The organism is Paraburkholderia sp. RAU6.4a, assembly GCF_050435625.1.
In the GTDB taxonomy this organism is placed as follows: domain Bacteria; phylum Pseudomonadota; class Gammaproteobacteria; order Burkholderiales; family Burkholderiaceae; genus Paraburkholderia; species Paraburkholderia tuberum.
This window is the reverse complement of record NZ_JBNDKQ010000002.1, coordinates 519,045-748,415: the sequence shown is the minus strand read 5'-3', so window position 1 is coordinate 748,415 and position 229,371 is coordinate 519,045. Positions and strand designations below refer to the sequence as shown.

Here is a 229,371-nt window from a genome sequence, read left to right as displayed (position 1 = left end):
TCTCGAGCACCTCGGCAAGTCGCCGGCGCAGTACGACCATGACAAGCTGAACTGGCTCAACGCGCACTACATCAAGGAAGCCGACAACGCACGCCTCGCCGAACTGGCGAAACCGTTCTTCGCGGAGCTCGACATCGACGAAGCCACACTCGCCCAAGGTCCGGATCTGACGGGCGTGGTGGGCCTGATGAAGGATCGGGCGTCGACCGTGAAGGAGATCGCGCAGAACGCCGCGATGTTCTATCGCACCCCGGCACCCGACGCTGAGTCGCTTGCACAGCACGTCACCGACGCGGTTCGTCCGGCGCTCGCTGATCTGGCCGCTGCATTGAAGACGGTCGAATGGACCAAGGAGGCGATCGCTGCCGCGCTGAAAGCGACGCTCGGCACGCACAAGCTGAAGATGCCGCAGCTCGCGATGCCGGTGCGTCTGCTGGTGGCGGGTACGACGCATACACCGTCGATCGATAGCGTGCTGATGCTGTTCGGTCGCGACGTCGTCGTTAGCCGCATCGAAAAAGCGCTTGGCTAATCCGTTGGCGGCGTGCGTCAGAGGTTTCGCATGCCGCCGGAAAAATCCGCATGTAATCGCTCAAAGGGTATTTACAAAGCGCAGATCGCCCTCTAAAATCTCGTTTCTCTGATGTGCGCGGGGGTATAGCTCAGCTGGGAGAGCGCTTGCATGGCATGCAAGAGGTCAGCGGTTCGATCCCGCTTACCTCCACCAACAGAGCAAAGAGGTGAAAGTGGTTAAGAAGTCTGATAGTTGTAGAAAAAAGACTTCACAAATCGCTGAAATGTAGTTAAAGTAGCGGTCTTCGCTGTTGACCTGAAAATAGCTTGGCGAATTAACTGAAAAGTTAGCGCGAGTTGATCAAGTCAAAAGCGAATTGAGACGGATCTGAAAAGATGTTTGTCCCCTTCGTCTAGAGGCCTAGGACATCACCCTTTCACGGTGAGTACAGGGGTTCGAATCCCCTAGGGGACGCCAAACATCAGCGTCGCTTTAGTATTCGAGTAGTAGTAAAGCAGCGCAGCTTGCAGAGAATTAACCGACGCTCGCAAGCAGGGTGTAAAGACTGGAGTGGTAGTTCAGTCGGTTAGAATACCGGCCTGTCACGCCGGGGGTCGCGGGTTCGAGTCCCGTCCACTCCGCCAGACAAAGCCCGTTCACACATACTTGAACGGGCTTTTTCATTAAAGGTGTAAGCAGTACGTTGTCCCCTTCGTCTAGAGGCCTAGGACATCACCCTTTCACGGTGAGTACAGGGGTTCGAATCCCCTAGGGGACGCCAGAACATCGGCGTCGTTCGGTTGGAAGTTTGAACGGTGCAGCAAGCTGAGAGTATGGCTCGCAGGCTGCGATGCAAAATCTGGAGCGGTAGTTCAGTTGGTTAGAATACCGGCCTGTCACGCCGGGGGTCGCGGGTTCGAGTCCCGTCCGCTCCGCCAGATTTGAGAAAGCCCACTTCGCAAGAAGTGGGCTTTTTTTATTGTGCGCCCAGCATGGGCGCACTCCTGCGAGTGCAAGTCCCGCCATGAGCTGGTCACAGCGAATGAAGTGAAGCGCAACTGCATGACGGCGGCCGAATGTGGGAAGGAAGCGTGGAGCGTAAGTCGCGAGCCGATAAACGAGAACCGCATAGAAGGCGTTGCCAAGCAGGGCGGGCGGGTAATAGACCGCGGAGCTCTCGTGACCAGGGCGAAGCGGCGTAAATGCGGCGGCTGTGCCATGAAGGAGTGCGCTCTTACCTACGGCTTCCGGCCCGGACGGCGTGCGCACGACGCGGCGATTTATGAACAGTTGCAGAGGGGACGTACCGGCCCGCTCCGGTATGTCGGGTGACGATCCCCAAACCGGTCGGAGGTCAACCACGACATCCTGATTGACCGTCTACAGAATACGAATTGGGGAGGCCAGCGTGATCCGGCTGATCCGCCGTTGCTGGCCAACGTGTTGCTCGACGTGGTGGACAAGGAACTGGAACGGCGCGGCCACTGCTTCGTGCGCTGTGCCGACGATGCGAACGTGTATATCCGCAGCCGTCGTGCTGGTGAGCGGTTGATGGCGCCTGCACATAGGACCGTAACCGCTCCGTTTCTACTGCCGTTGCCGGCCGCCTCCCGGAAGGCTCGGGACAAACAGCCATTGCCAGCGCGCGCGGCCTGTTTTACCGTTTATCCGACTCATCCTCGCGGTCCTGCCATGTTCGATCCCACCGAAGCTCCGTCACCGTTTCATCTGCGCACGGCCAGCATGGACGATTTCGAGTTTGCCGAGGCGCTGACCCGCAACAACATGGGCGGCTACTATCGCCGGCATCATCTGGTGTGGCGCAGCGATCTGTTTCTCGGCAGTTGGCGCGAATCGGAGAATTTCATTCTCGAAGTGGATGGCGTGCCGATGGGCGTGCTGCGTATCACCGAAGAGGGTGATTCGCTGCATATCCGCGACGTGCAGATCGCCGAAGGATATCGTCGGCTTGGCGCCGGTACGTTCCTGCTCGACATCTCGCATCAATGGGCGCGCGAGCGCGGGCTGCGCGAGTTGCAGTTGCGCGTGTTCGTCGACAATCCGGCGGCGCGGCTCTATCAGCGCAAGGGCTATAAGCTCACCGGGCCGCGGCTCGCGCAGCTAGGCGCAATCCGTCATCTGGCGCGGCGGGTTTGAGGCGTGCCCCGCATTGGATGGCCGACGCGCAGCGCTAGTTGTCGCCATTCACCGCTCGGCGACGTTCGTCGAACCGGCTTGATCCTGTGCCGTTTCATCATCCGCTTGCGCGTCATCATGCTCGCCGTTGCTCGCGCGATGCTCGGCGCCTCGTTCGATAAACGCGCGTGGACTCGCGCCGAACGCACGCCGGAACATCGCGGAGAAGGCGCTCTGGCTCTGATAGCCCAGTTCCTGCGCGACGTGCGACAGCGGTCGTCCCTGGCTCAACAATGGAATGGCGCGCGCGAGAATCGCCTGCTGACGCCACTGCGAAAAACTCACACCCAGTTCCTGGCGGAACAGCCGCGCGATCGTGCGCGTGCTCGCGCCCACCGTCGATGCCCACTGCTCGAGCGACTCGCCATGCATCGGGTCGGCGATCACGGCCTCGCACAGCGCGCGCAGGCGCTTTTCGCTGGGCATCGGCACGGACAGCGGCAACGGCTCGGAGCGCGTCAGTTCATCGAGCGCGAGCGCGCCGAGCAGCTGCTCTCGCGCGGCGGACAGGCCAGGCGTATCGAGCGCGGCAATCACCTCGCGCAACAGGTTCGATACTTCGACGACGCGCGGCGTATCGAGCCCGGCCGGCACCGTACTCTCGGTGATGTACAGCGTGCGCAGGAACGCATCCTCGACGGCGACCACTTCGTGCGTCACATGCGGCGGCAACCAGATTGCGCGCGATGGCGGCACCATCCATGTCGTGCCCGTCGTTGCGACCCGCAGCACGCCGCGCGACGCATACGCGACCTGCGCCCAGGCATGCGTATGACGCGCGATATGCCAGCCCGCCGGCATTGGCCGCGAGCGCACGCGGATCGGATGCATCTCGTTCGGCGCGAACTCGGGCGGTATGTCGGCGAAACGCACGCGACTCAACAAGTCGGAGTCGGAGGACGAGGTCATGGCAAGGTCGGTTCGGATCACGGAGCTGGCAACGGCGAAGCGCGGTCGAGGCCATTCACCGCCGCGGGCATCAAGCATTGTAGGCCGTGCCCAGTTTCTGTTGCCGACGGGCCGCCGTTGCATAATGTCCCGATGGCCTCCGAGCCACCGACATCACCTCTGACCATGGAGACTCAACGACGATGCAGACCGTCTTTGTCTACGGCACGCTGCGTGCCGGTGAAACCAACGACATCAGCGAAGCCGCCGCGCGCAACGACATCCCCGCACCGAGCCTGCTCGGCAGTGCCACCGTGCGCGGCCATCTGTTCGATTTTGGCGACTATCCGGGTCTCGTCGTCGACGAAGCGGGTATCGACGTGCTCGGCGACGTCTATGAAATCGACGATGCGCTTGTCGCGGTGCTCGACGAAATCGAAGCCGTGTATCCGGGCGTCGAGGATCGTTTTCTGACACGTGAGGTGATGGTCAAAGTGGACGGCAACGTCGTGAATTGCCGCTTCTATCCGGTCGCGCCGAGCGCCGTAAAAGGGCTGCCCGAGATCCGTTCAGGAGATTGGGTCGAACATCGGCGCACGCGCTGAGCTGGTGCACGAAGGCGAGCAAAAAAAACGGTGCGCCACGTATGTCCGCGGCGTGCCGTCGTTCAAGCCGATGCGATCACCCGGCTCGAGCAGGCCCAAGGCGCTCGAGCCCGCATCATCAACACCATCAAATCTCTTCGTAAAGCGGCAGCGTCAGAAAATCGGTGAACTGCTCCGCGGTCGACATCTGCTCGAAGATCTGCGCGGCACGCTCATACGGCTTCGTATCTCCGCCCACCGTCTGTTTGACCTTGTCGAGCTCCTGCGCCGCGAGCTCGCGCACCAGTTCGACCGTCACCTTGCGACCGTCGTCGAGTTTGCCCTTCGGCGAGCGGATCCACTGCCAGACCTGCGAGCGCGAAATCTCGGCGGTGGCCGCATCTTCCATCAGGTTGTGAATCGGCACACAGCCATTGCCCGCGAGCCACGAACCGAGGTAGTGAATGCCGACGTTGATGTTGTTGCGCAAGCCCGCTTCGGTGATCGGCGCTTCCGGGCGGAAGTCGAGCAGGTCGGTCGCGCTCACGAGCACGTCGACGCGCTGCTTGCCGATCTGGTTCGGCCGATCGCCGAGCACCTTGACGAACTCTTCCATCGCGACCGGCACGAGGCCCGGGTGCGCGACCCAGCCGCCGTCGTAGCCGTCGCCCGCGTCGCGCGCCTTGTCTGAACGCACGCCGGCCATCGCCTTGTCGTTCGCGGCCGCATCGTTCCTGATCGGAATCAGCGCGCTCATGCCGCCGATCGCCGGCGCGTTGCGGCGATGGCAGGTCTTCAGCAGCAGCAACGCGTACGCGCGCATGAACGGCGAGGTCATCTTGATCTGCGAGCGATCGGCGAGGCAGAAGTCGCGGTCGCTCTTGAACTTCTTGATCGCCGAGAAGATGTAGTCCCAGCGGCCCGCGTTCAGGCCCGAGCTATGTTCACGCAGCTCGTACAGGATCTCGTCCATTTCGAACGCGGCGACGATCGTCTCGATCAGCACCGTCGCGCGAATCGTGCCGCGCGGCACGCCGACCGCTTCCTGCGCGGCGACGAAGAGGTCGTTCCACAGCCGCGCTTCGAGATGGCTCTCCATCTTCGGCAGATAGAAGTACGGACCCGAGCCGCGCGCGATCAACTCCTTCGCGTTGTGCACCATGTACAGCGCGAAATCGAAGATGCCACCCGACACGCGCTGGCCGTCGACCTTCACGTGCTTCTCGTCGAGATGCCAGCCGCGCGGACGTACGATCAGCGTCGCGGTCCTGTCGTTGAGCCGGTACGACTTGCCGTTCTGTTCGAGCGAGATCGTGCGGCGCACCGCGTCCTTCAGATTGATATGACCGGTGATCTGATTGTCCCAGCTCGGCGCGTTCGAATCCTCGAAGTCGGTCATGTAGGAGTCGGCGCCCGAATTGAGCGCGTTGATGATCATCTTGCGCTCGACGGGGCCGGTGATCTCGACGCGCCGGCACTGCAGATCCTGCGGCAGCGGCGCGATCTTCCAGTCGCCTTCGCGCACGCTCTTCGTGGCGGCGAGGAAGTCGGGCCGCTCGCCCGCGTCGAGCCGCTTCGCGCGCTCGACGCGCGCCTGCAGCAACTGCTGACGGCGCGGCTCGAACGTACGGTGCAAGGCCGCGACGAGTTCCAGCGCTTCGCGGGTGAGGATCGCTTCAAAGCCGGGCTTGATGTCGCCGGTGATTTCCATGCCTTGCGGCAACGACAGCGGATTAGCCATGTTTTTTCCTTGGTCGGTCAGATTGCAAAAAATGCGAAGGTTGAAAAGGGGGAAGTGGATTGCCGAATGCGAGGGGCGCCGTCATACGCGCGGGCCGGCGCGCTTGCGACTGCCACTGCCAGGAACTTTCGTTCGACGGCCGCCGCTCGAACGTGACGACGTCGCGAGTGTGCGCAGAAAGTCCAGCAGATCGTTCATGCCGCTACCGGTGCCATGCGGCGTCACGCCGAGCTCTTCGACGGGCAGGTTCTGCCGGTTCAGCCAGAACGTCGTGAAGCCGAACCATGTCGCGCCCGCGACGTCCCAGCCGTTCGACGACACGAACACGATCTCGCGCGCGGCCACGCCGAACGCCTCGGGGCCGAGCGCATACGCGGCAGGCGAGGGTTTGTACGCGCGCACGGCGTCGACCGACAGCACGTGATCGAAGAGGGTGTTCATGCCGGCGCTCTTGACCGCGATATCGAGCATTTGCGGATTGCCGTTTGACAGAATCGCGAGCCCCACGCGTGGCGCGGCGGCGGCCTCGCGCAACGCACGCAGCACGGGCGCCGCGTCGGGAAATGCGGACAGGCACGCGTATTCGTCCATCAGCCGCTTTTCGGCCGCGCGGCCGAGCGTGAGCTGCAGTCTTTTCGCGGCGAAGCGCAGCGCGTCGAGCGTGATGTCCCAGAACGGGCGGTAATGTTCGCCGGGGGCATCGCTGCGCGCGGCGAGCGTGCGCAATTGCGTGTATTCGATCTGCTTCTGGCGCCACAGCTGCGACAGCGCGTCGCCGTGGCCGGGGAACAGTTGCTCCGCGGCGGCGATCACCGAATGCACGTCGAACAACGTGCCGTAGGCGTCGAAAATCACTGCTCGCGGGGAAGGTGTCGTTGTGGCCGACATTGCCATGCGCTCCTGTCAGAGGTCGGGATCGATTGTATTGCTGACCTTAGGTGCTAAAAAATAGGCTAAAGATCACTTGATCTTTTACTTTTGCGTACCTAATCTGACGCGCACTGCTCACTTTTCCGCCTCGCCGCGGCGCGTATCGTTCATGGACCGTTTCAAGCAGATCGAGACCTTCGCCACTGTCGCGGCCAAAGGGAGCCTGTCCGCGGCGGCGCTCGCCGAGGGCGTCGCGCCCGCGATCATCGGCCGGCGCATCGACGCACTGGAGGAGCGCCTCGGCGTGAAGCTGCTCGTGCGCACGACGCGCAAGCTCACGCTGACCTTCGAAGGCTCGGCCTTTCTCGAAGACTGCCAGCGCATTCTTCACGACATGCAGAACGCCGAGGCGAGCGTGTCGGCGGGCGGCGTGAAGGCGAGCGGCCATCTCCGGCTGTCGGCGCCGGCCGGCTTCGGGCGCCGGCACGTGGCGCCACTGGTGCCCGCGTTCACGGTCGCGCATCCGGACGTATCGATCACGCTCGATCTTTCCGACCGCCTCGTCGACCTCGTCAACGAAGGCTTCGATTGCGCGGTGCGGCTCGGCGAGTTGCCCGATTCGTCGCTGGTGTCGCTGAAGCTCGCGGAGAACCGGCGCGTATGCGTCGCGTCGCCCGCGTATCTGAGCCGGCGCGGCGCGCCGCACAGCCTGGCCGATCTCGCGCGCCACAACTGCCTCGCGCTCGGCGCCAGCGCGAACCAGCAGCGCGGCTGGATGTTTCAGCACGACGGCAAGGTCGCGTCGATCAAGGTGTCCGGCACGATGGAGTGCTCGGACGGCGCGGTGCTGCACGAATGGTGTCTCGCCGGACACGGGCTCGCGTGGCGCTCGTGGTGGGAGGTCGGCGCGGAGATCGCGGCGGGCCGCCTCGTCAGCGTGCTCGACGAATTCGCCGCGCCGCCGATCGGCATCCACGCGGTGTTCCCGCAGCGCCGTCATCTGCCGCTGCGGGTGCGGCTGTTTCTGGACTTTCTCAAGCATACGTACGGCGAACCCGGTTACTGGGACTGATGCGCCAATCTCCAGACAGACGCGAATACCCGCATTCATACGCATTACAATCGTTTCGAGCAGCCTGCACCCTGGGCTGTGTTGGACGCTGACGCCGTGCTGCGGGCAGCCGGCGACGGAGGGGATCATGTTCAGGCACATCCTGGTTCCGACCGATGGTTCAGATCTGTCACGCAAGGCGATAGCGGGCGCGATCGACCTCGCGCAGGCCGTGGGCGCCCGCGTTACCGCATACGCCTGTCTGTCGCAATATCCGTACTCGCCGTTCTCCGATGTCGTGGTTGAACCGCCCGGCGAGTTCCTGCAACGCAGCGAGCGCGAGGCGCGCGTGCATCTGCGCGAAGTCGAGCATGCGGCGCGCCGCGTCGGCGTCAGTGTCGAGAGCCGCACGAGCGTGCATCCGGCGCCGTATCTCGGCATCATCGAAGCGGCCGAGCAGGGGCGCTGCGACGTGATCTTCATGGCATCGCATGGGCGGCGCGGGCTCGGCAGCCTGCTGATCGGCAGTGAAACGCAGCGCGTGCTCACGCATACGAAAATTCCTGTGATCGTCTATCGCTGAATCGCTTGGCACTGCCGGCAGCATGCCGGCATGCACCGCCTTCGAAAAAAAGCGCGCCGGCGGCGCTGCCGGCGCGTTCAGGTTCGCCGCACGCTTGCCGCGTGCTGGCTTCTTTGAGACTCTCCGGCCGTCGGCGTTCGCGCTGACGCTCCTGCCAATCCAGCACGGCACGGCCCTCCCTGCGTCGGCGGCACTCTGGTGGTGCCACTCGACGTTTGCCGATCGTTCCTGCGCTCAGGCCACGGGACTGCATAACCCGACTGGCTGATCTCAGGCGACCTTCTTGTCGAAGAACTGCTCGTTTTCCGTCGAACCGTGCAGCGCGGTCGTCGATGCTTCGCGCTCGACCGTCTGCGTGACCGCGTCGAAGTAGCCGGTGCCGACTTCGCGCTGATGCTTGACCGCGGTGAAGCCCTTTTCGGCCGCCGCGAACTCCGCCTGCTGCATTTCGACGAACGCGGTCATCTGGTTGCGCGCATAGCCGTACGCGAGGTTGAACATCGAGTAGTTCAGCGCGTGGAAGCCGGCCAGCGTGATGAACTGGAACTTGTAGCCCATCGCGCCGAGTTCGCGCTGGAACTTCGCGATCGTCGCGTCGTCGAGGTTCTTCTTCCAGTTGAACGACGGCGAGCAGTTGTACGACAGCAGTTGGTCCGGGTACTCCTTGTGGATCGCGTCGGCGAATTTCTTGGCGAACTCGAGGTCCGGCTTGCCGGTTTCGCACCAGATCATGTCTGCGTACGGCGCATAGGCGAGGCCGCGCGAGATTGCCTGCTCGAGACCGGGCTTCGTGCGGTAGAAGCCTTCGACGGTACGCTCGCCGGTCAGGAACGGGCGGTCGTTGTCGTCGATGTCCGAGGTCACGAGGTCGGCGGCTTCCGCGTCGGTGCGGGCGAGCAGCACGGTCGGCACGCCCGACACATCGGCGGCCAGACGCGCGGCTGTCAGCTTCGCGACGGCTTCGCGGGTCGGCACGAGCACCTTGCCACCCATGTGACCGCACTTCTTGACCGATGCGAGCTGGTCTTCGAAGTGCACGCCGGACGCGCCCGCTTCGATCATCGCCTTCATCAGTTCGAATGCGTTCAGCACGCCGCCGAAACCGGCTTCCGCGTCGGCCACGATCGGCGCGAAGTAATCGACGTAGCCTTCATCGCCCGGGTTCTTGCCTTCCGACCACTGGATCTGGTCGGCGCGCGTCAGCGTGTTGTTGATGCGCTTGACGACGAGGGGCACCGAGTTGGCCGGATACAGCGACTGGTCCGGGTACATTTCACCGGCGACGTTGGCATCGCCCGCGACCTGCCAGCCCGACAGATAGATTGCCTTCAGACCAGCCTTCACCTGCTGCATCGCCTGGTTGCCGGTCAGCGCGCCGAGCGAGTTGACGAACGGCTCGTTGTTGACGGCGGCCCACAGCTTTTCCGCGCCGCGCTTCGCGAGCGTGTGCTCAGGTTGCACCGAGCCGCGCAGACGCACCACGTCTTCGGCCGAGTAGGTGCGCTTGACACCTTTCCAACGCGGGTCCGATTCCCATTGCTGCTTGAGTTGCTGCACTTGCTGTTCGCGGGTCATGGTCATGATGTGCTCCTTCGATGCCAGTTATGGAGGATGGGTGACTCTGTCTTCTCGAAGCGTCGGGCCCGGAGAGGCGTTCTGTTTCGTGAAGTCTTATATAAGAGTCTAGGCAAATCGAAGGACGCACAATAGACGCCGCAAAGCGTTTTTCCAATATTTATTTTTATATAAAATCAATGACTTGATGCCTGCTTTTCGCGATAAGAAACGATATTTTCCCTGTTGCAATAGTCCTTCTTGTGCTTTGCAGCATGATTTTTTACGACGCAAAAAAATTTTTTACATCGTGAAATTTGGGGCGGCCAGTCGATAGACGAAAAAAAACCGGCGCCCGAGCGCCGGTTTTCTTCTGTGTCACGGACGGCGCGAAGCCATCCGGTCGGTCAGGTGGGTCGCTATTAGCTGCCGCGACGTGCCGAACGGGGACCGTCGTTGCGGCGCGCGCCGTAGCCGTCACGCGAGCCACCGCCGAAGCCTTCGCGCGAACCGCCGTGGCTTTCGCGCGAGCCGAAGCCTTCGCGCGAACCGCCGGCCGACTTGTTGCCCCAACCGCCGCCGTTGCTGTTGCCAGTGCCGTTACCGTTGCGCGAGCCGCCGTAGCCGCCCGGCTTGCCCGAGCCGCTGCCGAAGCGACGGCCATTACCACCGCCAGGACGGCCGCGGCCGCCGAAGCCAGGACGGCCGTTGCCCGAGGGCGCCGCCTTGCGCGGCTCGAAGCCTTCGACGACGTTGACCGGAAGCGGCGTGCGCACGAAGCGCTCGATGCGCTTCAACGCGCCCTGTTCGGCGTGATGCACGAGGCTCACGGCGATACCCGAGCGGCCCGCACGGCCGGTACGGCCGATACGGTGCACGTAGTCTTCGGCGAACTTCGGCAGGTCGTAGTTGAACACGTGCGTGATGCCCGGGATGTCGATACCGCGAGCGGCGACGTCGGTCGCAACCAGCACGCGCACGCGGCGCTCGCGCAGTGCGCGGATCGTGCGGTTACGCGCGCCTTGCGGCAGGTCGCCGTGCAGCGCGGCCGATTCGAAGCCGGCGTCGGCCAGACGGCCCGCCAACTGGTCGGCGTCCATCTTGGTGGCCGTGAAGACGATGGCCTGGTCGAGGCCGTCGTCACGCAGCAGATGGTCGAGCAGACGGTCCTTGTGATCGCGGTCGTCGACGTAGTGGACGGTTTGCGCGATGTTGGTGCGCTGTTCCAAGCGCTGGACGATCTCGATCCGCTCCGGGTCCTTCAACAGCCGGCCGGTCAGCGAGCCGATCTTGCCGTCGAGCGTGGCGGAGAACAGCATGGTCTGACGCGTAGCCGGCGTTTGGGCGACGATCGTGTCGATGTCGTCGATGAAGCCCATGTCGAGCATGCGGTCGGCTTCGTCGAGCACGAGGATCTGCAGTTGCGACAGATCGATGCGGCCGCGCTCGAGGTGGTCGATCAGACGGCCCGGCGTCGCGACGAGGATTTCAGGATTCTTCGCGAGCAGCATCAGCTGCTGGCCATAAGCGACGCCGCCGAGAATGCTGACGGTGCGCAGGCGCTTCAGGTGCTTGCCGTACGTCGCGGCGGCGGTCGTGACCTGCATCGCCAGTTCGCGGGTCGGGGTCAGCACCAGCATGGTAGGACGCGCGACCGGCTGCGGACGGCGGCCGCGGCCACCGTCGGCCGGGCGCGGCTCGCGCGGCTGGTTCGCCTGCGTCTTTTGCAGCTGCGAGAAACGCTCGATGGCGGGCAGCATGAACGCGGCGGTCTTGCCCGAGCCGGTCGGGCTCGAAACCAGCAGGTCGCGGCCGGCGATCGCTGCCGGCACCGCGCGTTGCTGCACCGGCGTCGGGTGCTCGTAGCCGGCGGCGGTCAGCGCGGAGACGACGTCCGCGGACAGGCCGAGCGACGCGAAGGTCGGCTTGGCGTCAGCCTGCGCGACGGCTTCGGGAGCGGCGGGCGTAAGACCGAGTGCTTCGTCGGCGACGGCGTTCAACGGGCTGCTGGGGGTGTTGCTCAAAGTCATGTGAATCCTTGAAAACGATCCTGGGTGGTTCATCGGATGAAAACGTCAACGCCAATCGGCATACCCAAGTCGTCGGATTCAGCGAGCAAAACAGCAGCGAGCAAATCGAAAAACGGGGGCAACTCGCGACAATGAAGGCGAGTTTTTCGTTAGAAGCTGTATCGGATGCGACGTGCCAACATGGCGAGTCGCCAGCCTGGGACTTGAGCCCGGAGTGGGCTAGGCAGAAGGGGACAGGTTCTAAACTGGATTGGAGCAAACGCTATGGACGCTGCGCCGCGAGGACCGCTGGAAAAAACGGGCAAAGCAGTGAAGCGCAGGCGGCATTGTAGCGACATTTGCTGCACTGCGCCACCATTCAGGCAATTCCGACAGAAGAAAGTGTCGGAATGAAGTAGGCGAGTGAGGGCGGCGGCCCGGAGCTTCGTGTCCGAAACCGCCGCGAGGCGGTCGCAGCATTGCCAGACGGCCATTTCGGCAGATGATTGGCGCGCCGGAAACTCAGGCCGCGGTGCCGCTCTTCAGCGATTCGACGAGTTCGACGTATTGCTGCTTCGCGGCGTCCTGCGCGGTGCCCTTGAGCGCCGCCCACGCATCGTACTTGTATTTGCCGACGATGTCGGTGAAGCCCGGCTTGTCGCCGTGCACGTCGCCTTCGCTCGCCTGCTTGAAGAGCGCATAGAGACGCAGCAGCGTCAGGTTGCCCGGACGCTCGGGCAGTTGCTTGACGTCTTGCTGGGCTTGCTCGAACTGGGAATTGATGTCGGTCATGGTCGTTTGGCCCGCGTGGCGGGATAGATGAGATCGGCCGAAAATCATAGCAATTGCCCGCCGCCCCGGGACCGAGGGCTTATTCCAAACGATGACGGCCGCGAAGCCGGGCAGCGCGGCCGCGCAAACCACCATTCACGCGCACCGCGCCGATTACAATACGGTCCATGACTCAAACAGTGCTTCTTGCCCTTGATACATCGACCGAGTTCTGCTCGGCGGCGCTCGTGTCCGCGTCCGTCGATGCCGCCGGTCAGCCCAGCGCCGAACCGCGCGTCTGGGTTCGTCACGAACAAACCGGCGCGGTGTCCAGTACCCGCCTGCTGCCGGCGATCCGCGAACTGTTCGACGAAGCCGGCCTCACGCTGGCGGATTGCGACGCGATCGCGTTCGGCTCGGGTCCGGGTTCGTTCACCGGACTGCGTACGGCGACCGGCGTCGCCCAAGGCCTCGCGTTCGGCCTGAACCTGCCGGTCGTACCGATCGGCACGCTGCTCGCGTGCGCGGAGAGCGCCCGCCTGCGCGATCCGTCGACGACGCGCGTGCTCGCCGCGCTCGACGCGCGCATGGACGAAATCTACTGGGCCGACTACGCGTGGGACGACACGCAACACGAATGGCGCACCGTGCAGACGGCGACGCTCGATGCACCCGAGCGGCTCGTGCTGCCCGACGTGCCATTCACACTCGCCGGCAACGCGGCCGCCGCGTTCGGCGAGCGCTTGCCGGCGGTCGCAGCCGCGCGGAGCGTCGATGGCCAAGCGTTGCCGCATGCGTTGCCGCTCGCGTACGCGGCGCTGCGCGCGTTTCATGCGGGCCGCACGGTGCGCGCCGATCAGGCCGCACCCGAGTACGTGCGCGACAAGGTCGCGCAGACGACCGCAGAGCGCATGGCCGACAAAGCGGCGAAATCAGCCAAAGCGACTCATAGCGCCGAGCAGTCCGCGCAGCACGCGCCCGATGGCGGCTCCGGCCAACCGTCCCACGACGAGGCGCGCCCATGAGCGGCGTGCTGCTCACGGACCGCTACATGTCGCCGATGACCGAAAGCGACCTGGACGAAGTCGCCGCGATCGAGAAACTCGCGTATGAGTTTCCGTGGAGCCGCGGCAACTTCGGCGACTCGCTGCGCAATGGCTATTTCGGCGTCTGTCTACGTCACGTGACGGGGACGTTGATCGGCTACTGCGTGCTGATGCCAGTCGTCGATGAAATGCATCTGCTGAATCTGTGCGTCACGCCGCAAGCACAAGGCGCCGGCGCAGGCCTCGCGCTGCTGCGCGAGGCGGTGCGCATCACGCACGCGGAGAGGCTCGAGGGGCTGCTGCTCGAAGTGCGGCCGTCGAATCGTCGGGCGATCCGGTTGTACGAGCGCTTCGGCTTCGCGTCGATCGGCCGGCGCAAAAATTATTATCCGGCGCGGCATCGCGGCCGGGAGGACGCGATCGTGATGCGTCTGTCGTTAGCCACGGAGGGCGCAGATGGCGCTGCATGAATCGGTGCTCGAAGAATTCGGACTCGCGCCGTTGTGGGTGCGTCGCGGACTCGCGGCGCGAGAGGAGGCCGGGCAGAGTGATGCGTTGCAGTCGCCGCGGGAACACGCGGCAGACTTGCGTCGCGCGGAGCCTGCGACGCAGACCTCGCGCGAACCGCTGCGCGCGTCCGCCGAGGTGCAGCCGCCGCAAGTGCAGCGCGAATCCACGCCGCGCTTCGACGAAACTGCAGCGCGGCGCGAAACATCAGAACCGCAAACTGACTTTTCAGCCCCGCCGACTTTCGACGCCCCTTCCGAGGACGACTTCGCGTGGTTCGACGATCCGACCGCATCGGCCGCCGCGCCCGCCGAAGCGCGCCGCGACGCGCCCGCGCTGCCGTCTATCCACACACTCGACTGGGACGCGCTCGCCGAGCGCGTCGCCGGATGCGAGGCGTGCCGGCTGTGCGAGAAGCGCACGAACACGGTGTTCGGCGTCGGCGATCGCGAGGCCGACTGGATGCTGATCGGCGAAGCGCCCGGCGAGAACGAGGACCGACAAGGCGAACCGTTCGTTGGCCAGGCCGGCAAGCTGCTCGACAACATGCTGCACTCGCTCGCGCTCGCGCGCGGCACCAACGTGTATATCGCGAACGTGATCAAGTGCCGGCCGCCTGGCAATCGCAATCCGCAGCCGGACGAAGTCGCGCGTTGTGAACCTTATCTACAGCGTCAGGTGTCGCTCGTGAAGCCGAAGCTGATCGTCGCGCTCGGCCGTTTCGCCGCGCAAAGTCTGCTCAAGACCGACGCGAGCATTTCGTCGTTGCGCGGCCGCGTGCACACGTACGAGGGCGTACCGGTGATCGTCACCTATCACCCGGCCTATCTGCTGCGTAGCCTGCCCGACAAGGCCAAGGCCTGGGCGGATCTGTGCCTCGCGCGTGCCACGTGGCTCGCGAACGGCGGCGTGCCGTCGAACCAATCAAAGTGACGATGCCCGAGGGACCGGCGGCGCGCATGCCCGCCGCGTCTGTCAGCTGCGCGGCGCTTCTCGATACCTTGCTGGGTTTGCGTGGCGATGCTTCAGTCGATGCGCTGCGCGATCCCGCTGTCCGCGATCTCGCGTGGCTGCTGCTCAGTCCCGATCTGTTGCGCCCTCAGCTTCCCACAGGCGCGCTCGCCGATCCTTTCGGCACACCGCAGGAATTGCAGGCCACGCTCGACTGGCTGCGCGCGCTCGACGCCGCGCCGGCACTTCTGCGTCAGGATCTCGCGGCCACGCGTATCACGCGCCTTGGCCGCTACGCCGAACGCCTGCTGGGCTTTTTCCTTCGTCATGGACCGGCGACGCAACTGATCGCAGCGGGTGTGCCGCTACGACATGCGGGCCTCACGCTCGGTGAATGCGATTTCCTCGTGCGCACGCGCCAGGGCGCGCGACTGCATTGGGAACTCGCGGTGAAGTGCTATCTGCATGCGGGCGATGCGAATGGGGCAGAGGCGGCGCGTCTCGCCGATTATGTCGGCCCCAATCTGAAAGACCGCCTCGATCTGAAGCTCGCGCATTTGCTCGATCATCAGTTGCCGCTCAGCGCACGCGAGGAATTTGCCTCGACGGGCTATGCGGGCGCGTGGACGCCGCAGATGTTCGTCAAAGGCTGGCTGTTTTACCGGCATGGCGAGATGCCCACCGATCCTGCCGAACTCGATCCCGCGCACGGTCGCGGCTGGTGGGTCACGCATCGCGACTGGCCGGCTTTCGCGTGCGCGCATGCGCACAGGTGGCGGGTGTTGGCGCGGCTCGAATGGCTCGCGCCGCAATATCGAACGCGAGCCGGTGCGGACGACACGTGCTACGTCGACGCAAACACGCTCGCCGCGCAGATCTCACCGCAACACGGCCCGACGATGGTCGCCGGATTCATCGAAGACAACACGGGGCGTGTACTTGAACGCTCGCGCGGTTTTATCGTGCCCGACGACTGGCCCGAGCACGCGCGGCGTTACGCGAAGCAATGACGTCGCTCACCACCACCGATGAAAGTGATGCACCGGCCCCACGCCGTGGCCGACGTCGAGCCGCTCGCTCGCCTGCAACGCACCCGTCAGATAAACCTTCGCATCGGCGACGGCGCTAGCGAGATCGTCGCGCTGCGCAATCAAGGCCGCGATCGCCGACGACAACGTGCAGCCCGTTCCGTGCGTGTTCTTCACCGGCACGCGCGGACCGCCGAGACGCAGCGTGCCGCTTTCCTGCACGAGCCAGTCGGGGCTATCGGTCGCGCTCAGATGGCCGCCCTTCATCAGCACCGCGCGCGCGCCGAGCGCGCGCAACGCTTCGCCTTGCTCGACCATGCCGGCTTCGTCGGCGGCGGGTTGCATGCCCAGCAATGCGGCCGCTTCCGGCAGATTCGGCGTCAGCAGATCGGCGAGCGGCAGCAGTTCGTCGCGTACCACCGCGACCGCATCGGGTAGTAATAGCGCGTGATTGCTCTTCGAGATCATCACCGTGTCGAGCACGATGTGTTTGGGCTGATGACGGCGCAGCGCGTCGGCGACCGCACGCGCGATCGGCGCATTCGCGAGCATGCCGATCTTCACCGCGTCGATGCGGATGTCGTCGAACACCGCGTCGAGCTGCGCGGTGACGAAGCCCGGGTCCGGCGCGTGAATCGCGGTCACGCCGCGCGTGTTCTGCGCGGTCAGCGCGGTGATCACGCTCGCGCCATAGGCGCCGAGCGCGGAGAAGGTCTTCAGATCGGCCTGGATGCCGGCGCCGCCGCCGGAGTCGGAACCGGCGATCGTCAGCACATTGGGAATCGATTGAGTCATGGTCGAGCGAGGAAGAAGGGGGGCGCGCTCGTGTGTGCCGCGGCCGGCCCGGCGCAGCCGATCAGTGCTTGGCTTCGCCGATCAGCGCGACCGAATCGAAGGCGCGCTGGTTCGCCTGATGGCGTCGCATCACGAGCCACATCATCAGGCAGACGAAGGTGCCGAACAGCACGATCACGATGGTGACCGGCACGTCGAGCCACACGAGCACCGCGTACAGGCACAGCATCACGAGCACGGACAGATTCTCGTTGAAGTTCTGCACGGCGATCGAATGGCCCGCCGACAGCAGCACGTGCCCGCGATGCTGCAGCAGCGCATTCATCGGCACGACGAAAAAGCCCGACAGGCCGCCCACGAACATCAGGAAGATATACGCGAAAATCAGATAGCCCGACACGTGCATGCGGCCAAAATACACGCCCCAGTGCGGGGGAAACAGATCGCGCGTGTAGAACGCCATCAGCATCACGGAGATACCCATCATGATGCCGACCGGCAAGACCGACAGCGACTTCTTCAACGGCACACGCGAAGCCGCGAAAATCGCGCCGAACGCGACGCCAACCGCGACCACCGCCTGCAGGATCGCCGCCTCGGACAGCGACATGCCCAGCGACACTTCGGCCCACTTCAGCACGATGAATTGCAGCGTCGCGCCCGCACCCCAGAACAGCGTCGTCACGGCGAGCGAAATCTGTCCGAGCTTGTCACGCCACAGCACGAGAAAGCAGTCGGCGAAATCGGTGATCAGGCGGATCGGCCCGTGCTCCTGTCGAGGATAGCGCGCGCCGGTGTCGGGAATGCGCAGATTGAACAGCGCGGCGATCACGTAAATGGCCATGATCACGAGCATCGCGGCTTCCGCGGGCGTGTTCACGGTGGGGACGTGCCATTTGAGAATCGGCGCGGCGATATGCGGGCTGATCAGCGCGCCGCCGAGCACCGTGCCGAGAATGATCGAGCCGACCGTGGTGCCTTCGATCCAGCCGTTCGCGGCAACGAGCCGGTCAGGCGGCAACAGTTCGGTGAGAATGCCGTATTTGGCGGGCGAGTAGGCCGCCGCGCCGAAGCCGACGATGCCGTACGCAATCAGCGGATGCGCGCCGACCAGCATCGTTATGCAGCCAACCACCTTGATCGTATTGGTGATGAACATCACGCGTCCTTTCGGACGGGAGTCGGCGAATGCGCCCACGAAGGCGGCAAGAACGACGTACGACAGCACAAAAAACAGCTTGAGCAGCGGCGTCATCCAGTTCGGAGCGTGAAGATCTTTCAGCAGAGCGATAGCAGCGATCAGAAGCGCATTGTCGGCCAGCGACGAAAAAAACTGCGCGGCCATGATGGTGTAAAAACCTTTTTTCATCTGATGCGATGCTGTCCTCGCTGCGGTCTGTCCGCCCCGGCCGTTTGTCATGTGTCCGGGCTTATGCCGATCGAAATGGGTTGTGCGCACGGCTTTATATCATGAAAATAGCCGAATTCGGACTAGCAGAATCCTTGATCGCACCGCCCAGCGGGCCGCCGAGCGCTGAAAACGCCCTGTAAGCCGCTGATTCGCAAGTGTCTTTACGAAAAAATCCCATGCCGCGCCCCCTTTCCGCCACGATTCATACCGCTGCTCTCGCCAATAACCTCGCTGTCGCGCGGCGCTATGCGCCGAAATCGAAAATCTGGGCCGTCGTCAAGGCTAATGCCTACGGGCATGGCCTCGCGCGCGTGTTTCCCGGTTTGCGCGCTACGGACGGCTTTGGGCTGCTGGACCTCGAAGAAGCGGTGAAGTTGCGTGAATTGGGCTGGGCGGGCCCAATTCTTCTGCTGGAAGGCTTTTTTCGGCCGACCGACATCGATGTAATCGACCGCTACAGTTTGACCACGGCGCTGCATTCGGACGAGCAACTGCGCATGCTCGAAATGGCGCGTCTGTCGAAACCGGTCAATATTCAGTTGAAGATGAACACCGGCATGAATCGGCTCGGCTACACGGTCGAAAAATTCCGTGCCGCGTGGGAACGTGCGCGCGCCTGTCAGGGCGTCGGCCAGATCACGTTGATGACGCATTTTTCCGATGCCGATGCCGAGCGCGGCATCGCGCATCAGATGGAGGCGTTCGAGCGCGGCGCGCAGGGCATCGCCGGTGCGCGCAGTCTGTCGAATTCGGCCGCGACGCTGTGGCATCCGGAAGCGCATTTCGACTGGGTGCGTCCGGGCATCATCCTGTACGGCGCGTCGCCGTCCGGCGTGACGGCCGCGATCGACGGCACGGGCCTGCAGCCCGCGATGACGCTCGCGTCGGAACTGATCGCCGTGCAGACGCTCGGCGAAGGCAGCTCGGTCGGCTATGGGTCGAGGTTCACTGCGCGCGCTCCGATGCGCATCGGCGTGGTCGCGTGCGGTTACGCGGACGGCTATCCGCGCGTCGCGCCGGAAGGCACGCCGGTGATCGTCGATGGCGTGCGCACACGGATCGTTGGACGTGTGTCGATGGACATGCTGACCGTCGACCTGACCCCGGTGCCGACCGCCAACGTCGGCTCGCGCGTGGAATTGTGGGGCACCGCGCTGCCCATCGACGACGTCGCGCAGGCCTGCGGCACGATCGGCTACGAGCTGATGTGCGCGGTCGCGCCGCGTGTGCCGGTTCGGGCGGAGTAACGCGTGGCGAAAGCGAAGACGTTGTACATCTGCGGGGAATGCGGCGGACAGTCGCCGAAGTGGTCCGGTCAATGCCCGTCCTGCCAGACGTGGAACACGCTCGTCGAATCGGTCGCGGAGGCGCCGTCCGGTCACCGTTTCCAGTCGCTCGCGAAGAGCACGCCGGTACGGCGCCTCGCCGACATCGACGCGTCGGACGTGCCGCGCTTTTCCACCGGCGTCAGCGAATTCGACCGCGTGCTCGGCGGCGGCCTCGTGCCGGGCGGCGTGGTGTTGATCGGCGGCGATCCGGGCATCGGTAAATCGACGCTGTTGTTGCAATCGCTCGCGGAAATCGCGGCGGACAAACGCGCGCTCTATATCAGCGGCGAAGAATCTGGCGCGCAGATCGCGTTGCGCGCGCAACGGCTGGCGTTGCTCGAACCCGGCTCGAAGGCAAGCGAGTTGCAATTGCTCGCGGAAATCCAGCTCGAAAAAATTCAGGCGGCGATCACGGAGCAACGGCCTGAAGTCGCCGTGATCGATTCGATCCAGACCGTCTATTCGGATGCTTTGACATCGGCGCCGGGCTCGGTCGCGCAGGTGCGCGAGTGCGCGGCGCAACTCACGCGCATCGCCAAGCAGTCGGGCACGACGATCATCATGGTCGGGCACGTGACGAAAGAGGGCGCGCTCGCGGGACCGCGCGTGCTCGAACATATCGTCGATACGGTGCTGTATTTCGAGGGGGATACGCACTCGTCGTACCGTCTCGTGCGCGCGATCAAGAACCGTTTCGGCGCGGTCAATGAACTCGGCGTGTTCGCGATGACCGAGCGTGGTTTGCGCGGCGTCGCGAATCCGTCGGCATTGTTTTTATCGCAGCACGAGCAGTCGGTGCCGGGCTCATGTGTGCTCGTCACGCAGGAAGGCACGCGGCCGTTGCTGGTCGAAGTGCAGGCGCTCGTCGATGCGGCCAACGCGCCGAATCCGCGACGCCTTGCGGTCGGCCTCGAACAGAACCGGCTCGCGATGCTGCTCGCGGTGCTGCATCGGCACGCGGGCATCGCCTGTTTCGATCAGGACGTGTTCCTGAACGCGGTGGGCGGGGTGAAGATCTCCGAGCCCGCCGCCGACCTCGCGGTATTGCTCGCGATCCATTCGTCGATGCGCAACAAGCCGCTGCCGAAGGGGCTCGTCGTATTCGGCGAAGTGGGCCTCGCCGGCGAAATCCGGCCGTCGCCGCGCGGTCAGGAGCGCCTGAAGGAAGCAGCCAAGCTCGGCTTCTCGGTGGCGGTGATTCCGAAGGCCAATGCGCCGAAACAGCCGATCGAAGGCTTACAGGTCGTTGCGGTCGAACGGATCGAACAGGCCATCGACCGCGTCCGCACGCTCGAATAGACGGGGGCCGGGACGGCTCGCCGGTACTTTGTACGCTTGCGGTACCGTAATGCCCGGTAAATATCTTCATATTGGCTGTAACCTGGTCGCCATACCTTTTTTCTAAGCTGTAATGATATGCATCCCGTCTGATGCTCGAAAAAGGATCGCGCCTTGAAACAGTCTCGTGAAACCGCTGCCCACCATCACATCCAGGTGCGCGGCTGCCGGGTCTCCGCACCGATTCATCAGCCGTGGGGCGGCGCTTGCCGGATCGTCGAGTGGATCGACACCGCGGGTCAGATCTCGCGGCGGGTGGTGGCCGAAGACGTAACGGCCGCCGAAGTGCGTGCCACGATCAGCCGCCATGTGGAAGGCCGCAAGCACCTGCTGTACGACGACGAAAAGTCGCCGCGGCAAACGCTGCCGAGGCAGACGCCGACGCGGCGTTGACGGCGGCGGGTTTTTCGATTGACCGGGCCTTGATCTTCATTGCGCCCGCGTCGCGGCTGCGCCACGCGCATTAGGCCCCGTCGTCGTGTGAGTCGGCGGCGCTCGCGGCTACCGCCGCATACGCGTGCGGATTGAACAGCGGATGCTGCGCCGCTTCAGCGGGCGTCAGCACCGGCGACACGCAGCAATCGAGCGATTCCAGCGATTCCACCCATTCGCCGAGCGTGCGCGTCGCAATCAGATTGGCGACTTCCTGAATGAGTGCCACGGCATCGGGACCGCCGATCGCCTGACCCAGGCTCCAGTGACGCGTCGCCCATTCCGGCCGATCGAGCGCCATGCACAGCGTTTCCCAGAACTTCAATTCGAGCGCGCCGACCGCGAGCCAGCGTTCATCGCTGGTGCGGTAGAGGTTGTAGCAGGGCACGCCGCCGTTCAACAGACCACTGCCCGCGGCGGGCGCCGCACCTTCGTTGACGAGCGACACCTGCGCGACGAAGTTGTGCGCATGGCTCGTGTGCGTCATCGATACATCGACGAAGCGGCCCGCGCCGCCTCGCGCGACATGCCAGAGCGCCGCGAGAATCTGCGTGACCGCGCTCAATGCGCCGCCGAGCAGATCGGCGATCTGGAAGTTCGGCAGGATCGGCGCACCGTCGCGGTTCGCCAGTTGATCGAGCACGCCTGCATAGCCGAGGTAATTCAGATCGTGGCCGGCATGGTCCGCGAACGGACCGCTCGCGCCATATCCGCTGATCGCGCAATAGACGAGCCGCGCATTGGCTGCGCTGAGCGTCGCGTAGCCGAGGCCGAGCCGCTCCATCACGCCGGGCCGGAAGCTCTCGATCAGCACGTCGGCTTCAGCCGCGAGTGCGCGCAGCACCTGGCGTCCTGCTTCGGACTTGAGGTCGAGGCGCGTCTCGCGCTTGCCGCGATTGACCATCCGGTAAAACGCGCCGGGTCGGCCCGCGACACGGTCGCTCGACGACTGCATCATCGTGCGAGTCGGGTCGCCCGCGCCGGGCGCCTCGATCTTCAGCACATCGGCGCCGAGCTCGGCGAGGCGCAGCGCGGCCACCGGACCCGGCAGCAGACGCGTGAGGTCGAGCACGCGCAGTCCTTGCAACGGCGGCGCATCGGCTGCCGATGCAGCTACGGATTCTGGGGCCGATAACCCGGACGATGAATTCGCAAATGACAAAGCCAAGCTCCCGTGGATGCCGGCGCGGTGCCGCTAGCCGATCTGTTCGAGTTCCTCGTGCGTCCCGAGCCATTCGGCTTCGAGCGTGTCGAGGCGCGCGTTCACGTCTGCCTGACGGCGGATCGCCTCCGTCAGCTTGCTCTTCTGCTCCGGTTCGTAACTCGCGGGATCGGCGACGAATGTATCGAGCGTCGCTTTCTCCGCGTTGAGTGCGTCCATTTCCCTTTCGATCTTCGCGATGCGGCTTTGCAGCGGCTTCTTCAGATGCGCGAGCTTCTGCCGCGTTTCCGCTTCGAGGCGGCGCTGTTCCTTGCGATTGACGTTGCTGTCGCCACTTGCCGCGCCGTTGGACGCTGCGTCCGACGCACCGGAAGCATTGGCCTTCAGCGCGGCGCGCTGCTCGGCCGCATGCTGCAGCAGCCAGTCGCGGTAGTCGTCGAGATCGCCGTCGAATTCCTGCAGACGATGCTTCGCGACCAGCATGAACTGATCGGTCGTCGCGCGCAGCAGATGCCGGTCGTGCGAGACCAGGATCAGCGTGCCTTCGAATTGCGCGAGCGCCATCGTCAGCGCGTGGCGCGTTTCGAGGTCGAGGTGGTTGGTCGGCTCGTCGAGCAGCAGCAGGTTCGGCTTTTGCCAGATAATCAGCGCGAGCGCGAGGCGTGCCTTCTCGCCGCCCGAGAACGGCGCGATCTTCGCGGTCGCCATGTCGCCGGAAAAGTTGAAGCTGCCGAGGAAGTCGCGCAGCTCCTGCTCGCGCGTATCGGGCGCGAGACGCGCGAGGTGCTGCAACGGGGTGTCGTCCGGACGCAGCGTTTCGAGCTGATGCTGCGCGAAGTAGCCGATGCGCAAACCCTTGCCTTCGCGTACGTGGCCGCTCAACGGTTCGAGCGTGCCCGCGAGCGTCTTGATCAGCGTCGACTTGCCCTGGCCGTTCGCGCCGAGCAGGCCGATGCGCTGACCATTCTGGATCGACAGCATCACGCGCTCGACGATCGGAATCTCGCTGCCGTCTTCGGCATGGTAGCCGCAGCGCACGTCTTCCATCACCATCATCGGATTCGGCGCGGAGTCAGGGGTGCGGAACTCGAACGTGAACGGCGACCCGACGTGCGCGGGCGCGATCAGCTCCATCTTCTCGAGCGCCTTCACCCGGCTTTGCGCCTGACGCGCCTTGGTGGCCTGCGCCTTGAAGCGGTTGATGTAGCTCTGCAGATGCGCGACCGTGCGCTGCTGCTTTTCGTACGCGCTCTGTTGCAGCGCGATCTGCTGCGCGCGCAGCACTTCGAATTGCGAGTAGTTGCCGCCGTAGCGTTTGATCTGCTGGTTCTCGAGATGCAGCGTGACGTTGCAGACGGAATCGAGAAACTCGCGGTCGTGCGAGATCACGATCAGCGTGCCCGCATAGCGATTCAGCCAATCTTCCAGCCAGACGATCGCGTCGAGGTCGAGGTGGTTGGTCGGTTCGTCGAGCAGCAGCAGATCGGAGCGGCACATCAGCGCCTGCGCCAGATTCAGGCGCATGCGCCAGCCGCCCGAGAAGCTGCTGACCGGCTCGCGGGTCTGGTCGAGCGTGAAGCCGAGGCCGAGCAGCAACGCTTCGGCGCGAGCCGGCGCGGTGTAGCCGTCGGCGTCGGCGAACGCGGCGTGCGCTTCGGCTTCTGCCGCCCCGTCGTGCGCCGCGGAGGCCGAAGCGATGCGCGCTTCGATGTCGCGCAGCGCGGCGTCGCCGTCTAGCGTGTAGGCGAGGGCGGTTTTGTCGACGGCGGGCGTTTCCTGCGCGACGTGCGCGATGCGCCAGGTCGGCGGGATCGAGAAATCGCCGCCGTCCGCATGCAGCTCGCCGAGCAGCACGGCGAACAGCGTCGACTTGCCCGCGCCGTTCGCTCCGACGAGGCCGGCTTTTTCACCGGGGTTCAAGGTGAACGTGGTGTTGTCGAAAAGCGGCTTGGTGCCGCGCGCGAGGCTGAACTGATTGAAGCGGATCACGACGTGGCCGGCTGAAGAAAACCGCTATTTTAGACTGCCCGGCGCGTTGCCGGGCGCGCAGCGCCGATTGCCGGTCTGTCACTTCGCGCGCAGCGCTCATCGGCCATCCGGCCGACTGTATCGGCAGCGCTTTTGGCATAGACTGACGGCTTTCACGGGAGGGCACATGACATCGATCTTTTCGTTTTCGGCACGCACGCTCGGCGGCGAGGAAGCGAGTCTCGCGCAGTACGAAGGCAAGGTGATGCTGATCGTCAATACCGCGAGCGAATGCGGGTTCACGCCGCAATACGCGGGCTTGCAGAAACTGTATGACGCGTACGCGGCGCGCGGGCTCGCGGTGCTCGGTTTTCCGTGCAACCAGTTCGGCAAGCAGGAGCCGGGCGACGCCGCGCAGATCGGCAGCTTCTGCGAGAAGAACTACGGCGTGACGTTTCCGATGTTCGACAAGATCGACGTGAACGGCCCGAACGCGCACCCGCTGTTCCGCTATCTGACGATCGAGGCGCCGGGACTGCTCGGTCTCGAGGCGATCAAGTGGAATTTCACGAAGTTTCTGATCGGCCGCGACGGCAACGTCGTCAAGCGCTATGCGCCGCTGACCAAGCCCGAGGCGATCACCGGGGATATCGAAGCGCTGCTGTAAGCGGGCACGCCTACAGGATCGGCGAAAAGAGCCGCGCGACGTGCATCAGCATGCGTCGCAGCGCGTTCGACTTGCGGTACTCGTCGCGGTCGATTTCGCGCGACTCGGCAAAGTCGTCGAGCAGCATCGTCTCGACTTCGAGCGCGAAGCCGCGGTCGACGGTCAGCACCATGATCTCGAAGTTCAGGCGAAACGAACGGTTGTCGAGATTGGCGCTGCCGATCGCGGCCGCGCTGCTGTCGATCAGCACGACCTTCTGATGCAGGAAGCCCGGCTGATAGCGGAAGATGCGAATGCCCGCGCGCAGCGAGTCGTACGCATAGAGCTTCGACGCCGCGAACACCACGAGGTGATCGCGCCGGCTCGGAATCAGGATGCGCACGTCGACGCCGCGCAGCGCAGCGAGGCGCAACGCAGCGAATACGGCTTCGTCGGGGACGAGGTAGGGCGTCGTGATCCAGATGCGTTCACGTGCCGCGTTGATTGCTTCGACGAAAAACAGCGAGCAGGTCTCCTGCTTGTCGGCCGGGCCGCTCGGCAGCACGAGGCAGTGCATGTTGTTCGCGGCGCGCTCGTTGGCGCCGTGGTCGCCGGGCTGGTCGAAGGATGGGGGCACGGAATCCGCGGCCGGCGCGTCGAACTTGGGCAACTGCTGCGTGGCCCAGTACCAGTCCTCGATGAAGACGAACTGGATGCTTGCGACCGCCGGACCACGCACTTCGATGTGCGTATCGCGCCACGGCGACAGCGGCGGCTTCGCGCCCAGATATTCGACCCCGACGTTATGACCGCCGACAAACGCGCGCTCGCCGTCGACCGCCACGATCTTGCGGTGATTGCGGAAATTCAGTTGCAGACGGTTGACGAAGAGGCGGTTCGTGGCGAACGGCTGCATCTCGATGCCGGCGGCGCGCAGCGCCGCGACGTAGCGGTGCGGCAGATCGAAGCTGCCGATACTGTCATACAGGAAGTAGACCCGCACGCCCTGTTTGGCTTTGGCGATCAGCGCGTCCTTCAGCATGTCGCCGAGCGCGTCGTCGCGCACGATGAAGAATTGCACGATCACATAGCGGCGCGCGTTCTCGATCGCCTCGAAGATCGCCTCGAAAGTCGCCGTGCCGTTGACCAGCGTGCGCACGGTATTGCCGGGCAGGAACGGCATGCCGCCGAGGCGCGTCAGCGACTGCACGAGCCGCGAGCCGAGCTGCTGCGTCGGCACCCCGGCCGACGACGCCTGCGTGTCCCACTCCAGCGGATGCGCGCGCGTGCGCAGCAGCTCGTTCTCGACGCGGCGCGCGTCCGCGTAGCCGGCGAACTTGCTGCGGCCAAGGAACAGGTAGGGTATGAGCGTCAGATAAGGCATCGCGACCAGCGACACGGCCCACGCGATCGCCCCTTGCGAGGTGCGGGTATGGAGAATCGCGTGAGCGGCTGCGATGATGCCGAGAATGTGGGCAACAGCAACCAGCGTGCCGACGTGAAGCAGGTCGAATGACATAAGCTCGCGAACAGTTGGCGAAGCGCCGTGGTTCAGGAAACGGAGGCGGGCACGGGCTCGCTCCGTGGTCTGCGGCGAACGCGTCGGGCAACGGGCTCAGGCTGCGGTTGCGGGCAAGGCCACGCGCTGTCGCGGCGATTGCTCGTGCCCCTGCCTGAGAAACGCGCTTGAAACGACGATCAAACGCTCAGCATGCCGGACTCAGACCGGCAAGTCGCTGGCCTGGATCAGAAACACGTTGTCGTCGCCGGCGCTGGTCGACAGCCACACGAGGTCGAGACCGCCGAACGCGGCCTCGACGTGCTCGCGTTCGTTGCCGATCTCGATGACGAGCACGCCGTCTTCGGTCAGCCAGTTGCGCGCGTCGGCAATGATCCGTCGCACGATGTCCATGCCGTCGGCGCCACCGGCGAGCGCCATCTCCGGCTCGTGCTTGTATTCGGCCGGCAGCTCCTGCATCGACGTGGCGTTCACGTACGGCGGATTGCTGATGATCACATCGTAGCGGCGCTCGGCGAGCGGCGCATACAGATCGCCTTCGAACAGCGCGATGCGCTCGTCGAGGTGGTAGTCCAGCACATTGCGCGTCGCGACTTCGAGCGCGGGCGCGGACAGATCGACCGCGTCGACGTCGGCGTTCGGGAACGCGTGCGCGGCGAGGATCGCGAGGCACCCGGAGCCGGTGCACAGTTCGAGCACCGCGCCGACCTGCTCGGGGTCCTCGACGTACGGCTGCAGGCCGTCCTGCAGCAGCTCGCCGATGAACGAGCGCGGCACGATCACGCGCTCGTCGACGTAAAAGCGATAGCCGTGCATCCACGCTTCCTGCGTGATGTACGCGGCCGGCACGCGTTCGGCTGCGCGTCGCTCGATCACTTTCAGCACCGCCTCGATTTCGGCCGTGGTCAGGCGCGCGTCGAGAAACGGTTCGAGCAGGTCGAGCGGCAAATGCAGCGTGTGCAGGATCAGATAGGCGGCTTCGTCGTAGGCATTGGCCGAGCCGTGGCCGAACGACAGTTTGGCCTCGCTAAAACGCGACACTGCATAACGCAGCAGGTCGCGGACGGTGCAAAAAGGAAGCGTCATCGCAAAGTTCCAGGTTACGCGATCAGTTGTTCGAGCACGCGGCGATACACGTTCTTCAGCGGCTCGATATGGGCGACTTCGATATGTTCGTCGATCTTGTGGATGCTCGCGTTCAGCGGACCGAACTCGATCACCTGCTTGCAGATGCGCGCGATGAAGCGGCCGTCCGACGTGCCGCCGGTGGTCGACAGTTCGGTGTCCACGCCGGTTTCGTCCTTGATCGCCTGCGCGAGCGCGCTCGACAGCTCGCCGCTCGGGGTGAGAAATGGCAGGCCGCTCACGGTCCATTGCAGTTCGTATTCGAGGCCGTGTTTGTCGAGAATCGCATGCACGCGCTTTTGCAGTCCTTCGACGGTGCTCGCGGTCGAGAAGCGGAAGTTGAACATCACGTCCGCGTGGCCGGGGATCACGTTGGTCGCGCCGGCGCCGCTGTGGAGGTTCGACACCTGCCAGGTGGTCGGCGGGAAATATTCGTTGCCTTCGTCCCAGCGCTCGGCGACGAGTTCGGCGAGCGCTGGCGCCAGCAGGTGCACCGGATTCTTCGCCAGATGCGGGTAGGCGATATGGCCCTGCACGCCCTTGACGATCAGCTTGCCCGACATCGAGCCGCGCCGGCCGTTCTTGACCATGTCGCCGAAACGCTCGCTCGAGGTCGGCTCGCCGACGATGCAGTAGTCCATGCGCTCACCGCGCTGCTGCAATGCTTCGACGACCTTGACGGTGCCGTCGGTGGCGGGGCCTTCCTCGTCGCTCGTGATCAGGAACGCGATCGAGCCGCGGTGCGCGGGGTGCGCGGCGACGAACTCCTCGCTCGCGACGACGAAGCCGGCGATCGACGCCTTCATGTCCGCCGCGCCGCGGCCGTACAGCTTGCCGTCGCGCTGGGTCGGCTCGAACGGCGCCGAGCGCCACTGTTCGAGCGGGCCGGTCGGTACCACGTCGGTGTGGCCGGCGAACGCGAGCAGCTTGCCTTGCGTGCCGTCGACGCCGCGTTTGACGGCCCACAGGTTGGTCACGCCGTTGGATTCGATCGTCTCGTGCTCGAAGCCGAGCGCGGCGAGGCGCTCGATCAGGAGACGCTGGCAATGCTGATCGTCGGGCGTGACGGACGCGCGCGCGATCAGTTGTTCGGTAAGGGCGAGGGTGCCGGACATGGATTCAGTACAAGCCACTTTTGAAATGAAAAAATGCCGGCTCGCGGTGAGGCACCGCAGCCGGCAACAGCCTTTGAACGACGCGGCGCGAGGCAGCGCGTTCGACTACCTCGTGCTCGAGCCTGGCGCTTCAGCGCCGCGCTCAGACAAACAGCGCCGCGTACTCGTCAGCCGAAAAGCCGAGCGACTTCACCCGCCCGTTCACGACCAGCACCGGCCGCTTGATCACCGACGGCTTGTGGATCATCAGCGCGATCGCGCCCGGCTGCGTTTCCGCGGCCGCCTTCATGTCGTCGGACAGAGCGCGCCACGTCGTGCCGCGGCGGTTCAGCAGCGCCTCGAGCTTGACGTCCTTGAGCCAGTCCTGCACGAGCGGCTCGGTCACGCCGGCCTTCTTGAAGTCGTGGAACTCGAACTCGACGCCGTGCTCTTCGAGCCACACACGGGCCTTCTTCACGGTGTCGCAGTTCGGAATGCCGTAGACGACGGTTTTGGTGCCGCGCGCCATCAATCGCCTCGCAGCAACTCGTTCAGGCCGACCTTCGCGCGCGTCTTCGCGTCGACCTTCTTGACGATGACCGCGCAGTACAGGCTGTGCGTGCCGTCCTTCGACGGCAGGTTGCCCGCTACCACGACCGATCCCGCCGGAATGCGGCCGTACGTGACTGCGCCGGTTTCGCGGTCGTAAATTTTGGTGCTCTGGCCGAGGTACACGCCCATCGAGATCACCGAGTTTTCCTCGACGATCACGCCTTCGACGACTTCCGAGCGCGCGCCGATGAAGCAGTTGTCTTCGATGATGACCGGGTTGGCCTGCAGCGGCTCCAGCACGCCGCCGATGCCGACGCCGCCCGACAGGTGCACGTTCTTGCCGATCTGCGCGCACGAGCCGACGGTGGCCCACGTGTCGACCATCGTGCCTTCGTCGACGTACGCGCCGATGTTGGTGTACGACGGCATCAGCACGACGTTCTTCGCGATGAACGAGCCGCGGCGCGCGATCGCGGGCGGCACCACGCGGAAGCCGCCGGCGGCGAAGTCTTCAGCGGTGTAGTTCGCGAACTTCGACGGCACCTTGTCGTAGAACTGGCTGTAGCCGCCGGCCGGCATCGGCGCGTTGTCTTCCAGACGGAACGATAGCAGCACGGCCTTCTTCAGCCACTGGTTGACGACCCAGTCGCCGTCCTTCTTTTCGGCGACGCGCAGCGCGCCCTTATCGAGTTGCTCGATCGCATGGGCGACGGCTTCGCGCACTTCTGCCGGCGCGGCTTTCGGCGACAGTTCGGCGCGGTTGTCCCAGGCGGTATCGATGATGCTCTGAAGTTGTTGCGACATATGCGTGATTATCTGAAGGGTTGAAGTCTGAAGAAGGGGATGCCGTGTAGCTCGAGCGAGGCTCAGGCTGCACTCAGTTGACACTGAGCGAGCGGCAGAATTCGACGATCCGCTGCGCGCCCGCCGTGCATTCGTCGACGTCGGCGACGAGCGCGAGGCGCACGAAATTGCGGCCGGGGTTCACGCCGTGCGCGGTGCGCGCGAGGAACGAGCCCGGCAGAACCGTCACATTATAGTCGGCGTAGAGGCGCTGGGCGAACTCGGTGTCCGTGAGGCCGGTGCGCTCGACGTTGGCCCACAGGTAGAACGCGGCGTCGGGCAGGCGCACGTCGAGCACGTCGGCGAGCATCGGCGTGACGGTCGTGAACTTCTGCAGGTACTTCGCGCGGTTCTCGCGCACGTGTGTCTCGTCGCTCCATGCGACCACGCTCGCGCTCTGGAACACGGTCGACAGCGCCGTGCCGTGGTACGTGCGGTACAGCAGGAACGCCTTGAGAATCGCGGCGTCGCCGGCGACGAAGCCCGAGCGCATGCCCGGCACGTTCGAGCGCTTCGACAGACTCGACAGCATCACGAGGCGCTCGAAGCCGCGTCCGAGCTTGTGCGCGGCTTCCAGTCCGCCGAGCGGCGGCTTCGACTCGTCGAAATAGATTTCCGAGTAGCACTCGTCCGACGCGATCACGAAGCCGTAGCGGTCCGACAGCGCGAACAGCTCGCGCCAGTCGTCGAGCGTGAGCACGGCGCCGGTCGGGTTGCCCGGCGAGCAGACGTACAGCAGTTGCGTGCGGGCCCACACGTCGGCGGGCACCGCCGAGTAGTCGCACGCGAAGTTGCGCGCCGGGTCGCTGTTGACGAAGTACGGCTGCGCGCCGCCGAGCAGCGCCGCGCCTTCGTAGATTTGGTAGAACGGATTCGGACAGAGTACGATCGCAGGCTCGCCGTCAGCATCGCGGCGCGGATTGAGCACCGTCTGCGCGAGCGCGAACAGCGCCTCGCGCGAGCCCGCCACCGGCAGCACCTCGGTCAGCGGATCGAGCGGCGGCAGGTCGTAGCGTTGCGCGACCCATTTCGCGATCGACTCGCGCAGCGGCGCCGAGCCGAGCGTGGCCGGGTACGCGGCGAGGCCGCCGAGCGAATCGATGACGGCGTCGCGGATCAGCGGCGGGGTTGGATGTTTCGGCTCGCCGATGCCGAAGCTGATGTGCGCAAGGCCGGCCGGCGGCGTGACGTCCTTGAAAAGCAGGCGCAGCTTTTCGAACGGATAGGGCTGAAGGGAGTCGAGTAGCGGATTCACGGACGAAATGGCCTGATCGGGATGGACGCGGACGAATGGCGGGACAACCGGGCACGCGCGCCGGCGGGCGGCGGCGAACGGACGATTATAGCGTGGCGCGCCCGCGGACCAGGCGGGAGCCGGGCGCGCGGCGCGGGAGCAATCCGCGAGGCGGCACACCGGGGCGCCGCGGCGGGAACGGCGCGAAATCCGCCACGGTTCGCGTAAAAGAATACGCAGGAGCAGCAATGTACGCAGCAGTTCAGGAGACGGCCGGCTGGACCCTCATACGACCCCCCCACGACGTCCGTCGGAGTCCCGCCCCATGACCAACTGGCTTCGCAACGGCTGGCCGACGCTCGCGATCATGCTGGGCGCGTCGGTCTGGGGGATGGTCTGGTATCCGCTGCGGATGCTGGCCGCGCTCGGGGTGACCGGCACCGCCGCGAGCGCGCTCACGAGCGGCACCGGCTGCCTGTTCGTGCTGCTCGTGCGGAATGGCGCGCTGAAGACCGTGCGGTGGCACTGGCTGCTGCCGGCGCTCGCGCTCGCCGCGGGCGTCACGAATCTCGGCTTCGTGTGGGGCGCGATCCACGGTCAGGTGATGCGCGTGCTGCTGCTGTTTTATCTGACGCCCGCGTGGACCGCGCTGTTCGCGCATTTCATCCTGCACGAGCGGCTCACGTGGTCGGGCGCGGCGCTGGCCGCGCTGTCGCTCGCGGGCGCGATGACGATGCTATGGTCGCCGCGTCTCGGCATTCCGGTACCCGGCAATCCCGCCGAATGGGCCGGGCTCGCCGGCGGCATGGGCTTCGCGATGAGCAACGTGCTGATCCTGAAGACGAGCCGCGTGCTGCCGGACATGAAGCCCGAAATGCGCACCGCGGTGATCTTCGGCGGCGCGGCGCTGTTCGGCGCGCTCGCGTCGCTGTTCGAGCCGATGCCCGCGCCGCCCGTCGGCGCGCAGCTGGGCACGGCGGCGCTGCTGGTGCTCGGTCTCGGTCTGCTGCTCGCGTCGAACAACATGCTCGTGCAATACGGGCTCTCGCGCGTGCGGGCCAATCGCGCGTCGATCATCATGCTGTTCGAACTCGTCGTGACGGCGCTGTCGGCGTGGCTGTTCGCCGGCGAAGTACCGGGCCCGCGCGAATGGGCCGGCGGCGCGTGCATCGTGCTCGCGTCGGCCTTGTCGAGCTGGGTGCATCGGACGAAATTGGCGCCGCCCGATCCCGCCATCGGGGACACGGAGGGGCCCGGCGGCGACGATGGACGCGGTGGTCAATGCGGTAGCAAACGCGGCGACCAACGCGGTGACGAACACGGCCCTGACGGCGACAGTGACGACCGCCGAAAGGGCGGTAAGAATCGTCCACGCGCGATGGTATGATTCCCCCTCATTAGCCGGCGCAAGCGTACCTGCGTGTGCCTCAGATATGCATGAGCGCATGCAGCCGGCAACCAAATTGCGAAGGCTCGCGAGGTTGCGCGGGGCCGTCCCGCTGCGGCGGTGAACGACTGGCGCAACCTCGCGAGCCACCTATCACTCTCTCTTTTCAAACAGCGAAATCGCCGTGCGGCTCACCTCGATCAAACTCGCTGGTTTCAAATCCTTCGTCGATCCCACGCATTTCCAGGTCCCAGGCCAGTTGGTTGGCGTGGTCGGTCCGAACGGGTGCGGCAAATCCAACATCATCGACGCCGTGCGCTGGGTGCTCGGCGAATCGCGCGCCTCCGAATTGCGCGGCGAGTCGATGCAGGACGTGATCTTCAACGGCTCGACCGCCCGCAAGCCCGGCAGCCGCGCGAGCGTTGAACTCGTGTTCGACAACGCGGACGGCCGCGCCGCCGGCCAGTGGGGCCAGTATGCGGAGATCGCCGTGAAGCGCGTGCTGACGCGCGACGGCACGTCGAGCTACTACATCAACAATCTGCCGGCGCGGCGCCGCGACATCCAGGACATCTTCCTCGGCACCGGCCTCGGGCCGCGTGCGTACGCGATCATCGGGCAGGGCATGATCGCGCGGCTGATCGAGGCGAAGCCCGAAGAGCTGCGCGTGTTCCTCGAAGAAGCCGCCGGCGTGTCGAAGTACAAGGAGCGCCGCCGCGAGACCGAGAACCGTCTGCACGACACGCGCGAGAACCTGACGCGCGTCGAGGACATCGTCCGCGAGCTCGGCACGAATCTCGAGAAGCTCGAGGGGCAGGCGGTCGTCGCGACCCGTTATCGCGAGCTGCAAAGCGACGGCGAGGAAAAGCAGCGTCTGCTGTGGTTGCTGCGCAAGAACGAGGCGGCCGGCGAGCAGCAGCGCCAGCAACGCGCGATCGAGCAGGCGCAGATCGACCTCGAGTCGCAAACCGCGAAGCTGCGCGAAGTCGAGGCGGAACTCGAAACGCTGCGCGTCGCGCACTATTCGGCGAGCGACGCGATGCAAGGCGCGCAGGGCGCGCTGTACGAGGCGAACGCGGAAGTGAGCCGGCTGGAAGCCGAGATCCGCTTCATCGTCGAATCGCGCAACCGCGTGCAGGCGCAGATCGCCGCGCTGACCGCGCAGCGCGAGCAGTGGCAATCGCAGGCCGACAAGGCGCAGGACGATATCGCCGACGCTGAAGAGCAACTGGCCGTCGCTGAAGAAAAAGCCGTGCTCGCCGAAGAGGACGCCGCCGCGAAGCACGATGCGCTACCCGCCCTCGAAGCGCGCTGGCGCGACGCTCAGGCGGAGCTGAACACCGAGCGCGGCGGCATCGCGCAGACCGAGCAGGCGCTGAAGCTCGAAGCCGCGCATCAGCGCAATGCCGATCAGCAGTTGCAGCAGCTGCAGCAGCGCCATGAGCGGCTGAAATCGGAAGAGGGTGGCCTCGACGCGCCCGACGAGGCGCAGCTCGAAGAATTGCGCATGCAGCTCGCCGAGCACGAGGAAATCCTTCACGACGCGCAGAGCCGCCTCGCCGACGCGCAGGAAACACTGCCGCGGCTTGACGGTGAACGCCGCGCCGCGCAGGAGCGCGTGCAGGCCGAAAGCGCGCAGATCCATCAGCTCGACGCGCGCCTCGCCGCGCTCAGGCAGTTGCAGGAAAACGTGCAGACCGAAGGCAAGATCCAGCCGTGGCTCGACAAGCACGAGCTGGGCAGCCTGCCGCGTCTGTGGAAGAAACTGCATGTCGAGGCCGGTTGGGAAACCGCGCTCGAAGCGGTGCTGCGCGAGCGCCTCGCCGCGCTCGAAGTGTCGAATCTCGACTGGGTCAAGGCGTTCGCAACCGACGCGCCACCGGCCAAGCTCGCGTTCTACGCGCCGCCCGCGGCTGGTCAGCCTGCCGCGGCGGCGGGCGCGCTGCGCTCGCTGCTGTCGCTCGTGCGCATCGAGGACGCGGGCATTCGCGCGGTGCTGACCGACTGGCTCGGCCTCGCGTTCGTCGCCGACGATCTGCAGCAGGCGCTTTCGATGCGCGCGCAGCTGCCCGAGGGCGGCGCGTTCGTCGTCAAGGCGGGGCATGTGGTCACGCGCGTCGGCGTACAGCTGTATGCGGCCGATTCCGAACAGGCCGGCATGCTCGCGCGTCAGCAGGAAATCGAAAACCTCGGCCGCCAGGTGCGCGCACAGGCATTGCTCGCCGACGAGGCGAAGGCCGCCGCGATCCGCGCCGAAGCCGCGCACACGCAAGCCGCGCAGGCGCTCGCCGAGCTGCGCCAGCAGGCCGAACGCGCGACGCAGCGGGTGCACGCGTTGCAGATGGACGTGCTGAGGCTCACCCAGGCACACGAACGCTACACGCAGCGCAGCACGCAGATTCGCGAGGAACTCGAAGAAATCGCCGCGCAGATCCACGAGCAGCGGGCGCTGCGCGCCGAGTCGGAAGCGAACTTCGAGCGTCACGACGGCGAGCTCGCCGAACTGCAGGCGCGCTTCGAAGACCACCAGCTCGCGTTCGAAGCACTCGACGAAGAACTGACGACCGCCCGCGGCGAAGCACGCGAGCTCGACCGCGCCGCTACCGACGCGCGCTTCGCCGCGCGCAACATGGCGAACCGCATCGACGAATTGAAGCGCAGCATCCAGGTCGCGCACGAGCAGAGTGAGCGCGTCGCGGGCGCGCTCGAAGACGCGCGCGCCGAACTGGAAACGATCAACGAGCAGACCGCGCACACCGGGCTGCAGGACGCGCTCGACATCCGCGCCGTGAAAGAAGAGGCGCTGCGCGCCGCGCGCGTCGAGCTCGACGACCTGACCGCGAAGCTGCGCTCGGCCGACGAAACGCGCCTCACCGCCGAGCGCGCCCTGCAGCCGCTGCGCGACCGCATCAATGAATTGCAGTTGAAGGAGCAGGCCGCGCGCATCAGCGGCGAGCAGTTCGTCGAGCAGCTGGCCGCGGCCGGTGTCGATGAAGCCGAACTGCAAGCCAAGCTGACGGCGGACATGAAGCCGTCGTACCTGCAGGGCGAAGTCACGCGCATCAACAACGCGATCACCGCGCTCGGGCCGGTCAACATGGCCGCGCTCGACGAGCTGAAGGCCGCGACCGAGCGCAAAAGCTTCCTCGATTCGCAGTCGGCCGACCTGACGAGCGCGATCGAAACGCTCGAAGACGCAATCCGCAAGATCGACGCCGAAACGCGCACGCTGCTGCAAAGTACGTTCGACGAAGTGAACCGTCATTTCGGCGAGCTGTTCCCGCGTCTCTTTGGCGGCGGCCAGGCGAAGCTGATCATGACCGGCGACGAAATTCTCGACGCCGGCGTGCAGGTGATGGCGCAACCGCCGGGCAAGAAGAATTCGACGATTCACCTGCTGTCGGGCGGCGAGAAAGCGCTGACCGCGACCGCGCTCGTGTTCGCGATGTTCCAGCTGAATCCGGCGCCGTTCTGTCTGCTCGACGAAGTGGACGCGCCGCTCGACGACGCCAACACCGAGCGTTTCGCGAATCTGGTACGGGCGATGTCCGACAAAACCCAGTTCCTGTTCATTTCGCACAACAAGATCGCGATGGAGATGGCGCAGCAGCTGATCGGCGTGACGATGCAGGAGCAGGGCGTCTCGCGGATCGTCGCGGTCGACATGGAAACGGCGACGGGTTTCGCCCAGAATATCGTTTGAGTTAACGCCTTCGCGGGCATCCGCATCCAGCGCAGCGGCCTCGATGAGCGCCGCGCGGTACGTGGAGCGGACGACAGGCCCGCGCGGATAGAAGAATTGCTGATGGAGCATGCATGGACGAGTTGACACTCGGTTTGATCGGCGCGGGTGCCGTGGTGGTGGGGGGCGTGGTCGTGTACAACGCGTGGCAGGGCGCGAAGGTGCGCCGCAAGATGCCGCGGCCGATGCCGGCCGACACCGCCGAGAGCTTTGCGCGGGACGAGCATGAGGAGCAGAGCCCGTTCATCGAGCCGGCCCGGCCGACCACGCGGCGCGAGCCGAGCGTGAGCGCCGAGGCGGCCGCGGACCGGACCGCGGCGCGCGTCGAGCCGACGTTCGGCGCGGGCGCCGCACCGCTCGATACACCGGCCGATATCCAGGCCGAGATGACGTCGCCGAACGGTTATCCAGCGGCGGACGCCGATACCGTGGGCGAAGGCGAACCTGCGGCGGCGCCGGGCGCGCACGCGAAGCGGCCCACGGCCGAAGCGCCCGCGGCCCAGCCCGCGTCCGCCGGGCACGAGCGGGTCGAACCGATCCTGCCGGCCGCCACGACGATTTCGTCGGCGCCGCCCGCGATCGTCGATCGACGCATCGACTGTATCGTGCCGATCCGGCTGAACGGCCCCGTGGCCGGCGACAAGGTGCTTCCGCTCGCGCAGCGCTTGCGTCGGGCGGGCAGCAAGCCCGTGCACATCGAAGGCAAACCCGAAGGCGGCGACTCGTGGGAGCTGCTGCAGAACGGCACGCGCTATGAAGAGCTGCGCGCGGCCGCGCAGCTCGCGAACCGTAGCGGCGCGCTGAACGAGCTCGAATTTTCCGAGTTCGTGACCGGCGTACAGCAGTTCGCCGATGCGCTCGACGCGGCGCCGGAATTCCCCGACATGCTCGAAACCGTCGCGATGGCGCGCGAGCTCGACGGCTTTGCCGCCCAGTGCGACGCGCAGTTGTCGATCAACGTGCTGTCGGACGGCGCGCCGTGGTCGGCCAACTACGTGCAGGCGGTCGCGTCGCAGGACGGTCTGCTGCTGTCGCGCGACGGCACCCGCTTCGTCAAGCTCGACTCGCGGCAAAGCCCGGTGTTCATGCTGCAGTTCGGCGACACCAACTTCCTGCGCGACGACCTCACGTACAAAGGCGGCGAGATGATCACGCTGGTGCTCGACGTGCCGGTCGCCGACGAAGACATCCTGCCGTTCCGGCTGATGTGCGATTACGCGAAGTCGCTGGCCGAGCGCATCGGCGGACGCGTGGTCGACGACGGTCGCCGGCCGCTGCCGGAAAGCGCGCTGCTCGCGATCGAAAAACAGTTGATGACGCTGTACGCGAAGCTCGAACAGGCGGGTATTCCGGCGGGTTCGCCGGCCACGCGGCGCCTGTTCAGCCAGTAGGCCTTTTGCAGCGTTCTACGCGTTTTGACGACGGCCGCACGATGTGCGGCCGTCGTCGTTTCCGGCTTGCGTCGCAGCGCGGCCCGCCCCGATTCAGCGATGTAAAGGGGCACGCTTCCTGCGATAATCCGATGTCCGACTTTCTTCTCGTGAAGCTTCCGACAGCATGGCCCGATCCTCCGTCCCTCCTTCCGCAACCAGCGCTCCGGCCGAGCGGGCCGTGTGGTTGCGCGCGGAACTCGAACGCGCGAACTACGCGTATTACGTGCTCGATCAACCGGACCTGCCGGACGCCGAGTACGACAAGCTGTTCAAGGAGCTGGAGCGCATCGAGGCCGAGCATCCCGATCTGATCGTGCCGGATTCGCCGACGCAGCGCGTCGGCGGCGAGGCCGCGAGCGGTTTCGAGCCGGTCGTGCACGATCTGCCGATGCTGTCGTTGAACAACGGTTTCGCCGACGAAGACATCGTCGCGTTCGACAAGCGCATCGGCGACGCGCTCGGCAACAACGCGAGCGAGCCGCCGGCTCCCGTCGACTACGCGGCCGAGCTGAAATTCGACGGCCTCGCGATCTCGCTGCGCTACGCCGACGGCGTGTTCGTGCAGGCCTCCACGCGCGGTGACGGCACGACCGGCGAGAACGTCACCGAAAACGTCCGCACGATCCGCTCGATTCCGTTGAAGCTGAAGGGTAAGCGCGTGCCGCGCGTGCTCGACGTGCGCGGCGAAGTGCTGATGTTCAAGCGCGATTTCGAGCGCCTGAACGAACGCCAGCGCACCGCCGAACAACGCGAATTCGCAAACCCGCGCAATGCGGCGGCGGGCAGCTTGCGGCAGCTCGATTCGAAGATCACCGCGCAGCGGCCGCTGTCGTTTTTCGCGTATGGCATCGGAGTGCTCGAAGGCATCGAGATGCCGGCCACCCATAGCGAACTGCTCGACTGGTACAAGGAGATGGGCTTGCCGGTCAATGGCGAGCGCGCGGTCGTGCAGGGCGCCGAAGGCCTGCTCGGCTTCTTCCACGCGGTCGGCGAGAAGCGCGACAGGCTCCCCTACGACATCGACGGCGTGGTCTACAAGGTCAACCGGCGCGACGAGCAGGATGCGCTCGGTTTCGTGTCGCGCGCGCCGCGCTTCGCGCTCGCGCACAAATTCCCCGCGCAGGAAGCGCTGACGAAGCTCGTCGCGATCGACGTGCAGGTCGGCCGCACCGGCGCGATCACGCCGGTCGCGCGGCTGGAACCGGTGTTCGTCGGCGGCGCGACGGTCACGAATGCGACCTTGCACAACGAGGATGAAGTGCGCCGCAAGGACATCCGCATCGGCGACACGGTGATCGTGCGGCGCGCCGGCGACGTGATTCCGGAGGTGGTCAGCTCGCTGCTCGAGCGTCGTCCGGCCGACGCGCGCGAGTTCGTGATGCCGACGCAGTGCCCGGTGTGCGGTTCGGCGATCGAGCGGCTGCCCGACGAGGCGATCGCGCGCTGCACGGGCGGGCTCTTCTGTCCGGCGCAGCGCAAGCAGGCGTTGTGGCACTTCGCGCAGCGGCGCGCGCTCGATATCGACGGCCTCGGCGAGAAGATCATCGATCAACTGGTCGAACAGAACCTGGTGCGCACGCCGGCCGATCTGTTCAATCTCGGCTTCACGCACGCTCGCGGAACTCGACCGCTTCGCCGAAAAGTCCGCGCAGAACCTGCTCGACTCGCTCGACAAGGCCAGGCACACGTCGCTCGCGCGCTTTATCTACGCGTTGGGCATTCGCCATGTCGGCGAATCGACCGCGAAGGATCTCGCGAAGCACTTCGGCTCGCTCGATCCGATCATGGATGCGTCGCTGGAGGAACTGCTCGAAGTCAACGACGTGGGGCCGGTCGTCGCCGAATCGATCCACCAGTTCTTCGCCGAGGACCACAACCGCACGGTGATCGAACAGCTGCGCGCGCCGGGCAAGGTCACGTGGCCCGAGGGGCCACCAGCGCCGAAGGCGCCGCAGGGCGTGCTGGCCGGGCAGACGGTCGTGCTGACCGGAACGCTGCCAAACCTGTCGCGCGAGGACGCGAAGGATATGCTCGAGGCGGCCGGCGCGAAGGTGGCGGGGTCGGTATCGAAGAAAACCAGTTACGTGGTGGCGGGGGCCGACGCGGGCAGCAAACTTTCGAAGGCCGAGGAACTCGGCATCCCCGTACTCGACGAAGATGGTATGCGCAAGCTCCTGGAGGGGCACTGATGATTCACGACATTCTGAAGATGGGCGATCCGCGCCTGCTGCGAATCGCCGAGCCGGTCGATCACTTCGACACGCCCGAGCTGCACCGGCTCGTGGAAGACATGTTCGAGACCATGCACGCGGCGAACGGCGCGGGTCTCGCCGCGCCGCAGATCGGCGTCGATCTGCAGGTGGTGATCTTCGGCTTCGGTTCGAACGAGCGCTATCCGGACGCGCCGCCGGTGCCCGAAACGGTGCTGATCAACCCGACCGTCACGCCGGTCTCGCAGGACATGGAAGAAAGCTGGGAAGGTTGCCTGTCGGTGCCGGGGCTGCGCGGCGTGGTGAGCCGGTTTTCGATGATCCGTTATCACGGCTTCGATCAGTTCGGCAATCCGATCGACCGGGTCGCCGAGGGTTTTCACGCGCGGGTTGTGCAGCACGAATGCGATCATCTGATCGGCAAGCTGTATCCGATGCGGATTACCGATTTCTCGAAGTTCGGCTTTACGGAGGTCCTGTTCCCGGATCTCGATACGAATAGCGACGACTGACACGGCTGCCGCCAACAAAAAACCCACGCCAAAGTGCGTGGGTTTTTTGTTGTGCCGATGCGCCCTCTCTCAGCAAGGAGGCACATTGGACGGACCTCAGAACGACTCGCCTTCCGACAGATAGCGCCACTGTCCCGGCGGCAGCGCGCCGAGCATCACCTGGCCCACGCGCACACGCTTCAGGCCCACCACCTCGAGACCGACCAGTTCGCACATGCGGCGAATCTGACGCTTCTTGCCTTCGCGCAGCACGAAACGCAGCTGCTCGCCGTTCTGCCAGCTGACCTGCGCGGGCTTCAGCGCGACGTCGTCGAGCGACAGGCCGTGGCGCAGCAGCGCGAGTTTTTCGGCCGGGAAATGGCTTTCGACGTCGACCGTATGATCGCCGTAGGCGACGCGCACCAGATACTCCTTGTCCACGTCCGAGTGACCGCCGATCAGTTGCTTCGCGATGCGGCCGTCCTGCGTCAGCACGAGCAGGCCCGTCGAATCGATGTCGAGACGCCCGGCCGGCGCGAGCTGACGCAGATGCGACGCCGAGAAGGGGATCCCCGAACGGTCGCCTTCCCAGCGATTCTCCGGCGTGACGAGCGTGATGGCCGGCTGATAGCCGTCCTCCGCCTGGCCCGACACGAGCCCGACCGGCTTGTGAACGATCACGGTCACCTGGCTCGACTGAAAGGCTTCGGCGGCCGGGTCGATGTCGATGCGCTGATCCGGGAACACCTTCGTGCCGAGCGTATCGACGCGCTCGCCGTCGACCATGACCCAGCCTTTCTCGATCCATTCGTCGGCCTCGCGACGCGAGCACAGGCCGAGCTTGGACATCAGCTTCGACAGACGCAGCATGCCCGGCGCGTCTTCACGATCGCGGCGGGGCGGGTGCGGGGTGTCGATGGTGGTGTCGACGGGGCGGGCGGTTGCTGATGCCGAGGCTCGCGGCTTGGCGGCGCGGGCTGGTCGGTCGTCGCCGAAGCGGCGGTTCGCGGCCGGCAACGTGTCGTCGAAGCCGCGCGCAGGGCGCTCGCGACGCTCGGTGCGTTCGCCGTAGCCGCCTTCTTTTGCCGGCTTCGCGAAGCTGCGCTCGCCACGCTCGCTTTCGAAGCGGCGCAAGGTGCTGTCGCTGCGCGCGCCTCGATCGCCACTGCGACGCTCCTGCGGCTCACCGCGATCGCTACCGAAGCGCGGACGGTCGGCGGCCTCGCGCTCCCGGCGCACCGGACGATCGCCACGCGCGCCGCCTTCCGACGGCCTGCCTGTGCCTGGACGCGGACCGCTGAACGGACGGCGTTCGCCGGCGTCGCGGCCCGGTGCGCGCTCACCAAAACTGCGCGGTGCGCGCTCGCCGCGCTCCGCATTGCCCTCGAAACGACGGGGTGCGCGTTCTGCACGCTCGCCGAATTCGCGCCGAGGAGCGCGTTCGCCACGCTCAGCGCTGCCTTCGAAACGACGCGGCGCGCGTTCAGTCCGTTCGCCGAATTCGCGCCGAGGAGCGCGTTCACCACGCTCAGCGTTGCCTTCGAAACGACGCGGCGCGCGTTCAGTCCGTTCGCCGAAATCGCGCCGAGGCCCGCGTTCGCCACGCTCAGCGCTGCCTTCGAGACGACGCGGCGCGCGTTCAGTCCGTTCGCCGAAATCGCGTCGAGGAGCGCGTTCGCCACGCTCAGCGCTGCCTTCGAGACGACGCGGCGCGCGTTCAGTCCGTTCGCCGAAATCGCGCCGAGGCCCGCGTTCACCGCGCTCAGCGCTGCCTTCGAGACGACGCGGCGCGCGTTCAGTCCGTTCGCCGAAATCGCGCCGAGGCCCGCGTTCGCCACGCTCAGCGCTGCCTTCGAGACGACGCGGCGCGCGTTCAGTCCGTTCGCCGAAATCGCGCCGAGGCGCCCGTTCGCCACGCTCGGCGCCGCCCTCAAAACGACGCGGCGCGCGTTCTCCGCGCTCGCCTCGCTGAGCCGCACCTTCGAAGCGGCGCGGTGCGCCCGCGGCAGCCGCGCCCCGTTCGCGCACGTCCGACCCTTCGGCACGCGGCGCGCGTGCACCGGCGCCCGCCGGCTTCGCACCGACCGGCCGCTTCGCGCGACCACCCGTCGATGCCGCGCCTTCACGCTTCGCGCCGGCCTCGGCCTCGAATGGCTTCGGCCGCGCTGGACGGGTCGGCTTACGCGCCGACGCGCTGCCGGGGCGGACAGGGGCGCGTTCGGACGCCGCCGGCCGCGGATGCTTCGCTGTTAATTTGATTCGCATGAAATCTCACATTGCGATCGCGCGCAGTAGTTCGGTCTCGACCTGAATTTGCAGGCGGTTGTCCGACAGGCTGTGTCCTTCGAGCAGAAACACGTCCTCGACGCGTTCGCCGAGCGTATTGATCCGCGCCGAGGCGACGCCGACCCGGTGCTCAGCCAGCACGCGCGCGATCGAATAAAGAAGGCCCGGCCGGTCGTTCGCCGACACGGACAGGATGTAGTATTGGCCGCGCTCATCGGCCCGCAGGTCGACGCGCGGCGTAATGGGGAAGGTGCGCGACAGCCGTGACAGCCGGCCCTTCGACGGTCCCGGCAGCAAGGTGCCGTGGCCCCCGAGGCGCGCGGTCAGCTCCTGCTCGACCAGATTGGCGATGTCGCGATAGTGCACGTCCTCTTCGGTGTGCGCGACGAGGAAGTTGTCGAGCGCGTAGCCGTGACGCGTCGTACTGACGCGCGCATCGAGCACCGACAGGCCGTTGCGGTCGAAATACGCGCAGATGCCCGCGAACAGATCGGGCTGGTCCTTCACGTAGACAAGCACCTGCAGCGCCTCGCCGATCGGCGACGGCCGCGCGCGTACGAGCGGCGTCGGCGTTTCGACGTGGCGGTACAGCACGCGCGTCTGCCACGCGATGTCCGCCGCGTCGTGACGCAGGAAATAGCCGACGTCCAGCTTGTCCCACAGCGCCCGTTGCGCGCCTTCCGGCACGGTTTCGAGACGCAGCAGCGCGAGCGCCTCTTCCTGGCGCGACTTCAGCTCGGAATGCGCGTCCGGCTGGGCACCGCCAAGCACGGCGAGCGTGGTCCGGTAGAGGTCTTCGAGCAGCTTGCCTTTCCACGTGTTCCAGACCTTCGGGCTGGTGCCGCGGATGTCGGCGACGGTCAGCAGATAGAGCGCGGTCAGGCGGCGCTCGGTGCCGACCAGCTCGGCGAAGCGCTTGATCACTTCAGGGTCGCTCGTGTCCTGCTTCTGCGCGACCTGACTCATCGTCAGATGCTGCTGCACGAGCCACACGACCAGCTCGCCATCCTCGCCTTCGATGCCGTGCTGGCGGCAGAAGCGGCGTGCGTCGGCCATGCCCAGCGTGGAATGATCGCCGCCGCGGCCCTTCGCGATGTCATGAAACAGCGCGGCCACGTACAGCACCCACGGCCGGTCGAAGTTGACGATCAACTGACTGCAGAACGGGTATTCGTGCGCATGCTCGGCGACCGCGAAGCGGCGCAGATTGCGCAGCACCATCAGGATGTGCTGATCGACCGTGAACACGTGGTACAGGTCGTGCTGCATCTGCCCGACGATGCGCCGGAAATTCAGCAGATAACGCCCGAGCACGCTCGTCTGGTTCATCAACCGGAACGCATGCGTGATACCGGCCGGCTGCTTCAGGATTTCCATGAAGAGCCGGCGATTTTCCGGATCGCGCCGCCAGTGCTGGTCCATCACGTCGCGGGCGTTGTAGATCGCGCGCAGCGTGCGCGCCGACAGTCCCTTCACGCCGGGGGTGCGCTCGTATAGCAGGAACGCCTCGAGGATCGCATTCGGCTCGCGCTGGAACACGTCGTCGGAGGCGATTTCGAGCATGCCCTGCTTTTCGACGAAGCGATCCGACAGCACGCGCGTGATGCCGCTCGTGCTCGGAAACAGCTGCGCCTCGATGTTCTGGATCAGGATCGTCGCGAGTTGCGTGACCGCTTTCGCGGCCCAGTAGTAGCGGCGCATCAGCTGCTCGCTCGCGCGCTTGGTCGCGGTCGGCTTGAGGCCGAAGCTTTCCGCGACCGGCGTCTGCAGGTCGAACACCAGGATGTCCTGGCGGCGCCCGGCGATCACGTGCAGCCGCGCACGCAGCGACTTCAGAAAGCCTTCGTTGTGGCGCAGCTCGCGCGCCTCGCGCTCGGTGATGAGTCCGCGTGCTTCGAGTTCGCGCCAGCTGCTGCCGAAGCCGGCCGCCTGTGTGATCCACAGGATCAGCTGCAGGTCGCGCAGCCCGCCCGGGCTTTCCTTGATGTTCGGCTCGAGCGCGTAGGGCGTGTCCTGAAACTTCGCGTGACGCTGGCGCATTTCGAGCACCTTCGCCTGGAAGAACGCCTTCGGGTCGAGCGCCGCACGGTAGCGCCGGGCGAAATCGTCGAACAGTGCGGTGCTGCCGGTGATGCGGCGCGCTTCCAGCAGCGAGGTACGCACCGTGACGTCGTTGGCCGCTTCCTCGATGCATTGCGACACGCTGCGCACGCTGCTGCCGAGTTCCAGCCCGAGATCCCACGCGAGACTGATGAAGCGCTCGATGCGCGCGTCCAGATGCTCGAGCCGCGCGTCGGGCAACAGCACCAGGATGTCGATGTCGGAGTGCGGCGCGAGTTCGCCGCGCCCATAGCCGCCAACCGCGACCAGCGCGAGGTCGTCGGGCAGCTCGCAGGTGTCCCAGGCGGCGCGCAGCGAATGGTCCGTGGCGCGCGCGAGGGCGGCCATCAACGCGTCGACGTTGGTGGACGTTCGGAAGCGTTCCAGCAACTGGGCTTTGGCCACTTTGTAGTCCGCCTTGAGCGACGAGGCATGGGAGGGGGCGACGGCTGGAACGCTACTCATTGGCAGGAAGGCGGTGTGGTCGGAATCGGTCAGGCCGTGGCCGCGACCACGGGCGGACGCGCCGGCGTGCCGGCCGACACGGTCAGCACGTCGTGGCCGGTCTCGGTGACGAGCACCGTGTGCTCCCACTGCGCGGACAGGCTGCGGTCCTTGGTCTTGACGGTCCACTGGTCGGGCATCGTGCGGATGTCACGGCGGCCGGCGTTGATCATCGGCTCGATCGTGAAGATCATACCGGCCTGCAGTTCGAACCCGGTGCCGGGGCGACCGTAGTGCAGGATCTGCGGATCTTCGTGGAATACGGTGCCGATGCCGTGTCCGCAATATTCGCGCACCACGCTGTAGCCGAGGCCTTCGGCGTGCTTCTGGATCGCATAGCCGATGTCGCCGAGATGCGCGCCGGGTCGCACCTGGTCGATGCCGAGCCACATGCATTCGAAAGTGGCTTGCACGAGGCGCTTTGCCATGATCGACCCTTCGCCGACGATGAACATGCGGCTCGTGTCGCCGAAATAGCCGTCCTTGATCACGGTGATGTCGATGTTCAGCGCGTCGCCGGTTTTGAGCGCCTTGTCGCCCGGAATGCCGTGGCAGATCACGTCGTTGACGGAAATGCAGGTGGCTTTCGGGTAGGGCGGGTAGCCGGGCGGCTGATAATTCAGCGGCGCGGGGACCGTGCCCTGGTCCTTCAGCATGTATTCGTGACACAGACGGTCGAGCTCGCCAGTGGTGACGCCGGCCTTGACGAACGGCGTGATGTAGTCGAGCACTTCGCTCGCGAGCCGGCAGGCGACGCGCATCTTCGCGATATCGTCTTCGTTTTTGATGGTGATAGCCATGGTTTCCTCGGAAGCCTTGCTGGATAAGGCCTGCTGGGTGTTGCGGTGGCCGGGCGGAGGGGCGTCTGCCGGGCACGGAATGCCGGTCGATCCTTAATGCCCCCCGCGCGTGGCGGAATCGAGCCATTTTACAGCAGTGGGGGCCGGGTCGTTGCGCTGGATCGGGCGGCAATGGGCGAAAAGCGCCAGAATCGGCAAATTGGCGGCCCAAAGGACGCCAGGCCGGGCTTCGGGCCCGGCGGCGCGGTCCCGTGCGTAGGACCATCGGCCGGTGGTCGGGCCGGTTGAGTCAGCCGGTCCTCGCGTGCTATACTCTTTGGCTAAGTCGGTCCTAGTCCGCTTTTATTCGCGAGTCCGAAATTCGCGCATGGCAGCTGGGCGGAGCGGCTTCTCGCGGCACTCCGGTTGTTGGGTGTCGTGAGTGAGAGAAAGTCGTGTCAGGCAACCAATTCGCAAGCCGGCGCACCCAGGGTGTCGTCGCGTTCCAGCCAAGGTAGAGGCGGGCGCGGCCGATACGGCAGCCGGTTTAAGACCCAACCCTCGTGGAGAATTTCATGGCAGTTACGATGCGTCAAATGCTGGAAGCAGGTGTCCATTTCGGTCACCAGACCCGCTTCTGGAACCCGAAGATGGCCCCCTTCATTTTCGGTCATCGCAACAAGATTCACATCATCAACCTCGAAAAGACGCTGCCGATGTACAACGACGCGCTGAAGTACGCGCGTCAGCTGGCATCGAACCGCGGCACGATCCTGTTCGTCGGTACGAAGCGTCAATCGCGTGACACGATCGCCCAGGAAGCGCAGCGCGCTGGTATGCCGTTCGTGAACGCGCGCTGGCTCGGCGGCATGCTGACCAACTTCAAGACGCTGAAGGTTTCGATCAAGCGCCTGAAGGACATGGAAGCGGCGCTGGAAGCCGGTGAAACCGAGCGCATGAGCAAGAAGGAAGCGCTTCTGTTCGAACGTGAAATGGCCAAGCTGCAGAAGTCGATCGGCGGCGTGAAGGACATGGGCGGCATTCCGGACGCGATCTTCGTGGTTGACGTCGGCTACCACAAGATTGCCGTGACCGAAGCAAACAAGCTCGGCATTCCGGTCATCGCCGTGGTCGATACGAACCACTCGCCGGAAGGTGTGGACTACGTGATCCCGGGTAACGACGACGCCAGCAAGGCCGTCGCCCTGTACGCGGCTGGCGTGGCCGATGCGATCCTCGAAGGCCGTGCCAACGCGGTCAACGAAGTGGTCCAGGCTGCGCGTGGCGGCGACGGCGACGAGTTCGTCGAGGTCAACCCGGAAGCGTAAGGCTGCCCAGTGTCCGGCATAAAAGGGGGCTTTCTACAGGCCCCCTTTTTTTAAGTCGCGACGTCTATGACAGTTGTTGTAACGGGCATCTGGCAGAGTGCTCGGGGCGACGTGAGGCGCGTCGCTCGCAAAAAATACGCGAAAACGCTGAAACGAATTCCTGTCGCCGGCATCGAAATGCGGGCGGCGTGTGACAGACAGAACTCAAGGAGCAAATGATGGCGGCAATTACCGCAAGCATGGTTGCAGAACTGCGCGCGAAGACCGACGCGCCGATGATGGAATGCAAGAAGGCGCTGACGGAAGCCGACGGCGATCTGGCGCGCGCTGAAGAACTGCTGCGCGTGAAGCTCGGCAACAAGGCGACCAAGGCGGCATCGCGCGTGACGGCCGAAGGTGTCGTCGCATCGTTCATCAACGGCAACGCTGGTTCGCTCGTCGAGCTGAACTGCGAAACCGACTTCGTCTCGAAGAACGACGACTTCCTCGCGTTCTCGAAGAAGATCGCCGAACTCATCGCGACGCAAAACCCGGCTGACGTCGCGGCGCTGTCAGCCCTGCCGCTCGACGGCCAAACCGTCGACGCAGTGCGCCTCGCGCTGGTCGGCAAGATCGGCGAAAACCTGTCGATCCGCCGTTTCGTGCGCTTCGACACCGCGAACAAGCTGGCGGCGTACCTGCACGGCACGCGCATCGGCGTGCTGGTCGAGTACACCGGCGCGGACGAACAGGTCGGCAAGGACGTGGCGATGCACATCGCTGCGATGAAGCCGGTCTCGCTGTCGTCGGACGACGTGCCGGCGGACCTGATCGCCAAGGAACGCAGCATCGCTGAACAGAAGGCCGCCGAATCGGGCAAGCCAGCTGAAATCGTTGCCAAGATGGTCGACGGCACCGTGCAGAAGTACCTGAAGGAAGTGTCGCTGCTGAACCAGACGTTCGTGAAGAACGACAAGCAGACGATCGAGCAGATGCTGAAGGCGGGCAACTCGAGCGTGCAGAAGTTCGCGCTGTTCGTGGTCGGCGAAGGCATCGAGAAGAAGCAGGACGACTTCGCAGCGGAAGTGGCCGCCCAGGTCGCTGCTGCAAAGCAACAATAAGCGTTACCCAAGCTTCACCGCCGTACCGTTTGGACCCGCGGCGAGGCAAGACCTCGCCGCGGTCGGCGGCGCCGCAAGGCCGCGCACGAGTTGACCCTCGCCGCGCGGCCGCCGCTGGCGAACCTCAGGGTTCGCCAATTTGGCGGTGCTTGCCCGAATCAGCATTTCACCCCTACATTAGTCCCTTGTTGTTGCCCTGTTCTGCGCGATCTGGATACCCCTATGCCCACTGCCTATAAACGCGTCCTGCTCAAACTCTCCGGTGAAGCTCTGATGGGCGACGATGCCTTCGGCATCAATCGCGGAACCATCGAACGAATGGTGGCGGACGTGGCCGAAGTGGTCCGTCTCGGAACGCAACTGGCCGTGGTGATCGGCGGCGGCAATATTTTTCGCGGCGTCGCGGGCGGTGCGGCGGGTATGGACCGCGCAACGGCCGACTACATGGGTATGCTCGCCACGATGATGAACGCGCTGGCGCTGCAGGACGCGATGCGTCACGCCGGCATCGAGGCGCGCGTGCAATCGGCGCTGCGCATGGACCAGGTCGTCGAGCCGTACATCCGGCCCCGCGCGATCCGCCAGCTCGAGGAAGGCAAGGTCGTGATCTTCGCGGCCGGCACCGGCAACCCGTTCTTCACGACCGACACGGCCGCTGCATTGCGCGGCGCGGAAATCGGCGCGGAAGTGGTGCTGAAGGCGACCAAGGTGGACGGCGTCTATTCGGCCGATCCGAAGAAGGATTCGAGCGCGACCCGCTACAGCACGATCAGCTTCGATGAGGCAATCGGCCGCAATCTGCAGGTGATGGACGCGACGGCTTTCGCTCTGTGCCGCGACCAGAAGCTGCCGATCCGCGTGTTTTCGATCGTCAAACCCGGTGCGCTCAAGCGCATCGTGCTAGGCGAGGACGAGGGCACCCTCGTCCACGTGTAAACTTCGTTTACATTACGTGGGCTTTGACGCGAGCCCGGGCCGCCGCATCGCGCGTGCCGGGCGGCTCGCACCGTTTTGAAGGTTCGGAGGTTTAAAAATGTCTGTGGCTGATATCAGGAAGGGCGCTGAACAGAAGATGCAGCGCTCCATCGACGCGTTCAGGAACGACCTGTCGAAGATCCGCACGGGCCGTGCGCACACGGGCCTGCTCGATCATATCCAGTGCGACTACTATGGCTCGCCGGTGCCGATTTCGCAGGTCGCGAACCTGACGCTGATCGACGCGCGCACGATCGGCGTGCAGCCGTGGGAAAAGAAGATGGTCCAGGTCGTCGAAAAGGCGATCCGCGAGTCGGATCTCGGTCTGAACCCAGCTACCCATGGCGATGTGATCCGCGTACCGATGCCCGCGTTGACTGAAGAGCGTCGCCGCGAGCTGACCAAGGTCGTTCGCAGCGAAGCCGAAACGGCCAAGGTGGCCGTGCGCAACCTGCGCCGCGACGCCAACGAGCAACTGAAGAAGCTCGTCAAGGACAAGGAAATCTCGGAAGACGACGAGCGTCGTGCCGGTGACGACGTCCAGAAGCTGACGGACAAGTTCGTCGCCGAAATCGACAAGCTCGTCACAACGAAAGAAGCCGAGATCATGACGGTCTGACGCCGTTCGGCTCAGCACCTTCTGATTTCCACTTCTTTACTGGCATTACTGTCCCGACGGCCATGACCTATACCAGCTCAACCGTGCGCGTGCCTGAAGTCGCCGCGGTGCCGCGACATATCGCGATCATCATGGATGGCAACGGCCGTTGGGCCACGCAGCGGCGTCTGCCCCGCGTGGCGGGCCATACGCGCGGCGTCGACGCGGTGCGGGCGGCCGTCGAGGCGTGCGCGCGGCGGGGCGTCGAATATCTGACGCTGTTCGCGTTCAGCTCGGAGAACTGGCGCCGTCCGAACGAGGAGGTATCGTTCCTGATGCGCCTGTTCGTCACCGCGCTCGAGCGCGAGATCGGCAAGCTGCACGCGAACGGGATCCGTTTGCGCGTGGTCGGCGATCTCGAGCGTTTCGACGACAAGATCCGCGATCTGATCAAGCGCGCGGAAACCAAGACCGCGCGCAACACCCGTCTCACGCTGACCATCGCCGCGAACTACGGCGGGCGCTGGGACATCATGCAGGCCACCCGCAAGCTCGTCGAGCAAGCGGCGGCGGGCAAGCCGGTCGAGGTCAACGAGGACGCGTTCGCCGAGCACCTGTCGATGGCCTACGCACCCGAGCCGGACCTGTTCATCCGCACCGGCGGCGAGCGCCGCGTCAGCAACTTCCTGCTGTGGCAGCTTGCCTACACCGAGTTCTATTTCACCGACACGTTCTGGCCGGATTTCGACGCCGACGCGCTCGGTCACGCCATCGCTTCGTACACGGAGCGGGAACGCCGCTTCGGCCGCACCAGTGCTCAGCTCGAGCCGCAATCGCAGAACGTCGATTCGCTTCCATGCTAAAAACCCGTGTCATCACGGCGATCGTGTTGCTGGCAGTGTTCCTGCCTGTCACGCTGTTCGCGCCTGTCGGCGCATTCGGCGCGCTGATCGCTTTCGTCGTCGTGTTCGCAGCGTGGGAGTGGGCGCGCCTGCTGAAGCTCGGTGGCGCGGGTCCGGTGCTGTACGCGCTCGTCGCGGCACTCGGACTCGTCACCAGTACGCGGGTGGGCATCGGCACCGAGCCTGCGCGGCCGTTCTTCCAGGCGGCGGCGATTTTCTGGGTGATCGCCGGTCCATTCGTGCTGCTGCGCAAGCCCGTGCTCGCGCAGGGCGCGTGGCGCGCGTTTCTGTTTCTTGCCGGAATCGTCGGTTTCATCGCGTGCTGGCATGCTCTCGTCGCCGCGCGCATGCAGGGTGTGCCGTTCGTGCTGTCGCTGCTGCTATTGGTATGGCTCGCCGATATCGGCGCATACTTCTCCGGGAAGGCATTTGGCAAGCACAAGCTGGCGCCAGCGATCAGTCCGGGTAAAACCTGGGAGGGGGCGATCGGCGGCTGGCTGCTGGTCATGATCGTCGCGGCCGCGGCGATCTTTTTGCACGCGTTCGAGCCGACCCTGTATTCTGCGCTGCTGGCGCAACTGGGTGCGCTGCGCACGGTGCTCGCGCTGACCCTGCTGGTGGTTTTCAGCGTGGTCGGTGATCTGTTCGAATCGCTGATGAAACGTCAGGCCGGCGTCAAAGACTCGAGCGGCCTGTTGCCGGGGCACGGCGGCGTGCTCGATCGCATCGACGCGTTGTTGCCGGTGCTGCCGCTCGCCATGCTGCTGCTCGGCTAGAGAAAGAGATATGCAAAAACGTCTGACATTGCTCGGTTCTACGGGCTCGATTGGAGACAGTACGCTCGACGTGGTCGCGCGTCATCCCGAGCGGTTTTCGATTTACGCGCTGAGCGCGCATCGCAACGGCGACAAGCTCGTCGGGCAATGCCTGCGGTTCGCGCCCGAAGTGGCGGTGGTCGGCGACGCCGACACGGCCGCGAAGGTCGCCGCGAAGCTGCGCGAAGCGGGCAGCAAGACCGAGGTCACGTACGGGCCGCAGGCGCTCGTCGACGTCGCGAAGAGCGAGGGCTGCGACACGGTGGTCGCGGCGATCGTCGGCGCGGCCGGTCTCGCGCCGAGCCTTGCCGCGGCGCGCGCCGGCAAGCGTATCCTGCTCGCGAACAAGGAAGCGCTGGTGATGTCCGGCGCGATCTTCATGGACGCGGTGCGCGACCACGGCGCGGTGCTGCTGCCGGTCGACAGCGAACACAACGCGATTTTCCAATGCCTGCCGCGTGAAGCGTCGCTGCATGGCGGCGTTTCAAAGATCATCCTGACCGCATCGGGCGGCCCGTTCCGCACGCGCGAACCGGCCACGCTCGTCGACGTGACGCCTGACGAAGCCTGCAAGCATCCGAACTGGGTGATGGGCCGCAAGATCTCGGTCGACTCGGCCACGATGATGAACAAGGGCCTCGAAGTGATCGAGGCGCACTGGCTGTTCAACCTGCCCGGCGAGCGCATCGAGGTGCTGATCCATCCGCAGAGCGTGATTCATTCGCTGGTGTCGTACGCGGACGGTTCGGTGCTCGCGCAGCTCGGCAACCCCGACATGCGCACGCCGATCGCGCACGCGCTCGCGTTTCCGGATCGCGTCGATTCCGGAGTCGCGCAGCTCGATCTCGCGGAGATCGCGTCGCTGTCGTTCGAAAAACCCGACTACGCGCGCTTCCCGTGCCTCGCGCTCGCCATGAAGGCGCTTGCGGAAGGCGGCGTCGCGAGCGCGGCGTTGAACGCCGCGAACGAGATCGCGGTGGAGGCATTTCTCGCGCGCCGCATCGGCTTCATGGCGATTGCCGAGGCGGTCGACTCGGTGCTGAACGCGTTGCCGAACCGCAGCGCGCACGCGCTCGACGACGTCATCGAAGCGGACGCCGCCGCGCGCCGAGCTGCTACCGAATTCATCGCGCGTCTGCCTGACGGCGCCCGTCGCACGGAACGCGCCGTCCAGTGAGGCGTTTATGAATCTGCTGATCGAACTGCTCGCTTTCGCGGTTGCGATTGGCGTACTCGTGGTAGTCCACGAGTACGGGCACTACAGCGTCGCGCGTCTGTGCGGCGTGAAGGTGCTGCGCTTCTCGATCGGCTTCGGCAAGCCGCTCGTTCAGTGGGTCAGTCCGAAGACGGGCACCGAGTGGACGATTGCCGCGCTGCCGCTCGGCGGCTACGTGAAGATGCTCGACGAGCGCGAGACCGGCCCCGGTTCGATTCCCGAAGCGGATCTGCCGCATGCGTTCAACCGCCAGTCGGTGTGGCGGCGCTTCGCGATCGTCGCGGCCGGTCCGGTCGCGAATTTCCTGCTCGCGATCGTGCTGTTCGCGCTCGTGTTCGCAACTGGCGTGACCGAACCGGCCGCCGTGATCGCGACACCCGCGCCGAACACGCCGGCCGCGCTGGCGGGCTTCGAGGGCGGCGAGACCATCGTCGGTGTGCGCACCGGCCATAGCGATGAGACCGAGCCGGTGCGGTCGTGGTCGGATCTGCGCTGGAAACTGCTCGGCGCCGCGTTCGATCAGCAGCGCGTCGTGCTCAGTGCAAAAGACGCGCACGGCACGTCCGATTTTCCGATGGACCTGCGCGGCCTCGGCGAGAAAGACGTCGACGACGATCTGATGTCGCGCCTCGGCTTCGAGCCCGGCGGCGGCAAGCTGACGGTGGCGGGCGTGCAGGCGGGCAGCGCCGCGCAAAAGGCGGGGCTCGTCGCCGGCGACCGGCTGCGCGCGATCAACGGCACGCCGACCGATAATGCCTCGGCCTTCATCGCTTTTGTAAAATCGCACGCCGGCGTGCCGGTCACGCTGCGGGTGGAGCGCGGGGGCCGTGGCGGTCATGCGGCGGGCGCGCTCGAAGAAATCACCATCGTGCCGCAACTGCAGCGCGATGCGGCGAGCGGGCAGCAGATCGGCCGCATCGGCGCGGAGCTGGCGACCCAGGTGCCGTCGATCGACGTGCGCTACGGGCCGCTCGAGAGCCTCCACCTCGGCGCGCGCCGTACCTGGGATCTCGCGGTGTACTCGGTCAGGATGTTCGGCCGGATGATCGTCGGCGAGGCATCGCTGAAGAATCTGTCCGGTCCGGTGACGATCGCCGACTACGCGGGAAAGAGCGCACGTCTGGGTCCTGCCGCGTTTCTGTCGTTCCTGGCCCTTGTCAGCATTAGCCTCGGCGTGCTGAACCTGCTACCAATTCCGGTATTGGATGGGGGTCATCTGTTATATTATTTGGTTGAAGCTGTGACCGGTAAAGTTGTCTCCGATCGCTGGCAACTCGTTTTTCAGAGGGCGGGGCTTGCCTGCATCGTCGCGTTGTCGGCGATTGCGCTGTTCAACGATCTGGCTCGTTTAATCCATTTTTAAAGTGTCCGGCGGCGTTCACGAGGGCGGCCGCCAGGCCTGATGCAGCTATACATACTGGGGAAGCACGTTGTTCAAACCTCATCGCTTTGGTCCAAAGACGGTTGTAGCCGCGGCGTTCGCCGCGCATGGGCTGGTTGCTCACGCAACGACGCCCTTCGTGGTGCAAGACATTCGCATTGAGGGATTGCAACGCGTCGAACCGGGCACGGTGTTCGCGTACCTGCCCATCAAGCAAGGCGATACCTTTTCCGACGACAAGGCGTCCGAAGCGATTCGCGCGCTGTACGCGACGGGCTTCTTCAACGACGTCAAGATCGCGACCGAAGGCAACGTGGTGATCGTGCAGGTGCAAGAGCGCCCGGCCATCGGCACGATCGACTTCGCCGGTATCCACGAGTTCGACAAGGACAACCTGATCAAGGCGCTGCGCGCGGTCGGGCTGTCGCAAGGTCGCTACTACGACAAGGCCCTCGTCGACAAGGCCGAGCAGGAACTGAAGCGCCAGTATCTGACGCGCGGTTTTTACGCGGCCGAAGTCACCACGACGATCACGCCGATCGACCGCAACCGCGTCGGCATCCTGTTCTCGGTGGCCGAAGGTCCGAGCGCGAAGATCCGTCAGATCAACTTCATCGGCAACAAGACATTCAGCACCGGCACGTTGCGCGACGAAATGCAGCTGTCCACGCCGAACTGGTTCTCGTGGTACACGAAGAACGACCTGTACGCGAAAGACAAGCTCACCGGCGACCTCGAGAACGTCCGCTCGTACTACCTGAACCGCGGCTATCTCGAGTTCAGCATCGAATCGACCCAGGTGTCGATTTCGCCGGACAAGAAGGACATGTACCTGACGGTCACGCTGCATGAAGGTCAGCCGTACACGATTTCGAACATCCGCCTCGCCGGCAATCTGCTCGACCGCGAAGCGGAACTGAAGAAGCTGATCAAGATCAAGCCGGGCGACCGCTTCTCGGCCGAAAAGCTGCAGGCCACCACGAAGGCGATCGTCGACAAGCTCGGCGAGTACGGCTACGCGTTCGCGACCGTCAATGCACAGCCGCAGATCGACCAGAACAACCACACCGTCGACCTGACGCTTCAGGTCGACCCGAGCCGTCGCGTGTACGTGCGCCGCATCAACGTGGTCGGCAACACGCGCACGCGCGACGAAGTGGTGCGCCGCGAAATGCGCCAGCTCGAAAGCTCGTGGTTCGATTCGAACCGCCTCGCGCTGTCGAAGGACCGTATCAACCGTCTCGGCTACTTCACCGACGTCGACGTGACCACGGTACCGGTCGAAGGCACGCCCGACCAGGTCGACATCGACGTGAAGGTCGCCGAAAAACCGACCGGCGCGATCACGCTTGGCGCGGGCTTCTCATCGACGGACAAGGTGGTGCTGTCGGCGGGTATCTCGCAGGACAACGTGTTCGGCTCCGGCACGAGCCTCTCGGTGAACATCAATACCGCGAAGACGTACCGTACGCTGACGGTCACGCAGGTCGACCCGTACTTCACGGTGGACGGCATCAAGCGGATCACCGACGTCTACTACCGCACGTACCAGCCGCTGTACTATTCGACCGATTCGAGCTTCAAGATCGTCACGATTGGCGGTGACCTGAAGTTCGGCATTCCGTTCTCCGAAGTCGACACGGTGTTTTTCGGCGTCGGTTTCGAGCAGAACCAGCTCGACATCGACTCGAATACGCCGCAAAGCTATATCGACTACGTGAACCAGTTCGGCCGCGTGTCGAACAACGTACCGCTGACGGTCGGTTGGTCGCGCGACGCGCGTGACAGCGCGCTGGTGCCGAGCCGCGGCTACTTCACGCAGGCGAACGCCGAGTACGGCACGCCGATCGGGGGCACGCAGTACTACAAGGCCGACATCAACGCGCAGTACTATTACTCGTTCGCGCGTGGCTTCGTGCTGGGCTTCAACTTCCAGGGCGGCTACGGTAACGGCCTCGGCGGCAAGCCTTATCCGATCTTCAAGAACTACTTCGCCGGCGGTATCGGTTCGGTGCGCGGCTACGAGCCGAGCTCGCTCGGTCCGCGAGACGCGAAGACCAACGACCCGATCGGCGGCTCGAAGCTGCTCGTCGGCAATATCGAGCTCACGTTCCCACTGCCGGGCACGGGCTACGATCGCACGCTGCGTGTGTTCACGTTCCTCGACGCCGGTAACGTGTGGGGAACGGAAGGTAACAGCATCGGCGCAAATGGCCTGCGTTACGGCTACGGTGTGGGTCTCGCGTGGATCTCGCCGATCGGCCCGCTCAAGTTGAGCCTGGGCTTCCCGCTCACGAAGCACACTGGCGACCAGTACCAGAAGTTCCAGTTCCAGATCGGGACGGCGTTCTGATCGGGCGGCGGGTGTTCCCGGCGGCCGGCATTGCCGGCGGCCGGCTGCGGCGGCGGACCCGGCCAAACTACAGTATCGAGAGGATGACTTTGCTAACCGGTATGTTTTCGAAACGTGTAGCGTGCGCATTGGCGCTGGCAATGACCCTCGGGGTCGGCATGGCGCACGCGCAGGAGGCGAGGATCGCCGCGGTGAATTCCGACCGCATCCTGCGCGAATCGGCGGCGGCGAAAGCCGCGCAGCTGAAGCTCGAGGCCGAATTCGCGAAGCGGGACAAGGATCTCGCCGACATGGCGCAAAAGCTCAAGTCGATGTCCGATGCACTCGACAAGAATGGCGCGACAATGTCGGCGACCGATCGCGCGCAAAAGCAGCGCGACCTGTCGCAGCTCGACTCGGACTTCCAACGCAAGCAGCGTGAGTTCCGCGAAGACCTGAACCAGCGCCGCAACGAGGAACTCGCGGCGGTGCTCGATCGCGCGAACAAGGTCATCAAGCAGATCGCCGAAACGCAGCACTACGATCTGATCGTCCAGGAAGCGGTGTACGTGAGCCCGCGCATCGATATCACCGACCAGGTGCTGAAGGCACTTGCGGCATCGGGCAACTGAGGGCAACTAAGGGCAATGAGGGCGACTGAGGGCGGCGCACGGTCGCCCCGCACGCCTCGGCGCGCGCCCTCGCAATGATTTGAATGGGACCAGAGTAAGCGCTAAAGCGCCAACTCTGGTCGACATTGGAGACAGGATAGGCATGGCATTTACGCTCGAGGACATCGTCCAGCGGTTCGGCGGTGAAGTAGTCGGTAACGGGGCGCAGCGCGTGAGCAGTCTTGCGCCGCTCGACCAGGCCGGCCCGGACCAGTTGGCGTTCCTCGCCAATCCGAAGTATCTGTCGCAGGTCGAAACGACCCGCGCCGGCGCAGTGCTGATCAATGCCGGCGACCTTGCGAAGCTCGCCTCGCGCGAAGCTCGAAACTTCATCGTCACGCCGAATCCCTACGCTTACTTTGCGCGCATCGCGCAAACCTTCATCGACCTGGCCGCGCCGAGGGCGGTCCCCGGCGTGCATCCGAGCGCAACCATCGATCCTTCCGCCCAGGTCGCCGCGAGCGCGGTGATCGGTCCGCGTGTCACCGTGGAAGCGGGCGCAGTGATCGGCGAGCACGCGCGGCTCGACGCCAACGTCGTAATCGGCCGCGGCACCCGCGTCGGGGCGAACTCACATCTGTATCCGAACGTGACCGTGTACCACGGCTGCAAGCTCGGCGAGCGCGTGATCGTCCACGCGGGCGCGGTGATCGGCTCGGACGGCTTCGGCTTCGCGCCCGACTTCGTCGGCGAGGGCGACGCACGCACCGGCAGTTGGGTCAAGATTCCCCAGGTCGGCGGCGTGTCGATCGCGAACGACGTCGAAATCGGCGCGAACACCACGATCGACCGCGGCGCGATGGCCGACACGATCATCGAGGAGTGCGTGAAGATCGACAACCTCGTGCAGATCGGCCACAACTGCAAGGTCGGCGCCTACACGGTGATCGCGGGCTGCGCGGGCATCGCGGGCAGCACGACCATCGGCCGTCATTGCATGATCGGCGGCGCGGTCGGCATTGCCGGACACGTGACGCTCGCCGATTACGTGATCGTCACCGCAAAGTCGGGCGTGTCGAAGTCGCTGCTGAAGCCCGGCATGTACACGAGCGCGTTCCCGGCCGTGAACCACGCGGACTGGAACAAAAGCGCCGCGCTGCTGCGCAATATCGACAAGCTTCGCGATCGCATCAAAGCGCTGGAGAACGCCACCGTCGACAAAGCCGGCAATGCCACTGACGGCGCCGCAGGTCAACCCGCAGGCAACAAGATCTGACAGTTATCCCGGCGACCCATCGGCACCGCGTAAAATACTGGTCGAGCATCGTGAAGCAAAGCCGGTGGCCGTGACCGGGTGGCACGACCACCGGTCATCAGAGGCGCCGGTCGTGCGCGTTTTCAACCCACCTGCACCAGCATCCGCAGTCATCATCGCGCAGTCAATGCGTGAGCAGAAACACCATGAGCACCGAAAAAATCAATCTCGACATTCATAAGATTCTCACGCTGCTGCCGCATCGTTATCCGATCCTGCTGGTCGACCGGGTGCTCGAACTCGAACCGCACAAGAGCATCAAAGCGTTGAAGAACGTGTCGATCAATGAGCCGTATTTCCAGGGACATTTCCCGACGCGGCCGGTGATGCCAGGCGTGCTGATCCTCGAAGCCCTCGCGCAGACCGCGGCGCTGCTGACGTTCTCGGAAGAGCCGAGCGATCCGTCGAACACGCTGTACCTGTTCGTCGGCATCGACAACGCGCGCTTCAAGCGCGTGGTGGAACCGGGCGATCAGCTGATCCTGAACTGCACGTTCGAGCGTCACATGCGCGGCATCTGGAAGTTCAAGGCGCGCGCCGAAGTGGATGGCGTCGTCGCGGCGGAAGCCGATCTGATGTGCGCGGTGCGCCACACGGACAAAGACGCGTAAAGCCCGCGTCGGGGCAGGTCGCGGCGCGGCGGCCCTGACGGCAAGGCCATCCACACAACGCAACAGAATCAGAAGCGAGGACGCATGAGCAGGATCCATCCCACCGCGATCATCGAAGCGGGCGCGCAGCTGGACGAATCCGTCGAAGTCGGGCCCTATGCGGTGATCGGCGCACACGTGACGATCGGTGCGCGCAGCACGGTCGGCTCGCACAGCGTGATCGAAGGCTATACCACGCTCGGCGAAGACAACCGCATCGGCCATTACGCATCGGTCGGCGGACGTCCGCAGGACATGAAGTACCAGGACGAGCCGACCAGGCTCGTGATCGGCAACCGCAACATGATCCGCGAGTTCACGACGATCCACACCGGCACGGTGCAGGACGCGGGCGTCACCACGCTCGGCGACGACAACTGGATCATGGCCTACGTGCACATCGGTCACGACTGCCACGTCGGCAACAACGTGATCCTGTCGAGCAACGCGCAGATGGCCGGTCACGTGACGATCGGCGACTACGCGATCATCGGCGGCATGTCGGGCGTGCATCAGTTCGTGCGCATCGGTGCGCATTCGATGCTCGGCGGCGCGTCGGCGCTCGTGCAGGACGTGCCGCCGTATGTGATCGCCGCGGGCAACAAGGCCGAGCCGCACGGCATCAACGTCGAAGGGCTGCGTCGCCGCGGCTTCTCGGCCGACGCGATCTCGGTGCTGCGCACCGCGTATCGCGTGCTGTACAAGAACGGCCTGTCGCTCGAAGAAGCGAAGGTGCAACTGAAGGAACTCGGTTCGGCCGGCGGTGACGGCGACGCCCCGGTGCAGACGCTGCTCGCGTTCGTCGAAGCGTCGCAGCGCGGCATCATCCGCTAACCGATGACGTTGCAACCCAGTCCGCTGCGCGTCGCGATGGTGGCCGGCGAGCCGTCCGGCGACCTGCTCGCCGCGTCGCTGCTCGACGGCCTCGCCAGCCGGTTGCCGGCCGCCACGCAGTACTACGGCATCGGCGGTCCGCGCATGATCGCCGCGGGCTTCGACGCCCACTGGCCGATGGAAAAAGCTGACGGTGCGCGGCTATGTCGAAGCACTGCGGCACATTCCTGAAATCCTCGGTATCCGCAATGAGCTCAAGCGTCAGTTGCTCGCCGAACCGCCGTCCGTGTTCGTCGGCGTCGACGCGCCCGACTTCAATTTCGGGCTCGAGCACGCACTGCGCGACGCCGGCATTCCGACCGTGCACTTCGTTTGCCCGTCCATCTGGGCGTGGCGTGGCGGGCGCATCAAGAAGATCGCCAAGGCCGTCGACCACATGCTGTGCGTGTTCCCGTTCGAAACCGCGCTGCTCGAAAAGGCGGGTGTCGCGGCGTCGTACGTCGGGCATCCGCTGGCCGATCAGATCCCGCTCGAACCCGACACCCTCGGTGCGCGCCGCGCACTCGGTCTCGCGGAAAGCGGGCCGGTGATCGCGGTGCTGCCGGGCAGCCGGCGCTCCGAGATCGACCTGATCGGCCCGACGTTCTTCGCGGCGATGGAGATGATGCAGCACCAGGAGCCCAGCGTGCGCTTCGTGATGCCGGCGGCGACGCCCGCGTTGCGTGCGCTGCTGCAGCCGCTCGTCGATGCGCATCCGGGCCTCGCGCTGACCATCACCGAAGGCCAGTCGCAACTCGCGATGACCGCCGCCGACGCGATTCTCGTGAAGAGCGGCACCGTCACGCTCGAAGCCGCGCTGCTGAAAAAGCCGATGGTGATTTCGTACAAGGTGCCCTGGCTGACCGGGCAGATCATGCGCCGCCAGGGCTATCTGCCGTACGTCGGCCTGCCGAACATCCTGGCCGGGCGTTTCGTGGTGCCGGAGATCCTGCAGCACTTCGCGACGCCGCAGGCGCTCGCCGAGGCGACGCTGAAACAGTTGCGCGACGAGGCGAACCGGCGCACGCTGAAGGAAATCTTCACGGAGATGCATCACGTGCTGAAGCAGAACACCGCGCAGCGCGCGGCCGAAGTCGTGGCGAGCGTCGTCGAGCAGCGGGCGGGGCGGCCATGACCGCCGCGGGCGCGCCTCGCCGGAAGATCGCGGCCACCGTTCGGGTAGTGGCGCAAGCCGGCCTGAACTTCGAGAGCGCCGACGACATCGTCTGCGGCGTCGACGAGGCAGGGCGCGGACCGCTGGCCGGTCCGGTCGTCGCGGCGGCGGTGATTTTCGATCCCGCCAAACCGATGATCCGTGGCCTCGACGATTCGAAGGTGCTGAGCGCACTCAAGCGTGAAGCGCTGTACGACAAGATCGTCGAGCGTGCGCTCGCGTACTGCGTCGCGTCGGCGACAGTCGAGGAAATCGATTCGCTGAACATCCTGCACGCCACCATGCTCGCGATGAAGCGCGCGGTCGAGGGCCTGTCGGTCGTGCCGACGCTCGTGAAGATCGACGGCAACCGTTGCCCGACGCTCAGCATCCGTAGCGAGGCGGTGATTGGCGGCGACGCGCTCGTGAAGAGCATCTCGGCGGCGTCGATTCTCGCGAAGGTCACGCGCGACCGCATGCTGGTCGAACTGCACCAGGCGTATCCGATGTACGGCTTCGACGCGCATGCCGGTTATGGCACGCCGCAGCATCTCGCGGCGCTGCGCGAGCATGGGCCGTGCGAGCATCATCGGCGATCGTTCGCGCCGGTGCGCGAAGCGCATTTGAGGTTCGGCACTGGCGTGCCGTTGCCGTCGGCGGACGCCGTCATCGTGGCCGACGCGCTGCTGCTCGACGACGATGCGTTCGGCGAAGCCGGCTTCGCGTGACCGACCCCATCAGCGCGGCTCGAGCGCGCTCCGCGCTTGCGTGCCGTTGATTGCCGCTGATTCCTTTTCCCTTCTCACCGCCTTCGCTGCCTGTGAAAGCCATCACCTCGCGGGACAATCCGCTCTACAAGCGCCTGAAGGCACTGGCCGGCTCGACGCATCAACAGCGCCGCAGCGGCCACGCGCTGCTCGAGGGCTTCCATCTCGCGAGCACGTATCTCGACGTCGCAGGTCAGCCGGAGCTATGCGTCGTCACCGACGGCGCGTTGGGTCACGACGAAGCGCAGGCGATCGTGTCACGGATCGACGAGCATCGGCTCGTGACGCTGCCGGATGCGTTGTTCGGACAGTTGTCGAATGTCGTGCATGGGGTCGGGATTCTGCTGCTCGTCGAGAAGCTCGACGCACCGCTGCCCGAGCGCCTCGAGCAAAACTGTCTCGTGCTCGACGGCGTGCAGGACGCGGGCAACGTCGGCTCGATTCTGCGCAGCGCAGCGGCTGCGGGTATCGAGCACGTGTTCTGCGCGCCGGGCACCGCATACGCGTGGTCGTCGAAGGTGCTGCGTTCCGGGATGGGCGCGCACTTCCTGTTGCAGATTCATGAGGATGTCGAAGCGCGTGCGCTGATCGAACGGCTCGCGGTACCGATCGTCATCACCGATTCGCACGGTGCCGAAGCGATCTATGACAGCGACCTGAGCAGGCCGCTCGCGTGGGTGTTCGGCAACGAAGGGGCGGGCGTGTCGCAGGCGTGGCGCGATGCCGTGTCGTTGCGGGTGACGATTCCGCAGCCCGGCGGTATGGAGTCGCTGAACGTGGCGGCCGCGGCGGCGGTCTGCGTGTTCGAGCAGTGCCGGCAGCAGCGCGGGCGCAAAAAGTAGACTTAAGTGGCGTTGCGAGGGCTCTGGCCCGGCAACGCAACGCCTGCTCGGCCATCCCTCAATACGACGGCCGATCCAGCTTGATCTCCTGCAGGATCGTCGTCGCGATTTCCTCGATCGACTTGTGCGTCGACGACAGCCACTTGATCCCCTCGCGCCGCATCATCGTTTCGGCTTCGTTGATCTCATAGCGACAGTTTTCCGGCGCCGCATACTTGCTGCCCGGCCGCCGCTCGTTACGGATCTCCGACAGCCGCTGCGGATCGATCGACAACCCGAACATCTTCTGTCGATGCTCGCGTAGCGGCGTCGGCAGTTTGCCGCGTTCGAAATCTTCGGGAATCAGCGGATAGTTCGCCGCTTTCACGCCGTACTGCATCGCCAGGTAAAGGCTCGTCGGCGTCTTGCCGCTGCGCGACACGCCGACGAGGATCACGTCGGCGTCTGCGAGATTGCGATTCGATTGACCGTCGTCGTGCGCGAGCGAGAAATTGATTGCCTCGATCCGGTTCTTGTACTCCTCGGTGTCCGCGTTCTGGTGGCCGCGCCCCATCGCGTGGCTCGACTTCAGTTCCAGTTCCTGCTCGAGCGGCTCGACGAAGGTCTGGAACATGTCGAGCACGAGCGCGTTCGAACCCTTCACGATCTGATTCGACGAGCTATCGACGAGCGTGGTGAACACGATCGGTCGACGGCCGTCCTGCACGACCGCTTCGTTGATCTTTTCGAGCGTTGCGTAGGCCTTCTCGGTCGAGTCGACGAAAGGCACGCGAACCAGGCGGAATTTCTGGTCGAACTGGGAGAGGATCGAATGCGCGAAGGTTTCGGCAGTAATCCCGGTACCGTCTGAGACGATGAATACGGTGGGCGGCATCAGAGGAGTTGTGAACGTGAAAGGCAAATGAGCCGGAAAGCGCGAGCGCGACAACGCGCTCGAATCAAACCGCGCGGCGGCGGGCGCGCCACGCTCGCGTCCCGCGCGGGCGGTCCCGCAAAAGCCCGCTGGCTCGGTCGGCGCGCGATTCGAGGCGCAATTCTCGACCGACTGCCACATTTCAGGAGTCGGCACGGTAGAATAGCGGCAACCTGTTGGATAAGCAATTGCAGGCGATTGGCCGCTAACTTGCCGCGAACGGTCGTTCAACGTCACGTTATCTAATGTCAATATGCGTTGAACGCGACAAATCGAGCGGTAAGTCCGCTCAACCGCGTTCTTCGGTGCTCCGCCTCGTGCGCCACGGCCGGCGCGCCATGCAACGCATCTCCGCCGTCCAGGCGATTGCTTATCTAACAGGTTGTGCAAGACACGGGGTCGAGGCTTCCAATGCGCTGCCCGTGTTCAAGCCCACTTGCACAGTCGTGAATTTCTTTCACACTTAGGGGCTTGTATGACTAACGCAGTTACCGTCGCAAAGGACAAGGCGTATGTAGTTCCGTTCGAGCAGTTGCGGATGACCGACGTGGAGATCGTCGGCGGCAAGAACGCGTCGCTGGGCGAGATGATCAGCCAGCTCGCCGAAGCCGGCGTGCGCGTGCCGACCGGCTTCGCGACCACCGCGCTCGCGTTCCGTGACTTCCTGCAGCACAACGATCTGACCGAGCGCATCGCCAAACGTCTCGAGACGCTCGACGTCGACGACGTGAAGGCGCTCGCCGAAGCGGGCAAGGAGATCCGTCAATGGATCGTCGACGCGCCGCTGCAGCCGCAGCTCGAGGCTGACATTCGCGCGGGGTTCGACACGCTGCAACAGAGCTCGCCCGAGGAGCTGTCGTTTGCCGTGCGTTCATCCGCGACCGCGGAAGACCTGCCGGACGCATCGTTCGCCGGTCAGCAGGAAAGCTACCTGAACGTGGTCGGCATCGACGACGTGCTTGATCGCATGAAGCACGTGTTCGCGTCGCTGTATAACGACCGCGCCATCTCCTATCGCGTCCACAAGGGCTTCACGCATGCTGAAGTCGCGTTGTCGGCGGGCGTGCAGCGCATGGTGCGTTCGGACGTCGGCGCCGCGGGCGTGATGTTCACGCTGGACACCGAATCGGGCTTCAAGGACGCCGTCTTCATCACGTCGAGCTATGGCCTCGGCGAAACCGTCGTGCAGGGCGCGGTGAATCCGGACGAGTTCTACGTGTTCAAGACCACGCTCGCGCAGGGCAAGTACCCAATCATTCGCCGCTCGATCGGCTCGAAGCTGATCAAGATGGAGTTCACGAAGCCGGGCGAGCCGGGCCGCGTGAAGACCGTCGACGTCGCGCACGAACAGCGCAACCGCTTCTCGATCACCGACGAAGACGTGATCGAGCTCGCGAAGTACGCGGTGATCATCGAGAAGCACTACCAGCGTCCGATGGACATCGAGTGGGGCAAGGACGGCCGCGACGGCAAGATTTTCATCCTGCAGGCGCGTCCGGAAACGGTGAAGAGCCAGGGCGGCGGCAAGGCCGAGCAGCGCTTCAAGCTGAAGGGCCAGTCGAACGTGCTGGCAACGGGCCGCGCGATCGGTCAGAAGATCGGCGCGGGTCCGGTGCGCGTGGTCCACGACCCGTCGGAGATGGACCGCGTGCAGCCGGGCGACGTGCTCGTCGCCGACATGACCGATCCGAACTGGGAGCCGGTCATGAAGCGTGCGTCGGCAATCGTCACGAACCGTGGCGGCCGCACCTGCCATGCGGCGATCATCGCGCGTGAGCTGGGCGTGCCGGCCGTGGTCGGCTGCGGCGACGCGACCGACGTGCTGAAGGACGGCGCACTCGTCACCGTGTCGTGCGCTGAAGGCGACGAAGGCAAGATCTACGACGGCCTGCTCGAAACCGAAGTCACCGAAGTGCAGCGCGGCGAACTGCCGCCGATTCCGGTGAAGATCATGATGAACGTCGGCAATCCGCAGCTCGCATTCGACTTCTCGCAACTGCCGAACGCAGGTGTGGGTCTCGCGCGGCTCGAGTTCATCATCAACAACAACATCGGCGTGCACCCGAAGGCGATCCTCGAGTACCCGAACGTCGATCAGGACCTGAAGAAGGCGGTCGAAAGCGTCGCGCGCGGTCACGCGTCGCCGCGCGCGTTCTACGTCGACAAGCTGACCGAAGGTATCGCAACGATCGCGGCGGCGTTCTATCCGAAGCCCGTCATCGTGCGTCTGTCGGACTTCAAGTCGAACGAGTACAAGAAGCTGATCGGTGGCTCGCGCTACGAGCCGGACGAGGAAAACCCGATGCTGGGTTTCCGCGGCGCGTCGCGCTATATCGCGGAAGACTTCGCCGAGGCGTTCCAGATGGAATGCATCGCGCTGAAGAAGGTGCGTGAAGAGATGGGCCTCGACAACGTCGAGATCATGGTGCCGTTCGTGCGTACGTTGAAGCAGGCGGAGCGCGTGGTCGGGCTGCTCGCGAAGTTCGGCCTGAAGCGCGGCGAGAAGGGCCTGCGTCTGATCATGATGTGCGAAGTGCCGACGAACGCGATCCTCGCGGAAGAGTTCCTGCAGTACTTCGACGGATTCTCGATCGGCTCGAACGACCTGACGCAGCTCACGCTCGGCCTCGACCGCGACTCGGGCATGGAGCTGCTCGCGGTCGATTTCGACGAGCGTGATCCAGCGGTCAAGTTCCTGCTCAAGCGCGCGATCGAAACCTGTCTGCGTCTCGACAAGTACGTCGGTATCTGCGGCCAGGGGCCGTCGGATCATCCGGACTTCGCGCAATGGCTGACTGACGAAGGCATCAAGTCGATCTCGCTCAACCCCGACACGATCATCGATACGTGGCAGCAGCTGGCAAAGGCGAAGCAGTAACTCGCGAGGTATCAAATGCCGCTTTCGCAGGCGGCATTCGGCACGCGTTAAAGGCACGTGCGCTTCGTGCTATAAACACCCCGGTAGAACCGGGGTGTTTTGCTTTGTGGAGGTCGACGTGGCGCCTGGTGGACTGTTCTGGTGGATCGGGGCGGGTGTGCTTGTCGTGCTGGAACTGATGAGCGGCACCTTCTATCTGTTGATGATCGCGTTCGGCTTCGTCGCGGCCGCGCTTGCGCGCATTGCCGGCGCCGGGACCGATCTGCAATTCGTAGTGGCGGCGCTGGTTGCACTCGCGGCGGTCGTGGTGCTCAGACGCTCGCGCTTCGGCCGTCGTAGGCGCGAGCAGGCGTCGCGCAATCCGGATGTCAATCTGGATATCGGGCAGACGCTGAACGTGCCGGCCTGGCAGGGGCGCAAAGCACGCGCGACCTATCGTGGCGCGGCATGGGACGTCGAGCTGGCCGCGGGCGAACCCGAAGACGCGCAGGTCTACGAGATCAGGGAGTTGCGGGGCAGTTGCCTCGTCGTCGTCGCGAGTCGGCAGCCGAAGGCGCGCGCGAGCGCGACCTGACGATCCGAGCGCCGGCCGCCCAAGCTGAAAACGCAGGCCCGACCAACCTGCGCACAACTATTCGAAGCAGAATCGGAGGGTAGCGATATGGATTCAACCATCGTCGGGGCAGTGCTGCTGATCGTCGTGATCATGCTCGCGTCGCAGACCATCAAGATCGTGCCGCAGCAGCATGCGTGGGTGCTCGAGCGCCTCGGCCGTTATCACGCGACGCTGACGCCGGGTCTGAGCTTCGCGTTCCCGTTCGTCGACCGGGTCGCGTACAAGCACGTGCTGAAGGAAATTCCTCTCGAAGTGCCGAGCCAGGTCTGTATTACGCGCGATAACACGCAACTGCAGGTCGACGGTGTGCTGTATTTCCAGGTCACCGATCCGATGAAGGCATCGTACGGATCGAGCAACTTCGTGTTCGCGATCACGCAGTTGTCGCAGACCACGCTGCGCTCGGTCATCGGCAAGCTGGAGCTGGACCGGACCTTCGAGGAGCGCGATTTCATCAATCACAGCATCGTGTCCGCGCTGGACGAGGCGGCCGCGAACTGGGGCGTAAAAGTGCTGCGCTACGAGATCAAGGACCTGACGCCGCCAAAGGAAATCCTTCACGCGATGCAGGCGCAGATCACCGCCGAGCGCGAGAAACGCGCGCTGATCGCGGCATCGGAAGGGCGCAAGCAGGAGCAGATCAATATCGCGTCGGGCGGCCGCGAGGCGGCGATCCAGAAGTCCGAGGGCGAGCGTCAGGCAGCGATCAATCAGGCGCAGGGGCAGGCCGCGGCGATTCTGGCGGTGGCCGAGGCGAACGCGCAGGCGATCCAGAAGATCGCGGCGGCGATCCAGCTGAACGGCGGCATGGACGCGGTGAATCTGAAGGTGGCCGAACAGTACGTGAACGCGTTCTCGAACCTCGCCAGGCAGGGCACGACACTGATCGTGCCGGGCGACATGTCGAACATGAGTTCGATGATCGCGTCGGCGCTGACCATCGTGAACAAGAGCAAGGCGGCAGCGGAGCCGCCGCGCGGCGACTTGCGCTGACGAACGGGCAATGCATGCGCAATGAGCGCGTGACGTAAAAGCAAATGGCCCGCACATCGATGCGCGGGCCATTTTTGCATGAGCCGGAAACGAATCGCGTTCAGGTCGGCGAGCGCATCAAGCGCGCCTTCTCGCGCTCCCAGTCGCGTTTCTTCTCGGTCTCGCGCTTGTCGTGCATCTTCTTGCCCTTCGCGAGACCGATCTCGCATTTGACGCGACCGTTCTTGTAGTGAAAATTCAGCGGCACGAGCGTGTAGCCGCGCTGCTCGACCTTGCCGATCAGCTTGCTGATCTCCTCGCTATGCAGCAGCAACTTGCGCGTGCGCACCGGGTCGGGATGGATGTGCGTCGACGCTTCGGGCAGCGGGCTGATGTGCGTGCCGATCAGGAACAGCTCGCCGTTGCGGATCACCACGTAGCCTTCCTTGATCTGGCCGCGCCCGGCGCGCAACGCCTTGACCTCCCATCCTTCGAGCACGAGGCCTGCCTCATAGCGTTCCTCGACCGAGTAGTCGTAGAAGGCTTTTCTGTTGTCTATGATGCTCATGAATGGAAAGTGCCCAACTCGTTTAAAATCACGATTTTAGCAAAGCGGGGCAAGGAAAGCCCGCGGCGCTCGTCCACCGTTGCCACGCGCTGTTCAATTTATGGCAGATGTCCAGAAAACCGTTTTGATTCGCCACTCGGCGGAGCAGATGTTCGACCTCGTCACCGACGTCGACGATTACCCCAAGTTCCTGCCATGGTGCGGGGGCATCGAAATTCGTCACCGGGACGACACCAGCATGGAGGCGAGGATCGATATCAACTTCAAGGGCATCAAGCAGCATTTCGCCACGCGTAACTCGATGGAGCGCCCCACGCGCATCGACATGGAATTCGCCGACGGTCCGTTTCGCAAGTTCACCGGTTTCTGGCGCTTCACGCCGCTGCGCGCCGATGCGTGCAAGATCGAATTCGCGCTGCACTACGAGTTCACCAGCATCCTGCTCGAGAAGATCATCGGGCCGGTGTTCAATCACATCGCCAATACCTTCGTCGAATCTTTCGTGAAGCGCGCCAACCAGCGCTATGGTCAGTCATGAGCGCGCGGCTAACGGTCGAGGTCTGCTATGCGCTCGCTGCCGAGCAGGCGCTGATTGCGGTCGAGTTGCCCGCGGGCGCGACGCTGCAACAGGCGATCGGCGCAAGCGGGATTCTGCAGCGCTTTCCGTCGATCGATCTGAACACGCAGAAGGTGGGCGTGTTCGGCAAGCTCAAGCCGCTCGATACGGTGCTGGCCGACCATGATCGCGTCGAGATTTACCGGCCGTTGCTGGTGGATCCGAAGGTGTCGCGCCAGCGCCGCGTCGAAAAGACACGCAAAGCGGGGTCGATCGAGGGGCGGCGTTGGTTGAACAAGGATTCGCGCTAGGCGGCGCTAGTTGGGGGGGGCGGCGGACTTTTTTCGCGCGCCGCCCGTTTTGCATCATCGCGTCACGTCACCTCAAGGCGCCGCCGTCTGCGCCTTATCGTTCATGCCCTCGATGCGCGCCGCACCCGACGAATCGTCGTCCGAATGCCGGCGCACCGACCACCAGACCCCCGCCACCAGCAGCAGGATCGCCGCGAGTTCGAGCGGGCGTGGCAGGCGCTCGTCGTAAATGAACGCGTACAGCAGCGCGAACAGCGTCTCGAACACGATCATCTGGCCGGACAGCGTTAGCGGCAGCCGTTTTGCCGCGGCATTCCACAGGCCGTTGCCGAGCCACGACGCGCCGATCGCGAGTGCGAGGTTGAGCAGCCAGAACGTGTGCCAGCGCGGGTCGGCCAACTCACCGTGCGGGCCGCCCGACGGCAGCACCGCGACCACGAGCCACAACGCGCCGCCGAGCGCGCCAGTCACGACGCCCCACAGCACCGACCACTCATTGCCGCTGAAATGCGTCTGACGCTGCAGGTAACGGGCGTTCTCGACCGCGAACCAAGTCCAGCAGATGAGCGCGCCCACCGCGCAGGCCACGCCGAGCAGGCGCGTCGCGATGCTCACCGGCGCCGCGCCGGCCACCGTAAAGACGTCGATATTGATGCAGACGATGCCCGCCATCACGGTCGCGAGCGGCCATGCGAGGCGCGCGAGCGGCACCGCGCCGTGATCGCGCCGGCCGACCAGCGTGACCGTGACCGGCAGCACGCCGACGATTAGCGAGGCCGGCGCGATTCCGATCAGGTGCACGGCGGCCGTCAGCAGCAGGTAATAGACGATATTGCCGGCCAGCGCGAGCTTGACGAGCGCGATCAGATCCTCGCGGCTCAGCCGTTTGGCGAGCGAACGCGCGATCGGCAGCGCCGCGGCGAGCGACACGACGCCGTACATCGAGTAGCGGCCGGCGACGAGCAGGAGCGGGGAGAAGTCGGGCAGCACCCGCGGCACCAGAAACACCATGCCCCACAAGGCTCCGGCCATGACGCCATATACGACACCGCGCTGCATCGACTGCCTCTGCTGGATAAACTGGAATGGCCGGCAGAATAGCGGTTTTGCGAGCGGGGCGTCTTGTTCGATCCTGCATTCAGGCCGCTCGACCGCCGCTCGACAGGGTACGTGCCGCGAAAATGCCGCCGGCTCTGCTCCGATTTCGCTTGCGAACGCGCAAACGAAACCCGTTCGAACCCGACGCGAACAGGCGAGCGAAATCGACGCAGGCGGGAGCGGCAAAAAATCGTCTGAAATTCGCTAAGCTGCTGTTCGCGCAGTGAAAACCGGGGTGGTATCGCGTATAATTCGCTTTTGCGCCTATAGGATTTGCCATGCGTCTGATCCAAACAGCACTCACGTTCGATGACGTGCTCCTCGTCCCGGCCTTCTCCGATGTTCTGCCGCGCGACACCAGCCTCAAGACCCGGCTGACCCGCAACATCTCCCTCAACATGCCGCTCGTGTCCGCCGCGATGGACACGGTCACCGAAGCACGTCTGGCAATCGCCATGGCGCAAATGGGCGGCGTCGGCATCATCCACAAGAACCTCACGCCGGCCGAGCAGGCGCGTGAAGTCGCGAAGGTCAAGCGTTTCGAGTCGGGCGTCGTGCGCGATCCGATCACCGTGCCGCCGCATATGAAAGTGCGCGACGTGATCGCACTGTCGCGCCAGCATGGCATTTCGGGCTTCCCGGTCGTCGAGGGCTCGCAGCTCGTCGGCATCGTGACGAATCGCGACCTGCGCTTCGAAGAGCGTCTGGACGAGCCGGTGCGCAACATCATGACGCCGCGCGAGCGCCTCGTCACCGTCAAGGAAGGCACGCCGCTCGCCGAAGCGAAGGCGCTGATGCACAGCCACCGCCTCGAGCGCGTGCTGGTCATCAACGACGCATTCGAACTGCGCGGCCTGATGACAGTCAAGGACATCACCAAGCAGACCGAGCACCCGGATGCATGCAAGGACGAGCACGGCAAGCTGCGCGCGGGCGCGGCGGTCGGCGTCGGTGCGGACAACGAAGAGCGCGTCGAGCTGCTCGTGCAGGCCGGCGTCGACGTGATCGTCGTCGATACCGCGCATGGCCACAGCATGGGCGTGCTCGAGCGCGTCAAGTGGGTCAAGCAGAACTTCCCGCACGTCGAGGTGATCGGCGGCAACATCGCAACCGCCGCGGCCGCCAGGGCGCTCGTCGAATACGGCGCGGACGGCGTCAAGGTCGGTATCGGCCCGGGCTCCATCTGCACGACGCGAATCGTCGCAGGCGTCGGCGTGCCGCAGGTCACCGCTATCTCCAACGTGTCCGAAGCGCTGAGTGGCACCGGCGTGCCGGTCATCGCCGACGGCGGCGTGCGCTTCTCGGGCGACGTCAGCAAGGCGCTCGCGGCGGGCGCCAGCGCGGTCATGATGGGCAGCATGTTCGCCGGTACCGAGGAGTCGCCGGGCGATGTATTCCTGTACCAGGGCCGCCAGTACAAGTCGTACCGTGGCATGGGCTCGGTCGGCGCCATGAAGGACGGCGCGGCGGACCGGTACTTCCAGGACAACTCGGCCAACATCGACAAGCTGGTGCCGGAGGGCATCGAAGGTCGCGTCGCGTACAAGGGTTCGGTCAACGCAATCCTGTTCCAGCTGATCGGCGGCGTGCGCGCGAGCATGGGCTACTGCGGCTGCCGCACCATCGCCGAAATGAACGAGAAGGCCGAGTTCGTGCAGATCACCGGTGCGGGCCTGCGCGAGTCGCATGTGCACGATGTGCAAATCACCAAGGAAGCGCCCAACTACCACGTGGACTAAACGCCCATGAAGCCACTGCTGCGCGTTGTACTGATCCTCGATGCGTTGTTGCTGCTGGCGTTCGGCCTGCTGTTCGTGCTGACGCCGTGGACCTCGCTGTACGACGCGTTGCAACTGGTGCCAACGGAGCCGATGCTGGTCGGCCAGGCGTTCGGCGTCGCGCTGATCGGGCTCGCGTGGCTCGCGGTGCATGCGTCGTTCGACGGGGCGCTGACCTCGACGGTCGCGAAGGTCGTCGGTCATGTGCACTGGCTGATCGGCGTGCTGATGCTGGTCTGGCTGCTCGGGCTGCATACGCCGTCGCTGACCGGTTTCGGCCAGATGGTGGCGGTGCTGGCCGGTGTGGTGCTGGTGGTGATCGGGCTCGGCGGCGTGCGACTGTCGGGTGCGGTGCGGCGGCGCGAGAAGGGGATCGTGATCAAGCCCTCGTCGAGCAAGGCCGACAGTCGTGCCGATAAGCGTGCCGCGAAAGAGGCCGAAAAGGATGCCGCACGGGAGCGTGAACCCGAACGCGACAACGCGCGCGAGCCACATGCCTCAGCGGGCTTTCCGGTCTATCACGCCGAGCCGGTGCCAGAGCCCGTCGTGCCGGTCACGCGGCCGGCCAATCCGGCTGCCGCGGCTTCCGTTGCCACTACCGCGCCGCTTCATCCGGCCGCAAGCGAGCCCGGCCAGAGCGAGTCCGAACGCGCCGCGCGCGACACCAGCAACGACGTGCCCGGCGCACCCCGCCCGCCGTTTCATGGTTGAAGCGCCGCGCGCCAGGCCGTTTGCCGAAGCTAGCGGATTTCGTTCGCGCGCATCGCAGGCGGCGAGTTCCGTGGTTGGCCGCGCCCTTGTGCTTCATCGTAATGTTGGCTGTCCGCGCCGCGCCAAGACCGTCGCCGCGCGGACCGCTTTGAATTCGACGCCGCGCCTCGCGCGCGGCATTCCGTATCCGCTCACTTCTGATTCCGTCCGCTGCCATGCATGACAAGATCCTGATTCTCGACTTCGGTTCGCAAGTCACCCAACTGATTGCACGTCGCGTTCGCGAAGCCAACGTGTATTCGGAAATCCATCCGTACGACGTCGACGCGTCGTTCATCCGCGACTTCGCGCCGAAGGGCGTGATTCTGTCGGGCGGCCCGAGCTCGGTCACCGAGGAAGACACGCCGCGCGTGCCGCAAGCCGTGTTCGAACTCGGCGTGCCGGTGCTCGGCATCTGCTACGGCATGCAGGCGATGGCGCAGCAGCTCGGCGGCAAGGTCGACATCGGTCATCTGCGCGAATTCGGCTACGCCGAAGTGCGCGCGCGCAACCATACGAGCCTGCTCGAAGGCATCAGCGACTTCACCACGTCCGAAGGCCACGGCATGCTGAAGGTATGGATGAGCCACGGCGACAAGGTGCTGGAGATGCCGCCGGGTTTCGCGCTGATGGCATCGACGGAATCGTGCCCGATCGCCGCGATGGCCGACGAGCAGCGCCGCTTCTATGGCCTGCAATGGCATCCGGAAGTCACGCACACGGTGCAGGGCCGCGCGATGCTCGAGCGCTTCGTGCTGCAGATCTGCGGCGCGAAGGCCGATTGGGAAATGGGCCACTACATCGACGAAGCCGTCGCGAAGATTCGCGAGCAGGTCGGTAACGAGCACGTCATTCTGGGCTTGTCGGGCGGCGTGGATTCGTCGGTGGCGGCGGCGCTGCTGCACCGCGCGATCGGCGATCAACTGACCTGCGTGTTCGTCGACCATGGCCTGCTGCGCCTGAACGAAGCCGAGCAGGTGATGGCGCTGTTCGCCGATCACCTTGGCGTGAAGGTGATTCACGTCGACGCGAGCCAAGCATTCCTCGGCAAGCTCGCCGGCGTGACCGATCCTGAAGCGAAGCGCAAGATCATCGGCGCGGAGTTCGTCGAAGTGTTCCAGGCCGAAGCCGGCAAGCTGACCGACGCGAAGTGGCTGGCACAAGGCACGATCTATCCGGACGTGATCGAATCGGCGGGCAAGGGCAAGAAGGCCGCGCAAACCATCAAGAGCCACCACAACGTTGGTGGTCTGCCGGAGACGCTGAACCTGAAGCTGCTCGAACCGTTGCGCGAGCTGTTCAAGGACGAAGTGCGCGAGCTTGGCGTGAAGCTGGGTCTGCCGCACTCGATGGTGTATCGCCATCCGTTCCCGGGTCCGGGTCTGGGCGTGCGGATCCTCGGCGAAGTGAAGCGCGATTTCGCGGACCTGCTGCGCCGCGCGGACGCGATTTTCATCGAGACGCTGCGCAACACGATCGACAAGGAAACCGGCAAGTCGTGGTACGACCTGACGAGCCAGGCGTTCGCGGTGTTCCTGCCGGTCAAGAGCGTCGGCGTGATGGGCGACGGGCGCACCTACGAGTACGTCGTCGCGTTGCGCGCGGTGCAGACGCTCGACTTCATGACCGCGCATTGGGCGCATCTGCCGCATGAACTGCTTGGGCATGTGTCGAACCGGATCATCAACGAAGTGCGCGGGATCAACCGGGTCGTCTACGACATCTCGGGGAAGCCGCCTGCGACAATCGAGTGGGAGTGAGGGTAAAAATATCTCAATTAAATCAATGGCTTACGAGGTGTGTTCGGATTGTCTATCAGAGTGCAACGTTGCCTCTAAGTATTTGATTTTTAATGGGTATCTCCACCATTCCGTAGAAAGCTGGGCGTATTTGACGGTATCAAAGACGGTACAAGTGTCGGTAAACCGGACGGTATGGTTCCGTTCGAAATTCGGGTTTCAATTGTTACCGTCAATGCGATTCCGGGCATGACGGTAAAGTTTTCCCCGAAAAGCTAGACTCCGCGTGGGTTTGCGGGCGTCTGTAGGTCTTGTGGTTGGTGACGGTAAAAAGTCGTCCCAACCACGCGCCTGTAGTGGCGGAAAGTTGGCCAGGTGAAGAAAAGCCGCACCCTGCGGCTTTTCTGCGCACTCGTCATGCCAGTCGGAGCATGAGTGTGAGGGGATGAATCGGAGAAGGTGTGAACCCGTACGAAAAGCTGCTGCGTGTGCGTCAATCGTATGCACAAGCATCGCACGTACGCCAAGATCTTTTGCGATCGAGCTAGCGCGATTGAGGGCATCCTTCAAAAGGGCAGCGCCGAGTTGGATGTCTTTTGTATTTACGTCTCGCGCTAGCCGGCCAAGCACAACCACCGGAATTGGATTCGGCATATTTCGACGAACGTTGCCGGTTGGTTCGACATGGGCAACGGCTCCAGCCGCGAGGGCATAGGAGCCGTAGACGCGGCCGGTATCATCGGTCGTTACAAATACACGGCTTGTCCCACTGTTGTGGTTATTCAGGGCGCGCCGCTTCAGCCAGTCGTCAAGCTCCAGCCTTCCGCAGGAAAAGCTGGCAACGTCGTGCTCGGCCAGCAGCGGTTGCGGAGCAGAAAGCTTCCGATTCATTCGCTGTTTTCATTCCAAGGTGTTTTCACGTCCATACGACGTGCAAGACCCGCGTTTGCGACTTTCGGCGCGTCTAGCAATTCGGTGAACTGCTTAAATTTTTCCGAATCAAGCCCAAAGAAAGTGCGATCCAGGACGACGGCCTGAGCGCGCTCGCAAGCGGCCTCCAACATAAAGTCAGAGCGGTTTTTGCCAAGCAGGCTCGCTGCGTAATCGATCAGATCACGTTGCTCTGGCAAGGCGCGAAGATTAATAGGTGCGTCGCGCATGATGCACTCCATACTGTATATACGATAGATATTCGTATGGCAGGGCAATGTATATCTGATGTCAATACGCGCCGTGGCAGAATCCGTCAAGTTTCAGCCTGGCGACTGGATCGAGAAGTGCCTGGATCGACGGGTAGAGCTACGTGCCGAAACTATTGCCCGGGAATGTGGTAGTGCCGGTGCTGAGTGCCACCTTGTGTGTCGAATCTGCGGGCGATGGAGGACGAGGCCCGGGATATACTGTGTGGCCTCTTTTTTACCGAGCCGGTAGGCAATCAAGGACGCCTTACGGACTCGATCCGGGAGGCGGATTCAGCCGTTGGCGGATTGACTTGACTGGATCTGCCCGCGTGGGAGGCAATCCGAGACCCGCTGGACTTCGCATTGTTTGAGCGGGTCGGTCGCGCAAATATCACGTCAAGTCATGACTAGCAAACACTCTTCCACCAAGTCACGTCGATCCTCGAAGCTTTCCCGCATCCACGCCCCCGATCACATGTCGCCCGCCGACTGGCAGCGCGCCTTGCGTCGGCAATTCGGGCAAGAGCAAGCGTTCTCGCTGGAGAATCTCGGGACGGAGACGTATTTCTCCGAATTCCGCGTCGGCAATCCGGAGTCGAACTTCAGCTATCGCGTGTCGATTCGTGGGGCCTGCCCGGGCGACAACTTTTGCGACTGTCCCGATTACGCCACCAACGAACTCGGCACCTGCAAGCACATTGAATTTACCTTGTCGCGACTGCTGCGCAAGCGAGGCGCAAAGGCGGCCTTCGCCCGTGGTTATCAGCCCGCATTCTCGGAGCTGTATTTGCGAAACGAGGGAGGGCGAGCGGTCCATTTTCGCGCCGGCGCGGATTGTCCGGCAAAGGTAGCCAAAGCGGCCGCCGCTTTGTTCGACGAGTCTCGGCGATGGCATCTGCCGGAGGACCGTTTCGAAGATCTCGGGCGCTTTCTCTCCAGGGTGGCGAAGGCCGGGCACGAATTGCGCGCCCATGACGACGCGCTCGACTTCATCGCTGGCCGAAACGATGCGGCGCGCCGTGCCAGGATGCTCGACGGGCAGTTTCCGCAAGGAGGGGCGACGCCCTCGCTGAAGAAGCTGCTCAAGGTGCCGCTCTATCCGTACCAGGCCGAAGGCGCATTGTTCGCCGTGCGTGCCGGGCGCGCCTTGATCGGCGACGAAATGGGCCTCGGCAAGACGGTGCAGGCCGTCGCGGCGGCGGAAATCCTGATCCGGCATTTTGGCGTGTCGAAAGTGCTGGTGATTTGCCCGACTTCGCTCAAGTATCAGTGGCAGAGCGAGATCACGCGGTTCTCCGGCCACGCTTCGAGGGTAGTCGCGGGCGGCCTTGCCCAGAGGCGGGGCGAATATGCGGCCCAGGATCTCTACAAGATCACCAACTATGAGAAGCTGAAATCGGACCTTGACATGATTTCCGCGTGGGCGCCGGAGCTGGTCATCGTCGACGAGGCGCAGCGCATCAAGAACTGGAACACCATTGCGGCGAAGGCTCTCAAGCGAATCGACAGCCCCTATGCCGTCGTGCTGACGGGAACGCCTCTCGAAAACAAGCTGGAGGAACTCGTTTCCATCGTTCAATTCGTCGACCAGCACCGTCTCGGGCCCACGTGGAAGCTGCTGCACGAACATCAGCTCAAGGACGAGGCGGGACGCGTGACGGGATACACGGGCCTCGAGAAGATCAGCCAGACCCTGGCACCGATCATGATACGGCGTCGCAAGTCCGAGGTGCTGCTGCAGTTGCCCGGGCGCACCGACCAGAATCTGCTGGTGCCCATGACCGAGCTGCAGATGGCGTATCACACGGAAAACGCGGACATCGTGGCCAAAATCGTCCGGCGCTGGCGTAACACCAGGTTTCTGTCGGATCAGGACCAGCGGCGCCTCACCTGTGCTTTGCAGAACATGCGCATGTCGTGCAACAGCACCTATCTGCTGGACCAGGAAACCGATCATGGCGTGAAGGCCGACGAGCTGGCGACGTTGTTCGAGTCGCTTTTCACGCAGCCGGACGAGAAAGTCGTGGTGTTCAGTCAATGGACGCGCACGCATGAGATAGTCATTCGCCGGCTCAAGAAGCTCGGCATCGGCTACGTCAGCTTCCATGGCGGCGTGCCGTCGGAAAATCGGCCCGCGCTGGTGCAGCGCTTTCGGGACGATTCGGACTGTCGGGTATTTCTGTCGACGGACGCAGGTAGCACGGGGCTCAACCTCCAGCACGCGTCGACGCTCGTGAACATGGATCTGCCGTGGAACCCGGCGGTGCTGGAACAGCGCATCGCGCGCATCTACCGGTTGGGCCAGAAAAAGCCGGTACAAGTCGTCAATTACATCGCGAAGGGAACGATCGAGGAGGGCATGCTGTCGGTGCTGGCTTTCAAGCGCTCGCTGGCGGAAGGCATCCTCGATGGCGGCGCCAGCGAAATTCTGCTCGGTGGTTCGCGCCTGACCCGCTTCATGAAGGATGTCGAAAACGTCGCGGGGCGCATGGGAGAGAGCGAGGTCATGGCCGCGGCGGAGGAAGCCGCGAGCGGCGCAGTCGTGTCCGGCGACGCGGCGCGTGACGCGAGCGTCGTGGAAACCGACCTCGCCGGTACCGGCGAGCGGCTTCAAGCTTCGACCATCGATACAGCGCAACGAGGCGCGTCCATCGAACCGTGGTCAGGGTTGCTGCAGTTCGGCGCGGCGCTGGCGTCGGCGTTGAATGAGCCGGGCGATGGCGCGGTTGCCGCACACCCGTGGGTCGAGCGCGATGCCGTGACGGGCGCGCGAAGTCTCAGGTTGCCGCTGCCATCTCCCGAGACGGCAAGACGACTGGCTGAGGTGCTGTCGACGATCTCGGATGCTCTGCTGCGCGACGGCAGCGCAAACTAAAGTCGCTGAACGTGGGAGTCGGGGAAGGCATCTTCGAGGCGGCCTGCTTCGAGTCGTATTCGAGTTGTACCTGGCGGCGAGATGGGGAAGTTCTAAGCGCAAGCCCGCTCTTCGAGCGCCGCCCTGACCCACCCGAATCCCACGCGCTCCTGCTCGAGCCGCAATCCATGGCGAATCCGGTTGTCGCGGAGGTCATCGAAGAGTTCCCGCTCTTTGGCCGTGAGCCGCGGCAGATCGCGCGTGACCTGATCGCCTTCTTCTCCCCAGAACGCTTCATGCGCCACCAGCGTCGCGCGGTCCATCAAGAACGATCCAACATGCGGGAACCGGCTGCGCAATTGATCGAGAATGGCGAAGCCGTGCGTGTCGATGTCGCCCCAGTAGTGGAGCGCACAGTCCGTGAGCCATCGCGCCGGCTCGAGAGCTTCCCAACCGTAGCCCGCCCCGAAGAGCACGATCGACTGCGGAACGTCGGGAAACGCCAAAAAATTTATCTCGTTTTCCGTAATGAACACGTGGCGGCATGGCAGTGTGAGGCGCGCGAAGCTGTCAGCGTCGAGTGCGATGTCGGGCCGGCCCATGCCGGGCAGAACGGCGAGCCTGTCATCGAGCGCGCGAAATCGAATCCGAGGCGGCTTCTCGCGGAACCCGTAGCGAGCAGCGAATTGGCCGGCGGCTGTCCGGCTGCTGTCGATTGACTCCGACGGCAGCACGAGATCGAGCCATTGGGCGAGGACGCCGCGCCGCGCCTCGATGAATTTCGTGTCGACGTTGGCGATTTCGGCCTGGCGAAGATATACGCCCGGCTGCGGATGTGCTTGCAGCCAATCGACGACTGCCAGCAGTCGTTCCCAATCGCCTGCGAATTCGAGTGCTTGCAACGGGCGCTGCGCAAGCCACGTGGTGAGCTTCGGCTGGCGCGAGCGTGTGATTTCGAGCAGCCGCTCGAACTGCGCTGCGTCGCGGCGCTTGCCGGCGACCGCGAGCGCATCGTCCAGACTGTCCACCCAAGCTGCTTGTGGCAAACGCTGCAGGCCGAGAATGCGATGATTGATTTCTCGCCATTCGATGCGTACGCGCGGTGTCGCGGCAATCTCCGCGATCCATGCGCGTACCGCGTCGAAGCGTTCGGCCAATTCGGACGAGCTCGGGCCTTTTATCGTCAGACGTAGCGGGAACAGCCCCTCGGTGCCGTCTACGAGGCTCCGCAGCCATTCGCCACGCTCCCATAGGCGCTGGAGGCGAACGCGCAGTTCGGCGGTCGTCGTCCAATTCATTGCTCGAACTCCGCCTTGCGCGCGCGGTACTCCTCGATCGACAGGTTGCGCAGCTTCGAGGCGCGTCCGCCCTCGTTCTGAACGAATCCGACGCTCGAAACGAACGGCTCGATGATGTGAATCTTCTGCAGCGGCGTGACGATCAGCAGTTGCAGGTTCAGTTTTTGAAACAATGTGAGACCGTATTGCGCCGATTCGTCGGAGCCTCGTCCAAACGCCTCGTCGATGACGACGAAGCGGAACGATCGAGAACGCACGGCGCCCCATTCGAGGCCGAACTGATAGGCGAGACTCGCGGCAAGGATCGTATAGGCGAGCTTTTCCTTCTGGCCGCCCGATTTACCGCCCGAGTCCGAATAGTGCTCGTATTCGCTGTCGTCCTCACGCCAACGCTCGCTGGCGGCGAACAGAAACCAGTTGCGCACGTCGGTCACTTTGGCGCGCCAGCGCCGGTCCTGCTCGGTCAACCCTTCGCGGCCGCGGAAGCGGTCAATGATCCGTTTGACTTGCAGGAACTTGGTCTCCGAGTATTGGCTATCGTCCGAGCCGGTGAGTTCGCCCTCGGTGCAAGCACGCAGGTCGCTCTGGAATTCGCGGATCTCCGCGTCGGGGCTGGACTGACTCTCGAGGACGATGTATCGGCCCGCGTTGTAGTCGATTTGTCGCAACGATTCGTTGATGCGTTCGATACGTTCCTTGATCGTTTGCCGTTCGCGGGCGAGCTGGCCGTGGAAGTTGGCGATCTCGTTGATCGTATTGACGTTGAGCAGCTCTTTGAAACGCGCTTCGAAGCGCGGCAAATCGTCCGCTTGCAGCCGCGCGAGCATGTCACGGTACTCTGAGGTCGCGTCGAGGCTCGCATCGAAGTCGGCCGTTTCGAGCTTGTAGGCATCCTTGAAGGCCGCCATGGCCTTGACGATTTTTTCGGCAAGGCGGCCGAGCGACTTCGTTTCGTTGTCGATACGGGTTGTCAACGTCTCTCGCACGTCCCGCTCGCGGTTGTCGCATGACTCGACGGAAAGCTGGTGTTCGCCGAGAATCTCCGCTCGCAGCGCCTCGATTCGCTCGGCAAGTTCGGCATTCACTTGCGCAACGAGCGCGTGCGTCTCGTCGCGCAACGTTTGCGCTGCCTCCCGCCTGGCCAGGATACCGCCCAGTTCCGAGTCGGTTTCCGAGATCGCCGCTTCACTCTCTGTCAACGACGCTTGCGCCGAGTCCAATTGGGCCGTTAGCTCCGCGAGGGCGTCGCTTGCCGCTTCGAGGCGGGCTTTTTCGTCTGCCAGACGTGCGATCGCGGTCGCGCAGCTTCCCCAGTCGATGTCGCGGAAGTCGACGAACTCGCCGATGCGCGCAAGCGCTTCGAGCTGCTCGCGCACCTTCGCGTGCTCGCTTTGAGCTTCTTCAAGCTTCTGTCCGATCTCGCCAAGCCGAACCTCGAGCGCTCGCCGTTGGGCTTCGAGGGCGGCAATTTTGGCCGTGTTGCTCCAACCCAGCACGTAGCGGCTGCGATCGTCAAGCGCGCGGCGGTCGTCTTTTTCGTGGCGCTCGCCAAGCGCTTTCGCCTGGCCCGCACGCGTGATCGCGCGCATCTCGCGCCGAAACTGCTCCTGCGTATCGCAGCATGCATAGTCGAACCGGCGGCCGATTTCGCGCTCCAGCCAGCCATAGAACAGCGAATCGGGCTTGATCGCGAGTTTGTGCGCGAGCGAGTGGCGGTGTAGCTCGATGGCCTCGGCTGCGCGCGCGGTGCGTTCAGAGCGCACGCGAAAGTAGACGAGCCGCCCCCGGAGATGAGTGCGATCGACCCACGCCGCGACGTTCGCATAGTGCTCGTCGGGCACGAGCAGCGACAGGCCGAAGTTGTGCAGGACGCGCTCGGCGGCGCCCTCCCAATCGCGCGCATCCTCTTGCACCTGAATGAGTTCGCCGGCGAACGGCAGGGCGTCTTCCTCCAGACCTAGCGCCGAGCATAGGCTCGCCCGCATCGCGACTTGTTCCTTGGGGATGTTGTTACGTCGAGCTTTCAGGCTCGCGATTTCGTCCTCTAGCAGATCACGCTGCGCTTTCCCTTCGCGAAAGGCCACGCTCCATTCGGTAATCGCATTTTGCTCTTGCGCTTCGTCGTCGACGAGCGAGCTGCGCCGCTCGGCCAGACGTTGGCGTTGGGAAGCGAATGCGGCCTCATCCGTGGCCTCGGTTTCGCCGAGCAGCGTAACGATGGCGGCATAGCGTTGCGCGCGTTCGCGGCGACGCGCGCTTTCTCGCTCGTGCTGGCGGATTTCGACCTCGAGCTGCGCGATGCGATCGCCGCCTTGTTCGGCCACGGCGCGGCGCAAATCGTCCACGCGCTGGCGCGCCTGGTCGCGCGCTTCTTCGTGCCGCGCCTTGCGTGATATTGCACGCGCGTGATCCTCGTCGAGCAATTGGAGGCGGCGCTCGATGAGGCCGAGCTTGAGCCCGGCGAAGTAGGGTTTCAGTGCTTCACGGCACGCTCGCCAGCCTTCGAGAATGTGTCCTTGCTCGCTGTGGCGATCGCAGTCGTCGACGAGCGGTGTCAGCAGTTCCACCTGGCGCTTGGCTTTCAGTACCGCCTCGTGCGCGCGATTCAGATCGTCGAAGTGAGTGATCAGCGCGTCGACGCGCGGTGCAACGTCGAACGGTTCAAGCATGTGGCTGCGTACGAAGTCGGTGAGATTGCCCACCGATTTCATCGATACCGTTTGATGGAAGAGCTCGAGCGCTTGCTCGTTTTCGATTCCAAAGCGCCGCCGGAACCAGGCGCTGTATTTCGGAAATGTGTCCTCGATTTCGGCACCCAGCCCGCGCAGCTTTTTGCGCAGCTGTGCGATGTCGGTGCCGAAGCGCGAGAAGTCAGCGGCGATCGAGAGGTCGCGTTCGGCACAGACGAAGAATCGCGCGGGTTGAGCCTGTGCGTCTTTCATCCAGAACACCTGCGCGAGTGTGACTGTGGCATCGTACCCGGCGTTACGAAACACGCCCAAAACCACCGAATAGCTGTTATGGTCGCGCAGGCTCACGGGCTTGGCCGTCCCCGTGACCTCGTTGCGCTCCGACTTGTAGTAGCCAAGCACATACGAGCGTAACGTACGTTCCTTGCTGTCCGCGCCTGCCGCCTTGTTGTAGGCGATGCGCTGCGCGGGCACGAGGAGGGTGGTGATGGCGTCGACGAGCGTCGACTTGCCGGAGCCGATGTCTCCTGTCAGCAGGCCGTTGCGGCCATCGACCCGCAGCACCCAGACTCGTTGGTCGAAGGTTCCCCAATTGAAAACCTCGAGCCGCTCGAGGCGAAAGCCCGTCAGGGCGTCGTCGACGGCAAAATCGAGGCCGAGCGTGCGCGGCTCATTCATCGCGACTCTCCTGTTGGTCAGAAACCGTCGAATCTTGAAGGTGGTGCGCCCGATAGCTCGCGAGCCGCGCGTCGAAATCGAGCAGCCATTGCGCATCGACGAACGCCTTGAGAATGCGCCGCACCTCGAATGTGGGCGGTCCGCTCGTGGTCTTCATCCGGCGTAGGAAGCCGAGCTCGACGATCTTGTTCACGTGTGTATCGATTTGATCGACCAGGCGCGCCTCGTTGGTGCTCGCGGGAAGGAATACGCGTACGAGTTCGACGATGTCCTCGCGCGCAAGGACGAGCCGCGTGTCGCCGCCGCCAGCATCCCATTCCGCCAGCTTCTTTCGCAGCAGCGCGAGCAGCAGGCTCACGGGGAACGAGAGTGGACGCCGGGCAACGAGCCGGGGTAGCTGAGCCTGTTCCCCATCGACTTCAGCGTCATGCGCGGCGCGGCTTTTTACGAAGGCGTAGCCTTCCGCCTCGTCCACGACGAGCTCGAGGCCAAGCACGGCGACGTAGTCGCGCGCGTGCGTCTGCAATTCGAGCAGTGCGGCCCAGAGGCGCTCGTTTCGATCACGATAAACCACGCCCTTGAGCAGCGCGATGGCAACTGTCGACAAATCGCCTCGACCAGGCGACGAGGCTTGCTGTTCTTCCGTCATCTCTACCTTGTGAAAATCACACGCGGCATCGTCGTGCGCTTAATGATTGGTGTTCCGTTGGCGTCGTTCGCCTGCCACTCGATCGTATCGGAAATGGTCTCATCGACGGTCGCGCGAAATGATCCAGCTTCGGCGCTCAGTTGCAAATAGGCGACGAGCTCGGCGAGCCCATGCTCGAGAGGCTGCGAAGCGGTCAGTTCGGCAAGCGTCACTTGCGGCCGATCTTGCAGGCATCGGCGGATATGGCCTGCGAGGCGCGCGCGATCGACGACGATCTGCGCGTAGAGTGCCGAGGCATCGAGGTTCGCCTCACCGGTTTCGATTGAGACGTTGGCAATGAGAGGGCGCAGCGCCGGCGCGTAAAGCGGGCGTTCCATCGGCAGCTCGATGTCAGTGGATGCGGTCTCGATCTCCATGACGGAGCCTGGTGGGGGCGCTTCGCGCAGCGCAAGCGCTTTCGTTTCGATACCGCGCAGAATGTCCATGATGCGGCGGTTTTCGAGCCACGCTTGATCGTCGAGGAAGCGTCGAAGCTGCTGCGAGAGCTGAGCTACCGTGCGCTGCGTATGCTCGCCGGCTTCCAGCCAGTCATAGTGGACGCGCCGCGTGCGCGCGTCGGGCCTCATTTCCATGACCGCCGGCAGCGCCAGCACGCGCTCGAGCCGTTTCGAGAGTTCCTCTTGACGGCGGCTCGACATCAGGAAGTCCCAAAACGCCCGGAAGCTGCTGCCCTGGTCCGAATCGGCGATCGCGTCGCGCTCGCCCATGATTTCCTCGATGAGCGCACCCTTCGATCCTTCCCAGAGCGCGATTCGCTCGCGCACATGTCGGTCCAGCAGCCGAAAGTTTTGTTCGACTTCACGGAAATCCGTTAGCAGGTCGCGCGCCATCTGCATGAATTGCTGAAAGCGGTCCTTGAGCGCGGCATCGTCGAGCAGCCGAACGTCACCGGCCTCCACGCGGGCGATTTCTTCGTCGATCTGGCCGCGCCGCGTGTGGAGCTCGGCAAGACGCCTTTCGGGGTCCGCCTCGCTGCCTTCGCCCATCTGCCGCAGCAGCTCGAAAAGTGTCAAGAGCCTCGATTCCGTGCCGACAAAGCTGCGTTCCGTCAGCGTGCCGAGCCACGCGATCGCTTTCTCCGTGGCGGGTGTCAGGTCGAACTGCGGTTCATCGGATCCTTGGCGATAGTACTTGCGCAACCATCCCTTTTCAGGGCTGGCCCAGTCGTTCAGATACTCGAGCGCCGGCTTCGGGAAGGCGTCATCGCCGAGTTGTTCGCGCAACGCGTAAAGCTCATCTTCGAGTGCTTCGGCAAGAAGCGGAGCCGCCACCACGCGCACGTTTGGCGCGACGAACACGCGGTGCAGGAAGCTGACAGCGAGCGGCGCGTGGTCGGAGCGTAACAGGCGCCAAGCGGGATGGCGCGTGCGCAGCGCATCGAGGGTAGGGTAGTCGAGGGGCATCGGTGCGAGATGACGGGTTCGGCACTGCTGAGGAGATCGCCGATCTTTGGCTCAAAAGGCCAGTATCCTACTCCGACTGTCATCCCAATTTTGCAAGGCTCCGCTCTGGAATGAGTCTCACGGTGTTTCTGGCGGTGTACGTGGGCGCCCGCGCAGGGGTTCGCTCACGGTATCGAATCGGCTTCAGATGCTCGGTCTTGCTGGCTTTTTAAACGGAGCGGGTGCCGATTGTCCAATGCCGTGCAATGGAAGCCATTAACTGCCGAGCCAGAATTTCGGTATGACTGACGGTATCGACCCCGCGTGACCAGGCGGAAACGCCGTTCCCACAAGGCTCCAGCCGGCTGATTGCCGATCGAGTGGGCGTGATTGGACGTCCCGCACGTACCGGCACGATCGGAGGACCTGATGCGCCGGAATACGCTGGCAATTCTGTTCTCGCAACGACACCTTCGCCCTTGCACCGCGCGCGACGACTACCGCGGCGCTCGCGCGATCAGATCGTCTTGCAGCGCCGCGTAGGTGGCGACCAGCTGACGGTTCCTGGCAGGTAGCTGCCGTCGCGACTCGCGTCAGAACCCGAAGACCCGCAGCGCGTTGTTGCCGCGGATCGCGTCGCATTGCTCCTTCGGCAGACGCGCGGTGTTGGCGAACGCGCCGCGAATGTCGTACACCTGATGCGGCCAGTCGGTCCCGAACATCACGCGATCCGCGCCGACCACCGAGACGAGAAATTCGAACGACGCCGGGCTATACGTGATGCAGTCGTAGTAGATATGGCGCAGATAATCGATCGGCTTGCGCTTCATCTTGCGACGTTGCGGGATCTCGACCTCGTTGCCTTTCTCGAAGCGGCCCGCCAGATAAGGCAACGCGCCGCCCGCATGTGACGCGATGAGCTTCAGATCCGGATACTGATCGAAGAAGCCTTCGAAGATCATGCGCGTGATGGCGAGCGTCGTGTCGAACATGAAACCGACCGCCCAGCTCAGATCGAACTTCGTCATGTCCATCAGATCGACGCCGGGCGGATCGGTCGGATGCACGAGCACCGGCAACGCGCGACGGTCGATCTCGGCCCAGATCGGCGCGAACATCGGATCGGTGAGGCTGCGTCCCGCGATGTTCGCGAGCACCATCACGCCGCTCGCGCCGTTCTCGCAGGTGCGGCGCAGTTCGTCGAGCGCCGCTTCCGGATATTCCCACGGCAGCGACGTGAACCAGCGGATGCGGCCGGGATATTTGGCCTGTGCTTCGGCGATCGTGTCGTTCGATTCGCGCGCGGCGAGGCAACTGGTTGCCTGATCGCCCCAGTACACGTTCGGGCAGGTCAGCGACACGACCGAAATATCGATGCCCGATTCATCCATCTGGCGGATCCGCATGTCGAAATCGAAGTGGCCTTTTTGCGGAATCACGACCGGCGTGTTGCCGCGAAACACTTCCTGCTGACCGTCGGGGCGCGTCTGAATGTTGTACGCACCGCCGCGCTGCCGCAGCAGTTCGAGCCATTTGTGCGTGAAGATGTGCGTATGAACGTCAATGACAGGCATGCGGGATCTCCCGGAGAAAGTGCGGGTAAGAGGAAAACGGGGATGAGCGGGCTACTGGGTGGCGAACTCGTTCACCGGCGCGGCGCGGCGTTTCAGCATGAACGCGCCGATCAGGCCGAGCGCGAAGAACACCGCGCAGAAATGCGCAGGCATCATGTTGTTGCCAGTCACGTGCAGCAGCCACGTCAGCACCATCGGCGAGAAGCCGCCGAAAACGGCCGCGCCGATGTTGTACGAGATCGCGAGGCCGGTCGAGCGGACTTCGGTCGGAAACAGGCCGGCGAGCGCGGTCGGAATCGGCGCGTTCGACGCGCTGATCAGCAGCGCGAAGCCGAGTTCGACGGACATGATCGACGCGAACGACGGCGCGTTGACGATCCAGTAGTAAGCGGGGTACAGCACGACGAGAAACAGCGCGAGCGCGACGCGAATCATGCGCTCGCCGCCGATGCGATCCGCGAGATGACCGAATAGAGGAATCGTCACCACGCGCAGCAGCACGCTCGCGAGCAGCACGGAAAACGGCAGCGTCACCGGCATATGCAGGTTCTGCACCGCGTAAATCGGCAGATACGTGATGATCACGTAGGCCATCACGTTGAGCGCGGCCGACAGCGCGGTCGCGACGAACAACTCGCGCGGATAGTGCATCACGACGCGCGAGAGCGGCACCTTCACACGCGCGCCAAGCTTCTGGAACGCCTCGGTTTCGGGCAGGTTGCGGCGGATATAGAAGCCGACCGGGCCGATCAGCAGACCAAGCAGGAACGGAATGCGCCATGCCCACGACTCGAGCGCCTCATGCGTGAACAGATGCGTGAGCGCGCTGCCCATCGCGACCGCGAGCAACGCGCCCAGGGCCTGCGCGAACATCTGCCAGCTGCCATACAGATTGCGGCGCGCTGTCGGTGCATATTCGATCAACATCGCGGTCGCGGTGCCGAATTCGCCGCCGGCCGAAATGCCCTGCAACAGACGCGCGCACAGCACGATCGCCGGCGCGATCAGGCCGATCTGCTGGAAGCCGGGGGTGAGCGCGATCATCGCGGCGGCCACCGTCATCATCGCGATGACGAGCGTGAGGCCTGCCTTGCGGCCTTTGCGGTCCGCGTACATGCCCAGCAGAATCCCGCCGAGCGGCCGCACGACGAAGCCCGCGCCGAACGTCGCCGTGATGAGCATCAGCGCGGCGTACTCGCTGTGGCTGGGGAAGAACTGCTTCGCGATGATGATCGACAGAAACCCGAACACGACGAAGTCGTACCACTCGAGCACATTGCCGAGCGTCGACGCCATTGCGCCGATCAAGCGTTTGCGCGAATCGATTGCTGTCACGACTGTCTCCTGTCGTTTTTTGAACGGCTGTGCGCTGCGTAGGAGAGCAATGTAGGGTACTGTCCGAATGAAAACAATCGAACAAAATCAATGGTCCCATAAAGTAACTTTATGATTGCGCTTCCATGACTCCAACCATCAAACAGTTGCGTGCATTCGCGCTCGTCTGCCGTTTCGGCGTGCTGACGCGCGCTGCCGACGAGATGTTCATCACCCAGCCCGCGGTCAGCGTATTGATCCGGCAAATGGAGGTGGCGCTCGGCCTGAGGCTGTTCGACCGCACGTCGCGCTCGTTGCGGCCGACCGCGGCTGCGCATGAAATCCTGCCGACCGTCGAGCGGATGCTGCGTGATCTCGAGTCGATCCAGTCGAGCGTGAAGGAACTGGCCGGGCGTGAGCGCGGTCGACTGCGCTTCGCGGCGACGCCGTCGATCGCGGCGGCGATCGTGCCGAAACTGCTCGCCGAATATCGCGCGCTGTACCCGAACATCGAGGTCTCGGTCGACGACGCCGCGCCCGATCGCCTGACCGCGTCGACGCTGACGGGCGACGTCGAGTTCGGCATCGGCACGATCAGCGAGCGCCCCGAGGGCATCACGCTGCAATGCCTCGCGCGCGACAACTTGTGCGCGATCTGCCGCAAGGATTCGGCACTCGCGAAAAAGCGGCGTGTGAGCTGGAACGATGCGCTGCAGTATCCGTGGCTCGGCATCAAGTCGACGAGCGGCATCCGCAAGTTGATCGACGAAACGTTGTTCACGCTCGGCATGCGCAAGGCGGTCGAGTACGAAGTGTCCTATATGACGACCGGGCTTTCGATGGTGCAGGCCGGTCTCGGCATCGCGATTTTTCCGGGCATTCTGCTTGGGTCGTTTCCACATCGAGATCTGGTCGCGCGCAGACTCGAAGCGCCGCTCGTCACACGCGACGTGAATCTGATCCGACGCGCCGAGCATTCGCTGTCGCCGGCGGCCGAGTCGTTTATCGAGCTTTGGTACAAACGCATCGGCAAGCCGGCCGATCTGTAGCGCGTCGCAGTTGCACACGGCCTGTCGTACTGTATGAATATACAGTATCATGACTGCAATGGGCCGCTTGCGCGGCGGTGTGCGGATCGACGGAAAGAATCAGCGAAGGAACGAGGCGCGATGCCTGAACAACTGTGGTTGCCCGGGCTCGAGGCGCCGTCCCCGCCCACCGACGGGCTCTTTTTCGCGGTCTATCCCGATGCCAATACCGCGGCCGGTATCGCGAAGTTCGCGCAGCAGCTTTGTGTGGAGGCACGCATGCGTAGCGGCGGGCACAGCGGCGTGCGCGGCAAACCGCTCGCGGCGAACCGCTTGCACGTCACGCTCAGGCATCTCGGCAATTTCGCGGGCGGCTTGCCGGCGGATGTGGTCGAGGCGGCGAAACGGGCGGCCGAGGCGGTCAGCATGGCGCCATTTACGGTCGAATTCGACGCGGTCGCCAGCTTCGCGAAAAGGCCGCGGCTTGGGCCGGCGGTGCTGGTGGGCGAGCACGGTGTGCACGGACTGCAAGCGCTTCACGATGCGCTCGAAGCGGGCTTGCGCGACGACGGCATCGAGCCCGACGCACGTTTTACGCCGCACATGACGCTGGCGTACGGGATGCAGTGGATCGAGCGCCATACGGCCGAGGCGGCGTGCTGGAATGTGCGCGAGTTTGCGCTGATGCACAGCCTGCTGGGACGGACCAGACATGTCGTCCTCGCGCGTTGGCCGTTGGTGGGGCCGAGCTGAGGGAGGGGCATAGGCCACCTCGGTAACGAATTCGCGGCTGTTTCGCGAGGCGCCGGCTAGAACCGCACGCTCGTCCCGCAGCCCCCGGCATAGGCTCCGCCGCTCGCCGCGGCGCCACCGCAAAAAACGCCGCAGCCGGAAAGCAGCGCGGCCGCGGTAATCGCCGCCAGCGCGCTACGCACGCCGATCCGCCGAGACGCTTGGACGGGAAGAGCACTGGGACGGCCGATCGGTTTGAATGGCATGGCGGCGTCAAATTCGACGAGAGGGAACCTCTGCGTGCCGCGCCGGTTAAGCGCCGCGCGCGTTGTGCGACTTGATGACTTACTCTAAGTCCACGCTGAAGCACCGTCAAATGCCGGGTTGCCGGCAAATCGGCGCCTTTATGCCGTCAAGTGAGCACGGAGCGTCCGTGCGCTCCCTGATAGAATGCTCGGGCCGCAACGTTGTGGATTGCAGATGAAATTGCTTGATGCGCTTGTCGAACAGCGTATTGCCGCCGCCGCTGCGCGCGGAGAATTCGACGACTTGCCGGGAGCGGGCGCGCCGCTGGCCCTTGACGACGATGCGTTGGTGCCGGAAGAGGTGCGCGTCGCCAACCGGATTCTGAAAAATGCGGGCTTCGTGCCGCCCGCCGTCGAGCAGCTTCGCGCGTTGCGCGATCTGCAAACGGAGCTGAATGCCGTGAGCGATCAGCCGACCCGTTGCCGTCTCCAGGCGCGCATGCTCGCGCTCGATATGGCGCTCGAATCGCTGCGCGGCGGCCCGATGGTCCTGCCGCGCGAATATTGCCGCCGCATCGCGGAGCGTCTCTCTGAGCGCGTGGGCAATGTCGATGTGGCCGCCGCGGGTTCGCAGTGAACGAGCCGCTCCCGTGTGCCGCCTCGATCGGCTCTTCTGCGCAAGCCGAGGCCGGTGAGAAATCCGTTGGCGCTTGCATCGGCGCGGTCTTCGCACCGGCGGCTGATCACCCGATGGCCGCTGCCGCCATCCCTCCCGGAAATTCCGACGCTGCCATCATCTCCGAACGCGACCTGCGCTTCATGGCGCTCGCTCAGGCCGCCGCCGAAGAAGCGCGCGCAGCCGGCGAAGTGCCGGTCGGCGCGGTGCTCGTGCGCGGCGACGAAGTCATCGCCACGGGCTTCAATCATCCGATCGGCGCGCATGACCCGTCCGCGCACGCCGAAATGGTCGCGCTGCGCGCAGCCGCGCAGTCGCTCCAAAACTACCGTCTGCCGGGTTGCGAACTCTATGTGACGCTCGAGCCTTGCCTGATGTGCGCCGGCGCGATCATGCACGCGCGCATCGCCCGTGTCGTGTTCGGCGCGCGCGATCCAAAAACCGGCGCGTGCGGCAGCGTGGTCGATGCGTTCGCGAATCCTCAGCTGAACCATCACACGACGGTCAGCGGCGGCGTCCTCGAAGCCGAATGCGGTGCCGCGCTCAGGTCGTTTTTTGCCGAGCGGCGTCGGACGAGTCGCGCAGCCCGCGCGGCGGCGCGTGGCGAAACGGCTGAAGCGGCCGAAGCGGCCGTGGACACCGCCACACCCTCCAGCAGCGAACCGCCCCCAACCACGCCGCTCTAAAACAACAACGCCCAACGGGTCTCGCCATGACCGCATCTCGCACCATCGAACTGATTGCGCCATCCGGCTATCCGCATGATCCGGAGGTGCTGCATCGCGCGCTGCATCGGCTGCGTGCGCAGGGGCATCGAGTCGACGGCGAGGAGGCCGCGAAGCGCCGCTACCAACGCTTCGCGGGCACCGACGGCGAGCGCGCGGCCGATCTGAACCGGCTCGCCGATCCATCGCGTGAGCTGCCCGATGTCGTGTTGGCCGTGCGCGGCGGCTACGGCGCGGTGCGGATTCTGCACGGTCTCGACTACGAAGGGCTGCAGCGGCGGCTCGCCGATCAGCCGATAGCGCTGGTCGGTCACAGCGACTTCACCGCGATCCAACTGGCGCTGCTCGCGCGGGCCGGCTTGAAGACCTTCGGCGGCCCGATGCTGATGAGTGATTTCGGCGCCGAGCAGCTCAGCGAATTCACGATGCGGCATTTCTGGTCGGCGTTGACGCAGCCGACCATCACGGTCGCGAGCGACACGCCGCAAGCGCAGAGCGTCGACGTAACGGGCACGCTGTGGGGCGGCAATCTGGCGGTGGTGGCGTCGCTTGTCGGCACGCCGTACATGCCGCGGGTGCAGGGTGGAATCCTGTTCGTCGAGGACGTCAACGAGCAGCCGTTCCGCATCGAGCGGATGATCTATCAACTGCATCTGGCCGGCATCCTCGCGCAGCAGAAGGCGCTCGTGCTCGGTGATTTCTCGGGCGGCAAGCCGTACGACTACGACAACGGCTACGACCTGCACGCGATGGTCGAGCAAGTGCGCTCGCTGATCGGCATTCCTGTCGTGACGGGGCTGCAGTTCGGGCACGTTCATAACATGGTGACGCTGCCGGTCGGCGCGGACGCGCATCTGGTCGCCAATGCGCATGGCTTCAGGCTGACGGCGTCGGGCTATCCGAGCATTGGCTGAAGCCGTCGTGGGCGGGGCGGAGGCGGGCGGATCGCCCGCTTTTTTTGCGCCAGTAACGCAACTAACTGTCAGCATCTCCACACTCACCACCTCCCACACCCATCGCCAATGTTTGCAGTTTTTGTTGACAAAAACTGGCTGCCAGTACTCGTCTTGGCATTATAAAAAACGGGTAAGATTCCCGCCAGACAGCCGTGCAGCTTGGCTCACAGCCTTCCGCTGACGCCACGCAGCACAAAAACTGTCGAAAATCGACGCAAAAATTGTTGACAATATTTGTGTCCGTCCTATGATGACCAACATACCGAGACGCCAATCATGTCCGACACCGAATCCGTCGCGAACAGTTCGAAGCCCGAAGCAATCGCCGAGCGCATCCGCGCGGCGATCCTCGAGCACCGGCTGGCACCCGGCGCGAAGCTCACCGAAGCTCAGCTATGCGAAGTATTCAGTGTGAAGCGCGGCCCCATCCGCCAGGCGCTGTCGCAGCTGGCGAGTGAGCGCCTCGTCGATCTCGAGCCGAATCGTGGCGCGTTCGTCGCGAGTCCGTCGTTGCAGGAGGTGCACGAGGTGTTCGAAATGCGCCGCATCATCGAGCTGGCCGTCGTCGAAAAGATCTGTAGCGGACACGGCATGCGGCGTCTGAAGAACATCGGCGGCATGATCGGCCGGGAACGCAAGGCATTCGAAACGCGGGATTTTCCGGCATGGATCCGCTTGTCGGGCGAGTTTCATACGGAGCTCGCGAACCTGACCGGCAACTCAGTGCTGTGCGATTGCCTGAACGGGCTGGTCGCGCGTTCCACGCTGATTTCCGCGCTGTACGAATCGCTCGGACGCAGCCCGTGCTCGTTCGAGGACCACGAAGCGATTCTCGCCGCGCTCGACGCCGGCGATGCGAAGCAGGCGGCCGCGCTGATGTCGCGCCATCTGCAAAGCGTCGAGTTGAAGATGCTGGAGCGCCCCGCGCGCGGGGCAGCGGATCTGCATGAAGTATTCGGCGCGCTTGCGTCGAAAGAAGCATCCACCTAGACAGCCGAAGCCGACTCCACCCCAGGCTGAGGCAAGCAGCAGGCGAGCGCCCGTTCGTGGTGCGCGCCGCACTGAATTGAACTGAACCGATAGATGCACGGCCAGGCGGCCTCGCGTGAGCGCCGCCGGCCTGAACACGCACGTCCGTCGCGAGACGACGGAGCTCGGGGTAGCGACGCATCGCCGGAAAGCCGCGGCGGCTGGCGATGCGACAACCACAAGTACGTCAGTACGGAGACACGCGCGGCACGGTCCGGAACCACGACGCCGACTTCTTCGACCCACGCGGGACGAGAAGCGAGCAACTGGCATGGCCGATGCAATGTCCGTCGATGCTCTTTCGACGGTCCCTATCCAAAGGAGGAATCATGGCTCAGTTCAGTGCAGCGCCAGGCAGTCACCCCATCTCCAACTATCCGGACGGCACGGCTCAAACCGATCCGTCGATGCCGGCCGGCTACAGCGAGCGGCTCTACAACGAGGACCTCGCGCCGCTGCGCGCGCAGAACTGGAGCGCGTACAACATCTTCGCGTTCTGGATGTCGGACGTGCATAGCGTGGGCGGCTATGTATTCGCGGGGAGTCTGTTCGCGCTCGGCCTGACGAGCTGGCAGGTGCTGGTGTCGCTGCTGATCGGCATCACGCTCGTAAACGTGCTGTGCAACCTGATCGCGAAGCCGAGCCAACTGAACGGCGTGCCGTATCCAGTCGCGTGCCGTGCGACCTTCGGCGTGCTCGGCGCGAATGTCCCCGCAGTGATCCGCGGCCTGATCGCGGTCGCGTGGTACGGCATCCAGACCTATCTCGCGTCGAGCGCGCTCGTGATCGTCGTGCTGAAGTTCGTGCCGCAACTGCTGCCGTATGCGGACGTGCATCGGCATGGTCTGCTCGGTCTGTCGACGCTCGGCTGGGCGGGCTTCATGCTGCTGTGGGTACTGCAGGCGCTGGTGTTCTGGCACGGCATGGAGACCATCAAGAAGTTCATCGACTTTGCCGGGCCAGCCGTCTACGTCGTGATGTTCATTCTCGCCGGCTACATGGTGTATCGCGCGGGTTGGCGCAACATCGGCATCAACCTCGGCGGCGTCAAATATCACGGCATGGAAGTGGTACCGGTGATGATCACGGCGATCTCGCTGGTGGTGTCGTACTTCTCCGGACCGATGCTGAATTTCGGTGACTTCTCGCGCTACGGCAGGAGCTTTCGCAGCGTCAAGCGCGGCAACTTCTGGGGCCTGCCGGTCAACTTCCTCGCGTTCTCGCTCGTCACGGTGATCACCACCGCGGCCACGCTGCCGGTGTTCGGCGAACTGATCACGGACCCGGTCGAGACGGTGGGCCGCATCGACTATCCGATGGCCGTGATTCTCGGCGCGCTGACCTTCACGATCGCGACGATCGGCATCAACATCGTCGCGAACTTCGTGTCGCCGGCCTTCGACTTCTCGAACGTCGCGCCGCGTCTGATCAGCTGGCGCGCGGGCGGCATGCTCGCGGCGGTCGCGTCGGTGTTCATCACGCCGTGGAACCTGTTCAACAATCCGGCCGTGATCCACTACACGCTCGACGTGCTCGGCAGCTTCATCGGGCCTTTGTACGGCGTCCTGATCGTCGACTTCTACCTCGTCAAGCGTCAGAAGATCGTGCTCGACGATCTGTACACGGTCGCGCCGAGCGGCTCGTACTGGTATCGCAACGGCGTCAACTATCGCGCGGTGGCCGCGTTGCTGCCGGCCGCGCTGATCGCGGTGATCTGCGTGATGGTGCCGGGGCTCGACGGCTGCGCGAATTTCTCGTGGTTCATCGGCGCGGGACTCGGCATGCTGTTTTACCGGATGCTCGCACGCTGAGTTTCACGGGCTTTCGTCGCTGCCATAACGAGTCGAACAGGAGTCGCCATGCGTATCAAACTGATCAATCCGAACACGACGCGCCGCATGACCGAGGCGATGGGGCGCTGCGCGCGCGACGTCGCCGCGCCCGGCACCGAAGTGATCGCCGTCAATCCGACGATGGGGCCGCCGTCGATCGAGGGCTATTACGACGAAGCGCTCGCCACGCCCGGTCTGCTCGCCGAAGTCGCGGCGGGCGAACGGGACGGCTGTGACGGCTACGTGATCGCGTGCTTCGGCGACCCCGGTCTCTATGCGGCCCGCGAGTTGGCGCGCGGCCCGGTGATCGGCATCGCCGAGGCGGCGATGCACGCGGCGAGCGTGCTCGCGCCGGGCTTTTCGGTCGTGACGACGCTCGCGCGCACCTGCGGCATGGCCTGGCATCTGGCCGAGCGCTACGGCATGAAGCGCTTCTGCCGCAACGTGCGTGCGACCGACGTCGCCGTGCTCGATCTCGACCAGCCGGGCTCGGCGGCGCGCCGCATCATCCTCGACGAATGCCGGCGCGCGCTCGCCGAGGACGGCTCGGACGCGATCGTGCTCGGCTGCGCGGGCATGGCCGAACTGTGCGCGGAGATCGAGGATGCGCTCGGCGCGCCGGTGATCGAAGGCGTGACGGCGGCCGTCAAATGGACCGAGGCGCTGGTGACGCTGCGTCTCGCGACGGCCAAGCGCGGCGACTACGCGCGGCCGCTCGCGAAGCGCTACGACGGCGCGCTCGCGTCGTTCAGCCCCGGTCCGCTGCGGGTAAACGCCGAGTCGGCGGACTCGCACATACACTCGCTGTAACACGCACTATCTGCCCGGCTGTATGGGCGCACCGGGGTGTTTTCGCTACACTGGGTCAACTCGGCGCTGGGGTTTCCGCAGCCGCTGAAGCCGCCCGTTGCGTGGCTACACGTGTGAACCCCGCACCGTTGCCGAGGGGTTTCGAACCGCGTTCACGCGCATTCCTGGTCCCGTCACTACGCATCCGTCAAACCATGCCACTCGACCCGAACTACCCACGCGATCTGATCGGCTACGGCCGCCACCCGGTGCATCCGAACTGGCCGGGGCGAGCGCGCGTTGCGGTGCAATTCGTCCTCAATTACGAAGAGGGCGGCGAAAACTGCGTGCTGCACGGCGATCCCGCTTCCGAGCAGTTCCTGTCGGAGATCGTGGGCGCGGCGGCGTATCCGGCGCGGCACATGAGCATGGAGTCGATCTACGAATACGGCTCGCGCGCGGGCGTGTGGCGCATTCTGCGCGAATTCGAAAGGCGCGACCTGCCGCTGACGGTGTTCGGCGTCGGCATGGCGATCGAACGGCATCCAGAGGTTGCGCAAGCGTTCGTCGAACTCGGACATGAGATCGCGTGCCACGGCTATCGCTGGATTCACTATCAGGACATGTCGCCGGAGCAGGAGGCGCAGCACATGCGCCTCGGCATGGAGGCGATCGAGCGCGTGACCGGCGTGCGGCCGCTCGGCTGGTACACCGGCCGCGACAGTCCGAATACCCATCGGCTGGTCGCCGAATACGGCGGCTTCCTGTACGACTCCGATTACTACGGCGACGACCTGCCGTTCTGGATGGACGTCGAGGTGGCGGGCGGCAAGACCGTGCCGCAGCTGATCGTGCCGTACACGCTCGACACCAACGACATGCGCTTCGCCACCCCGCAAGGCTTCAACACCGCGGACCACTTCTTCACCTACCTGCGCGACGCGTTCGACGTGCTGTACGAAGAGGGCGACGAAGTGCCGAAGATGCTGTCGATCGGCATGCACTGCCGGCTGCTCGGGCGGCCGGGGCGTTTCCGGGCGCTGCAGCGCTTTCTCGATCACATCGAACAGCACGATCGCGTGTGGGTGTCGCGGCGCGTCGATATCGCCCGGCACTGGCACGAAACTCATCCTTACCAGCAAGACAACCGCGAGGCTGCGGCATGAAGGCGATGCAATACACCCTGGACCAACTCAACAGTATCTCGACCGACGCGTTCGTCGCGGCGCTGTCGGGCATCTTCGAGCATTCGCCGTGGGTCGCCGAAGTCGCGGCGCGGGAGCGGCCGTTCGCGAGCATCGACGAGCTGCATCGCAGGATGTCGCAGATCGTCGAAACGTCTGGCGAGGACAAGCAGCTCGCGCTGATCAACGCGCACCCGGAGCTGGCCGGCAAGGCCGCGGTGCGCGGCGAGCTGACCGCCGAGTCGACGCGCGAGCAAAGCGGCGCGGGTCTCGCGCAATGCACGCAGGAAGAGTTCGACAAGCTGCATGCGCTCAATCAAGCGTATCGCGAGAAATTCGGTTTTCCGTTCATTCTCGCGGTGCGCGGCTACGACCGCCACGGCATCATCGCGAACTTCGAATCGCGCGTGAACAACAGCCGCGCCGACGAACTGCGCGCGAGCCTCGATCAGATCTATCGCATTGCACGTTTGCGGCTCGACGACCTGATCGGCGCGTGACGCGCATTGCGTCACGCAGCGAGCCGTAACGTTTTTCCCGCACCAATCGATCTCAAGGACGACAAAGATGGCACTTCCGATTCTCGACCCCAACGCACCGGAATTCACGCGCCGTTACGTGAACCTGGCGGACCCGCGTCTGGGCGCGCAGGCGCTCGAGGCCAGCGACGAATTCTTCGCGCCGAAGGACCGCATGCTGAATCCGGAACCGGCCGTCTTCATTCCGGGCAAGTACGACGACAACGGCAAGTGGATGGACGGCTGGGAAACGCGTCGCAAGCGCACGACCGGCTACGACTGGTGCATCGTCAAGCTCGCGCGGCCCGGCGTGATCAAGGGACTCGACCTCGACACGAGCCACTTCACCGGCAACTTCCCGCCGGCGGCGTCGGTGGAAGCGGCGCGCGTTGCGGATGGCGAGCCGAATCAGGCGACGCAATGGACCGAGATCGTGCCTTCGACCACGTTGCAGGGCAATAGCCACCACTACCTCGAAGTCGGCGACGCGAGCGCGTACACGCATCTGCGCGTGAACATCTATCCGGACGGCGGCATCGCGCGTCTGCGTGTTTACGGTCAGCCGCAGGTCGACTGGGCCGGCGCGAGCCGCACCGAGCAGTTCGATCTCGCGGCGATGGAAAACGGCGCGTATCTGGTCGGCGCGAACAACCAGCACTTCGGCGCGGCCTCGACGCTGCTGATGCCGGGTCGCGGCGTGAATATGGGCGACGGCTGGGAAACGCGTCGTCGTCGCGAGCCGGGCAACGACTGGGCGATCATCGCGCTCGCGCAGCCGGGCGTGATTCGCAAGATCGAAGTCGACACCGCGCACTTCAAGGGCAATTATCCGGATCGCTGCTCGATCCAGGCCGCGTACGTGAAGGGCGGGACCGACAGCTCGCTCGTCACGCAGGCGATGTTCTGGCCGGTGCTGCTCGGCGAACAGAAACTGCAGATGGACAAGCAGCATTTCTTCGAGAGCGAGATCGCGGCGCTCGGGCCCGTTACGCATGTGCGCTTCAACATCTATCCGGACGGTGGCGTGTCGCGTCTGCGTCTGTGGGGTACGCTCGAATGAAAGCGCTCGCCATCGAAGCGCTGACGAAAGCGGCGTTCGCCGCATTCGGCGACGTGATCGAACTCGAAGGCGCGAAGCAGATTCCGATCAACCTCGGCACGACGATCCGCTATCACGACCTCGCGAAAGTCGACGTGGCCGACGAGCACGGCCGCACGCTCGTCAATCTGTTTCGTGGCCAGCCGCGCACGCTGCCGTTCGAAGTGAAGATGCTCGAGCGTCATCCGCTTGGCAGCCAGGCGTTCGTGCCGCTCAACGACAAGCCGTATCTGGTCGTCGTCGCGCCCGCGGGCGAACTCGGCACGAAGAAGATCCGCGCGTTCGTCACCACTGGCTGGCAGGGCGTCAACTACGCGAAAGGCGTGTGGCACCATCCGCTGATCGCATTGGGCGAGGCGAGCGACTTTATCGTCGTCGATCGTGGCGGCGAGGGGCTCAATCTGAACGAGCAGGATCTGGCGGAGTCGCTGTGGCTCACGGAGGATGCGCTGAGCGCGGTGGCGGTTTGATGGCGATGCGGCTGCCGGGTCGCCGGCAGCGTTGTGGTTCGAAGAACAGGCCCGCGACGTGCGTTACGTCGTGGGCTTTTTTGCATGGATGGCGATCACTTGCGCCTGCCAAGCAGCGGCGAATGCCCAATGACTTCCCTTGACCGTTCGGGCGGCTCCGGCGCCGAAAATCCCGCTGCTTCGATGGCCGGCTTGAGCCCCCTGAATTGCAGGCTTTTCTTCGGCGAGCGCAGCGATGTCATGCCGTCGTCCCATGCATGCAGCATCTGCTTGGCGAGCGCACGCCATTGCGGTTCGTTGCGCGCTGCTTCGATCAACTCGTGGCCGACGTCGACAGCGGAGTCGCACAGCGCTTCAACCATCTGCGCATATTGCCGCGGGGCGATGCCCATGCGCGTGTTGAAAAATCGTTCCAGCGTTTTACCGGCTGCCCAGGTTTTGCGGCCGTCGACAGGCAGCCCGGGCGGATTGGCTGCGAAGCGCGGATAAGCCTGGGTCGTCACGACATCGTAGACGGGCGTGAACGCAACGTCGTCGACCGAGGTATAGAACAGTGCGACGTTCTTGGTGTGGCAGTCCGCATTGCGCACGACGTAGTTCGTCAGCAAATGCCAGCCGAGTTGCTCGAGTTGCATCCGCATGGTGTCGCGATCGAGCAGATACGCTCTTGCCGCGTTGAGCATTTTCTCGCTCGTCGAATGGTATTTTTCGTGCGGCGGCAAGCCGAGCAGACCGCACAAGTCTTCGACGCCATACGCCGGCAGTCCCTGCGCGTCGACATCGAAGCGCTCGACGACGAGCGCCCTGCCATCGTCCGACATCCGCGTGCGCGCAACGGGCGCCACTCCCAGCCGCTCCAGCACCCGCATCGAATGGAACTCGTTGAAACCGAGAAAGGGCGTGTTGTCGTCCGAACCTTTGACGATGTGACGGCTCGTTCGAATCGTCGGCTTACCGAGCTGCACCGGTGTCGATGCGGCAGACTGCGCCTGCGGCGCGATGAACTTCGGCACGACGCCCGAAATGGCCGCTCGCGCGTATTCACGTACGAGTTGCGCGAAATGTTCGGCGGTATTGTCGCCGTGCAGGATGTGCTGGACGTCGAGCGCCTGCAGTTCGGTGCCCGGCGCCACGCCTTCGGGCGTCACTGTGACCCGGCCGATCCCCATCGAGCCCACGACGGCGAGCAGTGACAGATCGGTTCCGTCGAGCAAGGGCCCGAATTGCTCGCGGATCAGATTCAGCAGATAGCCTTCAGGCAGGTTCTGCCGGAAAAACGGATGCAGGTCGCGTGGCCAGCGCCAAGGCTCTTCGCGCACCGGCATCGTCAGGCTGACGAAGTCGGCCGCGTTCGCATCGCCGTGATATTTGAGGACATAGTCATCGCGCTCGCGAAACAGCGTGGCAACGTTCTTGCCTAGCACCTGAACGTCGAGCTTCATGGCTGCGCGTCCGGGCTGCGCTGTTCAGCGAGGATGTCTTCCAGCGTGCGGCCATGTCCATGCGCGACGAACTTGAGGTCGTAACCGGCAGCCTCGAGCAGGCGCACGAGCACGGACACGCTCATATCGTTCCTGGCGAGCGTTTCCATCCGCGCGACGGTCGTGCGGGCCACGCCCGCGCGGCGCCCAAGTTCTTCCTGCGATAGTTTGCTGTCGCGTCGCACGGCTTTCAGCATGTCCGAGACATCGGCGAGGTTGGTCATTTGTAGCCTCAGGGCGTCAAATTCAGCGTATTTGGCATTTATTGTAGCCCAAGAGACACAGCAGGGTTGCTCGTATTTGTGTCTGCAAGGCTACATTTTATGTATTTTTGCCGATTTTTGTAGCCCGAGGGCGACAGATTCCGCACGTCACCTTCCCAAACAACAACGGGCTTGCCGCTCTCGCGACAAGCCCGCTTCGCACTCCAGCCTCTGCCTCGGCACCGGCTCCGTGATCCGGACAGACGTCCTTACTTCGCCGCGCCGCCTTCGAACCACGCGGCGATCTTCATCCGCTCGTCGTCGGTCATATGCGTGACGTTGCCGAGCGGCATCGCCTTTAACGTGACCGCCTGCTGGTAAATGCGCTGCGCGTTCTGCGAAATTTCGTCGGGCGTATCCATCAGCACGCCGGCGGGCGCGCTGCCCATCATCGTCGGATGCGCGGAGTGGCAGGCCACGCAGCGCTGCTGCAGCACCGGCGCGATGTCGGCGACCTTCAGCGTCGGCGCGTTGGCGGCCTGCGCCTGCGGCACCATCGGACGCGGCATGGTCCACACGAGTGCCGTGCACATCAGCGCGACGCCGACGATCGGCAGATACCACAACACCTGGCCGCGATGGCGCATCACGAAGAACTGACGGATCAGCGCGCCGGCCAGCATGATGACGACGAGCACCGCCCAGTTGTACGGATGCGTGTAGGTCATCGCGTAGTGGTTCGACAGCATCGCGAACACGACCGGCAGCGTGAAATACGTGTTGTGCACCGAGCGCTGCTTGCCGCGCTTACCGTAGATCGGGTTCGGCGTGTCGCCCTTCAGCATCGCGTCGACCATCTTGCGCTGGCCCGGAATGATCACGAAGAACACGTTGGCCGACATGATCGTCGCGAGCATCGCGCCCATGATCAGATACGCTGCGCGGCCCGCGAAGATATGGCAGGCGAGATACGCCGCGATCAGCACATAAACGCCGACGCAGATGCCGAGAAGTTTGTCGCGTGTGCCGAGAATGCGGCACAGCGAGTCGTAGACGATCCAGCCGGCCGCGAGGAAGCCGATCGCCGAGGCGACGGCGACCACCGGCCCCATGTCGAGCACGTTCCTGTCGATCAGGTAGGTGCTCGGCGAGAACAGATACAGCACGGTAAAGAGACCGAAGCCCGACAGCCACGTCGTGTACGACGGCCATTTCGACCAGTGCAGGTCTTCGGGCATTTCGGGCGGCGCGACCGTGTACTTCTGCATGTTGTAGAAGCCGCCGCCGTGCACGTGCCACAGTTCGCCGAACACGCCGCGACGGCGCTGGTTCGGATCGGTCGGCGGCTTCAGGCTGTTGTCGAGCGCGACGAAATAGAACGATTCGCCGATCCATGCAATGGCGGCGACGACGTGGAACCAGCGAATCGCGAGGTTCAACCAGTCGGTGATAAAGCCTTCCATGAAACTCCTCCACTTCTGATTCGTTGCGCGCGCGATGACGTTCGACGTCGTCGGTCATCGCGCCGACTGCGGATAGAAGACGCAGCGCGGGTTGTTATGGGTATCGCGGGGCGTTGTGCCTGTCCAGGTCTATTCGTGCCGGTTCGGACGCGGCTCGCATCCAGCAGGGCTAGCTGCCCCGATACGTGCTGTACGAAAACGGCGACACCAGCAGCGGCACGTGATAGTGCGCGTCGGCATCGGCGACGCCGAAGCGCAGCACGACGCGATCGACGAAGCGTGGTTCCGGCACCTTCGTGCCGAGCGACGCGAAGTAGTCGCCCGCGCCGAACACGAGTTCGTACTCGCCCGCGACGAGCGCGTCGCCTTCGAGCAGCGGCTCGTCGCAGCGGCCGTCGTGATTGGTGACAGTGGTTTTGAGCGCGCGGCGCGTGTCGCCCGCGAGCGCGAAGAGTTCGACCTTGATGCCTGCGCCGGGACGGCCGTTCGCGGTGTCGAGCACGTGGGTAGTGAGCTTGCCCATTCGCAATTGTCCTTGTGTGAATGCGAGGTGTCGGCGGCGGCCCGATCCATTACGTTTGCGGCGGATCGAGGCTCCACGTCAGTGGCTACATACCCGTCGGCGAATCGAAGCGAGCGCCGTGGCAGCCATTGTAGAAAGGATGCTCTGTCCCGAGCGCGAGCGATAGGAAAGATAATAGTTCGCGCATGATGGACAGCCAGACGAAAGCCGCGCCGGCTCATCGGCCGATCGTACCGGCGCCAAAAATGCACCACTATATTGGCGGTGTGAAGTTGGGTATCGCAACCGCGCGGGTTGTCAGCGGGATTTTGGCTACCGAAGGTAAGCGCTGTGCGTCGCGACACACCCGTGCAAAGGCAGGCCTTTGGCACGGACAACCCCGAAGACGGCGACTCACGCTGGGTAACCGGGCCAATGGCGTTCAACGGAACGCGACGGCACGGTGGCGTGCCGCCGCATCGCGTTCGAACGGCTTTGCATGCAGGCAATCAGGCGGACAGACGAATGACGATGAATGAAGCACTGAAACAACCCGGTAAAACGATGCTCGTGAAGCACGCGGACGTGCTGGTCACGATGGATGACGAGCGGCGTGAACTGCGCGACGCCGGGCTGTATATCGAGGACAACCGGATCGTCGCGGTCGGACCGACCGCGCAACTGCCGCAATCGGCCGACGAGGTACTTGACCTGCACGGCCATCTCGTGATTCCGGGCCTCGTCAACACGCATCACCACATGTACCAGAGCCTCACGCGCGCGATTCCCGCCGCGCAGAACGCCGAGTTGTTCGGCTGGCTCACGAACCTGTACAAGGTGTGGGCGAACCTCACGCCTGACATGATCGAAGTATCGACGCTGACCGCGATGGCCGAGCTGCTGCTGTCGGGCTGCACGACGTCGAGCGACCATTTGTACATCTATCCGAACGGCAGCCGTCTCGACGACAGCATCGCGGCCGCGCGCCGAATCGGCATGCGCTTTCATGCGGCGCGCGGCAGCATGAGCGTGGGACGCAAGGACGGCGGCCTGCCGCCCGATTCGGTGGTCGAGCGCGAAGCGGACATCATGAAGGACACGCAGCGTCTGATCGAGACGTATCACGACGATGGGCGCTACTCCATGCTGCGCGTCGTCGTGGCGCCGTGCTCGCCGTTTTCGGTGAGCCGCGACCTGATGCGCGAATCGGCGGCGCTCGCGCGCCAGTATGGCGTGTCGCTGCATACGCATCTGGCGGAGAACCTCAACGACGTCGCGTACAGCCGCGAGAAGTTCGGCATGACGCCGGCCGAGTATGCGCACGATCTCGGCTGGGTCGGTCATGACGTATGGCATGCGCACTGCGTGCAACTCGACGACGCGGGCATTGCGCTGTTCGCGCGCACCGGCACCGGCGTCGCGCACTGTCCGTGCTCGAATATGCGGCTCGCGTCGGGCATCGCGCCGGTCAAGCGCATGCGGCTCGCGGGCGTGCCGGTTGGGCTCGGCGTCGACGGCTCGGCGTCGAACGACGGTGCGCAGATGGTCGCCGAAGTGCGCCAGGCGCTGCTGCTGCAGCGCGTCGGTTTTGGGCCCGATGCGATGACCGCGCGCGAGGCGCTCGAAATCGCGACCCTGGGTGGTGCGCGCGTGCTCAATCGCGACGACATCGGCGCGCTCGCGCCCGGCATGGCCGCGGATTTCGTCGCGTTCGATCTGCGTGAGCCGCATTTTGCCGGCGCGCTGCACGATCCGGTGGCGGCTCTGGTATTCTGCGCGCCGTCGCAGGTCAGCCATAGCGTGATCGACGGCAAGGTGGTGGTGAAGAATGGGCAGTTGGCGACGCTCGAACTCGGGCCGGTGATCGAGCGGCATAACGCGCTCGCGCGGCAGCTTTACGAGGCGGCCGCTTGAGCTCGAGCGGAAGGGGCGGCACTCGCGCCGCGCGCAAGCCGCGAGTCGCTGATCCGTGAGCGGCGGTGCCGGTGCGATCGGCGCCGCATGCGGCGTCAGGGCTTGTCGATCAACGTCCGGGTCGCCTCGCCAACCACGCCGCGCAGCCAGCGCACTTCATCGGAATAATGCACGCGCTCGTGCCACAGCTGGTAGTACTGCATCGGCGGAAAGTCGAGCGGCGCGGGCATCACGGTCAGCGGCAGAAAGTTCGCGTAGTAGTCGGCAAAGAGGCGCGTCGTCGTGAAGATCAGATCGGATTTGATCAGCACGTACGGCGCGAGATTGAAGTAGGGCAGCGTGACGACCACATGGCGCTTGAGCCGCTCGCGCGCGAGGTGCACGTCGATCGCGCCGCGCTGGCCGACCGAATACGGCGTCGGCGCGAGATGTGGCGCGTTCAGGTACTGGTCGAGCGTGAGCCCGCCGCGTTTGGCGAACGGATGCGTGTTGCTCATCAGGCACACGATCTGATCGACGAACAGGTTCGACAGATGCAACTGCTCGGGCGGCTCCGGCCAGTTGCCGACCACGATGTCGAGCTTGCCGTCCTCGAGCGCGAGTTCGTAGTCGAACGCGGGGCCGAGCGAATGGAATTCGAGCGTCGCGTTCGGCGCGGCCTTGCGGAAACGTTCGACGACCGTCGGCACGAACAGCACGTTCAGGTAGTCGGGACAGCCGATCCGGTAGCAGCGGATCGACGTGGCTGGATCGAAGTTGTGCTGCTGGAACTTGATGCGCTCGATTTCGCGCAGCGCGTTCTGCACCGGTTCGAGCAGGCGCAGACCGTACTCGGTCGGCACCATGCCGGACTTGCCGCGCACCAGCAGCGGGTCGCCGGTGATGTCGCGCAGACGGCGCAGCGCCGCGCTGATGGCGGGTTGGGACTGGTTCAGTTTGACGGCGGCGCGGGTGACGCTGCGCTCCATCAGTAGCGTGTGCAACACGCGCAGCAGGTACGTGTCGATCGCCTCGCGTTGCTGGCTCATGGATTCTCCGAATATATGTGCAGGCTGATCGAACGAACGTGGGGGTATATGCGTTTTAATATGGACGAAAAACGGCGTCAAGGGCGACATACCCGCAGAGCTTGTAGCGGCGGGGGTTTGCGGGAATTTTGTCAACTCGACTGAGTGTGGGCGAATTAGGTATTGTCATCCGGTTGTGGTGACGGATCGCCCGCCGGCGGGGCGGACCGATAGTCCGCAATCCGGCGGCAAGCAGGCGCCAAGCAGGCGGCAAGCAGCGTCACGAACGCACTACGGAATCTCATGAGCGACACTCCACTTAGCGACGGCGCGCAACTCACCGGCCAGGCGGTGCCTCGGCTCGCGCTGACGGGCATCACGAAGCAGTACCCGGCCGTGCGCGCCAACGACGACGTCACGCTCGTCGTCGCGCCCGGCGAAATCCACGCGGTGCTCGGCGAGAACGGCGCGGGCAAGAGCACGCTGATGAAGATCATCTACGGCGCCGTGCGACCCGACGCCGGCGAGATCCGTTGGGAAGGCGAGACGGTCGAGATCGCGAGTCCGGCGGCCGCCCGCAAGCTCGGCGTCGGCATGGTGTTCCAGCACTTCTCGCTGTTCGAGACGCTGACGGTCGGCGAAAACATCGCGCTCGCGCTCGACGAACCGTTCGATCTGAAGACGTTGGCCAAACGCATTCGCGAGGTGTCGGCCGACTACGGGCTCGACATCGATCCGCAGCGGCATGTCCACAGCCTCACCGTCGGCGAGCGGCAGCGTGTCGAAATCGTGCGCTGCCTGCTGCAGAATCCGCGTCTGTTGATCATGGACGAACCGACCTCGGTGCTGACGCCGCAGGCGGTCCGCAAGCTCTTCACGACGCTGCGCCGGCTCGCGGCCGAGGGCTGCAGCATCCTCTACATCAGCCACAAGCTCGACGAAATCCAGGAGTTGTGCGACACCGCGACGGTGATGCGCGGCGGTCGCGTGACCGGCCATGTGACGCCGAAGAACGAGACGCATGCATCGCTCGCGCAGTTGATGGTCGGCCACTCGCTGCCGGACTACACGCGGCGCGAGCACAAGCCGGGCGCGGTGCTGCTCGACGTCAGGCAGTTGTCGGTCGCGAGCGACGATCCGTTCGGCACCTCGTTGCGCGACGTGTCGTTCAGCGTGCATGCGGGCGAGATCTTCGGCATTGCCGGTGTGTCGGGCAACGGGCAGGCGGAACTGCTCGCGGCGTTGTCCGGCGAGAAGCGCGCTGAAAAACGCAGCCTGCCGGCCGACGCGATCACGATCTGCGGCAAACCGGCCGCGCGCCTCGGCGCGGGCGCTCGGCGCGCGCTCGGCTTCGGCTTCGTGCCCGAAGAGCGGCTCGGCCGCGGCGCGGTGCCGGCGATGAGCCTTGCCGACAACGCGCTGCTCACCGCGCATCGGCAGAGCATGGTCAACTCGGGCTGGATCAAAACGGCTGTGATGCGCGCATTCGCGAAGCGCTGCATCGACGCGTTCGACGTGCGCTGCGGCGGCCCCGACGCGCTCGCGCAAAGTCTGTCGGGCGGCAATCTGCAGAAATACATCATGGGCCGCGAGATTTTGCAGGCGCCGAAGGTGCTCGTGGTCGCGCAGCCGACGTGGGGCGTCGATGTCGGCGCGTCGGCGTTCATCCGTCAGCAACTGCTCGATCTGTCGGCGCGCGGCGTTGCGATTCTGGTGATCTCGGAGGAACTGGAAGAGCTGTTCGATATCTGCGATCGCATCGCGGTGCTCGCGGGCGGGCGGCTTTCGCCGGTGCGCGCGACCGGTGCGACCAACGCCGAGGAAATCGGCCGCTGGATGGCGGGGCTGTTCGGCGACCGCGAGGGCGCGGCGCCCGCGGCGGATCAACCGGCGCATGCATGAGGCGAGGCGTTGCCCGCCGGCCACGCCAACACGCTAACCACGCACGCGAATGCGGACCCTGAAGAACAGAACCCGAACAAATACACGCTACCCATGATGCTTCCCTATCGACTCGAAGCCCGCACGTCGCCGTCGCGCACGATGCAGCTCGCCGTGCCGCTGATCGCCGCGTTGCTGACGCTCGCGATCGGCTTCCTGATCTTCGGCCTCGTCGGCCGCGACCCGTTGCAGGCGATGCACGGGTTTTTCATCGAGCCGCTGTCGAGCATCAACGGCTGGTCGGAGCTGCTGCTGAAGGCGTCGCCGCTGTGCCTGATCGGCCTCGGTCTCGCGATCGGCTATCGCGCGAACGTGTGGAACATCGGCGCCGAAGGGCAGATGCTGCTCGGCGGCATCGCGGCGAGCGGCGTCGCGATTTATTTCGATCAGGCGAGCGGCTGGTGGATCCTGCCGACCATGATGGCGGCCGGCATCCTCGGCGGCATGGCGTGGGCCGCGATTCCCGCGTTTCTGAAGAGCCGCTTCAATACCAACGAGATTCTCGTGAGCCTGATGCTCACGTACGTCGCGACGCAACTGCTGATCTATCTCGTGAGCGGCCCGTGGCGCGATCCGCAGGGCATGAACTTCCCGCTGTCGGAGATGTTCAGCGGCGACGCGCTGTTTCCGACGCTGTATGGCGACTGGCACTGGAAATTTCTGCGTGGCACGCGCCTGAACGCGTCCGTGTTCCTCACGCTGATCGCGATTCCGCTCGTCTGGCTGTTCATGCGCAAGAGCTTCGCGGGCTACCGGATGAACGTTGGCGGACTTGCGCCGCTCGCCGCGCGTTACGCCGGTTTCTCCGACAAGAAGACGATCTGGACGTCGCTGCTGATTAGCGGCGGCCTCGCGGGCCTCGCCGGTATGGGCGAAATCGCCGGTCCGATCGGCCAGTTGCAGGCGACGTGGTCGCCGGGCTACGGCTTCACCGCGATCATCGTCGTGTTCGTCGGCAGGCTGCATCCGCTCGGCATCGTGCTCGCCAGTCTGCTGATGGCGTTGCTGTATCTCGGCGGCGAAGCGGTGCAGACCTCGATGCAATTGCCGCAGGCGCTCTCGGGCGTGTTCCAGGGGCTGCTGCTGTTCTGCCTGCTCGGCGCCGACCTGTTCGTGAACTACCGCGTGCGGCGCCGCTCGGCCGCAGCAGTGGCTCGTTAAGTTTGCCAATCAGCTCGCCAATCCGCTTTCAGACTCGATATGGATATCCAGCAAGCCAGCGCGCTCACGTCGAGCGCGATCACCGCGTCGATCCCGCTGATGTTCGCGGGCGCCGGCGAACTCGTCGCCGAAAAATCGGGCGTACTCAATCTTGGCGTGGAAGGGATGATGCTGATGGGCGCCGTCAGCGGCTACGCGGTCACGTCGATCACCGGCAGCCCGTGGCTCGGCGTGCTCGCCGCGATCGGCGCCGGTCTCGCGATGTCGCTGCTGTTCGCGTTCCTCACGCTGACGATGCTCGCCAACCAGGTCGCGACCGGCCTGTCGCTGACGATCTTCGGCATCGGGCTGTCCGCGTACGTCGGCAAGCCGTACACGTCGGCGGCGGTGCGCGCGACGATCGATACGTGGACGATCCCCGGGCTGTCGAACATCCCGGTGCTCGGCCCCGCGCTGTTTACCCTCACGCCGCTCGATTACCTCGCGTTCCTGATGTTCGCCGCGATCGGCTGGTTCCTCTATCGCACGCGCGCGGGACTCGTGCTGCGCTCGGTCGGCGAATCGCCGCAGGTCGCGCATTCGGTCGGCTTTCCGGTGGTCGGCGTGCGCTATGGGGCGGTCGCGTTCGGCGGTGGCATGGCGGGGCTCGCGGGCGGCTACTATTCGATCGTCAATCTGCACCTGTGGCAGGAGAACCTGACCTCGGGCCGCGGCTGGATCGCCCTCGCGCTCGTGGTGTTCGCGACGTGGCGCCCTGGGCGACTGCTGATCGGCTCGCTGCTGTTCGGCGCGGTGACGGGGCTGCAGTTCTATGCGCAGGCGATCGGTGTGCCGGTGCCGACGCAGTTCCTCGCGATGCTGCCGTACGTCGCGACGATCGTCGTGCTCGCGCTGATCTCGCGCAATCCGAACACGATTCGCCTGAATGCACCCGCGTCGCTCGGCAAGCCGTTTTTCTCGGCGGGCTGACGGCGACACAGGTCCTTTATCGATCCGCTCAAACTATTCGCTCATCACGACAGGGGAGAAAACATGAAGAGAAGAAATCTGCTGACCGCTTTCGCTTGGGGTGCGGCGTCGCTGGCGCTTGCGGCGCCGCTCGCGCAAACCGCGCAGGCCGCTGACGTTCCGGGCGTCGCGTTCGTCTATCTCGGCAATCCGGGCGATGCTGGCTGGACCTTCGCGCACGATCAGGGCTCGCGGGAAGCCGAAGCGAAGTTCGGCAACAGGATCAAGATCACGCGCGTCGAGAACGTGCCCGAATCGGCCGACTCCGAGCGCGTGTTCCGCGATCTCGCGAACAAGGGCAACAAGATCATCTTCGGCACGAGCTTTGGCTACCAGGACTTCGAGCTGAAGGTCGCGAAGGACTTCCCGGACACCATCTTCCTGCACGCGACCGGCTACAAGAAGGCGCCGAACTTCGGCACCTACGACGTGCGCATGTACCAGGGCGCGTATCTGGCCGGCGTCGCCGCGGGCTACGTGACGAAGAGCAACACGCTCGGCTTCGTCGCGTCGGTGCCGATTCCGGAAGTGGTGCGCAACATCAACGCGTTCACGCTCGGCGCGCGCTCGGTGAATCCGAAGGTGCATACGAAGGTGATCTGGATCAACAGCTGGTTCGATCCGGGCAAGGAAAAGCAGGCCGCCGAAACGCTGATCGGCCAGGGCGCCGACGTGCTGCTGCAGAACACCGATTCGAGCGCGACGCTCGCGACCGCGTCGGAGAAGCACGTGCACGCGTTCGGCTGGGATTCGGATATGAAGAAGTTCGGTCCTGACGCGCATCTCGGCTCGGTCGTCGCGCACTGGGGCGTGTACTACAGCGCGGTGATCCAGCAGGTGCTCGACGGCAAGTGGACGAACGCTCCGGTGTGGTGGGGCATTCCGCAGAAGGCTGTCAATCTCGAGGACCTGAACACGTCGGCGATTCCGGCCGATGGGCAGAAGCAGGTTGCCGCGAAGCGCGACGAACTCGCGAGCGGCAAGCGCGACGTGTTCACGGGCCCGATCAAGGATCAGTCGGGCACGGTGAAGGTGCCTGAAGGCAAGACGCTGACCGATCCGGAACTGCAGCGCCTGAACTGGTACGTGGAGGGTGTCGACGGGTCGCTGCCGAAGTAAATCGGGCGGTCCGTTGTTGAAAAAAAAGCTGCGTCCAGCCCCGCCTGGACGCAGCTTTTCTGTTTGCGGCTTGCGCGTGGCAACGGGCAAGCGTGTCGTGCGGTCGCCGCTCAGTCCTCGATGCGCAGGCCGACCTTCAGCGTTACCTGCCAGTACGCGACCTTGCCGTTCTCGATCTGGCCGCGCGTTTCCGTGACCTCGAACCAGTGCAGATTGCGCAGCGTTTCCGACGCTTTGGCAATCGCGGTGGTGATCGCGTCGTCGATCGATTGCTTCGACGAACCGGTCAGTTCGATCTTCTTGTAAACGTGTTCTGACATGAGTTCCTCCTTGGTGTGCGTCGCTGGTCAGTAAAACGCTGCTCGGAAACGTGCATGGAAAAAGTATAGGCAACGGTTCGCGCAGTCCGACGGACAGATGCGCCCTCGCCAGCGCAATCGCCTGCGCGGCGGATCAGACGCCGCCGCTCGAACCATCGATACTGCACATCGCATGCCCGGTATCGCGCGACTTCAGCGCCTGGCGCGGTCGCTATCATCTGTACGCAACATAAGCGATTCAATCTGATAGCCGACGAGGTTCGAACGTGGAAACTGGTTTTTGCGGCCCCGGCCTGATGGGCGCGCCGATGATCCGGCACCTGCTGCGCCGCGCCGCATGCGCTGGATCGTCGATCATTCGAGCATTGCGCCGGCCGCGACGCGCGCGCTGGCGCGGCGGGTGGCGGATTTCGGCGAGGCGGGCGGGGGGCGGACGGCGCGGCGGGGGAGCGCCTACGAGACCGGCACGCCGATGCCGGTCGCGTCGACGGTCCGGCAATTGCTGCGACTGGGTGCCGCGATGGGACTCGCCGACGCGGATTTTTCGGCCTTCATCGACATTCTGCAGACGCCACGCGGCGGCTCGAACGGGTGACGCGGGCCGCGCCGGACCAACTGTCGGGTTGAAATCTCCAAACCTGCTAAAATATTGGGTTTTTCGCCGATATCACATTCAAAGGGACGCGCTGTGCTGTCTACTGCCAATATCACCATGCAATTCGGGCCGAAGCCCCTCTTCGAGAACATTTCGGTCAAATTTGGGGGAGGGAATCGCTATGGCCTGATCGGTGCGAACGGCTGCGGTAAATCCACCTTCATGAAGATTCTCGGTTCGGATCTCGAGCCCAGCTCGGGCAACGTGATGCTCGAGCCGAACGTGCGTCTGGGCAAGCTGCGCCAGGACCAGTTCGCGTACGAAGACGTGCGCGTGCTCGACGTCGTGATGATGGGCCACGCCGAAATGTGGGCCGCGATGACCGAGCGCGACGCGATCTACGCAAACCCCGACGCGACCGACGACGACTACATGCACGCGGCCGAGCTCGAAGCGAAGTTCGCCGAGTACGACGGCTACACGGCCGAAGCGCGCGCGGGCGAACTGCTGCTCGGCATCGGCATCGCGATCGAAGACCACAACGGCCCGATGAGCAACGTGGCGCCCGGCTGGAAGCTGCGCGTGCTGCTCGCGCAGGCGCTGTTCTCGAAGCCGGACGTGCTGCTGCTGGATGAGCCGACCAACAACCTCGACATCAACTCGATCCGTTGGCTGGAAGATGTTCTCAACCAGTACAACTCGACGATGATCATCATCTCGCACGACCGGCACTTCCTGAACCAGGTCTGCACGCACATGGCCGACATGGACTACGGCACGCTGAAGGTCTATCCGGGCAACTACGACGACTACATGCTCGCCAGCACGCAGGCGCGCGAGCGTCAGCAGGCCGCCAACGCGAAGGCGAAGGAGCGCGTGGCCGATCTGCAGGACTTCGTGCGCCGCTTCTCGGCGAACAAGTCGAAGGCGCGCCAGGCCACCAGCCGTCTGAAGATGATCGACAAGATCAAGATCGAGGAATTCAAGCCGTCGTCGCGGCAGAACCCGTTCATCCGCTTCGAGTTCGAGAAGAAGCTGCACAACATCGCGGTGGTCGCCGACAGTATCTCCAAGAAATACGAGCGCTCGATCTTCAATAACTTCAGCATCAGCGTGCAACCGGGCGAGCGCATCGCGATCATCGGCGAGAACGGCGCGGGCAAGACCACGCTGCTGCGCTCGTTGCTCGGCAATCTGCAACTCGACCACGGCACGGTGAAGTGGGCGGAAAACGCCAACGTCGGCTACATGCCGCAAGACACGTACGAAGAGTTTCCGGGCGACGTCACGCTGATGGACTGGATCGACCAGTACCGCAAGGAAGGCGACGACGAGCAGATGGTGCGCGGCACGCTCGGCCGGCTGCTGTTCAATGCGGACGACATCCGCAAGTCGGTCAAGGTGCTGTCGGGCGGCGAGAAGGGCCGCATGATCTGGGGCAAGCTGATGCTGGGCCGCCACAACGTGCTGCTGATGGACGAGCCGACCAACCACATGGATATGGAGTCGATCGAGTCGCTGCAGATCGCGCTCGACAAGTTCGACGGCACGCTGATTTTCGTCTCCCACGACCGCGAGTTCGTGAGCGGCCTCGCGAACCGGATCATCGAAGTGAAGACCAATGGCACGCTGAACGACTTCGGCGGCAACTATGAGGACTTCCTGACGAGTCAGGGCGTGCAATAAGCGCCTGGTTGGTGGTCTTCAGCTATTCCCAAAGGCCCACGCTGGCAGTTTGCCGGCGTGGGCCTTTTTGCTTTTGGTGGCTAGCCGGCGCCCCAGGCGAACATGCGTTCACAGTGAAGACCGCTCAATGATTCGATCGCGACAAGCCCGGACTAATGCCGGCTCGACGCAAGCCGTCGAATCACCTCATCCAGCTTGGCCATATGGCGAACCTTTCCTTGAAGCGCCTCGCTTGCAGGCTTCGCCGCTCTCGCCGTAGGGTGCCGCACGAGTTCGTGTAGAGGCCGCATCGGGTGACTGAGCAACGCGCTTTCCGCTTCCCGCCCAAGCGCAACGAACCGTACGGTTCGAGGGAACAGGCTGATGAAGTCGGCCAGAATCTGGCCCGTCGCATGTAGCTCGTGATTCGTTGGGCGGCGATTGCTCTGGGCATCTTCGTCCGCGAACGGATGAAACGGGAACGCATTCCATAGCGCAAACTCAGTCGGTCCGAATCCATTGGCAAGCATCGTCTGCCAGACGACCGAGGCGGTTCTCTCATAGACCCCGTAGTCGCGGTCCGTCATTCGAGACAGCGCATCACGGCAACTGGTGCGGGCTGCCGGGCCAGGGAGGTAGTCCGGTAGTGGGCTGTGGTCCGATCCCGTGGCGAAGCTGTTGAGCTTCGTATCGTTGCCAAGCAGAATCCGCTCGGAGGTCATCGCGATGCCTGTGAAACGCCCGCCGCGGCAGCTCAGCGCCTCCGCAATCAGGATGATCTCGACACTCCTTTGGCGGGCTTGCAGGTAGGCCGCAAGTTGTTGCTGGCGAATCCGCGGCGCGTTGATGCCGGGCTGATCGCGCTCATCGGTCTCGGACCATGGATTGAACACGTTCGCCATGCGGCGCCATTCTGCGAGGCACTGAACGAAGTCCTTGGCGGTGGTCATGTAGCCGAAGTTTTGCGAGGCGTTTTCAGGTTCAGTTGCGTCGGGATCTGAAGCGTCTATGGCCGCGAGCCGGCTCTGTCCAACGTATAGCACGTTGCGTAACGCGACCCTCGGTCGCAGCCCGACAATTGATCCGCTGATCGTCGGCGTCGGCATGCGCTTCTGATGCTCGCATCAGAAAACGTGGGCCATAAAAAATGCCGGGAGGTCCCGGCATTTTTTATGGCCGCAACCGGCATCAACGCTCAAGCGCGCAACGAACACCCTCACACCTTGTCGTTCTGAAACCGCATCGCCGTGCCTTCCCGTTCGATCCGAGTCCAGATCGCGCGCTTTTCCTCGTCGCTCAGAAACACCCAGTTCGACACTTCGGTGGCGGTGCGGCCGCAGCCTTTACAGACCTCGTCGAAGAGCGTGGAGCAGACGCCGATGCACGGGCTGTCGGGAAGATCGTGGAGATTCGAAGTCATCGGAAACCTTGAGGCGGGGAGGCGAAGTCCCGCTATGTTAACCGATGCGCGCCGTGCGCCTTGCATGCGCCGCTCAGCGTCGTGCGAACTTCATGTCAATTGCGCTGACCTTTGCGTCTGCGATCACGCCGAAGTCGCCAGTTGCCACATCAGCGCGCCATTGAGCGCAATGATGAACACCGCCGACAGCCATGACAGCACGAGCGGCACGCCGTGCACGCGCCAGCCGCGCATCAGCGCCGCATCGGACGCGCAGCGGATCAGCGGCACGACCGCGAGCGGCAATTGCAAGCTCAGCACGACCTGGCTCGCGACCAGCAACTGATTCGAGCCATGCTGACCGAACACGCCCACCGCGAGCAGGGCCGGCCCGATCGCGAGCGCACGCGTGAGCAGCGCGCGTTTCCAGCGCGGCAACCGCAGCCGCAGGAAGCCCTCCATCACCGTCTGACCGGCCAGCGTGCCGGTGACGGTCGCGCTGAGTCCGCACGCGAGCAGCGCCGTCGCGAACAGGATGCCGGCCCAGCGGCTGCCGACGAGCGGCGCGATCAGCCGATGCGCATCGGCCAGATCGGTCACGTCGCGATGACCGCTGGCATAGAACACGGCCGCCGCGACGATCAGCAGCGCCGCGTTGATCACGAACGCGAACGCAAGCGAGCCGAAAGTATCGAGATTGACGACGTGCAGCGCGGCCTTGATCTGCGCGTCGCTGCTGTCGGGCGCGTGATGCTTGACCAGCGCCGAATGCAGATACAGGTTGTGCGGCATGACCGTCGCGCCGACGATGCCCGCCGCGAGCCACAGCATGCCCGCGCTTCTGATCAGCTCCAGGCTCGGCGCGGTGCCGGCGAGCGCCGCGTGCCAGTCGGGCCGCGCGAGCGCGAGCTGCACGACGAAGCACAGGCCGACGAAGCCGATCAGCGCGGCGATCACCGCCTCCAGCCTGCGGCCGCCTTTCTGCTGGAGCGCGAGCAGCGCGAAGGTGCAGACCGCCGACATCAGCACGCCGACCGTCAGCGACACGCCGAGCAGCAGTTGCAGCGCGACCGCGCTGCCGACCACCTCGGCGACATCGCAGGCGATGATCGCGACCTCGCTCGTCAGCCACTGGAACAGCGTCGCGCGCCGGCCATTGCGCTCGCGGCACAATTGCGCGAGGTCGCGCCCGGTCACGACGCCGAGGCGCGACGACAGCCACTGCATCAGCATCCCCATCAGGCTCGACAGCAGCACGATGCCGAGCAGGCGGTAGCCGTAGCCCGCGCCGGCGCCGAGCGCGGTCGCCCAGTTGCCGGGATCGATATAGCCGACCGCGATCAGCGCGCCGGCGCCGAGGAACGAGAACCAGTGCGCCGGCCGCGTCGGCTCGCCCGGCAGACGCCGGCGCCGGTTGGGCCGCATCGCGAAAGGATTGGTGTTCATCGTGCCAGAGCTTGTGGGAAACGCATCCTGTTGCAAGTCACATGCCCATCGCACGCGCGCAGCGGCTGGCCGGCCATCGCGCGACGACGTCGCGCAATACGCATCAAAAGATCATGATAGGAGCATTCGAGCCGTCGTGGCGGCGCCGCGGCGCATGAAAGGCGCGCCGGACGCCGACGCGGCTCTGCACCGGCAAGCACCGTCCGGCACTCGCGCGCGCCAGAGCGGCGCACCGCCCAGGTGCGAGCCAACGCCGAGCTGACAACCAGATAACAGCGACGCGATGAAACCCTCGCAGCCTGTGCCCAGCGCGGATAAAGCGCGGCCGACGACCGCGTATTTTTCGGTAGACACGGGCCGATAACCCGTTAAAATTGCGCCCATTTTGCAAGGGTGCGGCCAGAGCCTGTACCGTTTGCGCGACAGCTCCGGGTTTTTTTTTGTGCGGGCAATAATTGGTGGTAGTTTTCGGGGTTTTCAGGGGACCGTGCGGGCGACGGCGCGGCTTGAGTGACGAGAGGATCGGAGAACGGGATGAACAAGCGGATAGTGGGGCATATGGCGGCGCTGATCTTGTGCGCGGCGCCGTGGTTGACGGCCGCTGCGAAGGATACGCAGCTCAACGTGTATAACTGGTCCGACTACATCGCGAAGGACACGATACCGAACTTCACCAAACAGACCGGCATCCAGGTCAAGTACGACAACTACGACAGCGACGACACGCTGCAGGCGAAGCTGCTCACCGGTCACTCGGGCTACGACATCGTCGTGCCGACCAGCAACTACGCGGGCAAGCAGATCGCCGCGGGCATCTTCGAGCCGCTCGACAAATCGAAGCTGCCGAACCTGAAGTACCTCGACCCGTCGCTGATGGCGCTCGTCGCCGGCGCCGATCCGGGCAACAAGTACGTGGTGCCCTGGGCGTACGGCACGACCGGCCTCGGCTACAACGTGACGAAGGTCCAGCAGATCCTCGGCAAGGACGCGCCGCTCGATAGCTGGGACATCCTGTTCAAGCCGGAATACATCTCGAAGCTGAAGGCCTGCGGCGTGTCGGTGCTCGACGCGCCGGACCAGATGTTCGCAGCTGCGCTGCACTACATAGGCAAAGACCCGATGAGCACGAACCCGGCCGACTACCGCGCCGCGCTCGCGATGCTGAAGAAAATCCGCCCGTACATCACGCAGTTCAACTCGTCGGGCTATATCAACGACCTCGTCGGCGGCGACATCTGCTTCGCGTACGGCTGGTCGGGCGACGTCGTGATTGCCAAGCATCGCGCGATCGAAGCGAAGAAGCCGTACAAGATCGAGTACTTCGTGCCGAAGGGCGGCGCGCCGGTGTGGTTCGACGTGATGGCGATTCCGAAGGACGCGAAGCACAAGGAAGCCGCGCTCGAGTGGATCAACTACATCGAGACGCCGCAGGTGCACGCCGCGATCACCAACGCCGTGTACTACCCGAGCGTCAATATGGAAGCACGCAAGTACGTGGACAAGGACGTCGCGAACGATCCGGCCGTGTACCCGTCGCCGGAAACCATCAAGACGCTGTTCCTGTTGAAACCGCTGCCGCAGGAAATCCAGCGGCTGCAAACGCGGCTGTGGACCGAGTTCAAGTCCGGCCGCTAAGCGCGACAACAAACAGATAAGCAGCCTATGAAGCCCTCGGTGTTCACCGGGGGCTTTGTTCGTCAAACGCCGGAGTGAAGCAGCATTATGATGAGTAGTGACCAGCCGGGCGCGCTGGCCGGGACGGCGGTGCCGTCGACGGGCTCGAACGCCGTGACGGGCGACGCAGCGGAGCAGTTCATCCAGATCGTCGATGTCGTGAAGAAGTTCGGCGAGACCGTCGCGGTCAAAGGGGTCAATCTGACGGTGAAGAAGGGCGAGCTGTTCGCGCTGCTCGGCAGCTCGGGCTGCGGCAAGTCGACCCTCCTGCGCATGATGGCCGGGCTCGAAACCGTGACATCGGGCAAGATCCTGATCGATGGCGAAGATCTCGTGCAACTGCCGCCGTATCGCCGGCCGGTCAACATGATGTTCCAGTCGTACGCGCTCTTTCCGCACATGACGGTCGAGGCGAACGTGGCGTTCGGCCTCAAGCAGGAAGGCGTGCCGAAGGCCGAGCTGAAAGACCGCCTGCACAACGCGCTCGAACTCGTGCAGATGGGCCGCTTCGCGAAGCGCAAGCCGCATCAGCTGTCGGGCGGGCAGCAGCAGCGCGTTGCGCTCGCGCGCTCGCTCGTCAAGCGGCCGAAGCTGCTGCTGCTCGACGAGCCGATGTCGGCGCTCGACAAGCAGATCCGCCAGCGCACGCAGATCGAGCTCGTCAACATTCTCGACCAGGTCGGCGTCACCTGCATGATGGTCACGCACGATCAGGAGGAAGCGATGACGATGGCCAACCGCCTCGCCGTGATGAGCGAAGGCCAGATCGTGCAGCTCGGCACGCCGCATGAAGTCTACGAGTACCCGAACAGCCGTTTCTCGGCGGAATTCATCGGCTCGACCAATCTGTTCGAAGGCCGCACGGTCGAGGACGAGCCCGATCACGTGTTCATCGAAACGCCGGATCTGACGTGCCATTTGCACGTCAATCACGGCATCACCGGTCCGCTCGGCATGCCGGTGACGATCTCGGTGCGCCCCGAACGCATCGCCCTCACGCGTAAGCCGCCGGAGGGCGCCTACAACTGGGGCAGGGGCGTCGTCACGAATATCGCGTACATGGGCGGCTATTCGCTGTATCACGTGAAGCTCGACGGCGGCAAGACCGTGATCGCGAACGTGACGAGCCTGGCGCTCACTGAAATCGATCCGCCATCCTGGGGCGACGAAGTCTACGTGCGCTGGAGCGCATCGGCCGGCGTGGTGCTGACGTCATGAAAGAGGCGCTTTCGTCGTTTTTCGCGTGGCCCGTGCGGCGTCTGAAGTTCAGGGGACGCACCGCGGTGGTGGCGGGGCCGTTCATCTGGCTGCTGCTGTTCTTCCTCGTGCCGTTCCTGCTGGTCGTGAAGATCAGCTTCGCCGATTCGCAGCTCGGCATTCCGCCGTACACGCAGCTCGTCACCTTCGCGGAAGGCGCGCTGCACATCACGCTCGATCTGTCGCACTACGCGTTTCTGTTGACCGACAGCCTGTACTTCGCGACCTATGTGAATTCGGTCGTGGTCGCGGCGATTTCGACCGTGCTGTGTCTGCTGATCGGCTATCCGATGGCGTACTACATCGCGCGCTCCAATCCGGCCACCCGCAACCTGCTGATGATGGCCGTGATGCTGCCATTCTGGACCTCGTTCCTGATCCGCGTGTACGCATGGATCGGCATTCTGAAGAACAACGGGCTGCTGAATAACTTCCTGATGTCGGTCGGCCTGATCCATTCGCCGATCGAGCTGTATCACACGAACACGGCGGTCTATATCGGCATGGTCTATTCGTACCTGCCGTTTCTCGTGATGCCGCTGTACGCGCATCTCGTGAAAATGGACCTGACCTTGCTGGAAGCCGCCTACGACCTCGGCGCGAAGCCGTGGAAGGCGTTCTGGCAGATCACGCTGCCGCTGTCGAAGAACGGCATCATCGCCGGCTGTCTGCTGGTGTTCATTCCGGCGGTCGGCGAGTACGTGATTCCCGAGTTGCTCGGCGGCGCGAACACGCTGATGATCGGCCGCGTGATGTGGAATGAGTTCTTCGACAACGCCGACTGGCCGATGGCGTCCGCCGTCACATGCGCGATGGTGTTGCTGCTGCTGGTGCCGATGGCGCTGTTCCAGCATGCCCAGGCGAAGGCATTGGAGGAGGGCCGCCAATGAAGCCGAATCGCATGCTGCAGCTGATCGCTCTGGGCATCGGCTTTCTGTTTCTGTATATCCCGATCGTCAGCCTCGTCGTGTATTCGTTCAACGAATCGCAACTGATGACGGTGTGGACGCGCTTCTCGACGCGCTGGTACGCGGCGCTGTTGCAGGACGGCGAGCTGATCACGTCGGCGTGGCTGTCGCTGCGTATCGGCCTGCTCACGGCGTTCGCGTCGGTGATCATCGGCACGTGGGCCGGCTTCGTGCTCGCGCGCATGGGGCGCTTTCGCGGCTTCACGCTGTACACCGGCATGATCAACGCGCCGCTGGTGATCCCCGAAGTGATTCAGGGTATCTCGCTATTGCTGCTGTTCATCGAAATGGCGCGCTGGATCGGCTGGCCGGCCGAACGCGGCATCTTCACGATCTGGATCGGTCACGTGATGCTGTGTATTTCGTACGTCGCGATCATCGTGCAATCGCGCGTGCGCGAACTGCATCCGTCGCTCGAGGAAGCCGCGCTCGACCTCGGCGCGACACCGCTGCGCGTGTTCTTCTTCGTCACGCTGCCGCTGATCTCACAGGCGCTGGTGTCGGGCTGGCTGCTGTCGTTCACGCTGTCGATCGACGACGTGGTGCTGTCCGCGTTCCTGTCGGGTCCCGGTTCGACGACCTTGCCGCTCGTCGTGTTCTCGCGCGTGCGACTTGGTCTGAATCCGGAGATGAATGCGCTCGCGACGCTGTTCATCGCGGTCGTCACGGTCGGCGTCGTCGCGGCGAACTTCTTCATGCAACGCGCGGAGCGCAGGCGGGCCGTGATGGCGGTTTGAGCTTGCGCGACGCGCGGGCATCGCGCGCGACGCGTGATTGAACTGGAAATCGCGGCCCTCACTTCTTCTGACGATAGCGATGATCGAGTCCCTTCTGCGCGTGCTGGACTGGCAGCCGCTCTATCGGCTGTGGGAACTGATCGTGATCATCGTGAAGTTTCTGTGGGAGCTGTTGCAGTTGCTGAGCGGTGGCGGGTAACGAATGCGCCGGCCCATGCCCGCGGCGCCGGATTGCCATTGTGCGGACTCAACGCGCGAAGCGGTAATCCTGCTGCCGCACGCGGCGCGTACGCTGGCGAAAGCTGAACGTGAAGCCGGGCCAGATCGCGGTGACTTTGCCGCTCTGCGTCTGATACCAGCTGTGGCAGCCGCTAGTCCACACCGCGTGCCGCATCTCCTGTTGCAAACGCGCGTTGAAATCGCGCTGCACGTCGGCGCGCAAGGTCATCGTGCGCGCATTCTGTTTGCGCAGCACGCGCAGGCAATCGCCGATATACCGCAGTTGCGACTCGATCATGTAGATCATCGAGTTATGGCCGAGCCCCGTGTTCGGGCCGGCGATCATGAAGAAGTTCGGGATGTTCGCGATGCTCGTGCCGAGATAGGCCTCGGGGCCATCGCGCAGCCATAGCGTGCTGAGGTCGGTGCCGTCGAGGCCGGTCACTTCGAACGGCGCGGGCACGTCGTTGACCTGGAAGCCGGTGCCGCAGATGATCGCGTCCGCGTGGTGGTGCACGCCGTCGTCGGTCACGATGCCATCCGCGACGATCTCGCGGATACCGCTCGTCACGACGTCGACGTTCGGCTGACAGACGGCCGGGTAATAGTCGCTCGACAGCAGCACGCGCTTGCAGCCGAGCCGGTAGTTCGGCGTGAGCTTCGCGCGCAGCGCCGGGTCCTTGACGCGTCGCTGCAGATAGCTGAGACCGAACTTCATCGGCGTCTTCATCAGCTTCGGATTGACGACGAACGCGATCCCACGCGACTCGAGCTGCCAATAGATCGCGCTGCGAACGAAGCGCTGCGTGAACGGCAGCGTACGGAACAGCCATTGCGCGCGCAGGCCGATCGGCTTGTCGCGCTTCGGCATCACCCACGGCGCGGTGCGCTGGAACAGAGCCAGATGCGCGACACGCGGCTGGATTTTCGGCACGAACTGGATCGCGCTCGCGCCGGTGCCGATTACCGCGACGCGTTTGCCGTCGAGCGGATAGGCGTGATCCCAGCGCGCCGAATGGAATAGCTTGCCCTCGAAACGTTCGATGCCGGCGATGCGCGGCAGCGCGGGACGCGACAGCGGACCGTTCGCGGCGATCAGCACGTCGGCCTCGACGATTTCGCGCGCGCCGTTCGTGTCCAGTTCGACGAGCCAGATCTGCCGCGCTTCGTCGAAGCGCGCGGCGCTCACTTTCGCATTGCAGCGCACGTAGCGATCGACGCCGTACTTGCGCGCGCAGTGCTGCAGATACGCGAGAATTTCGGCCTGGCTGCTGAACGAGCGCGACCACGCCGGATTCGCCTCGAACGAGAACGAATAGAGATGCGAGGGGACATCGCAGGCCGCGCCGGGGTAGGTATTGTCACGCCACGTGCCGCCGATGCCGCTCGCGGCCTCATAGACCGTAAACGACGTGATGCCCATTTGCTGCAGACGGATGGCCATGCCGATGCCGGCAAAGCCACTGCCGACGATCGCAATGCGCAGCGCGGTGGATGAAGCGGAAGGGGCAGGCGTCACGGCGGTCTCCGGCACGGGGCGAAAGCGGCGGGTGAAACGATAGCGGCTACGGCGCGCTCGACTCGCGCGGCGCGACGAGCAGGGGCGAAATCGCGCGTCTACAGCTGTCTACACACGGCTTAACGCGCAGGGTAGACAACTGTACACATCGCGTCAAGATCGTTTAGAGTGCAGCTATTAAACGCGCATACCGCGCGACGATTGAACGCACGATGACGACCGTCCCCGAAGCAGCGTCCGTCGCCGGCCCGGAGTTGCCGCCCGGCAAGCGCAAGCTGATCGAAGCCGCGCTGCGGTTGACCGCCGGCGGCCGCAGTTTCGCGAGCCTCGGCTTGCGCGAGCTCGCACGCGAGGCGGGGCTCAATCCGAACACGTTCTACCGCCATTTCAGCGCGCTCGACGAGCTTGCGCGCGAAGCCGTCGCCTCGGTGAGCCGACGGCTTCGGCCGATGCTGCGGCGCGAGCGCTGGCTCGCCGCGCACAACGAACCGCACAGCGTGCCGCGGCGCGCGTGCGTCGCGTTTTTCGCGTTCGCGCTCGCGAACCGCGAGGCTTTCCTGAGCGCGCTGGCCGAATACCACGGCACGTCGCCGGCTTTGCGCGAAGCGGTGCGCGCGAACCTGCACGAGGTGTCGGCGGAGATGGCGGACGACGTCGTGCAGCTCGAATTGATGCCGCGACTCGCGCGCGAGACCGTCGACGAAGTCTGCACGCAGATCGTGCTGCAACTGTTTCATCTATCCGCTGAATACATCGATGCGAACGCCGCGCGCCGCGACGCATTGATCGATTACGCGGAACGTTTCATCGTGCGGCTGCTTGCGGGGGCGGTCGTGCTCGCGCAGCACGAGGGTAGCCAGGCGGAGTCGGCGCGGGCCTGACCTGAACGAAGGCGGTACACAAAACCGGCAGGCAAAAAACAGGCTCCGCGAAGGAGCCTGTCTTTTCATTCGACGCGGATCGATCGGGTTCGATCAGGTATCGGTCCAACCGCCGGAATCGTCGTTGCTGCCCATGTCGATGCCGCCGCCGCTGCCGTCATCGTTCCAGTCGTTCGAACCCTGACCGAAGTCGAGGCCGCCGCCGTTTCCGCCGTCGTTGCCGCGCCGGCGCAGTTCGTCGGGGTCGACGACCACGTCGCGCTCGACTACGCGGTCACGCCCATGACTGAGCGCCTCGCCAAGCAGCACGCCGGTCAGCAGACCGCCCATGCCGCCACCCATGCCACCGCCTTGCTGCACGATGACCTGCGGCTGCTGCTGATAGGGACCCTGTTGCGGATAAGGCGCTTGCGGGTTGCCGAAGCGCTCGGCCTCCTGCGCGTACGTCGATTGCTGAGCGCTGCCCACGGACGCGGCGGTCGGATCGGGCCGGCCGTCGGCGCGCGCGCGCAGGCTCGCGATGCGCTGCTCGAATTCGTCGAGTGCATAGGGCGGCAGCGGATTCTTGCCGTTCGACAGCGTTTCGACGGCGCCGCGCAACTGTTCTTCGGTCGCTTCGACGTCTTTCTCGAGCAACTCGTGACCCGGCGCGGCGGATAGCTTCACGTCGAGCTTGATCGACCGCACCGTGTTGAGCATGTCGGTGGCGCGCTTCAATTGCGCGCGGCGGTCCTCGTCGGCGCGCGTGTCTTCCTGGCTACGCGCGCGGCGCAAGGTCCAGCGCAGTACGAGCGCGATCACCGCGATCAGAACAATGATACCGATCCACATACCCACCCCCGGACCATGCCGTTGTTGCGCTTGCGACATCATCGCCGACTGTTGCTGCACAGCAGGCGCATTCTGCTGCGCGAACGGATTCGCGGCGTGACGGGTGACGTTGCCGCCCGCGCGTTCCGCGTCGCGGCGCAGGCGCGCTTCGGTTTGCGCGAAGCGGCTCGGGTCGGTGAAGCGGATCTGCGGATCGAGCGTCTTTGCCTGTTGGAGCTGCGCGAGCGCCTCGGCGGAACGGCCTTCGCGATCGAGCACCTGGGCGTACAGATAGTGCGCGTGTGCGTTGTTCGGATGCGCTTGCAACACTTCGGTGAGGCCGGCGTCGGCCTGCTGCCAGTTGCCCTGCGACATCGCCGATTCGATTTGCTGGGCGGTCGGCACCGCGAACGCCGCGGCCGACACGAGCAGCAGCGAAGCGAAGGCGGTTGCGAAAAGTTTTTTCATTTGCGGACCGGGCGGGGCGCGCCCGTCTCCATCAGTCGATTGCGGTGGCTGCCTGTGGCGGCCGGTATGCCGGTGCGTTCAGAAGCGAGCGCACCGGCATGTACTGCTACTGCTGTCATTGCTGGGTGTACTTGCTGCGAGGAAGTACAGGCATCCAGCATTTACTGCGCCGGCGTATTGAGCTGCTTCTTCAGCGCTTCGAGCCGATCGTCGACGGACGGGCCGCGGTTCAGATCCGCGAGCTTGTCGTCGAGCGCCTTGCCGCTTTTTTCGTCGGCGGAGTTCAGACGCGCGTCGGAACGCGCGTTCGACAGCGCGACTTTATCTTCCAGCTTCTGGAAATCCTCGGACAGGTTCTTGCCGCCGATGCCGCCGAGTGCGGTGGCCGCGGTATCTTTCGCCTGCGCGATCTGCTGCTTGGCTTGCAGGATGTTCGAGCGCGCGTTCAGGTCGTTGCGGCGCGTGCGCATGTCCTCGATCTGGCTCTTCAGTTGTGCGACCGACGGCTCCAGCGAAGTCAGTTCTTTGGTCAGCGCATCGCGTTCGGCTTCGGCCGTGGCCTGCGCGCCGAGCGCTTCACGCGCGAGCGCTTCGTCGCCGGACTGCAGCGCACGGCGAGCACCGTCTTCATACTTCTTCGCCTTGTCCGCGGCAACATCGCGCTTGCTTTGCTGGGTGGCGACCTGCGCCTGAATCTCGATCAGCGAGTTTTCGGCCTTGCCGATGCTGTCGTCGAGTTCGCGCACGATCTGGCGCGAGTCGCGCGACGGATCCTGCACCGAATCGGCCGCATCGTTCAAAAGACCTTTGAGCGTGCGCGAAATGCTGTCAAAAAGCGACATGAAAACCTCCAGAGAATGTGAGCGGCGCCGACGATGCGTGCGCGCCTGACTGCCTTGAACTACTGCTACTTTACGCCGCCGTGCGCCATGCTGCGCAACGTTCGGACCGGAGTTCGGGGCGCACTTGCCAATTGCAATAGCGCGGTCCGTTTTTGTTGAGGCGCAATGCCGGTTGAGGATTGCCTCGATGATGGAAAGCCGCGATGGGCATGGACTTGACGGCGGATATTACACCACCGGCTGTCTTAAAGATGGCTTAAAGATGGCTTAATCGATGCGCTACCCGAAGGCGCGAACGATTCGCGAAAAGCCGCTGTTTGCGGGTGTGGGCGGGCGTTACCGAGCGGCGTTTCACGCAGGTGTCACTGATGTAACGATATGCAACGGGGACCCGTTGCGTACGCTCGCCTGCATCGCTCGGATGCAGTGATTGCGGCTCGGTGCGCAGTAATTTTCCGTCACGCTTTGCGTCACGCGAAACGGCCGCCTTCGGCGCTCGGGTCGCTGTGCGGTTCGTCGTCGTCGGAGTCCTGGTCGTTGGGACGGCGCTTGAGTGAGTTGCGCAGACGCGCAGACGTGCCGGGCAGCCGTTTCGACGCGGCGTTGTCGATTGCGTCCGCTTCGGCGTTTTCCGCGTTTTCGGCGGCTCGTGCTGCCGTCAGACGCGCGACGGCTTCGGCGGTGGCCGCGGCCTGTTCGTCCTGCCCGGCGGCGAGCGCGGCGGCGACGCCCGCGGGAAGCAGCGGGGCGGGGGCATCCACAGCGTCGGTCACGGGAGCGGGGCGACCGGCTTGCTGCATCGAGGGCGAAGCCACGGCATCGGCCGCGCCGGCAGCCGCCGGAGCCGCCGCGTCTTTCTCATCCGCTTGCAGCGCTACCGGCAGCGCGGCGCGCGCATAGCGCGTACCGCGCGCGACGCGCTGCAGCGCCGCGTTCAGCGGATCGGGCGCGCGCGGCGCGCGCAGCCGGTCGACGATGCTCGCGGCCTTGACCTGTTCGCTGGTCGCGCCGAAGCTCAGCACCGCGCGCCGCATCAGTTCACTCACGCTGATGCCCAGATCCTCGGCAGTCGCGGTGATCGCACGTTTCTGCGCGGTCGTGACGAATACGACGATGCGCTCACTGGGCTTGGACATGATCGACTCGCAGTCTTGTTAGCATGGGCGGATCGGCGCGTGCCTTCGGATACGGTGTCGGAACCCGTCATCGGAACTGCCGTTGGATCCCGCCGTTCGGGTCCCCATCGCGCGCATCGCGGGACGCGCGCGGGTTCATCATATGACGAGTTGCGCCGCCACGGAACAAGCGCGGTGCGAAAATCCCGTGGCATCAATGAGTTGTAGTGTTTGCGGCCGGTTTGTCCACAGCCCTTTCAACAGAAAATGTTGATAACCCCGCATAAGCTGCCCGTCGCGCGCACGCTGCAATGCGCGCTGCGCGAAATTACAGACCCTTACCAGGAAAAGGCGGCCGGCAAAGGGAATTCTTACAAAAAAACTGCCTTGGACCGCTGCCGATTTCTTTAAAATGCGCTGTTACGTTGCGCCGGACATGGTCCGTGGCGTGCCGTGCGGCCGGCCGGGGGCAAGGTCCGCAGGGCGGCGTACGTCCCTGCCAGGATGTCGAACACGACCCATGCGCGCGCCGCGAGCGCGTGCAGACAGGCGCGCAGTTGCGGGCCCATTATTCCAGTCATGCCAATCATCAAACGACCGCATTCCTCGAACTCTCCGGCCGGTGAAGACCGGGACTCCCACCAACGCACCCCTGGACGCAATGCCGCTTTGCGCGAGCCCGAGCGCGGCCGTCGTTCGATCGGCGCGTCGCTCGTGCTGTGGTTCTTCGGCCTGATCGCGACCGTCGTCGTGGTCGGGGCGCTGATCGTCGGCTATGCGCTCGTCGTGATGGGGCCGCAATTGCCGTCGCTCGACGCGCTGACCGACTATCGCCCGAAAGTGCCGCTGCGCGTCTACACCGCCGATCACGTGCTGATCGGCGAATTCGGCGAGGAGCGGCGCAGCCTCGTGCGCTTCCAGGACATCCCCGACCAGATGAAAAAAGCGGTGCTCGCGATCGAGGACTACCGCTTTTACGAACACGGCGGCGTCGACTTCGTCGGCATCCTGCGCGCCGGTTTCGCCGACCTTGCGCATGGCGGCGCGTCGCAGGGCGCGAGCACGATCACGATGCAGGTCGCGCGCAACTTCTTCCTCTCCAGCGAGAAGACGTACACGCGCAAGATCTACGAGATGCTGCTCGCGTACAAGATCGAGCGCGCGCTGACGAAAGACCAGATCCTCGAGCTGTACATGAACCAGATCTATCTGGGCGAGCGCGCGTACGGCTTCGCCGCGGCCGCGCGCGTGTACTTCGGCAAGGACCTGAAGGACCTCACGCTGGCCCAGGCCGCGATGCTCGCGGGCCTGCCGAAGGCGCCGTCCGCGTATAACCCGGTCGTCAATCCGAAGCGCGCGAAGATCCGTCAGGAGTACATCCTGCGACGCATGCTCGAGCTGAACTACATCACGCAGCAGCAGTACGACCAGGCCGTGAAGGAAGAGATTCACACGAAGAATCCGGGCAACGAGTACAGCGTGCACGCCGAGTACGTCGCCGAAATGGTGCGGCAGATGATGTACGCGCAGTACAAGGACGAAACCTATACGCGCGGCCTGAACGTGACCACCACGATCGATTCCGCCGATCAGGACGCCGCGTATCGCGCGGTGCGCAAGGGCGTGATGGACTACGAGCGGCGCCACGGCTATCGCGGACCGGAAGGCTTCGTGCAGTTGCCCGAGGCGGGCGACGACCGCGACCAGACGATCGACGACGCGCTGACCGATCACCCGGACAACGGCGAGATCATCGCCGGCGTGGTGACGGACGCGAGCCCGAAGCAGGTGGCCGCGCAACTGGTCGACGGCACCCAGGTGACGGTGTCGGGCGACGGCCTGCGCTTCGTCGCCGCGGCGCTGAGCCCGCGCGCGAACGCGACGCTGCGCATCAAGCCGGGTTCGATCGTGCGCCTCGTCGCCGACGACAAGGGCAACTGGCAGATCACGCAGTTGCCGCAGGTCGAGGGCGCGCTCGTGTCGCTGACGCCGCAGGACGGCGCGATCCGCGCGCTGATCGGCGGTTTCGACTTCAACAAGAACAAGTTCAACCACGTAACGCAAGCATGGCGGCAGCCGGGTTCGAGCTTCAAGCCGTTCATCTATTCGGCGGCGCTCGACAAGGGGCTCGCACCGGCGACGATCATCAACGACGCGCCGCTGTACTTCCCGCCGAGCACGCCGGGCGGCGACGCGTGGGAGCCGAAGGACGACGACCAGCCTGATGGTCCGATGTCGATGCGCGTCGCGCTGCAGAAGTCGAAGAACCTCGTGTCGATCCGCATCCTGTCGTTCATCGGCACCAGGTACGCGCAGGACTTCGTCACGCAGCGCTTCGGCTTCGACGCCGACAAGACCCCGCCGTATCTGCCGATGGCGCTGGGCGCGGGCCTCGTCACGCCGCTGCAGTCGGCGGGCGCGTACTCGGTGTTCGCGAACGGCGGCTACCGGATCAATCCGTATCTGATCAACGAAGTGACCGACGCGCGTGGCGTGGCGATCTCGCGCGCGCAGCCGCTCGTCGCTGGGCACGACGCGCCGCGCACGCTCGAGCCGCGTAACGCATACATCATGAACAGCCTGTTGCACTCGGTCGCGACCGCGGGTACGGGCGCGGGCACCAACGTGTTGAAGCGCTCGGACCTGCAGGGCAAGACCGGTACGACCAACGACGCGAAGGACGGCTGGTTCGCCGGCTATCAGCAGTCGCTGGTGGCGGTTGCGTGGATGGGCTACGACCAGCCGAAGAGTCTCGGCAGCCGCGAATTCGGCGCGCAGCTCGCGCTGCCGATCTGGGTCGAGTACATGCAGCGCGCGCTGCGCGGTGTGCCACAGGCCGAGCCGCAGCAACCCGACGGTGTGACGGTGATGAACGGCGAGCTGTTCTTTACCGACAAGTTGCCGGGGCAAGGCTTCGTCGCGAGCATCGGTCTCGATTCGGGCAATCCGATGGCCGGCGCGACCGATGCGGTGGGCGGGGTCGGCCCGGCGGGCATGACGCCGCCGGTGGTGCCGCCGCCGAGCGTGTCGACGACCGAGAAGAAGCAGATCATGGATCTGTTCGAATCGAACAAGCCTTGATGTCTCGGATGGCGGGTGCGCGGGGGGCCGCGGATTCTTAAGCGATACGGGCGCACCGTCCCGCTCTCGCCGCATACCGTCATGTCAGCGGCGAAACACCTCGACGCGAGGCACATCGTCGGAAAAAGCGGACTGAAGTGCCCACTCCTCGTAGCGTTTCGCGCCGGCAAGATGCTCTGATAACTTCATGGTCAGATCATGCCAGGCTGAATCGCCTTCCGGCACGGTCATGGTACGGCCATCGTCTAGCCGGACGAGCAATACGATCGAATTTCCAATCCATTGTTCTGACCGCGTAGCGACGATTTCGCGAATATCTTCCCAGGCAATGTGTTGCTCGCCTTGCTGATTTGTCACGACGAGACCCTTATCGCTCAGGGATAGAGCGAAGGAGAATCTTCGTCGTCATTCGATCAGAGACCGATCATTTGCCTCTCGAAGCGCAACGGTCGCAGTGGCTATCTGAGGCGCTTGCTCGTCTTGAGCCCGAGTTCAAAAGCTCGCAAGAGTGGGCAAGTTCTTTCGCGCCTCAAGCATGCATCGATCTGATAGCACGATTCAGTGATCGATAAACACCGTTGAGGCGCTGCAGAGCACGTGTCCTGTGGCTTGCTTCTGATTCGTTTCGCACCGTACAAACAAATCGTATTAGGTTCAATGCGTTAGTCCGTTGTTCAGACAGTTTTCAACAGGCTCATCAACACGAACTGGGGATAAGTGCGCCGCGTTCCGTACGGAATCCGAGATTTAGTTGGATGTCGCCGTGTTCGTCGTCCCAACCGATGCAGGCGCAGAAGCCGAAGTCGCCGCAGCCGATGATGCGCCTGCCTGATCAACCAGCGGATTCCCCATCGCCTGAAACAACGCCGCCGTATCCGTCAGCCGCGCGCTCATATAGCGGATCTCATCGAGCTGCGCGTTGCGCCATTGCTGCTCGCTCGAACGCGTCGCGGCGACGGGCAGCGCGCCGAGCCGATAGCGCGCCGAGGTCTCGTTGAACACACCCTGTGCCGAACGCGCGGCGACGTTCGCGGCGTCGAGCGACTGCGCGTCGTGCTCGAGTGAGGCGAGCGTGTCGGCGACGTTCTGAAACGCGGCCAGCACGGTCTGTTTGTACTGCGACACGCTCGCTTCATACGTGTGCTGCGCCGCGCGGCGCTGCGCGAGCAGCGCGCCGCCGTGAAACAGCGGTTGCGACAGCGACGCGCCGATGCTCCAGATGGCCCCCGCACCGGACATCGCGACCGGCCAGCTAAACCCGCCTTGTCCCATCGATGCCGACAGCGACAGACTCGGGAACATCTGCGCGGTGGCGACGCCGACATCGGTCGCAGCGGCCTTCAGCGCGGCGTCGGCGGCCTCGATGTCGGGCCGCGTGCGCAGCAGCTCCGACGGCACCACCACCGGCACCTGCTCCGGCACATGCAACTGCGCGAGATCGATGTCGTCGGGCGCGGCATCGGGTGTGCGGCCAAGCAGCACCGCGAGCGCGTGACGCGTAGTGAGCCACTGTTGCTTCAGCGCCGGCAGACTCGCCGACACGCTCGCCGCGCTCTGCTGCGCGTTCAGCAGATCGGCATGCGATACCGCACCGAGCGCGAAGCGCCGCTCGGTATCGCGCGCCTGATCGTTGGCGAGGACCACGAGCCGCTCGGTCGTGTCGATCTGAGCATGCAGCGCGGCGCTCGTGATCGTCGCGGTCACGATGTTCGCGGCGAGCGCGCGCCGCGCCGCCTCGAGCTGGTAGACCTGCACGTTCACGCGCGCGGCGAGCGCCGCGTTCGCGAGCCGCGCGGCGCCGAACAGATCGAACGTGTAGTGCGCCTGCAACTGACCGACGAACACGTTGTACAGAAACGTGTTCGGTCCGATCTCGGGGATCGCGAGCGCGCGATTGCGGGTGGCCTGGCCGCCGGCGTCGATGGTCGGCAGCAGCGAGCTGCCGACCTGCGCGCGCAATTGCTCGCGCGCGGCCGCGAGACTGCGGTCGGTCGCGTCGAGCGTCGGACTATTGCGCAGGCCATCGTCGACGAGCGCGTTCAGCGCATCCGAGCGGTACAGCTTCCACCATTCGGGCACCGGCTGCGCGCCGGTCACGAACTGCTGCGAGACGCCCTGCGCGGGCACGGTTTGCGTCGGTAGCGGCTCGGCACCGTAGTGCGCGGGCTGCGGCATCGCGGGCGCGTCGCCGTTCGGTCCGAACGAGCAGGCGCCGAGCATGCAGGTGATGCTGGCGATGCTCGCGGCAAGCGTGGTGCGGGCCAGCGCGTCGAAGCGCGCGCGGCGGTGGCGGGATAGGGCGGGAATAGTCATGCTCGTGCTCATGCTCAGTTACCCGTGTGCGTGGCGCCGGCACCGGACGGCGTCTGCGGCTCGCGCTCGTCGGCGCGTACGCGGAACGACGCGGCGTACAACGCGGGCAGATAGAACAGCGTGAGGATCGTCGCGCTCGTGATGCCGCCCATCAGCGCGGTGGCCATCGGCCCGAAGAAGTTCGAGCGCAGCAGCGGGATCAGCGCGAGCACGGCGGCCGCGGCGGTCAGCGTGATCGGCCGGAACCGCCGCACGGTCGCGCCGACGATCGCATCGAAACGCTTGTGCCCCGACGCAATGTCCTGCTCGATCTGATCGACGAGAATCACCGAGTTGCGCATGATGATGCCGAACATCGCGATCACGCCGAGCATCGCGACGAAGCCGAACGGCTGGCCGAACAGCAGCAAGGTGAGCACGACGCCGATCAGGCCGAGCGGCGCGGTCAGCACGACCATCAGCACGCGCGCGAAGCTTTGCAGCTGGATCATCAGCAGCGTGAGCACCGCGATCACCATGATCGGAATCTGCGCGTTGATCGAGGTTTGACCCTTCGCGCTTTCCTCGACTGAGCCGCCGATCTCGATCCGGTAGCCGACCGGCAGCGTCGCGCGGATCGGCGCGAGCGCGCGGTCCACCGCGTGCGTGACGTCGATGCCTTGCGCGCCGGCCGACACGTCCGACTGCACGGTGATGGTCGGCTGACGGTCGCGTTCCCAGATCACGCCGTATTCGAGATCGTTGCGCAGATGTCCGAGCGTGCCGAGCGGCACCGGGCCGTTGGGCGTCGGCATCGCGAGCGCGGTCAGCTGCGACGGGTCGACGCGTTCGGCGCGCGGCGCGCGCAGATCGACGCTGATCAGCTTGTCGCGCTCGCGATACTGCGTGACCGTGTAGCCGGACATCGTCATCGCGAGGAAGCTGGCGATGTCTTCGGACGTCACGCCGAGTTCGCGCGCACGTTTCTGGTCGATCTCGAAGCGCACCGAGCGCTCGGCGGGTTCGTCCCAGTCGAACTGCACGTTGCGCGTGCCGCGATTGGCGCGCATCGTCGCGGCGACGCGTTCGGCGATCGAGCGCACGGTCGCGATGTCGTCGCCGCTCACGCGGAACTGCACCGGATAGCCGACCGGCGGCCCGTTCTCGAGGCGCGACAGGCGCGTGCGGATCGCCGGGAAGTTGTTGAGCAACTCCGGTTCGAGCCACTGCGCGAGCTTCTCGCGATCCTTGACCGACTTCGCGGTGATCACGAACTGTGCGAAGTTCGGCTGCTGCAATTGCTGATCGAGCGGCAGATAGAAGCGCGGCGCGCCGGTGCCGACGAAGCTGACTGAGTGATCGATTTCAGGCCGGCCTTTGAGAACCTGCTCGAGGCGCTGCGCCTGGCGCAGCGTTGCATCGAACGACGCGCCTTCGGGCAGCCGCACATCGACCAGCAACTCCGGCCGGTCCGAGCTCGGGAAGAACTGCTGCGGCACGAGCGAGAAGCCGGCCATCGCGAGCACGAACAGCAGCACGGTGATCGCGAGCACGACGAAGCGCCGCTCGATGCACCAGCCGATCCAGCCGCGCAAACGCGTGTAGAAGCGCGTGTCGTAGATGTCATGTTCGTGATCGTCAGGCTCGTGCGCATGGCGCTTGCGCTCGGGCAGCATGTGATAGCCGAGCAGCGGAATCAGCACGACCGCCGCGAGCCACGACGCGATCAGCGCGATCGCCGACACCTCGAAGATCGAGCGCGTGTACTCGCCGGTGCTCGACTTCGCGAGCGCGATCGGCAGGAAGCCGGACACGGTGACGAGCGTGCCGGTCAGCATCGGAAACGCGGTGCTGGTGTACGCGAAGGCCGCGGCGCGCGTGCGGTTCCAGCCTTGCTCGAGCTTCACCGACATCATTTCGACCGCGATGATCGCATCGTCGACGAGCAGGCCGAGCGCGAGCACGAGTGTGCCGAGCGATACCTTGTGCAGGCCGATATCGAACAGGTACATGCACAGCGCGGTGACCGCGAGCACCACCGGAATCGAGATCACGACCACCATGCCGGTGCGCACGCCGAGCGACACGAGGCTCACGACCAGCACGATCGCGACCGCTTCGGCGACCGCTTCGAGGAAGTCGTCGACCGAGCGCGCGACCGCGTGCGGCATGCTCGATACTTCGACGAGATTCAATCCGGCGGGCAGCGCGGCGCGCAGTTGGGTCATCTGCTGATCGAGCGCGCGGCCGAGGCGGATCACGTCGCCGCCCGGCTGCATCGTCACGCCGATACCGAGCACGGGTTTGCCGCCGAAGCGCATCTGCGTGACGACCGGGTCGTCGTAGCCGCGCTTGATCGTCGCGATGTCGCCGAGACGCAACGTGCGGTTGTTGATGCGGATCAGCGTGTCGGCGAGCGCGCCCACGTCGTTGAACTGGCCGCTCGGGCGCACGAACACGCGGTCGTCCGTGGTGGTCAGCGTACCCGCGGGAGCGATCGTGTTCTGCGCGTTGATCGCCTGCCCAAGCTGTTGTGGCGAGATGCCGAGACGCGTCAACTGCGTGTTCGCGATCTCGATGTAGATGTGCTGATCGGGATCGCCGAAATAGTCGACCTTGCCGACGCCCGGCACGCGCAGCAGCACCGAGCGTAGCTGGTCCGCGTAATCGTGCAGTTGCGCGGCGGAAAAGCCGTCGCCTTCGAGCGTGTAGATGTTGGTGTAGACGTCGCCGAATTCGTCGTTGAAGAACGGGCCCTGGATGCCCGGCGGCAAGGTCGACGCGATGTCGCCGACTTTCTTGCGCACCTGGTACCACGTCTCGGGCACCTGGCTCACCGGCGCCGAGTCCTTCATCGTGAAGAAGATCAGCGATTCGCCGGGACGCGAGTAGCTGCGCACGAAATCGATGTACGGCGTTTCCTGCAGCTTGCGGCCGATGCGATCGGTCAGCTGCTCCTGCACCTGGCGCGCGGTGGCACCCGGCCAGTACGTGCGGATCACCATCACGCGGAACGTGAAGGGCGGGTCTTCCGACTGCGCGAGCCGCGTGTAGGCGAGGATGCCGAACGCGGTGGCGAGCGCGATCAGGAATACGACCAGCGCCTGATGACGCAGCGCCCACGCGGACAGATTGAAGCGTCCTTCTTCGTGCGACGTGCTCATGAAGCGAAGTCCTCGGGATGCAGCGGCGCGATCGCGCGGACTTTCTGGCCGGCGCTCACGGTGTGCACGCCCTGCAGCACGACGCTTTCGCCATCTTTCAGGCCATCGCTGACGACGAACGTGCGCTCGTAGTAGCGCGTGACGGTCACGCGACGCAGCTCGAGCGTGTTGTCCGCGGCGCGCACGACCCACACGGCCGGTTCGCGCCCCTCGTGAAACAGCGCGGTGACCGGCAGCGTGAACACGCCGTGCTGCGCGGCCGCCGCGGCGAGCGGCACGGCCGGCGTGACGTCGGCGGTCATGCCGAGGCGCACGTCGGCGCCGGCATCGAGCAGGGTCAGACGCGCGCGCCAGGTGCGGCTCTGCGGATCGGCGGCCGGCGACAGCTCGCGCACGCGTGCGCCGAGCTTGCGGCCCGGCAGCGCGGGGAGCGTGACGCTCGCGTTCTGGCCGACCGCGAATGCGGCGAGCGCGCTTTCGGGCACGTCGCACAGCACGTCGACGTCGCCGCTCCACGCGAGGTTGTAGACGGCCTGACCCGCCGACACGTTCTGGCCCGTGTCCGCCTGTTCAGCCGTGATGACGCCCGCATGACCGGTGACGAGCGTCGTGTACTGCAGCTGGTTCTTCGCGAGTGCCGCCTGCTGCTGCGCCTGATCGCGCTGCGCGAGCGCGGACGCGTAGGCGTTGGTGGTCTGTTCGAGCTGCGCGGGCGCGATCAGGTTTTCTTTGGCCTGCGCCCTGTCGCGTTCGAGCTGCTGCTGCGCATAGACGAGGTTGTGCTGCGCGGCGTCGAGCTGCGCCTGCGTGCTCGCGGCGTTTTTCTGCGCATCGGCCGGGTCGAGCAGCGCGACGACTTCGCCGCTTTTCACCGTGTCGCCGAGCCGTACCCGCCGCTCGATGATCTTGCCAGCGACGCGGAACGACAGCGGCGTCGAATAGCGCGCCTGCACTTCGCCGGGCAGCGACGCCGCCTGCAGCGCGTGGCCGTCCGCATGCACGGCGAGCGCGACCACCGGGCGCGGCGCGGGTGCCGCGGCTTCCTTCTTCGAGCAGGCCGCGAGCGCTAGCACGCCTGCCAGCGCCAGCGCGCAGGTCTGCCTGGAGAAACCGCGGTGAGAGGATGGGGGAGACTGCTGGCGCATCGCTGACGATGCGGGAGAACCGGGACGCTTCACAATTACCCCAACTGGAGACAGCGAACGAACACGGCAAGCCGCGCGGCCCGCCAGCGAAGACCCGCATGCCGCGTCATGCTAATGGCATACAGGGATGGCTTTGAATGACGAAATGCATTCTAATACACTCATGTATCTGAATGCACAGATGGATTTGAATTCTTTTGGGTGCTAGGCTTGCGGCCATGAAACGTCAAAGACTGACAAGAGAGCAGAGCAAGGACCAGACGCGGGAGCGGCTGCTCGATGCCGCGCAGGCAATTTTCATGAAGAAGGGCTTCGTCGCGGCGAGTGTCGAGGACATCGCGGCGGCGGCTGGCTATACACGCGGCGCGTTCTATTCGAACTTCCGCAGCAAGACCGAGCTGTTTCTGGAGCTATTGCGGCGCGATCACGAAGCGATGCAGGCGGGCCTGCATGCGATCTTCGAAAGCGCGGCGTCGCGCGAGGAGATGGAGGCGCGCGTGCTGCGCTACTACAGCTCGCTGCATCGCGAGAACAAGTGCTTTCTGTTGTGGGTCGAGGCGAAGCTGCTGGCGGTGCGCGACGGCCGTTTCCGGCTGCGCTTCAACGCGTTCATGCACGAAAAGATCGAACAGTTGAGCGCCTATGTGCGCGAGTTCTCGGAGCGCGTGGGCACGCCGATGTCGATGCCGCCCGAGCAGCTCGCGATCGGCCTGATGGGTCTGTGCGACGGCGTGCAGTTCTTCTACACGGTCGATCCGCAGAATGTCCCGGCGGAGATGGCCGAAACGGTGCTGGCGGGGTTTTTCTCGCGCGTGGTGTTCGGGCGCGATGCGTAACGGTAGGCGTTGAGCCTGGAGGCGCGGATGCGCGAATGCGCGACCCGGAGGGATCGCGCATCAGATACGGTTCAAGGCGGAAAAATCATTCGACCGGCAGTCGCGCGCAGGCCTCGGCGGCGGGCGCCGCGCACGCGAACGCGTACTGGCCGCTGGCGTCGAGGAATTTTTCCCCAGCGTGCAGGGCAACCTTGATATCGGGGCAGCGCTCGTAAGCGATATAGGCCGAGCTCGCGGCGGCCGACCAGCAAACCAGCGAAAACGCGATCTTTTCCAGCAGACGAAAACGATGTGGCATGGCGGTGTAGCGGTAACTTTCTTTGGCCGCCATCTTACCAGCAAACTAGGGTTTATACCTAGCTAAAATCCACGATAGACGCCGTAATAGTGGCGCGAGGGACACGCCGCGGCGAATCTGACCGGAATGTCATGTCTGGGTCAGGGTTGGGACATGTCCTATCGCTAGAATCGGTTGCGTTGGGCGGACCTGCGCGCGCCCATGCGGCGCGGGTCGACACAGGCGGCAACGGTTGCGCCGGCCCGGCTTTACCGAGGCAGGAGTGGTCCCATGAATCAACTGCAGTCGATGCGCGTGTTCGTCAAGGTGGCGGACCTCGGCAGTTTCGTCGGCGCGTCGGGCGCGCTGGATCTGTCTACCGCGGTCGTCACGCGGCACGTCGCGGATCTCGAAGCGCGGCTCGGCACGCGACTGCTGAACCGCACCACCCGCCGTCTTTCGCTGACCGAATCCGGCGCGACCTATCTGGAGCGCGTACGCCACATCCTCGCCGATCTCGAGAGCGTCGAGCAGATGGTGGTGGCGCGCAATCACGAGCCGGTCGGCACGCTGCGCATCGTCGCGCCGGTCGTGTTCGGATTGCACAGTCTCGCGCCGGTCGTGCAGTCGTACGCGGCGCGCTATCCCGACGTGGTGCCCGACGTCACGCTCGCCGACCGCCACGTCGATCTGGTCGAAGAGGGCTTCGACGTCGGCATCCTGGCTGCGCGGCACATGCGCAGCGCGAGCATCGTCACGCGGCGGTTGACGACCGGCTACATGACGGTTTGCGCGACGCCCGAGTATCTGGCGCAACACGGCACGCCGAAGCGCCCCGAGGATCTGCTCAGGCATTCGTGCCTGAGCAGGCCGGCCGAGCAGGGCGGCGAGGAGCGGTTGTTCAATGGGCCGGACGGCGAAGTGCGGGTGCGGCCGACCAACGCGATCGCGGCGAACAACGCCGAGATGCTGCGGCAGTTCGCGCTGCTCGGCATGGGCGTGGCGATCCTGCCGAGCTACCTGATCGGCCGTGATCTGACGGCGGGGCGGCTCGTGCGTCTGCTCGACGCGTACAGTCTGCCGCCCATCGAAATCACGATTGCGTATCCGAGCCGCCTGCATCTGCCGGCGAAGGTGCGGACGTTCATCGACCATCTGGTCGAGCATTTCCAGCCGGACAGCGCGCAGGCGCGGGATTCCCGTAGCGTGGCGCCGGTGCGGGTGGTGGCCGGGGTGAGCGGGTCCGACGCCCCGACGGCGCGCGAGATCGCCGACGACGCGCTCGAAAACAGCCGCACGACGCGCCGTGTGACGCGGGTGGCGCGCGCGCGGATCGCGGCGTCGTCGCAGTTCTGACGTGTGAGCTGAGGCGAGGTTGAATCCGGGTTCAGATCCCCAGGCCCGGGCCATAGTTGCCGCCGATCAGGCGCGTGACCGACTCGATGTCGACATAATCCTGCTCCGGCATACCATCGAGCATCGCCAACACCTCGTTGCTCGCGCCGGCTTCGCGCGCGGCGTCGACGAGTGCGTCCTTGTTGGTCGGGAATTCGACTTCGCTGAGAAAATCGGCGATCTGCAGATCGATCGATTCGCCGGGGATGTCCGAGGCCGTCATGCGCATGCTCCTGGTGAGCTTGAGTTAGTCACGTCGTTATTGCTGCCACGAAAAGCCAGCGCCTCGCCGCGATGAGTTTCTCGCAGTCTGTTGCAATCCCGCGCGCACGCCACCCCATCGTCATGACAGCCGGCGCAAACCGGGCAGGCGCGCCGTCGTAGCCGCGCCGCCGCCCGCCGTTGCGGCGGCCCTCACGTGGTCAGATGCTCGTTCTGCCCGGTCAGGCTGCGTTCCAGATGTCGGGACTTCGGCAGCGCAATATGCTCCCAGTGCTGCGGACGGCTGGCGTCGGTGCTCGACACATCTGGGGCCGGAGGCGCGACCGGCGCGGCGTTCGCGCGTTGCGCGAGCGTGATGGAATCCGTGCTGTCCGAGGCGGTATGAACCGGCGCGGCAAAGCACGAGGCTGACAGCGTCACCATGATTAACAGTGTCGAGGTTTTCATCGCCCGACCTCCTAAAGCTCATGCGGCGCTGACAATCGAGCAAACCCTGTGCCGTCCCGCGTCGAGAGGACGGTGCAAGCCGAGGACGGCATGGCGCTGCGCGGCCCAGGCTCCTTACCATCTTAGATGGCAAATACTGCAACGCGCGCACATTTGCGACAAAACCGGATTGTAGATTCGATCATCGCACGAACAGGCGCGCGCGTCCGCCATGCGCTAGCGCAGCACATCGAAGCGCGTCCACGGCCACGACGGCCGGTCGCGCATATAGCCGTTCAGCCAGTTCCACTGCGGATGCCGCTTCATGAACGCCTGTGCGTCGAACGGCCGGCCGCACGGATGCCCCCAGCGCGCGGTGAAGGCCATCTCGCGGGCCAGTTCGCTGTCGATCACCTTGCCGTCGTTCGCGCCCCACGGATTGAACGGCCCGTGATCGGTGCCGCCGAAGCGCGCGTCGTCGAGCTCCAGATGCCCGCAGATCGTGCGCGAGCACGGGTTGTCGTTGCGATCGAGATAGACGTCGTGATGATCGGCGATCATCTGCTTCGCGAGCTCGACGTCGATGCTGCCGCGATGCAGTTCCTCGAGCTGCATGAAACGCAGACGCCGCGCGCCGTTCTTGCGCACGTCGGTATAGTCCTCGCCTTCGCCGATGCATTCCTGGTTGCGGATCTTCAGATCCGTCGCGGTGTTGTAGCCGCTGTAGAAACCGTCTTTGGTGGTCTCGAAGCCCGCATAGTGCAGCCCGAGTTCGTAACGCGCGATCTCGCCGGTCTTCGTGTCGCCGAGCAGCCAACTGTTCGCGTAGCCGCCGTTGTTCGCGAGCGAGAACATGTCGCACCATTCCTTGATGCTGTTCGCATATTGCGACGCGCGCCGCGAGCGATAGAACTCGGGCGCACCGGCCGCGTTGTAGCCCGCGAAGTTCGAGATCGTCGTTTCGGTGATCATCAGGCCGGCCGCCGTGACCCAGAAATCGGTCAGGCTCGAGATGCAGCCCGGCAGGCCCTGCATCAGGATGCGGTTGCCGCGGTCGGGCACGATGTCGAACACGACGTTGAACGCGTCGCCGGCCGCATAGCGGTCCCACGAGTTGTGCGCCATCACGATGCGGCCGTCGCGCGTCGCGTTGCCGGTTGCGATGAACGCGCTGCAGTGGTGACCGCGCCGGCCGCGCCACAGTTTGGCGCCCAGATGCGGCTGCGCCTGCGCGGCGTGCGTCGGCCACCAGCTTTGCAGCAGATCCATGTAGCCGTTCCACGCGAGCACTTCGGCGAACGGCAGCTTCGCGCCGTCGGCGATGCCATGGATTTCATCGGCGAATTCGGTGTCGAGCTTGCTCGCGAACTGGCTCGTCGCGGCATTGACGAAGGTGTCGAACTCCTCCCCGGTGTCCCATTTGGCGAGATAGCGCGCGGTGCGGATCGCGTTTCTGATTTCGTCGGCGAGCAACTGGCCGTGCTGCTCGCCGCGATCGTACGGCTCGCCTTCGATATGCACGAAAATCCAGCCGGCCTGATCGCGGCGTACGGCCTCGGGGGACGGTTCGCTCATCTTCGCTCCGACGCTACGGCGGGCGCTGTCGCTGCGCCCAAGCTGGGCTCACGCGTGCCGGCCGCGTGAAGGGCCGGCGGTCTGTCCATTGTAGAGAATCCGCGGCGCTTTGCATCGCGCCCCGCGAAGCCTTCGAAAGCTCTAGCGCGACGGACTCATGCGGAAGTACGCATCGAGCAGCGAGGTCTTGTAGACGACGCCGGCGAGCTTCGGATGCGCGGTGCTTTCGATCACCGGCAGCCGCTCGCCCTGAAACGCCATGAAGTGCTGTAACGCGATGGCGAGCGACATGTCCGGCGTCAGCACGTCGAAATGCGGCTGCAGATAATCGGCGGCGGTTTTCATCGACGTTTCACGCCGCTCGAGCAGATCGGACGTGATGTCCTTCAGCGCGACCACGCCGAGAAACGCGCCCGAGTCGTTCGCGACGTACAGATACTTGACCGGATACTCGAGGAACACGCGCGTCATGTCGTGCACGGTCGCGTTCGGCGGCACGACGGTCTGCGCGGGGCGGATCAGCTCGCGCATCTGCGTCGCGCGCAATCGCGAGCGCTCCTGCTCCTCGCGATTGCGGCGCAGCGTGATCTCGTACATCGAGGTCTTGCCGATCGCGCGAGCGATGAAATACGCGACCACGCACGACAGCATCAGCGGCAGCACGACCTGATAGCTCAACGTCATCTCGAAGATCATCAGGATCGCCATCAGCGGCGCCTGGGTCGCGCCCGCGAGGAATGCGCCCATGCCGACCATCGCATAGGCGTAAGCGGCCGACGTCGCATGCGGCCACAACGCGTGCATGCCCTGGCCGAACAGCGAGCCGACCGCCGCGCCGACGAACAGCGTCGGCGTGAACACACCGCCCACCGCGCCGGAGCCGGCCGTCGCCGCGGTCGCCGCGAGCTTGCAGACGAGCACCAGCAGGAGCGCGGACCATGTCCACGGCGAATGCAGGATCGAGTTCACGACGCTGTAGCCGTTGCCCCACACCTCGGGCTCCGCGACCGAAATGATGCCGACCACGAGACCGCCGAGCGCGAGCCGCACCGGCAACGCCACCGGCAGCTTGCGAAAGGCCGCCTTCGATGCGTTGAGCAGCCGCAGAAACTGCGGCGCGGCCGCGCCGCACAGCGCGCCGAGCGCGACGAACAGCAGCACCTCGGGACCGGTCACGGTCGGAAACTCCGGCATCTCGTAGGGCGGCTTGTAGCCGGCGAACTCGCGCATCGTGATGTTCGCGACGACCGCTGCGACCAGCACCGGCCCGAAGCTTTCCATCGCGATCGAGCCGAGAACGATCTCGGTGACGAAAAACGCGCCCGCGATCGGCGCGCTGTACGCGGACGTGATACCGGCCGCCGCGCCGCACGCGACGAGCAGGCGCAGCCGCGGCGGATCGAAGTGGACCCAGCGGCCGATCAGCGACGAGGCGAGCGCCGCGAGCTGCACCATCGGACCTTCACGACCGATCGAACCGCCGCTCGCGATCGTAAACAGCGACGACACGCTGCGCCACAGGCTCAGGCGCACCGGCACGACGCCGTCGCCGATCGCGACCGCTTCCATGTAGTCGGTGTGCGTTTTCGTGTCGGCGTGACGCTGCGCAATCAGCAGGAAAATGCCGGCGACGAGACCACCCGCGGCCGGCAGCCAGATGCGCATGGTCCACGGTAGGCTGCGCGCCATGTCGACGAAGCTGCCGGAGCGGCCGGCAATCGCCAGTTGCAGCAGTTCGATGCCCTTGCGAAACACGATGGTCGCCAACGCGCCGGCAATGCCGACCACAACGGCCCAGACCAGCACCGTATGGGCTTCTGAGAGGCGGAAAACGCTTTGGGCGCGGGTGCGCAGCTTCAGCAGAAATGAAAGCACGTCGTCGGTACGGGGCGTGAAGGAAGGTTGAAAAAACCGCGGCGCAACAGCAGCGCGCCCGCCTCGAATGGCGGGCGCGCGGCGGCGAGCGGGCGGAGGCGGGCGGCGCGGTTCAAGTCGCCGCCTTGTCGAGTTCAGGATAGTGCCGGAAGATGCAGCTTTCGTTATGGCCGATGCGCCGGTCCGAGTCCAGATACGCGGCGATGTTCGGTCTTGCGATCACGGCGTCGTGCAGCGCGGCGAGCCGCGGATAGTGCTCGCCGAAGCGCTTCAGCGCGCGCGGAAACGCGTACAGCAGACCGTCGATCAGCTGGAACATCGACAGGTCCACATAGGTCAGCGTGTCGCCGACCATGAAGCTGTCGCCGGCCGGATTCTGCGCGAGCACGCGCTCGAAGTACGACATGAACTTCGGAATCCGATGATCGATGAAATCGTGCGCGCGCACCTTCGCCGCGTCTTTCTGCTCCTCGTAGTAGAGGCCGCTCGCGAGCGGATGGTGGGTGTCGTGCGCTTCGGTGACGACGTCGGCGATCGTCAGCTGCAGGCCGTTCGCGACATAGCGCAGGCTGTCCACCTCCGGCGCCAGCTTGAGCCGCGGGCCGAGATAGAACAGGATGTTGGCGGTCTGCGCGATCACCAGATCGCCGTCTTTCAGAAACGGTGGCGCGAACGGCGGATACGGCTCGTCGGGGCTTTGCATCACCGCCATCATCGCCTTGGTGCCAAGGCCCTTCGAAGGCTTGCCGCGCGCGACTTCGACATAGTCGACGCCGGCTTCCTCCAGCGCGAGCCGCACGAATTCGCCGCGGCCTTGCAGGCCATCCCAGTAGTACAGTTCCAGGCTCATCGATCGATCCTCATTCCGGTCGCCCGGACGCGTCGCGGCAAGGCGGTTTCACCGCTGCCATCGGACGTCGCGCACGGGCGGGTTGGGGGGCAAAGTTCGCAGCAACGAGTATGCCGTGTGATCGGCCGGGATGGTGCGCCAGAAAGCGCAAAACCCCGCGCGCGGCGGGGTGTCGGGGAAGGCGGGAGAGCCGGCGACGGCTTAGTGGAACAGGTGCTGGACGGTCCATGTGATGCCGAGTCCGCCGGCGATCAGCCATACATACAGAATCAGGCCGGTGGTCAGCGCGCGCGGACCCGCTTCGCGAATCTGCGAGAAGCGCGTTTCCATGCCGAGTGCGGTCATCGCCATCGTCAGCGCGAAGGTGTCGAACAGGTTCAGCGTCGAGGTGGCGCTTTCCGGCAGCACATGCAGCGAGTTGATCGCCACGCAGGCGAGGAAGCCGAGTGCGAACCAGGGGATCGCCAGCTTGCGCGGGGCGGCGCCGTCCGTGCCGTCATCCTTCGCGCCGCGCGTCGCGCGGTTCACCCACAGGCCGACCACCAGCAATACCGGCACGAGCAGCATCACGCGGGTCATCTTGACGATCGTCGCGATGTGCGTCGCTTCGGGGCTCACGTTGCTCGCCGCGCCGACCACCTGCGCGACCTCGTGGATCGTGCCGCCGAAGAACAGGCCGGCGCCGACCGTGTCGAGATGCAGCCAGCCTGCGTTGAACAGCACCGGGTAGAGGAACATCGACAGCGTGCCGAACAGCACGACGCTGCCGACCGCCATCGCGCTCTTGTGCGGCTTCGACTGCAGCGTCGATTCGAACGCGAGCACAGCGGCCGCGCCGCAGATCGCGCTGCCGGCCGCCGTCAGGAGCGCGGTGTCGCGATCGAGCTTCATGATTTTCATGCCGGCCCAGGTGCCGATCACGAGCGTGCTGACGACGATCAGCACCGACTCCGCGAGACCCGGCAGGCCGACCTGGGCGATTTCCTGCAGGCTCACACGCAAGCCGAAGAACGCGACCGCGATGCGCAGCAGCTTGCGCGCCGAGAAATTCACGCCGGCCGCCCAACTGACCGGCATGCTGTCGCGCAGCGCGTTGCCGTAGATCGCCCCCGCGACGATGCCGACGATCAGCGGACTCAGGCCAAGGCCGGCAATCGCCGGAATCGCCGCGATGCGCGTGACCGCGGCGGCGAACAGCGCGACGAACAGTACGCCGTTGAGCTGGCCGCGGGTGGACAGCGCGGGGGAGGCGGCGGCGAGCGGGGCGGTGGGTGTGGACATGATCGGTGGTTTCGTAACGGACTTGCGTGGGACTGCATAAGCAGCAATGGAGCTAATCCTAAATAAGATATATCGATATGAAAAATCGTGATTTAGAATGTGAAGTATCGGCTAAACGGATATTTAATCGAGATGACCCCGGATCAACTTATAACGTTCGCCGCCGTCGCTGAGCATCGCAACATCAGCCGGGCGGCGGTGGCGCTGCATCTGTCGCAGCCGGCGGTGTCCGGCCAGCTAAGGCAATTGCAGGACGAGTTCGGCGAGCCGCTGTATCAGCGCGATGGCCGCGGGGTGCGGCTGACGCCAGCCGGCGAACAGCTCGCCGCCTATGCGGCGCGGCTGCGCGACACCTGGCGGCAGGCGCATGCCTATCGCGACGCGCTGCGCGGTCTCGAACAGGGCACCTTGCGGATCGGCGCGAGCACGACGCCGGCGAGCTACCTGTTGCCGTACCTGATCGCCGAATTCCATCGCCGCTATCCGCACGTGAGCGTGCATACCGCCAACGGCAACACGGCCGAGATCGTCGGTGCGCTCGGCTCGGTCGACATCGCGATGATCGAGGGTCCCGCCGGCGCCGATCTGCCGCCGGACACGGTCGTCCATGCGTGGCGCGAGGACGAGATCGTCGCGATCATGCCGCGCTCGCATCCGCTCGCGCAGGCGGACAATGGCGGGCGCATCGAGCTCGCGGCGTTCGGCGCGTATCCGCTGGTGCTGCGCGAGGAAGGCTCGGGCGTGCGGCAGACGGTCGAGCGCGAGTTCGCACGCGCGGGCGTGCCGATGCGCGTGGCGCTCGAAATCGCGGGGGTCGAAGGGGTGAAGGAGGCGGTGCGGGCGGGGATGGGTGTCGGTTTCGTGTCGGCGATGTCGATGCGGCATGAGGACGGTGCGCTGCGGCTCATGTCGCTGAGCCCGCAGCCGCTGACGCGGCGGCTGTCGATTCTGGTGCCGCATGCGAGCGCGCCGTCGCGGGTGGTCGAGCAGTTTCTGGCGATGTGCGTCGCGGACGAGGGCGGCTGATTACCGCGCTGGCAGCGTATGGGGTCGAGAATCCGAACCCCGCGCGGGGCGCTGCCGTGCCCGGCGCGCTTCGCTTTACGCTCGCCGTATGCCGGCCGCGCCTGGGGATTTCCTCTATGGTGCGCGATGGCTGTCCCGAGCACCATTCGCACATCGCAGCGCCTCGGCGCTTTTTTTCGAAGTTTAGTTGGAACCGGTTCCAAAAGCGGTTTCGCTTCAGGATTGCGTGAGTTGGATATGGCTGATGCAGTGGAGATCGTGGTCGTCGCCAGCGCGTTCGGTGTGAACGCCGTGCGCGCCGACGGCCATCTGAAATGGGCGCAGGCGGCAAAGCGCGCCGGCGCGGCGGGTTTCGAAGTGCGCCGGGAGCTGTTCGCGAGCGACGCGGACGCGGACCCGCAACGGCTGCGCGCGCTCGGCGCGGCGTTGGCCGATCTCGGGCTGTGGTCGGTGTTCTCGACGCCGGCATCGTTGTACGCGGCCGACGGCCAGCTCGATACCGACGCACTGCGTGTCGCGCTCGATCAGGCGGCCGCGCTCGGCGCGCGCTTGGTCAAGCTGCAACTCGGCGGCTTCGCGGGCGAGGCTCACGGCGCGGCCATCGTCGCGAGCGGCTCGGGCACCACTGGCGGTGCGCAGCCACGGCTCGTCGTCGAAAACGGGCAACTGGCGCAGGGCGGCTCGCCCGCGCAGTTCGTCGGGCTGTTCGATGCGCTCGCGCGTGAAGGCCACGCGGGCGTGCTCGGCATGACCTTCGATACCGGCAACTGGGCGTGGCTCGACGTCGCGCCGCTATCCATCGCGCCGCAGCTCGCGCCGTACGTCGAGTACATCCATTGCAAGACCACCACGGGCGAGGGCGCGCGGCGCTTTGCGAGCGCGCCGGCCGAGGATGACGCGCCATTGCGCGCGCTCCTCGACCGGCTGCCGCGCGAGGTGCCGCGCGGCATCGAGTTTCCGTTCGATCCGAGCCGGATCGACGCGGATGCCGCGCGTTATGTGAGCTGGCTTGCGCGCGTGTAGACGCGCGACGCGGCATCACGAAGCGCCTCGGTCGAAGCCGTATAGCAGACGAGGCGGCAACTCAGGCAGCAACCCCGGCAGCAACCCAGGCAGCAAAGAACGCATTCCACGCAACACGAATCACCGCATCAGAAGCACCACCAGGAGCCCAGCATGACGCACCCTTACCCCGCGCTCGACGTGATCACCTACGGCGAAGCGATGGCGATGTTCGTCGCCGCCGAAGCCGGCCCGCTCGCGGGCGTCGGGCACTTCACGAAGCGCATCGCCGGCGCGGATCTGAACGTCGCGATCGGCTTGTCCCGACTTGGCTTCAGGGTGGGCTGGATGAGCCGCGTCGGCGACGATTCGTTCGGCCGGTACGTGCGCGACACGCTGACGAAAGAGGGCATCGACCAGCAATGCGTGAGCACCGACGCGCGCCATCCGACCGGCTTCCAGCTGAAGTCGAAGAGCGACGACGGCAGCGACCCGGCGGTCGAATACTTCCGCAAGGGCTCGGCGGCGAGCCATCTGTCGCTCGACGACTACCTCGCCGATTACGTGCTGCCCGCGCGTCATCTGCATCTGACCGGCGTCGCCCCGGCGATCTCGGCAAGCTCGCGCGAACTCGCATTCCACCTGGCCCGCGAAATGCGCGCTGCGGGCAGGACGATCTCGTTCGACCCGAACCTGCGTCCGACGCTGTGGCCCTCGCGCGCGGCGATGGTCGAAGGCTTGAACGCGCTCGCCGCGCTCGCCGACTGGGTGCTGCCCGGCATCGGCGAGGGTGAGATTCTGACCGGCCACACGCAGCCGGAGGACATCGCGAAGTTCTATCTCGAGCGCGGCGCGCGCGGCGTGATCGTCAAGCTCGGCGCGCAGGGCGCGTATTACCGCACCGCGACCGATGCCGCGACGATCGCTGGCCGGCCGGTCGCGAGCGTCGTCGATACGGTCGGCGCGGGCGATGGTTTCGCGGTCGGCGTGATCAGCGCGCTGCTCGAAGGCCGCACGCTCGCGCAGGCGGTCGCGCGTGGCAACCGGATCGGCGCGCTCGCGATCCAGGTGATCGGCGATTCGGAAGGTTTGCCGAGCCGCGCCGAACTCGACGCGCTGGAGCTGGCCGAGGTACCGGACATCGCAAGCGCGGCCTGACGCGGATCGGACCGCATCGATAGCGCTGCATCCACAACCAGCATCGACGACAACAAGAGCGCCCACAGCGCGCCCAGATTTTTTCATCATTGATTCGGGACGACGCCGTCCAAGGAGACTTCCATGACCTCATCGCTTGCGATTCGCCGTTGGTGGACGATCATGCCGATCGTGTTCATCACCTACAGCCTCGCGTATCTGGATCGCGCGAATTTCGGCTTCGCGTCAGCGGCCGGCATCAACCAGGATCTCGGCATCAGCAAGGGGCTCGCGTCGCTGATCGGCGCGCTGTTCTTCCTCGGCTATTTCTTCTTCCAGATTCCGGGTGCGATCTATGCCGAGCGCCGCAGCGTGAAGAAACTGGTGTTCTGGAGCCTCGTTCTGTGGGGCGGCTGCGCGGCGTTGACCGGCATGGTCAGCAACATTCCGTCGCTGATGGCGATCCGCTTCCTGCTCGGCGTCGTCGAAGCCGCGGTAATGCCGGCGATGCTGATCTTCATCTGCAACTGGTTCACCAAGAGCGAGCGCTCGCGCGCGAACACGTTCCTGATCCTCGGCAATCCGGTCACGGTGCTGTGGATGTCGGTCGTGTCGGGCTATCTCGTGCATTCGTTCGGCTGGCGGCAGATGTTCATCGCCGAGGGCGCGCCCGCGATCATCTGGGCGATCTGCTGGTGGTTCCTCGTCAAGGACAAGCCCGAGCAGGTGTCGTGGCTCACGCAAGAGGAAAAAGACGCGCTCGCGCAGACGCTGCGCGCGGAGCAGGCCGCGATCAAGCCGGTGCGCAACTACAGCGAGGCGTTTCGCACGCCCGCGGTCATCAAGCTGTGCGCGCAGTATTTCTGCTGGAGCATCGGCGTGTACGGCTTCGTGCTGTGGCTGCCGTCGATCCTGAAGAACGGCTCGTCGTTCGGCATGGTGGAAACCGGCTGGCTGTCGGCGCTGCCGTATCTGGCCGCGACGATCGCGATGCTTGCAGCTTCGTGGGCATCGGATAAACTCAACCGCCGCAAGGTGTTCGTGTGGCCGTTCCTGCTGATCGGTGCGATTGCGTTCGCGGCGTCGTACGGGCTCGGCTCCGCGCATTTCTGGGTCTCGTATGCGCTGCTCGTGATCGCGGGCGCGGCGATGTACGCGCCGTATGGACCGTTCTTCGCGATCGTTCCGGAACTGCTGCCGAAGAACGTCGCGGGCGGCGCGATGGCGCTGATCAACAGCATGGGCGCGCTCGGTTCGTTCGTCGGCTCGTACGTGGTCGGTTATCTGAACGGCGCGACCGGGTCGCCCGCGGCATCGTATGCATTCATGAGCGTGGCGCTCGTCGCCGCGGTGATCCTCACGCTCGCCGTCAAGCCGGCCGCCGCCGAACAACGTGGCTCCGCTCGTCCCACCGTCACAAGGAAAATTAGCTGATGAACAAGATCGTCGCCTGGAAGTCGCTGCCCGAGGATGTGCTCGCCTATCTGCAACAGCATGCGCAGGTCGTGCAGGTCGATCCGTCTCAGCATGATGCGTTGGTCGCCGCGCTGCGCGACGCCGACGGCGGCATCGGCGCGAGCGTGCAGATCACGCCGGCGATGCTCGAAGGCGCGAGCCGGCTGAAGGCGCTGTCGACGATCTCGGTCGGCTACGACCAGTTCGACGTCGCCGACCTAACGCGCCGCGGCATCGTGCTCGCGCACACGCCGGACGTGCTGACCGAATCGACCGCCGATACCGTGTTCTCGCTGATCCTCGCGTCCGCGCGGCGCGTCGTCGAGCTGGCCGACTGGGTCAAGGCAGGGCAGTGGCGCACGAGCATCGGGCCCGCGCAGTTCGGGCTCGACGTGCAGGGCAAGACGATCGGCATCGTCGGCTTGGGTCGGATCGGCGGCGCGGTCGCGCGACGCGCGGCGCATGGCTTCAACATGAAGGTGCTGTATACGAACCGCAGCGCGAACCACCAAGCGGAGCAGGCGTATGGCGCGCGGCGCGTCGAGCTGGCTGAATTGCTCGCGCAGTCCGATTTCGTCTGTCTGCAGGTGCCGCTCACGCGAGAGACGCGGCATCTGATCGGCGCCGCCGAACTGCGCGCGATGAAGAAGAGCGCGATCCTGATCAACGCTTCACGCGGCGCGACCGTCGACGAACCGGCGCTGATCGAGGCGCTGCGCAACGGCACGATTCACGGCGCGGGCCTCGACGTGTTCGACACCGAACCGTTGCCTGCCGACTCGCCGTTGCTCGCCATGCCGAACGTGGTCGCATTGCCGCATATCGGCTCGGCGACGCACGAGACCCGTCATGCGATGGCGCTCAACGCGGCGGAGAACCTGGTCGCCGCGCTCGACGGCACATTGACGACCAACATCGTCAACCGTGACGTCCTGGCGAAGTGATTCGCAGGGCGGCGCGCAAGCTCCCGTCCTCGGACCGGCACGAGCGATGAGCGAATGAGCACGACCCCGCCCCCGGCCAGCATGCCGCCTGGTCCCCCGAGCGCGCCGACGCGCCGCGCGACGATCACCGATGTCGCGCGTGAAGCCGGCACCGGCAAGACCAGCATCTCGCGCTATCTGAACGGCGAGTTCAGCGCGCTGTCGCCCGAGCTGCGCGCGCGCATCGAAGCCGCGATCGCGCGGCTCGACTATCAGCCGAACCAGATGGCGCGCGGCCTGAAGCGCGGCCGCAACCGGCTGATCGGCATGCTGGTCGCCGACCTGACCAATCCGTACTCCGTCGAAGTGCTGCAAGGCGTCGAGGCCGCGTGCCACGCGCTCGGCTTGATGCCGCTGATTTGCCACGCGGCGAACGAAGTCGAGATGGAGCGGCGTTATCTGCAACTGCTGACCACGTACCGCGTGGAAGGTGTGATCGTCAACGCGCTAGGCGTGCGCGAGGAGACGTTGCGGCCGGTCGGCGACGGCGGGATTCCGGCGGTGCTGGTCGATCGGCGCGTGGAGGGGCTGGTCGCCGACATGGTCGGTCTCGACAATGGCGCGGCCGCCGCGCTCGGTACGCGGCATCTGCTCGAACGGGGCTTCGAGCACATCTGGTTCGTCGTGCAGCCGTTCGAGCAGGTCAGCTCGCGGCAGTTGCGCGTCGAAGCATTCGATCGGGCGATGCGCGACGATGGCCGCGCGCGCGGTCGTACGCTGGTGCTCGATCTCGCCGATGCAACTGCGCTCGAGCGCGGTCTCGCGGAGCTGGATCGTGCGATCGACTCGCCAGGCGGGGCCGGTGCCGAGCCCGCCGGCGCCTCCCCACGCGTCGCGCTGTTCGCGGCCAACGCACCGGTCGCGTTGCGTCTCGCGCTGCATCTGAACGCGCGTTACGGCGCGCACTGGCAGAGCCGCGTCGCGCTGCTTTCCATCGACGATCCGGAGTGGGCCGAGCTCGCCGGCATCACGACGATCCGCCAGCCGACCTACGACATCGGTTATCGCGCGGTCGAATTCCTGCACGAGCGCATCGAAGGCGCGCAGACGGGCGCGCGCGACTGCCTGCTGCCCGGCGAGCTGATCGTGCGTGCGTCGACCGCACGCTGATTTCCGGCCAATCTGCGATGATGCGGGCTGCGGCGCGCAGCGGTTGCGCGCCGGGGATTGCAAGGAACCCCGCAAGGATACTCATGGTCGTGCCACCGCTCACCCTCGCGAGTCTCGCGCTCGCCACGCTCGTCATCGCCGCTTTACCGTTTCTGATTTACCGACAATTGCGCCGTCCGCTCGCGCTTCGGCCGCGCGACGCGATCGCCGGCGTCGCGGTGTTCGCGCTGTTCGCGATGGTCATCGAGCGTGCACTGCACGACTATCTGTTGCGTGGCAACGAGACGACCGCGGCGTTCCTTTCGCAGCCGCTCGCGTTCGTCGTCTATGGTGCGCTGGCCGCGGGCGTTTGCGAGGAAGTGGGGCGGTTCGTCGGCATGCGGCTGCTCATGAAGCGCGCGGCGGCGCGGCCGGCGGTGCGCAAAAAGGCGAACGTCGACGCGCCCGCCGGCGTCGCTGCAAGCGCGGGCGCGAGCCCCGCCGCCAGCACGACCGCCGACACGCGCACCGCCGCATTGCGCGCCGACGATGGCGCCGCGCTCAGCTACGGCCTCGGCCACGGCGGCGCGCAAGCGTGGATGGTCGGCGTGTTCGTGCAGTTCCAGTGGCTCGTGTTCGCGGTCCTCGAAAACCGTGGCCGGCTCGGCGATTACCTCGGCAATCTGCCGGCCGAAGCGGTGATGCGCGTGCATCTGATTCTCGCGAGCCTGACGCCGCAACTGGCCGGCATTTTCGCGCTCGAACGCGTCGCGGCGCTGGTGTTCCAGATCGGCCTGTCGGTGCTGATGTGGCGCGGCGTGCGGGCCGGCTCGCGCGGCATCCTGCCGCTCGCGATCGGGGTGCACGCGCTGATCGACGTGCCTGCGGCAATGACGCAGGCGCGGCTGCTGCCGCTCGCGGCGGCCGATACGATCTATGGGGTGGCGGCGGTGTTCGTCGCGGGACTGCTGATACGGATTTACCGGCGGCCGGCGGCGGCGTGAGCGGATGAGCCGCTGGACAGCAGGCGCCTCGCTATCCCTTCAGCGTTTCTCTAAAATGCGCCTACGTTTCAGGACCTTCTTTTCCCGGCAGCCTTCATGGAAGCTTACCAATACGACTGCGCGCATCCGGAGTTCGACGAGCTCGCGCGCGTCATCAGCGATCTGTTTCCCGAGCAGACGCAGTTCATCGAGCGTGCCGCCGACGATGGCACGCCCACACTGACGGTTCACTGGGTAGCAATGCGCTTCGGTTCCACCGCGCGCCGTATCGTGATGACGGTCGCGATCGCGCCGGCGGCGCTCGCGCGTTATCGCGCGATGCCGGCGCGGTTGCGTGGCCGCAGCTTTGCGGTATTGCGCGCGTACGTCGAAGCGAGCCTGGGCTCGCTCGAAGAAATGTACGCGAATGGCGAGGCGGTCCCGCGCGAAGTCACGGTCGATCTCGGCGACGAGTTCGCGTGACGCGCGAATGAAGCGCGAATGAAGCGCGGGCGAAGCGGATTCAATCCGCGAGCCGATAGACCTTCGCGAAACGCGCGGCCTGCACGACGCCATAGTCGCCGGGCGCGTACTGCATGACCCAGTCGCCGGCCGCGCCGTGCAGCACGTCGCCGCCGCTCGCGCAGCGCGCGAGCGAGAAGGACTCGTCCATCCGGCGGGCGAGTACGACCGCCGGGCGGTTGCGGTAGGCGCCGGCTTCGCCGTGCGCGAGCGCGGCATCGGCGGGCAGGTACTTCGCATCGAAGCGCTCGCGCGACACGACCCAGCGCTCGCCGGTCGAGCCGGTGATCAGCGCATCGCCGCGCACATAGCGGTTCGGGCCTTCGAGGCTCATCAACTGGCCTTCGGCGGCGGCGAATTCGACGCTTACCGTTTCGTCCTTGACGACGCGTTGGGCGTGCGGATCGTCACGCAAATCGAGATTCCTGAGTTCGGTCATGAAGCGGGTGGAAGATTAGGGGGTGAGCGTTGCGGCGAGACTTGCCGCTTTGCGGCGATCGTGCGTCGAGTCGCTGGGACGGGTAGCCGGCCCAGACAGCGCGGCTCCGAATAATGCCAGATGCATGAGCCGGGCGGGGGGAGGCGAAAGGCTGAGGTGTGGTGAGAAAGCCGCTGTTCGGGCGCCATCGGAATTGCCGAAATCAACCGCATCCGAACGGACCGGCGCCCGCAACGGGGCAACCCCCGCCGCGGGCGCTCTTTCATTACGGCTTGACGGTCGCGTCGCTCGCGGCTTCGGCCGCGGGCTTGCCGCCCTTGCCCTTGCCATGGTGGCCGCGATGATGACCCTCGGGGCCGCCCTGGTGGAACGTCGCGTCGGCGAGCTTCTTCTGCTCCGGCGACAGGCTGCTATACAGCGGATCGAACGCATCGACGAGCTTCTTCATGCCGTCCGCATGCGCCTGCGCGATCGTTGCGTACTGTTTCATGTCGTCGAGCGCGCTCACGTTGGTGGCCGCCTTGCGCTGCTCGAACAACTGGCCCATCGTTTCGCCGTTGCTGCGCATGACGTCGGCGAACGCCTTCCATTGCGTTTCCTGCGCGGGCGTGATCTTCAGTTGCGAGTGCAGATAAGCGATGCGGTCTTCGACGTTGCGTTCGTGGCCGGCCTTGGCCGCGGAGGCCGAGGCCGTGGTGTCCGGCGCTGCGGCCGGCGCGGCGGTTTGGGCGAACGCGCCGCCCATCGAAACGGCCGTAGCCAGCATAACCAGTGCTTTTTTCATCGAAACTCCTGATGTCTGTTCGTTATTGAGACACGGCGCGCGGCGAGCGTCTTGCCCCGCGCCAGCGGCGAATGGCGCCGCACCGCAAGCGGCTGCCGCATTCGCCCGGCGCCGCTATTAGTAACACGTTAACCCTACAATACGGTGCGTGTGCGACAAACGCTTACAACCGAAACGAACGCGAAACGGCTCGCGCCTGAGCGGCAATCGCGCCGGCATACTGCGCCGGGGCCGCCCCACAGTGTGCCGTGCATCTGTGACCGTAGCGCGTGACATGGCGCCGCTGCGTGCAGACGCGCGATAATCCGCGACATTCCACACCAACTTCCTTCCACACCAACTTCCTTCCCCTTCGATGAGACCTCCGCGCCTCGACCAGCTCGACGACCTCGACCGCAACCTCGTTGCACTGCTGCAAGCCAACGCGCGCGAGAGCGTCGCGAATCTTGCGCGGCAGCTCGGCGTCGCGCGCACGACCGTGATCGCGCGCATTGCGCGGCTCGAGCGCAGCAACGTGATCGCCGGCTACAGCGTGAGGCTTGGCCAGGATGTGCTCGATTCGAGCATCGTTGCGTATGTCGGCATCATCATCGCGCCGAAGCACGGACAGGCCGTGCAGAAACGCCTCGGCAAAATGCCCGAAGTGCAGATGCTGTGCGCGGTCAGCGGCGAGTTCGACTACGTGGCATGGCTGCGCGCCGATTCGCCCGAGCGGCTCAACGATCTGCTCGATCAGATCGGCGGGCTCGAGGGCGTCGAGCGGACCACGACGTCGATCATTCTCGCGCGCAAGATCGACCGCGGCGCGGTGTGAGTCGGCGTGCGGCGTAACCTCTTCGCGAGTGCTGCGAGAGTCCATCGTTGACGCCTTTTTTACGCTGTTTCGACAAATCGTTTGACCGGTTCGTCAGAACGTCGAACCGGATGGTCATACCGCAGCATTTTGCGCGTATGAACTGTTTTTGCTTCTTCCTACACTGTCATTCAGGGGTTCGGCCCGCAGGCGCCGCGCGCAACACGCGGCGCACTTCCCAAGCTCAGAGACAGCACATGGATAACAAGGAGAAGCAGATGAAAGTAGCTATCGTTGGCGCAGGTCTGATCGGTCACACCATTGCCCATATGCTGCGCGAGACGGGCGACTACGAAGTCGTCGCGTTCGACCGCGATCAGCACGCGCTCGACAAGCTCGCCGCCCAGGGCATTCCCACCCGCCGCATCGATTCCGCCGACGCCGCCTTGCTGCGCGCCGCGATCCAGGGCTTCGACGTGCTGATCAACGCGCTGCCGTACTACCTCGCGGTCAACGTCGCAGCGGCCGCGAAGGGCGCGGATGTCCATTATTTCGACCTGACCGAGGACGTACGCGCGACGCACGCGATCCGCGCGATCGCCGCAGATGCCGATCACGCATTCATGCCGCAGTGCGGTCTCGCGCCGGGTTTCATCGGCATTGCCGCGCACGAGCTCGCGAATCGCTTCACGGAAATCCGCGACGTGAAGATGCGCGTCGGCGCGCTGCCCGAGTTTCCGACCAATGCGCTGAAGTACAACCTGACGTGGAGCGTCGACGGCCTGATCAACGAGTACTGCCAGCCGTGCGAGGCCATCCGCGATGGCCGCACGCAATGGGTGCAGCCGCTCGAAGGCCTCGAGCATTTCTCGCTCGACGGCACCGAGTACGAAGCGTTCAACACGTCGGGCGGGCTGGGCACGCTGTGCGAAACGCTGGCGGGCCGCGTCGAATCGCTCGACTACAAGTCGGTGCGCTATCCGGGTCATCGCAACCTGATGCAGTTCCTGCTCGAAGACCTGCGTTTGTCGAGCGACCGCGATACGCTGAAGACCATCATGCGCCGCTCGGTGCCGTCGACCGCGCAAGATGTCGTGCTGGTGTTCATCACCGTGAGCGGCATGCGCGACGGTCAGCTGGTGCAGGAGGTGTTCACGCGCAAGATCTTCGCGAAGACCGTCTGCGGGGTGCCGATGAGCGCGATTCAGATCACGACCGCCGGCGCGATGTGCGCGGTGCTCGATCTGTTCCGCGAGCGCAAGCTGCCGCAAAAGGGCTTCGTGCGCCAGGAGCAGGTGTCGCTCGGCGATTTTCTGGCGAACCGCTTCGGCAAGTTGTACGAAGGGCAGTCGCTGGAGGCGATGGCGACCGTTTGAGGCCGGCATGGCTCGCGGCGAATGAAAATCCCCGTACGTCGCCGACGTACGGGGATTTTCCGTTTTTCAGCCATCATCGGGCCGGCGCGGCACTCGCCAGACAGAAGGGAGGGCCGTCATCCAGCCACGATTTGCGCGACGAGCGCTTCATGGTCCGCCGAACTGGGCGCGGTATTGTCGAACATCAGCAGACCCTCGCGGCTCGCGCCGCTCGGCTCGAAGCGCCGCCGCCGGTAGTCGTCCCAGTGCGCGAGCTTGTACGCATCGTTGGGATTCGCGCGCGCGACGATCCGCTGCCGCGCCACGTCCTCCGAGGTCCGCACCCACACGACACGCAACCTCACGTCCGGCGCGACGCCGAGCCACGCATGATCGAACAGCCGCCGCTCGCGCACCTCGCGAGACAGCGGGCCGACGACCAACGCGCTGATGCCGAGTTCGAGATTGTCGCGCGCCGTATCAATGAGGCCGCGATACTCGGGGTCGCGCAGATGCTGCAGGAAAAGAGGGCTGTCGCGATCGTTCGGATTGCCGGTCAGCATCGCCATCGCGGCCGCGCTATAGCCGCCGTACAGCGTGTCCTTGTCGAGCAGGCAGAAGGGGGTGCCGCTCACTTTCATCAGCGGGCCGAGCAGTTTTTTCGCCAGCGTCGTCTTGCCCGTGCCCGCATGACCGCAAAAGAAAACCAGAGAAGTCACGCAGGCTTGTCCTCACGCGGCGCGGCGGCGTCATCGGGGCGCGGGTCGCGCGCGAACGTGCCGTTGGCCTCGAGCCACATCACGTTGATGATGCCGAAGCCGAGCGCCACACCCACGCCGAGAATCCAGGTGAAATACCACATCGCAGTCTCCTTGATCGTGCGTCCGGCGACGCGGATCGACAGGCATGCCGGCAACCGACGATGGCCAGCCGCGAGCGCGGCCGCCTGCACCGATCATGAAGAAGAACGCCGCGCCATGCAAGAGGCGCGGCGCCCGAGCTCCGTGCGCCGGGGCTGGCGGTATGTCCGCGCGTTGCTATGATGCGCAACGGTGATGCGTACGAGCGTACCGTGTCCGCCGAACCGGCGGACACGGAGCGACGACCCACACCGCGTAGTCGGAAACGCGGGCCGCAATCGAGAGCACAGGGGAGAACCAGCATGCCGAGGCGCCTGTCTTGCCGCTGCCGAGCCGCACGGATGGCCGGGTCCGCACGCTGCGCCGCGTTGGCCGCATGCGTCGCGCTCAGCGTGCTCACGCTGGCCGGCTGCGCGTCGACGCCGGCCGAGCCGGTACCGTTCAAACCGGTGCCTGCCGAGCGCATCGTCAGACAGGGCTATACGGCGCCGGGCCCCGGCCTCGTCGCGGTGGACGTGCGGCGCGAGCGTTCGCGCGACGTGATCGTGCGGTTCCGCAATGCGCTCGTCTATATCGACGGCGAGCGCGTGACCGACCTGATGAACGGCGAGCATGTGGTGTTCTATCTGCGGCCCGGCGCACATCGGATCGGCGTATCGACGCAGTTCGATCCGGTCATCGAGCTGAACTTCGTCGTGACGGCCGACCCGCGCTACACGAACCGCGCCTCGGTCACGTTCAACGACGATCACCGCATCGGCCTGCAGCGGGTCGCGCAGTAGCCTGTCGTCGCGCATTAACAATTGGAAACGCGCGGCTCACGCGGCGCGTCTTAACATGGCGGCTGATTCAAGCCGGCTGGAAGCGTGCTTGTCCGTTCATGCAGACCCGTCGCCCGTCTTACGCAATGCTTACGTGAGAGGGTGGCGAGGTCTGCTTTTGTATGCAAGGTAATTCGAACATGCTGATCAATTGCGCCGCCTATCAGGACGGCCGGAAACTCGCCGACATCGATATCGACAGCATCAGCGACTACGTCGCGCGGCGCGAGTGCTTCGTCTGGGTCGCACTGAAAGACCCGGAGCCCGAGGAACTCGCGGCCATGAAAGACGAATTCAATCTGCACGAGCTCGCGATCGAAGACGCGCAACACGGTCATCAGCGCCCGAAAATCGAGGAGTACGGCGATTCGGTCTTCACCGTGATGCACACGGTCGAGATGGATGAGACAGGCGAGCTGGTGATCGGCGAAGTCGATGTGTTCGCCGGCACCAACTATGTGCTGTCGGTGCGCCGCGGCACGCGCACCGGTTTCCAGAGCGTGCGGACGCGCTGCGAGCGCGAGCCGCATCTGTTGAAGGAAGGCTCGGCGTTCGTGCTGTACGCACTGATCGACGACGTGGTCGACCGTTATTTCCCGATCATCGAGGCGATGAGCACCGAGCTCGAAACGCTCGAGGACCGCATCTTCGAGAAGAACGATTCGGCCGCCTCGCGCGCGATCGTGCAGGACCTGTACTCGATGAAGCGCCGGCTCGTGATCCTCCAGCACCATATCGTGCCGCTGCAGGAAGCGGTCGGCAAACTGACGGGCGGCCGCATTCCGAGTGTTTGCGCAGGCATGCAGGCGTACTTCCGCGACGTCTACGACCACCTCGACCGGATCGTCAGAACCATCGAGGGGCGCCGCGAAATCGTCGTCACGGCGGTGCAGGTGAACCTCGGCATGATCTCGCTCGCCGAGAGCGAAATCACCAAGCGGCTCGGCTCGTTCGCGGCGCTGTTCGCGGTGCCGACCATGATCGCCGGCATCTACGGGATGAACTTCGAGCGCATTCCCGAGCTGCATTTCAAGTTCGGCTATCCGGTCGTGCTGGCGGTGATGCTGGCGATCGACTGCGTGCTGTACCGGCGTTTTCGCAAGGCCGGCTGGCTGTAGCTGGCGCGCCGTTCAATTTCCTCGGGGTTTCACTTTCCTCGGGGTTTCACTTGCGGCGCGCGCGATACCAGGCCAGCATAAGCGGCCTGTGTGTCGCGCCGCACGCGACGCACAGGCGTCATCGACTGCACGAACTGAGCGAGGGAACCTTGCCACACGCTGCCCGGATCGATCGAGCGCATTGCGGCGCCGCAGATGTTGCGCGCCGGTGCGTTGCAACAGCGCGAATCGTTGACATTCCGAAGAGCTTGCGCTGAGAATGGGCCTCGCAAACGTTTGCGCATCACAAAAAATACGGCTCGCCCGCGAGCCTGACAACCTTGGAGATACGCATGAGCCATCGAACCCGTCGTCGCATTCTTGCCGCCGCAGTTCTCGCCACCGCCTCCGCCGTCCTGCCTTTTTCCGCCGCCCACGCGCAGAACGCCCCGGCTCATAAGCCGAAGGTCGCGCTCGTGATGAAGTCGCTCGCCAACGAGTTCTTCCTGACCATGGAGACCGGGGCGAAAGACTATCAGAAGCAGAACCCCGGCAAGTTCGACCTGATCACCAACGGCATCAAGGACGAAACCGACACCGCCAACCAGATCCGCATCGTCGAGCAGATGATCGTGTCGAAGGTCGACGCGATCGTGCTCGCGCCGGCCGATTCGAAGGCGCTGGTGCCGGTCGTCAAGAAGGCGGTCGACGCGGGCATCATCGTCGTCAACATCGACAACCGGCTCGATCCGGACGTGCTGAAGTCGAAAGACCTGAACGTGCCGTTCGTCGGCCCCGACAATCGCAAGGGCGCGCGGCTCGTCGGTGACTACCTCGCGAAGCGCCTGAAGGCCGGCGACGAGGTCGGCATCCTCGAAGGCGTGTCGACCACCACCAACGCGCAGCAGCGTACCGCGGGCTTCAAGGACGCGATGCAGGCAGTCGGCGCGAAAGTCGTGTCGGTGCAGTCGGGCGAGTGGGAAATCGACAAGGGCAACGCGGTCGCATCGGCCATGCTCAACGAGTATCCGAACCTGAAGGCGCTGCTCGCCGGCAACGACAACATGGCGATCGGCGCGGTGTCGGCCGTGCGCGCGGCCGGCAAGCAGGGCAAGGTGCTGGTGGTCGGCTACGACAACATCAACGCGATCCATCCGATGCTGAAGGACGGCCGCGTGCTCGCCACCGCCGACCAGTTCGCGGCGAAGCAGGCCGTGTTCGGGATCGATACCGCGTTGAAGGCATTGAGCGAAAACAAGAAGCAGTCGCAGCTGTCGGGCGTCGTCGAAACGCCGGTCGTTCTGGTGACGAAGGACACCCTGAAGTAAGCGCGCCGCGCCCGGCGTGAAGCACGAGCCGGGCGCAGCCGGAAAAACGCACGGGAAGCCGCAAAAATCACCACGAATTATGGATAGCGTGTTTTAGAGGCAAACCACCACCCAGCGATCCGCTTTTATTCAACGAACGCTCAAGAATCCCGCCGCACCGCCGTTAATCCCAGAGATAAGCGTCATGACGGCGGCTCGCGTGGTGAGAGGGAGCGCGGCCATGAGCAGCTGTGCATTCCGCGCAATGGGGCGCCACGAAGGCGCCAGAAGCGCCATGCAACCAGGAGCGCGATGGATTCGACCGACCACGACGCCTTGCCTGTCGTACTGAGCGTCAGCGGCATCGGCAAGACCTATGCCGAACCGGTGCTCGCCGACGTATCGCTGTCGCTGCGAGCGGGCGAGGTATTGGCGTTGACCGGCGAGAACGGCGCGGGCAAGAGCACGCTGTCGAAGATCATCGGCGGGCTGGTCGAAGCGAGCGCGGGCACGATGCGGCTTGCCGACGCGCCGTACGCGCCCGCGAGCCGCACCGAGGCCGAGGCGCTCGGCGTGCGCATGGTCATGCAGGAGTTGAATCTGCTGCCTACGCTGTCGGTCGCCGAGAACCTGTTCCTGAACCGGCTGCCGCGTGCGGGCGCGTTCAGCTTCGGCTGGATCGATCGCGGCAAGCTGCGCGAGAACGCGCGCGAGGCGATGACGCAGGTCGGGCTCGACGCGATCGATCCCGACACGCTGGTCGGCGAACTGGGCATCGGTCATCAGCAGATGGTCGAGATCGCCCGCAACCTGATCGACGACTGCCGCGTGCTGATCCTCGACGAGCCGACCGCGATGCTGACCGCGCGCGAGGTCGATCTGCTGTTCGAGCAGATCGGGCGGCTCAAGGCTCGCGGCGTCGCGCTCGTCTATATCTCGCACCGGCTCGAAGAGCTGGCGCGGGTCGCCGAACGGGTCGCGGTGCTGCGCGACGGCCGCCTCGTGCATGTCGACGCGATGGCGAACCTGACGAGCGAGCAGATCGTCACGTGGATGGTCGGCCGCGAGCTCGGCGAGCATATCGATCTCGGCGAGCGCAACATCGGCGCGCCGCTCCTGAAAGTGGAGCGGCTCGCGCGCGGCAAGGTCGTGCGCGACGTGTCGTTCGAGGTGCGCGCGGGCGAGATTTTCGGTGTGAGCGGACTGATCGGCGCGGGCCGCACCGAGCTGATGCGGCTCATCTACGGCGCCGACCGCAAGGACGGCGGCAGCGTGTCGCTCGCCGCGACGCCGGGCGCGCCGCCTACGCCGGTGCGAATCGACTCGCCGGCGGACGCGGTACGCGCGGGTATCGCGCTGATCACCGAAGACCGCAAGGGCGAAGGCCTGCTGCTGCCGCAACCGATCGCGGCCAACCTGTCGCTCGGCAATCTCGGCAGCGTCGCGCGGCACGGCGTGGTCGACGCGAAGCGCGAGAACGCGCTGGCGCACAAGCAGATCGCCGCGATGCGGATTCGCAGCTCGGGGCCCGCGCAGGTTGTCGGCGAGCTGTCGGGCGGCAACCAGCAGAAGGTCGTGATCGGCCGCTGGCTCGCGCGCGACTGCCGCGTGCTGTTGTTCGACGAACCGACGCGCGGCATCGACGTCGGCGCGAAGTTCGATATTTACGGCCTGATGGGCGCGCTCGCTCGCGACGGCCGCGCGCTCGTCGTGGTGTCGAGCGATCTGCGCGAACTGATGCTGATCTGCGACCGGATCGGCGTGATGTCGGCGGGCAGCATGACAGGCGTGTTCGAGCGCGCGAGCTGGAGCCAGGATGCGCTGCTCGCGGCTGCGTTCGCCGGCTACCGCGGCCGTGACGCGCTGCTGCACACGCACGGCGTCAACGAAGCAGGGAGTCTGTGATGACCGATCAATCGTGGCGCGAGGCGGCGGGTGTCAAACGGGACGGCCAGTTGGGCGGCCAGCAGGACGGCCAGCAAGACGGCAAGCAAGGCGGTGCGCCGGACGCGCCCGCCGTGACGCCGCCCGCCGATCCGTCGGCGCCGCTCGCGAGCGGCAAGCCGGCCGGCACGCGGCTCGGCTTTTCGAACTACCTGGGCCTCGCCGGCGCGCTGCTCGCGATGATCGTGCTGTTCTCGCTGCTGAGTTCGCACTTTCTGACCTACGACACGTTCAGCACGATCGCGAACCAGATTCCGGATCTCGTCGTGATGTCGGTCGGCATGACCTTCGTGCTGATCATCGCGGGGATCGATCTGTCGGTGGGCTCGGTGCTCGCGCTCGGGGCGTCGGCGGTCAGCGTGGTGACGCTGAAGTGGGGCTGGGGGCCAGCTGCCGGCGCGCTGCTCGGGGTCGCGGTCGCGGCGCTGACCGGCACCGTGACCGGCGCGGTGACGGTGGGCTGGCGAATTCCGTCGTTCATCGTGTCGCTCGGCGTGCTCGAGGCGGCGCGCGGCATGGCGTATCAGATGACCAATTCGCGCACCGCGTATATCGGCGATGCGTTCGATTTTCTGTCGAACCCGATCGCGCTTGGCATCTCGCCGGCCTTTCTGATGGCGGTCGCGGTGATGGTGATCGCGCAGCTGGTGCTGACGCGCACGGTATTCGGGCGCTATCTGGTCGGGATCGGCACCAACGAGGAAGCGGTGCGGCTCGCGGGCGTCAATCCGCGGCCGTACAAGGTGATCGTGTTCGCGCTGATGGGCGCGCTGTCCGGACTCGCGGCGCTGTTCCAGATCTCGCGGCTCGAGGCGGCCGATCCGAATGCGGGTGTCGGCCTGGAGCTGCAGGTGATCGCGGCGGTCGTGATCGGCGGCACGAGTCTGATGGGCGGGCGTGGTTCGGTTATCAGCACGTTCTTTGGCGTGCTGATCATTTCGGTGCTGGCGGCGGGCCTCGCGCAGATCGGCGCGAACGAGCCGACCAAGCGCATGATCACCGGCGCGGTGATCGTGGTGGCGGTGGTGCTCGATACGTACCGCAGCCGTCGCAAACGCGCCTGAGGTGGGAGCCGCCGCGCAACGATGATTGAGTGCATGGGATCGGAGTAAGCGCTAAAGCGCCAACTCCGTTCGACCGCGATGAAACTGCATGGGACCGGAGTAAGCGGTAAAGCGCTAACTCCGATCGACCGCGATGAAACTGCATGGGATCGGAGTAAGCGCTAAAGCGCTAACTCCGATCGACAGGAGAGCAACAGGTTATGACGACGATCAAGGATGTAGCGGCGGTGGCGGGCGTGTCGTTCACGACGGTATCGCACGTCGTGAACAACTCGCGACCGGTGTCGGCCGATGTGCGCGCGAAAGTCGAGCACGCGATCCGTCAACTGCACTATGTGCCGTCGGCGGTCGCGCGCTCGCTGAAGTCGCGCGCGACCGCGACGATCGGACTGGTGGTGCCGAACAGCACGAACCCGTATTTCGCGGAGCTCGCGCGCGGCATCGAGGACGGCTGCGCGCGCAATGGCTACTGCGTGTTCTTCTGCAACTCCGACGATGACCCCGCTAAGCAGCGCAACTATCTGCGCGTGCTGCAGGAAAAACGCATCGACGGGTTGATCGTCGCGTCGGCCGGCGACGACGCTGTGCTCGCGCAGGCGCTCGCCGACGCGCGCGAGCCGCTCGTGGTGGTGGACCGCAACATCGAGGGAGTCAGCGCGGACCTCGTGCAGATCGATCACGAGAAGGGCGCGTATCTGGCCACCCGGCATCTGCTCGAGCTCGGGCATGTGCGGATCGGTTGCATCACGGGGCCGGTGCAGACCGCGGTCAGCGCGATGCGGGTGCACGGCTTCATTCGCGCGATGGCCGAGCGTGGCATCGAGATTCCGGCCGATGCGATCGTCGAAAGCGATTTTTCGGGGACGGGCGGACATCGCGCGGCCGCGCAGCTGTTCGATACGGTCAGGCCGTCGGCGATTTTCGCGGGCAACGACATGATGGGCATCGGCGCGTTGCGCGCGGCGGCGGAGCGCAATATCAGCGTGCCGCGCGATTGCTCGATCATCGGTTTCGACGATATCGAGCTGGGCCGCTTCACGTTCCCGTCGCTGTCGACGGTCGGACAGTCGGTGCGCGCGCTTGGCGACACCGCCGCGCAGACGCTGATCGACCGGATCGCCGAGGCGTCGTCGAACCGCACCACGCGAGCGCCTGCGCGCCGCCGCGTGGTGTCGCCGCGGCTGATCGTGCGGGAGTCCACCGCGACATGGGCGGGCGAGGAACGGCGGGATCTGGCGGCCTGATGCGCCGGATCAAGGACGCATAAGGGGCGCTCGAAGGACGCGCGCGCAATAGCGACGCGACCCGTCGCGCAACGGAGGACACTCGAGTGGCAAGCAACCCAACGCGCGCACGCGTCACGGTGGTCGGTAGTCTGAACATGGACCTCGTGGTGCGTTCGCCACGCCTGCCCCAACCGGGCGAGACGCTGGCCGGCCGCGGCTTCGCGCAGGTCGCGGGCGGCAAGGGCGGCAATCAGGCGGTCGCGGCCGCGCGGCTCGGCGCGCAGGTGTCGATGCTCGGCTGCGTCGGTGCCGATGCGAATGGCGCGCAGCTGCGCGCGGGCCTCGAAGCGGAGCGCATCGACTGCGCCGCGCTCGAAACCGGCAGGGAGCCGAGCGGTGTTGCGCTGATCGTCGTCGACGATGCGAGCCAGAACACGATCGTGATCGTCGCGGGCAGCAACGGCGAGGTCACGCCGGCCACCATCGCGCGACACGAAGCGACGCTCGCCGCCGCCGCCGTCGTGATCTGTCAGCTCGAAACCCCGCCCGAATCGGTGCGCGCGGCGCTGGCGGCGGCGCGGCGGCTCGGCAAGACCGTGATCCTGAATCCGGCGCCCGCCACCGGCCCGTTGCCGGCCGACTGGCTGCCGCTGATCGACTACCTGATTCCGAACGAACTCGAAGCCGCCGCGCTGAGCGGTCTCCCCGTCGACTCGCCCGAGGACGCCGCACGGGCCGCCGCCGCATTGCGTGCGGCCGGCGCGCGCAACGTGCTGGTCACGCTCGGTGCGCGCGGCGTGCATGCGGCGCTCGAAGGCGCGGCCGCGACGCTGTACGACGCGCCGCGCGTCGAGGCGGTCGACACGACCGCGGCCGGCGACACCTTCATCGGCGGCTTCGCGGCGCAGCTCGCGCAGGGCGCGAGCGTCGATGCGGCGATCCGCTTCGCACAGCGCGCCGCCGCGCTATCGGTGACGCGTGCGGGCGCACAGCCATCGATTCCGACGCGCTCCGAGGTCGACGCATTGGACTGATGCCGCGGCGGCATTGGCACCGCGCACGCTGCCTGATCGAACTGTCCTGCCACCGCTTCGGGCGACTCCGAACGGCTCGCATCTCCACCCATTCCCGCCAACACAACGTCAAAAATCGTGCTTTGACGTATATCACCGCGTTTCCCTGCGCGCCGCGAACACACTCATTTTCAGTCAACTTGCTTTCAACGTCTTACAACGTCTTTGTTCATACTTTTAAATGCTTCAAGTCTATGAATGCGCTGCCGTAAACGAAATTAGAGCGCTCTTTCAAAAAAAAGCGCCGGACCCAACACACGCCGCTCCCACGCTGCGTAGGCAGCAGCCTCTCATTGAGTACAGCACACAGGACCAAGCATGTTGAATAAAGGCATCACGATCAAGGCGCGAATTGGCCTCACGATGGCGTTCCTCGCCGCGTTGCTGGTTGCGATCGGCGTTTTCGGTCTGTTCGGCATGAGCCGTTCGAACGACGCCTATGAGGACACGTTCACCAACGCGATGCCGGGCGCGGTGAACATCGGCAACGCGGAAATCTACGCGGCGCGCGAACGACTCGCGCTCGACCGCGCCGCGTTCCTGGTCGGCACACCGGAAGCGGCCACCACCATCGAGCGCGGGCGCATGCTCGGGGGCACGTCCGACATGTGGTGGAAAAAATATCTCGATCTGCCACGCAACGCGGACGAAGACCGGCTTGCGCAGGACGTCGCCGCGAAGCGCAACGCGCTGCATCAGCAACTCGAAACGTTCGCGGCGGCGATCACGGCGAACGATCAGGGCAAGCTGGTCGAGCACGCGAAGAATCTGCAGGTCGTCTTCAACGACCTCGTCGGCGCCGACGACGCACTGCGCAAATACCAGTTCGATTCGGCCAGGGAGGGCTTCGACTCCGCGCAGAGCAGTTTCCAGACGTTCCGCGTGGTCAGCATCGGCGCGCTGGTGGTCGGCGTGCTGGCGGCGGCGCTGTCGTATCTGACGCTGAGCCGCTCGATCGCGCGTCCGCTCGACGAAGCGCTCGGCCACTTCGATGCGATCGCGGCCGGCGATCTGCGTCGTCCGGTGATCGCGACATCGCGCGACGAAATGGGGCAACTGCTCGAAGGAATCGCCAGAATGCAGCGCAGCCTCACCGAAACGGTGCGCAGCGTGCGCGGCGGTAGCGAGTCGATCGCGACCGCGACGCGCCAGATCGCGGCGGGCAACATCGACCTGTCGTCGCGGACCGAGGAGCAGGCGTCGGCGCTGCAGGAAACCGCCTCGAGCATGGAGCAGCTGACCGGCACGGTGCGGCAGAATGCCGACAACGCGCGCCAGGCGAGTGCGCTCGCGGCCAACGCGTCCGAGATCGCCAACAAGGGTAGCGCGGTGGTCGGCCAGGTGGTCGGCACGATGGGCGACATCAACCAGAGCTCGGCGAAGATCGCCGACATCATCTCGATCATCGAAGGCATTGCCTTCCAGACCAACATCCTCGCGTTGAACGCAGCCGTCGAGGCGGCGCGCGCCGGCGAGGAGGGGCGCGGCTTCGCGGTCGTCGCGGGCGAAGTGCGCAGCCTCGCGCAGCGTTCGTCGGCGGCGGCCAAGGAGATCAAGGAGCTGATCGATACGTCGGTCGAGCGCGTGCAGTCGGGCTCGGCGCTCGTCGACGAGGCCGGCCGCACGATGAGCGAAATCATCGGCGCGGTGCAGCGCGTGACCGACATCATGGGCGAGATCGCGGCGGCGTCGGAGGAGCAGAGCGGCGGCATCGACCAGGTCGCGCGCGCGGTCACGCAGATGGACGAGGTCACGCAGCAGAATGCGGCGCTCGTCGAGGAAGCGGCCGCCGCCGCGTCGTCGCTCGAAGAGCAGGCGGCGCGGCTGCGCACCGCGGTCGCGGTGTTCCAGGTCGACGACAGCGGCCGTGGCGGTCACGAAGCGGCGTCGGCGCTTGCGGCGCCGAAGCGCCCGGTGTCCACGCGCCCGGTCGCTACACGCGCACGCAAGCTCGCGCCGGCTACCGCGCAGGCGGCGTTGCCGGCGAAGACATCGAACCCGGCCGGGGGCGCTGTCGCGCCGCAGGTAGCGGCCGCGTCCACGCCCACGCCCACGCGCGCGCCGGCCAGGTCCGCGGCGACGGCCGGCAGCGACCAGGATTGGGAGACCTTCTGAGCTGGCTCGGATCAGGTGTACATGGGCGGCGGCGCTGTCGTGCGTCAGGTGAGTCGAGACGCGACGTTCGGCGCAACAGCCGTTCGCGTTCCCGTTCGCTAGCTGTCCGGCATCCGCGTCGCACCCGCGACGATCGCTTCGCGAAAAGCCGCGCCTGGACACCCCATGCGCGGTTTTTTTCAGCTGCGGCAAGAATTAACGTTTGCGCGCCGCCGCCTTTCACCGGCGCGTGTCGCGATCCGGTACATTGACGGGCACGGCCCCGATCCGTTTGCGCGGCGCGCGGCTGCCCGCACCTCCAACAGGTGGTTCCCACATATTGCTACGTCCTGCGAACCCTGCCATGCGCCAGCCACAAAGAACCGACATGACGCGATACGATCTTGCGCAACGCCTCGTCGAGGCACGCCGGCAGCGCCGGCCGATCGACGCGCCCGCACCCGACAGCCTGCCGCCCGACGCGGCGACCGCCTACGCGATCCAGCAGGCGGTGATCGAGGGCCTCGGCGAGTCGACCGGCGCTTGGAAGATCGGCGCGAAGTCGCCGGGCGGCGCCGCGTCGGGCGCACCGATTCCGGCCTCGCTGGTGATGCCGTCGCCAGCGAGGCTCGCGCATGACGGCTTCTTTCGCGTGCTGGTGGAGCTCGAGATCGCGTTCCGCTTCGACGTGACGATCGAGCCGCGCGCTCAGGCGTATGCGCGCGACGAGGTACTGTCGAAGGTCGGCGCCGTGCTGCCGGCCATCGAGATCGTCGACAGCCGTTTCGCCGAATGGCCGAACGTCGCGCCGCTCGCGCAGTTGGCCGACGCGCAGAACAACGGCGCGCTGATCACCGGCCATCCGGCCGTCTATGCGAGCCTCGCGCGCGGCTTCGACTTCGTGTCGCCGGAACTGGAGCTGAGTTTCAACGGCCGCTCGCTGATACCGGAAGTGACCGGCAATCCGGCAGGCGATCCGCGCGAGCTGCTCGTGTGGTTCGTCAACCATTGCGCGGCGATGGGCATCACGATCGAGCGCAACTGGACCTTGACCACCGGTTCATACGTCGGCGCGCACAAGATCGACGAACCCGGCATCGTGCGTGGTCATATCGACGGATTGGGTGAAGTGGAAATTGAACTGACCTGATCGATGCTGCGGCGCTTGTAACCGCAAATTACAACGCTTGATTCCAAACGGCTGCCCGCGTGCAGCCGTTTTTATTTTTGGCGAATTTGAAACGGTGGCAGTCTTTGAATCGTCAACCTGTTCGAATGCATTTGTTGCAACTTTGCCGCGTCCTTCCGTATACCTATGAGAGCGCCGCGAGTTCGTCACGTGCATGCCTTTGGTGACGAAGTGTGCGTGCGCAGACAGCCGCATTTTGATGGAGGGTCGACGGTGCGGGTACGGGATGTGCAATAGCAACGCGGTGACTTGACGCGATGCAGCGGTCCGCCGAAGTCCTGCAGGAGCACTGAATAGCGATGCGGTGCTGAAGAAAGTAGCGATACAGCGGTGCAGCAGATGATGTGACTGGTTGCTGCATGAGTAAAAAAAATTGTAGGTGGTCGAATCTCTGTTTCCAAGTGAGGATTGTAGCGGTGGCGGTTACGGCGCGATTTTCGCAACGTAGTCCGTGAAAAAAAATTTAAAAGGGTTTAGGATGAATTCGAGCGATGTCGTTTCCGAATAGCGCGCCGCGCACGACATCGCCCCAGACTTCGGCGAGGAGGTAGCATGGATATCTACAGCAGTTTCGCGACCCGCTTCGAGAAAACACGGGAGGACGAACTCTCGCTCGAGGAGTATCTCGCGCTCTGCAAAGACAATCCCGCCGCGTACGCCACTGCGGGCGAACGCATGTTGACGGCAATCGGAGAACCGGAACAGATCGACACTCGCAACGATCCGCGTTTATCGCGTATCTTCGCGAACAAGGTCATCAAGGTATACCCCGCATTCCGTGAATTCTACGGAATGGAAGAGGTGATCGAGCAGGTGGTCGCCTACTTCCGGCATTCGGCCCAGGGGCTCGAAGAAAAGAAGCAGATCCTGTATCTGTTAGGACCGGTCGGCGGCGGCAAGTCGTCGATCGCGGAACGTCTGAAGCAATTGATGGAACGCGTGCCGTTCTATGCGATCAAGGGCTCGCCCGTCAACGAATCGCCGCTCGGTCTGTTCGACTACGAGGAAGACGGTCCGATCCTCGAAGAGCAATATGGCATTCCTCGTCGCTACCTGCGAGGCATTCTGAGTCCGTGGGCGGTCAAGCGCCTGCACGAGTACAACGGCGACATCCGCAAGTTCCGCGTGGTGCGCCGCTATCCGTCGATCCTTCGCCAGATCGCTATCTCGAAGACCGAACCGGGCGACGAGAACAATCAGGACATTTCGTCGCTGGTCGGCAAGGTCGACATCCGCAAGCTCGAACAGTACGCGCAGGACGATGCCGACGCGTACAGCTACTCGGGCGGCCTGTGCCTCGCCAATCAGGGCCTGCTCGAGTTCGTCGAAATGTTCAAGGCGCCGATCAAGGTGTTGCACCCGCTGCTCACGGCGACCCAGGAAGGCAACTTCAAGGGCACGGAAGGCTTCGGCGCGATTCCGTTCGACGGCATCATCCTCGCTCACTCGAACGAATCGGAATGGAAGGCATTCCGCAACAACCGTAACAACGAGGCACTGCTCGACCGGATCTTCGTCGTCAAGGTGCCGTACTGCCTGCGCTATAGCGAAGAGGTCAAGATCTACGAGAAGCTGCTGCGCAACTCGTCGCTCGCCAGCGCGGTCTGCGCGCCGGGCACGCTGAAGATGATGGGGCAGTTGTCCGTGCTCACGCGTTTGCACGAGCCGGAGAACTCGAGCCTGTTCTCAAAGATGCAGGTCTACGACGGCGAGAATCTGAAGGACACGGACCCGAAGGCGAAGTCGTATCAGGAGTATCGCGACTTCGGGGGCGTCGACGAAGGCATGACCGGCGTGTCGACCCGCTTCGCGTTCAAGATTCTGTCGCGCGTGTTCAACTTCGACTCGACCGAGGTCGCGGCCAATCCGGTGCATCTGATGTACGTGCTCGAACAGCAGATCGAACGCGAGCAGTTCCCGCCGGAAACCGAGCAGAAGTATCTGTCCTTCATCAAGGACGTGCTCGCGTCGCGCTATGCGGAGTTCATCGGCAAGGAGATTCAGACCGCGTACCTGGAGTCGTACTCCGAGTACGGTCAGAACATCTTCGACCGCTATGTCACGTATGCGGACTTCTGGATCCAGGATCAGGAGTTCCGCGACCACGACACCGGCGAGAGCTTCGACCGTGCCGCGTTGAACGCCGAGCTGGAGAAAATCGAGAAGCCCGCGGGCATCAGCAATCCGAAGGACTTCCGCAACGAGATCGTGAATTTCGTGCTGCGTGCGCGGGCTGCGAATGCGGGCAAGAACCCCGCGTGGATCAGCTACGAGAAGCTGCGCGTCGTGATCGAAAAGAAGATGTTCTCGAACACGGAAGAGCTGTTGCCGGTGATCTCGTTCAACGCGAAAGGCTCGGCCGAAGAGCAGCGCAAGCATGAAGACTTTGTCAATCGCATGGTGGCGAAGGGCTATACGCCGAAGCAGGTGCGCTTGCTGTGCGACTGGTATCTGCGCGTGCGCAAGTCGTCATGATGCGCGCATGATACTCATGGTGTGCCGCCCGTACGGTCCGACCGTACGGGCAACCGGCGAGGCGCAAGCCGCATAGCATTGCACTGCGCGGCGGGCGTCTCGCGCACCCGAAATATTAGTGCGGCCGCAGGGAATCGCGGTTGCATGGACGGGAGACCGGGCGTGCTTCATCAAATCATCGACCGCAGGTTGGCAGGCAAGAACAAGAGTATTGCGAACCGTGAGCGCTTTTTGCGCCGCGTCAAAAGCTATATTCGTCGTGCCGTTTCGGAGGCGGTGCGCGATCGCAGCATCAAGGACATCCAGAACACCCAGAGCATCACCATTCCGCGCAAGGACATCGCGGAGCCGTCGTTCCGTCATGGACCGGGCGGCCGGCGCGAGATGGTGCATCCCGGCAACTCGGACTACATCCGCGGCGACAAGATCCAGCGCCCGCAAGGCGGCGGTGGCGGCGGCGGAGGCAGTCAGGCCAGCAACGAGGGCGAGGGTCAGGACGACTTCGTGTTCGAGCTGAGCCGCGAAGAGTTCATGCAGTATTTCTTCGACGACCTCGAACTGCCGCGTCTCGTCAAGACCCATCTGATGGCCGTGCCGACGTGGAAAAGCGTCCGCGCGGGCTGGGCCGCGGAGGGCACGCCAAACAATATCGACGTGGTGCGCTCGTTGCGTAGCGCGCTCGGCCGGCGCATCGCGCTCGGCGCGCCGCTCGTCAACCAGCTGCACGAAATGGAGCGGCAGCTGGAAGAGTTGAAGGCCGATCCCGCCGATCGCCGCGACGAGATCAAGCTGCTCGAGGACGACATCCACCATCTGAAAGGACGCATCTGGCGGATCCCGTTCATCGATCCGTTCGATCTGCGCTACGTGAATCGCGTGAAGCAGCCCACGCCGTCGAGCCAGGCGGTGATGTTCTGCCTGATGGACGTGTCCGGTTCGATGGACGAGCAGCGCAAGGATCTCGCGAAGCGCTTCTTCATCCTGCTGTACCTGTTCCTGAAGCGTAACTACGAGCGCATCGAAGTCGTGTTCATCCGCCACCACACGCGCGCCGAGGAAGTCGACGAAGACACGTTTTTCCACTCGACCGAAAGCGGCGGTACCGTGGTGTCGAGCGCGCTCGAACTGATGCGCAAGGTGATGGACGAGCGCTACTCGCCGACTGAATGGAACATTTACGGCGCCCAGGCGTCGGACGGCGACAACTGGACCGACGACTCGCCGAAGTGCCGCAAAATACTCTCGGATGACATCCTGGAGAAGGTGCGGTATTTTGCGTATATTCAGGTGACGCCCGAAGAGCAGAATCTGTGGCTCGAATACGCGCAACTGGCGCTGTCGCAGCCGCACATGGCGATGAAGAAGGTCGAAACCGCGGCCGATATTTATCCGGTGTTTCGCGAGCTGTTCGAGAAGCAGGCGGCGACTTCTTGATGGGATACTGGTGGCGCACGAAGCGCCTGAACGACGAAGCGCGCGGCGATTCGTACGACAAGGGGTGACCCAGGGGCGACCCGCCGTATGACCGCGCCGCAGCGCAACAAAGGCGTGCCGCAGCGACAGTCGGGGCATGCCGAGGCAGGAGCGGCCAGCACGGGAGCCGCTCGCGCCGGAGCAGTCCGCGATGCTGCAGCACGGGACACACCGGAACGCCCAACGAGGGCAAAGGGAAGTCCGTATGAACGTAGCCGATAGACGGCCTCTGCCGTGCCCGTCCGACTGGACCTTCGAATTGATCGAAGAGTACGACTCGCATATTGCCCGTGTAGCGGAGCAATACGAGCTCGACGTATATCCGATCCAGCTCGAACTCATCAGCGCCGAACAGATGATGGATGCCTATGCGTCCGTCGGCATGCCGGTGAACTACCGTCACTGGTCGTTCGGCAAACATTTCCTTGCTACCGAAAAAAGCTATCGCCGCGGCCAGATGGGGCTCGCGTACGAAATCGTCATCAATTCGAACCCCTGCATCGCCTATCTGATGGAAGAGAACACGATGACGATGCAGGCGCTCGTCATCGCGCATGCGGCCTACGGTCACAACTCGTTCTTCAAGGGCAACTATCTGTTCGGCTTATGGACGGACGCGCACGCGATCATCGACTACCTCGTCTACGCAAAGAATTACATCGCGGAATGCGAGGAGCGCTATGGGCTCGATCGCGTCGAGGAATTGCTCGACTCGTGCCACGCGCTGATGAATTACGGCGTGGACCGCTACAAGCGGCCGCAGAAGCTGTCGCTCCAGAAGGAGTTCGCCGCGCGTCGCGAACGTGAGGCGTATTTGCAGTCGCAGGTCAACGAGTTGTGGCGCACGTTGCCCACGCGCCATACGCCGCTGCCCGAAGAGGTCGAGGGGCGCTATCCGCCCGAGCCGCAGGAAAACCTGCTGTATTTCGCGGAGAAAAACGCGCCGCTGCTCGAAGCGTGGGAGCGCGAGGTGATCCGGATCGTGCGCAAGATCGGTCAGTACTTCTATCCGCAGCGGCAGACCCAGGTGATGAACGAAGGCTGGGCGACGTTCTGGCACTACACGCTGCTCAATACGATGTACAACCAGGGCAAGCTCGAAGACGGCTTCATGATGGAGTTTCTCCATTCACACAGCAACGTCGTCTATCAGCCGCCGGTCACGAAGCCGTATTACAGCGGCATCAATCCGTATGCGCTGGGCTTTTCGATGATGAGCGATATCCGGCGCATCTGCGAAGCGCCGACCGACGAAGACCGCAAGTGGTTTCCGAATCTGGCCGGCAGTCCGTGGCTGCCCGCGATGCACTACGCGATGCGCAACTTCAAGGACGAGAGCTTCATCGCGCAGTATCTGTCGCCGCATCTGATCCGCGAAATGCGCCTGTTCTCGGTGCTCGACGACGACATGCGCGACGCGCTCGAAGTGTCGGCGATTCACGACGATAGCGGCTACCAGTACGTGCGCCAGGCGTTGTCGCGGCAGTACGACATGCATCACCGCGAGCCGAACATTCAGGTGTGGGCCGTCAATACACGCGGCGATCGCAGCCTGACGTTGCGGCATTTCATGAGCGACAACCGGCACCTGTCGTCGGATAGCGAGGAGGTGCTCAAGCACATGGCGCGCTTGTGGCAGTTCGACGTGTACCTCGAGAGCGTCGACGAAAACGGTACCGTCAGAAAACGCTACGACTGCCGGTATATGCCGCCGTCCGTGAGAATATGAGCGCCGCCTGACTCCCGCCTGAGCGGTTCGTGTCGCCCGTCAAGCCCCTGCCAGTCCCCAACTGGCAGGGGCTTTGTTCTATTGGTGCGCAAATCCGGCCGACCCAGGGCTTTCATCAGGCCATGCTGACAAAAAACCTTCCTGTGCTTTCATTTATGTAAAATTCGCGCACCCGCGGCGGCCGCTCAGGCTGGGCGCGCGACATCAAGGCGGCACCACGACCGTCCTCCTCGTTTAAATAAGGAAAGACACCAGCATGAACGACCAAACCGAACAATACGTCGTGGCCTCGGCGCACGACACGCGGCGCCGCATTTTTGCAATCGTCGGCGCTTCATCGGGCAATCTCGTCGAGTGGTTCGACTTCTATGTGTATTCGTTCACGGCGCTTTACTTCGCGCCGTCGTTCTTCCCGAGCGGCAACACGACCACGCAGTTGCTGAACACGGCCGGCGTGTTCGCCGCGGGCTTCCTGATGCGGCCGATTGGCGGCTGGTTCTTCGGGCGGCTCGCCGACAAACGTGGTCGCCGCACCGCGATGATGGTGTCGGTATTCATGATGTGCGGCGGCTCGCTGGTGATCGCGATGCTGCCCACCTACGCGCAGATCGGCGCGCTCGCGCCGGCGTTGCTGCTGCTCGCGCGGCTGTTGCAGGGGCTGTCGGTGGGCGGCGAATACGGCACCAGCGCGACCTATATGAGCGAAGTCGCGTTGAAGGGCCGGCGTGGCTTTTTCGCGTCGTTCCAGTATGTGACGCTGATCGGCGGCCAACTGTGCGCGCTGCTCGTGCTCGTGACCCTGCAACAGACGCTGACGACCGAAGAGCTGAAGGCGTGGGGCTGGCGTGTGCCGTTCGTGATTGGCGCCTTCGCCGCGTTGATCGCGCTCTATCTGCGTAAATCCCTTGATGAAACCACCACCGCGGCGATGCGCCAGCGCAAGGAAGCGGGCACGCTGCGCGGGCTGTGGGAGCACAAGACCGCATTCATGACGGTGCTCGGCTTCACGGCCGGCGGCTCGCTGATCTTCTATACGTTCACCACCTACATGCAAAAGTACCTGGTCAACACGGCCGGCATGCACGCGAAGACCGCGAGCTCGGTGATGACCGCCGCGTTGTTCGTCTACATGCTGATGCAGCCGGCGTTCGGCGCGTTGTCGGACCGCATCGGGCGGCGCCGCTCGATGCTGTGTTTCGGCCTGTTCGCGACCCTCGGCACGGTGCCGCTGCTGCATGCGCTGAAAGACGTGACGAGCCCGTATGCGGCCTTCGCGTTGGTCGTGGTGGCGCTCGCGATCGTCAGCTTCTATACGTCGATCAGCGGCCTGATCAAGGCGGAAATGTTTCCACCGCAAGTGCGTGCGCTTGGCGTAGGGCTGTCGTATGCGCTCGCCAATGCGATCTTCGGCGGCTCGGCGGAATATGTCGCGCTGTGGCTGAAGTCCGCCGGTGTCGAGACGATGTTCTTCTGGTACGTGACGGCGCTGTGTGCACTCGCGGGTATCGTGTCGCTGCGCATGCGCGATCCCTCGTCGGAAGGGTATCTGCGGCACGAGCCGTGAACCGCTAGTCGGACACGGCGAAACGTCGTGCCGCGATGGCAGCGTTCAGGCGGCGGTCCAGGGCAACCGGGCCGCCGTTTTTCATGGCATCGACGTTTGCGCGTCAATCCGCAAGCGAGGAGCAGCGCGCTTCGCTTAATTGACGACGATCCGTGTCCCCCATGCATGCAGCAGGTCGCACAAGCTCTCGGCCTGTTCCATCGTCGACGAACGCATCGACCCTCGCGGCCTCATTCACCGTGGCCGCGCCAACCGCCGCGACCGTCGCCATCGAAGGCGTCGCCGCTACGCCGGCGACAGCATCGGCCGCGGCGCGCGGCATCGGCAGACGGCCACGCCAGGCCGCGCGCGCCAGCATCAGCAGATGGTAGTAAAGCCGCGCGCTAAAGCCGTAGTTGTAGGCGAACAGATGCGCGCGCGCGATGCGCCAGCCCGCGCGCGCCTCGCCGTTGCTCGCGTGAATCGACACCACGATCGGTGCGAGCCGCCGCAGCGCCTGCCGCCGCGACGGTTCGAGCGGCGCCGGCAGACGCAGCGACTTCACGAACGCATAGGCGCTCAACGTTGCGGCCATGCTCGTGCCGCGCGTGCTGTGCGAGACCGACGTCGCGGTCTTCCGATACACCGACACATAGTCGTGCAGATAAAACACCTCGCGCGCGGCCAGGCATAGCTCGGTGCCGAACACGTAGTCGCAGCAGACGCCATACCGCGCGTCGTAGCCGACCCGCTTGACGAGCCGCGCGTCGGCCATCCAGCCATTGTTCGGAAACATCTGGATCAGGCCGGTGCGGCCCGCGAGCGGCTGGAGACCCTCGCGGGCCTCAGTGCGCCGGAACGCCTCGTTCAGGCGCGCGCTCGCGGCGAGATCGATCGCGCCGTCGTGATCCGCTTCGTATTGCGCACCGAATGCCGCATCGAGCCGCGGATAGCGCTGCCATAACGACACGAGTTTGTCGACGGCGTCGCTCGTCAGCAGATCGTCGTCGTGGATCAGCAGGATCTTGTCGCCGCGCGCCCGCTCGAACAGGCTCGACACATTGCGCGCCTGGCCAAGCGGCGGCTCGTGCTTCTCGTAGCGCACGCGCGGCTCGTCGCGGTAACGCTGCAAGATCAGTTGCCGCGAGCGCGCGTCCGTCGAATCGTCGCCGATCACGATTTCGACATGCGGATAGCTTTGCGCGAGGCACGAGTCGACGCATTCGATCAGCAGGTCGGGACGATTGCAGGTGGGCACGCAGATGGACACATGGGCGAGCGCCGCACGGGCGAGGGGAGAACTTGACGCGTTGGACATGATGACGCCTTTTATCGATCGGAAGCGGCAAAAACCGGCGGAAAGCGGCAGCCGGTTCGCAGGGCGCACACCTTGCTGCAAGCAGCAAAATAGTCCAAGGCGTCAAAAAAATATTCGGTAAAAATGAGGAAGAAATGTTTGCTTACAGAAAGGTGCTGGAAGGGAAAAGTGATGCGGCCCGGGTGCGCGACGCAGCCAGGGCCGCTCATAGGTTCTATTTTTTCAACCGACTGACGGTTCGCCCTCGCCGGGCTTTTTGCCCGGACGGTCCGCCGGGGACTGCTTGTGACCTTCGTCGTGGCGCTCGGGCATTTTGCTCTTCGCGTTGTCGCTATGCACGGCGCGGTGCGGATGCGCGAAATCCTCGGTCTGGGCGCTGGCCTCGCTTTTCGATTCGTTGTCGGCCGTGCTTTTTGCTTCGCCTTGGGATTTTTCCGTCGTTTGGCTCATCGCTGCTCTCCTGGAGGGAAGACAAGCCTCCGGCAGCAAGACCCGGACCCGGGCGGGAGCAAACAGACGTTCCGCGCTCAGGCAACCGCGTGGCGCGGCCTGCCGCCCGTCAACGACATGATGAAGTCGAGAAACACGCGCACCTTGGCCGGCGGATGGTGCCGTGACGGATACAGCGCATACAGCGGGTACACCTCGTCGCCCCAATCCGGAAAGAGCTCGATCAGCTTGCCGCTCGCAAGCAGCGACTCCGCGCCGAGCGCGAGAATCTGCGCGATGCCCTGGCCCGCGATGCATACGCTATGCAGCGTGCCGACGTCGTTGACGGTCAGCCGCCCCTGCGGCGTCAGCGCGAGCTGCTTGCGGCCGCGATGGAATTCCCAGCTGAACGGATAACCGGTGAGCGGATCGCGAAACTTGATGCAGATATGCCGGCCGTCTTCGAGCTCGCCCGGATTCGCCGGCTTGCCATGCTTCTTCAGATACGACGGCGCCGCGACGGTCAGGATGCGCGTATCGAGCAGCTTGCGGGCGACGAGCGTCGACACCGGCGGGTCGCCGAAGCGGATCGCGACATCGAAGCCGTCCCCGACCATGTCGCCCAACTGGTCGCGCGTGACGAGTTCGAGCTGCAGGTCCGGATGTTTGTCGATGAAGCCGCCGAGGCGCGGCCCGAGCACGAGCCGCGAAAAGAACGGGTCCATGTTGACGCGCAGACGCCCGCGCACCGCGGTCGCGCCGTGCGCGGCGGAGGCGGCCGCTTCCTCGAGTCCGCCGAGCAGCGGCACGATCTGCTCGTAGAAACGCCGGCCTTCGTCGGTCAGCGTGACCGAGCGCGTGGTGCGGTCGAACAGACGAATGCCGAGGCGTGCTTCGAGCCGGGCGACCGAGCGGCTTACGCCCGATTGCGACATGTCGAGCGCTTCACCGGCGGCCGCGAAACCGCCGCAATCGACGATCGCAGTCAGGACGCCCATGCCGTTCAGCACGCGCTCATCAAATGGCATCGGGGCTCCCTGCCTGGTAGCCATGGATGCCCGACATGCTAACGCTATGACCTTTCGAATGCATGCGCCGGCACGCGATGAAACGCGTCGCGTCTCAACGCCCCGCGCTCGGCGCAGCCTGGCCGCGAATCACGCGCGTGCCCGACGGGTCGTCGAGGTGGCGAAAGATCCACGCGGACACAAGCGTGATCGCGCCGACGCACACGAATGCGAGCCGGAAGCCGAGCGCCGCCGACCATTGCGCCGCGAACAGATTGACGAGCCCGCCGCCGATCGACACGCCAAGCCCGATCGCAAGCATCTGCACCATCGAGAACAGGCTATTGCCCATGCCAGCGTCTTCGTGCGACAGGTCCTTCAGCGTGACACTGTTCATCGCCGCGAACTGCATCGAGTTGGCCGCGCCGAACACCGCGAGGATCGCGATTTCGATCACGAGCGGTGTGCCGAGCGAAATCAGCGAGAACGCGACGATCGCCGAGCCGACGATGACCGTGTTGACGAGCAGGAACGTGTCGTAGCCGTAGCGGCGCACGAGCGGCGCGATCCAGCGTTTCGCGAGCGTGCCGGCGAGTGCCGCGGGCAGCATCATCAGACCCGAGTGCAGCGGCGAGTAGCCGAGTTGCAATTGCAGCAGCAGCGGCACGAGGAACGGCACCGCGCTCGAACCGACCCGGCATACGAGGTTGCCGATCAGGCCGACGCTGAAGTTCGGCTCGCCGAACAGCGACAGCTTGAACAGCGGATCGCGGCGGTTTCTGGCGTACGGAATGTAGGCGAGCGCGCTGGCGACGGCCAACGCGAACAGCCCCGCCGACCACGCCGCGCGATGCGAGGGGACCGGCGCGTCGATCGCGAGCGAAAACGCGATCATGCACGACGACAGCAGGGCGCAGCCGATCACATCGAACGGCGGCGCCTGCGCCTCGTCATGCGACGGCAGAAAGCGATGCACCGCGTACAGACCGAGCGCGCCGATCGGCACGTTGATCAGAAAGATCCAGTGCCACGTGATCGCCTGCACGAACCAGCCGCCGAGCGTTGGCCCGGCGATCGGGCCGAGCTGCCCCGCGATCGATATGAACGCGAGCGCCGACACGTATTGCTCGCCCGACACGCTGCGCAGCACCGCGAGGCGTCCGATCGGCAGCAGCATCGAGCCGCCGAGGCCTTGCAGCACGCGCGCCATCACGAGCTGGCCGAGCGTGTGCGCGCTCGAGCAGCAGATCGAGCCGAGCACGAACACGAGAATGGCGGCGAAATAGACGCGGCGGGTGCCGAAGCGGTCGGCAAGCCAGCCGGAGGCGGGCGTCAGCATCGCCATCGTCAGCGTGTAGGCGACGACGACCGGTTGCATCGCGAGCGGCGCGACGCGCAGGCTGTTCGCGATCGACGGCAGCGCGGTGTTGACGATCGTCGTGTCGAGCGACTGCATGAAGAAGCCGGCGGCGACGATCCATAGTAGGGCGGTTTGAGAGGAATCCTTGGTCATGTTTTCGACAGCGGGCGCGGCGGCGGCAAAGCGCCGCCAGAGCGGGGTCAGGCGGAATTCCGTCATCTTATTGACATCCTCGTCAATCGGGAACCCCACTAAGCCCGCTGACTGTTATCGACAATGCCGATAAGCAGCGCCACAATCACGCATGCTCAATCCAATCTGGCTCAAGACCTTCTCGACCGTCGCGGCTTGCCATAGCTTCACCGAAGCGGGGCGGCGGCTCGACCTGACGCAGTCGAGCGTCAGCGAACATATCCGGCGCCTCGAACAGAGCGTGGGCCGGCGCCTGTTCGTGCGCGACACCCATTCGCTCGCGATGACACCCGACGGCGAAGCGATGCTCGCGCATGCGAGCGTGATCCTGCAGGCGCTGTCGCGCGCGGAATCGCAGTTTCGCGCGCCGCGTCTGAAGGGGCGCGTGCGGCTCGGCTCGTCGGACGACATCGCGCTCGGCCCGCTCCCCACCGTGCTCGCGGCGTTTCGCAACGCGCATCCCGACGTCGAACTGGAAATCACGATCGGCATGACGGGCAGGCTCTACGAGTTGCTCGACGCGGGCGCGATCGATCTGCTGGTCGGCAAGCGCCGGCTCGGTGACCGGCGCGGCGTGCCGCTTTTCACCGGGCGCCTCGAATGGCTGGCGCGGACCGGCACGCTCGTCGATCTGGGTCAGCCGCTGCCGCTGATTCTGGTCGCCGAGCCGAGCGTGACGCGCGCGGTCGTGCTCGATGCGCTCGCCGAAGCCGGCGCGAGCTGGCAGATCGTCTGCACGAGCAGCAGTCATTCCGGCTGTATCGCGGCCGCGCGCGGCGGACTCGGCATCACCGTGCGGCCGCAGTATCTGGCCGCGCGCGGCCTCGCGCCGCCGTTGAATGCGGCCGGACTGCCGACGCTGCCGTCGGTGGAATTCATCGCGCTGGCGGCGAAGCGCTTGAGTCGCCCGGCGGGCACGCTGCTGCAGTTGCTGCATGACAGCGATCTGCGCGGGTCGTGGATCGGGGAGTGAGGCGGGCAGTGCGTCGCCTCATGCTGCCGTCATGCCGAGGCTCAGGCCGGCATCTTCCGGAACGAGATCGCGAAGCGGTTCCATGCATTGATCGCCGAGACGAGCAGCGTCAGGTCGACCAGTTCCTCGTCGCTGAAATGCGGCCGCACCGCCTGCCATACCGCGTCGGACACATGAACGTGCGACACCAGCGTGAGCGCTTCGGTCCACTCGAGCGCCGCGCGTTCGCGGTCCGTGAAGAACGGCGTTTCGCGCCACACGACGACGGTCGCGAGACGCCGCTCGGTTTCGCCGCCCTTGCGTGCGTCCGCCGTATGCATATCGACGCAATACGCGCAGCCGTTGATCTGCGACGCGCGCAACCGCACCAGTTCGGTCAGCGATTTTTCGAGCGACGATTTGCCGATGCGCTCTTCGACGCCGAGCAGCGATTTGATCGCGGCGGGATTGGCTTTGTAGAAGTCGAGACGTTGTTCCATGATGGGCTCCTGGGCGGGTTGGACGATGCGATGCATCGGACAGGGGTTAGCTTAGTCCGTCGTTTGGATCATAAGAATGGCCGATTCCAGGTATTTTCAGGTAGCCACTTTCGGGCGTTGAGCGGGCACGCCCAGCACCCTTACCGTCGACGATGGCATCGTTGCCGGGTGCGGGCCGATTCGGTATGGTGGGTCATCGACGCTTCCATTGCGCCTTTCACCGTGATCCGGAGACCTGCCCCATGACCGTTGCCACCGATCCGTCCGCTGTGCCCACCTCGCCGATCCGCACCGATGTCCTGATCGTCGGCGCCGGTCCCGTGGCTCTGTTCGCGGCATTCGAGGCCGGCGTGATCGGCCTCACCTGTCAGATCGTCGACATACTCGGACGGGTCGGCGGCCAATGCATCGAGCTGTATCCCGACAAGCCGATCTACGATATCCCCGCGATTCCGGCGTGCACCGCGCGCGAACTGGTCGAGCGACTGGTCGCGCAATGCAAGCCGTTCGATGTGCCGATTCATCTGGAACAGCGCGTCGACACGGTCGAGCAGCGCGACGACGGACGCTGGACCGTGCGCACGCAGCGCGGCCTCGTGTTCGACGTCGCGGCGATCCTGCTCGCCGCCGGTAACGGCGCGTTCGTCCCGCAAAAGCTCCCGCTCCCCGAGGCCGTGCCGCTGGAAAAGCGCTACGTGCACTACAGCGTGCCGAGCCTCGCCGATTTCGCCGACAAAAACGTGGTCGTCGCGGGCGGCGGCGATTCGGCGCTCGACTGGGCGCTGGCACTACGCAAGGTCGCGCGGCGCGTGACCCTCGTGCATCGGCGCGCCGGCTTCAGCGCGGCCGATTCGAGCGTCGAGCTGATGCGGCGCGCGGTCGACGCTGGCGAGATGGACTTCGTCGTCGGCGGGATCGCGGCGCTCGATGTGGAAGACGGCGCGCTGCGTTCGCTGACGCTGCGGCAGGTCAACGGCGAGACACAGCTCGAAGCCGAACATCTGATCGCGCTGTATGGACTCGTCGCCGATCTCGGACCGATCGCGCAATGGGGACTGACGATTCATGGCGGGCGCGTCGACGTTGATACTTCGAACTACGAAAGCTCGCGGCCGGGCATTTTCGCCGTCGGCGACATCGCGAACTATCCGAACAAGCAGAAGCTGATCCTGTCGGGCTTTCACGAGGCGTCGCTCGCGCTGCGCAAGGCGTACGCGTACGCGTATCCCGACAGGAAACGCGTGCATGTTCATTCGAGCTACGACGCGAAGCTCGCGGAAAAGATCGGCGCGGCGGCTTGACGGGCGCGCCAGCGCAGCAGCCGTTTCGATTGGCGACGTGTGCCGATTCTCAGCGGCCGATCGCGCAGCCCGCCGCGTCGTGAATACCTTTTTCAATTGACACGCCTGTTTTTGCCAACGAAGGCCAAAACGGAAAGCCGAAACCGCAGCGCGGCGACGTTTTCCGTCATGACCCGCTAGCTATCGCGGGGCTCGCCGTTATAAGCTTGGCGCCTTGTCAGCCGGCGCGCGAGCGCCCTTGGCGACGCATCCCGGCCCCCTCCGTGGACCGCGCAACCGCTTGCGCGACGGCTTCGCCGCCGGCCAGGCGCGAGGCTTGCTTAAAACGAAAGTTCCAATGACGTGTCCGCCATGACCCAGCTCGAAGCTTCTTCTTCCCACGACCACGCCGAGCGCGTTCGAGAGCAGGCCGAGGCCGAGCCGTCGGCGCCCGTCGGCGTCGATTATTTGTCGCTCGTGCAGGCGATTTCGGACTACGCGATCTTTCTGCTCGATGCGAAGGGCAACATCGTCAGCTGGAATGCCGGCGCCCAGAAGCTGAAGGGCTACACGGAAAGCGAGATCGTCGGCCAGCATTTCTCGCGCTTCTATACCGAGGAAGCCGTCGCGCGCGGCTGGCCGACCTACGAGCTGGAACAGGCTGCGCTGACCGGCCGTTTCGAAGATGAAGGCTGGCGCGTGCGCAAGGACGGCACGACGTTCTGGGCGAACGTCGTGATCACCGCGATACGCAACGAGAAGGGCGCGGTCACGGGCTTCGCGAAGATCACGCGCGACCTGACCGCGCAGCGCGAATACCTCGAAGCGCTGCGCCAGAGCGAGGAGCGCTTCCGTCTGCTCGTCGATAGCGTGAAGGACTACGCGATCTTCATGCTCGATCCGCAAGGCTTCGTCGTCAGCTGGAATTCGGGCGCCGCGCGCATCAAGGGCTATACGCACGACGAAATCGTCGGCCGGCACTTCTCGCAGTTCTATGTGCCCGAGGAGGCCGCGGCCGGCAAGCCCGCGCGCGAGCTCGCGATCGCGCGCCAGATCGGCGCCGTCGAAGACGAAGGCTGGCGCATTCGTAAGGACGGTTCGACGTTCTGGGCCAACGTGATCATCACGGCCGTCTATGACGAATCGCGACGCTTGCGCGGCTTCGCAAAGGTCACGCGCGATTTGACCGAGCGGCGCCGGCGCGAGGAACTGGAGCGCTCCGGGGAGCGCATGCGCGAATTTCTCGCGACGCTCGCGCACGAACTGCGCAATCCGCTCGCGCCGGTGCGCAACGCGGTCGGCACGATGCAGATGGAAACCGATCTGAGCCCGGTGGTCGCACGCGCGCGCGATCTGATCGATCGCCAGGTCACGCACCTGACGCGACTCGTCGACGATCTGCTCGATATCGGCCGCATCATGTCCGACAAGGTCGAACTGCGTATTGCGCGCGTCGATCTCGCCGAGCTCGTCGCGCGCGCGATCGAAGCGGCGCGGCCGTTCACCGACTCGCGCGAGCAGCGCGTGGTCGCGCATGTACCCGACGCCCCCGTGATGATTCGCGGCGATATGACGAGGCTCGTGCAGGTCCTGCAAAACCTGCTGCACAACGCGTCGAAGTTTTCGCCGAACGGCAGCGCGATCGAGATGCAGGGACGTGTCGACTTTCGTATGGCGGTGCTCGAAGTGCGCGACCCCGGCTGCGGCATTCCGGTGCGCTCGCTCGACAAGATCTTCGAACTGTTCGCGCAGGAGAAGGAAGGGCAAAGTTTCGGCGAGGGCGGCCTTGGGATCGGCCTGACGCTGTGCAAGTCGCTCGTCGAAATGCATGGTGGCAGCATCGTCGCGAGCAGCGAAGGACTGGGACTCGGCAGCACGTTCACGCTGAGTCTGCCGCTCGCCTCCGCGCAGTCCGACACCGCGGAGAGCGGCACGATCGATGCCGCGCCCCACGTGCAGCCGCTGCGCATTCTCCTCGTTGACGACAATCGCGATTCGGCCGACAGCCTCGCGATGCTGCTCGAACTGAAGGGCCACGAGGTGCGTATCGCCTACGAGGGCGAGCAGGCGCTGCAGATCTCGCCACGCTTCTCGCCGCATCTCGCGCTGATCGACCTCGCGATGCCGAAGATGGATGGCTATGCGACGCTCGCGGCGATGCGCGCGCGGCCCGAGATGTCGCGCACGATGTACGCGGCGATGACGGGTTTCGGCCATGCGAGCGATCTCGATCGAACTCGCCACGCGGGTTTCCATGCGCACCTCGTGAAGCCGGTCGAGATGGCGGTCCTCGACGCGTTGCTCGCGAAGGCGGATGGACGCCTGAGCGGAAGCGGCTGGACGTAGCCGCTGTTTCGCTGCGCGGCTGCCTCGCCAGCCGGGGCACGGTGTTTGCTGCGACTCTGCATACGTTCCAGTCCGCCGCCGCCCGGCGGGCCGTGGATCTAACCGGTGCAGGGAGGCACGATGCTCGACACGCGCGACCACGCGGCCAGCTTCAAGGCCCAGTCACGGCAGGTCTCAAATCAACACGGTGGCCGCGCACTACGCGCGAGCGCCCGCGCGCCGCAGCCCGGCAAGCCTGCTATCTCGCTCGACGATTTTCTGCGCGACGCGCGTTTCGATGCGAACGATCCCGCTGCCCTCGGAGCACTGCTCGCTGATCTGATCGAGCGCGGCTACGATCGCGCGCCGACCTTGCCATGGCCGGGGCATGGGGAGACGCTGGTGCGCTGGCGCGCGCTGGCCGCCGTTGCCGCATGCGACCTCGGCCTCGTCAAACTGTTCGAAGGCCATACCGATGCGCTTGCGATTCTCGCCGAGCTCAATGGTCCGCTGCCGCCCGCGGCAAGCCGCTGGGGCGTGTGGGCCGCCGAAGCGCCGCACGCGCGGGTGCGCGCCATCGACGAAGGAATCCAGACCGTTGCCGGCGAGGGCGCGCAGGTGCGCCTGTCCGGCACCAAAGCCTGGTGCTCCGGCGCGCAGGCGCTCACCCATGCGCTCGTGAGCGCATGGCGCGACGATGAGCCCGTGCTCGCGGCGCTCGCGCTGGACCAGAGCTCGATCTCGATCGATACATCGAAGTGGCAGGCCGTCGGCATGCAGGCGACCGCGAGCGCGGATGTCACGTTCAAAGACACCGTGGCGACGCTCGTCGGTGCGCCGCATGCGTATCTGCGCCGCGCGGGCTTCTGGCATGGCGGCGCCGGTATCGCCGCGTGCTGGTACGGCGCGGCCGCGCAGATCGCGCGCACGCTGCGCGACGCGTGCGCCCGGCACGCGGACGCGCATCGGCTCGCTCATCTCGGTGCGACCGATGTCGCCTTGCAGTCGGCCGCCGCGCTGCTGCGCGAAACCGCCGCGTGGATCGACGCGCAGCCGTCGGCCGATGCAGCGACGCGCGTGTTGCGCGCGCGTCTGGCCGTCGAGCAGGCCGCGAGCGCCGTGATCGAGCACGCGACACGCGCGCTCGGCGCGGGCCCGTTGTGCCGCGACGCGCGCTTCGCGCGGGCGCTCGCTGACCTGCCGGTGTTTCTGCGGCAAAGCCACGCGGAACGCGACCTCGCAGCGCTCGGCGAACGGCTCGTCGAGGCCGCTGACACGACTGCCGCGCCGGCATCGCATCAGGCGTCTTCGCAAACACTCGCGCCGTGGACGCCATGACTTTTTTCCCCCTGCCTTGGGAGGATCGCTGAGATGAACTCGACGGCGCCGTACTTCGATGAACTCTACCGACGCAGCGACGATCCGTGGCGTTTGCGCGAAGGCTGGTACGAACGCCGCAAGCGTTCGCTGACGCTCGCGTTGCTGCCGCGGGCGCGCTATCGCAACGCGTTCGAACCGGGCTGCGCGAACGGCGAGTTGACGGCCGGGCTCGCGACGCGCTGCGACGCGCTGCTCGCTGCCGATCTGCACGCGCGCGCCGTCGAGCTTGCGTGTGAACGCATGGCGGGCGCATCGAACGTGCGGATCGAGCAGCGCAGGGTGCCGCGCGACTGGCCGACGGAGCACGGGCCGTTCGATCTGATCGTGATCAGCGAGTTCGCGTACTACCTCGACGCGGGCGAGCTCGAAACGCTGGCCGCGCGGATCGCCGGGTCGCTGACGGCGGACGGCACGCTGCTCGCCTGTCATTGGCGCCGGCCGTTCGCCGAAGCGCGCGAATCCGCCGACCATGCGCACGCGCTATTCGATGCGCGCTGCGGTCTCGCGCGTCTCGCGCATCACGACGAAGCCGACTTGCTGATCGACGTGTGGTCGCGCGACGCACGTTCGGTCGCGCAGCGCGAGGGGCTTCTATGATCGGCGTGATCGTTCCCGCGCATAACGAAGAGGCGTTGCTCGCACGGTGCCTCGCGGCCTTGCTCGAAGCGTCGCGACACGACGCGCTCGCCGGCGAGGAGGTGCGGATCGTCGTCGCGCTCGACGCGTGCAGCGATTTCAGCGGAGCGATCGCGCGCGCTTACGGCGTGCAGACGCTGACGCTGAAGGCGCGCAACGTCGGGATCGCGCGGGCGCTCGGCGCGTCGCTGCTGCTCGCGCACGGCGCGCGCTGGCTGGCGTTTACCGATGCCGACAGCCGCGTGTCGCCCGGTTGGCTGGCCGCGCAACTGGCGCTCGGCGCCGATGCGGTGTGCGGCTCGATCGCCGTCGACGACTGGAGCGCGCATCCGCACAGCGTGCGCGAATATTTTCGCAAGACGTATGTCGACGCCGACGGACATCGTCATGTGCACGGCGCGAATCTCGGCGTTTCCGCCGACGCCTATCGGCGCGCGGGCGGCTTTCCGGCGCTCAAGTGCAGCGAGGATGCCGCGCTCGTCGATCGCCTGATCGCGACTGGCGCGCGCATCGCGTGGAGCGCCGCGCCGCGCGTGACCACGAGCGCGCGTACCGTGGCCCGCGTGCGCGGCGGTTTCGGCGATACGCTCATCTCATGGGCGACGGATGGCGCGCTGGCCTGAGCGACGGCGACGCGTCGCGGGCTCGTCTCGCTCGCAACTATCCGGACACCAGAACATTCGCACGGCAATCCGCCGCGGGGAGGGCGAACATGATGGACGCGTTTTTCGTTCTATTCGGCCAAGGCAGGGAGCTCGATCCGTTGCAGATGGGTATGCGCTCGATCGCCGTGTTCGTGATCGCGCTCGCGCTGATCCGTGTATCGGGGCGCCGTTCATTCGGGCAGCGCTCGCCGTTCGATTCGGTCGTCGTGATTCTGCTCGGCGCGACGCTGAGCCGCGCGATCGTCGGTGCGTCGCCGTTTATCGCGACCGTGGTCGCGTCGTTCGCGATCGTCGTGTGTCACCGGGTGCTCGCGTGGTCGTTCATACGCTCGCGCCGCTTCGAGCTGCTGGTGGGCGGCGCCGAGCGCGAGGTGTTCAGCGACGGCAAGTTCCACGCGAACGAAATGCACGCGGCGCTCGTCACGCGCACCGACATCGAGGAAAGCGTGCGGCAGAAAACCGGCTCGCGCTCGATGGACGACGTGGCCGCCGCGATTCTCGAACGCAATGGCGAAGTGAGCGTGATTCACAAGCGCGCGTGAGCGCCCGAACCCGTGAAGAGCGGGGCGCTCGCGCGGGGACACGGTAGCCGGCTCAGCCGCGCCCGCCTCGCGAAATCTCCGCGCCCGCGCCGCGCGGCAGGCGCAGCGTGACCGGAATCGACGCGAACGAGCATAGCCCGACCACGAGAAACGCGGGCCAGAAATCCGACCAGGTGATGCTCGGATGCTCATGCAGCGCGCGCGAAATCTGCAGCACGATGCCGCCGACCGTCACGCCGAGGCCGAGCGACATCTGCTGCACGACGCTGCCGAGGCTCGTCGCGCGGCCGACGTCGCGGCTCGCGATCTCCGCGTAGGTCAGCGAATTGAGGCTCGTGAACTGCAACGCGGGGAAGAAGCCGCCGAGCAACACGACGACCCAGATGATCCACGTCGGCGTGTGCGGGAAAAACAGCCCGCACGCGGCGATCGAAATGCCCGATAGCGCGGCGTTGAACACGAGCACCTGGCGAAAGCCGAAGCGGCGCAGCACCGTGGAGGCGATCGTGCGCATGAACATGCCGCCGAACGCGGACGCGCAGGTGATCAGCCCCGCATTGGAACGCGCTCATGCCGTGGCCTTCCTGCAGCAGCAGCGGCAGCAGGAACGGCAACGCGCCGAGACCGATGCGAAATAGCGAGCCGCCGAGCACGCTCGCCTGGAAAGTCGGCACCTTGAAAAAACGCAAATCCAGAAGCGGCAGTGCGACGCGCTGCGCATACGCGACGTAGATCGCGAGCAGCGCCGCGCCGAGCGCGCACATGCCGAACGCGTCCGTATTCGAAATCAGTTCGCCGCCGACCAGCGACAAGCCGAGCAACAGCAGCACCGCGCCCGCCGCCGACAGCAGGAAGCCGATCCAGTCGAGCGGGCCGGGGTCGGGCTCGCGCGTATTGGCGATATAGCGATTGGTCAGATAGATGCCGAGAATGCCGATCGGCACGTTGATGAAGAAGATCAGCCGCCAGTGCAGATACGTGGTGATGAAGCCACCGAGCAGCGGACCGGCGGCGGGGCCGAGCATTGCGGGCACGCTCAGGTAATTCATCGCGCGGATGAAGTCGGCTTTCTCCACCACGCGAAAGATGATGATGCGCCCGACGGGCACCATCATCGCGCCGCCGACGCCCTGGATGAAACGCGCAACCGTGAAAGTGGCAAGCGAGTTCGACGCGGCGCACAACAGCGAGCCCGTCACGAAGACGCCGATCGCGGTGCGGAATACCGTGCGCGCTCCGAACTTGTCGGCGAGCCAGCCGCATACCGGGATGAACACGCCGAGCCCGAGCACGTAGCTTGTCACCGCGATCTTCAGCGTGACCGGATCGCGCCCGAAATCGCGTGCCATGGCCGGCAGCGCGGTGACGATCACGTTGGCGTCGACGCTTTCCATGAACATCGCGCACGCGACGATAAGAGGCGCAATCAGAGCTTTTTGGGTCTGGGCGACGGTCATATCGGCGAGCCTGCGGCGAAGCGTCGCAGGCAAAGGGGGCATTATGCACCTGTACGGTGCGGATTGTTAATACCTGCACGACCGATGCGGCCCCTTTACGAATTTTCCGTATCCGGTACGCGACGTTGGCATCGCGACGTCGCCAAAAAATATTGTTTTGTTGCGCTGCGGCACGAGATCGCTATAATCGGGTTATTCCGTAGGTATAAACCCTGATCAGGAGTCGCCATGAACACCGCATCGAATGCCGTCCGTTCCACCCCCGCTGCCAACACGTTCTTCGGCAAGCTGCGCGCGCTGGCGCTGCATGCGCTGAACCTGCATCTGCAGAACTGCGCAGTGATCGCCGAATCGTACCGTCGCCCGAACTAAGCGCGAGTTTCCCGCGCGGGCCTCGCAAGCCCCTGCTGTCATGTCAATGCCCGCTCGAGTAGCGGGCATCGTGCTTTCTGGCCCCGTCAAGCGGAGCACGTTCAGCGAGTCGCTTCCCCAGTCCCACCAGATAGACGCCCGCCGTCAGCCAATTCCGGGCTGCCATCGCCGTTTCCCTTCCTGATATCGTGCTTCCGCTCCTGATGACGGCACGCCCAGCCGTGATCTTGATGCCGCGGTTGCGCCGGCCCGATGCCTCGCATCACGCGAGGAAGCATTACAATCGCGCGCTTTTGACACGCGACGCGCAGGTGAACCGACGGCAAAATTGCTAATGCTGTCAACCTTTTGCACGTTTTGCCGTTATCACTTTGTAATCGCCGCCACAGGCGATACCGCGCGTGACGACCCGTCGCCGCGACCGCTCCTCGCAAGGCCCGCATTGACCATGTTCCACCGACTTCAACACAGCTTCGAGCGCCTCCCCGCGCTGCTCGGCCGTGCATCGAAAGCGCTTGGCAGCCGGGGCCTTCTGTCGCCCGTGCTCGCGCTCGTCATTTGCGGGTTGCTGCTGGTCGTGCTGCAGCATCTGTCCGAGGCAGTGAATTACCGTTCGGTGATCCGCGAACTGCGCCAGCTGTCGGCGCGCGAGTGGAGCGGTGCGCTCGGCGCGACCGCGCTCAGCTACGTCGCGTTGGTCGGGCGCGACGCGGTCGGCCTGCGCTATCTCGGCGCGAGCGTGCCGCGCGCGGCGCTGTGGGTCGGCGCGACGGCCGGTTCGGCGCTCGGCAATGCGACCGGTTTCGGCGCGCTGACGGGCGGAGCGGTGCGCGCGCGCGTGTACGGCGTCGCGAACATCACACCCGCGCAGATCGGCCGCATGACGGTGTTTACGAGCGTGTCGCTCGCGCTCGCCCTCGTCTTGATGACCGCGCTGGGCATGGTCTGCATGGCGGGCCAGCTCGCGCCGATGCTGCATCTGTCGCCAGTCGCGCTGCGCTGGAGCGGCGCTGCGCTGCTGCTCGCGCTGGCGCTCGCCGCGGCCGCGTGCCGTCGGCAAACCCGGCCGATCCGCACGCGCTGGCAGTGGCTCTCGTTCGATATTCCCGCGCGCCGCGATCTGCTCGCGCAGGTTGCGCTGGCGGTGCTCGACGTGGTCGCCGCGGGCCTCGCGTTGTGGGCATTGCTGCCGCATGCGAACGTGAGCTTCGTCGGCTTCATCACCGTCTACGCGGCCGCGATGCTGCTCGGCCTGATTGGCCATACGCCCGGCGGCGTCGGCGTGTTCGAAGCGGCGATGGTGTTCACGCTGAGCGGCAGCGTGCCGATGCATCAGATGGTCGCCGCGCTGCTCGCGTATCGCGCGATCTATTTCGGCGTGCCGCTGATCGTCTCCGCGGCGCTGCTCGCGGGCTTCGAGGGGCGCGCGCTGAAGAATCGTCTGTCGATGTTGCAGGCGGAGCGCGTGTCGGAACTCGCGCCGCTGTTTCTGAGCCTCGTCACGTTCGTGGTCGGCGGCATGCTGGTCATTTCGAGCGCGACGCCGGCGTTCTGGCAGCGCATTCATATGCTGCGCGACCTGGTGCCGCTGTGGGTGCTCGAAAGCTCGCAGATGCTATGCAGCGTGCTCGGCGTGCTGCTGCTGTTCGTCGCGCGCGGCCTGCTGCGGCGGCTCGATGCGGCATGGTGGATGACGCTCGCGCTCGCGTTGCTGAGCCTCGCGCTGTCGCTGACCAAGGGTCTCGCGTTCGTCGAAGCCAGTGTGCTCGGCATGCTGATCGTGCTGCTGCTCGCGACGCGCAAGCGCTTCAACCGTCATTCGTCGCTGTTCGCGGAGCGTTTCACGGCCGGCTGGCTCGTGTCGGTCGCGATGGTGCTGATGCTCGCGACGTGGGTCATGCTGTTCGCTTTCCGTGACGTGCCGTACACGGGCGATCTGTGGTGGCAATTCGCGTTCGACGAGCGCGCGCCGCGCGCGCTGCGCGCGACGCTCGCCGCGAGCGTGTTCGCCGCGACCTTCTCGTTCTGGCAATTGCTGCGTCCGGCGCCGGGCCGCTTCGTGAAGCCGGCGCCCGAAGATCTGCACGACGCCGCGCGCATCGTGCGCGCGCAGGAACGCAGCGATGCGGGTCTCGCGTTGATGGGCGACAAGAGCTTCCTGTTTTCGGAGTCGCGCGAGGCGTTCCTGATGTACGCGAAATACGGCCGCACGTGGGCCGCGTTGCACGATCCGGTGGGGCCGCGCGAAGAGTGGGCGGGTCTCATCAGCAAGTTCGTCGCGCTTGCGCATGCACATGGCGGTCGCGCCGCGTTCTACCAGGTGCGCGCGAATGCGCTGCCGCTGTATCTCGACGCTGGCCTCACGCTGATGAAGCTCGGCGAGGAAGCGCACGTCGTGCTCGACGACTTCGATCTGAAGGGCTCGCATCGCGCGCATCTGCGCTATGCGCTCAAGCGCGGCGAGCGCGACGGCTTTAGCGTCGAAGTGATCGATCAGGCCCATGTGCCGGCCTCGCTCGAAACGCTGCGCGGCATTTCCGACGGTTGGCTCGACAGCCGCGACGCGCGCGAGAAGAGCTTCTCGGTCGCGGCTTTCCATGACGAATACCTGGCCGCGCAGTCGGTGATGCTGGTGCGCCAGAACGGCGAGCCGGTCGCATTCGTGACCTTCATGACGACGGATATGAATACCGAGGCGACCGTCGGCGTGATGCGTCACGTCGAAAGCGCGTCGCCGTATGCGATGGAATATCTGTTCACGCAGCTCGCGCTGCATCTGAAAGAGGCGGGCTTCCGCTCGCTCAGTCTCGGCATTGCGCCGCTCTCCGGTGTGCAGCCGACGCCGCTCGCGTCACGCTGGCATCGGCTGGCCGGCATCGTGTGGCGCTTCGGCGGCCGCTTCTACAACTTCCGCGGACTGCGTGCTTTCAAGAGCAAGTTCCAGCCGCGCTGGGAGCCGCGTTATCTCGCGGCATCCGGTTCGGGCGTGTTCTTCACGCTCGCGGACCTGTCGCTGCTGGCAGGAGGCCGGCGTTCATGACATTGCATCCGTTGTTCCGGCTCGCCGTCGCGGCGAGCGTTCTGAGTTGCGGCGCGCTCGCGCACGCGGCCACCACCACCGTGCCAGGCGGCCGCTATGGCGACGTGCGCGTGACGCAGCCCGAGGGGCCGCTGCGCGGCTTCGTCGTGCTGTATTCGCAGGCAAGCGGCTGGAGCGCAGCCGATCAGCAGAGCGCCGATGCGCTCGCGAAAGCGGGCGCGATGACGGTCGGCGTCGATACCGCGCACTACGCGGCCAACCTTTCCGCGAAAAAGGAAACCTGTCATCAGTTGGTGGGCGATGCCGAGGCGCTCAGCCATCAGCTCGAACGGCAATCGCAGTCGAGCCGCTACTTCGCGCCGATCGTCGCGGGTACGGGACAGGGCGCGACGCTCGCGATGCACGTGCTCGAGCAGGCGCCGTCCAATACGATCGCGGGCGCGGTGTCGGTCGACGCCGATCACACGCTCGACGCGCGCTTCGAGCCGTGTCCGCCCGACCCGACCGTGATTCGCGACAAGGTACCGGGCTTCGTCGAAAAGGCGAGCACGGGCAATGCCGATCGCGCGCGTCTCGTTGCATTGCTGACGCCGCATCTGCAGCCGGTCTCGATCAGTGCCGACGACGTGTCCGACCTGCCGCTGATCGAATTGCCGGCCGCGCATCCGAACGGCTTGATGGCGATCGTGATTTCCGGCGATGGCGGCTGGCGCGATCTCGACAAGACGATCGCGCAGGCACTGCAGAAAGATGGCGTGTCGGTGGTCGGCTGGGACAGCCTGCGTTATTTCTGGAGCGAGAAGCCGCCCGCGCAAACGAGCCGCGATCTCGCGCGGGTGATGCAAACCTATGGCGAGCGCTGGCACGCGCAGCATATCGCGCTGATCGGCTATTCGTTCGGCGCGGACGTGCTGCCGTTCGCGTATAACCGTCTGCCGCAGGCGCAGCGCGATAAGGTGTCGCTGATTTCGCTGCTCGGCTTCGCGCCCGACGCCGATTTCCAGATCCGCGTCGGCGGCTGGCTCGGCATGCCCGCGAGCGACAAGGCGCTGAACGTGCGCCCCGAGTTGACGCATGTGCCGCCGTCGATCGTTCAATGCTTCTATGGCGAGAGCGAGACCGACACGCTGTGTCCGGCGCTCGACAAGACCGGCGTCGAAGTCATCCGCACGACCGGCGATCATCACTTTGGCCGCGATTACAACGCGCTCGAGCAACGCATTCTCGCGGCATTCAAAAAGCAGAGCGGCGTGCGCGATTGATGTCAGTGTTGGTCGTCTCAGCGGGGCGCGCTTGCCGGTGCGCCCCGTTTTTCTTGTCTGGCACTGCCGCACTGCGCGGAGATTGACAAAGCTTGCCGAGTCGACGAAGATCGCCGACATGAACTGCCTCGACATCCGTATTGCGCTGATTATTAGCATCATTCATCGAATGGTGGGTTAGCGCGCGTCGACTTGCAGTCACACATAACCCGCCAAACGAGGCGGGTTTTTTTATGTCCGCTTTCAGGTTCATTCTCTGCCTGCCTCCTGGCGAACATGCCGCGATTGCTATCGTTCGATGTCGATCGCCGTTGATGCGTTGTTGCATCGAATGTTGCCACCCAGGAGCTTGCCGTGCTGTTAAACGAACTCGAACAGGCCGCCGCAGCGGCCGGGCGCGTCGCGCCGTCCCACGACTACCTGAAAAAGACCCTGACCGCGCGCGTCTACGACGTGGCGCGCGAGACCGAACTCGAACGCGCGCCGAACCTGTCGGCGCGGCTGCGCAACCCGGTCTATCTGAAGCGCGAGGACAACCAGCCGGTGTTCTCGTTCAAGCTGCGCGGCGCATACAACAAGATGGCGCATATTCCGGCCGAGGCGCTCAGTCGCGGCGTGATCACCGCGTCGGCGGGCAATCATGCGCAGGGCGTGGCGTTATCGGCGGCACGCATGGGCGTGAAGGCGATCATCGTCGTGCCGGTGACGACGCCGCAGCTCAAGGTCGACGCGATCCGCACGCATGGCGGGCCGACCGTCGAGATCGTGCAGTTCGGTGAGTCGTATAGCGACGCCTACGGTCACGCGGTCAAGCTGCAGGAAGAGCGCGGCCTGACTTTCGTGCATCCGTTCGACGATCCGTACGTGATCGCCGGCCAGGGCACCGTCGCGATGGAAATCCTCAGCCAGCACCAAGGGCCGATTCACGCGATCTTCGTGCCGATCGGCGGCGGCGGTCTCGCGGCCGGTGTCGCCGCATACGTGAAATCGGTGCGCCCGGAGATCAAGGTGATCGGCGTGCAGACCGATGATTCGTGCGCGATGGCCGCGTCGTTGCAGGCGGGCGAGCGCGTGACGCTGAACGAAGTGGGCCTGTTCTCCGACGGCACCGCGGTGAAGCTCGTCGGCGAAGAGACCTTCCGTCTGTGCCGCGAATATCTCGACGAAGTGCTGCTCGTGAACACCGATGCGCTGTGCGCCGCGATCAAGGACGTGTTCCAGGACACGCGCAGCGTGCTCGAACCGGCGGGCTCGCTCGCGGTGGCCGGCGCCAAGCAGTATGCCGAACGGGAAGGCATCGAGAACCAGACGCTGATCGCGATCACGTCGGGCGCGAACATGAACTTCGACCGCATGCGCTTCGTCGCCGAACGCGCGGAAGTGGGCGAAGCGCGCGAAGCGGTCTTCGCGGTGACGATCCCCGAAGAGCGCGGCAGCTTCAGGCGCTTCTGCGAGCTGCTCGGCACGCGCAGCGTCACCGAGTTCAACTACCGGATCGCCGACGCGAACTCGGCGCATATTTTCGTCGGCGTGCAGATCCGCAATCGCAGCGAATCGGCGCAGATCGCCGGCGCCTTCGAAGCGCACGGTTTTGCCACCGTCGACCTGACCTTCGACGAACTGTCGAAGCAGCACATCCGCTACATGGTCGGCGGCCGCTCGCCGCTCGCGCGCGACGAACGACTGTTTCGCTTCGAGTTTCCCGAACGCCCGGGCGCGCTGATGAAATTCCTGTCGTCGATGGCGCCGAACTGGAACATCAGCCTGTTCCACTACCGCAACCAGGGCGCGGACTACAGCTCGATTCTGGTCGGCATTCAGGTGCCCGGGAGCGACCACGCGGCGTTCGAGCGCTTCATCGAAACGCTCGGCTATCCGTGCTGGGAAGAGACAAAAAATCCGGTCTATCGACTATTTCTTGGCGAATTGAAGCTCGTTTAGCGGATCGGGGTTTACCTGAGGGCACGCCATGCCGCAGCACGAGCCGCGGGTCGTCCAAATCGGCGGAAAACCCCGCCAGTCTTGCGTTTGCGGCCGAAACATCCGCGCGGCGCCGGCTCCCGCCTTACACCTTCTATCGCGCAGCGCGATACGGCCTATCCGCTATATCGCATTGCGGGATAGGCGTCGCGATCGTCACACTGAGCGCAAATTTCATCACCGCATTCAGGAGACTACATGCGCACCCAAGTCGGCATCATCGGTGCAGGGCCCGCTGGCCTGCTTCTTTCCCATCTGCTTCATTTGCGCGGTATCGACTCGGTCGTGCTCGAAACGCGCACGCGCGATCAGATCGAATCGACGATTCGCGCCGGCGTGCTCGAGCAGGGCACGATGGACCTGCTGACGCAAACCGGTCTCGGCGAACGCATGAAAGCCGAAGGCGCGCTGCATCACGGTTTCGAACTCGCGTTCGAAGGCAAGCGTCGCCGCATCGATCTGACCGACCTCACCGGTCATGCGATCACGGTTTATGCCCAGCACGAAGTAATCAAGGATCTAGTCGCGGCGCGCGTCGCCGCGGGCGCCGAACTGCGTTTCGGCGTATCGGAGACGTCGGTGCGCGGCATCGATACCGATAAGCCGTCGATCCGCTATCGCCACGAAGGCGCGGAGCACGAACTGCAATGCGACTTCGTGATCGGCTGCGACGGCTCGCAAGGCGTGTCGCGCCAGGCGATCCCGCAGACGCTGCGCAAGGATTTCGAGCGCGTCTATCCGTTTGGCTGGTTCGGCATTCTGTGCGAAGGCCCGCCATCGTCGGACGAGCTGATCTACGCGCGCCACGAGCGCGGCTTCGCGCTGATCAGCACGCGCTCGCCGAACGTCCAGCGCATGTATTTCCAGTGCGATCCGAAGGACTCGGTCGACAACTGGTCCGACGATCGCATCTGGGCCGAGTTGCATGCGCGCGCCGATTCGGACGAAGGCCACAAGATCATCGACGGCAAGATCTTTCAGAAGAACATCGTCGGCATGCGCAGCTTCGTGTCGACGACGATGCAGTACGGGCGCCTCTTCCTCGCTGGCGACGCCGCGCATATCGTGCCGCCGACTGGCGCGAAGGGTATGAACCTCGCGGTCGCCGACGTGAACGTGCTCAGCAAGGCGCTCGATGCGTTCTACAAGGAAAACCGGGCCGATCTGCTCGACCGTTACAGCGAAACCGCGCTCAAACGCATCTGGCGCGCCGAGCACTTCTCGTACTGGATGACCAGCATGCTGCATCGTATCGAAGGCGCTTCGGCGTTCGAGCAGCAACTGCAGGTCGCCGAGCTCGAGTACGTGACGACGTCGCGCACGGCCGCGACCGTACTGGCGGAGAACTACGTCGGCGTCGCCGGCGCGCAGATGCAGGCGCAGCTGTAAGCGCTACTGCAAGCACCGCGCGATCATCGGGATCGCTAATTGATCGACAGATCCCGGTGCGCGGCCGCCTGAAACTCCTTGGGCGTGACGCCGGTCTGCTTGCGGAAATAGCGGCTGAAATAGGCCGCATCTTCGAAACCGAGCGCATGCGCGATCTGTTTGATGCTCGAACCCGAGTAGACCAGATCGCGCTGCGCCTCGCGTATCAACTGATCGTTGACGAGCGACAGCGGCGAATGGCCAAGCTCCTCACGACAGATGCGCCCCAGTTGCGCCGCGGTCACCCCCAATTTTTCCGCATAAAAATCGATTGGCAGATGCTCGCGCACATGCGTGGCGATCAGTTCGCGTAGCCGTTTGATCTGTGCGGCGCGCCGGTCGTTGACGGTCGCGCCCGCGCTCGACGCGGCATCGGTCAGCCGGGCGACCTGCACGAAAAGTGCAATCATCAGCGACATGCCCGCGGCGATATGGCCGCGCGCGCTGCCGCGAAATTCCTGCTCCAGCAAACCGAACAAGGGCATCAACGTGCGCTCGCCGACCGCGGGCCGCACGTGGAATCAGCGCGGGCCGTTGCAGCACCGGCACGAGGCCCGGCGACACTGCTTTCGAAATCGACTCCAGCGCGCGCTGCGCGGCCGTAATCACGAGCCCGTCGATCTCCGGCGAAAACACGAAACCGTGCACCGTTTGCGCTGGAATCAGGATCAGGCATGGCGCGTCGATCGTGAGCTTTTCGCTTTCGATCAGCACGTGGCCCGAACCGCTGCGGATATAGAGAATCTGCAGCAATGCATCGTGCCGGTGCGCGGCGATATGCCAGTCGTTCGGACGACTGCGCTCGACGATCCATTCGAAATTGAACGCGTCGTACCACGGCGGCCGCGCGGACTCTCCGTACAGATCGTAGTTAGGGATATTCCTCATGCGGTTTTGTCTCCAATGTTCGAATTGTCCTGCGATGTGCTGCCTTTGTCCAATTTCGTCCCGAACCGCGTGGCTATACTTTTTTCCATCGAAGACGCGGTCGAATGATGCAGTTTGGTGAAGCCGGCCAACCTAAGCTCGCCGCGATCGTGAACATGGAGATCGGGAGGACTAAGCAAATGAATCAACGGAAAGATCGGCGCGACACACCCGCCAACGCGCGACACTGGCTCGGGCTCGAAGGCAGCGTCTGCGTCGTGAGCGGCGCGGCGGGCGGCATCGGCAGCGCGATTGCTCAGGTGTTGGGCGACGCTGGCGCACGCGTGGCGCTGCTCGATCGCGATGAGCAGAAGTGCCGTAACGTCGCGCAAGCGCTGAACGCGAGCGGTGTCGACGCGCTGGCGCTCGCCTGCGATATCGGCGACATCGATAGCGTGCGCGGCGCGGTGTCGGAGCTCGAAGCGCGCCTCGGCGTCGCCGATGTGCTCGTGAACAACGCGGGCCTGTTGCGGCCGGGGGGCATCGAAGAGATTGGACTCGATGCATGGAATGCGATGCTGCGCGTGAATCTGACCGGCTACATGCTGTGCTCGCAGCAATTCGGTCAACGCATGCTGAAGCGCGGCGCTGGCGCAATCGTGCATGTCGCGTCGGTGGCCGCGCATCATCCGCAAACCTATAGCGGCGCTTACAGCGCGGGCAAGGCCGGTGTCACGATGCTGTCGAAGCAGATCGCGGCGGAGTGGGGACCACGCGGTATTCGCAGCAATACCGTGTGCCCGGGCATGATCCGCACGCCGCTGTCGGCGGCGTTCTACGAGCACGGCGATATCGAACGCCGGCGCAGCGCGATGACCGCGAGCCGCCGGATCGGCGAGCCGAACGATATCGCCGATGTCGTCGCGTTTCTCGCGAGCGAACGCGCGGCCTATGTGAACGGCGCCGAAGTCGTCGTCGATGGTGGCTTCGAAAGCATGCTGATGGACCTCGTGCCGCGTCCCGGCTTCGAAGCCAACCAGGCCGCGCAAGCCACCCGGGCCGACCGCCAGGTCCGAGCGTAAGGAGACCATCATGACCAACGCAACACGCGGCGCAACACTCACGTGCGACGTGCTCGTGATCGGTTCGGGTGCGGGAGGGCTGTCGACCGCGATCACCGCGCGCAAACACGGTCTCGATGTCGTCGTGATCGAGAAGGAGCCGTTCTTCGGCGGCACGACCGCGTTTTCAGGCGGTGTGCTGTGGATTCCGGGCAACCGTCACGCAAACAGCAACGGCGTCAGCGATACGCGCGAAGCGGCGCTGACCTATATGCGCAGCGAAACCGGCGCGTGCTTCGATGCCGCCGCCGTCGACGCGTTTCTCGACACGGGCCCTGAGATGCTCGACTTCTTCGAGCGCGAAACCACCGTCAAATTCGTGCCGACGTTGTATCCCGACTATCACCCGAACGTGGGCGGCGGTGTCGACATTGGCCGCTCGGTCGTCGCCGCGCCGTTCGATGCGCGCGCGCTGGGCCAGGACATCTCGCGATTGCGCCCGCCGCTGAAGACGATCACGTTCATCGGCATGATGTTCAACTCGTCGAACGCGGACCTGAAGCACTTCTTCAATGCGACGCGTTCGCTCACCTCCGCGCTGTACGTCGCGAAGCGCCTCGCGAGCCATCTGAAGGATCTTGCGCTGTACCGGCGCGGCGTGCAGATCACGAGCGGTAACGCGCTCGCCGCGCGGCTCGCGAAGTCCGCGCTCGATCTCGGCATTCCGATCCATACGAACACGGCCGCTCGCGAGCTGACCGTGGCGAACGGCAGCGTCACCGGCGCGCTCGTCGCGGGACCGGAAGGCGAGATGCGCATCGTCGCGCGACGCGGCGTGGTGCTCGCGTGCGGCGGCTTCTCGCGTGACGTCGCACGGATCGCCCACGCGTATCCGCATCTGCGGCGCGGCGGCGAACACCTGTCGCCGGTGCCGCGCGGCAATACGGGCGACGGCGTCGGCATGGCCGAACGTCTCGGTGCGCGGGTGGCGATCCGTTTTCCGCAGCCAGCCGCATGGATGCCGGTGTCGCGCGTGCCGATGAGCGACGGCAGCGTCGGCGTGTTTCCGCATCTGGTGGATCGCTACAAGCCTGGCGTGATCGGCGTGACGCGCGCGGGCAAGCGCTTCACCAACGAAGCGAATTCGTATCACGACGTGGGTGCCGCGATGATCGAGGCCTGCGCGAACGAACGCGAAACCGCGATGTGGCTGATCTGCGATCACGCGACGATCCGCAAATACGGGCTCGGTTATGCGAAGCCGGCGCCCGTGCCGCTCGGCCCGCTGCTGCGCAACGGCTATCTGAGCAAGGGCCGCACGCTCGCGGAACTCGCGCGCAACGCGGGTCTCGACGGCACGGCGCTCGAGGCGACCGTGAAGCGCTACAACGCCGACGCGGTGCGTGGCGAAGATCGCGAATTCGGCCGCGGTACGACGTCGTTCAATCGCTATCTGGGGGACCCGGAGCACCAGCCGAACCCGTGCGTCGCGCCGATCGGCGACGGTCCGTACTACGCGCTGAAGGTCGTGATGGGCGATCTCGGCACCTTCGACGGCATCTCGACGAACGTCACCGGCGAAGTGCTCGACGTGAAAGGCGCACCGATCGCCGGCCTGTACGCGGTCGGCAACGATCGCGCGAGCGTGATGGGCGGCAACTATCCGGGCGCGGGTATCACGCTCGGGCCGATCATGACGTTCGGCTATATCACTGGCCGTCATCTCGCGGGCGCGAGTGTGCAAAGCGCAAACAGCGCGAAGAGCGCAAGCAACGCGGACCCCCGCGCAGCCGAAACCGTATTGAGGACCGGCACATGAGCCAAGGCAAACCTTTCGTCGATCATCGCATCTACACGATCCGGCCGCGCGGCATGGCGGAGTTCATCGACGTTTTCGACCGGCTCGCGATGCCGATTCAGCTCAAGTATCTGGGCGCGCCAGTCGGCTTTTACATGAGCGATATCGGCGTGCTGAACCAGGTCGTGCATCTGTGGGGCTACGAGAGCATCGGCGACTACGATCAGCGCCGCACCGCGCGCGATGCCGATCCGGAGTGGCCCGCGTATCTGCAGGCGTCCGCGCATCTGATCGTCGCGCAGGAGAGCCGCATCATCAGGCGAGTCGACTTCAGGACGCTGGCGATGCTGCGCTAGCCGCCCGTTCGAGGAGGAGACAGGCATGAACGAACGGACAGCGCGACGCTCGCAAGCACGGTCGCGACCACCGTCGCGGCGTCCGCGTGTTGAACAGCAATTCGAACAATAAGAAAACACCTCTTCATCTCAAGGAGACATCGCAATGAACCAGTTGAAAGGAGCACGCACATGAGCCGCTCCGAACGCAGTGTAGACGTGCAGGCCTTTATCGACGGACAGGGCTTCTCGCCGTTTCAATGGACGATTCTGGTGCTGTGCTTTCTGGTCGTCGCCGCCGACGGTTTCGATACCGCCGCGGTCGGCTTCATCGCGCCGTCGCTCGTGCAGCAGTGGGGCATCGCGCGCAGCGCGCTCGGCCCGGTGATGAGCGCGGCGCTGGTGGGACTCGGCATCGGCGCGCTCGCGGCCGGCCCCTGCGCGGACCGCATCGGACGCAAGACGGTGCTAGTGCTGTCGGTGTTCTTCTTCGGGCTGTGGAGTCTCGCGGCGGCCCGCGCGAGCTCGATCGAATCGCTGACCTTGCTGCGCTTTTTCACCGGCCTCGGTCTCGGCGCGGCGATGCCCAACGCGGTCACGCTGATGGCCGAGTACGCACCCGCGCGGATTCGCGCGGTCGCCGTCAATGCGATGTTCTGCGGCTTTTCAGGCGGTCTCGCGATCGGCGGTCTCGCATCCGCATGGCTGATTCCGCATTTCGGCTGGCCGAGCGTGCTGGTCGCCGGCGGTGCCGGTCCGCTCGTGCTGAGCGTGATGTTGATACTGTTTCTGCCGGAATCGGCGCAATTTCTCGCGGTGCGTAAGCGCGCCGACCAACGGATCGCGCGAATCCTGCAACGCATCGCGCCCCACGACCGCTTCGACGGATGCCGTTTTTTCGCGGTCGACGTGTGCCGCAATACCGGCGACGCACGTTCGCAAGGGGCGCTCGCGATCATCCTGTCGACGCGCTACCGCTTCGGCACGCTGATGCTGTGGCTCGCCTATTTCATGGGGCTACTGATTTACTATCTGCTGACCAACTGGCTGCCGACGCTGTGCAATGACACCGGCTTCTCCGGTGAAAAGGCCGCATTGATGACGTCGCTGTTTCCGCTCGGGGGCATCCTCGGCAATCTGTGCGTCGGCTGGGTGATGGATCGCTTCGCCGGGCATCGCGTGATCGCGTTCACCTATGTCCTCGTCGGCGCGCTCGTGTTGCTGGTCGGGCGGGGCGTCGGCCATCAGGTCTGGCTCGGGACGCTGATCTTCCTGACCGGCACGGTCGCGACCAGCGCGGTCACGTCGATGTCGGCGCTCGCGGCGAGCTTCTACCCGACCCGGGCGCGCGCGACGGGCGTGGCGTGGATGCTGGGAATCGGCCGGGTCGGCGGCGTGGCGGGCGCGCTCGTCGGTGCGGCGTTGATGGGGCTCGGCTGGCACTTCGGCGCCGTGTTCAGCCTGCTCGCGGTGCCGGCCGTGATCGCGGCGGGCGGGGTGGTACTGATGATGCGGCGCGAGCCGCTCGATCACGCATCGGTCGATGAAAACGTCGGCGCCATAGCGATCGAATGAGCGCGGCGTCGGGCGTGCCGCTACGCTCGAACAACGCGCGACCGCTCAGGGCGCGCGCAGCAACGCCATTTCGTTGTGCAGCAGCGCGAGCAATTCGTCGTCGGTTGGCCGCGTGCCCCAGTGGCGCGCGCCGGCCACCGACGCGATCGCCATCCACGAATGCGGTGGAAACCATTCGCGCACCAGCGTGCCGTCCTGGCGCAGGCACAGCTGGCCGGTCAGCTCGCTGTATTCGGCGCAAATGTGCGCGCCGTCGACCTGCGCGGTTACTCGTCTCGGATCATTGCGTAGCACGTCGTCGCTCCTTTCAAAGGGGTGGCGCGAATGCAGGCGCGACACGTTGGCGCGATGGACGCCACCTGCCGTCTATCAATGGTCATGCCCGCGATCGTCATGGTCATGACCATGACCGTGCCAGCCGTTGTCGTGCCAATCGCCGTGCGGTCCGCGTGCATCGCGCCATTCGTTGTGATGACGCTCCCACTCGCGACGCTCCCAATAGCGATGACCATCGTAGTAGCGTTCGCCGTACCAGCCCGGAGCGACTATGACTGCGGGAGGCGGCGCAGGCGCATAGACGGGCGCGGGCTGCACATAGACGGGCGGCGGAGCCTCGACCACGGCGGGCGCGACCGCGATGCCCGGCACGCCGATGTTCACGCCGACATCGACGTGCGCGAAAGCGGCCGTCGATGCGCCGATCGCGAGACCCGCGACGACGGTCAACGATACCCAGCGGTTGCGTGAAAGACTCATGATTGTTCTCTGTTTGTTGTGTGGATGTCTGCGATGGAGTGGCGAGCCGGACGCGCACCTACTGCGCGTGATGGCCCGATCAATAACGTTCGTAGTAGTGGTCATGATGCGGATGATCGTCAGGGACGACGATGCAGCCGCTCAACGCGCCACCGAGCGTGGCGGCAAGAATGACCAATGCGAGGATTTTTTTCATGATGTTGCTCCCTGAAATCTGTGATGCAAGTGCCTGTCGTGCGAAGCGTTTCATCTGATCCGCTTTCGTTTGAACCGAACTCTACTGAGCGGCGCGATTACCGGTGTGTTTGTGTGTAACAGGACGTGTCGATCCGCGCTCGCGCCGAAACGTCGATGCGAGTGCGATGAGCGAGGAGGGAAGGCGCCGTGGCTTACGGGTCGAAATGCCGGGCGACTGTCAAGCGCGCGGTCAAACCCTTGAAGGGTCTATGAAAAAAACCGCATTCAATGGCAGACGAAGCATGGATTCGAAGCGAAGGTTCGGCGCCTCGATTGCTGAAAAAAGAAGCGCATCGATTTTCGGCATATGTATGCGGCGCAGATACATTCGGTTGCAGACTAGGTAAGAAGTTCGGTAGTGAGCTCGGGCGAGCCTGATGGAAAGACGCTACACCTGTGGCGTCATCAGCTTGTCTTAAGCTTCGGTGGGATAGGTAAAAACGCATCGCGCGCGCAACCTACTGCGCGGCCGCGGGCTCCGGGGCGGTCGCTTCGCGATAGCCGAGCCGCGTCGAAATCGCGAGACCGGCCTCTTTGAGCAACGCGACGTAATGCTGCTTCGTGTCGGCACCGCAGCGCATCGTCGGAAACGAAATCGACAGACCGGCGATCACACGGCCGAAGCGGTCGAACACGGGCACCGCGATGCATTGCAGGCCTTCTTCCTGCTCCTCGTTGTCCTCGCCGTAGCCCTGCTCGCGTACGCGCGGCAGGATGCTCAACACCGCTTCGGCGCAGGTCAAGGTTTTTTGCGTCGACTTGCGAAATTCGATGTGCGAGAGCACGTCACGCGCGTCGGCCGGGTCCATCCATGCGAGCAGCACCTTGCCGATCGCCGTGCTATGCAGCGGATTGCGTCGGCCGATCCGCGACTGCATGCGCAGTCCGTAGTCGGCGTCGATCTTGTGGATGTAGATGATCGCGTCGTCGTCGAACGCGCCCAGGTGTACCGCTTCGCGCGTCATCTGGCCGATGCGGCGCATCTCGATGTCGGCCTCGCGCACCAGATCGACGCTTTCGAGCGCTTTCGCGCCGAGCTCGAACAGACGGATCGTCAGCCGATAGCGTTCGGTTTCGACTTCCTGGGTCACGTAGCCGAGCGCCTTCAGTGTTTGAATCACACGATGCACGGTCGTCTTCGACATGCCGAGCCGTTGCGACAGCTCGCTGATGCCGATCTGTCCGGTGTCGCCGATCGCGCCGAGAATCGCGAACACGCGCCCGATCGACGACGCCGATTCGCCGCGCTCACCGCTGTCCGCATCGAGCGACGCTGCGCCGGCGGGTTCCTTACGGGCTTTGCCGCGGGTCTTATCGAGCGCCTTGTCGAGCGTCTTGTCGCGCGCAGTGTTCCTCGCAATATTCCTCGCAGTATTCCTGGGTGTTCCCGTTGCCGCCATGTCCGTCATTCCCTGTCTGTGCCAACTCGCCGCTGCCGCATCGAGCCGATGCTCACCGGCGCGAGAGCATAGCGCGTCGCGCGCACTCGTGGCGAGCTTGTGCCGTCCCTAGCGCGCGAGCCAGCCGCCATCCACCGCCAGTGTATGCCCATGCACGTAGTCCGACGCCGACGAGGCGAGAAAAACCACCGGCCCCGCGAGATCGTCGGGCACGCCCCAGCGGCCGGCCGGAATGCGGCCGAGTATCTCCTCGTTGCGCTGCGCGTCGTCGCGCAACGCCGCGGTGTTCGCGGTCGCCATATAGCCGGGCGCGATCGCGTTCACGTTGATGCGTCGCGCGGCCCATTCGTTCGCGAGCAGTCGCGTCAGACCGAGCACGCCGCTTTTCGATGCGGTGTACGACGCGACGCGGATGCCGCCCTGGAACGACAGCATCGACGCGACGTTGATGATCTTGCCGCCGCTTTGCTGGCGCACGAACTGACGCGCCGCGGCCTGCGACAGGAAGAACAGGCTCTTGAGATTCACGTCCATGACCGCGTCCCAGTCGTCTTCGCCAAACTCGAGCGCGTCTTCGCGACGGATGATGCCTGCGTTGTTGACGAGCACGTCGATGCGGCCGAACGCTTCGAGCGCGGCGCGCACGATGTCGTCGACCGAAACGGTTGACGCGAGATCGGCGCGCACGTCGGCGAAGCGGCGCCCGAGCGTCTCGACGCGCGCGGCGGTCGCGCCCGCGTCCGCGCGACTGACGCCGACGATGTCGCAGCCGGCCGCGGCGAGCGCGACGGCCATGCCGGCGCCGAGGCCGGTGTTGCTGCCGGTCACGATGGCGACTTTGCCGGTCAGATCGAAAGTGTTCACTGTGTTCGGACTCATGTTCGCTCAGCGCAGCTCGCGGACCGCGAGATGGTCCATGTCGCCGAACACCTGGTTCTCGCCGACCATGCCCCAGATGAATGTGTACGCGCGCGTGCCGACGCCCGAATGGATCGACCAGCTCGGCGAGATCACCGCCTGCTCGTTGCGCACGACGATGTGCCGGGTTTCGTGCGGCTCACCCATCATGTGGAAGACGGCGGCGTCGTCGGCGACGTTGAAGTAGAAATACACTTCCATGCGGCGCTCGTGCGTGTGGCAGGGCATCGTGTTCCACAGGCTGCCCGGTTCGAGCTTCGTCATGCCCATCGACAGCTGGCAGGTCGGCAGCACGTCGGGCACGATGAACTTGTAGATGGTGCGGCGGTTGCTCGTGGCCGGATCGCCGAGGGTTTCGGGCGAGGCCTGGTCGAGCGAGATCGTGCGGGTCGGATAGGTGGTGTGAGCGGGCGCGCAGTTCAGATAGAACTTCGCCGGCCGGGTGGCGTCGGCGCTGCCGAACCCGACCGCTTGCGCGCCCTTGCCGATATAGATCGCCTCTTCGCGGCGCACCGTGTAGCGCGTGCCGTCGACGTCGACCCAGCCGTCGCCGCCGATGTTGATCGCGCCGAGTTCACGCCGCTCGAGCAGATAGTCGACGCCGATCGCCTTGCCGAGTGAGCCCGGCACTTCGACCGCGCGCTCGACCGGCCACACGCCACCGACGATGATCCGGTCGATATGGCTATACGTGAGCTTCAACGCATCGCGCTCGAAGATCTGCTCCACCAGAAACTCGCGACGCAGCCCGGTGGTGTCGAGCGTCTTCGCGTATTCGCTGTTGATGGCCTGTCTCACGTCCATTGATCGTTCTCCTGTCGGTATGCGGGGCGCGGCGCCGCCTTCCTCGTGCCCGAGACTGTAACGCAGAATCCTGATTTCGGAACACTGGTCCGAAAATATTGTGACGGGTGATCGCGGCTGGCAACGCATAGCGCGAACGACCGGGTAAACGATAGTCAGGTTTAAGAAATAAAACGGAACGGCGTTCCTTTCATGATGCTATATTGCGCCGGACAGGGAGAGCCCGGCGTAGAACGGGACACCAACGCGGGTCATTGGCCCGTCAACGGGACGTCACCGTCCATGGAGGAGGCATGAAGATCAAGAAGGCCATCGACCGCATTCCTGGCGGTCTGATGCTGGTGCCGCTGCTGCTCGGCGCCTGTGTGCATACGTTCGCGCCGGGCGCGGGCAAATACTTCGGCTCGTTCACCAACGGCCTGATTACCGGCACCGTGCCGATCCTCGCGGTATGGTTCTTCTGCATGGGCGCGACGATCGACCTGCGCGCGACCGGCACCGTGCTGCGCAAGTCGGGCACGCTGCTCGTCACCAAGATGCTGGTCGCGTGGATCGTCACGCTGATCGCGGCGCGCTTCATTCCGATCGATGGCATCAAGACCGGGCTGTTCGCGGGACTGTCGATGCTCGCGATCACCACCTCGATGGACATGACCAACGGCGGGCTGTACGCGGCCGTGATGCAACAGTACGGCACGAGGGAAGAGGCGGGCGCGTTCGTGCTGATGTCGGTCGAATCGGGGCCGCTGATCAGCATGATCATTCTGGGTGCGACGGGGGTCGCGTTCTTCGAGCCGCGCCTGTTCGTCGGCGCGGTGCTGCCGTTCCTGATCGGGTTTGCGCTCGGCAACTTCGATAGCGAGCTGCGCGAGCTGTTCGGCCGCTGCGTGCATCCGCTGATTCCGTTTTTCGGCTTTGCGCTCGGCAACGGCATCGATCTGAACGTGATCGTCACGAGCGGCCTGCCGGGCATCGTGCTGGGGCTTGGCGTGATCGTCGTGACTGGCGTGCCGCTGATTCTCGCCGATCGCTGGATTGCCGGCGGCAATGGTGCGGCGGGGCTGGCGGCGTCGTCGACGGCAGGGGCCGCGGTCGCGAATCCGGCGATCATCGCCGACATGATTCCGAGCTTCAAACCGCTGGTGCCGGCCGCGACCGCGATGGTCGCCACCGCTTGCCTCGTGACCGCGATTCTGGTGCCGATCCTCACGGCGCTGTGGGTGCGCCGGCATCATGCGCGCGACGCGCTGCGCGAGGAGTTCGCCACCGCGACGCAGGCGGCGCCGCTCAACGAGCAGCGAGATGCGCCCGTTTGAATGAGTCGGTAGCAGGAAGCCGGCGCGCCGCTCAGCGCGCCAGCTTCGCTTCGAGCATCGCCTTCACCGCCGGCCATTCGTCGTCGATGATGCTAAAGCGCACCGAGTTGCGCTTGCGCCCATCGGGCATGATCCGCTCGTGCCGCACGATGCCTTCCTGTTGCGCGCCGATGCGCAGGATCGCCGCGCGCGATTTGTCGTTGAGCTCGTCGGTCGTGAACTGCACGCGCACGCAGCGCATCACGTCGAACGCGTGGCACAGCAGCAGATATTTCGCCTCGGTGTTCACGACCGAGCGCTGCGCCGAGGCGGCGAGCCACGTATGGCCGATTTCGAGCTTGCGGTTCGCGCGATCGATCTTCCAGAACCGCGTACTGCCGACGATCCGGCCAGCACGGTCATTCTCGTCATCCTCGTCGCGCCGCACGATCACGAACGGCATCACCTTGCCGGCCGCACGGCCGCCGAGCGCGGTGGCGATATAGGCGTCGATCGTCGCCGGGCCCGGCACGACGGTCAGCTTCATGTCCCACAGTTGCCCGTCGGCGGCGGCGTCGACGAGGGCCTGCGCGTGCTCCTCGCGCAGCGGCCGCAGCTCGACGAACGAGCCGCTCAGCGTGGGCTGCATCGATTCGGCGGAAATATCGTTCATGGCAATAAAAAAGGTCCGCGAGCGGAAGACTCGTGGACCTGGCAGATCGGTTGAGCCGCGCTCGGGAACGATGCGAGCGGCAAAACCGCGGCGCCGTTCCCGAAGCGCGTGATTGGCGTGATTAAACCCGTGATTAAACCGACATCACCGTGACCGCCTTGGTCACGAGGTAGGCTTCCATCGCCTCCGGGCCGCCTTCCGAGCCGTAGCCGGAATCCTTGACGCCGCCGAACGGCATTTCCGGCGTCGGCGTGGCAGGCTGGTTGATCCACAGCATGCCGACTTCCATGCGCTGCGACAGCAGGTGCACGTTGGCGAACGACTTCGTGTACGCGTAGCCGGCGAGGCCGAACGGCAAACGGTTCGCTTCGGCGATCGCTTCTTCGAGCTTGTCGAAGCCGCGAATCGCGGCGACCGGGCCGAACGGCTCGTTGTTGAACACGTCGGCGTCGAGCGGCACGTCGGTCAGCACGGTGGCCGCGAAGAAGTTGCCTTCGGTACCGACGCGCTCGCCGCCCGTCGCGACCTTCGCGCCGGTCTTGCGGGCGTCGTCGACGACCTTGGCCATCGCCGTCAGACGGCGCGAGTTGGCGAGCGGCCCGAGCGTCGTGCCTTCGGCGAGGCCGTCGCCGAGCTTCAGGCTTTCAGCGTGCTTGACGAGCGCCGCGGCGAACTCTTCGCGGATGCTGTTGTGCACGAGAAAACGCGTCGGCGAGATGCAGACCTGGCCCGCGTTGCGGAACTTCGCGGCGCCGGCTGCCTTGACGGCGAGCGCGACGTCGGCGTCTTCTGCGACGATCACCGGCGCGTGGCCGCCGAGCTCCATCGTCGCGCGCTTCATGTGCGAGCCGGCCAGCGCCGCGAGCTGCTTGCCGACCGGCGTCGAGCCCGTGAACGTAACCTTGCGGATCACCGGATGCGGGATCAGGTAGCTCGAGATTTCAGCCGGATCGCCGAACACGAGGCCGACCGTGCCGGCCGGCACGCCGGCCTCGACGAAGGCTTGCAGCAGCGCCGCCGGCGACGCCGGGGTTTCTTCCGGCGCCTTGACGAGGAACGAGCAGCCGCAGGCGAGCGCCGCCGACAGCTTGCGCACGACCTGGTTGACCGGGAAGTTCCACGGCGTGAACGCCGCGACCGGGCCGATCGGCTCCTTCAGCACCTGCGACTGCGCGGCAAGGTTGCGTGACGGCACGATGCGGCCATACACGCGGCGGCCTTCGTCCGCGAACCATTCGATGATGTCCGCGGCCGCCAGCACTTCGCCGCGCGCCTCGGCGAACGGCTTGCCCTGTTCCTGCGTCATCAGGCGGCCGATGTCCGCGGCGCGCTCACGCACGAGGGCGGCGGCACGGCGCATGACGGTTGCGCGCTCGTTGGCCGGCACCTTGCGCCAGGCTTCGAAGCCGCGCTGCGCGGCTTCGAGCGCGCGGTCCAGATCGGCGATGCCGGCATGCGCGACCTTGCCGATGGCCTGGCCGGTCGCGGGGTTGATCACGTCGAGGGTCTTGCCGCTGGCGGCGTCGCACCATTCGCCGTTGATCAGAAGACGGGTATCGGTATAGCTCGAGATGGCCATGCTGGGTTCCTGTGAGTGGGAAGACAACTGGCCGCGCGGACGTGCGGCACGAGGCGACATTCCTGCGCGGCCATGAATGAATTGCGGATACCATTTATCTTATCTGATTGCGGGCAATCGCACCGGCGCGGCCCGCAGGCGCCCGGTCGCGGCATGCGGCTTGCTGAGGCTTGGCACCGGAGCGATTTTGCGGGTCGTGCCGGGGCGCCGCGTCAGCGCCGCACGAAACGCTTGCAGGACGCAGCGCTTCATCCATTCAACCGCTACTACAGCGCATCACGAGGACATCGCCATGCCAACCGGAACAGTGAAATGGTTCAACGACGCAAAGGGCTTCGGCTTCATCACTCCCGATGACGGCGGCGAAGATCTGTTCGCCCATTTTTCGGAGATTCGATCCGAAGGTTTCAAGTCGTTGCAGGAAAACCAGAAAGTCAGCTTCGAAATCAAGCAGGGGCCGAAAGGCAAACAGGCGGCCGACATCAAGCCCGTGTGACGCCGGCCGGGCGGCTCGTCCGCATGCGAGGCAACCATGGATAAGGACGCCGCCTACGCGGAGATCGAGCGCAATGGCGGCGCCGCCTATGCGAAAACCTTCGCCGCGCGCTATCCCGACGAACCGCTGACGCCGTTCTGTCATCGCTATCTGTTCGAGCAGACGCAGCGCGACGACGCGGCGCATGAGGCGGCCGCCGCCACGCGCGACGACGAGCGCGGTTTCGCGCTGAGGTCGCTCGCGCGCATGGAGGCGTCGTCGCATATCGCGCAGGCGGCGGCGAGCGCGTCGCGCGACGCTGCGGCCGCCGCCCACACGTCGGCGCGCGCGGCGCGGCGCTCGGCCTTCTGGACCATGATCGCCGCGCTCGCGTCGGCGCTCGGCGTAGTGGTAAACGCGGCCCTCAATCTCGGCTGGCTCGAATGGGCGAGGCATCTCGCGCGATGAGCGACGCGTCGGGCCGAGCGTTCGCGCCCGTGAAGGTGGCGTGAATCGGCGGCGCCGGCGGGGCTCGCCCGCACGCCACGCGAGAACCTATCCATTTACCACGCCGATACGACATCGATGCGACACGATTGCACGAGCGCGTCGATTACACAAATCGCCCCATCGGAGCATGCCGCGCGCGGTCTGAACGCAGTATTATTCTTCAGGTTTCCTTCAGCTTTGCTCCGTACTATTTGCGCCACTGCCCGTGGCCTCTCCGGACCGCGGCCACCGCTACGTGCAGGTCGAGCACAGGCTTTTCCGACCTGCATTCGGGCAATGGAACAGAATAGATTCCCGACTGAAAACCGAAAGCGCCTATAAAGGCTTGCTGGAGCATCCATGAAAACTCTGTTCTTGCAGGCGCCGTCGTACGACGGCTTCGATGGTGGTGCGGGTTCGCGCTATCAGGCCAAGCGTGAAGTTCGCTCGTTCTGGTATCCGACGTGGCTCGCCCAACCCGCGGCACTGGTTCCCGACAGCCGCGTGCTCGACGCCACGGCAGACGGCCTGTCCGTCGACGCCGCCCTCGACATCGCCTCGCAATACGAGCTGGTGGTGATCCACACCAGCACGCCATCCTTCCCGACCGACGCGTTGTTCGCCCAGGACCTCAGGAAGCGCAAGCCGTCGCTGCTGATCGGCATGGTCGGCGCGAAGGTCGCGGTCGATCCGCACAATTCGCTGACCGCGACCGAGGCCATCGACTTCGTGTGTCGCGAGGAATTCGATTTCACACTGCAAGGAAATCGCCGAAGGCAAGCCGTTCGCGCAGATCCTGGGCTTGAGCTATCGCACCCCCGACGGCTCGATCGAGCACAACGAAGCGCGCCCGATCCTCGAGAACATGGACGAGCTGCCGTTCGTCGCGCCGATCTACAAGCGCGATCTGACCATCAAGAATTACTTCAACGGCTACCTGAAGCATCCGTACGTGTCGCTCTACACCGGTCGCGGCTGCCGCTCGAAGTGCACGTTCTGCCTGTGGCCGCAAACGGTCGGCGGCCATCGCTATCGGGTGCGTTCGGTCGAGAACGTGCTCGAGGAAGTCAAGTGGATTCGCGACAACATGCCCGAAGTCAAGGAGATCATGTTCGACGACGACACGTTCACCGACTTCAAACCGCGCGCCGAAGAAATCGCGCGAGGCATGGGCAAGCTGGGCGTCACATGGTCGTGCAACGCGAAGGCGAACGTGCCTTACTCGACGCTGAAGATCATGAGGGAAAACGGCTTGCGCCTGCTGCTGGTCGGCTACGAATCCGGCGACGACCAGATCCTGCTGAACGTCAAGAAGGGCTTGCGTACCGACATCGCGCGGCGCTTCGCCCAGGACTGCCGCACGCTGGGCATCAAGGTGCACGGCACCTTCATTCTCGGCTTGCCGGGCGAGACGCCGGAAACGATCCAGAAGACCATCGAGTACGCGAAAGAGATCAATCCGCTGACGATCCAGGTGTCGCTCGCCGCACCGTACCCGGGCACTACGCTCTATAACCAGGCGGTCGAGAACGGCTGGCTCGCGGAGAACAAGGTGATCAATCTCGTCAGCAAGGAAGGCGTGCAGCTGGCGGCGATCGGCTACCCGCATCTGTCGCGAGACGAGATGTACCATCAGCTCGAAAACTTCTATAAACGCTTTTATTTCCGGCCGTCGAAGATCTGGGAGATCCTGCGCGAAATGCTGACGAGCTGGGACATGATGAAACGGCGCCTGCGCGAAGGCGTCGAATTTTTCCGCTTCCTGCGCGCGCACGAGGCGTGAGCGCCGCACACCTCGCCGCCGTCACGCTCGCGTACGCGTGCGCGGCGGCGACCGTTGTCGGCATCGGCTACACCGTGCTCGCGAGCGCGCTGATCGGGCGCTTCTTCGCGAGGGATGTAGCCGAACCCTCCAGCTTTCCACCCATTACGGTGATCAAACCGTTGCATGGCAACGAGTGGGCGTTGCTCGACAATCTGTCGAGCTTCTGCGCGCAAAATTATCCCGGGCCCGTGCAATTCCTGTTCGGCGTGCATGACTGCGCCGACCCCGCGCTGCAAACCGTCAACGAACTGCGACGTCTCCATCCTCAGGCGGACATCACCGTCGTCGCCGATGCGCGTCTGTACGGCCCGAACCGCAAGATCAGCAATATCCTCAACATGGTGCCGCAGGCGCGCCACGACGTGCTCGTGTTCGCCGACAGCGACGTGTGCGTCGGCCCGGACTATCTGCGCAACGTGATCGGCGAATTGCAGCAGCCGGGCGTCGGGCTCGTCACCTGCGCATATCGCGGCCAGCCCGATCCGGGTTTCTGGCCGCGGCTGTCGGCGATCGCAACCAACTACCAGTTCCTGCCGGGCGTCGTCACCGGACTCGCGCTCGGGCTCGCGCGGCCGTGCTTCGGCCAGACCATCGCGATGCGGCGCGACACCTACGAGCGGATCGGCGGCTTCAAGCCGTTCGTGCAGCATCTGGCCGAGGACTACGAGATCGGCGCGGCGGTGCGCGCGGCGGGCGAGCAGGTCACGATTCCGCCGTTCGCAATCGCGCATGCGTGTGTCGAAGCAAGCGCCGCGCAACTCGTGACGCACGAACTGCGCTGGAGCCGCACGATTCGCCGCATCGATCCGCTCGGACACTTCGGCACGGCGCTCGTGCATCCGTTGCCGTTCGCGCTGCTCGCGCTCGCGTGCTCGGGCGGCGCGCCGTGGGCGTGGCTGCTCGCGGCAGTGACGGTGGTCGCGCGTCTCGCGTTGAAGTGGCGTGCGGATCGGGCGTTGCGTCAACGCTGCCGCGATCTGTGGCTTCTGCCGTTATGGGATATCGTATCGTTTGCGATTTTCGTCGCGAGCTTCCGCTCGTCGCGGGTGATCTGGCGGGGCTTCAGCTTCAAGGTCGACGGCGATGGGCTGCTGTCGGCGGCGCAGGACGAATGACGAACGAACGGCAGATTGGGCTGGCAATGAACGAAGTAGTTTCGAGCGGGCGAAACGGGAGCGCCCTGGAGACGCATGGCAGCGCCCCGGCGACACGCGGCGTGCGGCGCATCACGTATACCGAGGTCGTGTGCGAGGTGCCCGCATGATGAAGCATCTGGGCCGCGCGGCTGCGCTCGCGGGTTTGCTGATCTCTTTGTGGCTCGTCTGGCGCGAAGATCCGCGCGCGGTGCTCAGCGCGTTGCGCGCGGCTGGCGCGGGCCTCGTGGTGGCCGCGCTCGCGCATGTGCTGCCGATGATCGCCAACGCGTGCGACTGGCGCTCGCTGATTCGCGGCGCGAACCGCCCCAGCTTCGGCAGGATGCTGCATCTGGTGTGGGTGCGCGAATCGGTCAACTGCATGCTGCCGGTCGCGCGGATCGGCGGCGAACTCGTGTCGTTCCGTATGTTCAAGCGCTGGGGCGTCAGGCCGTCGACAGCGGTGGCCAGCACCATCGTCGACATGCAACTGACCGTGATCAGCCAGCTGATGTTCACGATGGTCGGGATTGGTTTTCTGTTCGCCAATGCGCAATCGGGCGCGCTGCGGCTCGCCGGGCAGCTCGCGTGGGGCGTGGTCGCGTTGACGCCGGTGCTGTTGCTGTTCGGGCTCGTCCAGCATGCCAATCCGTTCGAGCGCATCACGCGCGTGGCGAACCGCGTGACGAGCGGCAAGCTAACCGCGCTGGTCGGCCAGTCCGCGCAGATCGATCAGTCGATCAAGGTGATCTGGCGCCGCCGCGCGGTCGTGCTGCGCTATCTGTTCTTCTGGCAGCCGCTGCAATGCGTGCTGACCTCGCTCGAAATCTGGCTCGCGCTGTATTTCCTCGGCGCGCGCGTGACGCTCGTCGAGGCGATCGTGATCGAATCGCTGATCCAGGCGGTCAGCAGCGCCGCGTTCTTCGTGCCGGGCGGGCTCGGCGTGCAGGAGGGCGCTTTCATACTGATTGGCGGCGCACTGGGGCTCGACCCCGCCACCTGTCTCGCGCTCGCGGCCGCGCGGCGAATTCGCGATCTGCTGATATTCGTGCCGGGCCTGATCGCGTGGCAGCTGTTCGAGGCGTCCGGCAGCGCGCGGCCGCATGCCGCACCGCACGGCGTGCGCGCCGAACTGGCCAAGCAGCGTTCGGGCGTCGCTGACGCGAACCGGGGCGGCGAGCGGCGCTGAGCGATTGGCGCGCGCCTTCAGCGCGTCGCGCGATAGGCCGGAAACGACACCCGCACCGCAAGCCCCTGGTCCCCGATCCCGGCGCCTAGCTGCAGACTCGCGCCGAAATGCTCGGCGATCCGCGCAACGATCGACAAACCGAGCCCGCTGCCGGTCGCCTGATTGCCGGTCGCGCGGAAAAAGCGGTTCGTGAGCCGCGCGAGATCGTCCGGCGCGACGCCGGGGCCGTCGTCGCGCACGATCAGCTGCACCTGCTCGTCGGCATGGCGCACCGCCACTTCGACAGTGCCGCCCGAGCGTCCGTACTTGATCGCGTTATCGAGCAGATTGTCGAGCAGGATGCCGATCAGCACGGGCTCCGCGTCGATCTCGGCGAGCATGTCGCCGACCAGCATCACATTGATGTGCTTCTGTTGCGCATTGCGCCTGTTCGCGAGCAGCGTATCTTTCGCGATCGCCGCCGGCCTCAGCGGCTCGGTGGGCAGCTTCTCCTGCACGTCGAGCCGCGCGAGCAGCAGCAGTTGCTCGGCGAGCCGCGCGCTGCGATCGACGCCTTGCACGACGCGCTCCATCGCGAGCCGCTGCAGCGCGATGTCGGGCTCGGCGAGCGCGACCTGCGCCTGTACCTTGATCGCGGCGAGCGGCGTCTTCAGTTCGTGCGCGGCATCGGCGGTGAAGGCGCGCTCCAGCTCGCGTGCATGGTGCAGACGCGCCAGCATCTGGTTGATCGCGTCGACGAGCGGGCGCACCTCGAGCGGCGTGCGGCCGATGCCGACCGGGTCCATGCGGTTGATGTCGCGCGAACGGATCGCGGCCGACAACACCTTCAGCGGCGCGAGACTCCAGCCGATGCTGAGCCACACGAGCACCGCGAGCACTGGCAGCGCGATCAGCGTGGGCCGCGCGATGCGGCTCGCGACACCGCTCACCAGGTCGCTGCGGGTGTTGGCCAGTTCGAACACGCGCACGCTGTGACCGAGCGCCGTTTCGCGCAACGTGAACGAGTGATAGAGCTGGCCGCCCAACGTGACGTCCTGCGCGCCGCTCGCGGGCGGCAACGGCAAATCCCACGCGGCGAGCGCATGCAGTTGCGGGCTGCCCGCCAGAATGGCGCCGTTGGCCGCGCGCACCTGGAAGAGGGCGTCGCGCGGCAGCGTGTCGTCGTCGTCGAGATCGCTCGCGCCGGGCTCACCGCCTCTCTCTTCTTCGCGCACGTCGATGCGCGCATTGGCGAGCGTCATCAGATTCGTCGAATCGAGCAGCGCGAGCATCTGCGCGAGTTCGGCGAGACGCGCTCGTTCCCACTCGGCGACTTCGTGGATGGCTTGCCGGTAGCTCGACGCGAGCGCGCCGCCCCATACGATCGCGATGCTCGCGAGCACGAGCAGCACGAGGCGCCGCCGAATCGACGGACCGATCATTCTTTCTCCATCACATAGCCGATGTTGCGCACGGTCTTGATCAGGCTTGCGCCGAGCTTCTTGCGCAGGTTCGACACGTGCACCTCGATCGCATTGCTTTCGATTTCTTCCTGCCAGCCGTACAGGCTTTCTTCGAGCCGCGAGCGCGACTGAGGAATGCCGAGATTGGTCAGCAGTTGCAGCAGGATCGCCCATTCGCGCGACGTGAGCGGCACGCGCGCCTCGTCGATCTGCACCGTTTGGGCGGCCGGATTCACTGTCAGATTCTGGTAACGAATCAGATCGATACTGCGACCTTGTGCGCGACGCAACAGCGCGCGGCACCGCGCCACCAGCTCGGTGAGATCGAACGGCTTGCCGAGATAGTCGTCGGCGCCCGCTTCGAGTCCGCCGACGCGATCGACGACCGTGCCTTTTGCGGTCAACACCAGCACCGGCACGTCATTGCCGGCGTCGCGCACGCGTTTGAGCAGCTCCGTGCCGCTCACGCGCGGCAGGCCGAGGTCGAGTACTACCAAGGCATATTGAGTCGTGTCGAGCGCGAGGCCGGCCTTGTGGCCGTCGCGTGCCCAGTCGACTGTGAAGCCGGCCTGACGAAGGCCTGCCTCGACACCGCAGCCGATGAGTTCGTCGTCTTCTACGAGGAGTAAGCGCATGAGGCAAATATTCCATTGTGGGGCTTTGCATAACGTCGAGCATTTTGAAGCAAGCGGCATTGATGCACATCGACGAACCATCTGCCGCGTTCCGAAGTGTAACCACGCCGTTCGTTAGCCGCTTCATGCCATGCGCGTGGTTAAGGTTTCCTTCAGCTTGAATCGATACCATCGACGCGCTATAAATGGTCGTCGCAGATCGTAATGCATGTGCGAGACCACGTTGTCGTCAGACCATCGCAACCTGATCGTAAGGACTTCGATGGAGCGACGCGCGAGGCATTCTTTATGCTGGTCGATGGCGTCAATGGACGATCTCGACGAGTCCCGCCATTGCCAGCATCCGGTCAGGCCGCAAGGCCGCGCACGAGGCACGTTATGAAGCGAGTCACCATCGACATGCTACGAGCCCATCTGCTAGTGGCGTCTCTGACGGCCGCGGGCACCGAAGCGCTGTTGTGCATGGCGTTGCCGGTACTGCCGGTCTCTGACGCTTTTTTCGCTTCGGCATCGTTCAGGCTGTTCGCGCTCGCGCTGATCATCGGCGGCGTGGTGATCGCGCGCGAATTTGCCGAGGTCGCCTTCGAAGTCGCGGTGCGGCGCGACTGCGCGACTCGCGCTGCTCGCGGCGCATGGCCCGCCGTGATCGCAGCGAATTGTCCGCGCCGGTGGCTCGTCGTGCTTCATCTGCGACTAACGGGGCAACCTTTCGTGCTGGCCGAGCACTGACGGACACGGACGGCACACAATGGCGGCGCACGCGTTGATTGCATGTCAATGGCTTCTGTTAGCCGCCTGCGTTAGCGCTTCGATCTACACGGCAGCCGCCGCGCTCGCCATGCCGTTTTTCACCGCCCGACATAAATCGAACCATCATGGGGGCAGGGCCGTCAATCGCGCGCTCAGCCGTTCGCTGACGGATTCGCTCGATTGCCCAACCGGGCGGTTCGCGCAGGTCGGTGTCAGCGTGCTGAAGCCGCTGTGCGGCGCCGAGCCGCGTCTCTACGAAAATCTGCGAACCTTCTGCGAGCAGCGACATCAGCATTTTCAGCTGGTGTTGGGTGTGTCGTCCCCGCAAGATCCCGCCATCGCGGTGGTGCGCCGATTGCAGGCCGCCTATCCGAAGTGCGACATCGAGCTTGCAATCGACACACGCGTACACGGCAGCAATCTGAAAGTCAGCAACCTGATCAACATGGCGGCACGCGCGCGCCACGACGTGATCGTGATCGCCGACAGCGACATCGCGGTCGACCCGGACTATCTCGACAGCGTCGCCGCGCCGCTCGCGGACCCGAACGTCGGCGTGGTCACGTGCCTGTACGTCGCGCGCGGCGTCGGCGGCTTCTGGCCGCGTGTCGGTGCGCTGTTCATCAACGAGTGGTTCGCGCCCTCGGTGCGGGTCGCCCATGCAATGGGCTCGCGCCGCTTCGGCTTCGGCGCGACGCTCGCGTTGCGGCGCGCGACGTTGGAGCGCATCGGCGGCTTCGAAGCGCTGAAAAACTGCCTCGCCGACGACTACTGGCTCGCCGAGCACGTGCGCGCGCTCGGTCTGCAAACGGTGCTGTCGCGCGTGATGGTCGCGACCGACGTGATCGAGCCGACCTTCGCGGCGCTGTGGCAGCGCGAAACGCGCTGGCTGCGCACGATCCGCTCGGTCAATCCGCCGGGCTTCGTGTCGCTGCTGATCACGTTCCCCACGCCGTGGCTGTTGACGAGCGCGGGGCTGACCGTGTCGCACGTGACGTGTGCTCACGCGCCTTTCGCGGCGGTGGTCGCGAGCGCGTCGGCCACCGCGGTCTGCGTTGGCGCGCGCCTGCTGCTGCACCTGCGCGCGGCACGCCGCGCGCGCACGTTCTGGCGCGATCTGCCGCTGGTGCCGTTGCGCGATACGCTGCTCGCGCTCCAGTGGCTCGTCAGCGCGTTCGGTTCGCACGTCGTGTGGCGCGGCGAGCGCATGCAGCTCGGCACGCCGTCCGCCGAGCGCAGCGGCCGGCTGGACAGCCTCACGTGATGGACAGCGCAAAACCCACCCAGCCGCGCGGACTGATCACCACCGCCGACGATTTTGGTCTGCATCAGCGTGTCAATATCGCGGTCGAGCGCGCGCATCGCAACGGTGTGCTGCGCGCCGCGAGTCTGATGGTCGGCGCGCCGGCCGCCAAAGACGCGGTCGCGCGCGCGCGTATGCTGCCGGAACTGCGCGTGGGTCTGCATCTGGTGCTGGCCGACGGCGCCGCGCTGGCGCCGCGCGAGCAGGTCGCCGCGCTGCTCGACGAGAATGGCCGCTTCGGCAGCAACATGGTGCGTGACGGTGTGCGCTTCTTTTTTCTGCCGCACGTGCGCCGGCAGCTCGCGCACGAAATTCGCGCGCAATTCGAAGCCTTCGCCGCGACCGGCCTTACGCTCGACCACGTGAACACGCACAAGCATTTTCATCTGCATCCGACCGTGCTCGGCCTGATCCTCGACATCGGCCGCGACTACGGCATGAAGGCGATGCGTCTGCCGTTCGAAGCGAACGCGCCGCTGTGGCTGCGGCCGTGGATCGCGCACGTGAAGACGCGGCTCGAGCGCGCGGGGATCGCGCACAACGACTACGTGGTCGGCATCGCGGCGAGCGGGCGCATGGACGAGGCGACCTGGCTCGCCGCGCTCGCGAATCTGCCGCAGGGTGTCGGCGAAATCTACTGTCATCCGGCGCTGGCCGGCGACGCGCTGAGCGACGGCATGCACGACTACCGGCATGCCGACGAGTTGCAGGCGCTGCTGTCGCCACGGGTGGCCGCCGCGATCCGCGCGCTTGGGGGGCGGCTCGGCGGGTTCGCGGATGTGCTTGCGTAGCGCCATGCTTCGCGAAACGCGGAAAACTTTGGCCACGCTCACACCGGCTGCTTTTTCATCAACAGCTTCAGCAACGCCGGCAGCAGCAACAGCACGAGCGGCAACTGCACGATCAGTCCCGAAATGATCGCGATCGCGAGCGGTTGCTGCATCGCCGAGCCTTGCCCCAGCGCGAACGCGAGCGGCAACAGCGCGAGGATCGCGGCGATCGTCGTCATCGCGATCGGCCGCAGACGGTTGCGGCCGGCGGCCTGCAACGCGTCGTCGAAGGGCATCTCGTCGTCGCGCACCAGCGCCTGCAATTCCGACACATAGAAGATCGCGACTTCCGTGACGATGCCGATGATCATCGTCATGCCCATCATCGCGGAGATGTTCAACTCGATGCCGGTGATCCACAGGCCGATGAACACCGCGCCGGCCGCGAGCAGCGGCATCGCCAGCACCGCGAGCGCGACGCGCAGGCGCTCGTACAGGAACAGCAGGAGGCCGAACACGAGTGCGATCGCGGCGCCGAACACGGTCAACAGACCCTTGAAGGCGATCTGCTGTTGCTGGTACAGACCGCCGAGCTCGTAATAGACGCCCGAGGGCAGCAGGTTCGCATCGCCGAGCGCCTTCTGCACGTCGGCGATCGTCGAGCCGAGATCGCGCCCGTCGATGCGCGCGGTGACCGCAACCATCCGCTTCAGATTCGAGCGGCTGATCTCGGGCTGACCGGTGACGCTCACGCGATCGGCGACGCGCTTCAGCGCGAACAGATGTCCGTCCGGCGCGCGTATCTGTAGCTGACCCAGTTGCGTATCAGTCATCTGGCGCGCGCCGTTCACGCGCACGCGCACACCGACCGTTTTCGGGCCGCTCTGGAACTGCGTTGCGACATTGCCTTCGAGCATGTCGGTGACGGCCTGCGCGATCGCTTGCGGGTCCATGCCTTCGGCCGCGGCAGCGGCGGGCAGGATGTGCAGCTCGATCGCGTCGCCGGCGGGATTGATGCCGTCGTTCACGTCGACGATGCCCTGAATCCGGCCGATGCGCGCGGCGACCTTGCGCGCGGTCGTGTCGAGCGTGCGCGGGTCGTCGGAGAAGATCTTGATCTGCACCGGCTGCGGCACCGCGGTCAGATCGCCGATCAGGTCTTCCATCAGCTGCGCGAGCTCGATGCTGACGCCCGGCACCTGCATGTCGATCTGCGAGCGGATTTCTTCCATCACGGCGTCGATCGGCTCGCGTTTGCCGGACTTCAGCCGCACGAAGAAGTCGCCCTTGTTCGGCTCGTTCAGATCGCCGCCGAGGCCCGCGCCGGTGCGGCGCGAATAGGTCGCGACGTTCGGGTTCGCGCGCACGATCTGCTCGATCTGCTTCATCAGCCGGTCCGTTTCGGTGATCGAGGTGCCCGGCTGCGTGTGATAGTCGAGCACGAAGCCGCCTTCGTCCATGCTCGGCATGAAGCCGCTGCCGACCCGCGTGAACGCGAACGCCGCGATGACGATCAACGGCACGACGCCGAGCAGCACGAGCGGCGGCCTCGCGATCACGCGCCCGACCGTCACCGCATAGCGCCGGTTCAGCCACGCGGCGAAACGTGTTTCCTGGTGCTCCTCGGCGTCTTTGGGCTTCAGCCAGTGGTCGCACAGGATCGGCACCGCGAGCCATGTGACGAGGAACGAAATGAACAGCGCGCTCGCCATCGTCAGCGACAGCGACTTGAAAAAGGCCCCCGTCACGCCCGACAGAAACGCGAGCGGCACGAAGATGATCAGCGTCGCCGCCGACGAACCCGCGAGCGGCCGCGTGAATTCGAGCGCCGCGGCCATCACGCGGCCGTGGAACGCGCGCGCGCCGGCTTCGCGCATGCGCCGCACGATGTGCTCGATCATCACGATCGCGTCGTCGATGACGAGGCCGACCGCGGCCGCCATACCGCCCAGCGTCATGATGTTGAAGCCCATGCCGAACACGTCGAGCAGCAGGATCGTCGCGGCCATCACGACCGGCACCAGCGCGACCGCGATCGCGGTGATCTTCCAGTTGCGCAGGAAGAAGAACAGCGTCAACGCCGCGAGCACGATGCCGATCATGATCGCGTCGCGCACGCTGGTGGCAGACGCGATCACGAGTTCGCTCTGGTCGTACCAGTTCGACAGATGCACGCCCGCGGGCATCTGCGGCTCGAATGCCGCGATCTTCGCGCGGATCGCGCGCGCCATCGCGACACTGTTGGCGCCGGGCTGCTGGTACACGTTCAGTAGCACCGCATCCTGACCATCGGCGGTGACGCGCATCCATTGCGGCACCACGCCCCGGCTCACCGCCGCGACGTCGCCAAGACGGATCTGCGCGCCGTTCGCATTGCCGTTGGCGGACACGACGACGTTGCGCAATTCGTCGAGCTGCGTGATCGTCGAGTTCGTGACGACGAGGTACAGCTTGTCGTGATCCTCGATGCGGCCGTTCGCCATCAGCACGTTGCTCGCGCCGATCGCCTTCGATACATCGGCGAGCGACAGCTTGTACGCGGCGAGGCGGGCGGGATCGACCGCGACTTCGAACTCGTCCTGCGCGCCGCCGGTCACCTCGACGCGCGCGACGCCTTCCACCGACGACAGCAGCGGCCGCATCTGGAACTGCGCGAGATCGTGCAGCGCCGATAGCGACTGCCGCGTCGACGTGAGGCTGTACGCGAGCACCGGAAACACGGTCGGGTCCATGCGCCGCACATGCATCGTCGTGCCGGGCGGCAGCGTCGCGAGAATTTCGCTGATCGCCGATTGCGCCTGCAAGGTCGCCTGCGCCATGTCGGTGCCCCAGTCGAAGTTCAGCGAGATCTCCGCGGCGCCGCGGCTCGTCCTCGATTCGACGTCGCGCACGTTCGGCACACGGCGCAGCGCTTCCTCGACCGGCATCGTGACGAGCGTCGTCATCTGCTCGGCGGGGCGGTCGCCCGCGTCGAGCGACACGACCGCGCGCGGAAACGCGACGTTCGGAAACAGCGAGATCGGCAGACGGAATGCGCTCAGCGCGCCGGCTATCGCGAGCAAGGCGATGACGAACAGCAGCGAGCGGCGATGCGTCTGCATCCATTGACCGAAGTTCATCGCGCGCCATCCCCGCCGGCGCGTACCGCCATGCCGTCTTTCAGCTCGTAGTTGCCGCTGCTCACGACGCCGAGCATGGGGTCGAGCGGCCCGTCGACGCCGTAGCGCTCGCCGTTTTCGACCGCGATGCTCACCGCGACGCGGCGCGCCTTGTTTTGCGGCGTGATCTGGAACACGTACGCGTGTTGGCCATCCTGCAGCACGGCCGCGCGCGGCACGATCCAGTGCGTGCCGGTGCGCGTCGCGATGTCGCCAGAAACGCGTGTGCCGGGGATGAACGGCGTCTGCGCGAGCGGTACCGTCACGCCCATGTTGACCAGTTGCGATTGCGGATCGATCGCGGCTCCGACGAGCACCACGCGGCCTTCGATCGACGTCTGTGCGAGTGCCGTGGACAGGCCGTGCAGCGTGACGATGTCGCCGGGATGGATCGAGGCGGCGTCGGTGGGCTCGACGCCGAGCGTCACGTTTGCGCGCGCGTCGCGGCTCGCGCCACTCGCGAGTTGCAGAATCGCCGCGCCCGCTTGCACCTGGTCGCCTTGTGCCGCCGATAGCTGCAGCACCACGCCGTCGAACGGCGCGGTTACGACCTTGTTGCCGCTCGTGATGCCGGTCTGATTCTGCGCGGCGAGCGCTTCGCGCGCATCGTCGACGGCCTTGCTCGCGCTGGCGAGCTGCGATTGCGTCGCGAGCCCCTTGTCGTACAGCGACCGGGTACGCACGAGTTCGCCTTGCGCGAGCGTCAGCGCGCTTCTCGCCTGGGTGGCGGCAAGCACCGCGGCAGGATCGGCCTGCACGACGAAGAGCGGTGTGCCGCGTTTGACGGTCTCGCCCGCCTGCACGCGCATCTGCACGATACGCGACAGGTAGGGCAGGTTGATCGTCGTCAGGTTCGATGCGGTGGCCGCGACGATCCCGAAGCCGCGCACCGGCTGCGCGATTGCGGCGCGCTGCACGCGCACGGTCTGTACCGCGACCGACGGTTGAGCTTCGCTGGCGGCGTTGTCGTCCGCACGAACCGGATGGACCGATGCATACAGCAGGATCGCGCAAACGAGCGGCGCGGCGACGGCCGCAACGCGCGGCCACGGATGCCGCGACGAGAAGAGGCTATTTCGCATGAGTGTCGATGAAAGTCTGAGCGGAAGAGAAAGCATCGGGAATCGCGCTGCCGAGCAGCGCCTGCAAGCCGACGCGTTGTTCGTCGAGCGCTTCGCGCAGCGTCGCGACGTCGATGCGTTTCGCGAGCGCGGCGCTTTGCGCATCGGTGTATGCGCCGAGCACGAGGTTGTGTTCGGCGTAGGCCGCCGCGGCTTCGCGCGCGGCGCGCTCGACGCCGGGCAGCGCGGCTTCGGTCTGCTGCAATTGGCGCGCGAGAATCGCGCTGTCTTCGCGTAGCCGGGCGACGTCCGCATACGCCTGGTTCAGGCGGGTCTGGTACTCGTCGCGAAGCCGCTGGCGGGTCGCTTTTTCGATCGCGACATTGCCCTGGTTGCGGTTGAAGATCGGCAGACTCAGGTTGACCTGAAAGCCGCTCGTGTAGATGTTCGACGTGTCGCGCGCCCGCACGAAGCCGACCGACAGACTCGGGAACTGGCTCAGAATCGCCGCGCGATATTTCTGCTCCTGCGCTTCGTAGCCTGCCTGCAGCGCGATCAGGTCGGGGCGGCGGCGGGCGAGCTCGGCGAGCGCTGAGTCGAGTGTGGCGTCGGGGAGCGGCGCGACGACATCGTCGCTGCCCGATCGCAATTGCAATTGCACGTCGGGCGCGAGGCCCAGCAACGCATTCAGATCGTGATGGGTTTGCGCGGCCGCGCGCTCGGCATCGGTGTATTGCTTGCGGGCGTCGCCGTAGGCGAGCAGCGCGGCGGTGAGCGTATCGTCGGTCAGATTGCCAGCGGCGCGCGCCGCGGCCATGCGCTCGTAGCGCGTGCGCGCGAGCTCGCGCTGCTGTTGCAACAGCGGCAGCGTGCGCTGCTGGAAGCAGCGCTTCACGAACAGCTGCCGCGCTTGCGCGACGACCTGCCATTCCTGCCACAGCAGGCCGAGATCGGTCTTCGCGAGCGTCGCGTCGGCGGACTGTTTATTCGCGCTGCGCAGCACGATCGCCATCACGTCGATGCTGAGGCCATAATTGAACGCGCGCGTGGTGCCGGCCGCGCCCGGATAATCGCTCGACACGCTCAGTTGCGGGTCGGGCAGCAGACCCGCCGAATATGCCTGCGCGCCGGCAATGCCGAGATCGTCGCGGGCCAGTTTCAGACCGGGGTTGTTGGCGACCGCGAGCATCGCGACTTCATCGATGTCGAGCCCGTCGGCGGGATCGAAACGATGCGCGGCCAGTCCGGGCAGCGGCATGCTGGCGGGATCGATGCGGATCCGTTCGAGCGATCGCGCGGACGTCGAGGTGTCCTGCGGCGCGAGCGGCTCGCGGTGATAGGTCGCACAGCCGCTCATCAGCAGCACGCACAACGGCATCAGTGCGCGCCGACGCAGCGCCGCCACGGGATGGAAATCGGGCAAAATCCGGCTCCTGCGAATCATCGGAAG

191 protein-coding genes, 5 tRNA genes and 6 pseudogenes (1 of these 202 cut by a window edge) are annotated in these 229,371 nt (G+C 65.0%); 124 read left to right on the top strand and 78 right to left on the bottom strand.

Features of this window, described 5'->3' with window-relative positions:
• The 7 genes from gltX to OKW40_RS08120 form a co-directional block, all read left to right on the top strand.
• Nucleotides 1-532: the 3' end of a glutamate--tRNA ligase gene (gltX, locus tag OKW40_RS08150; RefSeq protein WP_429360764.1), read on the top strand. Its footprint begins 878 nt before the window's first position; only the last 532 of its 1,410 coding nucleotides appear in the window; its start codon lies off the left edge, out of view; the stop codon is at nt 530-532.
• A gap of 119 nt (nt 533-651) precedes the next feature.
• A tRNA-Ala gene (locus tag OKW40_RS08145) sits at nt 652-727 on the top strand.
• A gap of 188 nt (nt 728-915) precedes the next feature.
• A tRNA-Glu gene (locus tag OKW40_RS08140) sits at nt 916-991 on the top strand.
• A 90-nt stretch (nt 992-1,081) separates the two neighbouring features.
• Nucleotides 1,082-1,158: transfer RNA gene (locus tag OKW40_RS08135), tRNA-Asp, on the top strand.
• Between the two features lie 61 nt (nt 1,159-1,219).
• A tRNA-Glu gene (locus OKW40_RS08130) sits at nt 1,220-1,295 on the top strand.
• 80 nt (nt 1,296-1,375) lie between these two features.
• Nucleotides 1,376-1,452, top strand: a tRNA-Asp gene (locus tag OKW40_RS08125).
• Nucleotides 1,453-2,206: 754 nt separating this feature from the next.
• The gene (locus OKW40_RS08120; protein ID WP_187615400.1) at nt 2,207-2,671 is read left to right on the top strand and encodes a GNAT family N-acetyltransferase; all 465 of its coding nucleotides are present in this window, start codon (nt 2,207-2,209) and stop codon (nt 2,669-2,671) included.
• A gap of 48 nt (nt 2,672-2,719) precedes the next feature.
• On the opposite strand, the gene OKW40_RS08115 is transcribed toward OKW40_RS08120, so the two are convergent.
• Complete coding sequence (locus OKW40_RS08115) at nt 2,720-3,619, bottom strand: AraC family transcriptional regulator (protein WP_429489137.1); 900 nt, start codon at nt 3,617-3,619, stop codon at nt 2,720-2,722.
• A 182-nt stretch (nt 3,620-3,801) separates the two neighbouring features.
• Here OKW40_RS08115 and OKW40_RS08110 point away from each other — a divergent pair, with 182 nt between their 5' ends.
• On the top strand, nt 3,802-4,203 hold the full coding sequence (locus OKW40_RS08110; protein WP_429489135.1) for a gamma-glutamylcyclotransferase family protein: 402 nt from the start codon (nt 3,802-3,804) through the stop codon (nt 4,201-4,203).
• Between the two features lie 127 nt (nt 4,204-4,330).
• On the opposite strand, the gene aceB is transcribed toward OKW40_RS08110, so the two are convergent.
• Nucleotides 4,331-5,923, bottom strand: a complete 1,593-nt coding sequence (gene aceB / locus OKW40_RS08105; protein ID WP_429489134.1) for a malate synthase A — start codon at nt 5,921-5,923, stop codon at nt 4,331-4,333.
• 81 nt (nt 5,924-6,004) lie between these two features.
• The gene (locus OKW40_RS08100; protein WP_429489132.1) at nt 6,005-6,811 is read right to left on the bottom strand and encodes a haloacid dehalogenase type II; all 807 of its coding nucleotides are present in this window, start codon (nt 6,809-6,811) and stop codon (nt 6,005-6,007) included.
• Nucleotides 6,812-6,962: 151 nt separating this feature from the next.
• Between OKW40_RS08100 and OKW40_RS08095 the strand changes: the two genes are divergently transcribed.
• Both OKW40_RS08095 and OKW40_RS08090 read left to right on the top strand, forming a co-directional pair.
• Nucleotides 6,963-7,865, top strand: coding sequence for a LysR family transcriptional regulator (locus tag OKW40_RS08095; RefSeq protein ID WP_184056953.1), 903 nt, complete (start codon nt 6,963-6,965; stop codon nt 7,863-7,865).
• 127 nt (nt 7,866-7,992) lie between these two features.
• Nucleotides 7,993-8,427: a universal stress protein gene (locus OKW40_RS08090; RefSeq protein ID WP_429489130.1), complete on the top strand. Its 435-nt coding sequence runs from the start codon at nt 7,993-7,995 to the stop codon at nt 8,425-8,427.
• Nucleotides 8,428-8,697: 270 nt separating this feature from the next.
• On the opposite strand, the gene aceA is transcribed toward OKW40_RS08090, so the two are convergent.
• Together aceA and OKW40_RS08080 are read right to left on the bottom strand one after the other, a co-directional pair.
• Nucleotides 8,698-10,002, bottom strand: a complete 1,305-nt coding sequence (aceA, locus tag OKW40_RS08085; protein ID WP_184057372.1) for an isocitrate lyase — start codon at nt 10,000-10,002, stop codon at nt 8,698-8,700.
• 401 nt (nt 10,003-10,403) lie between these two features.
• Entirely contained in the window at nt 10,404-12,011 is a 1,608-nt protein-coding gene (locus tag OKW40_RS08080) for a DEAD/DEAH box helicase (RefSeq protein ID WP_429489128.1), read from the bottom strand.
• Nucleotides 12,012-12,019: 8 nt separating this feature from the next.
• Here OKW40_RS08080 and OKW40_RS08075 point away from each other — a divergent pair, with 8 nt between their 5' ends.
• Nucleotides 12,020-12,343, top strand: coding sequence for a hypothetical protein (locus tag OKW40_RS08075; RefSeq protein WP_184056947.1), 324 nt, complete (start codon nt 12,020-12,022; stop codon nt 12,341-12,343).
• Nucleotides 12,344-12,512: 169 nt separating this feature from the next.
• Here OKW40_RS08075 and OKW40_RS08070 read toward each other — a convergent pair whose 3' ends face one another.
• A complete protein-coding gene (locus OKW40_RS08070; protein ID WP_184056944.1) occupies nt 12,513-12,782 on the bottom strand; it encodes an acyl-CoA-binding protein in 270 nt (89 codons plus the stop codon).
• Nucleotides 12,783-12,949: 167 nt separating this feature from the next.
• On the opposite strand from OKW40_RS08070, the gene tsaB reads away from it, so the two are divergent.
• Genes tsaB through OKW40_RS08050 form a run of 4 tightly spaced genes read left to right on the top strand, consistent with a single transcriptional unit; the run spans nt 12,950 to nt 16,275 of the window.
• Entirely contained in the window at nt 12,950-13,786 is an 837-nt protein-coding gene (gene tsaB / locus OKW40_RS08065; protein ID WP_429489126.1) for a tRNA (adenosine(37)-N6)-threonylcarbamoyltransferase complex dimerization subunit type 1 TsaB, read from the top strand.
• Nucleotides 13,783-14,277, top strand: a complete 495-nt coding sequence (rimI, locus tag OKW40_RS08060) for a ribosomal protein S18-alanine N-acetyltransferase (RefSeq protein ID WP_184049061.1) — start codon at nt 13,783-13,785, stop codon at nt 14,275-14,277. The genes tsaB and rimI overlap by 4 nt, the downstream gene beginning before the upstream one ends.
• Entirely contained in the window at nt 14,264-15,247 is a 984-nt protein-coding gene (locus tag OKW40_RS08055) for a uracil-DNA glycosylase (RefSeq protein WP_429489124.1), read from the top strand. The genes rimI and OKW40_RS08055 overlap by 14 nt, the downstream gene beginning before the upstream one ends.
• Before the next feature lie 26 nt (nt 15,248-15,273).
• The gene (locus OKW40_RS08050; protein WP_429489122.1) at nt 15,274-16,275 is read left to right on the top strand and encodes a DUF1853 family protein; all 1,002 of its coding nucleotides are present in this window, start codon (nt 15,274-15,276) and stop codon (nt 16,273-16,275) included.
• Nucleotides 16,276-16,281: 6 nt separating this feature from the next.
• Here the strand turns inward: OKW40_RS08050 and thiD are convergent, their stop codons facing one another.
• Together thiD and lplT are read right to left on the bottom strand one after the other, a co-directional pair.
• A complete protein-coding gene (gene thiD / locus OKW40_RS08045; RefSeq protein WP_187610460.1) occupies nt 16,282-17,088 on the bottom strand; it encodes a bifunctional hydroxymethylpyrimidine kinase/phosphomethylpyrimidine kinase in 807 nt (268 codons plus the stop codon).
• A 61-nt stretch (nt 17,089-17,149) separates the two neighbouring features.
• A complete protein-coding gene (gene lplT, locus OKW40_RS08040; RefSeq protein WP_187610461.1) occupies nt 17,150-18,457 on the bottom strand; it encodes a lysophospholipid transporter LplT in 1,308 nt (435 codons plus the stop codon).
• A gap of 218 nt (nt 18,458-18,675) precedes the next feature.
• Here lplT and alr point away from each other — a divergent pair, with 218 nt between their 5' ends.
• The 3 genes from alr to OKW40_RS08025 all read left to right on the top strand — a co-directional run bounded on the left by alr (nt 18,676) and on the right by OKW40_RS08025 (nt 21,558).
• On the top strand, nt 18,676-19,746 hold the full coding sequence (gene alr, locus OKW40_RS08035; RefSeq protein WP_429489120.1) for an alanine racemase: 1,071 nt from the start codon (nt 18,676-18,678) through the stop codon (nt 19,744-19,746).
• Between the two features lie 3 nt (nt 19,747-19,749).
• Entirely contained in the window at nt 19,750-21,126 is a 1,377-nt protein-coding gene (gene radA, locus OKW40_RS08030) for a DNA repair protein RadA (RefSeq protein ID WP_429489118.1), read from the top strand.
• Between the two features lie 153 nt (nt 21,127-21,279).
• Nucleotides 21,280-21,558, top strand: coding sequence for a DUF2866 domain-containing protein (locus OKW40_RS08025; protein WP_429489116.1), 279 nt, complete (start codon nt 21,280-21,282; stop codon nt 21,556-21,558).
• A 70-nt stretch (nt 21,559-21,628) separates the two neighbouring features.
• On the opposite strand, the gene OKW40_RS08020 is transcribed toward OKW40_RS08025, so the two are convergent.
• Together OKW40_RS08020 and OKW40_RS08015 are read right to left on the bottom strand one after the other, a co-directional pair.
• Nucleotides 21,629-22,684, bottom strand: a complete 1,056-nt coding sequence (locus tag OKW40_RS08020) for a CaiB/BaiF CoA transferase family protein (protein ID WP_429489114.1) — start codon at nt 22,682-22,684, stop codon at nt 21,629-21,631.
• 108 nt (nt 22,685-22,792) lie between these two features.
• Nucleotides 22,793-24,748 carry an ATP-binding cassette domain-containing protein gene (locus tag OKW40_RS08015; RefSeq protein WP_429489112.1) on the bottom strand — a complete coding sequence of 652 codons (1,956 nt, stop codon included), beginning with the start codon at nt 24,746-24,748 and terminating at the stop codon, nt 22,793-22,795.
• Between the two features lie 166 nt (nt 24,749-24,914).
• Here OKW40_RS08015 and OKW40_RS08010 point away from each other — a divergent pair, with 166 nt between their 5' ends.
• Nucleotides 24,915-25,394, top strand: a complete 480-nt coding sequence (locus OKW40_RS08010; RefSeq protein ID WP_090800611.1) for a glutathione peroxidase — start codon at nt 24,915-24,917, stop codon at nt 25,392-25,394.
• A gap of 10 nt (nt 25,395-25,404) precedes the next feature.
• Here OKW40_RS08010 and cls read toward each other — a convergent pair whose 3' ends face one another.
• The 6 genes from cls to dapC form a co-directional block, all read right to left on the bottom strand.
• A complete protein-coding gene (cls, locus tag OKW40_RS08005) occupies nt 25,405-26,892 on the bottom strand; it encodes a cardiolipin synthase (protein ID WP_429489110.1) in 1,488 nt (495 codons plus the stop codon).
• Nucleotides 26,893-27,093: 201 nt separating this feature from the next.
• A complete protein-coding gene (gene prmB / locus OKW40_RS08000; protein WP_090800608.1) occupies nt 27,094-27,978 on the bottom strand; it encodes a 50S ribosomal protein L3 N(5)-glutamine methyltransferase in 885 nt (294 codons plus the stop codon).
• A gap of 14 nt (nt 27,979-27,992) precedes the next feature.
• Nucleotides 27,993-29,132, bottom strand: a complete 1,140-nt coding sequence (dapE, locus tag OKW40_RS07995; protein WP_429489108.1) for a succinyl-diaminopimelate desuccinylase — start codon at nt 29,130-29,132, stop codon at nt 27,993-27,995.
• A 142-nt stretch (nt 29,133-29,274) separates the two neighbouring features.
• A complete protein-coding gene (locus tag OKW40_RS07990; RefSeq protein WP_090800605.1) occupies nt 29,275-29,640 on the bottom strand; it encodes an ArsC family reductase in 366 nt (121 codons plus the stop codon).
• On the bottom strand, nt 29,640-30,467 hold the full coding sequence (gene dapD / locus OKW40_RS07985; RefSeq protein WP_090800603.1) for a 2,3,4,5-tetrahydropyridine-2,6-dicarboxylate N-succinyltransferase: 828 nt from the start codon (nt 30,465-30,467) through the stop codon (nt 29,640-29,642). Before dapD ends, OKW40_RS07990 begins: the two co-directional genes overlap by 1 nt.
• Before the next feature lie 73 nt (nt 30,468-30,540).
• Nucleotides 30,541-31,761, bottom strand: a complete 1,221-nt coding sequence (dapC, locus tag OKW40_RS07980) for a succinyldiaminopimelate transaminase (protein WP_429405560.1) — start codon at nt 31,759-31,761, stop codon at nt 30,541-30,543.
• Nucleotides 31,762-32,065: 304 nt separating this feature from the next.
• Here dapC and OKW40_RS07975 point away from each other — a divergent pair, with 304 nt between their 5' ends.
• The 5 genes and pseudogenes from OKW40_RS07975 (at nt 32,066) to def (ending at nt 41,024) form a co-directional block, all read left to right on the top strand.
• Nucleotides 32,066-33,127, top strand: coding sequence for a DMT family transporter (locus OKW40_RS07975; RefSeq protein WP_187610468.1), 1,062 nt, complete (start codon nt 32,066-32,068; stop codon nt 33,125-33,127).
• Between the two features lie 184 nt (nt 33,128-33,311).
• Complete coding sequence (gene smc / locus OKW40_RS07970; RefSeq protein ID WP_429489106.1) at nt 33,312-36,830, top strand: chromosome segregation protein SMC; 3,519 nt, start codon at nt 33,312-33,314, stop codon at nt 36,828-36,830.
• A gap of 113 nt (nt 36,831-36,943) precedes the next feature.
• Nucleotides 36,944-38,260, top strand: a complete 1,317-nt coding sequence (locus OKW40_RS07965; RefSeq protein WP_429489104.1) for a cell division protein ZipA C-terminal FtsZ-binding domain-containing protein — start codon at nt 36,944-36,946, stop codon at nt 38,258-38,260.
• A 166-nt stretch (nt 38,261-38,426) separates the two neighbouring features.
• Nucleotides 38,427-40,491, top strand: a pseudogene (gene ligA / locus OKW40_RS07960) (NAD-dependent DNA ligase LigA).
• Entirely contained in the window at nt 40,491-41,024 is a 534-nt protein-coding gene (gene def / locus OKW40_RS07955) for a peptide deformylase (RefSeq protein WP_090800596.1), read from the top strand. Before ligA ends, def begins: the two are co-directional and overlap by 1 nt.
• 96 nt (nt 41,025-41,120) lie before the next feature.
• Here def and OKW40_RS07950 read toward each other — a convergent pair whose 3' ends face one another.
• Genes OKW40_RS07950 through map form a run of 3 tightly spaced genes read right to left on the bottom strand, consistent with a single transcriptional unit; the run spans nt 41,121 to nt 46,693 of the window.
• Nucleotides 41,121-43,268, bottom strand: a complete 2,148-nt coding sequence (locus tag OKW40_RS07950) for a pseudouridine synthase (protein WP_429489102.1) — start codon at nt 43,266-43,268, stop codon at nt 41,121-41,123.
• Between the two features lie 6 nt (nt 43,269-43,274).
• A complete protein-coding gene (locus tag OKW40_RS07945) occupies nt 43,275-45,854 on the bottom strand; it encodes a [protein-PII] uridylyltransferase (RefSeq protein ID WP_184056905.1) in 2,580 nt (859 codons plus the stop codon).
• Nucleotides 45,855-45,883: 29 nt separating this feature from the next.
• On the bottom strand, nt 45,884-46,693 hold the full coding sequence (gene map, locus OKW40_RS07940) for a type I methionyl aminopeptidase (RefSeq protein WP_184056903.1): 810 nt from the start codon (nt 46,691-46,693) through the stop codon (nt 45,884-45,886).
• Between the two features lie 554 nt (nt 46,694-47,247).
• On the opposite strand from map, the gene rpsB reads away from it, so the two are divergent.
• From rpsB to OKW40_RS07860, 16 genes and pseudogenes are all read left to right on the top strand, one after another.
• A complete protein-coding gene (gene rpsB, locus OKW40_RS07935; protein ID WP_013089705.1) occupies nt 47,248-48,000 on the top strand; it encodes a 30S ribosomal protein S2 in 753 nt (250 codons plus the stop codon).
• 218 nt (nt 48,001-48,218) lie between these two features.
• The gene (gene tsf / locus OKW40_RS07930; protein ID WP_429489100.1) at nt 48,219-49,100 is read left to right on the top strand and encodes a translation elongation factor Ts; all 882 of its coding nucleotides are present in this window, start codon (nt 48,219-48,221) and stop codon (nt 49,098-49,100) included.
• 222 nt (nt 49,101-49,322) lie between these two features.
• Nucleotides 49,323-50,036, top strand: coding sequence for a UMP kinase (pyrH, locus tag OKW40_RS07925; RefSeq protein WP_090800588.1), 714 nt, complete (start codon nt 49,323-49,325; stop codon nt 50,034-50,036).
• A 97-nt stretch (nt 50,037-50,133) separates the two neighbouring features.
• Nucleotides 50,134-50,694 carry a ribosome recycling factor gene (frr, locus tag OKW40_RS07920; RefSeq protein WP_090800586.1) on the top strand — a complete coding sequence of 187 codons (561 nt, stop codon included), beginning with the start codon at nt 50,134-50,136 and terminating at the stop codon, nt 50,692-50,694.
• 62 nt (nt 50,695-50,756) lie between these two features.
• Nucleotides 50,757-51,536, top strand: coding sequence for a polyprenyl diphosphate synthase (gene uppS / locus OKW40_RS07915; RefSeq protein WP_184022637.1), 780 nt, complete (start codon nt 50,757-50,759; stop codon nt 51,534-51,536).
• Nucleotides 51,530-52,351, top strand: coding sequence for a phosphatidate cytidylyltransferase (locus OKW40_RS07910; RefSeq protein ID WP_184056901.1), 822 nt, complete (start codon nt 51,530-51,532; stop codon nt 52,349-52,351). The genes uppS and OKW40_RS07910 overlap by 7 nt, the downstream gene beginning before the upstream one ends.
• Before the next feature lie 10 nt (nt 52,352-52,361).
• Complete coding sequence (locus tag OKW40_RS07905; protein WP_184056899.1) at nt 52,362-53,567, top strand: 1-deoxy-D-xylulose-5-phosphate reductoisomerase; 1,206 nt, start codon at nt 52,362-52,364, stop codon at nt 53,565-53,567.
• A gap of 7 nt (nt 53,568-53,574) precedes the next feature.
• On the top strand, nt 53,575-54,969 hold the full coding sequence (gene rseP, locus OKW40_RS07900) for an RIP metalloprotease RseP (RefSeq protein ID WP_429355714.1): 1,395 nt from the start codon (nt 53,575-53,577) through the stop codon (nt 54,967-54,969).
• A gap of 67 nt (nt 54,970-55,036) precedes the next feature.
• Nucleotides 55,037-57,340 carry an outer membrane protein assembly factor BamA gene (gene bamA, locus OKW40_RS07895; RefSeq protein WP_184056894.1) on the top strand — a complete coding sequence of 768 codons (2,304 nt, stop codon included), beginning with the start codon at nt 55,037-55,039 and terminating at the stop codon, nt 57,338-57,340.
• Nucleotides 57,341-57,429: 89 nt separating this feature from the next.
• Nucleotides 57,430-57,951, top strand: coding sequence for an OmpH family outer membrane protein (locus tag OKW40_RS07890; RefSeq protein WP_026225318.1), 522 nt, complete (start codon nt 57,430-57,432; stop codon nt 57,949-57,951).
• Nucleotides 57,952-58,093: 142 nt separating this feature from the next.
• A complete protein-coding gene (gene lpxD / locus OKW40_RS07885) occupies nt 58,094-59,206 on the top strand; it encodes a UDP-3-O-(3-hydroxymyristoyl)glucosamine N-acyltransferase (protein ID WP_090800579.1) in 1,113 nt (370 codons plus the stop codon).
• Between the two features lie 185 nt (nt 59,207-59,391).
• Nucleotides 59,392-59,856, top strand: coding sequence for a 3-hydroxyacyl-ACP dehydratase FabZ (gene fabZ / locus OKW40_RS07880; protein ID WP_006048683.1), 465 nt, complete (start codon nt 59,392-59,394; stop codon nt 59,854-59,856).
• Nucleotides 59,857-59,940: 84 nt separating this feature from the next.
• Complete coding sequence (gene lpxA, locus OKW40_RS07875) at nt 59,941-60,729, top strand: acyl-ACP--UDP-N-acetylglucosamine O-acyltransferase (protein ID WP_184056892.1); 789 nt, start codon at nt 59,941-59,943, stop codon at nt 60,727-60,729.
• A gap of 3 nt (nt 60,730-60,732) precedes the next feature.
• A pseudogene (lpxB, locus tag OKW40_RS07870) lies at nt 60,733-61,903 on the top strand (lipid-A-disaccharide synthase).
• Complete coding sequence (gene rnhB, locus OKW40_RS07865) at nt 61,900-62,649, top strand: ribonuclease HII (protein ID WP_090800573.1); 750 nt, start codon at nt 61,900-61,902, stop codon at nt 62,647-62,649. The pseudogene lpxB and the gene rnhB overlap by 4 nt, the downstream one beginning before the upstream one ends.
• Nucleotides 62,650-62,741: 92 nt before the next feature.
• A complete protein-coding gene (locus OKW40_RS07860; protein ID WP_429489096.1) occupies nt 62,742-63,530 on the top strand; it encodes a TrmH family RNA methyltransferase in 789 nt (262 codons plus the stop codon).
• 58 nt (nt 63,531-63,588) lie between these two features.
• Here OKW40_RS07860 and ppsR read toward each other — a convergent pair whose 3' ends face one another.
• Nucleotides 63,589-64,404, bottom strand: coding sequence for a posphoenolpyruvate synthetase regulatory kinase/phosphorylase PpsR (gene ppsR, locus OKW40_RS07855; RefSeq protein ID WP_090800570.1), 816 nt, complete (start codon nt 64,402-64,404; stop codon nt 63,589-63,591).
• Nucleotides 64,405-64,918: 514 nt separating this feature from the next.
• Here ppsR and ppsA point away from each other — a divergent pair.
• The 3 genes from ppsA to OKW40_RS07840 all read left to right on the top strand — a co-directional run bounded on the left by ppsA (nt 64,919) and on the right by OKW40_RS07840 (nt 68,930).
• On the top strand, nt 64,919-67,321 hold the full coding sequence (gene ppsA, locus OKW40_RS07850) for a phosphoenolpyruvate synthase (protein ID WP_184056885.1): 2,403 nt from the start codon (nt 64,919-64,921) through the stop codon (nt 67,319-67,321).
• Between the two features lie 118 nt (nt 67,322-67,439).
• Nucleotides 67,440-67,895 carry an NfeD family protein gene (locus OKW40_RS07845; RefSeq protein WP_018417664.1) on the top strand — a complete coding sequence of 152 codons (456 nt, stop codon included), beginning with the start codon at nt 67,440-67,442 and terminating at the stop codon, nt 67,893-67,895.
• Nucleotides 67,896-67,982: 87 nt separating this feature from the next.
• Nucleotides 67,983-68,930: an SPFH domain-containing protein gene (locus tag OKW40_RS07840; protein WP_429489094.1), complete on the top strand. Its 948-nt coding sequence runs from the start codon at nt 67,983-67,985 to the stop codon at nt 68,928-68,930.
• Between the two features lie 100 nt (nt 68,931-69,030).
• On the opposite strand, the gene smpB is transcribed toward OKW40_RS07840, so the two are convergent.
• Nucleotides 69,031-69,477, bottom strand: a complete 447-nt coding sequence (smpB, locus tag OKW40_RS07835; RefSeq protein WP_013089686.1) for an SsrA-binding protein SmpB — start codon at nt 69,475-69,477, stop codon at nt 69,031-69,033.
• A 100-nt stretch (nt 69,478-69,577) separates the two neighbouring features.
• Here smpB and OKW40_RS07830 point away from each other — a divergent pair, with 100 nt between their 5' ends.
• Together OKW40_RS07830 and OKW40_RS07825 are read left to right on the top strand one after the other, a co-directional pair.
• Complete coding sequence (locus OKW40_RS07830) at nt 69,578-70,015, top strand: type II toxin-antitoxin system RatA family toxin (protein WP_018417666.1); 438 nt, start codon at nt 69,578-69,580, stop codon at nt 70,013-70,015.
• Nucleotides 70,012-70,344 (top strand): RnfH family protein, encoded by a 333-nt coding sequence (locus OKW40_RS07825; RefSeq protein ID WP_090800565.1) that lies wholly within the window; start codon nt 70,012-70,014, stop codon nt 70,342-70,344. Before OKW40_RS07830 ends, OKW40_RS07825 begins: the two co-directional genes overlap by 4 nt.
• Before the next feature lie 72 nt (nt 70,345-70,416).
• Here OKW40_RS07825 and OKW40_RS07820 read toward each other — a convergent pair whose 3' ends face one another.
• The gene (locus tag OKW40_RS07820) at nt 70,417-71,403 is read right to left on the bottom strand and encodes a DMT family transporter (RefSeq protein WP_429489092.1); all 987 of its coding nucleotides are present in this window, start codon (nt 71,401-71,403) and stop codon (nt 70,417-70,419) included.
• Nucleotides 71,404-71,720: 317 nt separating this feature from the next.
• Between OKW40_RS07820 and guaB the strand changes: the two genes are divergently transcribed.
• The 3 genes from guaB to guaA all read left to right on the top strand — a co-directional run bounded on the left by guaB (nt 71,721) and on the right by guaA (nt 75,730).
• Nucleotides 71,721-73,181: an IMP dehydrogenase gene (gene guaB / locus OKW40_RS07815; protein WP_429355707.1), complete on the top strand. Its 1,461-nt coding sequence runs from the start codon at nt 71,721-71,723 to the stop codon at nt 73,179-73,181.
• Nucleotides 73,182-73,187: 6 nt separating this feature from the next.
• Complete coding sequence (locus OKW40_RS07810) at nt 73,188-73,931, top strand: hypothetical protein (protein WP_429355706.1); 744 nt, start codon at nt 73,188-73,190, stop codon at nt 73,929-73,931.
• A gap of 215 nt (nt 73,932-74,146) precedes the next feature.
• Nucleotides 74,147-75,730 carry a glutamine-hydrolyzing GMP synthase gene (gene guaA / locus OKW40_RS07805; RefSeq protein ID WP_429405582.1) on the top strand — a complete coding sequence of 528 codons (1,584 nt, stop codon included), beginning with the start codon at nt 74,147-74,149 and terminating at the stop codon, nt 75,728-75,730.
• Between the two features lie 198 nt (nt 75,731-75,928).
• Here the strand turns inward: guaA and OKW40_RS07800 are convergent, their stop codons facing one another.
• Together OKW40_RS07800 and OKW40_RS07795 are read right to left on the bottom strand one after the other, a co-directional pair.
• On the bottom strand, nt 75,929-76,600 hold the full coding sequence (locus OKW40_RS07800; protein WP_429489089.1) for a hypothetical protein: 672 nt from the start codon (nt 76,598-76,600) through the stop codon (nt 75,929-75,931).
• Complete coding sequence (locus tag OKW40_RS07795) at nt 76,597-76,869, bottom strand: DUF1778 domain-containing protein (protein ID WP_429489087.1); 273 nt, start codon at nt 76,867-76,869, stop codon at nt 76,597-76,599. Before OKW40_RS07795 ends, OKW40_RS07800 begins: the two co-directional genes overlap by 4 nt.
• Before the next feature lie 388 nt (nt 76,870-77,257).
• On the opposite strand from OKW40_RS07795, the gene OKW40_RS07790 reads away from it, so the two are divergent.
• Nucleotides 77,258-79,765, top strand: coding sequence for a DEAD/DEAH box helicase (locus OKW40_RS07790; RefSeq protein ID WP_429489085.1), 2,508 nt, complete (start codon nt 77,258-77,260; stop codon nt 79,763-79,765).
• A 92-nt stretch (nt 79,766-79,857) separates the two neighbouring features.
• Here the strand turns inward: OKW40_RS07790 and OKW40_RS07785 are convergent, their stop codons facing one another.
• The 6 genes from OKW40_RS07785 to OKW40_RS07760 form a co-directional block, all read right to left on the bottom strand.
• Complete coding sequence (locus OKW40_RS07785) at nt 79,858-81,042, bottom strand: Wadjet anti-phage system protein JetD domain-containing protein (RefSeq protein WP_429489083.1); 1,185 nt, start codon at nt 81,040-81,042, stop codon at nt 79,858-79,860.
• Nucleotides 81,039-84,410 carry an ATP-binding protein gene (locus OKW40_RS07780; protein ID WP_429489081.1) on the bottom strand — a complete coding sequence of 1,124 codons (3,372 nt, stop codon included), beginning with the start codon at nt 84,408-84,410 and terminating at the stop codon, nt 81,039-81,041. The genes OKW40_RS07785 and OKW40_RS07780 overlap by 4 nt, the downstream gene beginning before the upstream one ends.
• Nucleotides 84,403-85,059 carry a DUF4194 domain-containing protein gene (locus OKW40_RS07775; protein WP_429489079.1) on the bottom strand — a complete coding sequence of 219 codons (657 nt, stop codon included), beginning with the start codon at nt 85,057-85,059 and terminating at the stop codon, nt 84,403-84,405. Before OKW40_RS07775 ends, OKW40_RS07780 begins: the two co-directional genes overlap by 8 nt.
• Before the next feature lie 2 nt (nt 85,060-85,061).
• The gene (locus OKW40_RS07770) at nt 85,062-86,522 is read right to left on the bottom strand and encodes a DUF3375 domain-containing protein (RefSeq protein WP_429360895.1); all 1,461 of its coding nucleotides are present in this window, start codon (nt 86,520-86,522) and stop codon (nt 85,062-85,064) included.
• Nucleotides 86,523-87,094: 572 nt separating this feature from the next.
• Nucleotides 87,095-88,075, bottom strand: a complete 981-nt coding sequence (locus OKW40_RS07765; RefSeq protein ID WP_429489077.1) for an amidohydrolase family protein — start codon at nt 88,073-88,075, stop codon at nt 87,095-87,097.
• Between the two features lie 51 nt (nt 88,076-88,126).
• A complete protein-coding gene (locus tag OKW40_RS07760; RefSeq protein WP_429489075.1) occupies nt 88,127-89,410 on the bottom strand; it encodes an MFS transporter in 1,284 nt (427 codons plus the stop codon).
• Nucleotides 89,411-89,535: 125 nt separating this feature from the next.
• Here OKW40_RS07760 and OKW40_RS07755 point away from each other — a divergent pair, with 125 nt between their 5' ends.
• From OKW40_RS07755 to OKW40_RS07700, 12 genes are all read left to right on the top strand, one after another.
• Nucleotides 89,536-90,438, top strand: a complete 903-nt coding sequence (locus tag OKW40_RS07755) for a LysR family transcriptional regulator (protein WP_429489073.1) — start codon at nt 89,536-89,538, stop codon at nt 90,436-90,438.
• A 120-nt stretch (nt 90,439-90,558) separates the two neighbouring features.
• Nucleotides 90,559-91,170, top strand: coding sequence for a 2'-5' RNA ligase family protein (locus OKW40_RS07750; RefSeq protein ID WP_429489071.1), 612 nt, complete (start codon nt 90,559-90,561; stop codon nt 91,168-91,170).
• A 459-nt stretch (nt 91,171-91,629) separates the two neighbouring features.
• Nucleotides 91,630-92,031: a DnaJ family domain-containing protein gene (locus OKW40_RS07745; RefSeq protein WP_018417683.1), complete on the top strand. Its 402-nt coding sequence runs from the start codon at nt 91,630-91,632 to the stop codon at nt 92,029-92,031.
• Complete coding sequence (tadA, locus tag OKW40_RS07740) at nt 92,028-92,756, top strand: tRNA adenosine(34) deaminase TadA (RefSeq protein ID WP_429355697.1); 729 nt, start codon at nt 92,028-92,030, stop codon at nt 92,754-92,756. Before OKW40_RS07745 ends, tadA begins: the two co-directional genes overlap by 4 nt.
• A 26-nt stretch (nt 92,757-92,782) precedes the next feature.
• Nucleotides 92,783-93,709, top strand: a complete 927-nt coding sequence (gene ldcA / locus OKW40_RS07735) for a muramoyltetrapeptide carboxypeptidase (protein ID WP_429489069.1) — start codon at nt 92,783-92,785, stop codon at nt 93,707-93,709.
• A gap of 318 nt (nt 93,710-94,027) precedes the next feature.
• Nucleotides 94,028-94,741: a GntR family transcriptional regulator gene (locus OKW40_RS07730; RefSeq protein WP_429489067.1), complete on the top strand. Its 714-nt coding sequence runs from the start codon at nt 94,028-94,030 to the stop codon at nt 94,739-94,741.
• A 368-nt stretch (nt 94,742-95,109) separates the two neighbouring features.
• On the top strand, nt 95,110-96,591 hold the full coding sequence (locus tag OKW40_RS07725) for an NCS1 family nucleobase:cation symporter-1 (protein WP_429489065.1): 1,482 nt from the start codon (nt 95,110-95,112) through the stop codon (nt 96,589-96,591).
• Nucleotides 96,592-96,639: 48 nt separating this feature from the next.
• Complete coding sequence (locus OKW40_RS07720; protein WP_429489063.1) at nt 96,640-97,422, top strand: aspartate/glutamate racemase family protein; 783 nt, start codon at nt 96,640-96,642, stop codon at nt 97,420-97,422.
• 194 nt (nt 97,423-97,616) lie between these two features.
• Entirely contained in the window at nt 97,617-98,567 is a 951-nt protein-coding gene (gene puuE / locus OKW40_RS07715; RefSeq protein WP_429489061.1) for an allantoinase PuuE, read from the top strand.
• On the top strand, nt 98,564-99,085 hold the full coding sequence (gene uraD, locus OKW40_RS07710) for a 2-oxo-4-hydroxy-4-carboxy-5-ureidoimidazoline decarboxylase (protein WP_429489059.1): 522 nt from the start codon (nt 98,564-98,566) through the stop codon (nt 99,083-99,085). The genes puuE and uraD overlap by 4 nt, the downstream gene beginning before the upstream one ends.
• Nucleotides 99,086-99,152: 67 nt before the next feature.
• Entirely contained in the window at nt 99,153-100,163 is a 1,011-nt protein-coding gene (alc, locus tag OKW40_RS07705) for an allantoicase (RefSeq protein ID WP_184056821.1), read from the top strand.
• A complete protein-coding gene (locus tag OKW40_RS07700) occupies nt 100,160-100,672 on the top strand; it encodes an ureidoglycolate lyase (protein WP_429489058.1) in 513 nt (170 codons plus the stop codon). The genes alc and OKW40_RS07700 overlap by 4 nt, the downstream gene beginning before the upstream one ends.
• A gap of 95 nt (nt 100,673-100,767) precedes the next feature.
• Here OKW40_RS07700 and OKW40_RS07695 read toward each other — a convergent pair whose 3' ends face one another.
• The 4 genes from OKW40_RS07695 to uraH all read right to left on the bottom strand — a co-directional run bounded on the left by OKW40_RS07695 (nt 100,768) and on the right by uraH (nt 104,342).
• On the bottom strand, nt 100,768-102,114 hold the full coding sequence (locus tag OKW40_RS07695) for a type II toxin-antitoxin system HipA family toxin (protein ID WP_429489056.1): 1,347 nt from the start codon (nt 102,112-102,114) through the stop codon (nt 100,768-100,770).
• Nucleotides 102,111-102,377 carry a helix-turn-helix domain-containing protein gene (locus OKW40_RS07690; protein WP_187618420.1) on the bottom strand — a complete coding sequence of 89 codons (267 nt, stop codon included), beginning with the start codon at nt 102,375-102,377 and terminating at the stop codon, nt 102,111-102,113. The genes OKW40_RS07695 and OKW40_RS07690 overlap by 4 nt, the downstream gene beginning before the upstream one ends.
• Before the next feature lie 248 nt (nt 102,378-102,625).
• Nucleotides 102,626-103,819: a urate hydroxylase PuuD gene (locus tag OKW40_RS07685; RefSeq protein ID WP_429489054.1), complete on the bottom strand. Its 1,194-nt coding sequence runs from the start codon at nt 103,817-103,819 to the stop codon at nt 102,626-102,628.
• A gap of 169 nt (nt 103,820-103,988) precedes the next feature.
• Nucleotides 103,989-104,342, bottom strand: coding sequence for a hydroxyisourate hydrolase (gene uraH, locus OKW40_RS07680; RefSeq protein WP_018417696.1), 354 nt, complete (start codon nt 104,340-104,342; stop codon nt 103,989-103,991).
• 504 nt (nt 104,343-104,846) lie between these two features.
• Here uraH and OKW40_RS07675 point away from each other — a divergent pair.
• Nucleotides 104,847-106,235: an 8-oxoguanine deaminase gene (locus tag OKW40_RS07675; RefSeq protein WP_260320946.1), complete on the top strand. Its 1,389-nt coding sequence runs from the start codon at nt 104,847-104,849 to the stop codon at nt 106,233-106,235.
• A 95-nt stretch (nt 106,236-106,330) separates the two neighbouring features.
• On the opposite strand, the gene OKW40_RS07670 is transcribed toward OKW40_RS07675, so the two are convergent.
• Complete coding sequence (locus OKW40_RS07670) at nt 106,331-107,263, bottom strand: LysR substrate-binding domain-containing protein (protein ID WP_429489052.1); 933 nt, start codon at nt 107,261-107,263, stop codon at nt 106,331-106,333.
• A 282-nt stretch (nt 107,264-107,545) separates the two neighbouring features.
• Here OKW40_RS07670 and OKW40_RS07665 point away from each other — a divergent pair, with 282 nt between their 5' ends.
• The 4 genes from OKW40_RS07665 (at nt 107,546) to OKW40_RS07650 (ending at nt 112,471) form a co-directional block, all read left to right on the top strand.
• The gene (locus OKW40_RS07665; protein ID WP_429489050.1) at nt 107,546-109,144 is read left to right on the top strand and encodes an ABC transporter ATP-binding protein; all 1,599 of its coding nucleotides are present in this window, start codon (nt 107,546-107,548) and stop codon (nt 109,142-109,144) included.
• A 93-nt stretch (nt 109,145-109,237) separates the two neighbouring features.
• Complete coding sequence (locus OKW40_RS07660) at nt 109,238-110,344, top strand: ABC transporter permease (protein WP_090805345.1); 1,107 nt, start codon at nt 109,238-109,240, stop codon at nt 110,342-110,344.
• Nucleotides 110,345-110,383: 39 nt separating this feature from the next.
• Entirely contained in the window at nt 110,384-111,313 is a 930-nt protein-coding gene (locus OKW40_RS07655; RefSeq protein ID WP_090800507.1) for an ABC transporter permease, read from the top strand.
• Between the two features lie 63 nt (nt 111,314-111,376).
• Nucleotides 111,377-112,471 carry a BMP family ABC transporter substrate-binding protein gene (locus OKW40_RS07650; RefSeq protein ID WP_184056799.1) on the top strand — a complete coding sequence of 365 codons (1,095 nt, stop codon included), beginning with the start codon at nt 111,377-111,379 and terminating at the stop codon, nt 112,469-112,471.
• A 110-nt stretch (nt 112,472-112,581) separates the two neighbouring features.
• On the opposite strand, the gene OKW40_RS07645 is transcribed toward OKW40_RS07650, so the two are convergent.
• Nucleotides 112,582-112,791, bottom strand: coding sequence for a dodecin (locus OKW40_RS07645; protein WP_184049245.1), 210 nt, complete (start codon nt 112,789-112,791; stop codon nt 112,582-112,584).
• A 448-nt stretch (nt 112,792-113,239) separates the two neighbouring features.
• Here OKW40_RS07645 and OKW40_RS07640 point away from each other — a divergent pair.
• Nucleotides 113,240-113,386, top strand: a pseudogene (locus OKW40_RS07640) (NAD(P)-dependent oxidoreductase); the annotation flags it as partial.
• 93 nt (nt 113,387-113,479) lie between these two features.
• Complete coding sequence (locus tag OKW40_RS07635; protein WP_090800503.1) at nt 113,480-115,072, top strand: ABC-F family ATPase; 1,593 nt, start codon at nt 113,480-113,482, stop codon at nt 115,070-115,072.
• A 152-nt stretch (nt 115,073-115,224) separates the two neighbouring features.
• Here the strand turns inward: OKW40_RS07635 and OKW40_RS07630 are convergent, their stop codons facing one another.
• The 3 genes from OKW40_RS07630 to OKW40_RS07620 form a co-directional block, all read right to left on the bottom strand.
• Complete coding sequence (locus OKW40_RS07630; RefSeq protein ID WP_260320944.1) at nt 115,225-116,157, bottom strand: uracil-DNA glycosylase; 933 nt, start codon at nt 116,155-116,157, stop codon at nt 115,225-115,227.
• A 110-nt stretch (nt 116,158-116,267) separates the two neighbouring features.
• On the bottom strand, nt 116,268-116,471 hold the full coding sequence (locus OKW40_RS07625) for a DUF1289 domain-containing protein (protein ID WP_090800501.1): 204 nt from the start codon (nt 116,469-116,471) through the stop codon (nt 116,268-116,270).
• A 123-nt stretch (nt 116,472-116,594) separates the two neighbouring features.
• Nucleotides 116,595-117,896 (bottom strand): Nramp family divalent metal transporter, encoded by a 1,302-nt coding sequence (locus OKW40_RS07620; protein WP_429489048.1) that lies wholly within the window; start codon nt 117,894-117,896, stop codon nt 116,595-116,597.
• A 534-nt stretch (nt 117,897-118,430) separates the two neighbouring features.
• Between OKW40_RS07620 and OKW40_RS07615 the strand changes: the two genes are divergently transcribed.
• The 4 genes from OKW40_RS07615 to OKW40_RS07600 all read left to right on the top strand — a co-directional run bounded on the left by OKW40_RS07615 (nt 118,431) and on the right by OKW40_RS07600 (nt 122,532).
• Nucleotides 118,431-119,531 (top strand): polyamine ABC transporter substrate-binding protein, encoded by a 1,101-nt coding sequence (locus OKW40_RS07615; RefSeq protein ID WP_429355685.1) that lies wholly within the window; start codon nt 118,431-118,433, stop codon nt 119,529-119,531.
• Nucleotides 119,532-119,621: 90 nt separating this feature from the next.
• Nucleotides 119,622-120,788 (top strand): ABC transporter ATP-binding protein, encoded by a 1,167-nt coding sequence (locus tag OKW40_RS07610; protein WP_429489045.1) that lies wholly within the window; start codon nt 119,622-119,624, stop codon nt 120,786-120,788.
• Nucleotides 120,785-121,717 carry an ABC transporter permease subunit gene (locus OKW40_RS07605; RefSeq protein WP_184056787.1) on the top strand — a complete coding sequence of 311 codons (933 nt, stop codon included), beginning with the start codon at nt 120,785-120,787 and terminating at the stop codon, nt 121,715-121,717. Before OKW40_RS07610 ends, OKW40_RS07605 begins: the two co-directional genes overlap by 4 nt.
• Nucleotides 121,714-122,532, top strand: coding sequence for an ABC transporter permease subunit (locus OKW40_RS07600; protein WP_184056784.1), 819 nt, complete (start codon nt 121,714-121,716; stop codon nt 122,530-122,532). The genes OKW40_RS07605 and OKW40_RS07600 overlap by 4 nt, the downstream gene beginning before the upstream one ends.
• Before the next feature lie 247 nt (nt 122,533-122,779).
• On the opposite strand, the gene OKW40_RS07595 is transcribed toward OKW40_RS07600, so the two are convergent.
• Nucleotides 122,780-124,270, bottom strand: coding sequence for a flavin-containing monooxygenase (locus OKW40_RS07595; protein ID WP_429489043.1), 1,491 nt, complete (start codon nt 124,268-124,270; stop codon nt 122,780-122,782).
• 212 nt (nt 124,271-124,482) lie between these two features.
• Here OKW40_RS07595 and OKW40_RS07590 point away from each other — a divergent pair, with 212 nt between their 5' ends.
• On the top strand, nt 124,483-125,151 hold the full coding sequence (locus OKW40_RS07590; RefSeq protein ID WP_429489041.1) for a TetR family transcriptional regulator: 669 nt from the start codon (nt 124,483-124,485) through the stop codon (nt 125,149-125,151).
• Nucleotides 125,152-125,244: 93 nt separating this feature from the next.
• Here the strand turns inward: OKW40_RS07590 and OKW40_RS07585 are convergent, their stop codons facing one another.
• From OKW40_RS07585 to OKW40_RS07575, 3 genes are all read right to left on the bottom strand, one after another.
• Nucleotides 125,245-126,429 (bottom strand): tetratricopeptide repeat protein, encoded by a 1,185-nt coding sequence (locus OKW40_RS07585; protein WP_429489039.1) that lies wholly within the window; start codon nt 126,427-126,429, stop codon nt 125,245-125,247.
• Nucleotides 126,430-126,590: 161 nt separating this feature from the next.
• On the bottom strand, nt 126,591-127,271 hold the full coding sequence (locus OKW40_RS07580) for a PspA/IM30 family protein (protein WP_018417715.1): 681 nt from the start codon (nt 127,269-127,271) through the stop codon (nt 126,591-126,593).
• A gap of 470 nt (nt 127,272-127,741) precedes the next feature.
• Nucleotides 127,742-128,407 carry a hypothetical protein gene (locus OKW40_RS07575; RefSeq protein ID WP_184056770.1) on the bottom strand — a complete coding sequence of 222 codons (666 nt, stop codon included), beginning with the start codon at nt 128,405-128,407 and terminating at the stop codon, nt 127,742-127,744.
• A 558-nt stretch (nt 128,408-128,965) separates the two neighbouring features.
• On the opposite strand from OKW40_RS07575, the gene OKW40_RS07570 reads away from it, so the two are divergent.
• On the top strand, nt 128,966-131,467 hold the full coding sequence (locus tag OKW40_RS07570) for a penicillin-binding protein 1A (RefSeq protein ID WP_429489037.1): 2,502 nt from the start codon (nt 128,966-128,968) through the stop codon (nt 131,465-131,467).
• A gap of 84 nt (nt 131,468-131,551) precedes the next feature.
• Here OKW40_RS07570 and OKW40_RS07565 read toward each other — a convergent pair whose 3' ends face one another.
• The 4 genes from OKW40_RS07565 to OKW40_RS07550 form a co-directional block, all read right to left on the bottom strand.
• Nucleotides 131,552-131,824 carry a hypothetical protein gene (locus OKW40_RS07565; RefSeq protein ID WP_429355680.1) on the bottom strand — a complete coding sequence of 91 codons (273 nt, stop codon included), beginning with the start codon at nt 131,822-131,824 and terminating at the stop codon, nt 131,552-131,554.
• 390 nt (nt 131,825-132,214) lie between these two features.
• Nucleotides 132,215-133,780 carry an efflux transporter outer membrane subunit gene (locus tag OKW40_RS07560; protein ID WP_429489036.1) on the bottom strand — a complete coding sequence of 522 codons (1,566 nt, stop codon included), beginning with the start codon at nt 133,778-133,780 and terminating at the stop codon, nt 132,215-132,217.
• A 14-nt stretch (nt 133,781-133,794) separates the two neighbouring features.
• On the bottom strand, nt 133,795-136,923 hold the full coding sequence (locus tag OKW40_RS07555; RefSeq protein WP_429489034.1) for an efflux RND transporter permease subunit: 3,129 nt from the start codon (nt 136,921-136,923) through the stop codon (nt 133,795-133,797).
• Nucleotides 136,920-138,068 carry an efflux RND transporter periplasmic adaptor subunit gene (locus OKW40_RS07550; RefSeq protein ID WP_429489032.1) on the bottom strand — a complete coding sequence of 383 codons (1,149 nt, stop codon included), beginning with the start codon at nt 138,066-138,068 and terminating at the stop codon, nt 136,920-136,922. The genes OKW40_RS07555 and OKW40_RS07550 overlap by 4 nt, the downstream gene beginning before the upstream one ends.
• Nucleotides 138,069-138,286: 218 nt before the next feature.
• Here OKW40_RS07550 and OKW40_RS07545 point away from each other — a divergent pair, with 218 nt between their 5' ends.
• On the top strand, nt 138,287-138,904 hold the full coding sequence (locus OKW40_RS07545; RefSeq protein WP_090805323.1) for a TetR/AcrR family transcriptional regulator: 618 nt from the start codon (nt 138,287-138,289) through the stop codon (nt 138,902-138,904).
• Nucleotides 138,905-138,989: 85 nt separating this feature from the next.
• Here the strand turns inward: OKW40_RS07545 and OKW40_RS07540 are convergent, their stop codons facing one another.
• Complete coding sequence (locus tag OKW40_RS07540; protein WP_184056745.1) at nt 138,990-139,202, bottom strand: hypothetical protein; 213 nt, start codon at nt 139,200-139,202, stop codon at nt 138,990-138,992.
• A gap of 270 nt (nt 139,203-139,472) precedes the next feature.
• Between OKW40_RS07540 and OKW40_RS07535 the strand changes: the two genes are divergently transcribed.
• Complete coding sequence (locus OKW40_RS07535) at nt 139,473-140,537, top strand: LysR family transcriptional regulator (RefSeq protein ID WP_429489030.1); 1,065 nt, start codon at nt 139,473-139,475, stop codon at nt 140,535-140,537.
• Between the two features lie 31 nt (nt 140,538-140,568).
• Here the strand turns inward: OKW40_RS07535 and OKW40_RS07530 are convergent, their stop codons facing one another.
• From OKW40_RS07530 to OKW40_RS07505, 6 genes are all read right to left on the bottom strand, one after another.
• Nucleotides 140,569-140,799, bottom strand: coding sequence for a DUF2795 domain-containing protein (locus OKW40_RS07530; RefSeq protein WP_184022698.1), 231 nt, complete (start codon nt 140,797-140,799; stop codon nt 140,569-140,571).
• A 191-nt stretch (nt 140,800-140,990) separates the two neighbouring features.
• Nucleotides 140,991-141,245, bottom strand: a complete 255-nt coding sequence (locus tag OKW40_RS07525; RefSeq protein ID WP_184003891.1) for a hypothetical protein — start codon at nt 141,243-141,245, stop codon at nt 140,991-140,993.
• A gap of 216 nt (nt 141,246-141,461) precedes the next feature.
• Nucleotides 141,462-142,799 carry a C45 family autoproteolytic acyltransferase/hydolase gene (locus OKW40_RS07520; RefSeq protein ID WP_429489028.1) on the bottom strand — a complete coding sequence of 446 codons (1,338 nt, stop codon included), beginning with the start codon at nt 142,797-142,799 and terminating at the stop codon, nt 141,462-141,464.
• Between the two features lie 141 nt (nt 142,800-142,940).
• On the bottom strand, nt 142,941-144,674 hold the full coding sequence (locus OKW40_RS07515; RefSeq protein WP_184056737.1) for a ClcB-like voltage-gated chloride channel protein: 1,734 nt from the start codon (nt 144,672-144,674) through the stop codon (nt 142,941-142,943).
• Between the two features lie 112 nt (nt 144,675-144,786).
• Nucleotides 144,787-145,524, bottom strand: coding sequence for a glutathione S-transferase (locus OKW40_RS07510; protein ID WP_090805317.1), 738 nt, complete (start codon nt 145,522-145,524; stop codon nt 144,787-144,789).
• Between the two features lie 201 nt (nt 145,525-145,725).
• Entirely contained in the window at nt 145,726-146,805 is a 1,080-nt protein-coding gene (locus OKW40_RS07505) for a YeiH family protein (RefSeq protein WP_429489026.1), read from the bottom strand.
• Nucleotides 146,806-146,937: 132 nt separating this feature from the next.
• On the opposite strand from OKW40_RS07505, the gene OKW40_RS07500 reads away from it, so the two are divergent.
• The 8 genes from OKW40_RS07500 to OKW40_RS07465 all read left to right on the top strand — a co-directional run bounded on the left by OKW40_RS07500 (nt 146,938) and on the right by OKW40_RS07465 (nt 154,963).
• Complete coding sequence (locus OKW40_RS07500) at nt 146,938-147,831, top strand: LysR family transcriptional regulator (protein ID WP_184022703.1); 894 nt, start codon at nt 146,938-146,940, stop codon at nt 147,829-147,831.
• A gap of 237 nt (nt 147,832-148,068) precedes the next feature.
• Nucleotides 148,069-148,854: a sugar phosphate isomerase/epimerase family protein gene (locus OKW40_RS07495; RefSeq protein ID WP_429489024.1), complete on the top strand. Its 786-nt coding sequence runs from the start codon at nt 148,069-148,071 to the stop codon at nt 148,852-148,854.
• A 153-nt stretch (nt 148,855-149,007) separates the two neighbouring features.
• The gene (locus OKW40_RS07490) at nt 149,008-149,991 is read left to right on the top strand and encodes a sugar kinase (RefSeq protein WP_429355675.1); all 984 of its coding nucleotides are present in this window, start codon (nt 149,008-149,010) and stop codon (nt 149,989-149,991) included.
• A gap of 123 nt (nt 149,992-150,114) precedes the next feature.
• Nucleotides 150,115-151,404 (top strand): MFS transporter, encoded by a 1,290-nt coding sequence (locus tag OKW40_RS07485; RefSeq protein WP_429489022.1) that lies wholly within the window; start codon nt 150,115-150,117, stop codon nt 151,402-151,404.
• Nucleotides 151,404-152,369, top strand: a complete 966-nt coding sequence (locus OKW40_RS07480) for a 2-hydroxyacid dehydrogenase (RefSeq protein WP_090805308.1) — start codon at nt 151,404-151,406, stop codon at nt 152,367-152,369. The genes OKW40_RS07485 and OKW40_RS07480 overlap by 1 nt, the downstream gene beginning before the upstream one ends.
• 54 nt (nt 152,370-152,423) lie before the next feature.
• Nucleotides 152,424-153,518 (top strand): LacI family DNA-binding transcriptional regulator, encoded by a 1,095-nt coding sequence (locus OKW40_RS07475; protein WP_429489020.1) that lies wholly within the window; start codon nt 152,424-152,426, stop codon nt 153,516-153,518.
• Nucleotides 153,519-153,601: 83 nt separating this feature from the next.
• Nucleotides 153,602-154,501: a YhfC family intramembrane metalloprotease gene (locus OKW40_RS07470; protein ID WP_429489018.1), complete on the top strand. Its 900-nt coding sequence runs from the start codon at nt 153,602-153,604 to the stop codon at nt 154,499-154,501.
• 96 nt (nt 154,502-154,597) lie between these two features.
• The gene (locus OKW40_RS07465) at nt 154,598-154,963 is read left to right on the top strand and encodes a DUF3022 domain-containing protein (protein ID WP_184056713.1); all 366 of its coding nucleotides are present in this window, start codon (nt 154,598-154,600) and stop codon (nt 154,961-154,963) included.
• A 40-nt stretch (nt 154,964-155,003) separates the two neighbouring features.
• Here OKW40_RS07465 and OKW40_RS07460 read toward each other — a convergent pair whose 3' ends face one another.
• Both OKW40_RS07460 and OKW40_RS07455 read right to left on the bottom strand, forming a co-directional pair.
• Nucleotides 155,004-155,441, bottom strand: coding sequence for a PGDYG domain-containing protein (locus OKW40_RS07460; RefSeq protein ID WP_090805302.1), 438 nt, complete (start codon nt 155,439-155,441; stop codon nt 155,004-155,006).
• 265 nt (nt 155,442-155,706) lie between these two features.
• Entirely contained in the window at nt 155,707-156,225 is a 519-nt protein-coding gene (locus OKW40_RS07455) for a Spy/CpxP family protein refolding chaperone (RefSeq protein WP_184003867.1), read from the bottom strand.
• Between the two features lie 355 nt (nt 156,226-156,580).
• Here OKW40_RS07455 and OKW40_RS07450 point away from each other — a divergent pair, with 355 nt between their 5' ends.
• Both OKW40_RS07450 and OKW40_RS07445 read left to right on the top strand, forming a co-directional pair.
• Nucleotides 156,581-157,039 (top strand): Lrp/AsnC family transcriptional regulator, encoded by a 459-nt coding sequence (locus OKW40_RS07450; RefSeq protein ID WP_429489016.1) that lies wholly within the window; start codon nt 156,581-156,583, stop codon nt 157,037-157,039.
• 257 nt (nt 157,040-157,296) lie between these two features.
• Nucleotides 157,297-158,394: a saccharopine dehydrogenase C-terminal domain-containing protein gene (locus tag OKW40_RS07445; protein ID WP_429489014.1), complete on the top strand. Its 1,098-nt coding sequence runs from the start codon at nt 157,297-157,299 to the stop codon at nt 158,392-158,394.
• Nucleotides 158,395-158,510: 116 nt separating this feature from the next.
• Here OKW40_RS07445 and OKW40_RS07440 read toward each other — a convergent pair whose 3' ends face one another.
• Both OKW40_RS07440 and cydX read right to left on the bottom strand, forming a co-directional pair.
• Nucleotides 158,511-159,092 carry an AAA family ATPase gene (locus OKW40_RS07440; RefSeq protein WP_187610530.1) on the bottom strand — a complete coding sequence of 194 codons (582 nt, stop codon included), beginning with the start codon at nt 159,090-159,092 and terminating at the stop codon, nt 158,511-158,513.
• A complete protein-coding gene (cydX, locus tag OKW40_RS07435; RefSeq protein ID WP_184056699.1) occupies nt 159,089-159,235 on the bottom strand; it encodes a cytochrome bd-I oxidase subunit CydX in 147 nt (48 codons plus the stop codon). The genes OKW40_RS07440 and cydX overlap by 4 nt, the downstream gene beginning before the upstream one ends.
• Nucleotides 159,236-159,574: 339 nt before the next feature.
• Here cydX and OKW40_RS07430 point away from each other — a divergent pair, with 339 nt between their 5' ends.
• The 13 genes from OKW40_RS07430 (at nt 159,575) to OKW40_RS07370 (ending at nt 178,289) form a co-directional block, all read left to right on the top strand.
• Entirely contained in the window at nt 159,575-160,015 is a 441-nt protein-coding gene (locus tag OKW40_RS07430) for a hypothetical protein (protein ID WP_260320941.1), read from the top strand.
• Between the two features lie 179 nt (nt 160,016-160,194).
• Complete coding sequence (gene corA / locus OKW40_RS07425; protein ID WP_429489011.1) at nt 160,195-161,172, top strand: magnesium/cobalt transporter CorA; 978 nt, start codon at nt 160,195-160,197, stop codon at nt 161,170-161,172.
• A 332-nt stretch (nt 161,173-161,504) separates the two neighbouring features.
• The gene (locus OKW40_RS07420) at nt 161,505-162,479 is read left to right on the top strand and encodes a sugar ABC transporter substrate-binding protein (RefSeq protein ID WP_184022717.1); all 975 of its coding nucleotides are present in this window, start codon (nt 161,505-161,507) and stop codon (nt 162,477-162,479) included.
• A 291-nt stretch (nt 162,480-162,770) separates the two neighbouring features.
• Nucleotides 162,771-164,363, top strand: coding sequence for a sugar ABC transporter ATP-binding protein (locus OKW40_RS07415; protein WP_429489009.1), 1,593 nt, complete (start codon nt 162,771-162,773; stop codon nt 164,361-164,363).
• Complete coding sequence (locus OKW40_RS07410) at nt 164,363-165,466, top strand: ABC transporter permease (RefSeq protein ID WP_429489007.1); 1,104 nt, start codon at nt 164,363-164,365, stop codon at nt 165,464-165,466. The genes OKW40_RS07415 and OKW40_RS07410 overlap by 1 nt, the downstream gene beginning before the upstream one ends.
• 200 nt (nt 165,467-165,666) lie before the next feature.
• On the top strand, nt 165,667-166,710 hold the full coding sequence (locus tag OKW40_RS07405; RefSeq protein ID WP_184056684.1) for a LacI family DNA-binding transcriptional regulator: 1,044 nt from the start codon (nt 165,667-165,669) through the stop codon (nt 166,708-166,710).
• An 86-nt stretch (nt 166,711-166,796) separates the two neighbouring features.
• On the top strand, nt 166,797-167,726 hold the full coding sequence (gene rbsK, locus OKW40_RS07400; protein ID WP_429489005.1) for a ribokinase: 930 nt from the start codon (nt 166,797-166,799) through the stop codon (nt 167,724-167,726).
• Nucleotides 167,727-168,083: 357 nt separating this feature from the next.
• Nucleotides 168,084-169,880: a methyl-accepting chemotaxis protein gene (locus OKW40_RS07395; protein WP_429489003.1), complete on the top strand. Its 1,797-nt coding sequence runs from the start codon at nt 168,084-168,086 to the stop codon at nt 169,878-169,880.
• 367 nt (nt 169,881-170,247) lie between these two features.
• On the top strand, nt 170,248-171,009 hold the full coding sequence (locus OKW40_RS07390) for a 2-keto-4-pentenoate hydratase (RefSeq protein WP_187610538.1): 762 nt from the start codon (nt 170,248-170,250) through the stop codon (nt 171,007-171,009).
• Nucleotides 171,010-171,600: 591 nt separating this feature from the next.
• Nucleotides 171,601-173,523, top strand: a complete 1,923-nt coding sequence (locus tag OKW40_RS07385) for a PrkA family serine protein kinase (RefSeq protein WP_184056670.1) — start codon at nt 171,601-171,603, stop codon at nt 173,521-173,523.
• Nucleotides 173,524-173,685: 162 nt separating this feature from the next.
• On the top strand, nt 173,686-174,957 hold the full coding sequence (locus tag OKW40_RS07380; RefSeq protein ID WP_429355665.1) for a YeaH/YhbH family protein: 1,272 nt from the start codon (nt 173,686-173,688) through the stop codon (nt 174,955-174,957).
• A gap of 244 nt (nt 174,958-175,201) precedes the next feature.
• Nucleotides 175,202-176,725: a SpoVR family protein gene (locus OKW40_RS07375; RefSeq protein ID WP_184049337.1), complete on the top strand. Its 1,524-nt coding sequence runs from the start codon at nt 175,202-175,204 to the stop codon at nt 176,723-176,725.
• 256 nt (nt 176,726-176,981) lie between these two features.
• Complete coding sequence (locus OKW40_RS07370) at nt 176,982-178,289, top strand: MFS family transporter (protein WP_429355664.1); 1,308 nt, start codon at nt 176,982-176,984, stop codon at nt 178,287-178,289.
• A 103-nt stretch (nt 178,290-178,392) separates the two neighbouring features.
• Here the strand turns inward: OKW40_RS07370 and OKW40_RS07365 are convergent, their stop codons facing one another.
• The 4 genes from OKW40_RS07365 to OKW40_RS07350 form a co-directional block, all read right to left on the bottom strand.
• Nucleotides 178,393-179,586: a glycosyltransferase family 2 protein gene (locus OKW40_RS07365; protein ID WP_429489001.1), complete on the bottom strand. Its 1,194-nt coding sequence runs from the start codon at nt 179,584-179,586 to the stop codon at nt 178,393-178,395.
• Between the two features lie 222 nt (nt 179,587-179,808).
• On the bottom strand, nt 179,809-180,036 hold the full coding sequence (locus tag OKW40_RS07360; RefSeq protein WP_429488999.1) for a hypothetical protein: 228 nt from the start codon (nt 180,034-180,036) through the stop codon (nt 179,809-179,811).
• 77 nt (nt 180,037-180,113) lie between these two features.
• Nucleotides 180,114-181,043 (bottom strand): LysR family transcriptional regulator, encoded by a 930-nt coding sequence (locus OKW40_RS07355; protein ID WP_429488997.1) that lies wholly within the window; start codon nt 181,041-181,043, stop codon nt 180,114-180,116.
• Nucleotides 181,044-181,137: 94 nt separating this feature from the next.
• Complete coding sequence (locus OKW40_RS07350) at nt 181,138-182,535, bottom strand: DHA2 family efflux MFS transporter permease subunit (RefSeq protein WP_221312038.1); 1,398 nt, start codon at nt 182,533-182,535, stop codon at nt 181,138-181,140.
• Between the two features lie 151 nt (nt 182,536-182,686).
• Between OKW40_RS07350 and OKW40_RS07345 the strand changes: the two genes are divergently transcribed.
• Nucleotides 182,687-183,547, top strand: a complete 861-nt coding sequence (locus OKW40_RS07345; RefSeq protein ID WP_429355662.1) for a LysR family transcriptional regulator — start codon at nt 182,687-182,689, stop codon at nt 183,545-183,547.
• Between the two features lie 41 nt (nt 183,548-183,588).
• Here OKW40_RS07345 and OKW40_RS07340 read toward each other — a convergent pair whose 3' ends face one another.
• A complete protein-coding gene (locus tag OKW40_RS07340) occupies nt 183,589-184,026 on the bottom strand; it encodes a carboxymuconolactone decarboxylase family protein (RefSeq protein ID WP_429488995.1) in 438 nt (145 codons plus the stop codon).
• 242 nt (nt 184,027-184,268) lie between these two features.
• Here OKW40_RS07340 and OKW40_RS07335 point away from each other — a divergent pair, with 242 nt between their 5' ends.
• The 6 genes from OKW40_RS07335 to OKW40_RS07310 all read left to right on the top strand — a co-directional run bounded on the left by OKW40_RS07335 (nt 184,269) and on the right by OKW40_RS07310 (nt 190,854).
• A complete protein-coding gene (locus OKW40_RS07335) occupies nt 184,269-185,327 on the top strand; it encodes an NAD(P)/FAD-dependent oxidoreductase (RefSeq protein WP_429488993.1) in 1,059 nt (352 codons plus the stop codon).
• 351 nt (nt 185,328-185,678) lie between these two features.
• Complete coding sequence (locus OKW40_RS07330) at nt 185,679-187,652, top strand: hybrid sensor histidine kinase/response regulator (RefSeq protein ID WP_429488991.1); 1,974 nt, start codon at nt 185,679-185,681, stop codon at nt 187,650-187,652.
• A gap of 120 nt (nt 187,653-187,772) precedes the next feature.
• Entirely contained in the window at nt 187,773-188,969 is a 1,197-nt protein-coding gene (locus OKW40_RS07325) for an acyl-CoA dehydrogenase (protein WP_429488989.1), read from the top strand.
• 33 nt (nt 188,970-189,002) lie between these two features.
• Nucleotides 189,003-189,608, top strand: a complete 606-nt coding sequence (locus tag OKW40_RS07320) for an SAM-dependent methyltransferase (RefSeq protein ID WP_184056645.1) — start codon at nt 189,003-189,005, stop codon at nt 189,606-189,608.
• Nucleotides 189,605-190,270 carry a glycosyltransferase gene (locus OKW40_RS07315; RefSeq protein ID WP_429488987.1) on the top strand — a complete coding sequence of 222 codons (666 nt, stop codon included), beginning with the start codon at nt 189,605-189,607 and terminating at the stop codon, nt 190,268-190,270. The genes OKW40_RS07320 and OKW40_RS07315 overlap by 4 nt, the downstream gene beginning before the upstream one ends.
• Nucleotides 190,271-190,359: 89 nt before the next feature.
• Nucleotides 190,360-190,854, top strand: coding sequence for a DUF421 domain-containing protein (locus OKW40_RS07310; RefSeq protein ID WP_429488985.1), 495 nt, complete (start codon nt 190,360-190,362; stop codon nt 190,852-190,854).
• 52 nt (nt 190,855-190,906) lie between these two features.
• Here the strand turns inward: OKW40_RS07310 and OKW40_RS07305 are convergent.
• Nucleotides 190,907-192,311: pseudogene (locus OKW40_RS07305) on the bottom strand (MFS transporter).
• A gap of 228 nt (nt 192,312-192,539) precedes the next feature.
• Here OKW40_RS07305 and OKW40_RS07300 point away from each other — a divergent pair.
• From OKW40_RS07300 to OKW40_RS07290, 3 genes are all read left to right on the top strand, one after another.
• Nucleotides 192,540-192,683, top strand: coding sequence for a hypothetical protein (locus OKW40_RS07300; RefSeq protein ID WP_429488983.1), 144 nt, complete (start codon nt 192,540-192,542; stop codon nt 192,681-192,683).
• A 448-nt stretch (nt 192,684-193,131) separates the two neighbouring features.
• A complete protein-coding gene (mprF, locus tag OKW40_RS07295; protein ID WP_429488981.1) occupies nt 193,132-195,723 on the top strand; it encodes a bifunctional lysylphosphatidylglycerol flippase/synthetase MprF in 2,592 nt (863 codons plus the stop codon).
• Complete coding sequence (locus OKW40_RS07290) at nt 195,720-196,985, top strand: virulence factor family protein (protein WP_429488979.1); 1,266 nt, start codon at nt 195,720-195,722, stop codon at nt 196,983-196,985. Before mprF ends, OKW40_RS07290 begins: the two co-directional genes overlap by 4 nt.
• Here OKW40_RS07290 and OKW40_RS07285 read toward each other — a convergent pair.
• The gene (locus OKW40_RS07285; protein ID WP_429488977.1) at nt 196,957-197,238 is read right to left on the bottom strand and encodes a hypothetical protein; all 282 of its coding nucleotides are present in this window, start codon (nt 197,236-197,238) and stop codon (nt 196,957-196,959) included. The genes OKW40_RS07290 and OKW40_RS07285 overlap by 29 nt on opposite strands.
• 101 nt (nt 197,239-197,339) lie before the next feature.
• Between OKW40_RS07285 and ilvA the strand changes: the two genes are divergently transcribed.
• Both ilvA and OKW40_RS07275 read left to right on the top strand, forming a co-directional pair.
• Complete coding sequence (ilvA, locus tag OKW40_RS07280) at nt 197,340-198,926, top strand: threonine ammonia-lyase, biosynthetic (RefSeq protein ID WP_184065926.1); 1,587 nt, start codon at nt 197,340-197,342, stop codon at nt 198,924-198,926.
• Nucleotides 198,927-199,163: 237 nt separating this feature from the next.
• Nucleotides 199,164-200,354 (top strand): 4-hydroxybenzoate 3-monooxygenase, encoded by a 1,191-nt coding sequence (locus OKW40_RS07275; RefSeq protein ID WP_429488975.1) that lies wholly within the window; start codon nt 199,164-199,166, stop codon nt 200,352-200,354.
• A 35-nt stretch (nt 200,355-200,389) separates the two neighbouring features.
• Here OKW40_RS07275 and OKW40_RS07270 read toward each other — a convergent pair.
• Nucleotides 200,390-201,281 (bottom strand): annotated as a pseudogene (locus tag OKW40_RS07270) (helix-turn-helix domain-containing protein).
• Nucleotides 201,282-201,460: 179 nt separating this feature from the next.
• On the opposite strand from OKW40_RS07270, the gene OKW40_RS07265 reads away from it, so the two are divergent.
• The 4 genes from OKW40_RS07265 to OKW40_RS07250 all read left to right on the top strand — a co-directional run bounded on the left by OKW40_RS07265 (nt 201,461) and on the right by OKW40_RS07250 (nt 206,029).
• Complete coding sequence (locus OKW40_RS07265; protein ID WP_429488973.1) at nt 201,461-202,342, top strand: SDR family NAD(P)-dependent oxidoreductase; 882 nt, start codon at nt 201,461-201,463, stop codon at nt 202,340-202,342.
• Nucleotides 202,343-202,352: 10 nt separating this feature from the next.
• The gene (locus OKW40_RS07260) at nt 202,353-204,140 is read left to right on the top strand and encodes an FAD-dependent oxidoreductase (protein WP_429488971.1); all 1,788 of its coding nucleotides are present in this window, start codon (nt 202,353-202,355) and stop codon (nt 204,138-204,140) included.
• Complete coding sequence (locus OKW40_RS07255; protein WP_429488969.1) at nt 204,137-204,475, top strand: NIPSNAP family protein; 339 nt, start codon at nt 204,137-204,139, stop codon at nt 204,473-204,475. The genes OKW40_RS07260 and OKW40_RS07255 overlap by 4 nt, the downstream gene beginning before the upstream one ends.
• Nucleotides 204,476-204,646: 171 nt before the next feature.
• Nucleotides 204,647-206,029, top strand: a complete 1,383-nt coding sequence (locus OKW40_RS07250) for an MFS transporter (protein ID WP_429488967.1) — start codon at nt 204,647-204,649, stop codon at nt 206,027-206,029.
• Nucleotides 206,030-206,074: 45 nt separating this feature from the next.
• On the opposite strand, the gene OKW40_RS07245 is transcribed toward OKW40_RS07250, so the two are convergent.
• From OKW40_RS07245 to kduI, 5 genes are all read right to left on the bottom strand, one after another.
• The gene (locus tag OKW40_RS07245) at nt 206,075-206,323 is read right to left on the bottom strand and encodes a hypothetical protein (protein WP_184067742.1); all 249 of its coding nucleotides are present in this window, start codon (nt 206,321-206,323) and stop codon (nt 206,075-206,077) included.
• A gap of 75 nt (nt 206,324-206,398) precedes the next feature.
• Nucleotides 206,399-206,785 (bottom strand): hypothetical protein, encoded by a 387-nt coding sequence (locus OKW40_RS07240; protein ID WP_184067739.1) that lies wholly within the window; start codon nt 206,783-206,785, stop codon nt 206,399-206,401.
• Nucleotides 206,786-207,480: 695 nt separating this feature from the next.
• Entirely contained in the window at nt 207,481-208,431 is a 951-nt protein-coding gene (gene kdgR / locus OKW40_RS07235; RefSeq protein WP_429488965.1) for a DNA-binding transcriptional regulator KdgR, read from the bottom strand.
• A gap of 99 nt (nt 208,432-208,530) precedes the next feature.
• Nucleotides 208,531-209,301 (bottom strand): 2-dehydro-3-deoxy-D-gluconate 5-dehydrogenase KduD, encoded by a 771-nt coding sequence (gene kduD / locus OKW40_RS07230; RefSeq protein ID WP_184067733.1) that lies wholly within the window; start codon nt 209,299-209,301, stop codon nt 208,531-208,533.
• Between the two features lie 6 nt (nt 209,302-209,307).
• Entirely contained in the window at nt 209,308-210,144 is an 837-nt protein-coding gene (kduI, locus tag OKW40_RS07225; protein ID WP_429488963.1) for a 5-dehydro-4-deoxy-D-glucuronate isomerase, read from the bottom strand.
• A 293-nt stretch (nt 210,145-210,437) separates the two neighbouring features.
• Between kduI and kdgT the strand changes: the two genes are divergently transcribed.
• Nucleotides 210,438-211,460 carry a 2-keto-3-deoxygluconate transporter gene (gene kdgT, locus OKW40_RS07220; RefSeq protein WP_429488962.1) on the top strand — a complete coding sequence of 341 codons (1,023 nt, stop codon included), beginning with the start codon at nt 210,438-210,440 and terminating at the stop codon, nt 211,458-211,460.
• A gap of 31 nt (nt 211,461-211,491) precedes the next feature.
• On the opposite strand, the gene OKW40_RS07215 is transcribed toward kdgT, so the two are convergent.
• Nucleotides 211,492-212,112, bottom strand: coding sequence for a GNAT family N-acetyltransferase (locus tag OKW40_RS07215; RefSeq protein WP_429488960.1), 621 nt, complete (start codon nt 212,110-212,112; stop codon nt 211,492-211,494).
• A 133-nt stretch (nt 212,113-212,245) separates the two neighbouring features.
• On the bottom strand, nt 212,246-213,691 hold the full coding sequence (locus OKW40_RS07210) for an NAD-dependent succinate-semialdehyde dehydrogenase (protein ID WP_184067722.1): 1,446 nt from the start codon (nt 213,689-213,691) through the stop codon (nt 212,246-212,248).
• Nucleotides 213,692-213,983: 292 nt separating this feature from the next.
• Here OKW40_RS07210 and OKW40_RS07205 point away from each other — a divergent pair, with 292 nt between their 5' ends.
• From OKW40_RS07205 to OKW40_RS07185, 5 genes and pseudogenes are all read left to right on the top strand, one after another.
• Nucleotides 213,984-214,187 carry a cold-shock protein gene (locus OKW40_RS07205; protein WP_007181784.1) on the top strand — a complete coding sequence of 68 codons (204 nt, stop codon included), beginning with the start codon at nt 213,984-213,986 and terminating at the stop codon, nt 214,185-214,187.
• Nucleotides 214,188-214,223: 36 nt separating this feature from the next.
• Complete coding sequence (locus OKW40_RS07200; RefSeq protein WP_429488958.1) at nt 214,224-214,634, top strand: hypothetical protein; 411 nt, start codon at nt 214,224-214,226, stop codon at nt 214,632-214,634.
• A 381-nt stretch (nt 214,635-215,015) separates the two neighbouring features.
• A pseudogene (gene hpnJ, locus OKW40_RS07195) lies at nt 215,016-216,438 on the top strand (hopanoid biosynthesis associated radical SAM protein HpnJ).
• Nucleotides 216,435-217,595 (top strand): bacteriohopanetetrol glucosamine biosynthesis glycosyltransferase HpnI, encoded by a 1,161-nt coding sequence (gene hpnI / locus OKW40_RS07190; RefSeq protein WP_090805232.1) that lies wholly within the window; start codon nt 216,435-216,437, stop codon nt 217,593-217,595. The pseudogene hpnJ and the gene hpnI (OKW40_RS07190) overlap by 4 nt, the downstream one beginning before the upstream one ends.
• Before the next feature lie 145 nt (nt 217,596-217,740).
• A complete protein-coding gene (locus OKW40_RS07185; RefSeq protein WP_184067713.1) occupies nt 217,741-218,802 on the top strand; it encodes a lysylphosphatidylglycerol synthase domain-containing protein in 1,062 nt (353 codons plus the stop codon).
• A gap of 17 nt (nt 218,803-218,819) precedes the next feature.
• Here OKW40_RS07185 and OKW40_RS07180 read toward each other — a convergent pair whose 3' ends face one another.
• Nucleotides 218,820-220,223, bottom strand: a complete 1,404-nt coding sequence (locus OKW40_RS07180) for an ATP-binding protein (RefSeq protein WP_184067710.1) — start codon at nt 220,221-220,223, stop codon at nt 218,820-218,822.
• Nucleotides 220,220-220,879 (bottom strand): response regulator, encoded by a 660-nt coding sequence (locus tag OKW40_RS07175; protein ID WP_090805227.1) that lies wholly within the window; start codon nt 220,877-220,879, stop codon nt 220,220-220,222. Before OKW40_RS07175 ends, OKW40_RS07180 begins: the two co-directional genes overlap by 4 nt.
• Nucleotides 220,880-221,257: 378 nt before the next feature.
• Between OKW40_RS07175 and OKW40_RS07170 the strand changes: the two genes are divergently transcribed.
• Genes OKW40_RS07170 through hpnK form a run of 3 tightly spaced genes read left to right on the top strand, consistent with a single transcriptional unit; the run spans nt 221,258 to nt 223,723 of the window.
• Complete coding sequence (locus tag OKW40_RS07170; protein ID WP_184043340.1) at nt 221,258-221,608, top strand: hypothetical protein; 351 nt, start codon at nt 221,258-221,260, stop codon at nt 221,606-221,608.
• 19 nt (nt 221,609-221,627) lie between these two features.
• A complete protein-coding gene (hpnI, locus tag OKW40_RS07165; RefSeq protein WP_429488955.1) occupies nt 221,628-222,893 on the top strand; it encodes a bacteriohopanetetrol glucosamine biosynthesis glycosyltransferase HpnI in 1,266 nt (421 codons plus the stop codon).
• Complete coding sequence (gene hpnK / locus OKW40_RS07160; RefSeq protein WP_429488953.1) at nt 222,893-223,723, top strand: hopanoid biosynthesis-associated protein HpnK; 831 nt, start codon at nt 222,893-222,895, stop codon at nt 223,721-223,723. Before hpnI (OKW40_RS07165) ends, hpnK begins: the two co-directional genes overlap by 1 nt.
• Before the next feature lie 38 nt (nt 223,724-223,761).
• Here the strand turns inward: hpnK and OKW40_RS07155 are convergent, their stop codons facing one another.
• The 3 genes from OKW40_RS07155 to OKW40_RS07145 are packed head-to-tail and all read right to left on the bottom strand — an operon-like array spanning nt 223,762 to nt 229,344.
• Complete coding sequence (locus tag OKW40_RS07155; RefSeq protein WP_429408399.1) at nt 223,762-226,821, bottom strand: efflux RND transporter permease subunit; 3,060 nt, start codon at nt 226,819-226,821, stop codon at nt 223,762-223,764.
• Entirely contained in the window at nt 226,818-227,942 is a 1,125-nt protein-coding gene (locus OKW40_RS07150; protein WP_429488951.1) for an efflux RND transporter periplasmic adaptor subunit, read from the bottom strand. Before OKW40_RS07150 ends, OKW40_RS07155 begins: the two co-directional genes overlap by 4 nt.
• Complete coding sequence (locus OKW40_RS07145) at nt 227,932-229,344, bottom strand: TolC family protein (protein WP_184067697.1); 1,413 nt, start codon at nt 229,342-229,344, stop codon at nt 227,932-227,934. The genes OKW40_RS07150 and OKW40_RS07145 overlap by 11 nt, the downstream gene beginning before the upstream one ends.
• Between the last annotated feature and the right edge of the window lie 27 nt (nt 229,345-229,371).

What these genes read in the sequence shown, in the direction of transcription:
- OKW40_RS08120 (WP_187615400.1), top strand. Translation starts at nt 2,207, where the DNA reads ATGTTCGATCCCACCGAAGCTCCGTCACCGTTTCATCTGCGCACGGCC.
- OKW40_RS08115 (WP_429489137.1), bottom strand. Translation starts at nt 3,619, where the DNA reads ATGACCTCGTCCTCCGACTCCGACTTGTTGAGTCGCGTGCGTTTCGCC.
- OKW40_RS08110 (WP_429489135.1), top strand. Translation starts at nt 3,802, where the DNA reads ATGCAGACCGTCTTTGTCTACGGCACGCTGCGTGCCGGTGAAACCAAC.
- aceB (WP_429489134.1), bottom strand. Translation starts at nt 5,923, where the DNA reads ATGGCTAATCCGCTGTCGTTGCCGCAAGGCATGGAAATCACCGGCGAC.
- OKW40_RS08100 (WP_429489132.1), bottom strand. Translation starts at nt 6,811, where the DNA reads ATGTCGGCCACAACGACACCTTCCCCGCGAGCAGTGATTTTCGACGCC.
- OKW40_RS08095 (WP_184056953.1), top strand. Translation starts at nt 6,963, where the DNA reads ATGGACCGTTTCAAGCAGATCGAGACCTTCGCCACTGTCGCGGCCAAA.
- OKW40_RS08090 (WP_429489130.1), top strand. Translation starts at nt 7,993, where the DNA reads ATGTTCAGGCACATCCTGGTTCCGACCGATGGTTCAGATCTGTCACGC.
- aceA (WP_184057372.1), bottom strand. Translation starts at nt 10,002, where the DNA reads ATGACCCGCGAACAGCAAGTGCAGCAACTCAAGCAGCAATGGGAATCG.
- OKW40_RS08080 (WP_429489128.1), bottom strand. Translation starts at nt 12,011, where the DNA reads ATGACTTTGAGCAACACCCCCAGCAGCCCGTTGAACGCCGTCGCCGAC.
- OKW40_RS08070 (WP_184056944.1), bottom strand. Translation starts at nt 12,782, where the DNA reads ATGACCGACATCAATTCCCAGTTCGAGCAAGCCCAGCAAGACGTCAAG.
- tsaB (WP_429489126.1), top strand. Translation starts at nt 12,950, where the DNA reads ATGACTCAAACAGTGCTTCTTGCCCTTGATACATCGACCGAGTTCTGC.
- rimI (WP_184049061.1), top strand. Translation starts at nt 13,783, where the DNA reads ATGAGCGGCGTGCTGCTCACGGACCGCTACATGTCGCCGATGACCGAA.
- OKW40_RS08055 (WP_429489124.1), top strand. Translation starts at nt 14,264, where the DNA reads ATGGCGCTGCATGAATCGGTGCTCGAAGAATTCGGACTCGCGCCGTTG.
- OKW40_RS08050 (WP_429489122.1), top strand. Translation starts at nt 15,274, where the DNA reads ATGCCCGCCGCGTCTGTCAGCTGCGCGGCGCTTCTCGATACCTTGCTG.
- thiD (WP_187610460.1), bottom strand. Translation starts at nt 17,088, where the DNA reads ATGACTCAATCGATTCCCAATGTGCTGACGATCGCCGGTTCCGACTCC.
- lplT (WP_187610461.1), bottom strand. Translation starts at nt 18,457, where the DNA reads ATGAAAAAAGGTTTTTACACCATCATGGCCGCGCAGTTTTTTTCGTCG.
- alr (WP_429489120.1), top strand. Translation starts at nt 18,676, where the DNA reads ATGCCGCGCCCCCTTTCCGCCACGATTCATACCGCTGCTCTCGCCAAT.
- OKW40_RS08010 (WP_090800611.1), top strand. Translation starts at nt 24,915, where the DNA reads ATGACATCGATCTTTTCGTTTTCGGCACGCACGCTCGGCGGCGAGGAA.
- cls (WP_429489110.1), bottom strand. Translation starts at nt 26,892, where the DNA reads ATGTCATTCGACCTGCTTCACGTCGGCACGCTGGTTGCTGTTGCCCAC.
- prmB (WP_090800608.1), bottom strand. Translation starts at nt 27,978, where the DNA reads ATGACGCTTCCTTTTTGCACCGTCCGCGACCTGCTGCGTTATGCAGTG.
- dapE (WP_429489108.1), bottom strand. Translation starts at nt 29,132, where the DNA reads ATGTCCGGCACCCTCGCCCTTACCGAACAACTGATCGCGCGCGCGTCC.
- OKW40_RS07990 (WP_090800605.1), bottom strand. Translation starts at nt 29,640, where the DNA reads ATGGCGCGCGGCACCAAAACCGTCGTCTACGGCATTCCGAACTGCGAC.
- dapD (WP_090800603.1), bottom strand. Translation starts at nt 30,467, where the DNA reads ATGTCGCAACAACTTCAGAGCATCATCGATACCGCCTGGGACAACCGC.
- OKW40_RS07975 (WP_187610468.1), top strand. Translation starts at nt 32,066, where the DNA reads ATGACCAACTGGCTTCGCAACGGCTGGCCGACGCTCGCGATCATGCTG.
- OKW40_RS07965 (WP_429489104.1), top strand. Translation starts at nt 36,944, where the DNA reads ATGGACGAGTTGACACTCGGTTTGATCGGCGCGGGTGCCGTGGTGGTG.
- def (WP_090800596.1), top strand. Translation starts at nt 40,491, where the DNA reads ATGATTCACGACATTCTGAAGATGGGCGATCCGCGCCTGCTGCGAATC.
- OKW40_RS07950 (WP_429489102.1), bottom strand. Translation starts at nt 43,268, where the DNA reads ATGCGAATCAAATTAACAGCGAAGCATCCGCGGCCGGCGGCGTCCGAA.
- OKW40_RS07945 (WP_184056905.1), bottom strand. Translation starts at nt 45,854, where the DNA reads ATGAGTAGCGTTCCAGCCGTCGCCCCCTCCCATGCCTCGTCGCTCAAG.
- map (WP_184056903.1), bottom strand. Translation starts at nt 46,693, where the DNA reads ATGGCTATCACCATCAAAAACGAAGACGATATCGCGAAGATGCGCGTC.
- rpsB (WP_013089705.1), top strand. Translation starts at nt 47,248, where the DNA reads ATGGCAGTTACGATGCGTCAAATGCTGGAAGCAGGTGTCCATTTCGGT.
- tsf (WP_429489100.1), top strand. Translation starts at nt 48,219, where the DNA reads ATGGCGGCAATTACCGCAAGCATGGTTGCAGAACTGCGCGCGAAGACC.
- pyrH (WP_090800588.1), top strand. Translation starts at nt 49,323, where the DNA reads ATGCCCACTGCCTATAAACGCGTCCTGCTCAAACTCTCCGGTGAAGCT.
- frr (WP_090800586.1), top strand. Translation starts at nt 50,134, where the DNA reads ATGTCTGTGGCTGATATCAGGAAGGGCGCTGAACAGAAGATGCAGCGC.
- uppS (WP_184022637.1), top strand. Translation starts at nt 50,757, where the DNA reads ATGACCTATACCAGCTCAACCGTGCGCGTGCCTGAAGTCGCCGCGGTG.
- OKW40_RS07910 (WP_184056901.1), top strand. Translation starts at nt 51,530, where the DNA reads ATGCTAAAAACCCGTGTCATCACGGCGATCGTGTTGCTGGCAGTGTTC.
- OKW40_RS07905 (WP_184056899.1), top strand. Translation starts at nt 52,362, where the DNA reads ATGCAAAAACGTCTGACATTGCTCGGTTCTACGGGCTCGATTGGAGAC.
- rseP (WP_429355714.1), top strand. Translation starts at nt 53,575, where the DNA reads ATGAATCTGCTGATCGAACTGCTCGCTTTCGCGGTTGCGATTGGCGTA.
- lpxD (WP_090800579.1), top strand. Translation starts at nt 58,094, where the DNA reads ATGGCATTTACGCTCGAGGACATCGTCCAGCGGTTCGGCGGTGAAGTA.
- fabZ (WP_006048683.1), top strand. Translation starts at nt 59,392, where the DNA reads ATGAGCACCGAAAAAATCAATCTCGACATTCATAAGATTCTCACGCTG.
- lpxA (WP_184056892.1), top strand. Translation starts at nt 59,941, where the DNA reads ATGAGCAGGATCCATCCCACCGCGATCATCGAAGCGGGCGCGCAGCTG.
- rnhB (WP_090800573.1), top strand. Translation starts at nt 61,900, where the DNA reads ATGACCGCCGCGGGCGCGCCTCGCCGGAAGATCGCGGCCACCGTTCGG.
- ppsR (WP_090800570.1), bottom strand. Translation starts at nt 64,404, where the DNA reads ATGCCGCCCACCGTATTCATCGTCTCAGACGGTACCGGGATTACTGCC.
- ppsA (WP_184056885.1), top strand. Translation starts at nt 64,919, where the DNA reads ATGACTAACGCAGTTACCGTCGCAAAGGACAAGGCGTATGTAGTTCCG.
- OKW40_RS07840 (WP_429489094.1), top strand. Translation starts at nt 67,983, where the DNA reads ATGGATTCAACCATCGTCGGGGCAGTGCTGCTGATCGTCGTGATCATG.
- smpB (WP_013089686.1), bottom strand. Translation starts at nt 69,477, where the DNA reads ATGAGCATCATAGACAACAGAAAAGCCTTCTACGACTACTCGGTCGAG.
- OKW40_RS07830 (WP_018417666.1), top strand. Translation starts at nt 69,578, where the DNA reads ATGGCAGATGTCCAGAAAACCGTTTTGATTCGCCACTCGGCGGAGCAG.
- OKW40_RS07825 (WP_090800565.1), top strand. Translation starts at nt 70,012, where the DNA reads ATGAGCGCGCGGCTAACGGTCGAGGTCTGCTATGCGCTCGCTGCCGAG.
- OKW40_RS07820 (WP_429489092.1), bottom strand. Translation starts at nt 71,403, where the DNA reads ATGCAGCGCGGTGTCGTATATGGCGTCATGGCCGGAGCCTTGTGGGGC.
- guaB (WP_429355707.1), top strand. Translation starts at nt 71,721, where the DNA reads ATGCGTCTGATCCAAACAGCACTCACGTTCGATGACGTGCTCCTCGTC.
- OKW40_RS07810 (WP_429355706.1), top strand. Translation starts at nt 73,188, where the DNA reads ATGAAGCCACTGCTGCGCGTTGTACTGATCCTCGATGCGTTGTTGCTG.
- guaA (WP_429405582.1), top strand. Translation starts at nt 74,147, where the DNA reads ATGCATGACAAGATCCTGATTCTCGACTTCGGTTCGCAAGTCACCCAA.
- OKW40_RS07800 (WP_429489089.1), bottom strand. Translation starts at nt 76,600, where the DNA reads ATGAATCGGAAGCTTTCTGCTCCGCAACCGCTGCTGGCCGAGCACGAC.
- OKW40_RS07795 (WP_429489087.1), bottom strand. Translation starts at nt 76,869, where the DNA reads ATGCGCGACGCACCTATTAATCTTCGCGCCTTGCCAGAGCAACGTGAT.
- OKW40_RS07785 (WP_429489083.1), bottom strand. Translation starts at nt 81,042, where the DNA reads ATGAATTGGACGACGACCGCCGAACTGCGCGTTCGCCTCCAGCGCCTA.
- OKW40_RS07780 (WP_429489081.1), bottom strand. Translation starts at nt 84,410, where the DNA reads ATGAATGAGCCGCGCACGCTCGGCCTCGATTTTGCCGTCGACGACGCC.
- OKW40_RS07775 (WP_429489079.1), bottom strand. Translation starts at nt 85,059, where the DNA reads ATGACGGAAGAACAGCAAGCCTCGTCGCCTGGTCGAGGCGATTTGTCG.
- OKW40_RS07770 (WP_429360895.1), bottom strand. Translation starts at nt 86,522, where the DNA reads ATGCCCCTCGACTACCCTACCCTCGATGCGCTGCGCACGCGCCATCCC.
- OKW40_RS07765 (WP_429489077.1), bottom strand. Translation starts at nt 88,075, where the DNA reads ATGCCTGTCATTGACGTTCATACGCACATCTTCACGCACAAATGGCTC.
- OKW40_RS07755 (WP_429489073.1), top strand. Translation starts at nt 89,536, where the DNA reads ATGACTCCAACCATCAAACAGTTGCGTGCATTCGCGCTCGTCTGCCGT.
- OKW40_RS07750 (WP_429489071.1), top strand. Translation starts at nt 90,559, where the DNA reads ATGCCTGAACAACTGTGGTTGCCCGGGCTCGAGGCGCCGTCCCCGCCC.
- OKW40_RS07745 (WP_018417683.1), top strand. Translation starts at nt 91,630, where the DNA reads ATGAAATTGCTTGATGCGCTTGTCGAACAGCGTATTGCCGCCGCCGCT.
- ldcA (WP_429489069.1), top strand. Translation starts at nt 92,783, where the DNA reads ATGACCGCATCTCGCACCATCGAACTGATTGCGCCATCCGGCTATCCG.
- OKW40_RS07730 (WP_429489067.1), top strand. Translation starts at nt 94,028, where the DNA reads ATGTCCGACACCGAATCCGTCGCGAACAGTTCGAAGCCCGAAGCAATC.
- OKW40_RS07725 (WP_429489065.1), top strand. Translation starts at nt 95,110, where the DNA reads ATGGCTCAGTTCAGTGCAGCGCCAGGCAGTCACCCCATCTCCAACTAT.
- OKW40_RS07720 (WP_429489063.1), top strand. Translation starts at nt 96,640, where the DNA reads ATGCGTATCAAACTGATCAATCCGAACACGACGCGCCGCATGACCGAG.
- puuE (WP_429489061.1), top strand. Translation starts at nt 97,617, where the DNA reads ATGCCACTCGACCCGAACTACCCACGCGATCTGATCGGCTACGGCCGC.
- uraD (WP_429489059.1), top strand. Translation starts at nt 98,564, where the DNA reads ATGAAGGCGATGCAATACACCCTGGACCAACTCAACAGTATCTCGACC.
- alc (WP_184056821.1), top strand. Translation starts at nt 99,153, where the DNA reads ATGGCACTTCCGATTCTCGACCCCAACGCACCGGAATTCACGCGCCGT.
- OKW40_RS07700 (WP_429489058.1), top strand. Translation starts at nt 100,160, where the DNA reads ATGAAAGCGCTCGCCATCGAAGCGCTGACGAAAGCGGCGTTCGCCGCA.
- OKW40_RS07695 (WP_429489056.1), bottom strand. Translation starts at nt 102,114, where the DNA reads ATGAAGCTCGACGTTCAGGTGCTAGGCAAGAACGTTGCCACGCTGTTT.
- OKW40_RS07690 (WP_187618420.1), bottom strand. Translation starts at nt 102,377, where the DNA reads ATGACCAACCTCGCCGATGTCTCGGACATGCTGAAAGCCGTGCGACGC.
- OKW40_RS07685 (WP_429489054.1), bottom strand. Translation starts at nt 103,819, where the DNA reads ATGGAAGGCTTTATCACCGACTGGTTGAACCTCGCGATTCGCTGGTTC.
- uraH (WP_018417696.1), bottom strand. Translation starts at nt 104,342, where the DNA reads ATGGGCAAGCTCACTACCCACGTGCTCGACACCGCGAACGGCCGTCCC.
- OKW40_RS07675 (WP_260320946.1), top strand. Translation starts at nt 104,847, where the DNA reads ATGACGATGAATGAAGCACTGAAACAACCCGGTAAAACGATGCTCGTG.
- OKW40_RS07670 (WP_429489052.1), bottom strand. Translation starts at nt 107,263, where the DNA reads ATGAGCCAGCAACGCGAGGCGATCGACACGTACCTGCTGCGCGTGTTG.
- OKW40_RS07665 (WP_429489050.1), top strand. Translation starts at nt 107,546, where the DNA reads ATGAGCGACACTCCACTTAGCGACGGCGCGCAACTCACCGGCCAGGCG.
- OKW40_RS07660 (WP_090805345.1), top strand. Translation starts at nt 109,238, where the DNA reads ATGATGCTTCCCTATCGACTCGAAGCCCGCACGTCGCCGTCGCGCACG.
- OKW40_RS07655 (WP_090800507.1), top strand. Translation starts at nt 110,384, where the DNA reads ATGGATATCCAGCAAGCCAGCGCGCTCACGTCGAGCGCGATCACCGCG.
- OKW40_RS07650 (WP_184056799.1), top strand. Translation starts at nt 111,377, where the DNA reads ATGAAGAGAAGAAATCTGCTGACCGCTTTCGCTTGGGGTGCGGCGTCG.
- OKW40_RS07645 (WP_184049245.1), bottom strand. Translation starts at nt 112,791, where the DNA reads ATGTCAGAACACGTTTACAAGAAGATCGAACTGACCGGTTCGTCGAAG.
- OKW40_RS07630 (WP_260320944.1), bottom strand. Translation starts at nt 116,157, where the DNA reads ATGCCGACGCCGACGATCAGCGGATCAATTGTCGGGCTGCGACCGAGG.
- OKW40_RS07625 (WP_090800501.1), bottom strand. Translation starts at nt 116,471, where the DNA reads ATGACTTCGAATCTCCACGATCTTCCCGACAGCCCGTGCATCGGCGTC.
- OKW40_RS07620 (WP_429489048.1), bottom strand. Translation starts at nt 117,896, where the DNA reads ATGAACACCAATCCTTTCGCGATGCGGCCCAACCGGCGCCGGCGTCTG.
- OKW40_RS07615 (WP_429355685.1), top strand. Translation starts at nt 118,431, where the DNA reads ATGAACAAGCGGATAGTGGGGCATATGGCGGCGCTGATCTTGTGCGCG.
- OKW40_RS07610 (WP_429489045.1), top strand. Translation starts at nt 119,622, where the DNA reads ATGAGTAGTGACCAGCCGGGCGCGCTGGCCGGGACGGCGGTGCCGTCG.
- OKW40_RS07605 (WP_184056787.1), top strand. Translation starts at nt 120,785, where the DNA reads ATGAAAGAGGCGCTTTCGTCGTTTTTCGCGTGGCCCGTGCGGCGTCTG.
- OKW40_RS07600 (WP_184056784.1), top strand. Translation starts at nt 121,714, where the DNA reads ATGAAGCCGAATCGCATGCTGCAGCTGATCGCTCTGGGCATCGGCTTT.
- OKW40_RS07590 (WP_429489041.1), top strand. Translation starts at nt 124,483, where the DNA reads ATGACGACCGTCCCCGAAGCAGCGTCCGTCGCCGGCCCGGAGTTGCCG.
- OKW40_RS07585 (WP_429489039.1), bottom strand. Translation starts at nt 126,429, where the DNA reads ATGAAAAAACTTTTCGCAACCGCCTTCGCTTCGCTGCTGCTCGTGTCG.
- OKW40_RS07580 (WP_018417715.1), bottom strand. Translation starts at nt 127,271, where the DNA reads ATGTCGCTTTTTGACAGCATTTCGCGCACGCTCAAAGGTCTTTTGAAC.
- OKW40_RS07575 (WP_184056770.1), bottom strand. Translation starts at nt 128,407, where the DNA reads ATGTCCAAGCCCAGTGAGCGCATCGTCGTATTCGTCACGACCGCGCAG.
- OKW40_RS07570 (WP_429489037.1), top strand. Translation starts at nt 128,966, where the DNA reads ATGCCAATCATCAAACGACCGCATTCCTCGAACTCTCCGGCCGGTGAA.
- OKW40_RS07560 (WP_429489036.1), bottom strand. Translation starts at nt 133,780, where the DNA reads ATGACTATTCCCGCCCTATCCCGCCACCGCCGCGCGCGCTTCGACGCG.
- OKW40_RS07555 (WP_429489034.1), bottom strand. Translation starts at nt 136,923, where the DNA reads ATGAGCACGTCGCACGAAGAAGGACGCTTCAATCTGTCCGCGTGGGCG.
- OKW40_RS07550 (WP_429489032.1), bottom strand. Translation starts at nt 138,068, where the DNA reads ATGCGCCAGCAGTCTCCCCCATCCTCTCACCGCGGTTTCTCCAGGCAG.
- OKW40_RS07545 (WP_090805323.1), top strand. Translation starts at nt 138,287, where the DNA reads ATGAAACGTCAAAGACTGACAAGAGAGCAGAGCAAGGACCAGACGCGG.
- OKW40_RS07540 (WP_184056745.1), bottom strand. Translation starts at nt 139,202, where the DNA reads ATGCCACATCGTTTTCGTCTGCTGGAAAAGATCGCGTTTTCGCTGGTT.
- OKW40_RS07535 (WP_429489030.1), top strand. Translation starts at nt 139,473, where the DNA reads ATGAATCAACTGCAGTCGATGCGCGTGTTCGTCAAGGTGGCGGACCTC.
- OKW40_RS07530 (WP_184022698.1), bottom strand. Translation starts at nt 140,799, where the DNA reads ATGACGGCCTCGGACATCCCCGGCGAATCGATCGATCTGCAGATCGCC.
- OKW40_RS07525 (WP_184003891.1), bottom strand. Translation starts at nt 141,245, where the DNA reads ATGAAAACCTCGACACTGTTAATCATGGTGACGCTGTCAGCCTCGTGC.
- OKW40_RS07520 (WP_429489028.1), bottom strand. Translation starts at nt 142,799, where the DNA reads ATGAGCGAACCGTCCCCCGAGGCCGTACGCCGCGATCAGGCCGGCTGG.
- OKW40_RS07510 (WP_090805317.1), bottom strand. Translation starts at nt 145,524, where the DNA reads ATGAGCCTGGAACTGTACTACTGGGATGGCCTGCAAGGCCGCGGCGAA.
- OKW40_RS07505 (WP_429489026.1), bottom strand. Translation starts at nt 146,805, where the DNA reads ATGTCCACACCCACCGCCCCGCTCGCCGCCGCCTCCCCCGCGCTGTCC.
- OKW40_RS07500 (WP_184022703.1), top strand. Translation starts at nt 146,938, where the DNA reads ATGACCCCGGATCAACTTATAACGTTCGCCGCCGTCGCTGAGCATCGC.
- OKW40_RS07495 (WP_429489024.1), top strand. Translation starts at nt 148,069, where the DNA reads ATGGCTGATGCAGTGGAGATCGTGGTCGTCGCCAGCGCGTTCGGTGTG.
- OKW40_RS07490 (WP_429355675.1), top strand. Translation starts at nt 149,008, where the DNA reads ATGACGCACCCTTACCCCGCGCTCGACGTGATCACCTACGGCGAAGCG.
- OKW40_RS07485 (WP_429489022.1), top strand. Translation starts at nt 150,115, where the DNA reads ATGACCTCATCGCTTGCGATTCGCCGTTGGTGGACGATCATGCCGATC.
- OKW40_RS07480 (WP_090805308.1), top strand. Translation starts at nt 151,404, where the DNA reads ATGAACAAGATCGTCGCCTGGAAGTCGCTGCCCGAGGATGTGCTCGCC.
- OKW40_RS07475 (WP_429489020.1), top strand. Translation starts at nt 152,424, where the DNA reads ATGAGCACGACCCCGCCCCCGGCCAGCATGCCGCCTGGTCCCCCGAGC.
- OKW40_RS07470 (WP_429489018.1), top strand. Translation starts at nt 153,602, where the DNA reads ATGGTCGTGCCACCGCTCACCCTCGCGAGTCTCGCGCTCGCCACGCTC.
- OKW40_RS07465 (WP_184056713.1), top strand. Translation starts at nt 154,598, where the DNA reads ATGGAAGCTTACCAATACGACTGCGCGCATCCGGAGTTCGACGAGCTC.
- OKW40_RS07460 (WP_090805302.1), bottom strand. Translation starts at nt 155,441, where the DNA reads ATGACCGAACTCAGGAATCTCGATTTGCGTGACGATCCGCACGCCCAA.
- OKW40_RS07455 (WP_184003867.1), bottom strand. Translation starts at nt 156,225, where the DNA reads ATGAAAAAAGCACTGGTTATGCTGGCTACGGCCGTTTCGATGGGCGGC.
- OKW40_RS07450 (WP_429489016.1), top strand. Translation starts at nt 156,581, where the DNA reads ATGAGACCTCCGCGCCTCGACCAGCTCGACGACCTCGACCGCAACCTC.
- OKW40_RS07445 (WP_429489014.1), top strand. Translation starts at nt 157,297, where the DNA reads ATGAAAGTAGCTATCGTTGGCGCAGGTCTGATCGGTCACACCATTGCC.
- cydX (WP_184056699.1), bottom strand. Translation starts at nt 159,235, where the DNA reads ATGTGGTATTTCACCTGGATTCTCGGCGTGGGTGTGGCGCTCGGCTTC.
- OKW40_RS07430 (WP_260320941.1), top strand. Translation starts at nt 159,575, where the DNA reads ATGGCCGGGTCCGCACGCTGCGCCGCGTTGGCCGCATGCGTCGCGCTC.
- corA (WP_429489011.1), top strand. Translation starts at nt 160,195, where the DNA reads ATGCTGATCAATTGCGCCGCCTATCAGGACGGCCGGAAACTCGCCGAC.
- OKW40_RS07420 (WP_184022717.1), top strand. Translation starts at nt 161,505, where the DNA reads ATGAGCCATCGAACCCGTCGTCGCATTCTTGCCGCCGCAGTTCTCGCC.
- OKW40_RS07415 (WP_429489009.1), top strand. Translation starts at nt 162,771, where the DNA reads ATGGATTCGACCGACCACGACGCCTTGCCTGTCGTACTGAGCGTCAGC.
- OKW40_RS07410 (WP_429489007.1), top strand. Translation starts at nt 164,363, where the DNA reads ATGACCGATCAATCGTGGCGCGAGGCGGCGGGTGTCAAACGGGACGGC.
- OKW40_RS07405 (WP_184056684.1), top strand. Translation starts at nt 165,667, where the DNA reads ATGACGACGATCAAGGATGTAGCGGCGGTGGCGGGCGTGTCGTTCACG.
- OKW40_RS07395 (WP_429489003.1), top strand. Translation starts at nt 168,084, where the DNA reads ATGTTGAATAAAGGCATCACGATCAAGGCGCGAATTGGCCTCACGATG.
- OKW40_RS07390 (WP_187610538.1), top strand. Translation starts at nt 170,248, where the DNA reads ATGACGCGATACGATCTTGCGCAACGCCTCGTCGAGGCACGCCGGCAG.
- OKW40_RS07385 (WP_184056670.1), top strand. Translation starts at nt 171,601, where the DNA reads ATGGATATCTACAGCAGTTTCGCGACCCGCTTCGAGAAAACACGGGAG.
- OKW40_RS07375 (WP_184049337.1), top strand. Translation starts at nt 175,202, where the DNA reads ATGAACGTAGCCGATAGACGGCCTCTGCCGTGCCCGTCCGACTGGACC.
- OKW40_RS07370 (WP_429355664.1), top strand. Translation starts at nt 176,982, where the DNA reads ATGAACGACCAAACCGAACAATACGTCGTGGCCTCGGCGCACGACACG.
- OKW40_RS07365 (WP_429489001.1), bottom strand. Translation starts at nt 179,586, where the DNA reads ATGTCCAACGCGTCAAGTTCTCCCCTCGCCCGTGCGGCGCTCGCCCAT.
- OKW40_RS07360 (WP_429488999.1), bottom strand. Translation starts at nt 180,036, where the DNA reads ATGAGCCAAACGACGGAAAAATCCCAAGGCGAAGCAAAAAGCACGGCC.
- OKW40_RS07355 (WP_429488997.1), bottom strand. Translation starts at nt 181,043, where the DNA reads ATGCCATTTGATGAGCGCGTGCTGAACGGCATGGGCGTCCTGACTGCG.
- OKW40_RS07350 (WP_221312038.1), bottom strand. Translation starts at nt 182,535, where the DNA reads ATGACCAAGGATTCCTCTCAAACCGCCCTACTATGGATCGTCGCCGCC.
- OKW40_RS07345 (WP_429355662.1), top strand. Translation starts at nt 182,687, where the DNA reads ATGCTCAATCCAATCTGGCTCAAGACCTTCTCGACCGTCGCGGCTTGC.
- OKW40_RS07340 (WP_429488995.1), bottom strand. Translation starts at nt 184,026, where the DNA reads ATGGAACAACGTCTCGACTTCTACAAAGCCAATCCCGCCGCGATCAAA.
- OKW40_RS07335 (WP_429488993.1), top strand. Translation starts at nt 184,269, where the DNA reads ATGACCGTTGCCACCGATCCGTCCGCTGTGCCCACCTCGCCGATCCGC.
- OKW40_RS07330 (WP_429488991.1), top strand. Translation starts at nt 185,679, where the DNA reads ATGACCCAGCTCGAAGCTTCTTCTTCCCACGACCACGCCGAGCGCGTT.
- OKW40_RS07325 (WP_429488989.1), top strand. Translation starts at nt 187,773, where the DNA reads ATGCTCGACACGCGCGACCACGCGGCCAGCTTCAAGGCCCAGTCACGG.
- OKW40_RS07320 (WP_184056645.1), top strand. Translation starts at nt 189,003, where the DNA reads ATGAACTCGACGGCGCCGTACTTCGATGAACTCTACCGACGCAGCGAC.
- OKW40_RS07315 (WP_429488987.1), top strand. Translation starts at nt 189,605, where the DNA reads ATGATCGGCGTGATCGTTCCCGCGCATAACGAAGAGGCGTTGCTCGCA.
- OKW40_RS07310 (WP_429488985.1), top strand. Translation starts at nt 190,360, where the DNA reads ATGATGGACGCGTTTTTCGTTCTATTCGGCCAAGGCAGGGAGCTCGAT.
- OKW40_RS07300 (WP_429488983.1), top strand. Translation starts at nt 192,540, where the DNA reads ATGAACACCGCATCGAATGCCGTCCGTTCCACCCCCGCTGCCAACACG.
- mprF (WP_429488981.1), top strand. Translation starts at nt 193,132, where the DNA reads ATGTTCCACCGACTTCAACACAGCTTCGAGCGCCTCCCCGCGCTGCTC.
- OKW40_RS07290 (WP_429488979.1), top strand. Translation starts at nt 195,720, where the DNA reads ATGACATTGCATCCGTTGTTCCGGCTCGCCGTCGCGGCGAGCGTTCTG.
- OKW40_RS07285 (WP_429488977.1), bottom strand. Translation starts at nt 197,238, where the DNA reads ATGAACCTGAAAGCGGACATAAAAAAACCCGCCTCGTTTGGCGGGTTA.
- OKW40_RS07275 (WP_429488975.1), top strand. Translation starts at nt 199,164, where the DNA reads ATGCGCACCCAAGTCGGCATCATCGGTGCAGGGCCCGCTGGCCTGCTT.
- OKW40_RS07265 (WP_429488973.1), top strand. Translation starts at nt 201,461, where the DNA reads ATGAATCAACGGAAAGATCGGCGCGACACACCCGCCAACGCGCGACAC.
- OKW40_RS07260 (WP_429488971.1), top strand. Translation starts at nt 202,353, where the DNA reads ATGACCAACGCAACACGCGGCGCAACACTCACGTGCGACGTGCTCGTG.
- OKW40_RS07255 (WP_429488969.1), top strand. Translation starts at nt 204,137, where the DNA reads ATGAGCCAAGGCAAACCTTTCGTCGATCATCGCATCTACACGATCCGG.
- OKW40_RS07250 (WP_429488967.1), top strand. Translation starts at nt 204,647, where the DNA reads ATGAGCCGCTCCGAACGCAGTGTAGACGTGCAGGCCTTTATCGACGGA.
- OKW40_RS07240 (WP_184067739.1), bottom strand. Translation starts at nt 206,785, where the DNA reads ATGAGTCTTTCACGCAACCGCTGGGTATCGTTGACCGTCGTCGCGGGT.
- kdgR (WP_429488965.1), bottom strand. Translation starts at nt 208,431, where the DNA reads ATGACGGACATGGCGGCAACGGGAACACCCAGGAATACTGCGAGGAAT.
- kduD (WP_184067733.1), bottom strand. Translation starts at nt 209,301, where the DNA reads ATGAGTCCGAACACAGTGAACACTTTCGATCTGACCGGCAAAGTCGCC.
- kduI (WP_429488963.1), bottom strand. Translation starts at nt 210,144, where the DNA reads ATGGACGTGAGACAGGCCATCAACAGCGAATACGCGAAGACGCTCGAC.
- kdgT (WP_429488962.1), top strand. Translation starts at nt 210,438, where the DNA reads ATGAAGATCAAGAAGGCCATCGACCGCATTCCTGGCGGTCTGATGCTG.
- OKW40_RS07215 (WP_429488960.1), bottom strand. Translation starts at nt 212,112, where the DNA reads ATGAACGATATTTCCGCCGAATCGATGCAGCCCACGCTGAGCGGCTCG.
- OKW40_RS07210 (WP_184067722.1), bottom strand. Translation starts at nt 213,691, where the DNA reads ATGGCCATCTCGAGCTATACCGATACCCGTCTTCTGATCAACGGCGAA.
- OKW40_RS07205 (WP_007181784.1), top strand. Translation starts at nt 213,984, where the DNA reads ATGCCAACCGGAACAGTGAAATGGTTCAACGACGCAAAGGGCTTCGGC.
- OKW40_RS07200 (WP_429488958.1), top strand. Translation starts at nt 214,224, where the DNA reads ATGGATAAGGACGCCGCCTACGCGGAGATCGAGCGCAATGGCGGCGCC.
- OKW40_RS07185 (WP_184067713.1), top strand. Translation starts at nt 217,741, where the DNA reads ATGATGAAGCATCTGGGCCGCGCGGCTGCGCTCGCGGGTTTGCTGATC.
- OKW40_RS07180 (WP_184067710.1), bottom strand. Translation starts at nt 220,223, where the DNA reads ATGATCGGTCCGTCGATTCGGCGGCGCCTCGTGCTGCTCGTGCTCGCG.
- OKW40_RS07175 (WP_090805227.1), bottom strand. Translation starts at nt 220,879, where the DNA reads ATGCGCTTACTCCTCGTAGAAGACGACGAACTCATCGGCTGCGGTGTC.
- OKW40_RS07170 (WP_184043340.1), top strand. Translation starts at nt 221,258, where the DNA reads ATGAAGCGAGTCACCATCGACATGCTACGAGCCCATCTGCTAGTGGCG.
- hpnI (WP_429488955.1), top strand. Translation starts at nt 221,628, where the DNA reads ATGGCGGCGCACGCGTTGATTGCATGTCAATGGCTTCTGTTAGCCGCC.
- hpnK (WP_429488953.1), top strand. Translation starts at nt 222,893, where the DNA reads ATGGACAGCGCAAAACCCACCCAGCCGCGCGGACTGATCACCACCGCC.
- OKW40_RS07155 (WP_429408399.1), bottom strand. Translation starts at nt 226,821, where the DNA reads ATGAACTTCGGTCAATGGATGCAGACGCATCGCCGCTCGCTGCTGTTC.
- OKW40_RS07150 (WP_429488951.1), bottom strand. Translation starts at nt 227,942, where the DNA reads ATGCGAAATAGCCTCTTCTCGTCGCGGCATCCGTGGCCGCGCGTTGCG.